The organism is Sinomicrobium soli (assembly GCF_003285545.1).
Lineage (GTDB): Bacteria > Bacteroidota > Bacteroidia > Flavobacteriales > Flavobacteriaceae > Sinomicrobium.
Map to the genome: position 1 here is coordinate 57,672 of NZ_QLNV01000002.1, position 230,686 is coordinate 288,357.

191 protein-coding genes and 2 riboswitches (2 of these 193 only partly in view) are annotated in these 230,686 nt (G+C 48.8%); of the genes, 103 read left to right on the top strand and 88 right to left on the bottom strand.

Annotated features, from left to right (window positions below; genetic code table 11):
- The 6 genes from DN748_RS02260 to DN748_RS02285 all read right to left on the bottom strand — a co-directional run.
- Positions 1-1,035: the 5' portion of an FG-GAP repeat domain-containing protein gene (locus DN748_RS02260; RefSeq protein WP_112370145.1), read on the bottom strand. Its footprint begins 933 nt before the window's first position; 1,035 of the gene's 1,968 nt are visible here — the first part of the coding sequence; its start codon is at positions 1,033-1,035; the stop codon falls past the left edge of the window.
- 25 nt (positions 1,036-1,060) lie between these two features.
- Entirely contained in the window at positions 1,061-2,539 is a 1,479-nt protein-coding gene (locus DN748_RS02265; RefSeq protein WP_112370146.1) for a RagB/SusD family nutrient uptake outer membrane protein, read from the bottom strand.
- A gap of 12 nt (positions 2,540-2,551) precedes the next feature.
- The gene (locus DN748_RS02270) at positions 2,552-5,605 is read right to left on the bottom strand and encodes a SusC/RagA family TonB-linked outer membrane protein (RefSeq protein WP_161554452.1); all 3,054 of its coding nucleotides are present in this window, start codon (positions 5,603-5,605) and stop codon (positions 2,552-2,554) included.
- A 146-nt stretch (positions 5,606-5,751) separates the two neighbouring features.
- Positions 5,752-7,440, bottom strand: a complete 1,689-nt coding sequence (locus DN748_RS02275) for a ribulokinase (protein ID WP_201741404.1) — start codon at positions 7,438-7,440, stop codon at positions 5,752-5,754.
- 23 nt (positions 7,441-7,463) lie between these two features.
- A complete protein-coding gene (locus DN748_RS02280; RefSeq protein ID WP_112370148.1) occupies positions 7,464-9,227 on the bottom strand; it encodes an L-fucose isomerase in 1,764 nt (587 codons plus the stop codon).
- Positions 9,228-9,272: 45 nt separating this feature from the next.
- Complete coding sequence (locus tag DN748_RS02285) at positions 9,273-10,193, bottom strand: alpha/beta hydrolase (protein WP_236636757.1); 921 nt, start codon at positions 10,191-10,193, stop codon at positions 9,273-9,275.
- Between the two features lie 389 nt (positions 10,194-10,582).
- Between DN748_RS02285 and DN748_RS02290 the strand changes: the two genes are divergently transcribed.
- On the top strand, positions 10,583-11,599 hold the full coding sequence (locus tag DN748_RS02290) for a LacI family DNA-binding transcriptional regulator (protein ID WP_112370150.1): 1,017 nt from the start codon (positions 10,583-10,585) through the stop codon (positions 11,597-11,599).
- A gap of 90 nt (positions 11,600-11,689) precedes the next feature.
- Here DN748_RS02290 and DN748_RS02295 read toward each other — a convergent pair whose 3' ends face one another.
- The 10 genes from DN748_RS02295 to DN748_RS02335 form a co-directional block, all read right to left on the bottom strand.
- A complete protein-coding gene (locus DN748_RS02295) occupies positions 11,690-12,031 on the bottom strand; it encodes an L-rhamnose mutarotase (RefSeq protein ID WP_112370151.1) in 342 nt (113 codons plus the stop codon).
- Positions 12,032-12,101: 70 nt separating this feature from the next.
- The gene (fucP, locus tag DN748_RS02300; RefSeq protein WP_112370152.1) at positions 12,102-13,424 is read right to left on the bottom strand and encodes an L-fucose:H+ symporter permease; all 1,323 of its coding nucleotides are present in this window, start codon (positions 13,422-13,424) and stop codon (positions 12,102-12,104) included.
- A gap of 47 nt (positions 13,425-13,471) precedes the next feature.
- Positions 13,472-14,254: an SDR family oxidoreductase gene (locus DN748_RS02305; protein WP_112370153.1), complete on the bottom strand. Its 783-nt coding sequence runs from the start codon at positions 14,252-14,254 to the stop codon at positions 13,472-13,474.
- 156 nt (positions 14,255-14,410) lie between these two features.
- On the bottom strand, positions 14,411-14,680 hold the full coding sequence (locus DN748_RS18950; protein ID WP_146746547.1) for a glycoside hydrolase family 95-like protein: 270 nt from the start codon (positions 14,678-14,680) through the stop codon (positions 14,411-14,413).
- Complete coding sequence (locus DN748_RS19365) at positions 14,596-14,904, bottom strand: glycoside hydrolase N-terminal domain-containing protein (RefSeq protein WP_112370154.1); 309 nt, start codon at positions 14,902-14,904, stop codon at positions 14,596-14,598. Before DN748_RS19365 ends, DN748_RS18950 begins: the two co-directional genes overlap by 85 nt.
- Before the next feature lie 46 nt (positions 14,905-14,950).
- The gene (locus DN748_RS02315; protein WP_112370155.1) at positions 14,951-16,360 is read right to left on the bottom strand and encodes an alpha-L-fucosidase; all 1,410 of its coding nucleotides are present in this window, start codon (positions 16,358-16,360) and stop codon (positions 14,951-14,953) included.
- A 28-nt stretch (positions 16,361-16,388) separates the two neighbouring features.
- The gene (locus DN748_RS02320; protein ID WP_236636758.1) at positions 16,389-17,228 is read right to left on the bottom strand and encodes an amidohydrolase family protein; all 840 of its coding nucleotides are present in this window, start codon (positions 17,226-17,228) and stop codon (positions 16,389-16,391) included.
- Positions 17,225-18,085: a fumarylacetoacetate hydrolase family protein gene (locus DN748_RS02325; protein ID WP_112370156.1), complete on the bottom strand. Its 861-nt coding sequence runs from the start codon at positions 18,083-18,085 to the stop codon at positions 17,225-17,227. Before DN748_RS02325 ends, DN748_RS02320 begins: the two co-directional genes overlap by 4 nt.
- 277 nt (positions 18,086-18,362) lie before the next feature.
- On the bottom strand, positions 18,363-19,115 hold the full coding sequence (locus DN748_RS02330) for an SDR family NAD(P)-dependent oxidoreductase (protein WP_112370451.1): 753 nt from the start codon (positions 19,113-19,115) through the stop codon (positions 18,363-18,365).
- Positions 19,116-19,226: 111 nt separating this feature from the next.
- Complete coding sequence (locus tag DN748_RS02335; RefSeq protein ID WP_112370157.1) at positions 19,227-20,849, bottom strand: UxaA family hydrolase; 1,623 nt, start codon at positions 20,847-20,849, stop codon at positions 19,227-19,229.
- A gap of 216 nt (positions 20,850-21,065) precedes the next feature.
- Between DN748_RS02335 and DN748_RS02340 the strand changes: the two genes are divergently transcribed.
- Entirely contained in the window at positions 21,066-21,911 is an 846-nt protein-coding gene (locus tag DN748_RS02340; RefSeq protein ID WP_146746548.1) for an AraC family transcriptional regulator, read from the top strand.
- A gap of 228 nt (positions 21,912-22,139) precedes the next feature.
- Here DN748_RS02340 and recQ read toward each other — a convergent pair whose 3' ends face one another.
- The 7 genes from recQ to DN748_RS02375 form a co-directional block, all read right to left on the bottom strand.
- Positions 22,140-24,236 (bottom strand): DNA helicase RecQ, encoded by a 2,097-nt coding sequence (recQ, locus tag DN748_RS02345; protein WP_112370159.1) that lies wholly within the window; start codon positions 24,234-24,236, stop codon positions 22,140-22,142.
- 222 nt (positions 24,237-24,458) lie between these two features.
- Positions 24,459-24,791, bottom strand: a complete 333-nt coding sequence (locus DN748_RS02350) for a single-stranded DNA-binding protein (RefSeq protein ID WP_112370160.1) — start codon at positions 24,789-24,791, stop codon at positions 24,459-24,461.
- A gap of 166 nt (positions 24,792-24,957) precedes the next feature.
- A complete protein-coding gene (locus DN748_RS02355) occupies positions 24,958-26,037 on the bottom strand; it encodes an iron-containing alcohol dehydrogenase family protein (RefSeq protein ID WP_112370161.1) in 1,080 nt (359 codons plus the stop codon).
- A 99-nt stretch (positions 26,038-26,136) separates the two neighbouring features.
- Positions 26,137-26,838, bottom strand: coding sequence for an HAD family hydrolase (locus DN748_RS02360; RefSeq protein WP_112370162.1), 702 nt, complete (start codon positions 26,836-26,838; stop codon positions 26,137-26,139).
- Positions 26,829-27,557, bottom strand: a complete 729-nt coding sequence (kdsB, locus tag DN748_RS02365; RefSeq protein ID WP_112370163.1) for a 3-deoxy-manno-octulosonate cytidylyltransferase — start codon at positions 27,555-27,557, stop codon at positions 26,829-26,831. The genes DN748_RS02360 and kdsB overlap by 10 nt, the downstream gene beginning before the upstream one ends.
- A gap of 219 nt (positions 27,558-27,776) precedes the next feature.
- Positions 27,777-28,346 carry a DUF4126 domain-containing protein gene (locus DN748_RS02370; protein ID WP_112370164.1) on the bottom strand — a complete coding sequence of 190 codons (570 nt, stop codon included), beginning with the start codon at positions 28,344-28,346 and terminating at the stop codon, positions 27,777-27,779.
- Positions 28,347-28,383: 37 nt separating this feature from the next.
- The gene (locus DN748_RS02375; protein ID WP_112370165.1) at positions 28,384-29,811 is read right to left on the bottom strand and encodes an ATP-dependent DNA helicase; all 1,428 of its coding nucleotides are present in this window, start codon (positions 29,809-29,811) and stop codon (positions 28,384-28,386) included.
- 199 nt (positions 29,812-30,010) lie between these two features.
- Here DN748_RS02375 and DN748_RS02380 point away from each other — a divergent pair, with 199 nt between their 5' ends.
- From DN748_RS02380 to DN748_RS02390, 3 genes are read left to right on the top strand one after another with little or no spacing between them, the layout of a single operon-like run.
- The gene (locus DN748_RS02380; RefSeq protein ID WP_112370166.1) at positions 30,011-30,658 is read left to right on the top strand and encodes a hypothetical protein; all 648 of its coding nucleotides are present in this window, start codon (positions 30,011-30,013) and stop codon (positions 30,656-30,658) included.
- A 43-nt stretch (positions 30,659-30,701) separates the two neighbouring features.
- On the top strand, positions 30,702-31,466 hold the full coding sequence (locus DN748_RS02385; protein ID WP_236636759.1) for a DUF3822 family protein: 765 nt from the start codon (positions 30,702-30,704) through the stop codon (positions 31,464-31,466).
- Position 31,467: 1 nt separating this feature from the next.
- Positions 31,468-32,001 (top strand): RsmD family RNA methyltransferase, encoded by a 534-nt coding sequence (locus DN748_RS02390; protein ID WP_112370168.1) that lies wholly within the window; start codon positions 31,468-31,470, stop codon positions 31,999-32,001.
- Between the two features lie 125 nt (positions 32,002-32,126).
- Here DN748_RS02390 and DN748_RS02395 read toward each other — a convergent pair whose 3' ends face one another.
- Entirely contained in the window at positions 32,127-34,067 is a 1,941-nt protein-coding gene (locus DN748_RS02395; protein ID WP_112370169.1) for a M1 family metallopeptidase, read from the bottom strand.
- Between the two features lie 186 nt (positions 34,068-34,253).
- Between DN748_RS02395 and DN748_RS02400 the strand changes: the two genes are divergently transcribed.
- From DN748_RS02400 to DN748_RS02435, 8 genes are all read left to right on the top strand, one after another.
- Complete coding sequence (locus tag DN748_RS02400; protein WP_236636760.1) at positions 34,254-35,396, top strand: ABC transporter substrate-binding protein; 1,143 nt, start codon at positions 34,254-34,256, stop codon at positions 35,394-35,396.
- Between the two features lie 9 nt (positions 35,397-35,405).
- Entirely contained in the window at positions 35,406-36,428 is a 1,023-nt protein-coding gene (locus DN748_RS02405; RefSeq protein WP_112370170.1) for a FecCD family ABC transporter permease, read from the top strand.
- Positions 36,429-36,449: 21 nt separating this feature from the next.
- A complete protein-coding gene (locus DN748_RS02410; protein WP_112370171.1) occupies positions 36,450-37,253 on the top strand; it encodes an ABC transporter ATP-binding protein in 804 nt (267 codons plus the stop codon).
- A gap of 74 nt (positions 37,254-37,327) precedes the next feature.
- Positions 37,328-38,659, top strand: coding sequence for a DNA recombination protein RmuC (locus tag DN748_RS02415; RefSeq protein ID WP_112370172.1), 1,332 nt, complete (start codon positions 37,328-37,330; stop codon positions 38,657-38,659).
- Between the two features lie 19 nt (positions 38,660-38,678).
- Complete coding sequence (locus tag DN748_RS02420; protein WP_112370173.1) at positions 38,679-39,044, top strand: 6-phosphogluconate dehydrogenase; 366 nt, start codon at positions 38,679-38,681, stop codon at positions 39,042-39,044.
- A gap of 2 nt (positions 39,045-39,046) precedes the next feature.
- On the top strand, positions 39,047-39,592 hold the full coding sequence (locus tag DN748_RS02425) for an acyl-CoA thioesterase (protein ID WP_112370174.1): 546 nt from the start codon (positions 39,047-39,049) through the stop codon (positions 39,590-39,592).
- Positions 39,593-39,712: 120 nt separating this feature from the next.
- The gene (locus DN748_RS02430; protein WP_112370175.1) at positions 39,713-40,348 is read left to right on the top strand and encodes an RNA polymerase sigma factor sigma-70 region 4 domain-containing protein; all 636 of its coding nucleotides are present in this window, start codon (positions 39,713-39,715) and stop codon (positions 40,346-40,348) included.
- 30 nt (positions 40,349-40,378) lie between these two features.
- The gene (locus DN748_RS02435) at positions 40,379-41,080 is read left to right on the top strand and encodes a DUF3307 domain-containing protein (protein ID WP_112370176.1); all 702 of its coding nucleotides are present in this window, start codon (positions 40,379-40,381) and stop codon (positions 41,078-41,080) included.
- A gap of 112 nt (positions 41,081-41,192) precedes the next feature.
- Here the strand turns inward: DN748_RS02435 and tssD are convergent, their stop codons facing one another.
- Positions 41,193-41,579, bottom strand: a complete 387-nt coding sequence (gene tssD / locus DN748_RS02440; protein WP_112370177.1) for a type VI secretion system tube protein TssD — start codon at positions 41,577-41,579, stop codon at positions 41,193-41,195.
- Between the two features lie 271 nt (positions 41,580-41,850).
- Here tssD and DN748_RS02445 point away from each other — a divergent pair, with 271 nt between their 5' ends.
- From DN748_RS02445 to DN748_RS02500, 12 genes are all read left to right on the top strand, one after another.
- A complete protein-coding gene (locus DN748_RS02445; RefSeq protein WP_112370178.1) occupies positions 41,851-43,059 on the top strand; it encodes a lactonase family protein in 1,209 nt (402 codons plus the stop codon).
- A 27-nt stretch (positions 43,060-43,086) separates the two neighbouring features.
- A riboswitch (Fluoride riboswitch) is annotated at positions 43,087-43,153 on the top strand.
- 50 nt (positions 43,154-43,203) lie between these two features.
- A complete protein-coding gene (locus DN748_RS02450; protein WP_112370179.1) occupies positions 43,204-44,505 on the top strand; it encodes a voltage-gated chloride channel family protein in 1,302 nt (433 codons plus the stop codon).
- A 172-nt stretch (positions 44,506-44,677) separates the two neighbouring features.
- Positions 44,678-45,547 carry an alpha/beta fold hydrolase gene (locus DN748_RS02455; protein ID WP_112370180.1) on the top strand — a complete coding sequence of 290 codons (870 nt, stop codon included), beginning with the start codon at positions 44,678-44,680 and terminating at the stop codon, positions 45,545-45,547.
- 11 nt (positions 45,548-45,558) lie between these two features.
- A complete protein-coding gene (locus DN748_RS02460) occupies positions 45,559-46,080 on the top strand; it encodes a collagen-like protein (RefSeq protein WP_112370181.1) in 522 nt (173 codons plus the stop codon).
- Positions 46,081-46,382: 302 nt separating this feature from the next.
- Positions 46,383-48,008 (top strand): L-glutamate gamma-semialdehyde dehydrogenase, encoded by a 1,626-nt coding sequence (gene pruA / locus DN748_RS02465; protein WP_112370182.1) that lies wholly within the window; start codon positions 46,383-46,385, stop codon positions 48,006-48,008.
- 190 nt (positions 48,009-48,198) lie between these two features.
- Entirely contained in the window at positions 48,199-50,634 is a 2,436-nt protein-coding gene (locus tag DN748_RS02470; protein WP_112370183.1) for a TonB-dependent receptor domain-containing protein, read from the top strand.
- A gap of 545 nt (positions 50,635-51,179) precedes the next feature.
- The gene (locus DN748_RS02475) at positions 51,180-51,746 is read left to right on the top strand and encodes an RNA polymerase sigma-70 factor (protein WP_112370184.1); all 567 of its coding nucleotides are present in this window, start codon (positions 51,180-51,182) and stop codon (positions 51,744-51,746) included.
- Between the two features lie 44 nt (positions 51,747-51,790).
- Positions 51,791-52,780 carry a FecR family protein gene (locus tag DN748_RS02480; RefSeq protein ID WP_112370185.1) on the top strand — a complete coding sequence of 330 codons (990 nt, stop codon included), beginning with the start codon at positions 51,791-51,793 and terminating at the stop codon, positions 52,778-52,780.
- Positions 52,781-53,065: 285 nt separating this feature from the next.
- Positions 53,066-56,383 (top strand): SusC/RagA family TonB-linked outer membrane protein, encoded by a 3,318-nt coding sequence (locus DN748_RS02485; protein ID WP_201741405.1) that lies wholly within the window; start codon positions 53,066-53,068, stop codon positions 56,381-56,383.
- 123 nt (positions 56,384-56,506) lie between these two features.
- Entirely contained in the window at positions 56,507-57,805 is a 1,299-nt protein-coding gene (locus DN748_RS02490) for a RagB/SusD family nutrient uptake outer membrane protein (RefSeq protein ID WP_112370187.1), read from the top strand.
- 54 nt (positions 57,806-57,859) lie between these two features.
- The gene (locus DN748_RS02495; protein WP_112370188.1) at positions 57,860-58,777 is read left to right on the top strand and encodes a phosphodiester glycosidase family protein; all 918 of its coding nucleotides are present in this window, start codon (positions 57,860-57,862) and stop codon (positions 58,775-58,777) included.
- A 114-nt stretch (positions 58,778-58,891) separates the two neighbouring features.
- The gene (locus DN748_RS02500; protein ID WP_112370189.1) at positions 58,892-60,211 is read left to right on the top strand and encodes an IPT/TIG domain-containing protein; all 1,320 of its coding nucleotides are present in this window, start codon (positions 58,892-58,894) and stop codon (positions 60,209-60,211) included.
- Between the two features lie 84 nt (positions 60,212-60,295).
- Here the strand turns inward: DN748_RS02500 and DN748_RS02505 are convergent, their stop codons facing one another.
- The 11 genes from DN748_RS02505 to trmB form a co-directional block, all read right to left on the bottom strand.
- Positions 60,296-61,090, bottom strand: coding sequence for a rhamnogalacturonan acetylesterase (locus DN748_RS02505; protein WP_236636761.1), 795 nt, complete (start codon positions 61,088-61,090; stop codon positions 60,296-60,298).
- A gap of 19 nt (positions 61,091-61,109) precedes the next feature.
- Positions 61,110-62,738 carry a glycoside hydrolase family 43 protein gene (locus DN748_RS02510; protein WP_112370190.1) on the bottom strand — a complete coding sequence of 543 codons (1,629 nt, stop codon included), beginning with the start codon at positions 62,736-62,738 and terminating at the stop codon, positions 61,110-61,112.
- Positions 62,739-62,822: 84 nt separating this feature from the next.
- On the bottom strand, positions 62,823-64,073 hold the full coding sequence (locus DN748_RS02515; protein WP_112370191.1) for a glycoside hydrolase family 88/105 protein: 1,251 nt from the start codon (positions 64,071-64,073) through the stop codon (positions 62,823-62,825).
- Positions 64,074-64,127: 54 nt separating this feature from the next.
- Positions 64,128-65,777, bottom strand: a complete 1,650-nt coding sequence (locus tag DN748_RS02520; RefSeq protein WP_112370192.1) for a RagB/SusD family nutrient uptake outer membrane protein — start codon at positions 65,775-65,777, stop codon at positions 64,128-64,130.
- Between the two features lie 23 nt (positions 65,778-65,800).
- A complete protein-coding gene (locus tag DN748_RS02525; RefSeq protein ID WP_112370193.1) occupies positions 65,801-68,797 on the bottom strand; it encodes a SusC/RagA family TonB-linked outer membrane protein in 2,997 nt (998 codons plus the stop codon).
- Between the two features lie 349 nt (positions 68,798-69,146).
- On the bottom strand, positions 69,147-70,199 hold the full coding sequence (locus tag DN748_RS02530; protein ID WP_112370194.1) for an NAD(P)/FAD-dependent oxidoreductase: 1,053 nt from the start codon (positions 70,197-70,199) through the stop codon (positions 69,147-69,149).
- Positions 70,200-70,320: 121 nt separating this feature from the next.
- The gene (locus tag DN748_RS02535) at positions 70,321-70,560 is read right to left on the bottom strand and encodes a NifU family protein (protein WP_112370195.1); all 240 of its coding nucleotides are present in this window, start codon (positions 70,558-70,560) and stop codon (positions 70,321-70,323) included.
- Between the two features lie 74 nt (positions 70,561-70,634).
- Complete coding sequence (locus tag DN748_RS02540; protein ID WP_112370196.1) at positions 70,635-71,768, bottom strand: Mrp/NBP35 family ATP-binding protein; 1,134 nt, start codon at positions 71,766-71,768, stop codon at positions 70,635-70,637.
- Between the two features lie 125 nt (positions 71,769-71,893).
- Positions 71,894-72,256: an MGMT family protein gene (locus tag DN748_RS02545; RefSeq protein ID WP_112370197.1), complete on the bottom strand. Its 363-nt coding sequence runs from the start codon at positions 72,254-72,256 to the stop codon at positions 71,894-71,896.
- Positions 72,257-72,274: 18 nt separating this feature from the next.
- A complete protein-coding gene (locus DN748_RS02550) occupies positions 72,275-72,919 on the bottom strand; it encodes a LysE family transporter (protein WP_112370198.1) in 645 nt (214 codons plus the stop codon).
- A gap of 31 nt (positions 72,920-72,950) precedes the next feature.
- A complete protein-coding gene (gene trmB / locus DN748_RS02555) occupies positions 72,951-73,640 on the bottom strand; it encodes a tRNA (guanosine(46)-N7)-methyltransferase TrmB (RefSeq protein WP_112370199.1) in 690 nt (229 codons plus the stop codon).
- Positions 73,641-73,709: 69 nt separating this feature from the next.
- Here trmB and DN748_RS02560 point away from each other — a divergent pair, with 69 nt between their 5' ends.
- Positions 73,710-74,786, top strand: a complete 1,077-nt coding sequence (locus tag DN748_RS02560; protein ID WP_112370200.1) for a glycosyltransferase — start codon at positions 73,710-73,712, stop codon at positions 74,784-74,786.
- Positions 74,787-74,917: 131 nt separating this feature from the next.
- Here the strand turns inward: DN748_RS02560 and DN748_RS02565 are convergent, their stop codons facing one another.
- Together DN748_RS02565 and DN748_RS02570 are read right to left on the bottom strand one after the other, a co-directional pair.
- Positions 74,918-76,009 carry a sensor histidine kinase gene (locus tag DN748_RS02565; protein ID WP_112370201.1) on the bottom strand — a complete coding sequence of 364 codons (1,092 nt, stop codon included), beginning with the start codon at positions 76,007-76,009 and terminating at the stop codon, positions 74,918-74,920.
- A gap of 117 nt (positions 76,010-76,126) precedes the next feature.
- The gene (locus tag DN748_RS02570; protein WP_112370202.1) at positions 76,127-76,813 is read right to left on the bottom strand and encodes a response regulator transcription factor; all 687 of its coding nucleotides are present in this window, start codon (positions 76,811-76,813) and stop codon (positions 76,127-76,129) included.
- 242 nt (positions 76,814-77,055) lie between these two features.
- Here DN748_RS02570 and DN748_RS02575 point away from each other — a divergent pair, with 242 nt between their 5' ends.
- The 8 genes from DN748_RS02575 to DN748_RS02610 all read left to right on the top strand — a co-directional run bounded on the left by DN748_RS02575 (position 77,056) and on the right by DN748_RS02610 (position 86,127).
- A complete protein-coding gene (locus tag DN748_RS02575; RefSeq protein WP_112370203.1) occupies positions 77,056-78,336 on the top strand; it encodes a hypothetical protein in 1,281 nt (426 codons plus the stop codon).
- 101 nt (positions 78,337-78,437) lie between these two features.
- Positions 78,438-81,266: a TonB-dependent receptor gene (locus tag DN748_RS02580; protein WP_112370204.1), complete on the top strand. Its 2,829-nt coding sequence runs from the start codon at positions 78,438-78,440 to the stop codon at positions 81,264-81,266.
- A 346-nt stretch (positions 81,267-81,612) separates the two neighbouring features.
- Positions 81,613-82,137, top strand: a complete 525-nt coding sequence (locus DN748_RS02585) for a hypothetical protein (protein ID WP_112370205.1) — start codon at positions 81,613-81,615, stop codon at positions 82,135-82,137.
- 275 nt (positions 82,138-82,412) lie between these two features.
- Positions 82,413-82,787, top strand: coding sequence for a T9SS type A sorting domain-containing protein (locus tag DN748_RS02590; protein ID WP_112370206.1), 375 nt, complete (start codon positions 82,413-82,415; stop codon positions 82,785-82,787).
- A 519-nt stretch (positions 82,788-83,306) separates the two neighbouring features.
- Positions 83,307-83,990 carry a hypothetical protein gene (locus DN748_RS02595; protein WP_112370207.1) on the top strand — a complete coding sequence of 228 codons (684 nt, stop codon included), beginning with the start codon at positions 83,307-83,309 and terminating at the stop codon, positions 83,988-83,990.
- A 230-nt stretch (positions 83,991-84,220) separates the two neighbouring features.
- Entirely contained in the window at positions 84,221-84,694 is a 474-nt protein-coding gene (locus tag DN748_RS02600) for a MauE/DoxX family redox-associated membrane protein (protein WP_112370208.1), read from the top strand.
- Positions 84,691-85,809 (top strand): hypothetical protein, encoded by a 1,119-nt coding sequence (locus DN748_RS02605; protein WP_112370209.1) that lies wholly within the window; start codon positions 84,691-84,693, stop codon positions 85,807-85,809. Before DN748_RS02600 ends, DN748_RS02605 begins: the two co-directional genes overlap by 4 nt.
- A gap of 39 nt (positions 85,810-85,848) precedes the next feature.
- On the top strand, positions 85,849-86,127 hold the full coding sequence (locus DN748_RS02610) for a DUF6520 family protein (RefSeq protein ID WP_112370210.1): 279 nt from the start codon (positions 85,849-85,851) through the stop codon (positions 86,125-86,127).
- A 77-nt stretch (positions 86,128-86,204) separates the two neighbouring features.
- On the opposite strand, the gene DN748_RS02615 is transcribed toward DN748_RS02610, so the two are convergent.
- The 3 genes from DN748_RS02615 to DN748_RS02625 are packed head-to-tail and all read right to left on the bottom strand — an operon-like array spanning position 86,205 to position 93,872.
- A complete protein-coding gene (locus DN748_RS02615) occupies positions 86,205-89,363 on the bottom strand; it encodes an amidohydrolase family protein (protein ID WP_112370211.1) in 3,159 nt (1,052 codons plus the stop codon).
- Between the two features lie 13 nt (positions 89,364-89,376).
- Positions 89,377-90,807: a RagB/SusD family nutrient uptake outer membrane protein gene (locus tag DN748_RS02620; RefSeq protein WP_112370212.1), complete on the bottom strand. Its 1,431-nt coding sequence runs from the start codon at positions 90,805-90,807 to the stop codon at positions 89,377-89,379.
- 11 nt (positions 90,808-90,818) lie between these two features.
- Positions 90,819-93,872 carry a SusC/RagA family TonB-linked outer membrane protein gene (locus DN748_RS02625; protein ID WP_112370213.1) on the bottom strand — a complete coding sequence of 1,018 codons (3,054 nt, stop codon included), beginning with the start codon at positions 93,870-93,872 and terminating at the stop codon, positions 90,819-90,821.
- A 714-nt stretch (positions 93,873-94,586) separates the two neighbouring features.
- On the opposite strand from DN748_RS02625, the gene DN748_RS02635 reads away from it, so the two are divergent.
- Together DN748_RS02635 and DN748_RS02640 are read left to right on the top strand one after the other, a co-directional pair.
- The gene (locus DN748_RS02635) at positions 94,587-94,949 is read left to right on the top strand and encodes an XRE family transcriptional regulator (RefSeq protein WP_112370215.1); all 363 of its coding nucleotides are present in this window, start codon (positions 94,587-94,589) and stop codon (positions 94,947-94,949) included.
- 308 nt (positions 94,950-95,257) lie between these two features.
- On the top strand, positions 95,258-95,608 hold the full coding sequence (locus DN748_RS02640) for a hypothetical protein (RefSeq protein ID WP_112370216.1): 351 nt from the start codon (positions 95,258-95,260) through the stop codon (positions 95,606-95,608).
- Between the two features lie 2 nt (positions 95,609-95,610).
- Here the strand turns inward: DN748_RS02640 and DN748_RS02645 are convergent, their stop codons facing one another.
- Positions 95,611-96,075, bottom strand: coding sequence for a CBS domain-containing protein (locus tag DN748_RS02645; RefSeq protein WP_112370217.1), 465 nt, complete (start codon positions 96,073-96,075; stop codon positions 95,611-95,613).
- A 245-nt stretch (positions 96,076-96,320) separates the two neighbouring features.
- On the opposite strand from DN748_RS02645, the gene DN748_RS02650 reads away from it, so the two are divergent.
- The 7 genes from DN748_RS02650 to DN748_RS02685 all read left to right on the top strand — a co-directional run bounded on the left by DN748_RS02650 (position 96,321) and on the right by DN748_RS02685 (position 106,803).
- Positions 96,321-98,609 carry a M28 family peptidase gene (locus tag DN748_RS02650; RefSeq protein ID WP_112370218.1) on the top strand — a complete coding sequence of 763 codons (2,289 nt, stop codon included), beginning with the start codon at positions 96,321-96,323 and terminating at the stop codon, positions 98,607-98,609.
- A 98-nt stretch (positions 98,610-98,707) separates the two neighbouring features.
- Entirely contained in the window at positions 98,708-99,502 is a 795-nt protein-coding gene (locus DN748_RS02655; RefSeq protein ID WP_112370219.1) for an NAD(P)H-binding protein, read from the top strand.
- 241 nt (positions 99,503-99,743) lie between these two features.
- On the top strand, positions 99,744-100,457 hold the full coding sequence (locus DN748_RS02665) for a tetratricopeptide repeat protein (protein ID WP_112370221.1): 714 nt from the start codon (positions 99,744-99,746) through the stop codon (positions 100,455-100,457).
- 165 nt (positions 100,458-100,622) lie between these two features.
- Entirely contained in the window at positions 100,623-103,031 is a 2,409-nt protein-coding gene (locus DN748_RS02670; protein WP_112370222.1) for a hypothetical protein, read from the top strand.
- A gap of 14 nt (positions 103,032-103,045) precedes the next feature.
- A complete protein-coding gene (locus DN748_RS02675; RefSeq protein ID WP_112370223.1) occupies positions 103,046-103,816 on the top strand; it encodes an alpha/beta fold hydrolase in 771 nt (256 codons plus the stop codon).
- Between the two features lie 184 nt (positions 103,817-104,000).
- Entirely contained in the window at positions 104,001-105,248 is a 1,248-nt protein-coding gene (locus DN748_RS02680) for an OmpP1/FadL family transporter (protein WP_410528303.1), read from the top strand.
- A 73-nt stretch (positions 105,249-105,321) separates the two neighbouring features.
- On the top strand, positions 105,322-106,803 hold the full coding sequence (locus tag DN748_RS02685) for an SGNH/GDSL hydrolase family protein (protein ID WP_112370224.1): 1,482 nt from the start codon (positions 105,322-105,324) through the stop codon (positions 106,801-106,803).
- Between the two features lie 9 nt (positions 106,804-106,812).
- Here the strand turns inward: DN748_RS02685 and DN748_RS02690 are convergent, their stop codons facing one another.
- Positions 106,813-107,550, bottom strand: coding sequence for a M15 family metallopeptidase (locus DN748_RS02690; protein WP_112370225.1), 738 nt, complete (start codon positions 107,548-107,550; stop codon positions 106,813-106,815).
- A 522-nt stretch (positions 107,551-108,072) separates the two neighbouring features.
- On the opposite strand from DN748_RS02690, the gene udk reads away from it, so the two are divergent.
- The 13 genes from udk (at position 108,073) to DN748_RS02755 (ending at position 121,661) form a co-directional block, all read left to right on the top strand.
- Positions 108,073-108,681 carry a uridine kinase gene (udk, locus tag DN748_RS02695; protein WP_112370455.1) on the top strand — a complete coding sequence of 203 codons (609 nt, stop codon included), beginning with the start codon at positions 108,073-108,075 and terminating at the stop codon, positions 108,679-108,681.
- Positions 108,682-108,770: 89 nt separating this feature from the next.
- Positions 108,771-109,106: an FtsB family cell division protein gene (locus DN748_RS02700; protein WP_112370226.1), complete on the top strand. Its 336-nt coding sequence runs from the start codon at positions 108,771-108,773 to the stop codon at positions 109,104-109,106.
- A 70-nt stretch (positions 109,107-109,176) separates the two neighbouring features.
- The gene (locus DN748_RS02705; protein WP_112370227.1) at positions 109,177-110,577 is read left to right on the top strand and encodes a methylmalonyl-CoA mutase subunit beta; all 1,401 of its coding nucleotides are present in this window, start codon (positions 109,177-109,179) and stop codon (positions 110,575-110,577) included.
- A complete protein-coding gene (gene scpA / locus DN748_RS02710) occupies positions 110,577-112,727 on the top strand; it encodes a methylmalonyl-CoA mutase (protein ID WP_410528305.1) in 2,151 nt (716 codons plus the stop codon). The genes DN748_RS02705 and scpA overlap by 1 nt, the downstream gene beginning before the upstream one ends.
- Positions 112,728-112,823: 96 nt before the next feature.
- Positions 112,824-113,702 (top strand): SDR family oxidoreductase, encoded by an 879-nt coding sequence (locus tag DN748_RS02715; RefSeq protein ID WP_112370229.1) that lies wholly within the window; start codon positions 112,824-112,826, stop codon positions 113,700-113,702.
- Positions 113,703-113,846: 144 nt separating this feature from the next.
- Entirely contained in the window at positions 113,847-114,620 is a 774-nt protein-coding gene (locus DN748_RS02720) for a ParA family protein (protein ID WP_112370230.1), read from the top strand.
- Positions 114,620-115,519, top strand: coding sequence for a ParB/RepB/Spo0J family partition protein (locus DN748_RS02725; RefSeq protein WP_112370231.1), 900 nt, complete (start codon positions 114,620-114,622; stop codon positions 115,517-115,519). Before DN748_RS02720 ends, DN748_RS02725 begins: the two co-directional genes overlap by 1 nt.
- Positions 115,520-115,602: 83 nt before the next feature.
- Positions 115,603-116,376 (top strand): DUF5683 domain-containing protein, encoded by a 774-nt coding sequence (locus tag DN748_RS02730; RefSeq protein ID WP_236636762.1) that lies wholly within the window; start codon positions 115,603-115,605, stop codon positions 116,374-116,376.
- Positions 116,377-116,491: 115 nt separating this feature from the next.
- A complete protein-coding gene (gene dapB, locus DN748_RS02735; RefSeq protein WP_112370232.1) occupies positions 116,492-117,193 on the top strand; it encodes a 4-hydroxy-tetrahydrodipicolinate reductase in 702 nt (233 codons plus the stop codon).
- Positions 117,194-117,288: 95 nt separating this feature from the next.
- Entirely contained in the window at positions 117,289-118,830 is a 1,542-nt protein-coding gene (lepB, locus tag DN748_RS02740) for a signal peptidase I (RefSeq protein ID WP_112370233.1), read from the top strand.
- A gap of 36 nt (positions 118,831-118,866) precedes the next feature.
- The gene (locus tag DN748_RS02745) at positions 118,867-119,496 is read left to right on the top strand and encodes a WbqC family protein (protein WP_112370234.1); all 630 of its coding nucleotides are present in this window, start codon (positions 118,867-118,869) and stop codon (positions 119,494-119,496) included.
- A 263-nt stretch (positions 119,497-119,759) separates the two neighbouring features.
- The gene (lepB, locus tag DN748_RS02750) at positions 119,760-121,337 is read left to right on the top strand and encodes a signal peptidase I (RefSeq protein ID WP_112370235.1); all 1,578 of its coding nucleotides are present in this window, start codon (positions 119,760-119,762) and stop codon (positions 121,335-121,337) included.
- Between the two features lie 15 nt (positions 121,338-121,352).
- The gene (locus DN748_RS02755) at positions 121,353-121,661 is read left to right on the top strand and encodes a DUF6122 family protein (RefSeq protein WP_112370236.1); all 309 of its coding nucleotides are present in this window, start codon (positions 121,353-121,355) and stop codon (positions 121,659-121,661) included.
- A gap of 17 nt (positions 121,662-121,678) precedes the next feature.
- Here DN748_RS02755 and DN748_RS02760 read toward each other — a convergent pair whose 3' ends face one another.
- From DN748_RS02760 to DN748_RS02795, 8 genes are all read right to left on the bottom strand, one after another.
- Entirely contained in the window at positions 121,679-121,963 is a 285-nt protein-coding gene (locus DN748_RS02760; protein WP_112370237.1) for an Rdx family protein, read from the bottom strand.
- Positions 121,964-121,976: 13 nt separating this feature from the next.
- Positions 121,977-123,044: an endonuclease/exonuclease/phosphatase family protein gene (locus tag DN748_RS02765; RefSeq protein ID WP_112370238.1), complete on the bottom strand. Its 1,068-nt coding sequence runs from the start codon at positions 123,042-123,044 to the stop codon at positions 121,977-121,979.
- A gap of 90 nt (positions 123,045-123,134) precedes the next feature.
- On the bottom strand, positions 123,135-124,022 hold the full coding sequence (locus tag DN748_RS02770) for a rhomboid family protein (protein WP_112370239.1): 888 nt from the start codon (positions 124,020-124,022) through the stop codon (positions 123,135-123,137).
- A gap of 103 nt (positions 124,023-124,125) precedes the next feature.
- Entirely contained in the window at positions 124,126-124,869 is a 744-nt protein-coding gene (locus tag DN748_RS02775) for a rhomboid family intramembrane serine protease (protein ID WP_112370240.1), read from the bottom strand.
- Entirely contained in the window at positions 124,870-126,789 is a 1,920-nt protein-coding gene (gene mutL / locus DN748_RS02780) for a DNA mismatch repair endonuclease MutL (protein WP_112370241.1), read from the bottom strand.
- 6 nt (positions 126,790-126,795) lie between these two features.
- Positions 126,796-127,080, bottom strand: coding sequence for a riboflavin synthase subunit beta (locus tag DN748_RS02785; RefSeq protein ID WP_112370242.1), 285 nt, complete (start codon positions 127,078-127,080; stop codon positions 126,796-126,798).
- Positions 127,081-127,229: 149 nt separating this feature from the next.
- Positions 127,230-127,712, bottom strand: a complete 483-nt coding sequence (gene ribH / locus DN748_RS02790; RefSeq protein ID WP_112370243.1) for a 6,7-dimethyl-8-ribityllumazine synthase — start codon at positions 127,710-127,712, stop codon at positions 127,230-127,232.
- Position 127,713: 1 nt separating this feature from the next.
- Entirely contained in the window at positions 127,714-128,478 is a 765-nt protein-coding gene (locus DN748_RS02795) for a tetratricopeptide repeat protein (RefSeq protein WP_112370244.1), read from the bottom strand.
- Between the two features lie 132 nt (positions 128,479-128,610).
- Between DN748_RS02795 and recF the strand changes: the two genes are divergently transcribed.
- The 3 genes from recF to DN748_RS02810 all read left to right on the top strand — a co-directional run bounded on the left by recF (position 128,611) and on the right by DN748_RS02810 (position 130,549).
- Positions 128,611-129,687 carry a DNA replication/repair protein RecF gene (gene recF / locus DN748_RS02800; RefSeq protein ID WP_112370245.1) on the top strand — a complete coding sequence of 359 codons (1,077 nt, stop codon included), beginning with the start codon at positions 128,611-128,613 and terminating at the stop codon, positions 129,685-129,687.
- Positions 129,688-129,790: 103 nt separating this feature from the next.
- Positions 129,791-130,237, top strand: coding sequence for a lipocalin family protein (locus DN748_RS02805; RefSeq protein ID WP_112370246.1), 447 nt, complete (start codon positions 129,791-129,793; stop codon positions 130,235-130,237).
- A gap of 15 nt (positions 130,238-130,252) precedes the next feature.
- Positions 130,253-130,549 carry a DUF721 domain-containing protein gene (locus tag DN748_RS02810; protein WP_112370247.1) on the top strand — a complete coding sequence of 99 codons (297 nt, stop codon included), beginning with the start codon at positions 130,253-130,255 and terminating at the stop codon, positions 130,547-130,549.
- A gap of 534 nt (positions 130,550-131,083) precedes the next feature.
- Here the strand turns inward: DN748_RS02810 and DN748_RS02815 are convergent.
- Positions 131,084-131,503: a nucleoside-diphosphate kinase gene (locus DN748_RS02815; protein ID WP_112370248.1), complete on the bottom strand. Its 420-nt coding sequence runs from the start codon at positions 131,501-131,503 to the stop codon at positions 131,084-131,086.
- A 228-nt stretch (positions 131,504-131,731) separates the two neighbouring features.
- Here DN748_RS02815 and DN748_RS02820 point away from each other — a divergent pair, with 228 nt between their 5' ends.
- Complete coding sequence (locus DN748_RS02820) at positions 131,732-132,091, top strand: hypothetical protein (RefSeq protein ID WP_112370249.1); 360 nt, start codon at positions 131,732-131,734, stop codon at positions 132,089-132,091.
- A gap of 39 nt (positions 132,092-132,130) precedes the next feature.
- Here DN748_RS02820 and DN748_RS02825 read toward each other — a convergent pair whose 3' ends face one another.
- Positions 132,131-134,041 (bottom strand): OmpA family protein, encoded by a 1,911-nt coding sequence (locus tag DN748_RS02825; RefSeq protein WP_112370250.1) that lies wholly within the window; start codon positions 134,039-134,041, stop codon positions 132,131-132,133.
- A gap of 196 nt (positions 134,042-134,237) precedes the next feature.
- Here DN748_RS02825 and DN748_RS02830 point away from each other — a divergent pair, with 196 nt between their 5' ends.
- Complete coding sequence (locus DN748_RS02830; RefSeq protein WP_112370251.1) at positions 134,238-135,824, top strand: peptide chain release factor 3; 1,587 nt, start codon at positions 134,238-134,240, stop codon at positions 135,822-135,824.
- Between the two features lie 4 nt (positions 135,825-135,828).
- On the opposite strand, the gene DN748_RS02835 is transcribed toward DN748_RS02830, so the two are convergent.
- The 3 genes from DN748_RS02835 to DN748_RS19195 all read right to left on the bottom strand — a co-directional run bounded on the left by DN748_RS02835 (position 135,829) and on the right by DN748_RS19195 (position 138,118).
- Positions 135,829-136,569 carry a class I SAM-dependent methyltransferase gene (locus tag DN748_RS02835; protein ID WP_112370252.1) on the bottom strand — a complete coding sequence of 247 codons (741 nt, stop codon included), beginning with the start codon at positions 136,567-136,569 and terminating at the stop codon, positions 135,829-135,831.
- Positions 136,570-136,666: 97 nt separating this feature from the next.
- Entirely contained in the window at positions 136,667-137,617 is a 951-nt protein-coding gene (locus DN748_RS02840) for an NAD-dependent epimerase/dehydratase family protein (RefSeq protein ID WP_112370253.1), read from the bottom strand.
- 150 nt (positions 137,618-137,767) lie between these two features.
- On the bottom strand, positions 137,768-138,118 hold the full coding sequence (locus tag DN748_RS19195; RefSeq protein WP_201741406.1) for an AAA family ATPase: 351 nt from the start codon (positions 138,116-138,118) through the stop codon (positions 137,768-137,770).
- A gap of 208 nt (positions 138,119-138,326) precedes the next feature.
- Between DN748_RS19195 and DN748_RS02850 the strand changes: the two genes are divergently transcribed.
- The 5 genes from DN748_RS02850 (at position 138,327) to DN748_RS02870 (ending at position 147,053) form a co-directional block, all read left to right on the top strand.
- Positions 138,327-138,911 carry an RNA polymerase sigma factor gene (locus DN748_RS02850; RefSeq protein ID WP_112370254.1) on the top strand — a complete coding sequence of 195 codons (585 nt, stop codon included), beginning with the start codon at positions 138,327-138,329 and terminating at the stop codon, positions 138,909-138,911.
- Positions 138,912-139,166: 255 nt separating this feature from the next.
- Positions 139,167-140,096 carry a FecR family protein gene (locus DN748_RS02855; RefSeq protein WP_112370255.1) on the top strand — a complete coding sequence of 310 codons (930 nt, stop codon included), beginning with the start codon at positions 139,167-139,169 and terminating at the stop codon, positions 140,094-140,096.
- Positions 140,097-140,184: 88 nt separating this feature from the next.
- Positions 140,185-143,490 carry a SusC/RagA family TonB-linked outer membrane protein gene (locus DN748_RS02860; protein ID WP_112370256.1) on the top strand — a complete coding sequence of 1,102 codons (3,306 nt, stop codon included), beginning with the start codon at positions 140,185-140,187 and terminating at the stop codon, positions 143,488-143,490.
- A gap of 11 nt (positions 143,491-143,501) precedes the next feature.
- A complete protein-coding gene (locus tag DN748_RS02865; protein WP_161554455.1) occupies positions 143,502-145,163 on the top strand; it encodes a RagB/SusD family nutrient uptake outer membrane protein in 1,662 nt (553 codons plus the stop codon).
- Between the two features lie 12 nt (positions 145,164-145,175).
- The gene (locus tag DN748_RS02870) at positions 145,176-147,053 is read left to right on the top strand and encodes a hypothetical protein (protein WP_112370258.1); all 1,878 of its coding nucleotides are present in this window, start codon (positions 145,176-145,178) and stop codon (positions 147,051-147,053) included.
- On the opposite strand, the gene DN748_RS02875 is transcribed toward DN748_RS02870, so the two are convergent.
- Entirely contained in the window at positions 147,050-147,880 is an 831-nt protein-coding gene (locus DN748_RS02875; RefSeq protein WP_112370259.1) for a glycosyltransferase family 2 protein, read from the bottom strand. The genes DN748_RS02870 and DN748_RS02875 overlap by 4 nt on opposite strands.
- A gap of 154 nt (positions 147,881-148,034) precedes the next feature.
- On the opposite strand from DN748_RS02875, the gene DN748_RS02880 reads away from it, so the two are divergent.
- From DN748_RS02880 to DN748_RS02915, 8 genes are all read left to right on the top strand, one after another.
- Positions 148,035-148,787: a glycosyltransferase family 2 protein gene (locus DN748_RS02880; RefSeq protein ID WP_112370457.1), complete on the top strand. Its 753-nt coding sequence runs from the start codon at positions 148,035-148,037 to the stop codon at positions 148,785-148,787.
- Positions 148,788-148,818: 31 nt separating this feature from the next.
- Positions 148,819-149,679: a glycosyltransferase family 2 protein gene (locus tag DN748_RS02885; protein WP_112370260.1), complete on the top strand. Its 861-nt coding sequence runs from the start codon at positions 148,819-148,821 to the stop codon at positions 149,677-149,679.
- Positions 149,660-150,220: an L-threonylcarbamoyladenylate synthase gene (locus DN748_RS02890; RefSeq protein ID WP_112370261.1), complete on the top strand. Its 561-nt coding sequence runs from the start codon at positions 149,660-149,662 to the stop codon at positions 150,218-150,220. The genes DN748_RS02885 and DN748_RS02890 overlap by 20 nt, the downstream gene beginning before the upstream one ends.
- Before the next feature lie 16 nt (positions 150,221-150,236).
- Positions 150,237-150,362, top strand: coding sequence for a GxxExxY protein (locus DN748_RS02895; protein WP_236636764.1), 126 nt, complete (start codon positions 150,237-150,239; stop codon positions 150,360-150,362).
- A gap of 72 nt (positions 150,363-150,434) precedes the next feature.
- A complete protein-coding gene (locus DN748_RS02900) occupies positions 150,435-151,865 on the top strand; it encodes a CCA tRNA nucleotidyltransferase (protein WP_236636765.1) in 1,431 nt (476 codons plus the stop codon).
- A 248-nt stretch (positions 151,866-152,113) separates the two neighbouring features.
- Positions 152,114-153,151, top strand: coding sequence for a COX15/CtaA family protein (locus DN748_RS02905; RefSeq protein WP_112370263.1), 1,038 nt, complete (start codon positions 152,114-152,116; stop codon positions 153,149-153,151).
- A gap of 85 nt (positions 153,152-153,236) precedes the next feature.
- Complete coding sequence (locus DN748_RS02910; RefSeq protein ID WP_112370264.1) at positions 153,237-153,749, top strand: IS1096 element passenger TnpR family protein; 513 nt, start codon at positions 153,237-153,239, stop codon at positions 153,747-153,749.
- 86 nt (positions 153,750-153,835) lie between these two features.
- The gene (locus DN748_RS02915) at positions 153,836-154,894 is read left to right on the top strand and encodes a nucleoid-associated protein (RefSeq protein ID WP_112370265.1); all 1,059 of its coding nucleotides are present in this window, start codon (positions 153,836-153,838) and stop codon (positions 154,892-154,894) included.
- A 6-nt stretch (positions 154,895-154,900) separates the two neighbouring features.
- Here DN748_RS02915 and DN748_RS02920 read toward each other — a convergent pair whose 3' ends face one another.
- Positions 154,901-155,980: a hypothetical protein gene (locus DN748_RS02920; RefSeq protein ID WP_112370459.1), complete on the bottom strand. Its 1,080-nt coding sequence runs from the start codon at positions 155,978-155,980 to the stop codon at positions 154,901-154,903.
- Between the two features lie 160 nt (positions 155,981-156,140).
- On the opposite strand from DN748_RS02920, the gene DN748_RS02925 reads away from it, so the two are divergent.
- A complete protein-coding gene (locus tag DN748_RS02925) occupies positions 156,141-157,034 on the top strand; it encodes an ABC transporter ATP-binding protein (protein ID WP_112370266.1) in 894 nt (297 codons plus the stop codon).
- Between the two features lie 60 nt (positions 157,035-157,094).
- A complete protein-coding gene (locus DN748_RS02930) occupies positions 157,095-157,925 on the top strand; it encodes an ABC transporter permease (protein ID WP_112370267.1) in 831 nt (276 codons plus the stop codon).
- A gap of 95 nt (positions 157,926-158,020) precedes the next feature.
- Here the strand turns inward: DN748_RS02930 and DN748_RS02935 are convergent, their stop codons facing one another.
- Both DN748_RS02935 and DN748_RS02940 read right to left on the bottom strand, forming a co-directional pair.
- Positions 158,021-159,277 carry an RNA polymerase sigma factor gene (locus tag DN748_RS02935; protein ID WP_262511150.1) on the bottom strand — a complete coding sequence of 419 codons (1,257 nt, stop codon included), beginning with the start codon at positions 159,275-159,277 and terminating at the stop codon, positions 158,021-158,023.
- A 3-nt stretch (positions 159,278-159,280) separates the two neighbouring features.
- On the bottom strand, positions 159,281-159,625 hold the full coding sequence (locus DN748_RS02940; RefSeq protein WP_112370461.1) for a YciI family protein: 345 nt from the start codon (positions 159,623-159,625) through the stop codon (positions 159,281-159,283).
- Between the two features lie 334 nt (positions 159,626-159,959).
- Here DN748_RS02940 and DN748_RS02945 point away from each other — a divergent pair, with 334 nt between their 5' ends.
- The 4 genes from DN748_RS02945 to DN748_RS02965 all read left to right on the top strand — a co-directional run bounded on the left by DN748_RS02945 (position 159,960) and on the right by DN748_RS02965 (position 164,709).
- On the top strand, positions 159,960-161,339 hold the full coding sequence (locus tag DN748_RS02945) for a DUF1800 domain-containing protein (protein WP_112370268.1): 1,380 nt from the start codon (positions 159,960-159,962) through the stop codon (positions 161,337-161,339).
- Positions 161,340-161,385: 46 nt separating this feature from the next.
- Positions 161,386-162,552: a DUF1501 domain-containing protein gene (locus DN748_RS02950; RefSeq protein WP_112370269.1), complete on the top strand. Its 1,167-nt coding sequence runs from the start codon at positions 161,386-161,388 to the stop codon at positions 162,550-162,552.
- Between the two features lie 233 nt (positions 162,553-162,785).
- Complete coding sequence (locus tag DN748_RS02960) at positions 162,786-164,033, top strand: acyloxyacyl hydrolase (protein WP_112370271.1); 1,248 nt, start codon at positions 162,786-162,788, stop codon at positions 164,031-164,033.
- 124 nt (positions 164,034-164,157) lie between these two features.
- On the top strand, positions 164,158-164,709 hold the full coding sequence (locus DN748_RS02965) for a DUF4251 domain-containing protein (protein WP_112370462.1): 552 nt from the start codon (positions 164,158-164,160) through the stop codon (positions 164,707-164,709).
- A 23-nt stretch (positions 164,710-164,732) separates the two neighbouring features.
- Here the strand turns inward: DN748_RS02965 and DN748_RS02970 are convergent, their stop codons facing one another.
- The gene (locus DN748_RS02970; protein ID WP_112370272.1) at positions 164,733-166,532 is read right to left on the bottom strand and encodes a hypothetical protein; all 1,800 of its coding nucleotides are present in this window, start codon (positions 166,530-166,532) and stop codon (positions 164,733-164,735) included.
- 419 nt (positions 166,533-166,951) lie between these two features.
- Here DN748_RS02970 and uvrB point away from each other — a divergent pair, with 419 nt between their 5' ends.
- The 3 genes from uvrB to DN748_RS02985 all read left to right on the top strand — a co-directional run bounded on the left by uvrB (position 166,952) and on the right by DN748_RS02985 (position 171,501).
- Entirely contained in the window at positions 166,952-168,955 is a 2,004-nt protein-coding gene (uvrB, locus tag DN748_RS02975) for an excinuclease ABC subunit UvrB (RefSeq protein ID WP_112370273.1), read from the top strand.
- 144 nt (positions 168,956-169,099) lie between these two features.
- Positions 169,100-170,095 (top strand): formylglycine-generating enzyme family protein, encoded by a 996-nt coding sequence (locus tag DN748_RS02980; RefSeq protein ID WP_112370274.1) that lies wholly within the window; start codon positions 169,100-169,102, stop codon positions 170,093-170,095.
- An 83-nt stretch (positions 170,096-170,178) separates the two neighbouring features.
- The gene (locus DN748_RS02985; RefSeq protein ID WP_236636766.1) at positions 170,179-171,501 is read left to right on the top strand and encodes a Gfo/Idh/MocA family protein; all 1,323 of its coding nucleotides are present in this window, start codon (positions 170,179-170,181) and stop codon (positions 171,499-171,501) included.
- Positions 171,502-171,631: 130 nt separating this feature from the next.
- Here the strand turns inward: DN748_RS02985 and DN748_RS02990 are convergent, their stop codons facing one another.
- Positions 171,632-172,147: a thioredoxin family protein gene (locus tag DN748_RS02990; protein WP_112370464.1), complete on the bottom strand. Its 516-nt coding sequence runs from the start codon at positions 172,145-172,147 to the stop codon at positions 171,632-171,634.
- Positions 172,148-172,354: 207 nt separating this feature from the next.
- On the opposite strand from DN748_RS02990, the gene DN748_RS02995 reads away from it, so the two are divergent.
- Positions 172,355-173,548: a class I SAM-dependent methyltransferase gene (locus DN748_RS02995; RefSeq protein WP_112370465.1), complete on the top strand. Its 1,194-nt coding sequence runs from the start codon at positions 172,355-172,357 to the stop codon at positions 173,546-173,548.
- 9 nt (positions 173,549-173,557) lie between these two features.
- On the top strand, positions 173,558-174,235 hold the full coding sequence (locus tag DN748_RS03000; protein WP_112370275.1) for a 3'-5' exonuclease: 678 nt from the start codon (positions 173,558-173,560) through the stop codon (positions 174,233-174,235).
- 38 nt (positions 174,236-174,273) lie between these two features.
- Here DN748_RS03000 and acs read toward each other — a convergent pair whose 3' ends face one another.
- From acs to DN748_RS19035, 6 genes are all read right to left on the bottom strand, one after another.
- Complete coding sequence (gene acs / locus DN748_RS03005) at positions 174,274-176,178, bottom strand: acetate--CoA ligase (protein ID WP_112370276.1); 1,905 nt, start codon at positions 176,176-176,178, stop codon at positions 174,274-174,276.
- Positions 176,179-176,774: 596 nt separating this feature from the next.
- On the bottom strand, positions 176,775-178,460 hold the full coding sequence (locus DN748_RS03010; protein WP_112370277.1) for a sodium:solute symporter family protein: 1,686 nt from the start codon (positions 178,458-178,460) through the stop codon (positions 176,775-176,777).
- A gap of 10 nt (positions 178,461-178,470) precedes the next feature.
- Positions 178,471-178,731 carry a DUF4212 domain-containing protein gene (locus DN748_RS03015; protein ID WP_112370278.1) on the bottom strand — a complete coding sequence of 87 codons (261 nt, stop codon included), beginning with the start codon at positions 178,729-178,731 and terminating at the stop codon, positions 178,471-178,473.
- Positions 178,732-178,955: 224 nt separating this feature from the next.
- Entirely contained in the window at positions 178,956-179,492 is a 537-nt protein-coding gene (locus tag DN748_RS03020) for a DUF4136 domain-containing protein (protein ID WP_112370279.1), read from the bottom strand.
- 129 nt (positions 179,493-179,621) lie between these two features.
- Entirely contained in the window at positions 179,622-181,649 is a 2,028-nt protein-coding gene (locus DN748_RS03025; RefSeq protein ID WP_112370280.1) for a urocanate hydratase, read from the bottom strand.
- A 196-nt stretch (positions 181,650-181,845) separates the two neighbouring features.
- Complete coding sequence (locus DN748_RS19035; protein ID WP_161554456.1) at positions 181,846-182,010, bottom strand: DUF5522 domain-containing protein; 165 nt, start codon at positions 182,008-182,010, stop codon at positions 181,846-181,848.
- Positions 182,011-182,136: 126 nt separating this feature from the next.
- On the opposite strand from DN748_RS19035, the gene DN748_RS03030 reads away from it, so the two are divergent.
- The 9 genes from DN748_RS03030 (at position 182,137) to DN748_RS03070 (ending at position 192,758) form a co-directional block, all read left to right on the top strand.
- Positions 182,137-182,472, top strand: coding sequence for a hypothetical protein (locus tag DN748_RS03030; RefSeq protein WP_112370281.1), 336 nt, complete (start codon positions 182,137-182,139; stop codon positions 182,470-182,472).
- Between the two features lie 53 nt (positions 182,473-182,525).
- Entirely contained in the window at positions 182,526-183,002 is a 477-nt protein-coding gene (locus DN748_RS03035; RefSeq protein WP_112370282.1) for a hypothetical protein, read from the top strand.
- A gap of 39 nt (positions 183,003-183,041) precedes the next feature.
- Positions 183,042-183,941 carry a 1-aminocyclopropane-1-carboxylate deaminase/D-cysteine desulfhydrase gene (locus DN748_RS03040; protein ID WP_112370283.1) on the top strand — a complete coding sequence of 300 codons (900 nt, stop codon included), beginning with the start codon at positions 183,042-183,044 and terminating at the stop codon, positions 183,939-183,941.
- Positions 183,942-183,988: 47 nt separating this feature from the next.
- On the top strand, positions 183,989-184,795 hold the full coding sequence (locus tag DN748_RS03045; RefSeq protein ID WP_112370284.1) for a glucosaminidase domain-containing protein: 807 nt from the start codon (positions 183,989-183,991) through the stop codon (positions 184,793-184,795).
- A gap of 54 nt (positions 184,796-184,849) precedes the next feature.
- The gene (hemL, locus tag DN748_RS03050) at positions 184,850-186,136 is read left to right on the top strand and encodes a glutamate-1-semialdehyde 2,1-aminomutase (RefSeq protein ID WP_112370285.1); all 1,287 of its coding nucleotides are present in this window, start codon (positions 184,850-184,852) and stop codon (positions 186,134-186,136) included.
- Positions 186,137-186,140: 4 nt separating this feature from the next.
- The gene (locus DN748_RS03055) at positions 186,141-187,121 is read left to right on the top strand and encodes a Gfo/Idh/MocA family protein (protein ID WP_112370286.1); all 981 of its coding nucleotides are present in this window, start codon (positions 186,141-186,143) and stop codon (positions 187,119-187,121) included.
- Between the two features lie 133 nt (positions 187,122-187,254).
- Positions 187,255-187,356: riboswitch (SAM riboswitch) on the top strand.
- An 89-nt stretch (positions 187,357-187,445) separates the two neighbouring features.
- Positions 187,446-190,853, top strand: coding sequence for a bifunctional aspartate kinase/homoserine dehydrogenase I (gene thrA / locus DN748_RS03060; RefSeq protein ID WP_236636767.1), 3,408 nt, complete (start codon positions 187,446-187,448; stop codon positions 190,851-190,853).
- 57 nt (positions 190,854-190,910) lie between these two features.
- On the top strand, positions 190,911-192,080 hold the full coding sequence (locus DN748_RS03065; protein WP_112370287.1) for a trans-sulfuration enzyme family protein: 1,170 nt from the start codon (positions 190,911-190,913) through the stop codon (positions 192,078-192,080).
- 135 nt (positions 192,081-192,215) lie between these two features.
- Positions 192,216-192,758: a DUF2911 domain-containing protein gene (locus DN748_RS03070; protein WP_112370288.1), complete on the top strand. Its 543-nt coding sequence runs from the start codon at positions 192,216-192,218 to the stop codon at positions 192,756-192,758.
- Between the two features lie 103 nt (positions 192,759-192,861).
- On the opposite strand, the gene DN748_RS03075 is transcribed toward DN748_RS03070, so the two are convergent.
- The 3 genes from DN748_RS03075 to DN748_RS03085 form a co-directional block, all read right to left on the bottom strand.
- Positions 192,862-194,487: an amidohydrolase gene (locus DN748_RS03075; protein WP_112370289.1), complete on the bottom strand. Its 1,626-nt coding sequence runs from the start codon at positions 194,485-194,487 to the stop codon at positions 192,862-192,864.
- Between the two features lie 71 nt (positions 194,488-194,558).
- Positions 194,559-195,587, bottom strand: a complete 1,029-nt coding sequence (locus tag DN748_RS03080; RefSeq protein WP_112370290.1) for an RluA family pseudouridine synthase — start codon at positions 195,585-195,587, stop codon at positions 194,559-194,561.
- Positions 195,574-196,206 carry a PASTA domain-containing protein gene (locus DN748_RS03085; RefSeq protein ID WP_112370291.1) on the bottom strand — a complete coding sequence of 211 codons (633 nt, stop codon included), beginning with the start codon at positions 196,204-196,206 and terminating at the stop codon, positions 195,574-195,576. Before DN748_RS03085 ends, DN748_RS03080 begins: the two co-directional genes overlap by 14 nt.
- A 416-nt stretch (positions 196,207-196,622) precedes the next feature.
- Here DN748_RS03085 and DN748_RS03095 point away from each other — a divergent pair, with 416 nt between their 5' ends.
- Positions 196,623-197,630, top strand: coding sequence for a D-alanine--D-alanine ligase (locus DN748_RS03095; protein ID WP_112370293.1), 1,008 nt, complete (start codon positions 196,623-196,625; stop codon positions 197,628-197,630).
- 51 nt (positions 197,631-197,681) lie between these two features.
- The gene (gene coaD / locus DN748_RS03100; RefSeq protein WP_112370294.1) at positions 197,682-198,137 is read left to right on the top strand and encodes a pantetheine-phosphate adenylyltransferase; all 456 of its coding nucleotides are present in this window, start codon (positions 197,682-197,684) and stop codon (positions 198,135-198,137) included.
- A gap of 90 nt (positions 198,138-198,227) precedes the next feature.
- Here the strand turns inward: coaD and DN748_RS03105 are convergent, their stop codons facing one another.
- From DN748_RS03105 to DN748_RS03135, 6 genes are all read right to left on the bottom strand, one after another.
- Positions 198,228-200,960 carry a TonB-dependent receptor gene (locus DN748_RS03105; protein WP_201741407.1) on the bottom strand — a complete coding sequence of 911 codons (2,733 nt, stop codon included), beginning with the start codon at positions 200,958-200,960 and terminating at the stop codon, positions 198,228-198,230.
- A 191-nt stretch (positions 200,961-201,151) separates the two neighbouring features.
- Positions 201,152-202,096 carry a FecR family protein gene (locus tag DN748_RS03110; protein ID WP_112370295.1) on the bottom strand — a complete coding sequence of 315 codons (945 nt, stop codon included), beginning with the start codon at positions 202,094-202,096 and terminating at the stop codon, positions 201,152-201,154.
- Between the two features lie 167 nt (positions 202,097-202,263).
- Positions 202,264-202,794 (bottom strand): RNA polymerase sigma-70 factor, encoded by a 531-nt coding sequence (locus tag DN748_RS03115; RefSeq protein ID WP_161554457.1) that lies wholly within the window; start codon positions 202,792-202,794, stop codon positions 202,264-202,266.
- 117 nt (positions 202,795-202,911) lie between these two features.
- Positions 202,912-203,712 (bottom strand): TIGR00266 family protein, encoded by an 801-nt coding sequence (locus tag DN748_RS03120; protein WP_112370297.1) that lies wholly within the window; start codon positions 203,710-203,712, stop codon positions 202,912-202,914.
- 57 nt (positions 203,713-203,769) lie between these two features.
- Positions 203,770-204,738, bottom strand: a complete 969-nt coding sequence (locus DN748_RS03125; RefSeq protein WP_112370298.1) for a mechanosensitive ion channel family protein — start codon at positions 204,736-204,738, stop codon at positions 203,770-203,772.
- A 205-nt stretch (positions 204,739-204,943) separates the two neighbouring features.
- Positions 204,944-206,224, bottom strand: coding sequence for an O-acetylhomoserine aminocarboxypropyltransferase/cysteine synthase family protein (locus tag DN748_RS03135; RefSeq protein ID WP_112370300.1), 1,281 nt, complete (start codon positions 206,222-206,224; stop codon positions 204,944-204,946).
- Positions 206,225-206,583: 359 nt separating this feature from the next.
- Here DN748_RS03135 and DN748_RS03140 point away from each other — a divergent pair, with 359 nt between their 5' ends.
- Positions 206,584-207,504 carry a sulfite exporter TauE/SafE family protein gene (locus DN748_RS03140; protein ID WP_112370301.1) on the top strand — a complete coding sequence of 307 codons (921 nt, stop codon included), beginning with the start codon at positions 206,584-206,586 and terminating at the stop codon, positions 207,502-207,504.
- 65 nt (positions 207,505-207,569) lie between these two features.
- Here the strand turns inward: DN748_RS03140 and DN748_RS03145 are convergent, their stop codons facing one another.
- From DN748_RS03145 to DN748_RS19310, 10 genes are read right to left on the bottom strand one after another with little or no spacing between them, the layout of a single operon-like run.
- Positions 207,570-209,534: a sialate O-acetylesterase gene (locus tag DN748_RS03145; RefSeq protein ID WP_112370302.1), complete on the bottom strand. Its 1,965-nt coding sequence runs from the start codon at positions 209,532-209,534 to the stop codon at positions 207,570-207,572.
- 28 nt (positions 209,535-209,562) lie between these two features.
- Positions 209,563-211,317 carry a class I mannose-6-phosphate isomerase gene (locus DN748_RS03150; protein ID WP_112370303.1) on the bottom strand — a complete coding sequence of 585 codons (1,755 nt, stop codon included), beginning with the start codon at positions 211,315-211,317 and terminating at the stop codon, positions 209,563-209,565.
- Positions 211,295-212,245: an ROK family protein gene (locus tag DN748_RS03155; RefSeq protein ID WP_112370304.1), complete on the bottom strand. Its 951-nt coding sequence runs from the start codon at positions 212,243-212,245 to the stop codon at positions 211,295-211,297. The genes DN748_RS03150 and DN748_RS03155 overlap by 23 nt, the downstream gene beginning before the upstream one ends.
- 3 nt (positions 212,246-212,248) lie before the next feature.
- Positions 212,249-213,625, bottom strand: coding sequence for a sugar porter family MFS transporter (locus DN748_RS03160; RefSeq protein ID WP_236636768.1), 1,377 nt, complete (start codon positions 213,623-213,625; stop codon positions 212,249-212,251).
- Positions 213,609-214,820 carry a DUF5005 domain-containing protein gene (locus tag DN748_RS03165; protein WP_112370305.1) on the bottom strand — a complete coding sequence of 404 codons (1,212 nt, stop codon included), beginning with the start codon at positions 214,818-214,820 and terminating at the stop codon, positions 213,609-213,611. Before DN748_RS03165 ends, DN748_RS03160 begins: the two co-directional genes overlap by 17 nt.
- Before the next feature lie 33 nt (positions 214,821-214,853).
- A complete protein-coding gene (locus DN748_RS03170) occupies positions 214,854-215,708 on the bottom strand; it encodes a hypothetical protein (protein WP_112370306.1) in 855 nt (284 codons plus the stop codon).
- 44 nt (positions 215,709-215,752) lie between these two features.
- On the bottom strand, positions 215,753-217,219 hold the full coding sequence (locus DN748_RS03175) for a RagB/SusD family nutrient uptake outer membrane protein (RefSeq protein ID WP_201741408.1): 1,467 nt from the start codon (positions 217,217-217,219) through the stop codon (positions 215,753-215,755).
- 14 nt (positions 217,220-217,233) lie between these two features.
- On the bottom strand, positions 217,234-220,347 hold the full coding sequence (locus DN748_RS03180) for a SusC/RagA family TonB-linked outer membrane protein (RefSeq protein WP_112370308.1): 3,114 nt from the start codon (positions 220,345-220,347) through the stop codon (positions 217,234-217,236).
- 37 nt (positions 220,348-220,384) lie between these two features.
- Positions 220,385-222,430: a GH92 family glycosyl hydrolase gene (locus tag DN748_RS03185; RefSeq protein WP_236636780.1), complete on the bottom strand. Its 2,046-nt coding sequence runs from the start codon at positions 222,428-222,430 to the stop codon at positions 220,385-220,387.
- Entirely contained in the window at positions 222,358-223,092 is a 735-nt protein-coding gene (locus DN748_RS19310; RefSeq protein ID WP_236636769.1) for a discoidin domain-containing protein, read from the bottom strand. The genes DN748_RS03185 and DN748_RS19310 overlap by 73 nt, the downstream gene beginning before the upstream one ends.
- Positions 223,093-223,243: 151 nt before the next feature.
- Between DN748_RS19310 and DN748_RS03190 the strand changes: the two genes are divergently transcribed.
- Positions 223,244-223,489 carry a hypothetical protein gene (locus DN748_RS03190; protein ID WP_112370309.1) on the top strand — a complete coding sequence of 82 codons (246 nt, stop codon included), beginning with the start codon at positions 223,244-223,246 and terminating at the stop codon, positions 223,487-223,489.
- A gap of 57 nt (positions 223,490-223,546) precedes the next feature.
- Here the strand turns inward: DN748_RS03190 and DN748_RS03195 are convergent, their stop codons facing one another.
- Positions 223,547-224,284 (bottom strand): TrmH family RNA methyltransferase, encoded by a 738-nt coding sequence (locus tag DN748_RS03195; protein WP_112370310.1) that lies wholly within the window; start codon positions 224,282-224,284, stop codon positions 223,547-223,549.
- A gap of 184 nt (positions 224,285-224,468) precedes the next feature.
- Between DN748_RS03195 and tamL the strand changes: the two genes are divergently transcribed.
- From tamL to DN748_RS03220, 5 genes are all read left to right on the top strand, one after another.
- Positions 224,469-227,030 carry a translocation and assembly module lipoprotein TamL gene (gene tamL, locus DN748_RS03200; protein ID WP_112370311.1) on the top strand — a complete coding sequence of 854 codons (2,562 nt, stop codon included), beginning with the start codon at positions 224,469-224,471 and terminating at the stop codon, positions 227,028-227,030.
- 211 nt (positions 227,031-227,241) lie between these two features.
- Complete coding sequence (fbaA, locus tag DN748_RS03205) at positions 227,242-228,309, top strand: class II fructose-bisphosphate aldolase (RefSeq protein ID WP_112370312.1); 1,068 nt, start codon at positions 227,242-227,244, stop codon at positions 228,307-228,309.
- A 114-nt stretch (positions 228,310-228,423) separates the two neighbouring features.
- Entirely contained in the window at positions 228,424-229,281 is an 858-nt protein-coding gene (gene accD / locus DN748_RS03210; RefSeq protein ID WP_112370313.1) for an acetyl-CoA carboxylase, carboxyltransferase subunit beta, read from the top strand.
- Between the two features lie 100 nt (positions 229,282-229,381).
- Positions 229,382-229,651: a 30S ribosomal protein S15 gene (gene rpsO / locus DN748_RS03215; RefSeq protein WP_112370314.1), complete on the top strand. Its 270-nt coding sequence runs from the start codon at positions 229,382-229,384 to the stop codon at positions 229,649-229,651.
- Positions 229,652-229,775: 124 nt separating this feature from the next.
- A protein-coding gene (locus DN748_RS03220; RefSeq protein WP_112370315.1) for a polyribonucleotide nucleotidyltransferase crosses the window boundary here: on the top strand, positions 229,776-230,686 show its beginning. Its footprint extends 1,246 nt past the window's final position; 911 of the gene's 2,157 nt are visible here — the first part of the coding sequence; its start codon is at positions 229,776-229,778; the stop codon falls past the right edge of the window.

Below are 230,686 nucleotides of genomic sequence, written 5' to 3' on the forward strand. Positions count from 1 at the left end.
CTTTTGTTTCAAATATACGGGCGATTTAAATACCGGCATGTTATCTTCTTTTTTCCCGGTATTCTCTATAAAGGCAACCCGTCCGTCTTCATCTCCTACAATCAGGTCTATGGTGCCGTCGCCGTTCCAGTCCAGGGCAACGGGTTTCATCATCTCCAGGTCCATGGCTACCAGGCCGTCTTCATTGCTCAACAGCCTTCCTTCTGCATATTCCGGGTTTTCTCTCGAACCGGTATTTTCAAACCAGGTAAAGGTGTCTACAAACTCCCCGCAAATAATATCGAGATCGCCGTCGCCGTCAAAATCTTCTATATTCGGGGTGGTATTCCCGTACACATCCAACGGCTTTCCTTTTGCAGTCTTTAGTTTTCCCTTGTTGACCATTTTCCCGTTTTCATTGGTAATCAGGTAAACATAACCGTGCAGATCCCCTTTTTTCCATTTGCCATTCTCATCGAAACCCTCGTCCCAGCCATATGGTTCCCAATCGTCGACACCCATGATAAGGTCCAGGTCACCATCGTTTTCATAATCCACATACTGCCACTGGCTGAAACGCCTTTTGGGAAAGTCTTTCAGAATACTGTGGGCATTGAAAATACCCAGGGGCTGGTTGTAAAGCTGCTTGCGGAAATCTTCATATTCAAGACCAGGCCCCAGTATTCTGGGCTCATCACCGATATAGGAAACAGAAACGTTTCTAATACCTTCGGCAACGCGGACAGGTTTTTCGAAAACCGTACTGCCATCGGTCTGTTCCGATTTGTTTTCAAACAGATAGGTACCGGAATAAGGGGCATCGGTACACGATACGAGAAGATCGAGGTCACCGTCACCATCAAAATCCATCGGGATGGGACTTGCCCATAAGCCCACTCCCAGATCAACCTCCAGTCCGGGATTGTTGAACTTTATAATTTTAAAGTTATCCGGGCCGGACTGATCTTCTGTAGTTTGTGCGGGTTTTGATCTGTCCGGCTCATTGCAACTGCTCAACCCCAGTAGTAAAAACAAGCTTATTTTAAATATTCGCATGGGTACAATATTATAATTTATGGTATTATCTGTAACCTGGATTCTGTTCCAGCAAAGGATTGGCATTCATGGCAAAATCAGGTATCGGGTAGCGCACCTGATGATCCCTTGCCGGAAGCCCTCTTTGCTGTGCCCTTTCGATGAACTTTCCATGACGGACCAGATCGTCCCTTCGTTGTTCTTCAAGATAAAACTCCCAGCCTCTTTCCTCAAGGATAGCATCATTGAGTTCTTCTGAGGAGGTAAAATCGGATAACTCCAGTTCTTTTACATTTGCACGTTCCCTTATCTCATTGATCAGGTCTATGGATTCCTGGTTCGGTCCGTTCAGGCGGTTTAATGCTTCTGCCCTGGACAGGAGGATGTCGGCATACCTTATCACCGGTATGTCATTGCCGTATGACGGCCCCGCAAAATCCTCACCCGGCCAGTATTTAAACGGCCTGGGATTATCATTCGGCGGCATGAGATCTATCAGTTCACCATCGGTATTGATATATTCTGTAATAATAAGTGATTTTCTCTCATCATCCTCATCAAAAGAGTTAAAGAAATCGTCCCTCATCCTCAGGTCCGTACCGAAAATCCTGCACCCTTCACACATTGTCAGCCCGGAGGCAGGGTGACTGGCAAAATTGACGGGATATGCATAATTCATATAACTGATACTGGCTGTCCTGTCTAAATCGGCTTTAGAGGTGCGCACCCAGATAAATTCATTATTTCTTTCGTTTCCTTCCTGAAAAAGCTCGAAATAACCGGGGTATATCCCATAATGTCCGAGATCTGTTACCTCCTGGGCCATATCTGCACATTTCTGCCATTGCCCTGTATTCAGATAAAATTTGGTCAGAAAAGCCATGGCCGCTCCCTTATGAGCCCTTCCGTATGCCTGTTCTTCTCCCGGATCGGGCAGGTCGTCGATCACTTCAAGAAATTCCGTTTCTATGAACTCCTTCATTTCTTCTTCAGTAGCCCTCGGTATACTCTGTGGCTGTTCCGAACTCGTTCTCAGTGGTGTGGGGCCGAACCGGAGATAGAGATTATAATATCCCCATGCCCGAACAAATCTCGCCTCGGCCGATATCAGGGTTTTCTCCTCTTCGGAAATATTGGCCTCCCCGATATTCTCCAGGATGACATTGGCATTGCGGATTCCCTGATAGGGTTGGTTCCAGTATACCCCGTATATCACGCTGCCCACACCGTCCAGAACAAAATCCTGAAAATTAGTGGCCCAGTTATTAATGGCCCCGTCGGTCACAAACATGACATCTGTCATCGTTTCACTGGTTATTAATCCCTCTGCTGCCTCATTGATATTCATTGCCGAAACACTGGAATACGCGCCGTAAAGTACGGATTCCACTCCGTCTATAGAGTTAAACAGCTGTTCGGGGGTGGTCTCCGAAAAGATATCGGGATCGAGGGAAGATTCACAGCCGTTAAGCAGCAGCAATACCGTGAAGAAAATTCCCAGAGATGATATTTTTATAGCTTTCATAAATGTTATAATTTAAAATCCAACCTTTAGGCCCATAAGAAATGTTGTCGCCGAAGGGTATCCGTTCCAGTCCACATTAAAATTGGATACGCCATACGGATTCAGCGCGGGGTCAAAACCTTCGTAATCAGATAGGGTAAACAGGTTTAATCCCGATACATATACCTGCAATGACCGCAACTTGTCCTTCAGTATCTTATCAGAAAAATTATAGGACAGCCTCACCGACTGCAACTTGATATATGCCCCGTCCACAACAGTCCGGGAATTGACGGCCTGTGACCTGTCATTATTCAAATAAGAAGGCTGATCATTCGTCGGGTTCTCCGGGGTCCATCTGTTCAGGAAAGGCTTTCTGAACCTGTTGGACCGCAAACCGGAGATCGGGAAATATTGTTCGATAAGATTTCCGTTCACCATTTTAACTCCTTCCACTCCGGTAAACATGAAATTGAGATTAAAGTTTTTGTATGTGATGTCGTTGGTAAACCCCCACTGGAATTTCGGAAAGGAATTTCCCAGGATAACCCGGTCGTCAGTATTGATAATACCGTCATTGTTTATATCCCTGAACTTGAAATCACCGGGCTGTACATTGTTGGATACCGAAGAAAAATCATCTCCTTCCTGCCAGATTCCCAGAACCTCGTACCCGTAAAAAGACATCAGGGGCTTGCCGGGGACAATGATCCCGGCGGGGCTTGGAGACGGGGGAAGTCCTCCCGTATAGATCTCCTCTATCCCTCCCAGGTCGAGCACCTTATTCCTGATGGTGGAAAAGTTGAAATTCGAACTCCACTTAAAATTATCACTGTCAATATTATAACTGTTAACCATAAACTCGACCCCGTGATTTTCCATACTTCCTATATTCACATACTGCGAATTAAACCCTGTGGAAGACGGGATCGGCAAATCGAGTAACATGTCTTTTGTCTTCTTTTTGTACCAGGCCAATGACCCGGATATCCTGTTCCTGAACAAGCCGAAATCCACCCCTATATCTATTTGTTCGGTGGTCTCCCATTTCAGGTCGGGGTTGGCTATTCTTTCCGGGTTCAGGACGGTGACAAACTGATTGTCTATCACATAACTGTCTCCCACATTATAGGTAGACAATGCCTGATAATTCCCTATCTCCTGGTTTCCCGTCTGCCCCCAGCTCGCCCGGAGTTTCAGGGTGTTAAACACACTGTCGTCAAGAAACGATTCCTGGTCGATAAGCCATCCTGCGGATACCGAAGGGAAAAAACCGAACCGCTTGCCTTCTCCGAACCTGCTGGACCCGTCTATACGGTAGGTAGCCGTAAGGAGATATTTATCCTTGAATTTATAGTTCAACCGCCCCAGGTAAGACAACAGCTGGTAATTGTATTTGGAGCTGCTGTTCACCAGGGTACTCCGGTCGGCCAGCCCGAAATTGTCTGCACCCGTTGCATCCGTCGGAAAGTTATTGGCCTGTTGTTCATTGTATCGTGTCAGGTATTTCTGGGTTGTAATACCCGCCAGCAGATTGAACGAGTGATCTTTTATTTCCTGGTTGTAATTGATGGTTCCTTCTACCAGGTAATTGGATTGGGTTGCCGAAAATGCCGTGGCCACCCCTCCGAGGGATTTACCTATAATGGTCGTACGGTCTTTGTAAACCGATTTGTCTTCGTTATTGATATCGGTTCCCACGTTAACCTTGGCACTCAGATTGGGAAGAAAAAAGTACTCCAGAAAAACGGAAACAAGAGACCGGTACCTGTTCCCTGTAATATGATTCCCGCTGATAATGGCCCGGGGGTTATCGATCTCGTAAAAATTGGAAGTCGTAAAATTCCCTTCTTCATCCCTGACAGGCAGGGTAGGGTCCCACAGTTTGGCTGCATTAATTGCACCACCCGCCGAATTTACCGTAATGCCGTTCGGGATAAAATTATCCTTGATATAACTCGTTGTCGAGCTGATCCCGAAGTGAACCTTGTCTGTTCGGTGATTGAGATTAAAACGCGCACTATATCGGTTAAATTTTGAATTTTTGACCAATCCTTCCTCACGGGTATTATTAATGGAAGCCATGTAGGTAGTCGTCTCATTACCCCATGAAAAATTAAAATTGTGGTTGACAAACAATGCCGCATCATTAAATACGACATCCTGCCAGTCTGTCCCGTTTCCCTCAAATTCCGCCACCCGCTGAACATCGGTTCCGTTCCCGGCATCTATAAGCGCATTGATCCCCGTCCTGTATTGTTCGGCATTCAGAAGGTCCAATCGCTGGTGCACTCTGTTAAATCCTACCTGGGTGCTGTAGTCTACCGCCAACTGACCCGATTTACCTTTTTTGGTAGTGATCATGACCACTCCGTTGGCTCCCCTGGCCCCGTAAATCGCTGTCGCAGAAGCATCCTTTAAAATATCTATGGATTCTATATCCGAAGGGTTCAGAAAACTTATGGGGTTTCTCGGGGTCCTGCTCACCGATATCTGGCTCCCGGCAGAGGTGATGGCAGGAGAATTATCAATAGGAACACCGTCAATAACATACAAGGGGCTGCTACCGGCATTGATAGATCCTACCCCCCTTATGTTAACCGACATTCCTCCTCCCGGCTCACCGCTATTCTTAACGATCTGTACCCCGGAAGCTTTCCCCAGTATCATATCGTCTACATTGGAGTTGGTATTTGTACTAAAGCTCTCTTCATTCAGGGAAGAAACAGATCCTGTGATTTCCTTTCTCACCTGGGTACCATATCCCACAACCACCACTTCATCCAGAAGGTCCATATCCTCTTTCATGACGATTTCCAGGTCGGACTGAGCGGAGGCTACTTCTATGTTCTGTGTCACATATCCCACATACGACAAAACAAGTACGTCTCCCGGTTGGGCCTCGATAGAAAAATTTCCGTCGAAATCGGTCACAACTCCCCTTTGGGTACCGCTAACCACAACATTGACCCCGGGCATGGAAACTCCCTGCCCGTCTTTTACATTTCCTCTTACAGTATTTTGCTGCAATACCGTAAAACTTTCATCTTTATTCAGATAATCGGCAGCGTATCCACGAGTTGACATTCCCATACAACCTGTAATCATTAACAGGTACATCAGACTGTTCCGATATCTAAAAAACGTCTTCACTTTTAAAGGTTTGTTTTCCATAATAGGTTTTTAATGATTATTCTGCATTCGAAAAAAACGTACTGATCAATTACATCAGACTATAGATAATCCGATTGATTGATCTCCTGATACCTGTCTTCTTCTGCAAGCTTTTCACTAAAACTGCACAGTTTAAGGTATTGTTCATACCGGTTCCTGAGAAAAGGAGCCAGATCCGTATTCGGTTCATACCGTATGCTGCCTGGCATTGTCATATGTTCCACCGCTTCATCAACCCGGTCATACGCTCCGGATACTACGGCGGCAAAAATTCCCGCTCCGAGTGCGGAAGCCTGTCTCGAGGCACCTATATACACCGGCAATTCCAGGATATCGGACAGGGTCTGCATGATATACCTCGATTTGTGTGCTATACCTCCCACTCCGAGAACGCTGTTTATCTCCAAACCCTCCTTCCTGAAATGTTCTACAATATGTTTCGCACCGAAACAGGAAGCTTCGACCAGTCCCTTATAAACATGCCCCGGTGCTATGCCCAGGTCGATATTGCTCAATGTCGCTTTTAAAAAGTTTTTTGCTTCCGGGGTTCTTCTCCCGTTAAACCAGTCTGTAGCGACCATATAACTATCGGCAGGAGCAATACGCTCTGCCTCCTGTTCCAGTATCCTGAGCACTTTTTGCCGTACAGCGGCATTACTCCCGTTTAAGCTGCTCCCCATTCGTTCCGTCATCCAGGAAAACTGTGCTGCATACCAGTTGAAAATATCCCCGAAAGCGGATTGCCCGGCTTCCATACCGGTCATTCCCGGTATGATGGAACCGTTTACCTGTCCGCATATCCCCCGCACAGGTTTCTCTCCGTACTCCCCGGGAACTACCAGCATATCGCAGGTAGAAGTCCCCATCACCTTGCACAGCTGCCCGGGGGTTACACCGGCTCCCACAGCGGCAAAATGGGCATCGATACCCCCTACTCCTATCAGTACATTTTCAGGAAGCCTGAGCACAGATGCCCATTCCGGGGCAATATACCCGGCCGCTTTATCACAGGTATGGGTCGCCTTAAAAAAAACACCGGGGAACTCCCCGAATACAGGATCGATCTTCCGGAAAAATTCCCGCTTCGGCAATCCCCCGAAAGCTTCGGCCCATAATGCCTTATGTCCTGCCGCACAACGGCTTCGCATCAGTTGCCGAACATCTTTTCCGCCGGTCAGCAGAAAAGGTACCCAGTCGCAATGCTCTACCCATGAATAACAGGCACGCCTCACTGCTGCATCCGCCCTGGTCATGTGCAGAAATTTCGCCCAGAACCATTCCGACGAATAGGTCCCGCCGACATACTTCAAATAGTCGGTTGATGACAGACTGTTGATATGGTTAATTTCTTCCGTTTCACCCTGTGCAGTATGATCTTTCCAGAGAAAAAACATGGCATTGGGATTGTGTTCAAACTCCGGATAAAGCGCCAGAGGAACCCCTTTCCGGTCTACGGCAACGGGGGTGGAACCGGTAGTCCCCACGGATATCCCCCTTACCCTTTTCCTTATGGTATCCCCGGCCTGGTCCAGTACATCGGTCACACAGAATTCGATCCCCTCAAGATAATCCCTGGGATGCTGCCGGAACTGATCTCCTAAAGGACTACAGTATCGCCCTTCCTTCCAGCGGGGGTAATAAAATTCGGCTTCGGCAATAATATTCCCGTCTGAAGAGGATAACAGCAAGGCCCTCATCGAGTCAGATCCGAAATCAAGGCCGATAACATAATGTTCACTGATTTTCATAATATCGCTTTTCTACCGGAAAATTATCTGTACAAAGGCCCAAAAACTTTACAAGCCCTGAAATCGGCATTTTCGGGGTCCATGCCGAAGGCTTCCCAGGTGGCCGGGCGGAAAATATGCCGATGTTCTATATTGTGATAGGAGACAGGTATTCTCAGCATGGATGCCAATGTAATTAACTCGGCCCCGATATGCCCGTAGGAAATAGCCCCGTGATTTGATCCCCAGCGGGCCATCACGTCATAAACCGTTCTCACACCGTCCTTATCCATAGTTCTGGGAACAAACCAGGTTGTCGGCCATGTCTTATCGGTACGGTCGTTCAGCGTTTTATGTACATTTTCAGGCAGATCAGTGCTCCATCCTTCGGCGATCTGTAACGTCGGCCCCAGTCCCCTGGTCTGATTTAAACGGCACATCGTAAGCGGCATTCCTCCCCTGGTGAGAAAAGTTGAAGAATATCCTCCACCCCGGAAATACCCCAGGCTTGCCGGGCTCCAGATAGTTGCATCCAGGCATTCTTCCACTTCCCTGTCGGTAATTTCCCAATGGGGTTTGATGGCAGGATTTTTTCCTGTGGCCTGCCTGCCCGTTCCGTCCAGGCATGCCGCCCCGGAATTGATAAGGTGAATAAACCCTTTCGAGGCAATCCCTTCAGGCTGCCAACCTGTTACGCGCTCTACTGCCGAAGGGCTCCAGTACGTACGCACATCGGCAAAGATCTGGGCGGTGTTGGTCAGCAAATAATTAAAGAGCATGGATACTCCGTTAAGGGCGTCGTTCTCCGTGGCCAGTATATAAGGGGCGCGCTTCCCGTTCCAGTCGAATGAAGAATTGAGGATCGCTTCCGAAAAATCGCCGTTCGGCAGGAAGTCGGTCCACTGACGCTGTCCCTGAAAGCCTGCAGCTATGGCTTCATGGCCCATGGCTTCTTCGCCAAAGCCCATCTTATCCAGTACGGGATTTCCTGTCATTAGATCACGTATGATCAGGGTCATTTTTACCACAAATTCCCAATCCTTATCCTTATTTTCCCGGGAACGCTGTTTGTCCTCATCGTTATAATCTACACCTTCTCTGCATTTTTCCCTGGTCCACTTCATTGCCCGGTCGAATTCCTCCCGGTCGAAAATATCCTGTTCTATTCTCCGCAATACTTCGGTAGCATCCACATATTCATTACGCATCCCCAGATATTCCTGAAAAAATGCCGAACTTACCTCAGAACCTGCAATTCCCATGGAAACGGAACCTATGGCCAGGTAACTTTTTCCTTTCATCAATGCCAGAACGAGCCCTGCCTTTGCAAAACGAAGCAGCTTCTCTCTCACATCATCCGGAATCGTATTATCATGAAGGTCCTGTACATTCTTCCCGTAAATACTGAATACCGGGATTCCTTTCTGGTTATACGCAGCCTTGGTCGCCGCAAGATAGACAGCCCCGGGGCGCTCCGTTCCGTTAAATCCCCAGATGGCCTTGGGATAATTCAGGTTGTAATCCATCGTTTCCGTGCCATATGCCCAACAGGGTGTCACGGAAATGGTACACGCTATATTTTCAGTATCAAACTTTCTCTGACAGTCTGCAGCTTCCTTTACCCCTCCGATACAAGTATCTGCGATGACACTTTCCACACACGTTCCATCGGGATATCTCAGGTTTTTCCTGATCAGTTCAGATAGTGAGACCGCCATCTGCATGGTCTTCTCTTCCAGTGACTCCCTGACCCCCCCGAGCCGTCCGTCTATAATGGGTCTGATTCCAATTTTAGGGTATGCTTTCATAAGTAATATTTAAACGATTAAGTTATTATAAAAAAAGGGTTCCTTTCAAGGTTTTTTCCGGTTTTTGGGAAAAACTCTTTCTATCTGTACTTGCTTCCCACCGAGAAAGACATTATTAAAATAGTCAAAAACCATATCCATAGATCCGAATCGTACCCCGGCCAGTTCATGCCTGGATTGTTCATAACTATTCAGCATATAGGACACATTCAGGTTTTTTAGCCTCTTCACAATACTCTCAGGCCCATCCAGTATCAGGTAACCCGGCTCCTTAGATCCGCAATAGTGATGGGAAGCTGTTGCATAAGGGACCAGGTCATCATCCATACCGTGGAAAAAAACGGCGGGGATGGCATTTTCGGCTGTAATATATCGTACATCCGGTAAAGCTCCCGCCAATGATAACACACCGCTAAACCTTATATCATCATAGGCTGAAGCATTGTCCAGCAGTAAATCCCTGTTGTATGCCGCACTTAAAACCGCTTCGGCTCCGGCACTACTCCCGCCTAATATGATCCTGCCGGGATCTATGCCCAGCTCCTCTTTGTGGTCCACTATATATCGCAAGGCATCAAACAGGTCTTCGACAGCCATTTTAAAAGTATTCATCTTCTCCGTCGCTTCGCAGTCACAACCAAAACTCTTTCCTTTTCTGGTCAGCCGGTAAGAAACAGGTATGGCCACATAACCATAAGAGGCAGCCATTTCAGACAGTTTTACCACTTCTTCCTGCCTGGGACTGTATTTACTAAAACCTCCTCCGTGCATAAAGACAAATACCGGCCGGTCCCGGGCTGTATTGTCCGGGCTGTAGATATCTGCGTATAAACTGTCTCCGTCCTTTTCTGCATAGATATGTGTCAAAGGTTTCTTTACCTTATATGCACTTTTTCCAAAATCGTGCTGGGCCTGGACGGGAAAACCGCAAACCAGAGAAAATAGCATAATAATATGTCTCATCATTCGTAACTATTACCTGTGAGGAAAATACTGGTATAAAACTGCCTTTTAAAAACAAAGCTGCTACAAATATAAATACATTTAATCGATTAAGTAATAATTTTTTAGTTATTTTTTTGATGAATATTAATTTTTAACTCTCAAATATAGCATAATATGAATATGGTTTGTTTATTACTCCGCTACCTGGAAGCACCAGATACTTAAGACACCTGAGATTTCCATAACCCAAAAACATAAATAAAAAACTTATAATCAGATATATAAGACACATACTTTCCTTTAAAACCCTATTATGTAGTGAAAAATGGCAAAAATAAATAGCTTTATACGATTAAGTTATTCTATTTTTGTCTGGATTTTGCCCGGTTTATCAATACAATGTTCTAAATATGAAAAACAAAGTTTCCTTAAAAGATATAGCCCAGAAAGTCGGGGTCTCAACAGCTACGGTATCCTATGTCCTCTCCAAGGGAGAAAACAGCGGGGTAAGCGAAAAGGTCGCCGAACGTGTCCGGCAGGTTGCAAAAGAACTCAACTATCAGCCAAACCAGATCGCCAAAAGCCTTAAAATGGGGAAAACCTTTAGCATAGGGCTCATAGTTGCAGACATTTCAAACCCGTTCTTTGCCCAAATAGCCAGAATAGTAGAAGACGAAGCCAAGAAAAAGAACTACACTGTTATCTTCGGCAGCTCTGACGAACGGGCCGAAAAGTCCTGGAACCTGATAAAATTCCTTTCCAACAGACAGGTAGACGGGTTTATCATTGCCCCCACCGAAAAATCCGAAGATCAGATAAGGTACCTCAAAGAAGAAAAGATCCCGTTTGTACTGATCGACCGCCATTTCCCCGAAATACCGTCCAATTTCGTAGAAACAAAAAATTACGAATCATCATATAAAGCCGTAAAACGCCTCATCGATACCGGGAACAAGAATATTGCCATGATCGCATACGACAATTCTCTTCATCATATGACGGAGAGAATACGGGGATATAGGGATGCACTGAAAGAGGCCGAACTCGAAAGACATGAACAGGTTTATAAGGTAAGTTACGACAATATAGAGGCGGATATGAAAGAAGCCATAAGTCTTATGTTTTCAAAAAAATCAAGACCGGAAGCTATTTTTATCGCCACAAATTCACTGGCCGTATCCGGCCTTAAATATACGGAACAATTGGGGTATAAGGTTGGAAAAGATATTGCTGTCATCAGTTTTGACCAGGGCGAAGCCTTCGATTTTTTTTACTCTCCGCTGACCTTCATCAGGCAACCCCTGTTTAAAATAGCTCAAAAGGCAACGGAAATACTGATCCGTCAGATCAACAGCAAAAAATTCATCAATGCCCGGATATCCCTGGAGGGCGAATTGATCATACGGAAATCCTGCCAGATCACTTGATTCTTTAATCTCAAAAAGGCAACACTTCCGGGCGGATCCATTCCCTACACATCTGAAGATCAGAAATCCCAGGATACTCAAACACCAGGGTCACAGCGCTTCCTTAAAATCAAAGATCCTGGTCATCACCCGCCACTTTTCTCCGGGTTTGCTGTTCGGTATGGCCTGCTGGTATTTCCACATCAGTTTTTCCCACTCCTGTACACGGGGGGTGGCTGCATCGAGTGCTTCTTTCTGCTCAAACGTAAACCCGTCATCGGTTTCCATGATCATGCAGAGCCGGTTCTCCATACGGTATATTTCCATGTTTATAATACCACACTGGCAGATGTTCCTGAGCACCTCGGGCCAAACCTGCCTGTGATGCTCTTCATACGCCGCTATAAGTTTTTTATCCGGCTTGAGATCCAGGGCGAGACAATACTTTTTCATCCATATAACATTTTAATGATGTAAAAAACGGGTTACCAAAGAACGCTCTCATGCCAGACAGGCAACAAGATCATCCTTTAACCGAATTGGCAGAAGCTTTTTTATTTACCCACATTCCGTATAAGCTAATATACACAAAGCAGAGCAAAGGAAGTATAAATGAAATGTTAACTTCCGGGACACCTGTAATGGAAACATCATTTACCCCGCTTCCTCCTATGTCGATGATAAGTGCCTGTAACTGTGGCATAAGCGCCCCTCCCACTATAGCCATTACCAGTCCGGCCGCCCCGATCTTTGCTTCTTCTTCATTCAGCCCTTCCAGTGCTATCCCGTATATGGTGGGGAACATCAGTGACATGGCAAACGAAATCCCGACAATACAGTACAGACCGGCCATGCCATGCGTCCATATGGCCCCTGCCGTAAGTGCCATGCCCAAAACGGCAAACCACATCAGCAATTTCCCTGAGTTCATAAAACGCAGCATATAGGTTCCTATGGCCCTCCCCATCAGGAACAGCACAAAAGCCGTAAACTGGTAATAGGCCGCATCGTCACTACTCATGGCTATGGCTTCGGCATACTGATAGATGTAGGTCCAGCACATGATCTGTGCTCCCACATACAGTATCTGGGCGAGTACCCCTAAGGTGTATTTCCTGTTGGTAAACAGATCGGAAAATGTTCTCTTAAGGCCCGGAACGCCGTTCTCATCCCTTACCTGGGGCATTCTGCATACGGCTATGAGTACAAATACTGCCAGGATAACGAGGCCCAGGGCCACATAAGGGTCCCTGATTACCATAAGGTCTGAAGTGCGTATCACAACTTTCGAGGCCTCATCCAGGGCGTTGAAATCGTCCACATCCACAGATTGCAGTTTCTTGAGTACAAACTGCTGGGCAACGATCAGTCCCAATACCAGCCCCAACGGGTTAAAGGCCTGTGCCAGGTTAAGGCGCTGTGTGGCTGTTTTCTGGTCTCCCATGGCCAGGATATAGGGGTTGGCCGTGGTTTCCAGGAAGGCCAGTCCGAAGGTAAGTATATACAGCCCCAGGCAAAAGAACCAGAACTTTTCTGTGATCGCCGCAGGATAGAAAAGCAAGGCTCCCGCAGCATAGAGCGCCAGTCCTATGAGTACTCCTACCTTGTAGGAATACTTCCTTACAAAAAGGGCGGCCGGCAGCGCCATACAGAAATAGCCGCCGTAAAAGGCCATCTGTACCCATGAAGCCTGGGTATTGGTGAGTTCGAGAACTTTTTTAAAGGCCTGTACCATGGGATCGGTAACCGCATTGGCAAACCCCCACAGGGCGAAAAGGGAGGTGACCAGTATAAAGGGAACCAGGTTTTTCCTGGATACTACGGGAGGTAAAGAATCTTTTTTCACTGCAATACGGGTGTTACGATTAAGGTTGATGATCCGTTTTTTCAGGTTCAGGTCAATGCCCGGTCCAGGTGTACATAGCCGCCGTCAACAAAAAGCAGTTGCCCGGTGGTATGGCTCGACTTCCCGGACAGGAGAAAGGCCACGGTACTTGCAATCTCTTCCGGGAGGGTCATCCGTTTATCCAGCGGTATCCTCGAAGTTATATCCCTCAGTTTTTCTTCGGGGTCCGGAAAACTCCCTACCCATTTCTGGTAGGCCGGGGTATAGCATTCCGAGACAATGACAGCATTGACCCGTACTCCATAGGGCAGCAGTTCTACCGCCCATTCCCGGGTAAGCGCATTTCTCCCCCCGTTTGCCGCAGCATATCCGGAAGTTCCTCCCTGTCCTGTAAGTGATGTTTTGGAGCCTATATTTACTATACTTCCCTTGTTTTTCCTGAGTTCAGGCAAGGCGTAATGTGCCATCATGAAATAATGGGTCAGATTTTTGCTGATGGAAGCCATAAAGCTTTCATAGGTACCGTTTTCCAGGCTTACCCCGTCGTTTACCCCTGCATTATTGACCAGTCCGTCTATTCGGCCCAGGGTCTTCACTACATTCCCGATACTCTCCTTGCACATCTCGGGATCGGTGAGTTCCGCTACAAAAGAATACGCCTTCCCTCCCCTTTCGCGAATGGCATTTACAGCCTTTCCGTTATCTTCCTCCTTTCTTCCCACGATCACCGGAACAGCACCTTCACCGGCCAGCGCCTCACATATTCCGAAACCAATACCCCGGGCCCCTCCCGTAACCACGATCACCTTATCTTTTAGTCCTAAATCCATAATCCGTTTTCTTTTTCAGGTACCATCTTAAAAGCTAAAAACAGGCTTTCGTTAAAATAACACCTAAATAATTAACAATTTAATATTTATATTTTAAAAACACCTTCAACCTTTCTTTATTGACTGCAAAAATGATCTTTTCACCACCGGTATATTTTATTCCATCTCAAGGCCGCCGTTAAGCCTTATCCTTTTTCCTGCGGGCAGTTGTACCTCCTTTTCCGTACCCCCGTATAACAGTTTACAGAGCTGTGCCTTTCCGGAATACAGCGTTAATGCAGACAATTTACCGTCTTTCCATTCCACATCCACAGTAATATTTCCCCTGGCCACAAGCCCTTTTACCTTACCCGAAGGCCAGTTTCCGGGAAGTGCGGGAAGTAAACGGATAAACCCTTCGTGCGACTGTACCAGCAGTTCGGCCACCCCGGCGGTATACCCGAAATGGAATCTTCGTTCAACTGAATTCTTTCGTGCGAAGGGTCCCCGAATACCATCGCCCCGAACCTCCCGTTCCCTATGGGAAGTGCTTCCATCCAGCCCCGGGCGGGCTGTTCGTACCAGAACTCGTCAGCATTGCGCTGCGCTGCTCCTTTCGGGGGTCCCTCCGGTGTGCGGTTACAGGAAACTGTAAAAGACCACAGCGGCATAAAACAGTGCTTTTCCGTACCTGTAATGTTTCATGGGCGCCTGTTTTTATGCTCCGGCCTTTACCTTAAACGTCCAGCCCTGTGTATCTCCTATCGCGTTCAGTGCTTCTTCGGGAACAGTGATCTCCAGCCCTTTTTCCTCATCGTATTTCCATTCCAGGGGCGTTTCATACCCCAGCAGTACCACCTGCGATCCTTCTTCGGGTTTCAGTTGTTCCAGCCGCACTGTCTTCCCCGGTTTTTCAAAGGTAACGGCATAGTAAAAAGGAGTTCCCCTTTTCCGGGTAAACCGTATGTTTTCTCCCTGCTGATACCCGGATTCCGGACTTTCGGTACCGTAAACAGCTTCCCCGTTCACCTTTATCCACGCTCCTATCGCATCAAGGCTTTTTACACTGGCCTCCGGGATACGGCCTTCGGCATCCGGTCCTATATTCAACAGGTAATTACCTCCCTTGGCCGCCGCATCTACCAGGTTGCGGACAAGTACGGCCGGGGATTTCCAGTTGTTGTCATCTGTTTTATATCCCCAGGTATCATTCATGGTCATACACGACTCCCAGTCCAGGTCCGAAGTCCCGTCCAGGATCTCCTGTTCCGGTGTCCCGAAGTCTCCCGCATAGTCACTGTCTCCCTTATTCATGCCCTGCATCCCCTGTCTTCCCTTGTCTACCCGGTTATTGATAATGATATCCGGCTTCAGCCGGCGAACGTACTGATACAGGTCCAAACCCTGTTCATGGGTAAATTCTTCCTCCCACTCCCCGTCGAACCACAGAATGGCGGGATCGTATTTCTCGACCAGTTCTTTCAATTGTGGTTTCAGGTAGTTTTCCAGGTAATCTGCAAAACGCCGCTCATTATTTTCAGACGCTTCTCCCCCCGCATAGGTGTCGGCATGGGCATCCGGATGATGCCAGTCTATAATGGAATGATACAGCCCGAATTTTACTCCCTGTGCCTTACAGGCATCCGCCAGGGCCCTGAGTATATCCTTGCCATAAGGAGAGAAATCAACCACATCGTAATCGGTCAGCCCCGAATCCCACAAACAGAATCCGTCGTGGTGTTTGGAGGTAAATACCATATATTTCATCCCCGCATCCTTCATCCGGCTCACCCATTCGTCGGCGTCAAATGCGGCGGGATTAAACTCCCTGGCATAACCTTCGTAGACCTCAACGGGGATCCCGGCATTACGCATGATCCATTCCCCGGCACTTTTCACCTCTTTTCCCTCATATCTACCCGCAGGCACGGCGTATGCTCCCCAATGTACGAACATCCCGAACCGGGCTTCGCGCCACCATGCCATTCGTTCGTCAAAAGCTGCCTCCTTTTCTTCCGGGTAGTTTACTGCCTGTGTGGTTCCGGAATGTTTTTCCCCCGTTTTGGGCTTCTGCCTGCAACTTATGGCCAGTAAAACGGTCAATACTGCAAATGGAATGATTTTCATAAGTATGGTTTTTGGTTTATCTTATATTTTATATTCCGGAAATCCCGTAAAATTTCACGGCATTCTGCCCCATGATCCCCGGCAATTCATCTTCGCTGTAAAAATTCCGTACCAGGCGTACCACCTCGCCGTACCGGGCAGCCACCAGGCAAACCGGCCAGTCGGAGCCGAACATGATCCGGTCTGTTCCGAAGGCTTCCGTAACCGCCTCCAGAAAAGGCTCGAAATCTCCCTGCTCCCAGCAATAGCCCTCTGTTTCCGTGACCATTCCGGATACCTTGCAGTACACATTACCGCACTGTGCCAGTTCCCGGATATGCCCGGCCCAGATACGATCCACACCTTTCGAAACGGCGGGTTTGGCTATATGGTCCAGCACAAAAGGCTGGGCCGGAAATTGTCGCACCAGGGCTATGGCCTCAGGTAGCTGGTGTGCATGGACCAGGATATCGTAGGTGAGGCCGAAGTCTTTAAGAGCGGTGATCCCCCTCCTGAAATCAGGGCGGGACATAAACCCGTCCGGTTCGGCCTGTACGATATGGCGCACCCCCCGGAAGAAGACATTTTCCGAAAAGTGCTCCAGTCGTTCCCCGGCCTTGTCCGACAGGAGGTCCACCCAGCCTGTCACCCCCTTTATAAAAGCGTGCTCACGGGCACATTCCAGGAGAAACCGGGTTTCGTCCTCAGACTGGCTTGCCTGGACTGCTATACACCCCTGTATCCCGTGTTCCCGCAGTACGGGTTTGAGGTCGGAAGGCATAAAATCGCGGCGTATAGCCTTCATGGAATCGTCGATCCATCCGTCCCGCTGCGGGTCGTATTGCCAGAAATGCTGATGAGCATCTATATACATAGCGTTATCGGTCATTTTTCCTGGTATGCCACAGCTTCCTGCCTGGCCTCTCCCAGTCCTTCTATTCCGAGTTCCACCACATCTCCCGGTTTCAGGTACCTGGGCGGCTGAAATCCGAGTCCCACACCTGCCGGGGTTCCGGTAGAGATTACATCTCCGGGAAGCAGGGTCATAAATTCACTCAGGTGGCTTATCACTTCGGGAATATTAAATATAAAATCCGAGGTATTGGAATCCTGCATCAATTCTCCATTGACTTTCAGCCACAGGCGAAGGTTATGCGGATCGAGATCTTCATCAGCCGTTACCAGGTAAGGCCCGAGCGGAGCAAAAGTATCACAGCTTTTTCCCTTTACCCATTGCCCACCGCGCTCCAACTGATATTCGCGCTCACTATAATCGTTGTGCAATGCATACCCGGCCACATAATCCATTGCTTCTTCTTTACTTACATAAGATGCTTTTTTTCCGATGACCACGGCAAGTTCCACTTCCCAATCGGTTTTTTGCGAACCACGGGGAATAATTACCGGGTCGTTAGGGCCTGTAACAGACGAGGTTGCTTTAAAGAAAACCACCGGTTCCTCAGGGGCTTTCATCCCGCTTTCCGCAGCGTGTTTTGCATAGTTAAGCCCGATACAAATCAGCTTGGAAGGCCGCTTTACCACGGGGCCGAAACGAAATTCCCCCCTTATCACGGGGCATGTGTCCTGATGCTCCCCTAACCAGGTTTTCAGACGGGCAATCCCGTTGTTCCCGAAAAAGTCTTCGGTATAGTCCTCCCCGAAAGCGCTTACGTCCAGCTGTTTGCCACCAGGAAATTCCACTCCCGGCTTTTCGCTGCCTTCCGGTCCGAATCTGAATAATTTCATCTGTTCTTTTTTATTTGTTTTTCATAGGTCAGATGGAATGCCCAATGATCATTTCGGTTGGTATCCGAAAATCTTGGTTATGGGCATTTCATATGAATAAAGTTAGTTTAAACTGTTTATCAACAATATACAATATTAATGTTAGCGGGCTTCCCTTTTCCTGGTCCCGGTTACAATCCCCTCATCTCCCGGTCTCCCCTTCCCTACAAACATATATCCAGATCAGCAACCACAACATTCAAAATTTAAAATTCAACATCCATCCCGCCCGGTCCGTTCAGCTGTTTAGCCTAATAAACCCTCCGTCCAGGGGGTAATCCGTTCCCGTAGTGAAAGAAGCATCGTCCGAACAAAGGAAATAAGCCAGCCTGGCCACCTCTTCCGGCCTGGCCATTCGTCCTATGGGCTGTGTCTTCGACAGTTTATCGTACATTTCACTTTCTTTTCCCGGGTAATTTTGAGCCAGGAAACCATCCACAAAAGGGGTGTGTACCCTGGCCGGGGAAATACTGTTACAGCGGATACCGTCTGCCACATAATCCTTTGCCACGGAATATGTCATCGCAAGCACGGCCCCCTTGGTCATGGAATAGGCAAAACGGTCGGCTATTCCCACATGCGATGCGATGGAAGCCATATTCAGGATCACCCCGCCCCCGTTTTGTCTCATATGGGGAATGGCCGCGTGGATACAGTGGTACACTCCCTTTACATTGACTGCAAACAGCTTGTCCATATCCGCTTCCGAAGTGGTCTCTACGGTACCTATATGCGATATCCCGGCATTATTGACAAGGACATCAATGGTAGCGGAAGCGGCAATATCGTCCATAACCGCTGCCACCCGGGCCTGGTCACTGACATCACAGGAAATGATGTGCAGATGCGCTCCCGCACCGGCAAAGACCTTTTCGGCAGCCCCGGTATCCCGTTCCAGTATAAAAACGGTATGTCCCTTGTCGAGGAATACGCGGCTGATCGCCGCTCCTATCCCCGATCCTCCTCCGGTTACAATTACATTTTTCGGCATGTTCCTGGTATTTATGTTTATTACGGTACCTGTCGGAATACCATACATCACCGTATTCCCGGTACCTTATTAATGTTTTTCTGTCGCTATTTCTTCTACAGCCCTTCTCCCCTACAGGGATATCCCTCTTTTCCAGGGAATAAAGTCGTCCTGCCCCAGCCTCCCGGCACAGGTTTGCCGCTCCCCGCCGGCCACTGCAATGATCAGCTCCATCAGCTCGTCTGCCAGGGCTTCCTGCGACATCCCTGCAGAAAAAAGCCTTCCGGCATCAAAATCTATAATATCCTTCATCCGTTGCGGCAATGCGGAATTGGAAGAGATCTTGATCACGGGACAAACCGGGTTGCCGGTAGGCGTGCCCAATCCTGTGGAAAAGAGCGTGATATTCGCCCCTGCCCCTGCCAGCCCGGTAGTCGACTCCACATCATTCCCCGGGGTACATAACAGGTTAAGCCCTCGCCGGACCGCATATTCCCCGTAATCCAGTACATCCGACACCGGACTTCTTCCTCCCTTGGTCGCCGCCCCGGCCGACTTGATAGCATCTGTTATCAGTCCGTCCCGGATATTCCCCGGAGAAGGGTTCATATCGAATCCCGATCCTACCCCGAGGGCCCTGTGTTCATAATTTTTCATAAGGCGGACAAATTTTTCTGCAGTACTCCTCTCCGTACAGCGATCGATAAGGTCCTGTTCCACTCCGCATAATTCGGGAAATTCGGCCAGGATACTTTTTCCTCCCAGGGCATTGATCCTGTCGGCCACCTTCCCTATGAGCGGATTTGCCGATATCCCCGAAAAACCGTCAGACCCGCCGCATTCCAGTCCTATCGTAAGTGCTCCCAGCGGGGCCGGGGCACGACGGCAGGTATCGGCCTGTTGCAGGCCTTCAAAGGTAGTGCGGATCACCTCTTTCAACATAAGTGCTTCGGAACCGTACTGCTGCTGTTCGAAAAAATACAGGGGTTTTCCCGGCCCTCTCCCTTCTTTCCCGAGAGCTTCTTTCAGCATGTCTGCCTGGGCGTGCTGGCACCCCAGGCTCAATACCGTTGCACCGGCCACATTCGGGTTTTTGATATAACCGGAAAGCAGGTTTACCAGTAATTGTGTATCCTGCCGTGTGCCCCCGCAGCCCCCCTCGTGAAGGAGAAACTTTATGCCGTCCACATGCTCAAAAAGCCTTGTCCCTACCACGGCAGCCTTTACCTCATTTCCATTGTCTTTTCCACAGGCCCCCGCCAGTTCCCGAACCAGTAACCGGTAAGGGTTTTCCGGGCGAAACCCCAGTTCGGTTTCCAGGGCTTCCTGCAAAACCCGGAGATTGCGGTTCTGGCAAAAGACCAGGGGTATAAAAAGCCAGTAATTCGCCGTTCCCACCTGGCCGTCCCTCCTGTGATATCCCATAAAGGTACGCTGTTCAAAAGCCCCTACCGGCGGAGGGGTGTATTCATACTCCTTATCATGTATATTATAGGGAGCCGCCACATGGCTGGTATTTCCGGTGGTGATCATACTTCCTTCAGGCAGTGATATCCCGAGTTTCCCGACGGGTACTCCATACATATACAGGATGTCTCCTTTTTCCAGGGAAACAAGGGTAAACTTATGTTTCACCGGGATATGATCTGCCAGCCGGATCTCCCTTCCGCCTGCGAATATTGTTTCCTGCTCCTCAAGATCGGTCAATGCAACCGCAACATTGTCTGCAGGGGCTATTCTTAAAAATCGTTCCAATGGACAACTAATGCTTTATATCCGTATTTTTTCCGTAATGCTTTCCGGAAGCAGTGCCTTTCTAACCCCCCGGGAGATTTAAAAATCCCGGGGACTGGTGAGGGGTAAAACCGGTCAACTTTCAAAAATATAATCTTTATACTGTTAAAAGTTCTTATATCTTTGCGTTTTATTGTACAATATTTGCATTTCTGCGATGCTATCAGGAAATACACTGTGAATTTACATTTTTTACATAAAAACCTGGAAACGAACTTTAAAGTTTCCATTCATAACCAACCGGAGTTTCTCAAGCTCTGGCATTATCACCCGGAATATGAACTGGTATACATTTCCAGGGGAAGAGGGACTATTTATGTAGGAGACCACATAGGGCCCTATAACCCGGGAGACATCTTCCTGATCGGCTCCAACCTCCCTCATATGTTTGAGACCACAGCAGTTACGGGAAGTGAAGAAGACATTGTTTCGGAGTCATACGTAATTCATTTCAGGGATTCGTTTTTGAGGGAGTTTCTCCGGCTCCCCCTCGAATTCGGATACATCCCGACCCTGTCTGAAGCAGCAGTCGCGGGACTGTCCTTTCCTTCTCCGGCTCCCGGTATATCCGGGTCACTCCGAAAACTCGCCCACGGCAGCATCAGGGAAAACACCCTGGATATCCTGCGAATATTGTACCAATTGGAGCAACAGGAAAAAACAACGCTTGCCAGCCCTGCCTGGATAGACCAGTTCAATTCCCGCGACCGTAAACTGAACCGGATACTGCAATACATCATGCTCCATTTTCAGGAAGACCTTTCACTGGAAGCCGTAGCCTCGTATTCCGGTATGAACAGAACGGCTTTCTGCCGGTACTTCAAGGGTAAAACAGGGAAGTCCTTTATTACTTTCCTCAACGATCTGCGTATCAGTTTTGCCTGTAAGGCACTGCTGGAAGATATTCCCTCCCGGTCTGTTTCCGAGGTTTGCTATGCCTCCGGGTTTAACAGTCTCTCCTATTTCCACCGTATTTTTAAAAGGCATAAGGGAGTAGCCCCTTCGGAATACCAGGGAGGTTAGACGGTGTTTGCCTACCGGCAAACAGTTATTAGGTTATTGGGTTACTAAATTATTTAGTCAACACTCAATAACTCAAGAACCTGTAACCAAAGGATATACAAAAATGTATAGGACCTAAAATACTATAATGGAATTGCAGGCCTGCCTGCCGGCGAAGACAGCGTTTTTAACCTTTAATTTGAAATAAACCGGTCTCTCTCCACGTGGTTTCCTCCGGGGTGCCCTCTGCTATACCGTCTGTTCGATAAGGTACAATCCGAATTTTATTTTCCAGTACGGCAACGCTCCCTTAAAGTGATCGTAATAAGGTTTAAGGGCCTCTTTCTCTTCGAGTACTTCCCTGGCCTCTCTCAGTAATTTCACTTCATCTTCCGTGATAAAGCCCATCAGGTCTATGGCTTCGCCCTGCTGGTGCTTTTTCAGTAAATGGCCCATGACGGTCTCTTCCTTCAGCATCCTTTTTTCTGCAATATAGCCAACATCATGCCCCTGTTTATAGAGTACAAAAGTCTGGTCTTCAGTAGCCAGTTTTTTCTGCTGTTCTGCCTTATACCCGGCGATAACTTCCAGGAAACGGTCGGCATATTTTTCCAGTTTCACCTGTCCTACGCCCAGTATCCGGCCAAACTCTTCCCGGTCCGAAGGGCATTTGGACTCCATATCCCTCAGGGAAGCATCGTTAAAAATGATATAGGCAGGCATCTTTTCTTCTGAAGCGATCTCCGACCGCAGTTTTTTAAGGCGTACAAAAAGTCCGTCGTTACCTTCCGTCGTCCGGTCTGCCGGCGACACTTTCTTTTTCTTTGCGGAAGGCGTTTCGGTATGTGCCAGCTTAACCGTTCTTCCGTTAAAAAGAACCTCCCTGGCCGCATCCGTAAGCAACAATCGGCCGTGTTCCTGAAAACGGACCTCGAGTATGCCCTGGTTGATCATCTGGATGATATACTGCTGCAACTGCCGCCAGGCCACATCTCTTGCGGCACCATAGGTCTTCAGGTGCTGGTAGCCCTTGTCAAAAACCGCGGCATTCTGTGCTCCCCTGAGGACATCGGTTACCATTCCCAGGGCTTCCTGCTCCTTTAACCGGGCCACTGCAGAGCATACTTTCTGCGCCAGCACGGTACCGTCGAAATAACGGGGAGGGGACTTACACACATCACAATGCCCGCAGCCTTTCTCCAGTTTTTCCCCGAAATAATGGAGCAGGGTAATCCGCCGGCAGTGGAGGGTTTCGGCAAACTGCTGCATGCGTTCCAGCTTGGCCGACTGCACCTCCTCCGTAGGCGTATTTTCTATAAATCTCCGCTGCTGTATCACATCGGCATAACTGTAAAACAGCAGTGCATGTGCCGGTAAGCCATCGCGCCCGCTCCGGCCTATTTCCTGGTAGTAACCTTCCACGTTCCTGGGCATGTTGTAATGAATCACCCAGCGCACATTGCTTTTATCTATTCCCATCCCGAAGGCTATCGTAGCCACGACAACGGGTATCCTGTCATTCACGAAATCCTCCTGTACCCTGCTCCGCTCTTCCGGCGTCATCCCTGCGTGATAGGCCGCCGCATCCACCTCCCGGTCCCGCAGTTTTGCCGCGAGCTGTTCCGTCGATCTTCGGCTCAGGCAATATATGATTCCGCTCTCGCCGGGATGCTCATGAAGGAAAGACATGATCTGCGTAAAACGGCTGGTTCCGGGCCTCACCTCGAGGAAAATGTTCTCCCGGTCGAAAGAAGCGATATGGGTATGAGCTTCCCGGATATTGAGCTGAAACAGGATATCCTCACGGGTAGCCGCATCGGCAGTAGCGGTAAAAGCCGCTACCGGAACACCGGGAAACCTCTCTTTCAGGTCCTGAAGCCGGGTATAGGCCGGGCGGAAATCATGCCCCCAGGAAGAGATACAATGCGCTTCATCCACTGCGATCATACTTATTTTATGCTGCCCGAACTCCTGTACCAGGTGCTGAAGGCTTTCCGGGGCTATATACAACAACTTTAAGGTCCCCGCCCTCAGACCGGCCCATAGCTCAGACTGAGACTCGGGGGTCTGGTTGCTGTTATAGCAGGCCGCTGCGATCCCGTTGGCACAAAGTGCATCCACCTGGTCCTTCATCAGTGCGATAAGGGGCGAGATCACTATGGCCGTACCCTCCGACACCAGCGCCGGCAATTGAAAGCACAGTGATTTCCCACCGCCCGTAGGCATTACGGCGAGTACGTCCTTACCTGTAAGGATATGCTTTATAATATCCTCCTGTCCCGGACGAAAATCGTCATAACCAAAATATTTCTTGAGATATGTCTTAAGATCATGAGTAATGGCCATGGCACAAAATTATAAACATTTTCCCGGATTATTGATATGCTGAATTTTTGTACGGAATCCGGAGCCTGAAGTCCGAAACCAGAGGGTTAAAGGGTGCTGCTTGCAGGTTGTCACACAAAGGAACGCAGAGCCGGAGCTAAAAACATGGCAGAAGCCGTTGATCAGGATCAGGGCCCGAAAAAACGGCCCGCCACATTTCGGGCCTTCCCCGGAGGAGAATCCCTATTTCCCCAGTAAAAGCAATTCATTACACTGTATTTCGGTAATGTAATGACGCTGCCCGTTGCTGTCTTCCCAGGAGCGGGTGGTCAGTTTGCCCTCTACAGCAATTTCCTTTCCCTTGTTCACATAACTCTCCACGACATTCACCAGCCCGCCCCGCACCACGATATTGTGCCAGTGCGTGCGGTCTACCTTCTGGCCGTCCCTGTCTTTGTAACTGTCGTCGGTGGCCAGCGGAAAACGGGCTATGCGATTCCCGTCCTTAAAACTCACATACTCGGGGTCCTGCCCCAGTCTCCCGATCAACTGAACCTTGTTTCTGATTGCATTCATGATATTGTATTTAAAAGTTAGACTTCAATGCTGCCGTCCGGTTTGTCCCTTTTGGCAATACAAACATAAATGCCTTTTTCCCTTTTATTCGGTAGTTAATTATTTACTTTCGCTTGTAAACGGTTATACATGACTAAAAATATATTTTTCACTCAAATACAGGTAGTTACATCTTCTCATACATCCCCCTTAATTTTTGAGGAGTGATCACATGCTGCCAGTCTTTTCCCAGGGCATTTTCCCATAAGGGGACCATTCCCAGGGATACGTTTATGATGGTATCAAGGTCGTCATCGCCGAGCCCCTCACAAATACCGCGGGGGATCTCCACGCCGTGTTTATCCACCATTTTCCTGAAGTGTTTAACGCCCTCGGGATAGAATTCTTCAAGCTGGTTAAACACGATACAGTTTCCTATACCGTGACGTGTGCCGAGAAGATAGGAAAGTCCGTAACTCATGGCATGTGCCACTCCCACCTGTGAATACGCAATACTCATTCCCCCGTGCCAGGAAGCCATCATCAGTTTGCCTCTCAGGTCTTCATCCGGAAGTGAATTCCCCAGGAATACTTCATTACACAGCTCCTGGGCTTTCTCACCATAACTTTGACTAAAGGCATTGAGATAGGTCCCGGTAAGGGATTCCACACAGTGGATATAGCAGTCCATCCCCGTGTAAAACCATTGGTCGAGAGGAACCCCCGCAGTGAGGTCGGGATCCAGCACCACCTGGTCAAAGGTGGTAAAATCCGAATTTATTCCGAGTTTCTTTTCCGGTCCCGTAAGTACGGTGGTCCTGGAAACTTCTGCCCCGGTACCGCTTATGGTCGGGATACCTACATGAAATACAGCCCGGTGCTTCACCAGGTCCCATCCCTGGTAATCTGCAGAAGACCCTTCATTGGTCAGCATCAAAGCCACTGCCTTGGCCAGGTCCATCACCGTACCTCCGCCGATCCCTATAATCCCGGAGGGCAATGTTTCGAAATCATGTCTTATCCGGTCCCTGATGGCGTCTACCTGTGAGGTTTTAGGTTCTGCCAGGGAGTTTATATATAGTATACTGTCTTTCCCGTAAAGCGGGATTCGCTGTTCCAGGGGACTCCCTTTAAAAACATCGTCCAGCAGAAAAATAAACGGGGCTTTTTCACTATCTCTCTTCGGAGCCAGGATCTCTTCCAGCTGGTCAAAACTACCACGCCCGAAGATCACCCGGGGTACCATCGGGAAATTTTTAAACTTCATAACATTGCTTGCTTTTTGCGTTTTTTATTCCAAAACTTCGAAACACATAAGTTCTTTCAACCACATCAACCTATGCATTTCAGGGCGTACTCCCCGTGGTTACTGCAGAAAACGCAGTATTTCCTTAATATTACTTACCGTATCATACCCCCCGTTATCATCTTTCTCATCTATCGTTTCATGCAGCCATGTAGTATGGAAAGGCACATGTATGGCATGCCCTCCCAGGCCGATCACGGGCAGGATATCCGATTTAAGGGAATTTCCTACCATGAGAAATTCAGTTACGGGAATTTCCAGGTGATCCAGCAAATTGCTGTAATTCTCTTCCTTCTTATCACTCAATACTTCTATATGATGAAAATACTCCGACAGTCCGGAACGTTCCATCTTTCTCTCCTGGTCGAGAAGATCTCCCTTGGTGAGCAATATAAGCCGGTACCGGCCGCTCAACTGTTCAAGAACCTCTTTTACCCCGTCGAGCAGTTCCACCGGTTTGGTGATCATCTCTTTTCCAAGATGCAGGATTTCCGATATGGTTGCGGTAGTAATCTTTCCATTTGACAAATCCAGGGCACTTTCTATCATAGACAGGACAAACCCCTTGATCCCGTATCCGTAGAGCCCGAGATTCTGCATTTCCATCCTGAACAGTTCCTGATCTATCTTGTTCTCGGTTTCATACCGGGACAACAGGCGGGCAAATTTCTGTTCGGTTTCCCTGAAGTATGTTTCATTTACCCACAGTGTGTCATCGGCATCAAAACCGATAACCTTTACGCCTTTATATTTTATTTCCATAACTTCCTTGCTCGTTCCAGGTCATCGGGAGTATCGATCTCCACCCCTTCCACATCCGTTTCCACCATCTTTATTTTCTTGCCGTATTCCAGGTACCTGATGGCCTCGATTTTTTCCGAGGCCTCCAGGGGCAACATGGGCAGGTGGTAAAAATCCATAATCGCACTTTTCCTGAAAGCATATATTCCCTTGTGTTTAAAATACCGCGCTCCTACATCCCTCGCCCTGGGATAAGGGATGGGCGAACGGGAAAAATAGAGTGCGAACCCCTGGTGGTCCGTGATCACTTTCACGATATTGGGATTGCTGATCTCTTCCCAGTCTGTAATCTCGGTCATCAGTGAGGCCAGGTCAATTTCCCTTTTTACATCTTCCCCGAAGACCTCTACCACCTTCTTCAGGCTTTCCTTTTCCGTAAAAGGCTCGTCTCCCTGTACGTTCACCACAATATCCACATCCATCTTCTCCACCGCTTCGGCTATCCGGTCACTTCCGCATTCGTGCTCCCTTATGCTCATTATGGCCTTTCCGCCGTTAGCTACAATTTCCCTGAAAATAACCTCACTATCCGTCACCACATATACATCACTAAAGAGTCCGGTCCGTAAAGCCGCCTCATAGGTCCGGACAATAACAGGCTTTCCGTTGAGGTCCTTCATCAGCTTTCCCGGAAGACGGGTAGCGGCATACCGGGCGGGTATCATGGCTATTATTTTCATTTTTAGTTTTTTAGTTTGTAGTTCTTAGTTGTTAGTTTATGGTTTGGGCATTGGGCTTCCCTCCGGTCCGGATGACAACTCCCGACTATTTTACCCTTTCTCCTGTATACGGATGATTTTTACGGAAGGCCAAAATTAAGCTATTTCTCCTCATCCTTAAAAATTATTGCTCCGGCTTTTGCTGTTTTACAGCTGCGGGAAGCATCCCGGGTAAAAATATCAGCGGGATTTTCGCGGCCTGATGCGGTGATAGAAGCGATACACCACCACAAGAATAAGAATGACAAACACAACAGCTATCACAGGCACTATTACGGACAATACCGAGAGTACTCCCGATACCAGTGTCTCTATTACCGTGATCAGGGGGTTTCCGAAGCCTGCCGTTGTTACGGAAGAAGTTGCCCTGGTAGTTACCGACGCGCCTTTTATCGCCGCTGCCGTACCTCCGCCGGCGATCAGCCCGATCGTCCAGGTCATCGCGGGGTCCAGGCCGGCCAGGGTAGAGACCACTACCAGTGTCCCCGCAACTCCGGCCAGGGGAAGCGCTATGCTGTCGAGCAGGTTATCTACCCACGGAATAAAATAGGCGAATACTTCTGCCACTACGGCCACTACGAGAATGATCAGTGCAGGCCATCCCCCGAGCCATTGCCAGTTTTCATTGAGGTCCCACACACCGAAATGTGCTGCCAGGCTCAGCACCAGCAGCGGAACAAAAACGCGGAACCCCGTACTTGCTGCAAGCCCGATCCCCAGAAAAATGCTTATAACGGTTTCTGATGTCATACCTCTCTTTTTTTGTAACCGAACCAAATTTAAGGAATCATTCCCCTACAAAAAAATCATCCTTAAAACCGATGAGGTAAAGCTTGTGCCTGGCCCGGGTTACCGCAGTGTACAACCACCTCAGGTAGTCCCTGTCAATGCCGTCGGGAAGATACGGCTGCTCGACGAATACCGTATCCCATTGCCCTCCCTGGCTTTTATGACAGGTTATCGCATAGGAAAATTTAACCTGCAGGGCATTGAAGTACTTGTTGTTCTTCACTTTGAGAAACTTTTTATAGCCCGACCTCTCCTCTTCATAATCCTTCATCACCTCCTGGTACAGCCTGTTGGAATCTTCATACGACAGCGATGGTGTCTCGGCATGAATGGTGTCGAGCAACAGCACGGTTTCCAGCGGGGACATATCCGGATAATCGATCATGCGGACCTTTACTTCGGCAAACTTAAAGCCGTAAAGTTCCTTTATCGCAAAGATCTCGAGCACTTCGACAATATCTCCGTTCGCAATAAACCCCGCCTCACTGCTGGTCTTTACCCAGAAATAATTGTTTTTTACCACCATCAGCAGGTCACCGGCGGTAAGTTCGTTGTCGTGAAACAGTATCCTGCTCCGTATCTGCTGGTTATACAGGTTGGCACGTTTGTTCGAGCGTACGATAATAACCGTCTCTTCCTGCCCCCTGTTGCCATATGCCTCATCAATCGCACTCTGGATATCGTATCCGTCGGTAAGCCGGACAATATCGTCAAAACCCCCCAGTTCGAATTTGAAATCAAAGATCCCGTCATCGCCCAGGCATTCCCTGATACCGGTAGCATTGTAGAGAATCCCCGAATGCAGCTGCTGCCGCACTACCTCGTCCAGTTCTATCATCCCCACTTCCTTGTTGTAATGAAGTCCGAGCGTATTTTCGTCCAGGGCCGGGCTTATATCCAGGTTCACCGGGGGCAACTGGGCAGTATCCCCGATAAGCATGAGTTTGCAATTATGCCCTGAATATACGTAATACATCAGGTCGTCGAGCAAAGAACCGTTTTCAAACAGCCTGGAATCTCCCGGCAGGTCGGGGATCATGGAAGCCTCGTCTACGATAAAAAGCGTATCGCGGTGCTTGTTGGGCTGCAATACGAATTTCATGGCTCCTCCCTTCCCCTTTTTGGGGAAATAGATCTTCTTGTGGATCGTAAAGGCCCTGGTACCTGCATACGAAGTGATCACTTTGGCCGCCCGGCCGGTGGGGGCCAGCAATACCGTCTTTTTATAGCTCCCCTTCATCTGTCCCACCAATGCCCCGATGATAGTCGTCTTACCGGTTCCGGCAAACCCCTTCAGCACAAAAACCCGGTCTTCCCCGGTCGAAAAGACATACCCGGACAACTGTTGCAATGCCTCTTCCTGTTTTGAGGTAGGCGTATGCGGAAATTTGCTGACCAGGTCTTTGTAAAAGGAAGATACATCCATAAAAAACTTCTTTTGCCAAAAGTACAAATAGATTTAGGATTGACCATTTTCCCGCTCTTCCGGGAATTCACTTACTGCTATCTGCTTTCTTCCCGTTTCTTCCCGCTACCTCTCATTTTTAGGAAGAAAAACTTTTCCGAATAAAAAAAAATTGTAGTTTTGCGTAAAACCTCTTTAATTTTTAAATCGAAAAAACAAGATGAAGACAGCGATACAGATTGCTTTATGGCTCCTTAGTATTTTCTTTGCCTATAAGATTTACCGGTCGGTAAATGACCCCATTCAGTTCGACAAGGTAAAAAGGGAGCGTTATGCCAAGGTAATCGACCGTATGAAAGACATCAGGGATGCCCAGGAAGCATACCGTACCGTAACCGGCAGGTTTGCAAAAGACTTTAACAGCCTGGTCAAGTTTGTAGACACTGCGGAATTCGCCATCACCCAGCAAAGGGACACCAGTTGGGTAGAATACGACCCGGTCTATCGCATCGACATGCCCAGGGAAATGAAAATTATCGATACACTGGGGTTCATAGCTATCAAAGATTCCCTTTTCAAGAATTCGGATAGTTATAAAAACATGATGAAAGTTCCTTATACGGAGGGAGAGGAATTCAGCATGAAGGCAGGGACCATCAACAGGAGTGGTTTTACGGCGCCTGTATTTGAAGCCAAGGTAACTAAGGAGGCTATCCTTCACGATCAGCCCAAAGACCTGGTGGCGCGTGAAAACCAGGTGATATCTGTTGATGATGTCAATGGCCCCGAGATTATTGTCGGGTCTATGAAGGAAGTAAAAACGACAGGTAACTGGCCGATGATCTATGACTCTAAACGAAAAAACTAATACATACACTACAAATTATAACGAATTGTCCATTCAGGTAAGCTTGAGTGGACTTTCTTTTTGTGTGCTGGATGAATTGAGTAAAACCATTTATGCATACGAAAACCATTCTTTCGGGGAAAAAGTGACCCCGAAGGCCCTGCTCAGGAACACGGAAGCCCTTTTTACCGAAAAGGAGATACTGCAACAGCCCTTTAAAAAAGTGCATGTGATCCATCGGAACAATCTCTCCGCGTGGGTTCCCCGGCCCCTGTTTGATGAAAAAAAATTATCGGAATACCTGAAATTCAATATCAGGATATTCGAAACGGATTTTGTGACCTACGACGATCCTGATATTTCAGGGCTTATTAATGTATATGTTCCGCTGGTTAATATAAACAACTTCATTTTTGACCGTTTCGGCGAATTCGAATACCGGCATTATTCGAGCATCCTGGTAGAAACCCTGATCCGTCACAGTCCGGAAAACGGGGAACCGCTCATGTATGTACACAAGCAGGACACTCATTTTGAAATAGTGATCCTGAAAAATCGCAGGCTCCTCCTGTACAACTCGTTCGAATACGGCAATGAGATCGATTTTATATACTACATCCTTTTTACGGCAGAACAATCAGGGCTCGATCCCGAAACGTTCCCGTTGTACCTGCTGGGAGACATCACCCCGGAAGACACGTTTTTCAATATGGCTCACACTTATGTAAGAAAGGTTTCATGCGGGCAGCACCATTGTCCGTATAAACTGGACGACGGGATACTCCCCGTAAAATCTCACGAGTCACCTGTTTTACTAAACTCCTTTTAACATGCGTATTATTTCCGGTAAATACAAGGGAAAGAGATTGCTCGCCCCAAAAAAACTCCCCGTACGCCCTACTACCGATTTTGCAAAGGAAGGATTGTTCAATATCCTGGAAAATCACTTTTACCTCCAGGACCTGATAGTAACCGACCTGTTTGCCGGAACGGGAAATATCAGCTACGAATTTGCCAGCAGGGGGACTACCAGGATTACCTGTGTAGACGCACATCCGGGCTGCATACAGTTTATTTATAGAACAGCCGAAAGCCTGAACTTTCCCATCAGGGCCATAAAAAGCGATGTCTTCCGCTTTCTCGACAAGGTGAAATCAGGAAGCGATATCATTTTTGCAGACCCTCCGTATGATCTCCCCGAAGAAGAGTTTGCCAGAATACCCCGGATAGTCTTTGAGAACGGGCTGCTGGAAGACGACGGTTTTCTTATCGTGGAACACTCCCGCCACACCCGTATGGACCACCTCCCCCGCTTCGCCTTTGAGAAAAAATACGGCAATTGTATCTTCAGTTTTTTTGAATAAAGGCCGGAATGCTCGCAATGAAAGCCCACTAAAAACTAAAAAACTACGAACTAACAACTAAAAAAAACCGCCCCGAATAAAATTCAGGGCGGCCTCTTTTATTATTTTTTTCAGGAATGCCCCGGTCAGAATCTGGGCCATACATTATTGGAAGTATTCGCGTCCGGAATTATTTTATCCGGGTCTATTTCCACGCTTTTTACTTCCTTGGTGGTTTTCAGCAGGTGCACCCACTCCGAGCCCCGCTGCCATATTTCCACCGGTAAGGTCTTACGCTCCTTACTTCCGTCTGCATAAGTTACCTCATACACCACGGGCATGGGAATACCTCCCCTGTTGCTGAAGCTCATCACGAAATTCTCTCCGTAGGGCCTTGCATCATCGATGGAAAGGTCTATATTTTCATCACCGTAAAACCATCCTTTCCAGAACCAGTTGAGATTTTCTCCCGAGACATTTTCCACAATATTGAAAAAATCCCTTGGCTGCGGGTGCTTATAGGCCCACGCCTCGATATAAGCCTTAAAGGCATTGTCAAAGCGTTCCTCCCCGAGGATATATTCTCTAAGCATCAACAACCCCAGGGCCGGTTTGTAATAGGCCACCATTCCCAGGTTATGGCTCTGGCTTATATCGGGATAGGTGGATATCGGCTCTCTCCCGCTGTTGGTAAGCCATCCTACCATGCCCATGGGCTTTGCCAGCCTGGAAGAATACTCCCCGTTGTTAAATGCCAGCGTACTGTAGTGGTTGATAAAGGTGTTGAACCCTTCATCCATCCAGGCATAACGTCTTTCGTTGCTTCCCACGATCATGGGGAACCAGATATGTCCGAACTCGTGGTCGGTGACGCCCCACAGCGAACCGGACTGCGATTTATAGCTGCAGAATACGATCCCGGGATACTCCATCCCTCCTACATTGGAAGCTACGTTAACTGCTACCGGGTAGGGATACTCATGCCATTTCTCCGAGTAATACTCGATGGAAGCCTTGGTGTATTCCGTAGAGCGCGTCCATGCCTCCTGCCCGTCGCTTTCCTTGGGGTATACCGACTGGGCCATGGCCTTTTTGCCACTGGGAAGGTTGATCCGCGCGGCATCCCAGATAAATGATTTTGACGTTGCAAAAGCCACGTCCCTTGTATTTTTCATCCTGAAATGCCAGGTGAGCTTCCCGTCCTGTTTCGGGCGGGTTACCTCAGTATTCCCCACTTCATCGGGGCTGATAAGGTATACCGTCTCATCGCTCTGCATGGCCTTCTCTACGCGGTTCTGCTGCTCTCTGGTCAGCACATCTTTAGGGTTAACCAGCTCTCCCGACCCTACTACAATATGGTCGTAGGGCACGGTCACCTTAAAATCAAAATCACCGTATTCGAGATAAAACTCTCCTGCTCCGAGGTAAGGTTCTACATTCCATCCTTCCACATCGTCAAAAACCGCTACCCTGGGATACCATTGCGCCAGGGAATAGATGGTTCCCTGCTCCGTATCCAGGCGTCCCATCCTGTCCATTCCCTTTTCGGGGATCTTGTATTCGAAATTCATCGATACCGTAGCGGTTCCCCCGTTGGCAGCAACAGCTTCGTCAAAAAATACCTGCATACGGGTATCGGTAATGATATATTTACCGGAAGCCTTTCCCCTGCGCCCTGTTTTGGCCACAACGTCAGAAATTTTATATCCCCCGTCCACATCTCCCGAATAGCGGTTACCCTGAACCGGGGTGGTCAGTGTTCCCCTGGAATCTTCCGTAAAACGGTTCTGGTCCATCTGTAACCAGATAAAGTCCAGGGCTTCCGGGCTGTTGTTATGATAAGTTATGGTTATTTTTCCCCTGAGTTGATCGGAAGTATCATCCAGTTCCGCTTCAATGACGTAATCGGCCCCGTTCTGCCAGTATTCCGGTCCCGGAACCCCGGATGCCGAACGGTACGCATTGCCGGACCTGTCCATAAACTCTCCAAACAGATCCTGGTTATTGCCATCGGTCTCCTGGGCGTGCGCACCCAGGCCCATAAAAGCCATAACCACCAGGATACTCCCCATAATTTTTCTCCTCATGTCTTAGTCTTTTAGTGATTATTTTAAGTTAATTAGAAACATTCGTGCTAAAATACACAAACATTCGGACTGGCCATAAAAGATTTAACATAGGGTTAACTTTGTGAATGATTGATTTCCCTGCAACCTCCAACAACTCCCCTGCAACATTACCGCTTCTTGATTATTTATTTTACTTTTGAACCTATGATGAGATTTTTTCTATGTACGATCATTACCCTGTTCCTGTTTACTTCCTGTAAAAGGAAAAAAGCGGAACATTCCGCGAATACGGGAGAAGTGGTAAATATTGTGCACGCCCGGGGTTTTCATATCACGAAGTTCAACGGTTATACACAGATAGACGTTACCTCTCCCTGGCCGGATGCCGGGAAAGGATACACCTATATCCTTTATGAAAAGGAAGAAAATATCCCGGAAGGGGTTCGCAGTGATGCCAATATACAGGTACCCGTAACCAGCCTGGTAGTCACTTCCACCACTCACATCCCTGCCCTGGAGGCTCTTGGAGAGGAAATCCGGCTGACCGGGTTTCCCGACACCAGGTATATCTCTTCCGAAAAAACCCGTGATCTCGTAGACAAGGGACAGGTCCGGGAGATAGGAAGCAATGAGAACCTGAATACCGAAGTACTCATAGACCTCCAGCCGGATGTTGTTATAGGTTTTGCACTTAATAGCAGTAACAAGGCATATAATATCATACAGCAATCGGGGATCCCCGTGGTCTTTAACGGCGACTGGATGGAAGAAACTCCATTGGGAAAGGCGGAATGGATAAAGTTCTTCGCTCCCTTTTTCGGTAAGGAAGCCGAGGCCGAAAGCATATTCGAACATATTGAGTCAGAATACCTCAAGGCACGGAAACTGGCCGAAAATGCGGGTGAAAAACCTACCGTATTAAGCGGTAGCATATACCAGGATTCCTGGATACTGCCGGGCGGGAAAAGCTGGGCGGCACAATTTATAGCGGATGCCGGGGCCGATTATATCTGGAAAGATACCGAAAATACCGGAAGCCTCTTTCTCAGCCTGGAAAGCGTGCTGGACAAGGCAGGTGATGCCGACTTCTGGATAGCCCCCTCCCTGTTTACCAGCTATAAAGAGCTTAAAGAAGCCAATCCGCATTATGCGCAGTTCAGCGCATTCCGCCGGCATCGCGTCTTTACCTATGCCAGGACCAGGGGAGCGGGAGATGGGCTGCTGTATTTTGAACTCGGTCCCAATCGCCCGGATATCATCCTGAAAGACCTCATCAGTATCTTTCATCCCGAAATACTTCCGGGCTACGAACCTTTTTTCTTCAAACCACTGGATAATAACCAATAACAAGATCATTTGAAACCGGAAAGACCATATTACCTTCGCTTCTCGATCTTTGTCCTGCTCCTCGCAACCTGCTTTCTGGTCAATATCGGGCTGGGGTCCGTAGACATTCCGTTCGGGAAAGTATGCGCCGTATTGTCCGGAGGTACTTCGGGCAGACCGTCATGGGATTATATCATTCTCCATTACCGCCTTCCGAAAGCACTTACCGCCGCTTTTTCAGGGTGCGGGCTGGCCGTCAGCGGACTGATGATGCAGACGCTGTTCAGGAATCCGCTCGCCGGACCGTTCGTACTGGGCATCAGCTCGGGGGCAAGCCTCGGGGTCGCACTGCTCATCATGGGAGCCTCATCTCTCGGCATTTCACTGTTTACAAGCGGCCTCTCACTGGCCGTGGCCGCCACGGCAGGAAGTTTCCTGGTGCTGCTTGCGGTAATGGCTGTCGCTTTCAGGATAAAGGACACCATGGCCATACTCATCATAGGCCTGATGTTCGGAAGCATCACCTCTGCCGTGGTCAGTGTCCTCTCGTATTTCAGCAGTGCGGAAAAATTACAGCAGTATATTTTCTGGTCTTTCGGTAGCCTCGGGAACCTGGGATGGGACGAACTGATCATACTGTCTGTCCTTTTGCTCACCGGTATCCTGATGAGCATCTTTTGCATCAAGAACCTGAACGCCCTGTTACTGGGAGAAACATATGCTTCGAGCCTGGGGATGAACATACGGCGGAACAGGATCGTACTGATCCTGGCCACCAGTATACTGGCAGGGGGAATAACGGCTTTTGCAGGCCCCGTGAGTTTTATCGGCCTGGCCGTGCCCCATCTCACCAGGCAGGTCTTCAACACCACCAACCACAGGATACTGCTCCCCGCGGTAATCCTTTACGGCGCCATCCTGATGCTGGTCTGCGATACCATTGCGCAGTGGCCTGCAAGCGACGATACCTTGCCCATCAACGCCATAACTTCCCTGGTAGGAGCCCCCGTAGTGGTATGGCTACTGGTCAGAAAACGAAGAATGATCTTTTAACCCCGTAAAAACACATTGCTCATGTCCGGTAAAACACCTGTGGAAAAAGAAGAGGTCCTGAGAGCAGAACAGCTCCGTATCGGTTATAAAAGCCGCAGGAAAACCGATATTATTGCTTCCGGCATCTCCTTTGCTGCCCTGAAAGGAGAACTTACGGCCATTATCGGTGCCAACGGAATGGGAAAGACTACCCTGCTCCGGACCCTGGCCCGGATACTCCCTGCGATCTCCGGAAATATCACCCTGCACCGGAAACCGCTCGGAAAATTCAGTGCCTCCGGACTGGCACGGGAGATCGGCCTGGTCCTAACCGGTCATCACCCGTCAGGCAACCTTACCGTAAACGAGATCATCGCATTGGGGAGACATCCGTATACCAACTGGATGGGGACCCCCGGCGCAGAAGACCGGGCCAAGGTCGATGAAGCAAAAAAACTGCTCGGTATCGAGCCACTGGGGACCGAAAAATGTTATACCCTGAGCGACGGACAACTGCAAAAAGTAATGATCGCACGGGTCATAGCACAGGACACCTCGGTCATTATTCTCGACGAACCTACCACCCACCTCGATGTCTACCACAAGACCCATATCCTCAAACTGCTGCGGACGCTGGCCCACAAGACCGGAAAAAGCATTATCTTTTCTTCACACGAGATAGAGCACTCCATACAGCTATGCGACAAGATACTTGTGCTACACCGCGGCGGAGCCGATTTCGGCACCCCGCAATCACTGGTACGGAACGGTACCTTTAACCGGCTCTTTCCCGAAGACCTGATCACTTTCGACCCCGAAACCACATCATTCCGCATCAGGGAATAAAATCAGCACCAGCCATCCGTAACAACCCGGTCGTATCTCAAAAAATTCTATCTTTGAAGTGTTAAAACACATTGATGGACAACAGTCTCCTTTTACTCATCATCGCTGCAACAGCCCTGATAGCCGGTATACTGACCGGGGTGTTCCTCCATCGCTTAAGGCAGGGGCGGCACCTGGCTGCGGGGGAAGAACGGGAAAGGGCCCTCAGGCAGGACAACGACAGGCTTCAACGGGAAATCAATGACCTCAGGGCCGAAAGAACAGCATTACAACAGGAAAAGGAAAACACGGGATTCCGGCTTGTCCGCCGGGAAGCCGAACTGGAAAACCTGCAGAAAAAACATATCGAACAAAAAGAAGAAACCCGGGAACTCAGGGAAAAATTTACCCGGGAATTCGAAAACCTGGCCAACAGGATACTGGAAGAAAAGAGCACCCGGTTTACACAACAGAACAGGGAAAACATCAAAAACATCCTCACCCCGCTTCACGAAAAGATACAGCACTTTGAAAAGAGGGTCGAAGACAGCCAGAAAGAAAGTATCAGCATCCACTCGGCACTTCGGGAACAGCTCCTTCAGCTGCAACACCAGAACCTCAGAATAACGAAGGAGGCCGAAAACCTTACCCGGGCACTTAAGGGAGACAGTAAGATGCAGGGGAACTGGGGAGAACTGGTACTGGAACGCGTACTGGAAAAAAGCGGCCTGGAAAAAGGGCGTGAATATGAGGTACAGCAGGGCTTTACCAGGGAAGACGGCTCAAGGGTACTGCCCGATGTGATCATATACCTCCCGGACGGAAAGAAAATGATCGTGGATTCGAAGGTAAGCCTCACGGCTTACGAACGCTATGTAAATGCCGGTGAGGAACAGCAGGAATCCTGTCTCAGGGAGCATATCGCCTCCATCAGACGACATGTGGAGCAACTATCTGCAAAACGGTATGAAGACCTGTACCACATGGAAAGCCCGGATTTTGTCCTGATGTTCATCCCCATAGAGCCCGCCTTTGCCCTGGCTGTAAACCACGACAATACCTTATACAACAGGGCTTTTGACAAAAATATAGTCATTGTCACCCCTTCCACGCTCCTCGCCACCCTGCGCACCATAGATACCATGTGGAGCAACGAGAAACAACAGCGCAATGCCGTTGAAATAGCCCGGCAGGCAGGAGCGCTGTATGACAAGTTCGAAGGACTGGTGACCGATCTCACCAGGGTAGGTAAAAAAATGGAAGAAGCGGGAAAGGAATACAAGGGGGCCATGAACAAGCTTGTCGAAGGAAGGGGAAATATTATTTCCGGGATTGAAAAACTGAAAAAAATGGGGGCCAAAGCAAAGAAATCCCTCCCCCGGACCCTGCTGGAAAAAGCTGAAGAAAACGAAGAAAAACCACGTTAACTACAAACCTGTCTACCATATGAAAAAAGCCGCCATTATTGTTCTGCTATCCGTTACTGCCCTTTTTCTGATCTACTATGCCTTTGTCTATTTTGTGCCTTACAGCCAGGGAGTACGCGCCGGGGAACTCATCAAGATAAGTCACAGGGGCGTTATGGTAAAAACATGGGAAGGCGAGATAAGCCAGGGAATATCGGGAGCACAGATCTTCAAATTCTCCGTATTGCCCAGGGACAAAAAGGTTATTGAAGACCTTAAAAAATTCCAGGGAAGATACGTCAAGGTAGATTACATTGAACGGCTGGCCAGGTTTCCCTGGCTCGGAAATACCAAATATTTTGTAACCAATGTAGTGGAAGAACAATCCCCCCACCAAAGAAACTGAATATGAATACCAGCTTTAAGACGGTCGAAGAATCGGCCGTAACCATTTCCGTACTCATGCTGCCCTCACATACCAATTTCAGCGGAAAGATCCACGGGGGCTATATCCTGTCTCTGCTCGACCAGATAGCCTTTGCCTGTGCCTCCAAACATTCCGGGGCCTATTGTGTAACCGCATCGGTAGATACCGTGGATTTCCTGAATCCCATAGAGGTCGGAGAACTGGTAACCCTGAAAGCATCCATCAATTTTGCGGGGAACTCCTCCATGATCATCGGTATACGGGTAGAAGCGGAAAACATCCAGACCGGAAAAGTAAAACACTGTAATTCCTCCTACTTTACCATGGTAGCCAAAGACGATTCCGGGAAAAATGTCAGTGTCCCGGGGATTATCATCAGGAATGACAAGGAATTACAGCGTTTCCACAAGAGCCTTAAGCGTATAGAACACAAAAAGGAAAGAAATGCCCATGCCTTTGCCGTACGTTTTAAAACAGATACCGAAGACCTCTATAGAAATTATAAGGTAAAACTCGATATGCAGTAAGCCGGTATGATCAGCCCAGCACACGATATTTTATTATATCGTCTATAAAAACGATAATTCAAAATATCGCCTTTTAAGACGATATTTTGAATTATCGTATAATTAACCGATATTTGTGTTATGACCAGTGTGATTACAGGAGATATTATCAATTCCAGAACATCAGGTTCTCCCGGGCTATGGCTTATTCCCCTCAAAAAGGCCCTGTCTGAATTAGCCGTATCCGAAAAGTACTGGGAAGTTTTCCGGGGCGACAGTTTCCAGGTAGAAATACAGGATTATTACAATGCCTTCCGGGCGGCGGTATACATCAAGGCCTGTATAAAAACCCTCAGGGAACTCGATGTACGCATGGCCATAGGGATAGGTGACAAGACCCACGAAGGGGCCTCCGTATCAGAATCCAACGGGAAGGCCTTTATCTTTTCCGGAGAACTCTTTGAACGGTTAAAAAAGGAGAAGACGAACCTGGCCATTAAAACGGGAATTCATCAAACGGATGAAGAGCTCAACCTCTATTTCCGTCTCGGTCTCATCGCCATGGACAACTGGACCCAAAATTCGGCAGAGATCGTAAAACTCACCATAGAACATCCCGGGTTATCACAAAAGGAGATCGGGGCAATGGCAGGGATCAAACAAAATACGGTGAGCGAACGGCAGAAGCGCGCCTATATCGACGAGATCATGGCCCTCGATACCATGTACCGGCAAAAAACAGATTACCTGAGATATCATCACAATGCCTCCGGGTAAAAACAGTGACCAACAGCAAAGCCTACTCTTATGGAACTCTTTTTAAAATTACTGTTCGCACACCTTATCGGCGATTTTATAGTACAACCGGACAGCTGGGTCAGTGAAAAGGAAGCAAAGAAACTGGCCTCTGCAAAACTATACCTGCACGCCCTGATACACGCCCTGCTCGTCCTGGTCCTTACCTGGAACACCGGGATGTGGTACCTCCCGGTCGCCATAGGGGTCACACACCTGTTTATAGACGCCGGAAAACTGCTGTTACAGCGCCCGGAAAACAAACGCCTCCTTTTTTATGCCGACCAGGTATTACACCTGCTGGCCATCGCCGTAATATGGGGCCTTGCCACGAATACTCCCCCTGCCTTCTCACTCTCCCAAAACCAGTGGCTCCTTCTTACCGGAGCATTATTCCTCACCTTCCCCACCTCCATCCTCATCAGGGTCACCATATCGATATACACTCCCGAAACCGGAATGGCACAGGACGCCTCCCTGCAGAATGCCGGCAAATATATCGGCATACTCGAAAGGTTGCTGGTATTTGTGTTTATCATCAGTGACCACTGGGAAGGCGTCGGTTTTCTCATCGCTGCCAAATCGATCTTCCGGTTCAGCGACCTTACCCGCTCCAAAGACCGCAAGCTTACCGAATATATCCTTATAGGTACCCTGCTCAGTTTCGGTACGGCCATAGCCACAGCCATAGCGTGCTCCGTATTCCTGTCGTAACAGGGCCCCGAAAAAACAGGGGTATCCGTACAAACAAAAAAGAGACCGCCCTTCGCAGGCAGTCTCCTTATACAACATTTGACCTGATCTGAAAGATCAATAATCAGCTATACTATACCCATTCATTAAGGTGCTCGCCGCCGCCGCTGGAAATTGCACGGCATGAAATGGTAAATGTTTCGGTCAACGGGTTCCTTCCCGAGGCATCAAAAATTTCCTTGTACTTCACCATATACCCTTCCGTAAAATGAACCTCCCTGAGTTTGGCATCGGTATCGCGCTTGATATAGGTTATTACCCCGTTCTTGCGCTCGAAATTATTGGTCATCCACTCAAAGAAAAACGAGTCTCCGGTAGATTCGACGGTCAGGTATATCCTTCCCCCTCTCGTGACGGAAGAAGGGCGCCCGGTAGCATCCACTTCCTGGGCCATATCGTAATTGGCAGAGAGAATATTCACTTTCTTCCCGCCCACTTCCAAAGTTGCTTTAAATGACATAATAAATACGTTTTAAAAAATTAAGGTTAAATAAAAAAATACCAAATCAAATATTGAACTATTTACTTCTGCAAGGTATTAAAGATTAAGAGACTTAACAACTGATTAAAGTTATTTTTTTATATAATAGTAAGAAATTACCTTTAACAAAACACTAAAAAAACGGATATCACTTTTAAAAGCGGGTCGACTTTATCAAAAAAAAGCTATTTTTGAAATACCGTTTTTACAGCCTTCCTGTAAAATCATAAACCAGCTAAAGAAAGTACTCATGACCAGAACACTCATCCTGTATTTTTCCCTGGCCCTCTTTTGTACGGCCTGTAAAGAACGCAAAAAACAGGAGTCCGCTCCTCTTCCGGAACATACGATCCCTACAGACACCTCCAGCATGGAAAAGCCCAGGGATACCTCCCTGGTTTTTACCGGTACATATACGCGCAATGAAGGATTTGTAGACGGCCGTGCAACGGGGATTGCCCTGCTCGAACGCAAAAGGGGGACCGGTCAGCTCCGCTACCTGGACACCCCCGATACCCTGACCAATCCTTCCTATCTCGCGATATCCCCCGACCGGAAAAATCTCTATGCCGTAAGTGAAAAGGCGCAAAAGGGCGAAACCGGGGCGCTGTTTGCCTACGACCTGGAAAACCCGGAAAAACCTGTTCCTGTAGGACACTGGTCTACAGGGGCCCAGGCGCCCTGTTATGTGAGCCTTGACAGCGAAGGTACATACGTTTTTGTGGCCAATTATGTAGGAGGTGTGGTAAAGATGTACAAAAGGCTCGGTGATGGAAAACTGCAACCCTCCGATGCTGTTCAGCTACATGGTTCCGGACCGGACAAAAGCAGGCAGGAAGCCTCTCATGCCCATTCGGCCATTGTTTCACCGGACGACAGGTTTCTCTTTGTTCCTGACCTGGGAAGCGACAAGATCTGGTGTTTTGAAATAGACCGCAGTGCCGGGAAACTGGTTCCCGTGTCAGACGCCTTTACCTCCACGGCACCGGGGGCCGGCCCGAGACATATGGTATTTCACCCCAATGGAAAATACGCTTATGCTATTAACGAGCTTCAAAATACGGTAGATGTATATAACTATGAGGCCGGACAAGGAAAACTACAGCACATCCAGACCATTTCCTCTTTGCCCGATGATTTTGAGGGGGAAAGTGCTGCAGCCGATATCCACATACACCCCAACGGCAGGTTCCTCTATGCCTCCAACCGGGGGCACAACAGCATTGCCGTATTTACAATCAGGGCTGAAAACGGACAGCTGAGCCCGGTACAATACCAGAGTACCGGCGGTGATTTCCCGAGAAACTTTGCCCTCTACCCTACGGGCAGGCAACTGTATGTAGCCAATCAGAATTCGGATAATATCGTTCAGATGGGCATTGATCCCGATACCGGAAAACTCACCCCCGAATCGGAACTGGAAGTAAAAACTCCTGTCTGTATTGTTTTTTACCCGTAGTTTTTTACTAATTTTGCTCCTTGTTATCACATTAGTGGCAATGGTGTCTGCCGGAAACCGCCTTTATACAAAGGATGATGGCGCCTGTATCAAGCCTCCCGCCACAGCGGGGCCGGCCTGATATATGATTAACCCGGTTTTAATATGACACGTAAAGACCTCTCCTCAGAATTTCGGAAAACGGTAAAGATCTCCTCGCTCCTGTTTTTAGGAAAATGGGTGCTGCTGGCCATGCCCATAGGTATTCTCGCAGGTTCTGCTTCGGCCCTGCTCCTGGCCTCCCTGCAATGGGTTACCGACTATCGCACTGCTCACAGCTGGATCATCGCGCTGCTGCCCCTGGGCGGACTGGTTATCGGGCTTACCTATCACTATTGGGGGCAGGATGTCGTAAAAGGCAACAACCAGCTCCTTGAAGAATTCCACCGCCCCCGACAGATCATTCCGCTCAAAATGGCTCCCCTGGTCCTTTTCGGCACCGTAGCTACCCACCTTTTCGGCGGATCTGCGGGAAGGGAGGGCACTGCCGTACAGATGGGCGGGGCCATCGCCGACCAGTTCACCAAAATATTCCGGCTTTCCCCTTCAGACCGCCGGATACTCCTGGTATCGGGTATCAGTGCGGGTTTTGCTTCCGTATTCGGCACCCCGCTGGCCGGGGCGGTCTTTGCCCTGGAAGTACTGGTTATCGGAAAAATGAGATACGAGGCCCTGGTCCCGGCATTTATCACGGCCATTATCGCAGACTATACCTGCCGGTGGTGGCCCATAGGACATTCGCATTACACCGTAGACCTCGTACCCGGCATGGCCCCGTCGCTCCTCTTCTGGGCATTGCTGGCAGGGCTGTGCTTCGGGCTTACCGCACTGCTCTTTTCCCGGGCCGTGCACTTTTTCGGGAACTTTTTCCGTTCCGTCATAAAATACCCCCCTTTCAGGCCGGTACTGGGAGGTGCCGTAATCGCCCTGGTCGTATTCGCCACGGACAATACCCGTTACCTCGGGCTCGGACTGCCCGTGATCTCCGAAGCTTTCGACTCCCCCGTGCTCCCCTACGATTTCATCCTCAAGCTGCTCTTTACCACCTTTACCCTCGGGGCCGGTTTTAAGGGAGGTGAAGTAACCCCTCTCTTCTTTATAGGGGCCACCCTGGGCAATGCCCTTGCCCTGTTTATTCCCCTGCCCGCGGCATTACTTGCCGGAATGGGTTTTGTCGCCGTATTTTCCGGGGCCACCAATACCCCCCTGGCCTGTACCGTAATGGGTATGGAGCTATTCGGTATGGAAAGCGGAATCTATATCGCCCTGGCCTGTATCACGGCCTATCTCTTTTCCGGGCACTCCGGCATCTATTCGTCCCAAATCGTGGGCAGCGCAAAACAGCCTTCCTATAACGGAGACAAGGGAAAAACCCTGCATGAAATACATCCCGATAAAAAACGTTAGAAGAGAGGTCACCCCGTTTCAAAGCTGTTAAAACCCGGCAATCCCGTATTGCCACTTAAAAACATTGGGTTAACTTGCAGGGTGGAAGCACGAAGTTCGAATCGAAGCCACCGACCTGCAACCTGTAACCCAACATAATTATTAACAAACAGTTTAAACCAAATTCATTCGCGTGAAAAAAAATAAAAAAGCCACGGGATACCGGCAGACCATAGAAATACCGAAAAGCATCCGGCTTACCGGGAAGGTCCTGCAGTCGCTTTCCCCGGCGCTGGCTACCCGGTATGCTGCCCGGCTTTTTATCAGTCCGTTCCGTTATCCGCTACCCGGAAGGGAGCAGCATATGGACGAGCGGAGCAGGCAGCATAAACACACCGTTTCCGGAATTGGCAAGGAAATTGTAGTGTATGAATACGGCGAGAGTGTGCACAGGGTTTTGCTGGTACACGGATGGAGCGGGAGGGGCACCCAACTGGTAAAAATTGCCGATGCCCTGCTGGAAGCCGGGTACGCCACGGTGAGTTTTGATGCTCCCGCTCATGGCAAGGCCCCCGGAAAAACCTCCGATATGTCTGAGTTTATCGATGCCGCAATGATGCTGGAAAAGGAGTATGGCCCCTTTAAGGCTGCCATAGGGCACTCCCTCGGGGGGATGACCCTGCTCAATGCGGTTAAAAAAGGAATGCAGCTCGAAAAGCTCGTCACCATAGGCGCGGGGGACATGGTAGAGGATATCGCGGTAGATTTTGTACGGATGCTGCAACTCAGGGATGACATAGGCATTCACATCAAAAAGGATTTCGACCGGCGGATAGGTTTCGATATCAATCAGTTGTCGGCCAGTATTGCTGCTCCTGAAGTAGACATCCCTACGCTGGTCATACACGATGAAGACGACCTGGACGTACCCGTGAGTGCCGCGCGGAATATTGCAGCACACCTGCCGGACGGCAGACTGACCATTACCAGCGGACTCGGTCACCGCAAAATCCTCGGTGATCCCGGGGTTATTGAGAAAATTATTACCTTTATCAACAATTAAAAACAAAAGCGATGAAAAGAATTCTTGCAGTATTATTGGCATTACCCCTTGTATTCATATCCTGTGAAGGCGACCAGGGACCTCCCGGGGAGAATGGTCAGGATGCATTTATAGGTCTTACCTATGATTTCTTTATAGACCTTAATGAGCAGAATAATTTCAGCTACACTCTACCCTTCGGAGAAGAAGGCATAGAAGTATATGAATCAGATGCCGTTTTGGTATATCACTCGTCAGAATTTTATGAAGACCCGGAAGGCGACATTAATGTCTGGAAACTCTTGCCGCAAAGTGTGTATTTCACTAACGGGGATATTCTGGAGTACAATTACGATCATACCTTCGAGGAGGTCAGAATATTCCTTGACGGAAACATCGCTGACCTCGGAACACTGGATACCGGGTATACGCACGACCAGCTTTTCAGGGTTGTGGTAGCCCCTTCCGATTTTATTGCAGAATCCAAGGTAGACGTCAGTGATTACCAAGCAGTGGTCCGGGAACTGAAATCCTATAATCCGGATCACCAATAGACCGGGACATATATCCTTTACAATATAAGCCGGAAGTCCGCCAACATCCTTTTGGTAACGGGCTTCCGGTTTTACTTTGTCCATTACGGTATTATGGCAGACATTCAGATGATAAACTGTTACAATAGGAAACATACGTGTCGAATACCGTAAAAATCACCTCAAAATTCTTCCCGGTTTATCGGTTATAAACTTTTTGTATTTCTTACCTTTGACTACAACTTTGTTATATTATCGTTGTCATTACCTGTATTTTACAGGATCGGAAAAAAATACACTAATCACTAAAATTTAATCTGAGAATGGGAAAAGGTTTTTTTCACGTTCCCGTGGCGGTCAATGAGCCTGTAAAGTCATACGCCCCGGGCAGTCCGGAAAGAGAGGAAGTTTTAAAACAGTACAAGGAATACTTTAATGGTTCGGCCGATATACCCCTGTATATAGGAAGCGAGGAGATACGTACCGGAAATACCCGGTCCATCACTCCCCCGCACGACCATCAGCACGTGGTAGGGCAGTATCACCTCGCCGAGAAATCCCATGTGGAAAAAGCCATTTCCGACGCCCTTGAAGCCCGTAAAAAATGGGCCGCACTTTCCTGGGAGCAACGTGCCGCCGTATTCCTGCGTGCCGCCGACCTTATCGCGGGGCCTTACCGGGCCAGGATGAATGCCTCTACCATGATCGGCCAGTCGAAGAACATTCACCAGGCGGAGATCGATTCGGCATGTGAGATCGTGGATTTCCTGCGGTTCAACGTGGAATACATGACACAGATCTACAACGACCAGCCCGAATCGTCGGAAGGAATATGGAACCGTGTGGAATACCGCCCGCTCGAAGGCTTCGTATATGCCATCACGCCTTTCAACTTTACGGCCATTGCGGGCAACCTGCCTTCCAGTGCCGCCCTTATGGGGAACACCGTGGTGTGGAAACCCAGCGACAGCCAGGTATTCTCGGCCAAGGTTATCGTAGACGTATTCAGGGAAGCCGGAGTACCCGACGGGGTGATCAACGTGGTGTACGGCGACCCGGTTATGATCACCGATACCGTACTGGCCAGTCCGGATTTTGCCGGAATACACTTTACCGGGTCTACCAACGTATTTAAAAGTATCTGGGCCAAAATAGGGGCCAATATCAATACCTATAAAACCTATCCCAGGATCGTGGGGGAAACCGGGGGAAAAGATTTTATTATCGCACATCCCAGTTCCAATCCCAAACAGGTGGCTACGGCCATTTCAAGGGGGGCTTTCGAATTCCAGGGACAGAAATGCAGCGCGGCCTCCAGGGTATACCTGCCGAAATCACTGGCCGGGGAGGTCCTCGGTTTCGTAAAAGAGGACCTCGCTTCCTTCAAGATGGGATCGCCGGAAGACATGAACAATTTTATTACGGCCGTTATCCATGAGAATTCCTTCGACAAGCTGGCCAGTTACATCGACCAGGCCAAGGCAGACCCGGAAGCGGAGATCGTGGCCGGCGGAAATTACGACAAGTCTAAAGGATATTTTATAGAACCCACGGTTATCCTTACCACAGACCCGAAATACAAAACCATGACCACGGAATTGTTCGGCCCGGTGGTTACCGTTTATGTATACGAAGACGACCAGTGGGCGGAAGCCCTTAAACTGGTAGACGGCACTTCGGAATACGGACTTACCGGGGCAGTGTTCTCCAATGACCGGTATGCCGTTGAAGAAGCCACAAAAGCACTGGAGAACAGTGCCGGGAACTTCTACATCAACGACAAGCCCACAGGCGCCGTGGTAGGGCAACAGCCTTTCGGTGGTGCCAGGGCCTCGGGAACCAATGACAAGGCAGGGTCCCCGCTCAACCTGATGCGATGGATATCTCCCCGCCTTATCAAGGAAACCTTTGTGTCTCCGGAAGATTACAGGTATCCCTTCCTGGGCTGATCCGAAATTTGAAAAAAGATGCGAATGCCGCACCCGGAATTCCGGGTGCGGCATTCGTTTTTTCCGGCAGGGCACTTCCTTAAAAGTGTTAACGTGTACATTTAACAAACATTTAACCATGTCCCCTTAAACCATAGGCTACATTTACGATCTAACTCAAAAAACTTAATAACTCACCCAAAAAAACGAGATGAAAAAAAACCTGTTAATCTTAAGCATTTTTCTTATTCAGTATTCCCTGTTTGCCCAGCGATCGGTTACCCTGACAGGAACCGTTATAGACCAGGAATTCAATACCCCGCTCGAATATGCGACCGTTGTGGTAAAAAGCCTGGACAATCCCGAGGTGGTCACCGGTGGCATGACCGATACGGAGGGGAAATTCAGTGTTTCCGTACGCCCCGGAAAATACGACATCAGCGTGGAATTCATCTCTTATAAATCATACACCCTTAACAATCAGGACATCACCAGGTCAAGAGACCTGGGTACTATCCCCCTTAATGTCGATGTGGCACAGCTCGACGAAGTAGAGGTCGTAGGCCAGCGCACTACCGTGGAACTGCGGATGGACAAGAAAATATACAACGTGGGGCAGGACCTTACCGCAAGAGGGGGCTCGGTTTCCGACGTGCTCGATAATGTACCTTCGGTAATGGTTGATGTAGAAGGCAATGTGAGCCTTCGCGGTAATGACGACGTCCGTATCCTGATCAACGGCCGGCCTTCCAGCATGGTAGGGCAGAGTTCTACCGACGTACTCCGGCAGCTTCCCTCCGACGCCATAGAAAAAGTGGAGGTCATAACGAGCCCCTCGGCCCGTTATGACGCCCAGGGTACGGGAGGGATCCTCAATATCGTACTGAAAAAGGGAAGACTGGAAGGATTTAACGGCTCCGTAGTGGTCAATACGGGGATTCCCGACAACCACGGGGTTTCTGCCAATGTAAATTACAAAACCGGGAAATTCAACTTTTTCACCACCACGGGATATCAGTACCGCGACTCCCCCGGCAACTCTTTAGACAAGACCGAATACCACGCTGACGTTGACAACAAGTTCCTGGAAGAGACCAGGGACCGCAACCGGAGGGGAAATTCGTTCAATACCAATTTCGGTATCGAATATGAGATAGACGACAAAAACTCCATCATAGGATCCGTATTCTACAGGGATCAGAACGGCGACAATATTACCAAAAACTACACCGACAAGTTCGATGCCGGCAGAACCCTGACCAGCCAGGTCTTTCGCCATACCGGGGAAGATGAAGATGACAAAACACTCGAATTTAATCTCAATTACATCCACAAATTCAACGAGGACGGCCATGAGCTGAAGGTAGACATGCAATACAGTAAGGACGACGAGGACGAACGTTCGCTGATCAGGGAAGAAACTACCTACCCCGACATTCAGTACCCTGTTTTTGAAAAGCTCAGCACCCTGGAAGGACAGAAAGACATCCTGCTTCAGGCCGATTATGTACTTCCCATTGACGAAAACAGCCAGTTTGAAGCCGGATACCGGGGTACCATGACCGACCTTTCCAACGATTATACGGTGGAAAACCAGGATGAAGACGGCAACTTCTACATCAATACCGACCTGACCAACCTGATGAACTACACCGAAGATGTTCACGCTTTCTACGCCCAGTACGGTACCAAGTTTTTTGAAAAACTGTCCGTTCTGCTCGGGTTGCGGACAGAGATCACCGATATCTCCATAGGTGTGGAAGGCTTCGACCTCGATGCCAAAAAGAACTACAGCAAATTGTTCCCTACGGTAAATCTCGGCTATGAACTCAGGGAAAACGAAACCATAACCCTGGGGTATAACCGCCGTATCCGCCGGCCGTGGTCCCGCTTTCTCAATCCTTTTCCGTCGCGGGAGAGTAAAACCAACTTTTTCCAGGGAAATCCCGACCTCAACCCCAGCTATTCCGATGTATTCGACCTCGGGTACCTGAGACAATGGGAGAATTTTACCTTCAATACTTCCGTATACTACCAATACGGCACGGATGTGATGGAATTTATTTCCGAACCGACGGGAGAAGAAACCAATGAAGGTGACCAGATCATCAGAAGAATGCCTGTAAACCTGGCTACCGACAGCCGTTTCGGGTTTGAACTGGCCCTGATGTACTCCCCTTTCCGCTGGTGGAGGCTCAATACCGATTTCAACCTGTTCAGGTCCACGCTGAGAGGTGATTACAACGAACAGAGCTTCGACGCCGACAATACCAGCTGGTTTTCCAGGTTTAACTCCAAGATAAACCTGCCGGCAGAAATAGACTTTCAGACCATAGTGATGTACCGCGGGCCTTCTAAAAATGCCCAGAACGAGAACAAGGGAGAGTTTTCCACCAACCTGGCCTTCAGCAAGGATGTCATGAAGGACAACGGTACTATTGCCCTGAATGTCAACGACCTTTTCAACTCCCGGAAACGCAGAATGGAAACCTTTACCGATTCCTTTTACAGGGAGAGCGAATTCCAGTGGAGGGAACGCCAGATCACCCTGTCGTTCACCTACCGTTTCAATCAGCCCAAGAAAAGGGAAAGGGATTTTGACCGTCAGAACGGCGGCCCGGATGAGATGGGAGGTTTTGAAGGCTGATTAAAACCAAAAAATTATTCAGGCCCCGCTGTGCGGGGCTTTTTTTATGTCACTTAGTGAACCCTCCTTAAGCAGAGTAAGCAAAACACATAATTTTAACAAAAAAACATATAATTCAATACACTATTCGTATATTACGAAGCGATATTATGGGTTGCAGGTTTGAATCATCATAACTCTGAACCGGTTATAATTGTCATTCCGACCGTAGCGGAGGAATCTCCGTTGCCTCACTTATGCTCTTGAAGTTACTTAGGGCGGGAGTATAGATTCTTCACTTCGTTCTGAATGACAGCATTGTCATTCCGACCGTAGCGGAGGAATCTCCGGGTTTTTCGTTGTGCTGTTGAAGTTCCCTTAGGCCGGGTTGGAGATTCTTCCCCCGACCAGGAGCCGGGGCAGGGACTTCGCTGCGCTTCGTTCTGAATGACAGGACTTCGGGCTTCCGACTCCAAATCATTTCATCGTTTACAAACTAACGATGGTTTGTTAAAGATTAATTAATAAAGAACTCCTTTAAATTTTATACTATTGCCGGTATCACTATGGAAGTTTCAGACCAAAAACTACTTCGCCTCATAAAGAACAATAACGAGCTTGCTTTTCAGGAGCTCTACAACCGTTATTGGGAAAAACTGTGGCACATATCTTCGGGTATACTCGACGACGAGGATATGGCAAAGGATACCGTACAGGACGTATTTATCAATGTCTGGCTAAAAAGGAACGAATTACATATTTCCAACCTCAATGCCTATCTCTACCAGGCCGTTAAACTCAGGTGCTTCGAGCACCTGAGAAAAAACAGGATCCACCGGAAACTGCTGGACAGGGTAGCGACCCTGCTTCCCAGAAACGACGTGGAGGAAAACATCAACTTCAACGATACCCGCAACATCCTTTCCCACAGTTTACAATCCATCCCTCCAAAAAGCCTTGCCATTTTCCGGATGAGCCGTGACCACGCCATGACCCACAGGGAAATTGCCGATGAACTGCAGATCTCGACAAAAACGGTAGAATACCACATCAGCCTGTCCCTGAAAAGGTTAAGACAGCTACTCGCCAAATCCTCTGTTCTCATTATTACATTTTTTTCACTTTTTCATTAGGGTCTTTCCCTTTTCGTGCATCTATACCATAGAAATACGCATGAATGAACGAGAAAGAACTACATCAGCTCCTGGACAAATATCTCAACGGCCAATGCAGTAATGAGGAAAAGGAACTGCTCGACAAGCTGTTTGACAGCTATGACAGCAGGAATGTATATTCACTTTCCGAAAGGCAGGATACAGCCATAGCCGTCAAAAAGGAGATGTTCCTGAATATCAAAAGGGATATCCGGGCAAAGGAACAACGATCAAAAAGAAACAGGATCAGATACCGGGCGGTAATCGTCGCAGCATCCTTTCTCCTGCTGGTAGGCCTGGGTACAGGGATATGGCAGTACCGCAACCACCTGCCCTCTCAACAGCTTGCCCTTCATACCGTTTCCTCGCCTTTTGGGGAAAAATATACGGTAACCCTGGAAGACGGTTCCGTTATAAAGCTCAATGCCGGAAGTACCCTTAGTTTTCCGGAAAAGTTTAGCGGCCCGGTACGCCGGGTAGAACTCACCGGAGAGGCTTTTTTTGAGGTGACTCCCGATCCGGAGAGACCGTTTATAATTTTGGCGCAGGGACTGCGCACAACCGTATTGGGCACCTCGTTTAACATACAGGCCTATCCCGAAAGAAAATCAGTTGAAGTAACCGTCGCCACCGGAAAAGTAAGGGTAAGCAACGACACGGCGGACAAACCGGCCACCCCTCACTTCCTCACTCCCGACCAGCAGGCAGTATACGACAAAACGACCGGGAATGTCCGGACCAGGACCGTAAGCACAAGTGAAATAACCGGCTGGACCCGCGGTATATTACAGTTTGATGATACCCCCCTGCAAGAGGTAGTCCCGGTGCTGGAACGGTGGTATGGGGTAAGTATCTCACTGGATAAGGCCCTGGAACAATGCCATATCAGTGCCACCTTCGAAAATGCCGGACTGGAAGTAGTGCTCGAAAGTATCGCCTTTACCAAAAAAGACATGCAATACGAATTTATAACCGAAAAGAAAATACACCTGAAAGGACAATGCAGTCACTAACCCTGAAAAAACATATGCCTATGACATAAAGCGCAGTAAAAAGCACCTCATGGGGCTATCCCGAAGCATGTATCGGGAAAACCCGGAACAAATGCCAGGCCTCATTTAATCAGGAACCCCGGGGGCAAACCTCGGAGTTAAATCCCGGTTATCGGGTAAAAAGGCAGCCCGCATCACTTTGGCGAGCAGAGCGGGCCACCGGAGCCTAATAGCATTGCAGCATACAATAACCATTAAACATTCTGTAAAAATATGAATTCGTTAACTGTTAAACAATTCCTCAGCGTGACATTCCATATATTTTGCTACCTGATCCTTTTTTCGCTGTTCAACCCTCTCCTGGCAGCAGACAGCAAAGGTCAGAGTCTCTCAGATATCACCGTAAACCTCTCCCGGCAGGAAGGCCTGGTCACGGAGATACTCGAAGATGTGGAAGCACAAACCGATTTCCGTTTTATCTACGACAGGAAAACAAAGAACATCAGTCAAAAACTCCATATCGGGGAAAACCGGCTTACTCTCCTGGAACTGCTCCGGATAGTATCGGAAAAAACCGGGCTCAGGTATAAGAGAATAAACCGGTATATCTCCATAGGCGCCGGAGATCTTTACGGTACCAATCATTCCTTTTTTCACGTGGTGAAAGGTACCGTAACCGATGAGAACGGGCAGCCGCTTCCCGGGGCCTCCGTGGTAGAAAAAGGAACCTCAAAAGGAACATCCACAGATTTTGACGGGAACTTCACCATTGACGTGGCAGGCCCGGAAAGCATACTCCTGGTTTCGTATATGGGCTATGTACAGGCAGAAATCGGGGTAAGGGGGCGCACTTCGGTCACCGTTACCATGCAGCCCGACAACGAATTGCTGGACGAGGTCGTTGTGGTGGGCTATGGCCGGCAGCAACGACGGGAGGTTTCCAGCGCCATCTCATCCTTTAAGCCCACACAGGAGAATGCCAGGCCGGTACTGGGCCCGGACCAGATCATGCAGGGGCGAATGCCCGGAGTACTGGTCGGTTCCGGCGGAGGTACCCCGGGGAGCAACATGAGGGTCAGTATCCGCGGAATCGGTTCGCTGAGCGGGCAGAACGAACCCCTGTACGTCATAGACGGGATACCCCTCATAAAACACAATGCCGCCATGTACGACCTGGGAGAGGGCATGAACCCCCTGGCAGAACTCAATCCCAACGATATAGAATCCGTCGAGGTACTGAAAGACGCGGCTTCCGCAGCCATATACGGTTCCAGGGCTACCAACGGGGTAGTGATCATCACCACCAAATCAGGGAAAGAAGGACAGTCAAGGCTCGATGTCAACCTGCGCTCGGGAGTACAATACCTCCCCAACCTGGATAAACTCGGCATGGCAGGGTCAGACCTTTACCTCGACGTGCTCAACGAGGCGGTAAACAATTACAACCAGCAAAACGGGTACGCGCCGGGAGACAGTAATTTTGTGCGGTACTATGAAAACCCCTATCCCGGACTGCCGGATACCGACTGGCTCGATCTGGTTACCAGGCAGGCCTACGTTACAGACGCCAATATCTCCTTTTCGAGCGGGAGCGAAAAGACCAGGCTGTACCTGTCTGGAGGGTACCTCAACCAGGAAGGGGTGATCAAGACCAATAAGTTCCGGAAATATACCGCAAAGGTCAATGTAAGCCATAATCCCCTGAAGTGGCTCGAAATCGGGGCAAATACCACGGCGAGTTTTACACGTAACAACAGGATACCCAATGGCGATTTCGGTTCGGCCATCATGCTCAGGAGCGTAGGACAACGTCCTTTCGACCGGCCGTATAAGCCCAACGGCGATTATTACCGGGGGGGCACCGAAGAACTCAAATACCACAACAACCTCCAGATCCTCAACGAGCAGGATACACAACTCGACAATTACAGGTATCTCGGAAACTTTTATGCCGATTTCACCTTCAGTCCCGATCTTCACCTCAAGAGTTCCGCCGGGGCCGATATCATCCATACCGAAGATTTCCTGTACTATACCGAAAATCACCCGTACGGCGCCGGGCAGGGGAGAATACTGGACCGCAGAAGGACCATAAAGAACATGCTCGTAGAGAACACGCTTTATTTCGACAAGACGCTCGGGAACCTGAAAATAAATGCCCTGGCAGGGCACTCGTTCCAAAAGGTAACAACCAGTACATCCTATATCGACGGGAGAGGGTTCCCCTCCCCTTCCTTCGATGTTATTTCCGTGGCCAGCGAAATTGCCGATGCCTCTACGGGATATGGTGAAAGCGCCCTGGAATCCTATTACAGCCGCCTGAACCTGGCCTGGGCAGACAAATACCTCCTGTCGATGTCCATACGGGCAGACGGTTCTTCCAAATTCTCTCCCGAAAAACGTTACGGGGCCTTTCCTTCGGTCTCCGCAGGGTGGAATATTTCAGAAGAGCCTTTCTGGAAATCAGAAGCTTCCGACCTGAAACTCAGGGCCAGCTTCGGGGCCACCGGTAACCAGGACGGGATCGGGAGCTATGCCTTTCAGGCCCTGATGAGCGGGGGAGCCAATTATTCCAACAACAGCGGGATCGCCATTACTACTTTCGGCAATCCCGACCTCACCTGGGAAACCGCGGAGCAGTTTAATATAGGCAGCGACCTTTCCCTCTTTAACGGCAAACTGAACCTCACTGCCGATTATTTTGTGAAAAACACCAAAAACCTGCTGTACAGCAGGCCCATCCATGCCACCAGCGGATTCTCCAGCATTACAAGTAATATCGGCTCCATGCAGAACAAGGGGGTTGAGTTTGCCGTACACCTGAACCAGGATCTCGGCCCCGTACAGTGGACCAGTGATTTTAATATTTCCTTTATCAAAAACAAGCTGACTTCCCTCCTCGGGGACGAAGCGCTGCTTATCGGTGGTAACCGTACCCTGCAGGTCGGTGAAGAAGTGGGAAGTTTCTACCTGTATAAAATGCTGGGCATATTCCAGTCTGACGAAGAAGTTCCGGAGCCGCAATACCAGGAGGGGGTGCGCGCCGGTGATGTACACTACGAAGACCTCAATGGTGACGGACTGATCAATGTGGACGACCGGCAGATCGTGGGTACCTCAAATCCCGCCTATTTCGGCGGATGGTCTAATATGTTCAGGTATAAAGGATTTGACCTGAGCGTATTCTTTACCTATTCCTATGGCAGTGAAATATATGCTACCTGGAGAAAAACAACAGACCGGATAGGACTGGGAAACCAGGGGTTCAGGAAAGAGGTAGCCCTGGAACGATGGACAGGCCCGGGAAGCAGCAACAAAGTGCCGAGAGCCATACACGGTTATGGCCACAATCTCGAAAATTCCAGCCGCTTTCTGGAAGATGGCTCCTTTATACGCCTCAGGACCCTGACCCTCGGATACAATCTACCGGCATCCTTACTGGATAAAATAGGGGTCTCCAGGCTGAGAATGTACCTGCAGGGAGACAACCTCTATCTCTGGACCAGGTATTCGGGAATAGATCCTGAAGTATCCAAAGACTATGACGCGAGATTCCTGGCCGATGACAACATGAACCTGCCACAGCCGCGAACCATCAGTTTCGGGATCAATGCGACCTTTTAACCGAAACTATTGTTAGCCAAACCAAACTAAGAACTAACAACTACGAACTAACAGACTATAACCCCGAACACCGCCGACACCAACACTTTATGTTAAACCTATTGATATGAAAAACAAAAACAGATGAAATTACTTTCGACAATATATCTCGTTGCGGTCCTGGGCATGCTGTTTTCCTGCAGCAGCGAACTGGACCTGTATCCCAGATCTGCGGTCTCTGCCGATGCGGATCTGAGCGAAGCCGATGTAGAACCCTTTTTGATGGGGGTATACAATTCGGTACAAAATGACCCCGGAAGGGAATCGTATATTCTCTCCGACCTCCTCGGGGGGGACCTCAACAGTGCAAGTGCCACCAACGGCGGGGGCACCAATGCCTTTATAAGCAACATATTACGACCGGAACACGCCTTTATCAAAAACATATGGATCGGTTATTACGAGGCCCTCTACCAGGTAAACACCCTGATCGGGAGCCTGGATGCCCTGGCGCCGGATGACCGCCTGCGGGAAGTGAAGGGTACGGCACATTATTTCAGGGCCTACCTGTACTACAACCTGGTCACCAGGTACGGAGGGGTGCCCGTCCTGAAAGAAAACACCCTCGAAACCGTTCCCAGGAACAGCCCGGAAGAAGTCTGGGAGTTTATCGAGGAAGACCTGGAGATTGCCATCGCCCGGGCACCCTCTTTCGGACAAGGCAACGCCGGTGATTTTTACTATGTTTCTTCCGAAGCTGCCACGGCCCTGATGGCCAGGGTAAAGCTGGCCACAGGACAAAAGGAAGAAGCTGCCGCCCTTGCCGAGCAACTGATTACCTCTCCCTTATTCTCCCTAGATAATTTCGACAAAATATTCCGCAGGCAGGATAATACGGAGGTCATTTTTGCTTTCGAAAACCTCACAGAAGAATCCTCCGTCACCATTTCCACCCTGTTCTATACCTATGCCCATCCGCAAAGCGGATCGTATGTGTACAAGCCCAATCCCGGGGCTATGGAAATGTACGGCGATAACGACCTGAGAAAGAGTATTTCCATAGACACCTACGACGGGCTCGATGTTGTCAACAAATACAACAGCGGACAAACGGGTACCGATCCGGTAATTGTAAGCCGGCTCGGGGAACTCTACCTGATCAGTGCCGAGGCCAGGGGAACGGAAGGATTGCAACGGCTCAACGAACTCCGGGAATTCAGGGGGCTCGGGCCCGTGGAAGCCGCTTCAGAAAGCGAATACCTCGATCTTATACTCGAAGAACGCCGGCGTGAACTCTTTGCCGAAGGTTTCCGGTGGTACGACCTCGTACGTACCGGGAAAGCACAGGAAACCATCGGTATCGCGGCGCGGGAAACCCTGCTGCCCATTCCCGAAACGGAATTGCTGCTGAACGAAAAACTCACACAAAATCCGGGGTATTAACGCCCGGGAAACACATTCAGATATAAATATCACCGTATTTTAAACCTTATACCGATGAAAACATATATAAAATATCACACTTCCCTCTTCCTCGTTCTCTTCCTGGTATTTACCACGGCGAGCTGCCAGAACGACGACGATACTTCCGGTCTTGTTGTCCGGGAATACACACCCCTTACCCAAACTCTGGCCGAAAATACGGAACTCATTGACCGCGTGTTTTCAGATACCACGTTTACCGTAGCCCCGGGAGTCGAGGAAACGGACATTCACTACCTGTCTTCCAAAGGGCTCACCATGCGCCTGTTCATACTGAAAGCCGACCTCGGCCGTGACGATGTACACCTGGCTCCCATAACTCCCTACGGAAGTACGGGCTATGCCATGCAAACCGTCCCGGACATGCTGGAATATGTCGACATCGCCGGGCAGAAACCTGTAGCGGCGGTCAATGCCGATTTTTTTAACATGACTACGGGAGAACCCAGGGGTATTGTTCATCTCGGCGGTGAGGCCATACGGACCACACCCCTCGCAGGAAGGTCGTTCCTGGGAATGACCAAAGACGGGGAGATCATTATCGAACATACCGACGATTACCCGGCTTTCAGCGACGAGTTACAGGACGCCCTCGGCGGCGGCGACCTCCTGATCAAAGATGATACCCGCGCTCCCATAAGCAATGAAGACGTGCACCCGCGCACTGCAGTGGGGCTTACCGCAGACCATGTACTCTATTTCATTGCAGTTGACGGGAGACAGTTCGACTATTCCAACGGCATGACACTCGCCGAGGTGGCCGATGTACTGGAAGGCCTCGGTTGCAGGGATGCAGCCAATCTCGATGGCGGAGGCTCTACCACCTTTGTCACGCTACACTCCCTGGCAGAAGTATTCCATATAAGAAACCGGCCTTCCGACGGGGCCCCGCGCCCGGTAGGTAACGGATGGGCCATTACCGTATCTGAATAATCCGGTATAACATACAATGAAACGACAAAATGGTCAGAAGCCGGCAGTCCGGAGCCGGAAGTACATGTACTTCCGGCTTCGGACCCCGGACTCCGGACCTCAAAAACAAACACAATGAAAAACACAATTATTTATATATTCGTCCTGTTCCTGGCCCTGACAGCCTGTAATAATGACGACGATACCCCAACCCGGGATATGTTGCCCGTGGTCATGTCGGTAGCCCCGGTACAGGGCTCTCCCAACGATGTCATCGTGATATACGGGAAAAACTTCAGCACTTCACGTACGGGCAACAAGGTCACTATCGGCAACATGCCGGCCACGGTACTGGAAGCCTCCGAAAACCGGCTCGAAGTGGTGGTCCCGGAAGGGGAAGGCAAACAGGAAGTAAAGGTTGAAACCGGCGGCGCCCCGGTATCCGGGGATTTTCCGTTTTTCAGTTATGCTGTTCCCCAGGACATATATATCGTTTCCACGCTGGCCGGAAACCTGGAATACGGCCTGATCGACGGCCCTCCCGGAACGGGACGTTTCAGGGGGCCGGAAGGAGTGACGATGGCCCCCGACGGCAGTGTCGTGGTTACCGACCGTACCAACAATGCCATCCGGAGGCTTACTCCCGACGGCCTGGTCGGTACCATTGCAGGAAATGGCACCAAGGGATACCAGAACGGTCCGGCAAACCAGGCACTGCTCAATTACCCCTGGAAATCCTGTGTGGATTCCGAAGGGAACATATATATTGCCGAGAGGGATAATCACGTGATCCGGAAAATCGATATCAACGGTATCGTCAGTACCATTGCGGGTAACAGCAGCAGAGGGTTTAAAGACGGGGCCGCACTGGAGGCACAGTTCAACCAGCCTCTCGACATCGCAGTCGACAACGACCGGAACCTGTATATTGCCGATAACCTCAATCACCGTATCCGGAAACTGACCCCCGACGGGCAGGTGACCACCATAGCCGGATCGGTTTCCGGATTTAAGGACGGGAATGGCTCCGAAGCCCTGTTTGCCAATCCGTCCGGTGTATGCACCGATGCCGAAGGCAATGTTTTTGTCGCAGACCGGTTCAACCACCGCATACGCAAGATCAATACCGAAGGACAGGTATCCACCGTCGCAGGCAGCGGAAGTACCGGGGCTACCGACGGGGAATCGCCTGATGCGGAATTCAACAACCCTTACGGAGTAGACATCAATACAGACGGTGACATTGTAGTGGCCGACCTGTCCAATCACAAGATAAGGCTGATATCAGAAGGTAAGGTCACCACCGTAGCCGGGACTTCTTCGGGCTTCTTAAACGGTACGGGAAATGCGGCACAGTTTTACAACCCATCCGATGTCACCTTTGCCGGCGATATCATTTACGTCGCCGACCTGGGGAACAACATGGTCCGGAAAATCGTAAAAAAACAGGAATAAGAATGATTTCAGGACAGGCCGGACTACAACCTTCCGGCCTGCTTACCCTTTTCTTTTCCAACCGGAAACATCCCTTCCCGTTCCCTATTTCAGATAAGAACCAATCCCGGAAACCGTTTTTTTCAATTCCTTTACCGCCAAACCGGCAACTTCTCTTGCCCCCTTGACGGAATAATGTGTGTTATCCTCCTTTCCCTCCTGGTAAAACGGGATCTCCCCCGGGGCATACCACAGGTGCAACTTCTTAGACCGTTCCGGTCCGTAGGCCATTTCCAGGTTTTCCGTCAGCCTTTGCAGGTCGACCAGGGGAACCTTCATGGCTTCGGCGACCATGCGAACTACAAGGGGATAATCTCCGTGAGTATCAACCAGGGTGCCGTATGAATTAAAATTCCGTCGTACTACAGAAGTAAAGAGAATGGGGATGGCTCCCTTTTTCCGGGTTTCCTTCACATACCTTTCCAGGTTTTGCCTATAGCCTGTATACGGATTGGTATATCTCGAACTGTCTTTTACCTTCTGGTCGTTATGCCCGAACTGTATAAAGACATAATCTCCTTCACTAAGCTGTGATAACACCACTTTCCACCGCCCTTCTGCAATAAAACTTCTGGAACTCCTGCCGTTCACGGCATGGTTCTCTACTCTTACCGTACCTCGGACAAATTCGGGTAGCAGCTGGCACCAGCCCCGCTCCGGATTTCCCCCTTCCGTGGGTTTATCGGCCATGGTAGAATCGCCTATGGTAAATATAGTCACTGTTTTCTCCTGTTTCTCTCCGGTTTCCCGGGCCATTGCCAAAAACAGGCACAGGAACGAAAATATGCTGATACTCTCTTTTTTAAGCCAGGCCGGATATTTTTTCACCAATGTAGGCATATTCGATTAATATTACTGTTCATTGCTCTATACGAAACCAGTCGATATCCGCAAAACCGGAATCATTGATCTTCGTATCTCTTATGGCAAAAAGTCCCACTTTGGTTCCTATCCATTTTCCGGGAACCGCCGTGAAAGTCTTTCCCAAAGACTTAAACTTCCTTCCATTGGTACTATAGCCGAAGGTACATTTCCCTCCTTTGGTCACTTCTACCCGGAACTGAACTTTATTTCCTTTCAGTTCCACTGTCTCTGCAATTCTTTCCGGTTTACCGTGTTCCGCATCTTCGCAGATCACCTGGCTGATATGTATTTCACCGTCTTTACTTTCCAGCGAAATGTAGGCATAGCTCATCCCCATGACGATGAGTCCTGCTTTTTCATTATCCAGTTTGGGATTAGGATGAAATTCCAGTGCGGTAGTGACTTTAAATTCTTCCGCCGGAAATTTTTGCAGAAACAGGTTCGGCGCATCCCAAAGGTTTTTGCTGTCATCCGGCAATTTATCGGTGAATAAACGCAGTTTTCCATCGGCAGGGTTGGCAAAAGCCCATGTTGCCCTGGGATTTGCGTGCCATTGCCATTGCAGGCTAATGTCATTTCCGTCAAACTCATCGGAATCCTGGGGGGTTTCTATGGGATATAACCTTCCCACATCCGGTTTTTTATGCCTTAAAACAGGCTGACCTTTTCCGTCCCCGTCACGATCTTCACCTATTACCGGCCAGTCATTTTTCCATTCCATCGGCTGCAGGTGTACAATACGTCCATATGCTTCCTTGTCCTGAAAATGTACAAACCAGTTTTCGCCATTGTCGAGTTCTACCCATCCGCCCTGGTGTGGGCCATTGATATCGGTTTTTCCCTGGTCCATTACTATTCTTTCTTCATAAGGCCCATACGGATGTTTTGCCCTCATGGCCAGTTGCCACCCGGTAGAAACGCCCCCGGCCGGGGCAAATATGTAGTAATAGCCGTTCCTCTTGTAAAATTTGGTTCCTTCTACGGTAGGATGAGCATCGTGACCGTCAAAAACCAGTTTACCTGCCCCGGTAACTTTTGTCCCCTCGGCATTCATGGGTTTTACGACAACAACACTTTTTATCCCGGCCCGGCTTCCCGCGTAAGCATGCACCAGGTATGCTTTTCCGTCGTCATCCCAAAGCGGGCAGGCATCGATAAGGCCTTTCCCCTCTTCCACCAGTACGGGCTCTTCCCACGGTCCGGCCGGATCTTCTGATTTTATCATATAAATGCCAAAATCCGGGTCGCCATAGTAGATGTAAAATTCTCCGTTATGATGTCTAATGGCCGGCGCCCATACCCCGTTACCGTGCTGTGGCTTACTGAAGTGCTCGAAAGGTGGCTGGCGGTCCAGCGCGTAACCTATCAGCTTCCAATTGACCAGGTCCTTCGAATGCAATATGGGCAATCCGGGAATGGCATTAAAACTGGATGCCGTCATGTAAAAATCATCGCCTACCCTACAGATGTCCGGATCGGAATAGTCGGCATGTAAAATAGGATTTTTATAGGTTCCGTCTCCCTGGTCGGATACCCAGGCCGCAGATACAAATTCCTGGGCAAACAGTGCAGACCGGAACAGGAATACGGAAAACAAGGCGATGGTGATGGTGATTTTATGCATCGGAATATTTATTTTTCATGGATCTGATCTCAGGATATTATCGGTCCCGGAACACAAAGGCCCGGCCCCGACAAACTCATCGTGTTATCTGTCCAGCTCCAGGCTGGCCATAATAAATGGCCCTGTACCCTTCGGGTCGTTGGAACGAATCTTCTCGTTTACATAATATTCATAGGTGCCGTCGCGGTAGGGATTTCCTCCCAACCCGGCCACGGCGCATACCTGTGTAAGGTTTACCACGCCGTTATCCTCCACTTCTATAAGCCTGTCCAGCACTCCCTGATATCCTTTCCGGGCAACCTCCGAATACGATTCCGGCAGGTATCCCTTTCGCACACCCTTGGCCAGCGAATAGATAAACATACAGGAACCGGAAGCTTCCAGGTAATTGTCTTCTTTACCTCCCATATCCGTTACCTGGTACCACAAACCGGATTCCTTGTCCTGGTATTCCGCAAGGGCTGCAGCCAGCCGGTTAAGGTAGCCCACCATATCCTTCCGGGAAGGATGGTCTTCGGGAAAATAATCCAGTACATCTACCAGGGCCATGGCATACCACCCGAGGGCCCTCGACCAGAAATGCGGTGAAGTCCCGGTCTTCCGATCGGCCCATTGTTGCTCCCGGCTTTCGTCCCAGCCGTGATACAGCAGTCCCGTTTCCTCGTCCAGCGAGTGTTTCTGGATTTCGCTGAACTGCAGGGCGATATCATTCCATGCCTTTCCGGCCTCATCCCCTTCAGAAAACCTCCCGGTATACTCCGCATAGAACGGCTGCCCCATATACAATCCGTCGAGCCACATCTGCCACGGATAGATCTTCTTGTGCCAGAACCCGCCTTTTGAAGTGCGGGGATGCGCGTCCAGCTGTTCCCGCAAGGTGCGGATGGCTACCAGGTATTTCTCTTCGCCCGTCTTGTCGTAGAGGTAAAAAAGTATTTTTCCGGTATTGACCATATCGATATTGTATTTTGCCATATCATAGGTCAGGATCTCCCCCTTCGGGTTTACCATAGTGTCTCCGAACTCTTTGATATAATCGAAATACACTTCTTTCCCGGTCTTGTCATAAAGGGCTGCAATACCCTTGAGTACCACACCCTGGGTATAACTCCATTTCGGTTTGCGGTGAAAGTCGAGCTGCCAGGCCTCCGGAAAACGGTGAATTTCAGAAAGCGCCATACGTTCCGACCATTTGAGATCTTCGGGCACCAGTTGCTGTTTTTCTGTTTTTTGAGGGACCGCTTCTCCCCCGCTGTCTTTTTTATTCCTTTGCCCGCAGGATATCAGAGAAAGTGCCAGAAGCAGTATTATCGCTTTCAGATGTGTAAATGTCATGGTTACGGTTTTATAATAAAGTAAATTTCGGAAACTTATCCTTCCTATATCCGGTTATCTGTTATAACCTTCATTTTGTGTAAACTCGCTTTTATTGGTCACCGCATCGAGCTGGGACTGCGGTATGGGCCTCACCGCGTGATAGGGCTGTATATTAGCCGAGGCATCCGGATTCCACTGCTGTACCCTTTCGATGAGTTTGCCGGTACGTTTAAGATCGAACCATCGCAATTGCTCTCCTGCAAATTCCCTTGCTCTTTCGTCAAGTATCATGTCTATATCGAGGTCGCTCTCCGAAATTTCCATATCTCCTTCGTGTCCGGGAAGGGCAGCCCTTCTTCTCACCTCGTTGAAATATGTGACAGCATCTCCCGTATTTCCCAGGTTCATTTCGGCTTCGGCCACAATGAGGTACATTTCCGCGAGCCGGATCACAAAAGCATCCCTTTTCCCCTGTTGCTGCGATATGGTCTGACGTGAAGGGTCGAGAAACTTTTTCAGTGACACATAACGATCCCTTACCTGCGGGGCATCGTTTTCACCATAGGTCCGGCTGCGGTCTATCACCGTATAGCGTTTACTATCCTTTTCCGCCTGCGGGATCACATATTTGGTAGCATATACGGCGGTATCGCCGAGCTGCATGCCTGCGGGGGCATTGCTCAGGTTATTGCAATACCAGACACTCTGAAAGGTCGCATCAAAACGGGAATCGACGGTTTCGTCAAAAAGGTCCAGCAGATGCGCAGTAGGCATAAACCTCGCAAAGGGCCGGCCGTTCTCTATATCCCTGGTCATGCCGGGTAGCTGATCGTAGGTCATCAGGAAAAACAGGTGAGCATTATTTCCCCCGTCCCTCAGGAGTATATCTTCATCCGGATGTTCCAGTTCCAGGTTGAGTACCAGGTCGGCCGTAAAGTTTACCAGCCATACGATCTCCGGGTTTCTTACATTGTCCATGTCCCACAGGTCGGCATAATCGTCTACCAGTGAAAACCCGTAATCGTCTATGACATTCCTGGCGTGTTCGGAAGCGAGCTGATCCTCTCCCCTGGTGAGATACATTCTTGCCAGGAAGGCTTCGGCTGCCGCTTTTGTAGCCCTTCCGTAATCGTCGGATGAAGGCGGAAGGTGCTCAACGGCAAATTCCAGGTCGTCGAATATCTGGTTGTAAAATTCGTCTACCGGCGTACGGGTAGCGGTTTCCTGGATGTTTTTTACCTCTTCGGTAAACAAATGCACATTGCCCCAGGTCTCTGCGATATGCCACAGATAGAAGGCGCGAAGAAATCTCGCCTCTGCTTCCCTGACCGGCTTCAGGCTTTCTTCAAGCGGTGAATCCGCTATGCGTTCTACAGCCGCATTACAGGTATTCAGTGCCGAATAAAACCGGGTCCAGTAAAATTCTATAGGTTCATTGGCTCCCGAAAGATCGGAATTGTATAAGGCTACGGGAGGGTTTTCCATACCGTTTCCCCGGGTAAAAATATCGGTCCCCGTTTCGGTCAGGGCTATTCCGTTTTCTTTCCCGTACCAGAAACGCATGGGAGTATAGCAGGCGTTTACCAGGGCTTCGATTCCTTCCTCCGTAGCATAGTAGGCATCGGCTGTAAGGCCGGACTTGTTATCTTCTTCCAGAAAGCTTTCACAGGCAGTGAACATTCCGGTGGCTAATAATACGTATATGATGATTCTTGAATTCATGATTTCCAGCTTTTCTTCAGTTCTTACAATTCCAGGTTGATCCCGAACACCAGTTGCCGTGTCATGGGAAAGCTCAGGTTTCCGCCCCTTTCGGGATCGTAGGGGTCTATTTTGCTAAATACGAAATAATTCTTGGCCGTGGCATAACAGCGAAGCTTTGATATTTTCAGGTATTCCGTTACAGCCTGCGGAAAGCTATATGCCAGGGTAATATCCCTGATCTTCACAAAAGAACCGTCTACATATTGCAGGGTAGAATAGTATTGCGTACTTGCCCTGCTGGTCCCTGCATCCGGCCTGGGATAGGCATTGGTAGGATTTTCCGGGGTCCAGTAATCTACCTTCGGCCCGTTCTCCAGGGCATCTATCTTATAGGAGCCCGCAGCTTCGCTGATAATGGTCTGCCCCTGCCGTGCATACACAAAGACATTAAGTTCCAGCCCCTTATAGCTAAACCTGTTATTAAAGCCCAGGGTGTAATCCGGTACGGTACTGCCTATGATCTCCCTGTCTTCCGGGGTGATCACCCCGTCCCCGTCCCGGTCCATCACCTTTATGTCTCCCGGGTCCTGCCCGTAGGACTCCGCCTCCCCGGCTTCGTCCAGCTGCCATATCCCTACTTTTCTGTAATCGTAAAAAGACGAAATGGGAGACCCTACAAACCAGCCGTTGGCCAGGTCCCTGTCGCCTTCGGGAAGCTCCCTGATCTCTTCCTTATTGGTCGTAAAGGTAATATCGGAACTCCAGCCGAAACCGTTGTCCTGCGAAACGATGTTCAAGGTACTGATATAAAGTTCCAGTCCCCTGTTACGGGTTTTCCCGATATTGTCCCAGGCCGTACTGAACCCGGAAGACGTAGGCAATGCCCTTTGCATGAGAAGGTCGCTGGTATTCTGCTGGTAAAGATCGAGAGACCCGGAGATCCTGTTATTGAAAAAACCGAAATCCAGCCCCAGGTTGGTCGTTGCGGTAGTCTCCCAGCTCAGGTTACCGGAAGCTATGAGCGACGGGTAATAACCGAATGCCGGGCTTTCATCCGTGCCCTGGTCATAGGCATAGGTACTTTTGGAAAGGCTCCCGAGAGTCTGGTAGGGCGACACCGCACTGTTACCGGATATCCCGTAACTCACCCTGGCTTTCAGCTGGGAAATGGTATTGTTTTCCTTCAGGAAGTTTTCTTCCTTCAGGACCCACGAAAATGCTGCAGAAGGAAAATATCCCCACTTGTTGCCCGGGGCAAGTACCGAAGAACCATCGGCTCTCATCAGGAGGGTAACCAGGTATTTATCGGCATACTTATAATTTAACCTGCCGAAAAAAGATGCCAGTTGTTTTTCTTCAAGGCTGCTGTTTACACGCACCTGGGTCTGCAATCCGCCAAGGTTGTGAAACAGCATGGTGGCCGATGCAAGGTCCCTTCCTTCGGCCATATAATTTTCTTCCACCGTTTTCCAGATACTGGTTCCGAGCAGGCCGGATATTTCATGTTTTCCGGCGGTATACGTATAATTGGCAAAATTCTCCCAGGTAGTGCGGTTAAAGGTCCCGTTTTCTGCCCGGGCCAGCGACAGTCCGTCTGCCCCTACTTCCAGGGTATTGGTAGCGGAAAATATACCTCTGCGGAAATTCATATGGTCTATCCCGAGACGGGACGTGAACGTAAGGTTTTCAACCGGGGTCCAGTCGAGGCTGATGTTCCCGAAAAAACGCTTGTTGTCTTCATTGTCCGTATAATTTCCCGGTTGCTGGTCTGCCAGCGGGTTCAGGGTAGAACTATCTCCGACGGGAAACGTAATCACATTTCCCTCATCGTCATAGGGCCTGCCCAGCGGGCTCATCTTGTTGGCCTGGTTGAGCGGGTCCCTCCTCCGGTCGTGGTCTTTCACGGTATACATTATGTTGGTGGAAAGTTTCAGGTTGTCGAGCACCTTGTGGTCTACGGTCAAACGCCCGCTGTAACGGTCCAGGTTATCATTTTCTAAAAGACCTTCTTCCCGGAAGTATTCCATGGAGAAATAGTACGTGGTCTTTTCAGACCCCCCGGAAACGCTTACCTGGTGGTTTTGCTGGCTCCCGGTTCCCAGAAGCCGGTCTGCCCAGTCGGTCCAGATCCCGTTCTGAAAATTTTCCAGTTGTGTGGGGTTAAAGATATTGGCATCATCTTCCGGACCGCTCCATTCCCCTACGGTCCTTCTCGATTCCCTCCTGAGCTGTACCCATTCGGGGCCGCTCATAATATCGGCATATCCCCCGAGGCTCTGCACACTGTAATAACTATTCAGGGAAACCTTACTTTTCCCCGAACGTCCCCTTTTGGTGGTAATAAGCACCACGCCGTTCGCTCCCAGCGTACCGTAAATAGCCGTTGCGGAAGCATCCTTAAGAATTTCCACCGAAGCGATATCATTCGGGTTCACATCGAGTGTGGAACCATAGATCATCCCGTCTACCACGACCAGCGGACCGTTATCGGCATTCAGGGAACGGTTCCCGCGAATGGAAAAATTGAGTCCCGCCCCGGCCTGCCCGCTGGTTTTTGTAAGATCGACCCCGGGCACTTTTCCCTGCATGGTTTCCAGGGCATTGGTTACCGGAATAGAGGTAAGGTCGCGCTCCTTTACAGAAGCCACAGCCCCCGTCAGGTCAGATTTTTTCACTGCCCCGTAACCGATGACCACTACTTCGTCAAGCGCCTGGGCGTCTTCGCTCATCCGAACATCGACAACATCATTATCGCCTACCGTCCTTTCTTCCCTTTCCTGGCCGATATATGTAAATACCAGCACTTCTCCCGACGATACTTCTATCGCATATTTTCCGTCAAAATCGGTCTGGGTACCATTGGTAGTCCCCCTGACGAGAATATTCACCCCGGGTAAAGGCACCCCCTGCTGATCAGTCACCGTACCGGTAACGGTTCTCGTCTGCGCCAGGACCTCCTGCGTGATAAACAGGCTTCCCAGCACCATGACAAGCCATACCGGCCTTACAGGTATCGAAATAAGCTGTTTTAAATTCATTATTTGTAAAGTTTTAGTTGGAAAATTGATGATCGTATTTTTTTTGTAATCGATTGCACTAAATGATATAACTCTTATTATTATCCGGCGTATGCCTTACATTGTACATTTGCTGCCATGCCTCAGGAAACATTTCCGGGCTTCGCTGCAGCTCATCTTCTTGTAAAAATGACTATAAGAGGGTTGCTGCCGAAACCCTAATTCTGCATTTAATTGTACTAAAGTATAATTTTTTATTAAAAAAACATACCGTTTTATTAAAAAAAACAAAAAACCACCCGGAGGTGGTTCTTTTATATCTTAAATATTAACAGGCTTTTCTTCCCGAAAATCCCGATATTTGCCCGGATCAGTCAATAGCCTTGATCACTGCCTTGGGGGCTTCCTTACGGCTGCCGTCAAACCCGTCCACCCCGCTCACGGTGGTATATTTCAGCACGTATTTCTTACCGGGATTAATGATCTGGTAGGCACTCTGGCACATCAGGGTAGCTTCGTGAAAGCCGCAAAGAATCAGTTTGAGCTTTCCGGGATAGGTATTGACATCGCCGATGGCAAAGATCCCGGGTATATTGGTCTCGTAATCCAGTGCATTGTTTACCTTGATGGCATTCTTTTCTATTTCCAGTCCCCAGTCGGCTATAGGTCCCAATTTGGGAGAAAGGCCAAACAACGGAATAAAATGGTCTGTTTCCAGGTTTACGGTATTGCCATCGTGTTCGATGGTCAGCATTTCAAGCCTGTGGTCTCCGTGTAGCCCCGTAACCTCCGCCGGGGTCATCAGGTTGATTTTCCCCAGTTTTTTCAGTTCCTGTACTTTCTCTACCGAATCCAGGGCGCCCCTGAATTCGTTTCTCCGGTGTACCAGGGTCACTTCTGATGCCACATCGGCCAGGAAAATGGACCAGTCCAGAGCCGAATCCCCGCCCCCGGCGATCACCACTTTTTTGTCCCTGTACACTTCGGGGTCCTTAATAAAATAATTTACACCTCTTTCCTCGTAATAATCGATCCGGTCTATAAGCGGTTTTCTCGGTTCGAAACTTCCCAATCCGCCTGCTATCGCAACTACAGGGGCATGATGTTTTGTCCCTTTATTCGTAGTCACGATAAAACTGCCGTCTTCCAGTTTTTCAATGGTATCGGCCCGCTCTCCCAGGGTAAATCCGGGTTCGAACGATTCGATCTGCTTCATCAGGTTATCGACCAGGTCACCGGCCAGTACATCGGGAAAACCGGGGATATCGTAGATGGGCTTTTTCGGATAAATCTCCGCCAGTTGCCCCCCGGGTTGCGGCAGGGCATCGATAATATGACATTTCAGTTTCAGCAGGCCCGCTTCAAAAACAGCGAACAGCCCTGTGGGACCGGCGCCTATAATCAGTATATCTGTTTTAATCATGGTATATGTATTTAGTATATTCCGAATTGTTCCGGTTCCCATCCGATCGTTACAGGCAACACTCGTCCGCCCTCCCGGATCTCACGATCCGGGAAGATCTGCCATCTGCCGTACGAAGTTCCTATTTTACGCCCAGGACCTGCTCGATCTGCGGAGCGTATTTCTTGATCGTAGTCTCCACTCCTGCCTTGAGTGTCATATGGTTTACATGACAATCCGTACAGGCTCCTTCCAGGCGTACCTTTACCAGTTTACCTTCATCTATGGAAACGAGGGATATGTTACCGCCGTCACTTTTGAGAAACGGCCGTATTTCTTCCAAGGCTTTTTCTACATTGCTCCTTAATTCTTCTGCTGTCATCTTTCCGTGTTTAGATCTCGGGGAAACGCAGCTTTCGCCCTGTTACGCCTCTCCCCGGGTAGTTTGTATATATGTTATTTTCCCTTCACCGCCGAACAACCGGCCATGGTTGTTATTTTTACGGCTTCGGTAGGCGGCAGGTCTTCATTTCTTCTCACCACTTCCCGCACTACGTTCTTTGTGAGCTCTTCAAAAGCCTCCTCCAGCGGTGTTGCCGTCTGCAATGCCGCCGGCCTCCCGACGTCCCCCGCTTCTCTTATGCCCTGTACCAGCGGTATCTCTCCCAGAAAGGGGATATCGAGATCTTCCGAAAGGTTTTTGGCCCCCTCCTGCCCAAAGATATAATATTTATGGTCGGGTAACTCTTCAGGCGTAAAATAGGCCATATTCTCCACAATTCCCAGTACCGGCACCCTTATACTCTCCTGCCGGAACATGGCCACTCCCTTACGGGCATCGGCCAGGGCTACATTCTGGGGCGTACTTACTACCACCGCACCCGTAACGGGAAGCGACTGCATAATGCTAAGGTGAATATCTCCCGTACCCGGGGGAAGATCCACCAGCAGGAAATCCAGCTCGCCCCAGGCAGCGTCAAATATCATCTGGTTCAATGCTTTTGCAGCCATAGGTCCCCGCCAGATCACCGCCTGGTTGGGCTGGGTAAAAAACCCGATAGACAGTACCTTGACCCCGTAATTCTCCACCGGTTTCATCTTCGATTGCCCCCCGGCCTGTACGGCGAGCGGACGTTCCCTTTCCACATCCAGCATTATGGGAGCCGAAGGTCCGTAAATATCGGCATCGAGCAGGCCTACATTAAAGCCCATCTTTGCCAGGGTCACCGCAATGTTTACGGTAATGGTAGACTTCCCTACTCCTCCTTTTCCGGAAGCCACGGCCACGACATTCTTTATTCCCGGAATAGCCTTGCCTTTGATCTGCGGTTTTTTTTCCGGCGCATCCACCTTGATATTTACCTTGATCTTGGCCTTCTCATAGACCTCCTTATGAACAGCCTTCAGTATCTCTACCTCGGTTTTCTTTCTCGCCTGGAGACTCGGGTTCTTTATGGTAATATCCACTACCACCTCATCGCCAAAAGTCATTACATTGGTCACTGCACCGCTCTCCACCATGTTTTTACCCTCTCCGGGAACCGTAATGGTTTCCAATGCTTTCAGTACTTCCTTTTTATCTAACTTCATGTAGTCTGGATTCTTTCTAAATTAAATTCATTCTAAATTACAAAGATAAGGTTTCGCTTTCATATTTTAAAGCGATTGCATAGAAATGCTCAATCCGAAGATAAGAATACTCTATGCCCGGCCTGCTATTGATCTTCTGCGAATTTATCCCCGGGTTCTTCAGACGGGTCCCAGAAAAGTTCATCGAAATTCACCACCTGGTTCTCATATACCTCCACCCCTTCGCTTTCAAGCAGTTGCTGCATGAGGTTCGTGCCCCCGAAATGGAATTTTCCGGTGAGTATTCCCTTGCGGTTTACTACGCGGTGTGCCGGAACGTCTTCCCTCCCGTTACAGGCATTCATGGCCCACCCCACCATACGTGCGGAACGCCGGGTTCCCAGGTATCCGGCTATGGCTCCGTAAGATGTTACCCTGCCATAGGGAATTTTCCGGGCCACGGCGTATACCTTCTCGAAAAAATTATCATTTTCTTTAGTTGACGACATATGTCACAGCTTTGTATCCTAATTTACGTATCCGCCATAAAAAATACGGATCAGGGTGATGATGACCAGTACCAGCATCAGCACACTGAGTATATAATCGGAATATTTCGTGAAACTCCCGTTACGCTCCTGGAGCCGGTTGAAATACACCACATACACATACAGCGTCCCGAAAGTGCCCATCCCTGCCGCAAAGACAAAGACGAGGATATCTGTCCACTCGAACTTGATCCATCCCGACACGTTCCAGGCTGCGTTCAATCCGCAGAAATACGGAATGGGCAATATGTTGAGCGCCGACAGCAACATGCCTTTAAAAAAGCTTTTCCGTTTGCTGAAATAGGCGGTCCGCACCCTTCTTTTTTCCTTTTTTTTCCTTCCGGCCATAAAAAAATACACGGCAAAAAAGGCAAACACCAGCACGGCTATTTTGAGCAGGCTGTCGATAACCTGCGGATTCCGGTACAGGTACTTGGAAAAAAGTACTCCTATATAGGCCTGCAATACCACGACCAGTGAAGCTCCCGTGGAAAACAGCATACCGTTTACCCTGCCCTTTTGCGCACTGGTTTTCGCTGCTGTCATGTTTACCAGGCCGGGAAGCATAACGCCCATGGCCGCTGCTGAAAAGGTGGCAAAGAAAAGGATTAACGCATGTACCATTCCGGTTGGTTGTTTTTTGTGTGTTGTCTGCTTATTCAGGTCCGCTGTCCGGGAACGTGAATTTCACATAGGTAATCGCCTTTTGCTGTTCAAGATACTGTTTTTCATAGAAAGTCTGTATCCCGGTGACTTCCTGCGGACTGTATTCGTTCCTGTAAACATCGTGATGGGCATACAAAACCTCAACCCCGAGCCCGTGAAGCAGCCCCAGGGTATAACCGTGCATAAACTCGCTGTCGGTCTTCAGGTGTACTACCCCGCCTTTCCTGAGTATACTGCGGTACTTCTCCAGGAAAACCGCATTGGTAAGCCGGTGCTTGGTCCGTTTGTATTTGATCTGCGGGTCGGGAAAGGTAATCCAGATCTCATCGACCTCGCCCCGGTCAAAAAAAAGGTCCACGAGCTCTATCTGTGTCCGCAGAAAGGCTACATTCTCCAGTCCTTCTTCCAGGGCGGTCTTGGCCCCTCTCCAGAACCGCGCCCCCTTGATGTCTATCCCTATAAAATTCTTTTCGGGATATTTTCGCGCAAGGCTCACACTATATTCCCCTTTACCGCATCCGAGTTCCAGTATTACGGGACGGTCATTTTTAAAGAAGCCGTTCCGCCATTTTCCCTTCAGTGGAAAACCACCGGACACTACCTCATCCCTTTCGGGCTGCAGGACATTGGAAAAGGTCTCGTTTTCCCTGAACCGCTTCAGCTTGTTTTTGCTACCCACAACAATTATTTAAGATTTTCGCAAAATTAAGGAAATATTTATCGGTTTCGAAAAGACTTACTTTGTAATATGAATCACCGAATACTTGTCGCTCCGCTCAATTGGGGACTCGGGCATGCCACCAGGTGCATACCTGTGATCCGCGCCCTGCTACAACACGGTTTTTGCCCGGTCATTGCCTCAGACGGCATTGCCCTGGAACTACTCCGCCAGGAATTCCCGCAGCTCGAGAGCCTCTATCTCCCGTCTTACCAGATAGAATATGCCAAGGAAGGGCAGTATTTCAAACTCAAGATGATATGGGATTCTCCCAAGATGATAAAAGCCGTAGCCAGGGAAAAAAAGCTGGTCAAAAACATCATCAGGGAACGGGCCATCGACGGTATTATTTCAGACAACCGCCTGGGGGTATACCACAAGAGCATCCCTTCGGTCTTTATGACCCACCAGCTCAATGTACTTACGGGAAGTACAACCTGGCTAAGCTCAAAGGTCCACCGCAAATTTATCCGGAAATTCGATCAGTGCTGGGTACCTGATGTAGCAGGAAAACCCAATCTCAGCGGGAAACTGGGACACCTGAAAAAAGCCTCCTTCCCCGTACGCTATATCGGTCCGCTGAGCAGGCTCCGGAAACAGGAAACCGATATCCTGTACGACCTGGCCATTGTCCTTTCCGGCCCGGAACCCCAGCGCAGCCTGCTTGAAAACAAGCTTATCAGTGAAATCGAGCACTATGAAGGGCGCATCCTCTTTGTGAGAGGTGAAATAGAACACGTCCAGACCATACGTCAGGACAAACATATCACCGTATATAATTTTATGCGGTCGGACCAGCTGGAAACTGCCCTGAACCAGAGTGCCGCGGTACTGTCGCGATCGGGTTACACCACCATCATGGACCTCGTAACCCTCGGAAAGAAAGCCTTTTTTATCCCTACCCCCGGGCAATACGAGCAGGAATACCTGGCCCGGAGGCTCGATAAAAAAGGAATGATCCCTTGTGCCTCACAAAAAAAATTCAGGATACAGATGCTTTCGGAAATCAATAATTACGACGGCCTCCCCCCTGTTCCCGTCAACGATTTCGATTTCAGGGAACTCTTCGATATTTTCCTGTCCCCTACCGAGAATAAGGTGTTGTAGTAACAGATGGTTGTAACTTACCGGCTACATGCTATTTTTAGCCTGCCCTACACTGGGTTCCTTTCCTGGTACTTTGTACAGACTGATGCGGCATGAACAGGATTGCCGTTCCGACCGCAGCGCCTGCCGCCCTAATGATCAACCTCTCCCGTATCACCACCGGGGTATGCTATTTTTTCGAGGGTGAAGGAAAACTCCGAACCGATACCGAAAACACTTTCCACATAGATACGCTCGTTATGGGCTTCCATGATGTGTTTTACGATGGATAACCCGAGCCCGGAACCGCCTTCTTTACGGCTTCCGCTTTTATCGACGCGGAAAAAGCGTTCGAAAAGCCGGGGGATATATTGTTTTTCGATCCCTTCCCCGTTGTCGGTGATCCTTATGATAACCTTGTTTCTGATCAGGTTCTCTATACTCACCTCGGTGGTGCCGTCGGGCTTTCCGTACTTTATGGAGTTGACTACGAGATTGGACACGACCTGCTGTATCCGTTCCTTGTCGGCCCGTACCATTACAGGAGTTTGATAATTCATGTCAAAAGTGAGGGTGATATTCTTTTTGGCTGCTTTCATTTCGAGCAGGTCGAAGACATTTTGTATGAGCTCCACGATATCGAATTCTTCGTAAACGAGGTGCAGGTCGCCGAGCTCCAGTTTGGTGATCATGTCCAGGTCTCTTACGATATAGATAAGCCTGTCTACCCCCTTGGAGGCCCGTTGCAGGTATTTTTTCCGGATGTTCTTGTCCTTGATGGCCCCGTCCAGCAAGGTAAGGATATATCCCTGTACGGTAAACAGGGGGGTTTTCAGTTCGTGAGACACATTGCCGATAAACTCCTTGCGGTAGGCCTCCCTCACCTTCAGGGTTTCTATTTCCAGTTTTTTGCCTTCCGCAAACTTTTCGATCTCCCGGGTCAGGGTAGCCATATCGGTAGTAATAGGCTGCCGCTGAAAAGACGTAGACTCCAGCAGGGATACATCGTCGTATATTCTTTTTACCCGCTGGTAGATAAACCGTTCCACCCTGAACTGGATGATGAAAAAACAGATCGCAAAATTAATCGCGGCAAACAACAGCACGGCCTTCACATAATCAGGAACTGTACCGGGTGCCGCAATCCAGTGCAACAGGAGTACAAAAACCACACTCAGGGTCAGGGTGATATACAACGATGACCGCAGTGCGAACTTATATGATTTTTTCAGCTTTGTGGCCATGGGATAATGTGTCAATGGGATAATGTGCCAATGAGATAATGTGATAATGTGATAATGGGGATACATTAATTTGCTAATTGGCACATTAGCTAATTATCTCATTGACAAGAGGGGCGATTACAGAACAAATTTATAGCCCACTCCCTTTACGGTATTGAAATGATCGTCCCCGATCTTTTCCCGGAGTTTTCGGATATGAACATCGATGGTCCTTCCTCCCACGATCACCTCGTTGCCCCAGACCTTGTCCAGTATTTCCTCCCGCTTGAATACCTTTCCCGGCCGGGAAGCGAGGAGAGACAGGAGTTCGAACTCCTTGCGGGGCAGGATGATCTCCTTGCCGCTCTGTACGATCTTGTATTCGTCCCGGTTTATGGTGATATCACCGACCCTTACAATACTCTCTTCCGGCTCCTGCTGGTCTTTTAAACGCCTCAACAGGGCCTTTACCTTGCTCACCAGCACCTTGGGCTTTACGGGTTTGGTGATATAGTCGTCCGCTCCCGCATCAAATCCGGCCACCTGGGAATAATCTTCTCCCCTTGCGGTAAGAAAGGTGATGATCGTACCGGACAGTTCCGGTATCCTCCGCAACTGCTCACAGGCCTCCATCCCGTCCATTTCGGGCATCATCACATCCAGAATGATCAGATGCGGACGCTCCTTCTTTGCCCTGGCGACAGCCTCGGCTCCATTACCTGCCACCGATACGTTATATCCTTCGGCAGAAAGATTATAACCTACGATCTCCAGAATATCCGGCTCGTCATCTACAAGTAGGATCCGGATGTCTTTTTTTTTCATTTCTATGTGAGTTTTCGTGAAGTATTTCATGCCAAAAGTAAAGATAATATTAAAAAATTAAAGCGATTAACATTCTTTTAATCCCGTAACATTAAAACAACATACCGGTTACATACATTTAATTTTCAGGTAACACCACCTTTACAAGCCGGTTCTTTCTTTGCGGCAGAACAAATTCAAACACATGTTCTGACACATGTTCTCGAAAAGTAATGAAAACCAAATTTTAAACTAAAATCAAGATGAAGAAAATCAAATTTTTCCCCATTATTGCTTTATTGGCAGTGTTCTTCACGGCATGTTCCAGTGATGATGACAACAATGGACCCGGAACTGACGATGACGGAGGAGATGACTATATTGTTGAGAAAAGCGGTATCCTCACGGAAGATGAGACCTGGACAGCAGACAATATATACCTGCTGGATGGTAAGGTTGTGGTAGACGACGGGGTGACCCTCACCATCGAGCCCGGTACCATTATAAAGGGTATGCCCGGCCAGGAAGCTCAGGCCTCGGCACTGGTAGTGGACCAGGGAGGAAAACTCATGGCGGAAGGTACAGCGGAAAACCCCATTATTTTCACGGCAAACTCCGACAACATACAACCTGGAGAACTCTACGGAAGTAATCTGGATCAGAATGATACAGGGCTTTGGGGCGGTGTTATTGTTCTGGGAAAAGCACCGATTTCGGTTGCAGGAGATAACCAGACCTTTCAGATCGAAGGCATTCCCGCGACTGCATCTTACGGGCAATACGGAGGAGATGATCCTGAAGACAATTCCGGTTCCTTAAAATATATCTCTATCCGTCACGGTGGTATTACCATTGGCCAGGACAATGAGATCAACGGTCTTACCCTCGGTGGTGTAGGTCGTGGTACTACTATTGAAAACATAGAGGTTGTTGCCAACCAGGATGATGGTATAGAATGGTTTGGCGGAACCGTTAATGTGAAAAATGCCTTGATCTGGGCCCAGGGAGACGACGGTTTTGACACCGACCAGGGATGGTCCGGAACCATGGATAACGGACTGGTTATCATGGGGGCTGAATCCGGAACCGCTCTCGAAATGGATGGTCCCGAAGGAACTACAAAACATCCTGATCCGGATCAGCAACACACCCTGAAAAACATCACGCTGGTAGGTGCCGGAACTTCCAGTGATTATGCAGACCTGAGAGATGGCCTCCTGGTAAGCCTCGAAAATGTATATGCTTACGGATTCGGAGCAGGCGCCTCTGTGAAGATCAATGGTGAGGATTCCCGGGATGAACTGGCAGACGACAATATTGTCTTCTCTAACTGGGAGATCGTATTGCCGGAAGATGTGACCATTGCAGATATTATTGTAGGTAAAAGACCGGACCCGGAAGATCCGGACAACGAACTGGATATGGAAATAGCATCGGAGAAATTCACCGACAATGCCCAGGGTGTCGAAACCGGAACTGTTGGTGCCGATACTTCCGTATTCAGCAGCTGGACGTATGCTGCTGCCATGGAAGTTGCATTCTAAGCATCAATACAGGATCCAACATTTCAGTACAAAATGTCCAGGGGAATATCTGCCTTTGGACATTTTGTTTAATTAAAAAACTAAAATTATCACTTAACATAATGTTGAAGAAACTCTTTTCAATTGTCGTTATTTCTGCCATTACCCAACTGATGTCTGCCCAGTCGGGCACGGTTACGGGAAAAATTATGGATGGCGAATTTAACGATGTGCTGCCTTTTGCCAATGTCGTATTAAAAGGCGCCGCCACCGGGGCTACTTCTGATTTTGACGGAATTTACTCCCTGGAACTTGAAGCGGGAAGCCATACATTGGTCTTCTCTTTTCTGGGCTATGAAACCAAGGAAATTACCGGAGTGGAGATCATACCCGGCAAGACCGTAGAACTGAATGTAACCCTCACCCCTTCTTCGACTACCCTGGAAGAAGTAGTTGTAACCACAACCTCCAGGAAAAACACTGAAGCTTCGGTACTTGGCCTTCAGAAAAATTCTGTTACCCTGTTAGACGGGCTCTCTTCGGAAGGAATAAAAAAAACCGGGGCCAGTGATATTGCTTCCGCAGTAAAACGGGTACCCGGTGTTTCGGTACAGGAAGGTAAATATGTATATGTACGTGGTTTAGGCGACCGGTACACCAAATCCATCCTGAACGGAATGGATATCCCGGGGTTGGATCCCGATAAAAATACCGTACAAATGGACATTTTTCCTACCAACATCCTGGAAAATCTTATTGTCCAGAAATCTGCTGCTGCCGAACTTCCTGCGGATTTTACCGGAGGGGTTGTAAACATTATAACCAAGGACTTTCCTTCCTCAAAACAGATGTCGTTTTCGGTATCGGGCGGACTTAATCCCGATATGCATTTTAAAGATAATTACCTGACCTATGAAGGGGGAAATACTGATTTTCTCGGTTTTGACGACGGGACACGCAAATTGCCTGTTTCATCCAATCTCAACATCCCTATCCCTCCTTCTGATAACGGTACCCTGGAAGGGATTAGCCGGTCTTTCGATCGCAATATGGGAACAAAGCAGAAAAGTTCCATGCCCAATTTAGGTTTGAGCTTTAGCTACGGTAATCAGTTCAACCTGAATAACGGCAATACATTAGGGGTTATAGCCTCATTAGATTATAAAAACACTACTTCCTTCTACGAAAACTTCGACGAAGGAGTCTATCAAAAACGGAATGAGGCCGATGAGTACGAAATGCGATATGACCGCAGAAGAGTTGGAGATCTCGGAATAAACAACGTACTCCTTTCCGGACTGGCCGGCCTTTCGTATAAGACGGGAAGATCAAAATACCGGTTCAATGTGCTCCACCTTCAAAACGGGGAAAGCCAGGCTTCTTTATACAATCAGGCCACAAATATTTCCAATCAGATCAGGGTCACCAAACACTATCTTGAATATAAGCAGCGTTCCGTAACCAATCTATTATTTTCCGGTAAACATTCCAGTGAGGATGCCTCCTTTACCACAGAATGGAGTGTGGCCCCTACACGGGCCAGTATTCAGGACAAGGATGCCAGGCTTACTACCTTTATCCCCAATGACGACGGTACCTACCGTATAAGTTCGGATGCCGGGTATCCGGTACGGCTCTGGCGGGACCTGGTAGAGAACAATATTGTGGGGAAAATAGATTTTACTAAAAATTTCTCCCTGTTCGACAGAAAGTCCGTACTGAAATTCGGAGGACTATACAGTTACAAACAAAGGGATTACGGTATTTACAGCTATGATATCGGGATCAGAACTGTGCCCGGTGAATTCGGTACGGGAGATTTTAATGGTGATCCCAATGCCATCCTGGCTCCGGAAAATATCTGGACCCCCGAAACCAACTACGGTTCGTATATCCGGGGTAATCCCCAGCCGGCCAATACCTTTGATGCCAGCCAAAACACAGGGGCCCTTTATATCTCCGGTGAATTCAAACCCCTGGATAAGCTGCGCACCGTGGTCGGGTTAAGAGGGGAATATTTTACCCATATATTTACCGGGCAAAACAGTGACGGAACAAGAGAACTGGACAATGAAACAGTTTCAGATAATTTTGACCTGTTCCCGTCGGCTAACCTGATATATGAACTAAATGACAACATGAACCTGCGCGGGTCGTACTCCAGGACCATTGCACGCCCGAGTTTTAAGGAAAAATCACTGGTCGAGATCTCTGATCTCCTTACCGGATTGATTTTTATCGGAAACCTGGACCTCGTTCCTTCCAAAATAGATAATCTTGACTTAAGATGGGAATTATTTGGCCAGGATGCACAAATGTTTGCCATCAGCGGTTTTTACAAATATTTTAAAAACCCCATAGAAATCGTAGCTTACAACAGTACGGCTCCGACCAATTACACCCCCCGGAATTCACCTTCTGCCGAGGTCATGGGATTAGAACTCGAAGCACGTAAACACTTCGGTTTTATCACAGACGGATTAAAAGACCTGTCTTTAAATCTGAACGTCTCTTTAATAGACTCTAAAATAGACATGGCCCAGGAAGAATACGAAGCCCGGAGCCTTTATCCGAAAGAAGGGGAAACCATAGAAAAAGAAAGAGAACTACAAGGACAATCCCCCTATTTGATCAATATAGGTCTCAATTACAAAAAAGATGAAATAGGCCTGGAAAGCGGCCTGTTTTATAACGTTCAGGGCAAAACCCTTGAGGTCGTAGGCTCGGCAGGATTAAATCCCGACGTATATACCATGCCGTTCAACAGCCTGAACTTTAATTTCTCAAAAACCCTGGGTAAAGAACAGCGTTCCAAAATAAGTATCAAGGCAGATAACCTGCTGGGCGATGACCGGCAAAGTCAATACGAGGCGTTCCGTGCAGAAAACCAGAATTTTTCGTTCCGCTCACCCGGGAGGGAATTCTCTATCGGCTATAGCTATAGCTTCTGATACATTACAGAAAACACAGGGTATTAAGTATAAAACAGAAAAGCTGATTTCTGAGTTAACAAACAAGAAATTTCAGTAAAACACTAAGAGACTGTCTTCTAAAAAGGTAGTCTCTTTTTGTTTTAACCTTTTAATATTAAAACAACTTTTTATTAACCCTCAATGAGAATATACTCCTGAAATTAGTTGCACTTAACCATAAAAAAATTATGCAAAAAATTTATTATTCGGGGTGCCTACTCCTGCTAACCTTGTCTATAGGTTATTCTCATAAGATACCGGGAAAGCTTTTAAACTTTCGATCCAAAAAACATTTGAACAAATAAAAAACAATAACTTCTATATCATGAAAACAACATTCACCATATACATCGGCATACTTCTTTTAAGTCTGGGCCTTACCGCCTGCTCCAACGACGACGATCACAATACCGGTATGCCCAAAACCCGGATTGGCAACGACGCTGTCGTATTCAATTTTGAAAACCAGTCTTTCCGCGACAGCCTGGAGCTTCAGCTCACTTTTCCCGATTCCGTAAAAGAGATACCCGAAAACGGATTCTGGCTCTATCTTCCGTTCTACCAGACCTCCGGAAACCAAACATGGTACCCCATTCCCGGAGTACGTGAAGATCTGCAATACAAGGTATACCACCAGTTTTCCCCAATAGGCGAAACAACCCGGCAAACAAGCCTTCAAATAAAAGTTGAGGAAGACAAGAGCATGAAGCCCTACGGTAAGGAACTCAGTTATTCCAGACTGGAGATCATAGCCATAAACCCCGAAGCCATCCGCAACCTCACCCCGGAAGACCTCAATCTCAGGGATTACAATGAAGTAGTCAGGCATTTCGACCTCGATCAGAAATAAAACCGTTGTGATAAGGGCAACACCATTGCCTCAACAGCTATATGAAACCCCGTTCCGGCTTTACCGGAACGGGGTCGATTTTTTTCATTATATCTTGCATTCTTTAAATAATATGGACTATTTTTGCACAATGCATTTAATGCTTTGACCGGAAAAAGCAAAAGTCATTGCCGGAATCCCAACCTATTTCCACCGGAAATGTGACGCTATTAACAAAATATTAGTACCACAAAACTTATTTTTTAATAAATTTGTAGTATATGTAAGGTTGGCGGATGAAAAAAATTTACCTACTTATTCTGATGTTCGCATGCTTCTTTTCCGGGTACTCCCAGGAGAAAGTAGCTAAGAAACAGCGATATACCAATTACAGGGCGTTACTTACCAGGCCCGGGAAGGATACTATTCCCCAAAAAGACATAGAAGATCTCCGTTTATATCCCAACCCGGTAACCAAGGGCACCGTAGCCATACATTCCCGGAAAAATCTCCCCAAGGAAATTTCAATTTACGATGTATTGGGCAAGGAAGTACTGCGCACGAGGATCAACGGCAAGACCCTTAATGTCTCCGAACTCAATTCGGGGATCTACATTATCAAGGTCACCGAGATCAACAATACCTCTACCAGGAAACTGGTCATCAAATAAATATTTTCCCGTTTTCTCCACACCACCTATCCTTTCCGATACAGGTATCGGGGCATTTTTATTCCCTTTTATGAAAAAAGTACGCGTTATCTTCTCTTTCCTTTAGTTGGTAGTTCTTTGCAGTTCTTAATTACAGGTTGCAAACTCATAACTGCCTTTGACAGGAAAATGTACTAAAATGCATATGGGTATTTCGGAGCGACCGGTTCTTCGTCAAATTTGGGGGAGCTATACGGTTTGAGAGCGAATCACCTTTTTTCTTAGCAGCTCAAAGCTGGTTCGTCCATATGATTGACGTGACCTTCGGTAAAGCCTTTATAAGATTTTTCATCCAGGAATTTCAGAAAAAAACACTCCAGGTTAAAAAATACTTCCTATAGGCCATACATTGACCGGGCTATATTTTACATCTTTATACCGCCCAAAGGATAAATCTCTTTAGATGGTATTGCTCCCGGACAGGATACTTGTGTACGTTTTCCCGTTTTTGGTGTCCTTTTCCTCGTTAACCGTTGAACCATGAATACCCAAAAAGATCACTACAATATGGTACTTATAGGTGATAACCCACTGCTGACTTTGGGGCTCCGTAATTTGTTACTTCGCATAGGAAACAGAGAACATATGTCCTTTAATTTTATTGAAGTGGACACCATGGAGCAGGCACCACAGATACTCGAACATACATTTTCTTTACACACTATAGATTACATATTCGTATTCCTGCACCCTCCGCAGATCACAAACAGCACCATAAAATACGGTACAAAACTCACCAGGTATATCCGTAAACACTCTCCGGAGACCAAGATCATTATAGCGACTACCTACAGTAATCCGTTTCATATTCGGGTCATATTAGAAGATATCGTACCGGAAGGGTTTCTGGTAGATGAAGATCTATCTCATGGTAAAGCCTTTATGGTACTTCGCCAAATTATTCTACACCCTCCTTATTTCAGTCCCGTCGTGACAAAGGTGATACATGAAGATCTAAGTCATCGCCATCACCTGGATAAATGGGACTATCATATTTTATACGAACTCTCGCAAGGGGCATCACTCTCCGACCTGGTACTTCTTCTCCCTATCGGCCGGTCCGCAATCGTTAAACGTAAAAGGAAACTGAAAGCCTATTTCGGCATCCAGGGAGAATCCGATCGCAGTCTGGTGCTTATGGCCCGTAAAAAAGGGCTGATTTAAATGCATTTATACGTATCTCACTCCCAAAATATCGAACATCATGATGCCGTAATAATAGGTTTATTAACCCATATTGAAAGGTATTTCTTAAACCAAATCAGGACAAAAATCGAATTCTTACAAAACTTTCCCCTATCGGGTACTACAAGTACCCGATCGAGTACCAATTTTAACATTTTCCCGTCCTAATTTTATCTCAACGAAAAAAGTCAAACCTTAAACTACCCGTTATGAAACTGTGGACGATCAGTTATAAGAAAGTTTTGGTAGAGATGATCTGCCTGTTGTTTATCCTGCTGTTTGTGTATGCAGCGGTAAGTAAGCTGACAGATTATGGTAAGTTTAAGGCCCAGTTGGGGCAGTCTCCTATACTGACGGATTTTGCGGGTATTATTGCCGTTATGGTTCCTGCTATAGAAATAGCCATTGCCGTCTTACTGGTCTTTCCATCCATGCGACGTTTAGCCCTGTATACCAGCTATTATCTCATGACCCTGTTTACCGTATATATTATTGCGGTACTCAATTTCAGTAGCCATGTGCCCTGCTCCTGCGGGGGTATCCTGGAAAAACTGGGATGGATCGAGCATATTGTCTTTAACCTCATTTTCGTAGGATTAGCTCTTACAGGCATCTACCTGGTTAATGATAAAAATATGGATTCCAAATTTTCCTTTAACTCCTTAACACCAAAACTGCGATGATGACCAAGACACTATACCTGATACTCAGTGCTCCTATAGGGAGTGTCCTCATTATAGCTACACTATTCCTGCTTGCCGACAACAAGCCGGACCGGTTACAACGGGATTACAGTGTAGGCAGAGCACTTATGGCCGATGCCATAATCCAAGATACGGTATTGGATATACAGTACAATTCCTATTATATTGCCGGTACTACAGACGACAGGCTTTACCTGGGGAACGTGACCAGCTTTTTACACTTGTTAAGCATAGATACCACACTTACCGATACTACTCATATAAGTGTACGTATTAAAAATGGGGATGGACTGGTATTCCGCTCTCCTTCCTTTAAAATACAAGCCCCCTATGTCTACCTGACCGATGGAGTAATGCCCGGCCTGTTCCGGGGAAGGCTGGGGCAATGGGAAGTCCAAAAGTTTATGGTTGACAGCGCTTATTTTACCAAAATAGTACCTACCGGGCCCAAAAACTTTGTCATAAGGGCCATGCAGGCCAGTAGCCGGCAATACGTTTTGGGAACCTTACAGGATGTTCCGCCGTACCTAAACCTCGCCTCACTGCTACAAAAGCAGGTAGACGGTGTCTTTGATGTAGACGGTAACCTGCTCTATAACCGGGAACGGGACCAGGTGGTGTATGTCTATTATTACCGTAACCAGTTCCTGGTGACCGACCCGGAGTTAAACTTGATTTACGAAGGTAAAACGATTGACACCTTTAGCCGGGTACAACTCAACCCGGTGCATGTTTCTTCAGGAAAGACCCACATGCTGGCAGCTCCGCCGAAAATGGTGAATGGCAACAGCACAACAAAAGGAAATTTCCTGTTGGTAAACTCCAAGATCATGGGAAGGAATGATGATGAAGACCTTTATAGCCGCTCCTCGGTTATCGATGTGTATGGCCTGGAACAGGGCGCATACCGTTTTAGTTTTTACCTGCCGGGATATAACGGCAGGTCTGCCCGGGATTTCAGGATTGTGGGTAACAAGCTCATAGCCCAATACGAGCACCATATCGTTACCTATACTTTAAATAAAAAATACTTCCCGCAAAGGGAACTGAACAATATTCATCCGGAGGAATCAGGAGATTCGCTGAACACCTGAGAGAAAGTAGGCATAGTATTAACATAAAAATTAAACATTATGAAAACAAAAAATTGGATGTTAAGCGTAGCCATGTTTGCTATCGCTATCGTTGGAGCGTTTGCGATTTCGTCAACAGCGCAAACAGATTACCAGTACATAAGTAATGTACTAACACCTCCTTGTCAGAATGTAAATGTACCATGTGACAGAGTTGAATCATTTCAGTGTCGAGTAGATAAAGGAGCTGAAGGAGTGAAAGATGTATGGGAAACTGGTTGTGCTCAAGCAGTATTTCATTCAACATCTGATATTCTTCCTGAAATTACTGAGCCTTAATACATTCTGAATCAAAATTAGGTTTACTTCAGAAAGGAGCCTAAAACGAAAAAGGCTCCTTTCTCCATAAAAAAAAATTATAGCTCATCTCCCTCTTTATTTCCTTCATTCCATGGCCAAGGCTTAAGCTTCTTATAGGATGGCCAAATACGTGTCATGGTCTCTCCTTCATAAATATACCCATTACTTATGATATATTGAATGTCTGCCGTATTATGAATATCCTCTAAAGGATCATTTTTTAAAATAACCATATCTGCTAATTTACCCGGCTCAATAGAGCCGAGATCTTTCTCCAGCCCCAATTTTTCCGCACCTCGTAAGGTGGCACAGTATAATGCTTCAAATTCCGACATCTTCCCTTCGGTAAAAGCCCAAAGTTCCATATGTGTGGATAATCCAGCGGGTAGCGATCCATGCCCGCCAACACTTACTTTCCCTCCCTTTCTTACAATATCTGTTAATATGTTACTCGAAATATCGATATTATCCTTATATTTTTGCTGCCCAAAAGCGCTTGCAGTAGCATCTTCCCATAAAAATTTTGGATTAAAAGCCAATATTTTTTTATTATATTCCTTATGCTTTTTGGCATAGAAAATACCATCCTTATGTGCCGTATGCACTATACATATCGTTGGTGTATAATGAACCTTACTTTTTGCAATAAAAGATATGATATCATCATAAATAGCTCCCTTAAATACTTCGTGTTCAATTCCTGTATAACCGTCTACGACCCTTGTTAAAGCATCATATATGGTAGTGGTCTCCAAACCGGAACCATAATGCGAGGTAATACCTAAACCATTCTCCTTGGCTGCTCTCCGTAACCATTGCCGTTGATTTCTATGCTTTTGTAAGTATTCTTTAACAAGACTGGGGTGGTACTTCCTCTTTTCCTTTATCAATCGCTCTGCATCTTGTAGAGAAGATATTTTAAGAAAATCAGGCAGGACTTGGAGCCCTAAAATAGGAGCTCCGGAGGAATAGATTCTTGGTCCTAATGTTAAGCCTATTTTGACCATTTCCGAATAGCCAAAGACCTCTAAATCGCTAATAGAAGGATCATAAAAGGTGGTTACCCCCCAGGCGAGATTACCAATTAAGTCCCGGTTTTGACTTTGCCAAAGTTCTACACCACTTCTGAGGTAATGGGCATGTGTATCGATCAATCCCGGAATGGCTGTTTTTCCTTCAAGATCAAATACTTTCGAATCCTTCGGAATATGTATTTTATTAGTTTTTCCTACTCCTATAATGCGATTATTTTCTACCAGAATAGTTCCATCTTCTATTATTTTTCCTTTTTTCTTCATCGTCAGGATTCTCACATGCGTTAAAGCATAAGACCCTTGGGGCATATCTATGGGTGCCCGAATATCAATATCTGCCAGTAGTGTTGCATTTTTTTTTGGATGCTCTATTGACTTCATATATATCTTATTCGTATTGGCACAAAGAAGTGTGTGCTCATCCATCCAGTTGACATGAGTCCCATTCATGGAAGTTAAGGCATACGGATTCATCTCCTCCCAGCTTTTCATTGTACCATCCTCTGGAATATCAGCTATATAAATCCGGTCATTTCTTATAATGGCTATATGCTTTCCTCCAGGGGATGCCAATAGTTCATCAGCATAAGGAACTTCTATTAAAGGTTTTATGTCTGTCCTTTCCAGATTGGCTGTGAATAAAATGGCTCCATTCCCTTTTAAACCAAGCGTAAAAGCCGCAGTGGATGAATAAACCTGATTACCCTCAGTTGAAAAAGTAATTGAAGGAAAAAATCTGCCATGTGTATTATTTATAGGTTGTACCCTTATTATTTCTTGAAAAGAAGGTTTTTTTTCAAAAGCAGGCATCCACATTAACCATAAATCCAAATTTTTAACTCCTTTCTCTTTAATGTATTTGTCAAATGATGTATTATTAAAATAAAATGCCAGTTTATCGCCTTGGGGAGACCAAGTTAAATTTGTATATTTTCCCTTGTGGTTTGTTAGTTGTTTCGGAGTGCCACCATGTGAAGGTATCAACATAATATTGCCATTTCCAAAATCATCACATGCTACATACGCAACCCATTGGCCATCCGGAGAAATGGCAGGACTATATTCCAGGCTATTGCTATCGGTTAATCTCCTGCTTACTTTTGTATCCGTATTTGTGATATATACTTTACCAAAGGCACTATATGCTAATATCGATTTCTCTTTATTATAGGTGGGCCAGCGTATAATCCGGGATCGAATACTTGCTGTATCCGCAATCCGTTCCGTTTTTTTTGGTCTTAGCCGGCGACGTATGGTCTTCCGTACCGGAACTTTTACCGGTATTACAGATTGTTGCCCGGTTTGTATATTAATCTTTAATAATTTCCCTTTATAACCTAACACAATATATTTACTATCTCCTGTAAATCCATACCCAGAATGCAGATCACGCGAAATAGAATCCAGGAGGTTACGTGTTGTTTTTTCCTTTATATCAAGAACTTTAAGGGCAAAATCTCCGTTTTCCAAACGTTGCAAAAACGCCATGTATTTACCGGAAAGATCTACTATTAAATCTTTTATGAAGCCAGATTCAGCTTGATCTTGCCAAACTGTCGAAACTTCAAGAGCACTATCGGTAGAGATATTATAACCAAAAATAGTATGACCATCACTAAAATATATAGTACCGTTTTGAGATATTATACCTCCTCTATACATCATAGGGTCATATTTAGAGGGCATGTATAAACTTGTATTATCAGCCCTTCCTTCTGTTAACTTAGACCACTGCCCATGCTCATACTCCAGCAAATATCCTTCAGCACTCCATAATACCCGGATATCTCGCCAGGTTTTAGGCATAGCACTTTTTTGTTTTTGCAAGTGCAAGCCATCGCTATGAACAGTCCATAAACCGATAGAACCATCCCGGTCACTTAAAAAAGCAATCTGTGTACCATCCGGAGAATACTTAGCCTTGACATTCCAGGAGCCATCTCCCCCCAGTAATAATTTAGCTGTGCCTCCTTCTACTGGAACCGTATATAAATCACCCAATACATCAAATAATATCGTCTTTCCATCCGGAGAGATATCCACATTGGGATAGCTCATTTCGGTAGTGTCAAAACCAATCTTTACAAAGTCTTCCCCAATTTCGTTAGACATAAATACCTTACAGCTACTCCAAAGCAGTAGCATACTTAGTCCTACAAGAAAATTTACTCTGAGTCTCATACAATGCTTTCAATTAGTAGGCGTACCCATCCGTGGGTTCCAAATTCGGGTTGTTCAAATATTCATGTTGTGGTATGGGAAACATGGCCTGGTAGGATTGCCAATTGGGTTTTTCTTCGGATAATACGGCATCTATATTCCCGGTCCGTTTTATATCCAACCAGCGATGTCCCCATTCGGCAAAAAGTTCCTTTTTCCTTTCCTCCCATATTGCGGCTAAAAGCTCTTCCCGGTCAATACCAGGATGGGTATCGGCTATCAACGGCAGGTCTGCCCGCTCCTTAATGGCATCGAGGTCTGTTATGGCATTCGTCAGATTACTTTGCATGGCCCGTGCCTCTGCCCGGATCAGGTATTGTTCGGCTAACCGGAATACTACGGAGTATTCGGAAAGGTTACTATCCAGCTTGACTTTATATTTGTAAGGGTAATAATAGGTGTCGGATATGCCTTCTACTTCTCCTATCCAATGTGTTTTTCGCAGGTCCGGCTCTTCCAAAGACGCCATAAAAGAATCCGTTAAGCTGGTGGAGAATTGGCTATTGGGCACTTGTTCTAAGATAAGATAATACCCTTCCCAGGTATTATAGCGGGAGTCTACCGGTAATAAATGCCAGATGGTTTCCGTGCTTTCCTTAAGGAACACCTGGTCCAGATCCGGGAGGAGGGTATATAACGGATCGTTAATGACCATTGTCGCATAACGCTCCGCCTGTTCCCAGTTTTCCATAAATAAATACACCCTGGCCAGCATAGCCCGTACCGTACCTTTATTGACCCGGGTACGTAAATCTCCGTGATAGTCATTGTCCAGGAGTGTTTCACTATCGGTTAGATCTGCAACAATCTGTTTATAAATCTCAGAAGGATCGCTTTGGGGCATTACCGCATTGGACTGGTACTCCGTAGCTGTAATTAAGGGAACTCTTCCATATAAATTAACCAGGTAGAAATAACTAAAGGCCCGTATAAATTTGGCTTCGCCTTGTAACTGCTTCCTGACCGTTTCAGATAAAGACGATGAACTTTCAATGCCTTCAAGAATAGCGTTAACTTCATAAATCCGTTGGTAAAGAGAACTCCATAGCGAAAGGATCGTAGCATTATCAGAAGTTATCACATTTTCATAAAACGGATTGGTATTAAAGCTTTTTAATATATCTGCTGTCGCTGCACATAGTATTGTTATACTGTTTGTTCTCCCACTGGAGAACCCGGAATACTGTAAATTGTGATATACCGCGTCTATAGCGGACAGGGCTACGTCATCACTGGTAAAGACCATTTCCTGGACTATTTCCGAATCCGGTGGATCTATTTGTACAAAATCTTTACAGGAGACCAGCATGGATACGATGAGTATTACCAGTATAATGGTCCGGAACCGGTTTTGGTATGGAACCTTAGTCAACATCTTAACGATGGTATTATATATATTTTTCATAACTATTCCGATTAAAATTGAAGATGTACACTGGCAGTTACCATACGTAAAGCAGGCAAGGTCGTACGAGAACCCGGAGATTGCGGGTCCAGACCAAAGTAGTTGGTCCAGGTCCAAAGGTTTTGTGCCTGTATGGATACTCCCAACTGATTCAGGTTTAACTTTTCTAATAGTTGTCCCTGAAAATTATATGCCAGGGAAATATTCTTCAGCCGGATAAACGAAGCATCCACTACATTCAAAGTACTTTCACGAGCCAAATTATATGGAGTTAGATTAGACGCAGCCTGGCTATATTTTTGCACATTTGTTAAATCTCCACTTTTTTGCCATCTCTTTATAAATTCTATGGGCACATTTCCTCCAATGTCATATACTGGGGTAAAACCTGGAAAATAATTTCCTAATTCTCCAAGCCCTTTTTGTTTGACAAATTCCAACAGAAAATCCACCCTAAATCCTTTATAATTGAAGGTGTTCTGAAATCCACCATAATAGTTTCGATCCATAGTTATAATAGCTACACGGTCATCTATGGTATATCTTCCATCCTCATTAATATCCACCACCTCATACAAACCGGTTTCAGGATTAACCTCTTGAAATTGGTATAGTTTGCGGATGTTTAAGGATTTCCCTATTTCGTATGTGCTTGCATAAGGTGTGACTTCAATATTAGGATAATCCACCAATTTATTTTTTGGAATGGTCAAGTTTACATTGGTCGTCCATGCCACATCCTGAGACCGGATATTGGTTGTGGTTAACTGAAATTCCCAACCCGTGTTTTGTACGGTTGCGGGTAGATTGGCCTGTACACTATTAAACCCGGTAATATAGGGTAAGCGGTAGCCTACCAACTGGTTGGAAGAGCGGTTGCGGTACCAGTTTACAGATAACAGGATGCGGTCCTTTATAAAGCCCAGGTCTAAAGCCCCTTCAAGTTTTTTATTGGTTTCCCAGCTATAATCCGAGTTTGCCAGCCGGGTAGGATATAACCCACCATTTCCTCGGAAATTGAGAGGTTGCGTTATAGCACTATAAGTAGATAAAAACCCATAATCCCCTATCCCGTCATTACCGGTAGTACCATAGCTTCCCCGGATCTTCCCAAAACTTAAAAAAGGAATCGTATTTTTAATTAAAATTTCCTCGGAAAATATCCACGCTGCTCCTACGGCCCCGAAATTGGCAAATTGCTTGCCTGGTCCAAAACGGGATGATCCGTCCCTACGCCCGGTAAGGTTAATAAAATAACGCTTTTTATAATTATACCCTATTCGACCATATATGGCATTGTATTTATATTCGTTTTGAAAATCTCTTAAAATGGAAGATTCTAAAGCGGCATTAATATTGTTTAATAGAACTTCACTACTATACCCGTAAGCATCTATTCCAAAGACAACATTTAGTCTCCGTTGCCAGGTAGCGCCTATGAGAAAGTCAAAGTTTGAATTCTTAATACTTTTAGAGTAATTGAGTTGTGGCTCTATAATCCAGGAATTTCCTTCCTGGTTAAGCCGACGATGGCTGTAGTCTCTATAGGGTCTCAGCTCTGGTTTATAAGAATCTTTGGTAGTCAATATGGTTTCGTGCTGTTTAAAATCTGTGTACCCTGCGCTTACCTTTAGCTGTAGGTCCTTTAACAGTTCGTAAGACAAAACCGAATTAACGATAAGATTGTTACTTAATACCTCTTGGGTATTCAGCATGGGCGCCAGGGGATTCAGAAAGGTAGTAATCCCCTCGTCGTTGACTTCCCAGTTCAGGTTTCCTTCGTTATCATACAAGCCCGGTGCATTAGGGGCCAGTTTTAAAGCGTTTTCCACCAGGTTATTATTAAAGAGGTTGTTTTTATCTTTACCATACGTAATGGATAGTTCGGCACGTAACCTTTGGTTCTCCGACCTATGCGAAAGGTTTAAACTCCCCATGATCTTACGATACCCGAAGTCTCCCGGAAATACGGTGTTCTCTTTGCGTACTCCACCACCAAAACGAAATGACGTTTGCTGGTTACCCCCGGATACAAAACCCTGGATATCGGTAATGCTTGCCGCACCGCCAAAGAGTTTTTCCTGCCAGTCGGTGTACCGGTTCTGGTCCCATAGTAACAGGTCGGGATCTATATTTTTTACAGGCTCCGCCCCGTCGTTGGCCAGGGCTTCGTAGCGCATCTCCAAATACTGCTCTGTGTTGAGCAATTTCATTTTATTGGAGGCTTCTCCTATACCCGTCTGTACATTGATGTCTATTTGGGTTCTGCCGGCCTTTCCTTTCTTTGTGGTTATCAGCACCACCCCGTTAGCCCCACGGCTACCGTAAATGGCTGTGGCATCGGCATCTTTTAATATTTCTATACTCTGTATATTGTTGGGATTAATAGTATTCAGGGGATCGACACCTATTTCATACGGAAATATGCTGCTATAAGAGTCCAATCGTTCTGAAGACACCGGAACCCCATCAACAATATACAGCGGGTTATTCCCGGCTGCAATACTGTTCCTACCCCGTATCTGGATGTTAAACCCACCTCCCGGTATCCCGGTAGTTTGCCGGATATCCACACCCGTCATTCTACCTTGCAGAGCCGCAAGAGGGTTATTTACCGGTTGCTTTTCGATATCCTCGGCAGTGACGCGCACTATACTCCCCGTCCTCTCTCTTTCCTTTACGGAGTAGTACCCTGCGTTTACCACCACTTCATCCAGGGAGGCGACATCCTCTGCCATTTGTACATTCAAAACCTCAAGCCCATTTACAGAAACCTCTATTTTCTTAAATCCTACATACGAAAACACAAGAATGTCCGCAGAGCTGACACGTAAACTAAATGCTCCATCTGTATCAGACATAGTGCCACTTTTCGTTCCCTTTATAATGATATTAACCCCTGGAAGCGGCAAGCCGCTCTCATCGATAACTGTTCCTGTCACTAAGTATTGTTTATTTATTTGCAAAGGCAGCGATGCCCTAATTGGCACTGGTAGGTTAAGTAAAATCAAGGCAATAGTTATGGAGCACCAGCAGGACAGGCCTGCTAATGTTGCGTGTTTCATAATTTAAATGTTTTGAGTGTTAGTATATAAAGTGGCTATACCTCAGGTTGCGCAAATCCTGGTATAGCATGTTATTAAACGAAGGTCTGTTTGGGTTTTGGTTGTTACTTTTCCTTATGCGTCGTTCTCACCTGAACAAAGAAACTTTTACAGAAAATCCTATATCCCGCCTGAACAAAATTTTAAAATATGGAATACAATCAAAGCCGGTTGTATCCCGTAGCAAAAAAGAATCGCCGATCAATAGTGCCAGGGAGATACTGTTTAAGAGCAGTTTATACCGGGTTTTTAGGTTTTTTCCTAAAGAGTAGATCGAATGTAGAGACCAAGTAGTTGAACATTATGGTAACAGTATTTTTGGTTGGTATTTTCATAATACACGGGTATTAATACGTGTTATGGTTATTGGCTAAGAAGAGTACTAAAAACACCACCAAAAAAGTGGGCGTGGAACTCAACTTATTGTATCAGAGGTACTGGCATACCCGCACACAGATAAGAGAGCCCACGCCCGGGTCGTGAGCCTTCGACTTATCCTCTTGTGTGCTTGAAAAGTGCCAGTTTTCTGATACAAGATTCAAAGCGAATAGCTTCTAATATTTTGCTCCATTTAGAAGTTTCGCAATTTATGCAATAAGGACCAAATATAGCAAAATAATTTTTTAATACAAATATGTATCGAATAAATATATCATTTTTCTCAAATTTTACTGTATGAGAAGATACAGTGAGGCAGAATTGGACCTGTTAAATGTGCAGATAGGATGTGTTTTAAAGCTGGCCAGGTTGAAAGAGGACCTGTCACAGTTTGTACTTGCTGAAAGATTGGATTCCAACCCTACAATGATAGGGAGAGTGGAAAGATATGAACACGCCAGTCCGTGGGACAAGATATATTTGATAAGCCAGGAATTGAATATTGAGTTTTGTGACTTATTCGTCCTAAAGAGCAAAGAAGAGTTATTATCGATTGTCAAGGATAGTTTTAATCTCGAAAAGAAATTGACAAAAGAAAAGGAACGGTATTATAAATCCCTGGAGCAGGTTATCATAAGAAAATACGAAGCCCTTGAATGAAAATAACCCGACTGCGGCCCTTCTGAGCACAGCGGAAACAAGTATGCCGGAACGATCGCATCCCTTATCAGCTGTAAAACCGACTGGTTTCTGTTAGAGACCGACCGGTTTCTATGAGTATATGTGGTGAGAAGGTTCGTTAAGCAATAACACGCAGAACTTATTGGCGCCATCAGGAATTATCCGGCTTATCCTGACGGAGACTTACCAAATAAAAAAGTAAATTTTAACCACATAACCAACCTTCTTTTTTAGAATAAGATTTTATTTTATATATTGTAGTAATTTTCTTTAAAAACTACAACTCAATGCCGGCAAGAAAATGTCTTGAATGCGGACAGCCTGTTTCCGGGCGTATGGACAAGAAGTTCTGCGGAGACTATTGCAGGAACTCCTATAACAACAGGCTCAACAGGGACAGCAGGAACCTCATGAGAAGTATTAACAATAAACTGAGAAAAAATTACCGTATACTGGCAGCATTAAACCCGCAGGACAAGACGAGGACCACCAAGCTCAGGTTGCTGGAAAGAGGGTTTGATTTCGGGTATTTTACACATACCTACACCACCAGGAACGGTAAAACCTATTACTTCCTGTACGACCTGGGATACCTGCCCCTCGGGAACGACCTTTACATGCTGGTAAAACAATTATAAGATCATCTCCAGTTATGCCCGCTGATACGCAGCGCTGCCAGCATCACGTCTTTCCGGCTGATCTGCCCGATAAGATACCCGTTTTCCACCACGGGAAACCGACGGTGCCTGGTCCGGTAAAACTGTGAAGCCGCATCAAAAATATTGGCATCCGCAGCGATGGTCATGACATCCGTAGACATATATTTGCCCACTGTCATGTCGCATATCGGCATATTGAAATAGCGCCCCTCGGATATCTGCTTCATGCAATCACTGTCGGAAATGATTCCTATAAGCTTTCCCCTGTCATCCACAATCGGGGCACCGGTAATCCTGTTCTTCATAAAACCCTCCATTACCTCCAGTAATGTCTGTTCCGGTGAAAAAGTCACCAGTTTCCTCGTCATGTGATCCGCCACATTGATGGAATGGAAATAATCTCTCTTTATTTCCTCCCTTGCTCCTTGAAAACTTTTAATTGCCATGGTCGTTTAGTTTATCGGGTTAAACAATAAATATAACAATTTTTAATTAATTATACTAATAAATAAACATAATAAATCATAAAAAAATAACATATTATTACAATAATCAGGTTATATCCCTAAGAAAAGAGACAGTGTCATCCCAACCACAGTGCCGGTCCCGGCTCCGTGCTTCACACCTCCAACTCCACATAATAATTCGTATTTTGTAACCTGAAATCACTAATCTCTAAAGGGCTACATCCATGAAACGTTACGCTGCTCCGCTTTCACTACTGCTCCTCTGTGCCGCCGTGTACTGGTCGTTCTACAGTATAATGCCACAGGCTTATACCAAGGTAAATGCTCCCGAAAACAGCTTTTCCACAGAACGGGCCCTGCTTCACGTACGTGCCATATCGAAAAAACCGCATTACGTCGGGGCTGAAGCCCATGAAGAAGTCAGGGACTACCTGGTCTCCGAACTGGAAAAACTCGGTCTGGCCCCGGAGATACAGGAAGGTTACACCTCGGGAAACTGGGGCAATATCAGTAAAGCTGATAATATTATCGCTACGATAAAAGGGAGCGGCAATGGCAATGCCCTGATGTTGTTATCACATTACGACAGTGCCCCGCATTCGTCGTTCGGGGCCAGTGATGCCGGCAGTGGCGTTGCTGCGATCCTCGAAGGAATAAGAGCCTATCTTTCGGAAGGTCTCGCCCCGGAAAACGACATTATCATCATGTTTTCCGACGCAGAGGAACTGGGGCTCAACGGTGCAAAATTATTTGTTTCCCGGCATCCCGTAGCCAAAGAGGTAAAACTCGTCCTCAATTTCGAGGCGCGGGGCAGCGGGGGCCCCAGCTTCATGCTTCCGGAGACCAACAGGGGGAATTCCGGGCTCATAAAAGCCTTTGCCCAGGCACGCCCCCGCTATCCCGTAGCCAGCTCGCTGATGTACAGCGTCTATAAAATACTCCCCAATGACACCGATCTGACCGTATTTCGCGAAGACGGCGATATCGATGGGTTTAACTTTGCCTTCATAGATGACCACTACGATTACCATACCGCACTGGATACCGGACCGAGGCTCGACCGGACCACTCTCGAGCATCAGGGTGCCTATCTTATGCCCCTGCTCCGCTTTTTTGCCGATTCGGATATAGCAAACCTGAAAGATGACCGCGACCATGTCTTTTTTAACGCTCCCGGGGCCGTTGTCATACATTATCCCTTCTCCTGGATATGGCCTGTGAATATACTGGCCCTCATTCTTTTTATAGGTGCTCTCGTTTACGGATTCCGGAAGAAAGTACTCCGTGCCGGTGAAATTTTCCGGGGGGCCATTCCCTTCCTCTCCGCCCTGCTCCTCTGCGGACTTACAGGATATTTCAGCTGGCCGGTACTGCTGAGCCTGTATCCGGGATATGCCGACATCCTTCAGGGGTTTCCCTATAACGGCCACACCTATATCGCTGCATTTGCCCTGTTGAGTACGGCAATCTGCCTGATACTGTATCACGGTTTCCGAAAGCTTAAAGCTGCCAATCTGCTCGTTGTTCCCATCCTGGTTTGGCTGCTGCTCTGTACCGCCCTCGGGCACTATCTGAAAGGGGCCTCCTTTTTTATCATACCCGTATATTTCGCATTGTTTTCCTTATTCGCCCTTATCCGCCGGGAAAAGCCCCGGATCCTCCTGATGACGCTGCTGGCCCTGCCGGCCATATGGCTGTTCTCTCCCCTGATCCGGATGTTTCCGGTAGGGCTCGGACTGAAAATGATCGTGGCATCCACACTGCTTACCGTATTGCTTTTTGTACTCCTGCTCCCGGTCATCGCCTCTTACCGCCAGAACCATAAACTCGCACTCCTCACGGCAGTCATTGCTGCCGTACTTCTAACCGTGGCCCATACCACCTCGGATTTTGATAAGGAACATCCCAGGCCCGACAGCCTGGTATACCTGCTGGACACCGATACCGGGAAAGCCCACTGGGCTACCTACGACCAGGTTCCCGGAAAATGGATCTCCTCCTATTTTCCTCAAAAGGACAGCCTGAAGGCAGATACCACCTGGGTGACATTCGGCAGCAAGTACCTCAATACATTTACCCATACGGCAGAGGCCCCCGCTAAGAACATCCTTCCCCCGGAGGTCGAGATACTGCACGACACCGTTGCAGGTAACGAACGTCTCATAGAGGTCTGCATCACTCCGGAACGGCACGTAAACCGGCTCGATGTCTTCTCCGCCGCCATCATCCTTTCCTGTACGGTAAACGGTGCTGCACTGCCTGCTGCCTACCTGGAGGACAAGCGAAGGGGTGAACGGCTTTTCTCCCATTTTATTACCGGTGATACATACACCGAAATACAACTGCGCCTGCCCCCGGGCGAAAAACCACAGCTCACCCTGTACGAGTCGTCCTTTGACCTCCTGGAACACCCCCTGTTCTCGGTAGCTCCCAGGCCCGAAGGCCATATCCCGAAACCTTTTGTACTCAACGATGCCGTTATCCTTCGAAAAACCGTAAATTTCGGCCATTAACAACCCGTATGAAAGCCCATAATGGGCATTTAGCAAAAATGGCCAATACTAACCAATATAAACAAAGCCAAACCAATGGCTTATGATTTTTTGTATAGATGAAAATAGCTATTTTAGGCTGCGGATGGCTGGGGCTACCCTTAGGCAGCGTATTACATCAGAAAGGAGATACCGTGAACGGCTCGGTAACTTCGCCGGAAAAGACAGGAGACCTGGTCAGGAAAGGTATTGTTCCCTTTGTCATACGGGTATCCCGAAACGGTATCGAAGGGCCTTTTTCAGATTTTATGCGCAGCGCGGATGTGCTCATTATTGCCCTTCCGCCCCGGCTGAGAAAGGCGGAAAGCGGGAGTTTTGTACAAAAGATCAGCACGGTACTCGAAGCCCTGGACGAAAACGGGACAGACAAAATACTTTTTATAAGCAGTACTTCGGTATATGCCGATAACAATACCACCGTTACCGAACATACCCGGCCCGAGCCGGAAAGGGAAAGCGGGAAACAGTTGCTGGCCTGTGAGACGCTGATAAGGAATTACAGCAACAGGGCCACCATACTGCGTTTCGGCGGACTGATAGCAGAGGACCGGCAACCGGTATACCACCTGTCGGGAAAAACCGGGATCCCCAATGGTATGGCCCCGGTAAATCTCATTCACCGGGACGATTGTATCGGCATCATCCGCGAGATTCTCCGGCAGGAACAGTGGGGCATGACATTTAATGCTACATACCCCAGGCACCCGTCCCGGAAAGCATACTACACGGAAAAAGCCATAGAACTCGGGCTCGTCCCGCCGGACTTCTCCGGCAGTACAACGGTACGCGGCAAGATCATATCCCCGGCGTATTTGTCCGATACCCTGCAATATGAATTTCAAAGGGATATCTGAGTGCATTCCCGCCCGGCAGACAGGTTTTTCCGGGCCGGGAAGACCGTAAGCAGAAGATGGCCGCAGAGCGGGAAAACAGCCGGAATACAGTTGCCATACCTCCAGGAATATGACCGAAAAAACACATAAAGTGACCCGGGGCAATACCCGGAGCCGGCCGGAAGGATAAAATTTAGATCGTTTCTGTACATTCCAATGCTATTTTTTTTTAGTTTTGGAAACCTTAATACGATCGCATCTTATGAAAAAAATTGCAATTCTGGCCGTTTTCTCATCATTTCTCATGGCAAACGGACAAAACGATCTCAAAAAGCACTACGAAGATTTCTACAAGCAGATGAGGGTACAGGGAGATATCCGGGGAGCCATCAACGCCCTTACGCACCTGTATGTTATCGCCCCTTCCGATGAACGAAAAGATACACTGGCCTTTCTCTATGCCAATTCAGGACAATACATGCAGGCCATTAACCTTCTCGGCACCGAAAAAGATGCCGCCGCATCCGACATGGCCGTAGACATCAAGGCACTTTCCCTGAAATCGCTCGACCAGCCGCAACTGGCCGTACAACAGTACGAAATACTTTTCGACAGAAAGCCCGATGCCTTTCTCGCTTATGAACTGGCCGACCTGAACCTGCAGATCGGAAAACTGGACGAGGCCCGAAAGAACATAGATTACGGACTTCAGAATGCCGAAGACGACATGAAGGTGCCCTTTTACGAAAGTAAACCTCCTTATGAAGTGCCGATAAAAGCCGCACTGACCTACGAAAAGGGTTTGCTTACTTACAATGAAGACAAGACCAATATAGATGAAGCCATACAACTCATAGACCAGGCACTGACCCTGGCTCCGAACTTTAACCTGGCCAGGCAGATCAAACAGGCACTGACCAACCAGAAAAGCCAGTCGGAACAAAAAGCCCAGGCCGACGGAGAGGAAAAGGAGTAACCGACACGACACTTTTCCTGGCAAGCCCGTAAGGCAAACCGGAAAACTCCGTGAAGCACAAGAATACCCGAAGCAGAATGCTTCGGGAGTATATGGCATTAAAAACGGGCTGACCCTACAATAGGTTACGCCCGTTGTACGTTATAAAATACAAGCCGAGGTCAAATGGAATATACCCTGATACGAAAAACGATTGTTGTTTTCACAGTTTCCCTCCTCCTTATCGCCTGCGGTGCCCCGGAGCAACGTACAGGCAGACTCACCTCCCATATTCCGGAAACCGCTTCCGTCATCGTAAAAATACCCAATCCCCAGGCCTTCTTCAACAGCCTTAAAAACAATGATTTCCTCAAAGACAATACCCTGCTGCCCCCCGGACTATCACGGAAACTGGAAACATTGAAAATACTCGAAAGCAACAGTGAAGCCCTGTTGTGTATCCGGCAGGAAGCAGACAGTATTTACGATTATGTCTACCTGTCCCGCGACGTCCTTCCCGATTCCATTCCGGGATGGGAAGTCAAAACCTCGTCCCGCAACGGCGTTTCTTTCCGGGAACTCACCTCAAAAGACAAACATTTTTTCAGTGCGGTTACAGACAGTGTGTCCATAATATCATCATCCGGAAAACTGATGGAAGAAAGCCTCCTGCCCCGGGATAACGCCCCGGAAAGTTTTCAGAAAATATTTGCCCTGTCCGAAGGCAACACCCAGGCCGCCCTGTTCCTGAAAAATGACGGGTTCAATCCGGGAAACCCCCTCCTGGCCGTAACGGACACCGTTCCGCAGCCCGTGGCATGGACCATGTACGACCTGGCCCTCTCACCGGGGGAATTGCTACTGTCGGGGATCGTCCCGGAAACGGATTCACTGGCCCCCGGAGAAGTCCCGCCACTGCTGAGGCGTTCACCCGAGATCACCCCTTCGGCATTCAGGGGCATGGTATCGCTCACCCCCCGGAACTTTTCAGGCAACCGGGATTCGCTTTCTCCAGAAATAAAGGAACTCCTGGCCATCACCGACGAAATAGGCCTTATATTTACGGAAAACTACGACGCTGCCGCCTTTCACACTTTCGATACGGAAATGGCGGAAAATGCTTTCTCTTCCTCTGCAGTACTGCACAGTACCTTCAGGGACCACGACATATACCAGATAAGTCCGATAGCGCCTTTTGAAGAAACCCTCCCCCCTTTCGGCCGGGGAAAAACCGCAGCGTTCTACACCACGCTGAACGATTTCCTTATCCTTTCGGAACACCCGGAAGCACTGACCGACCTGATAAGCCACTACCAGAATAAATCCACACTGTCTGCCCGTAACTTTTTTCAGCAGATATCCGCCAGCCTCCCCGACGCCTCCTCCACGCTCGCCGTGGCCTCGGATACCAGGTTCAAGGAATTGCTGTTCGGCAGGGTCGTATCCCGCAATACCCCGGAAATGTCATTTACCGAAACGGAAGCCTTTCCCTACCTGGTCATCCAGGGACTGGACGATCACCGTTTCACTCATACCAATATCCTGCTCCGGAAACCGGGAAGCAGTATCACCACGCAAGGGATCTCGGAAAAATTCAACATCGCCCTGGATGCAGACATCGCCCTGCCGCCCCGGTGGGTGACCAACCACCTCAACAAACAGAACGAGATCGTCGTTCAGGATGTAGAACACAACCTCTACCTCATATCCGGGGAAGGCAAGGTGTTGTGGAAAAAGAAACTGGGCGGTCCGGTCCTGGGCGGTATCAGCCAGGTAGACCTTTTCGGGAACGGAAAACTGCAACTGGCCTTTGCGCTGTCGGACGGGATATATATCGTAGACCGCAACGGAAACGACGTAGCCCCTTTTCCGGTTAAGGTAGACCATCCCATCACCAGGGGGCTGGCGGTCTTTGACTACGACCGGAACAAAAAATACCGGTTTTTCATTACACAGAACAATACCCTGGTCCCTTTTGATTCCGGGGGAAAACGCGTCAACGGTTTCGTTTTCGGAGGAACGGGTTCCGCCATTATCAATCCGCCCCGCCATATCAGGGTCGGAAGGCGCGACTATATTGTAATCCAGGAAGAAAACGGCACCCTTCACCTGCTGCACCGCACCGGGCGTACCCGGGTGAAGGTGAACGGCAAAATAGACTTTTCCGGTAATGAGGTGTTCCTGTATGAAGACAAGTTTACCACCACCAATACATCCGGCGACCTCATACAGGTTGACGAACAGGGAAGGCTTAACAAGATCTCACTCGGGCTCGCCGGGGAACACGGAATATACGCTACTTCCAGAACACTCGCCACCATGTCTGACAATCTCTTTACGGTAAAACAGAACAAACACGAACTGGACTACGGTATTTACACCACCCCCGAAATTTTTTATATCAACAACAAAATATATGTGGGGCTCACCGATATGCAGGTCAAAAAAGTCTATATCTTTGACAGCAATGCGCAACTGCTGGGCAACAGCCCTGTTTACGGCGCCTCCGCCATTGACCTCAGGGAAGGCAGCAACGGGGGGCTGGAATTTGTTACCCAGGGCGAAAAAGACAAGATCATCGTATATCAGATGTAATAAAGACAACACCAATGCAACACCTTCATTCAAAAATACTCGGCCAGGGAGCCCCCCTGATCATTCTGCACGGATTTCTCGGAATGTCTGACAACTGGAAAACCCTGGGTAGCCGGTATGCGGAAGACGGTTTTGAAGTACACCTTGTCGACCAGCGGAACCACGGCCGCAGTTTCCACTCCGGCAATTTTTCATACGACCTGCTGGCGGAGGACCTGAAAAACTACTGTGAAGAAAAGAAATTATCCTCCGTAAACATCATAGGCCATTCGATGGGGGGCAAAACCGCCATGCTGTTTGCTACGCGCTACCCCGGGATGACAGAAAAACTCGTTGTCGTGGATATCTCCCCGAAATATTATCCCGTACACCATCAGACCATTCTCAACGGACTGCTTTCGATCGATTTCGGGGTCACCGGGACCCGCAAGGAAGCCGATGAGCAACTGGCCCGATACGTCCCGGAAAACGGGGTACGTCAATTCCTGTTGAAAAACATATACCGCAAAGACAGGGACGAACTCGGGTTCCGCTTTAACCTCACGGCCCTGAACGACCGTATAGAGGAAATAGGCCGGGCACTTCCCGACGACGCCGTCTACAACGGCAACACCCTCTTTATAAAAGGAGAAAATTCGGAATACATCACTCCTCAGGATGAAGCGCTCATTCAAAAGCACTTCCCGAAAGCCGGGATCTCGGTAATCCCCGGGGCAGGCCACTGGATACAGGCCGAACAACCCGCATTGTTTTTCTCCGTCTCTTCAGAATTCCTGAAACGTTAAATTTTGAAATAAATTTACTATGCATGCATAATTTTATGCTCTAAAAATTGCATATTTCATAATTTATAACAAAATTTGTTAATACCGTTACGTATACCATACCCGTATTGCCCCTTCCCTACCCCCGAAATACGGCATCCCGGGTATTCGCGAATGTCTGCAGAACATAAAACAGATAAAAACAATGATGAAACGAACCTACATTTCAGTGATGGCGGTACTGATCACAGCCTGTGCCTATGCAGGAGGTTATCGTGTCGCCCTGCAAGGCCAGAAGCAGCTTGCCATGGGACATACTGGGGTCGCCGTGATCAACAGTGCGGAATCCGTATTCTTTAATCCGGGCGGAATTTCCTTCCTGGAAAAAAAAGTAACCATAAGTGCAGGGGTAAGCCCGGTAATCAGTAACATCCATCTTCAGAACAGCCGGTACGGATGGAGTGAAAAAGCCGACAACCCGGTAGCGACACCGTTTAACGTATATGCAGCCGTAAAGATCAACGATTGGATGAGCGCAGGTATAGCCGTATACACCCCTTACGGTAGCGGGGTGGAATATCCCAAAGACTGGGAAGGGTCTCACCTGATCAACAATATAGAACTGCAATCCATCTATATACAGCCCACGGTCTCCTTCAGGATCAACGACAAGCTCAGTATCGGAGGGGGCCCCATCCTCGCTATCGGAAGTGCCAACTTTAACCGTAACATAGACCGGACCACCACCAATGCGGAAGGAGAACGGGCCAATGTAACCATAGACGACAGCGGCGTTACCGCCTGGGGCTATTCCCTCGGGCTGGCCTTCCGCGCTACGGACGACCTTACCCTGGGGGTGAGTTACAAGTCGGAAATGAAAATGAAAGCCAAAGACGGCAAGGCCGAATTCAGGAACCTCCCTTCCACCGCCCTGGGAGATTTTGACAATACCACCTTCAATGCCACCCTGCCGCTCCCGGCAGAACTCGCTGTGGGTGCATCGTATACCATAGACGAAAAGTGGATGGTGGCCTTCGATTACAACAGGGTGTACTGGGATGCCTATGAATCGCTCGATGTCTTTTTCAGCAACGGGCAGGAATCCCACAACCCCAGGAACTACAAGAATTCGTCCGTATACCGTTTCGGCCTGCAGTATATCGCCAGCGAGAGATTTACGCTCAGGGGAGGATATTACTACGATGAATCTCCCGTACAGCCGGGTTACTTTGCCCCGGAGACCCCGCGTAACGATTCCAACAACTTTACTGGGGGGCTTACCGTAAACATCTCCGAACGCTTTGCCATTGACGCTGCCTTTCTGTATATCCATTTCGACGAAGTGGATGCCACATACGATCATTACCAGGAAAACGGACAGAACGTTCCTTTCGGGGGAACCTATAAGAACAATGCCTTTGTGCCGAGCATCGGGGTTTCTTATGCCTTTTAGAACAACGACATAGCTGGAAGCTGGAAATCGGAAGTAAATATACTTCGGACTTCAATCCTCAAAAACAAACAATATGAAAAACAATATAACATTCCTGATATTTTCGGCCCTGGCGCTGGTAGCCTGCGAGCCCGAATTTGACAAGTCGGTAGACGATGCCGGGTTTTACTCCGCGGGAGAAGCTGATTTTTCCAATTATATAGCACTGGGAAATTCGCTTACTGCGGGGTATGCGGATGATGCCCTCTACCTACAGGGGCAGGAGAACTCCTATCCCAATATCATGGCCATGCAATTTGCTCATGCGGGGGGCGGTGATTTTGTACAGCCCCTGGTCGATGACAATACGGGAGGGCTGCTTGCCGGAGGCACTAAAATTGCCGAGCCCAGGATGATACTGGCTTTTGAAGGCGAAAACCCTTCCCCCGTGATCCTGGACCGCGAACCGACCACGGATATTACAAACCATATCGGGGAGCCTGTGAACAATATGGGAGTTCCCGGAGCCAAGATATATCACCTGGTTGCCGAAGGTTACGGCAATATCTCCGGGGTCGGCACTACGGCAAATCCGTATTTCGTCCGTTTCGCATCTTCGGCCGAAACTTCTGTCATTGCAGATGCCGCCGCACAGGACCCTACATTTTTCTCCTTGTGGATAGGCAACAACGACATTCTGAGCTATGCCACTTCGGGAGGGGTCGGGGAAGACCGCACGGGCAATACCAACCTTCAGGAATACGGGAGTAACGACATTACCGACCCCAATGTTTTTGCAGCGGTATACAAGCAGATGCTGGATGCCCTTACTGCCAACGGGGCCAAAGGTGCCGTGGCCAATATTCCGGATGTGACTTCCATCCCCTTCTTTACCACAGTTCCCTATGCTCCCGTTCCTCTCGGGGAGGCTGAAGCGGCACAGCTCAACCAGGGATATGCTGAATACAACCAGGGCGTAATGCTGCTCGCCGGTTTCGGCCTGGTTTCACAGGAAGAGGCCGAGAGAAGACAGATCAGTTTCCAGACCGGGCAAAACCCGGTAGTCATCATTGATGAAGACCTTACCCCGCTTTCCAATCCCCGCACGGGGGAAGAGATCCCCAGTCTCCGGCAAACCACCCCGGAAGACCTCATCGTACTCCGGGCCAGCAGTTTTATAGGAACCACTGTGGGTGACGACCCGCAACAGGTAAACGGCGTTTCCGTTCCGCTGGACGACCAATGGGTGCTGACCCCTGAAGAACAGGAACTGGTAAGCAATGCCCAGACACAGTACAATGCCACCATAAAAGCACTTGCCGGGGAATACGAACTGGCCTTTATAGATGCACAGGCCATGATGCAGCAGGTGGCAGACGGCGGCATCCCCTTCGACGGTGGAGTGCTCACCAGCGTATACGCTACCGGAAAGGCGTTCTCCCTCGACGGTGTGCATCCTACGGCCAAGGGATACGCCATGGTGGCCAACGCCTTTATCGATGCCATAAACGACCGGTACCAGGCTACCGTGCCCGGGATCAACCCGGGGGCATATCCTGATGTGTTTGTGAAATAGGCTATTCCGCTATTCGCAGTCCCAGCGGAAATTGGCTACCCTCGCATTGGACGCATCCGACAGGTTGTAATGCCACCACTCGGTACGGATAGACCAGAAACCGTGCTTTTCCATTGTGTTTTTCAGCAATCTCCTGTTAGACAGCACTACTTCCGGAAGACCGGTATAATCGTGATGGGCTTCTTTTCCGAAAAAATCGAAGCCCGTCCCCATATCGAGTTCGTTCCCGTCCTGGTCTACCAGGGTGATATCTACGGCACCTCCCTTATTGTGAATGGAGCCTTTGGCCGGATCGGCCACATACTGCGGATTGGATACGATCTTCCACATTTTTTTCTGAACGTCCAGGGGGCGGTAGCAATCAAAGAACTTGATCCGGTACCCCTCCTTTAAAAATGCCTTATTGGCCGCGATCAATGCCCGGGCCGTCACAGCCCTTACATAGCATTCGGCACAATCGTATACCTTGCTCTTTAAAAAATTGTCTTCGGTGGCATACTTCATATCGTATACAAAATCCGCACTGTAATCCCGGAGCCTCACAAAAGTACTGTCGGCTACACCGTCCAGCGACAGCAATTCCGGGGTTTCCTTGTTTTCCGGTGTTCCGGCAACGGTGTCCCTTACGGTGCTCACCGTATCCCCGGACTGTCCTGGCTGTTCCCGGGCAGCTCCCTTCCGGTCCTGCCCCTGCCGGCATGACATCATACCAAGCACGGCGATAAGAGGTATTATAAAATGCTTCATCCCACAAACTTATAAGTATTTTTTTGAATGATCACTATTTGTTTTTAGTTCTTAGTTGGTAGTTCGTAGTTTGGATTTTTAACAAATTGGTAATGTACTGATTGTAAAATTATCTCATAAACCTAAGCTGGATTATCCAGGTTATATTCTAAAAAATACGCCTCATATTTAGATTGTATTCTAAAAAATACGCCTATTTTTATGATTTATAATCTGCCAAATGCGAATGTTTATGACTTCCCAGTGTACTATAATCGGTAAAAAGCAGATACCGCTACGCTTCGGTCTGAATGACAGGACTGCCACCACGTCCTGAATGTCTGTGACACTGCAAATGCCCTGCGAACGTCTTCGACTTCGCAGTTTTTAATGTGATTGAGGTTCCGATATGCCAATCCCCTCCCGAAGGGGAAGACAAAACCATATTCCGGACAGCTCCGTTTGTTTTTTATGCTTACAAAGCAGGTTGATAAACTGCGAATTTCCAAACTTTCGTTAAATTTGCCCCCAAAATACCTGTTCATGCTAATCATCGGAATCGCCGGCGGCACAGGCTGTGGCAAAACCACGGTTGTAAACCAGATCATAAATGAGTTACCCGAAAATGAAGTGGGGGTCATTTCCCAGGATTCCTATTACCGGGACCTCTCCCATCTCTCCCATGAGGAGCGTATCAAGATCAATTTCGACCATCCCAGGGCCATAGATTTCGACCTGCTGGTCAACCATCTCGGGGCATTGAAACAGGGAAAGGACATCCATCAGCCGGTGTATTCCTTCGTAGAACACAACAGAACAAAAGACACCATACGCACCAGCCCCAGGAAGGTCATGATCGTCGAGGGCATTCTCATCATGACCCACAGCCCGCTAAGGGAAATGTTTGATATCAAGATCTATGTCCACGCCGATTCCGACGAAAGACTGATCAGAAGATTAAAAAGGGACATACACGAGCGGGGGAGAGACCTGGACGAAGTACTGCACAGGTACCAGACCACGCTGAAGCCCATGCACCAGCAGTTTATTGAACCCACCAAGGAATTTGCCGATATTATCATCCCCAACAACAAATACAATACGGTAGCCGTGGATATCGTCAGAACCATTATCAACGAGAAACTGGCCTGAAAAACCCGGAAACAGTATAAACTACCTCCGAAAATACGTATTTTAGCAAACGTGTAACCTGCAACTTGTAATCTGATCCGAAGGTGAGCATGAACTTTTTAAACAAAATAAGACAAAACAGGTGGATGGCCTTTTTCGGGAACATCTATGTCATCATACTCACTGTTTTTGCCGTATGGATGATCTTTTTTGATACCAATTCCCTGCTCACGCACCGGGAGCTGGAAAAGGAGATCGACAAACTCCGGAAACAGAAAGATTATCTCCAAAAGGAAATAGAACAGGACAAGGCCATTATACGGAACCTCAGGGATGACAATAATATAGAGAAATTTGCCCGTGAGGAATATTTCTTTAAAAAGGAAGAAGAAGAGATCTATATCATAGAAAAGGACAGTACACAAAAGAAAGAGGACCGGGATTGACGTCCTTTACCGTCTGAAAAATACCTCCCGGGCCTCACACGACCATTAACCGCTAAAAACCCGTACGGACATGGACCAGCACCTGTTTGACGAGTTTCCCTGGGTTTCCGCCAAAATGTGGAAACAGAAGATACAGTTCGATCTGCAGGGCGACGATTACAATACCCTGATCGGGAAAACCGCAGAAGGCATCAACATCAAACCCTTCTACCACGCCGACGACCTGCCCGGACCGCTGCCCGGCATTACACCGGGGCAACCCTGGCAGATCTGCCAGAAAATATATGCCGGTAACGAAAAGGCAGCCAACAAAAAAGCGCTCAGGGCCCTGGAAAACGGTGCCGAAAGCCTCTGGTTTGTCATTCCGCGGGAGGATACCGATATCTCCCTGCTTCTGCGTGATATCGACAGGGAGCGGACAACACTTCACCTGGAACCGGAGTTTCTTTCCGCCTCATTTCCCGGAATTGCCGGGAAAGGCTCCGGCATATACCTGCACAACGACAGCATAGGCCGCCTCGCCCGGAGCGGTAACTGGTATTACAACCTGGGAAAGGATTTTGAGATCCTGTCCGCAACGGCAGGCCACTCTGAAAAAGCCTCTTTACTTTCGGTCGATGCCGCCCTATACCACAATGCAGGAGCTACCGCAGCACAACAGCTGGCCTATGCCCTGGCCCATGCCAACGAATACCTCAATACCTTACAGCATTCCGACGCCCTGAAAACGCATCAATTCCTGTTCAGGGTAGCCCTCGGACCTGATTATTTCCTTGAGATCGCAAAACTCAGGGCATGGCGGATACTCTGGAAAACCCTTGCCTCCGAATACAACGCCCGGGCAGACTGCCATATTCTCGCTTTTCCCGGCACGCGGAACAAGACCCTGTACGATTACAATGTAAACATGCTCCGCACCACCACCGAATGTATGAGTGCAGTACTCGGGGGAGCAGATACCATATGCAACCTGCCTTACGACAGTATATACCACAAAGACAATGAATTCGCAGAACGCATAGCGAGAAACCAGCTGCTCATCCTCAAACACGAAAGTTATATGGGTGAAGTGCTCAATCCCGCAGACGGCACTTATTATATAGAGGAACTCACCCTGCAGCTGGCCGGAAAAGCCCTGGATATCTTTAAACAGATAGAAGCAGGTGGCGGTTTCCTGAAACAGCTGAAAGACCATGTTATCCAGAAAAAGATACGGGAAAGTGCCGCAGAAGAACAAAAAGCCTTTGACGAAGGCCGGAAAATCCTGGTCGGTACCAACAAATACCCCAACCCGGACGACCGTATGAAAGACGAACTGGAGTTGTTCCCTTTCACAAAAACCAACCGGAGAAAGACCCTGATAGCCCCCGTCGCAGAACGACGGCTGTCAGAAAAAACAGAACAGGAACGACTGCAGACCGAAAACCCCGCCTCGCCGTCACCACAACAAACCGGATCAGACCGATCATGATAAAACGCAAAAACATACAGCATATCGCCATCCCTTCCGCAGAAACACATGTTGATGCGTCTCTGCGGGGGGACAAAAACGGTGCGCCCCCTTTTACCTTTGCGGAAGGTATAGACGTCAAACCCGTATTTTCCGAAAAGGATATCGAAAATGCCGGCCACCTCGATTTTGCCGCGGGTATTCCCCCTTTTCTCCGGGGGCCGTACAGCACCATGTACGTACGGCGCCCGTGGACCATACGGCAGTACGCCGGGTTCTCCACGGCAGAAGAGAGCAATGCCTTTTACCGCCGTAACCTCAGGGCCGGGCAGAAGGGGTTGTCGGTAGCCTTTGACCTGGCCACGCACCGGGGGTACGACAGCGATCACGAAAGGGTGGTAGGCGATGTCGGCAAGGCCGGGGTTGCCATAGATACCGTAGAAGACATGAAGATCCTCTTCGACGGGATCCCTCTCGACCGCATGTCCGTATCCATGACCATGAACGGGGCAGTACTCCCGGTTATGGCATTTTATATCGTAGCCGCAGAAGAACAGGGCATCACTCCCCGGCAATTGTCGGGCACCATACAGAACGATATCCTCAAGGAGTTTATGGTGCGCAACACCTATATCTATCCTCCATCACCATCCATGAAGATCATAGCCGATATTTTTGAGTATACCAGCAAACACATGCCCCGGTTCAACAGTATCAGTATTTCCGGCTATCACATGCAGGAAGCAGGAGCTACCGCCGATATCGAACTGGCCTATACCCTCGCAGACGGACTGGAATACATCAGGACAGGACTGAAAGCAGGCATGAATATCGATGCCTTTGCCCCGAGATTATCTTTTTTCTGGGCCATAGGAATGAACCACTTCATGGAGATCGCCAAGATGAGGGCCGGGCGGATGTTATGGGCCAAACTCGTCAAACAGTTCGCCCCCGAAAATGAAAAATCGCTCGCCCTGCGTACCCATTGCCAGACCAGTGGATGGAGCCTTACCGAACAGGACCCTTTCAACAATGTGGCGCGAACCTGTATCGAAGCCGCTGCCGCTGCTTTCGGGGGTACCCAGTCCCTGCATACCAATGCCCTGGACGAGGCCATCGCGCTCCCCACGGATTTTTCGGCGCGCATAGCGCGCAATACCCAGTTGTACCTGCAGGAAGAGACCGGTATTACCAAAACCACAGACCCCTGGGCCGGGAGTTACTATGTGGAATATCTCACGGGAGAACTCGCCGAAAAAGCCTGGAAACTCATTGAGGAGATAGAAGAACTCGGGGGGATGACCAAAGCCATTGAAGCCGGTATCCCGAAAATGCGTATCGAAGAAGCCGCTGCCCGGAAACAGGCCCGTATAGACAGCGATCAGGATATCATTGTAGGGGTCAACAAATTCCGCCCCGAAGTGAAAGAGTTGCTGCAGATACTGGAAGTAGATAACCAGAGCGTCAGAAGGCAGCAAATACGGCGCCTGCAGGAGGTCAGGGAGAAAAGGGACCCGGAAGCCGTCAAAACTTCCCTGAACAAACTAACCGAAGGTGCCCGTACGGGAAAAGAAAATTTATTAGCTTTAGCCATAGAAGCCGCCAGGAACCGGGCTACGCTGGGAGAGATCAGCCATGCCCTCGAGGCCGCTTACGGCAGGCATAAGGCAAAAATCCAATCTTTTACAGGAGTGTATTCGGGAGCAATAAAGAACGACGATAGTTTTGACATGGCCAGGAAACTGGCCGATACCTTTGCAGAACAGGAAGGAAGGAGGCCGCGTATCATGATCGCCAAGATGGGGCAGGACGGTCACGACCGCGGTGCCAAGGTAGTGGCTACCGGTTATGCCGACGTAGGGTTCGACGTCGATATCGGCCCGCTGTTCCAGACCCCGCAGGAAGCGGCAAAACAGGCGGTGGAAAACGATGTGCATATCCTTGGTGTCTCTTCCCTGGCCGCCGGCCACAAGACCCTGGTACCCCAGGTGATCGAAGCGCTGAAAGCCTACGGACGGGAAGACATCATGGTGATCGTGGGCGGGGTCATCCCGCAGCAGGATTACGAATTCCTGTTCGAGACAGGGGCCACAGCCATATTCGGCCCCGGCACCCGGATCAGTGAGGCTGCCATACAGATACTCGAAATACTCATGGCGGCTTCGGAATAGCCCGGTTTCCGGACCACAGTCTCATGACCACAGATTCCGGGACAAAACTACTATGCATGCATACTATTTTCGTATCTTTACGAAAAACAGCAGCTTATGTATACCGACAAAATGCTTCGCGACGATGCCTTAAAAGGTAGAAATATCGTAGTGACCGGTGGCGGAAGCGGCCTGGGGAAGGCCATGACCCGCTATTTCCTGGAGCTGGGCGCCAAAGTGGCCATCACTTCCCGCAACCTGGAAAAACTACAGAACACCGCCGGCGAACTGGAACAGGAAACCGGGGGCACCTGCCTGGCCGTACCCTGCGATGTACGCCATTACGACCAGGTAGAATCCATGCTGCAACAAGTGGTCAGCGCCTTCGGCAAGGTGGATGTATTGCTCAACAATGCGGCGGGAAACTTTATCGCCCCTACCGAAAGGCTATCGGCCAATGCTTTCGACACCATCATCGATATCGTGCTCAAGGGCAGTAAAAACTGTACGCTGGCTTTCGGAAAACACTGGATTGCACAGAAACAGGACAATACCGTAGTACTCAATATCGTCACCACCTATTCCTGGACCGGTTCGGCCTATGTAGTACCCAGCGCCACCGCCAAGGCAGGCGTGCTGGCCATGACCCGGAGCCTGGCCGTGGAATGGGCAAAATACGGGATCCGGTTTAATGCCATAGCCCCCGGCCCTTTCCCTACCAAAGGCGCATGGGACAGGCTGCTTCCCGGCGAACTCAGGGAAAAATTCGACCTGGCCAAAAAAGTGCCCCTGCAACGCGTAGGCGAACACCAGGAACTGGCCAACCTCGCCGCTTACCTGGTTTCCGATTTTGCAGCCTACCTCAACGGCGAGGTCATCACCATAGACGGCGGCGAGTGGCTCAAAGGAGCCGGACAGTTTAACATCCTGGAAAAGATCCCCCCGGAAATGTGGGACATGCTGGAAGAAATGATCCGTAAGAATTCGGGAAAATAAGTTCCCCGCTCCCCCGGTCCCGGGCCGGCAACTCCCGGTAATTCGCATAAAGACACTGCCGGTACGGAAACGGTGTTAACAATTTTCATTTTCAAAACCAGGAAATAGTTGTATTTTTACCTGTCTAAATCCAATTAAAACTACATGGGTAAAATAATAGCAATTGCAAATCAGAAAGGTGGTGTAGGAAAGACCACTACTTCTGTAAACCTGGCGGCCTCCCTCGGGGTTTTGGAAAAAAAGGTATTGCTTATCGACGCTGATCCCCAGGCCAATGCCACTTCCGGACTCGGGCTGAACGTAGATGAGATCGAGGTTGGCACCTATCAGTTGCTTGAACACACACTGAACGCCGGGGATGCGGTCATAAAGACCGATTCTCCGAATGTAGACCTTATTCCGGCTCATATAGACCTGGTAGCCATAGAAATAGAACTGGTAGACAAGGAACGCCGTGAATATATGCTCAAGGAAGCCATCGAGGATATGCGTGATCATTACGATTACATCCTGATAGACTGTGCTCCCTCCCTCGGGCTGCTTACCCTGAACGCCCTGACCGCTGCCGATTCGGTGATCATACCGATACAGTGTGAATATTTTGCCCTCGAAGGCCTGGGCAAACTGCTCAACACCATAAAAAGCGTACAGAAGATACACAACCACAACCTGGACATCGAAGGGCTGCTGCTCACCATGTACGATTCGAGGTTACGCCTTTCCAACCAGGTCGTGGAAGAAGTTCAGAAGCATTTCAACGACATGGTATTCGATACCATTATCCAGCGCAACGTGCGCCTTTCGGAAGCTCCGAGTTACGGGGAAAGCATTATTAATTACGATGCGGGCAGCAAGGGTGCTACAAATTACTTAAATTTGGCCCATGAAATCATAAAAAAGAATAAGGAGAAGGTTTAATGGCAAAAGCGACTAAAAAACAGGCACTGGGAAGGGGATTATCGGCATTACTGAAAGATCCGGAAAACGACATCAGGACGGCTTCCGACAAAAATGCCGACAAGGTGGTAGGCAATATCGTAGAACTGGATATTGATGCCATTGAAGTAAACCCTTTTCAGCCGCGTACAAATTTTAATGAGGATACGCTCAAGGAACTGGCTACATCGATCAGGGAACTCGGGGTCATTCAGCCCATTACCGTCCGTAAGATCGATTTCAACAAATACCAGCTTGTTTCCGGTGAACGCCGTTTTCGCGCTTCCAGGCTGGTCGGGCTGTCTTCGGTTCCTGCCTATATCCGTATTGCCAATGACCAGGAATCCCTGGAAATGGCCCTGGTGGAAAATATCCAGCGGCAGGATCTCGACCCCATAGAGATCGCCCTTTCCTATCAGAGGCTGATCGATGAGATACAGCTCACCCAGGAACAACTCAGCGACCGGGTCGGGAAAAAACGCTCAACCATTGCCAACTACCTGCGCCTGCTCAAACTGGACCCCATTATCCAGACCGGAATGCGCGATGGTTTCGTAAGCATGGGGCATGGCCGTGCCCTTATCAATATAGAGGACAAGGACGCCCAGCTGGCCATATACGAAAAGATCATTTCCAATGCCCTGTCGGTAAGGGAAACTGAGAAACTCGTCAAGGGGCTCCAGGAAAAAGGGAACAAGGGCAATGCAGCCTCATCTTCCGGAACACTCCCTTCCTATATCGATGACAAAATGAACGGCCTCACCGAGTACCTGTCTACCAAAGTAGACGTTAAAGTATCCAAAAACGGGAAAGGAAAACTCATCATCCCCTTTCATTCCAGGGAAGACTTTATACGACTGGCCAAACTCCTGAAATCCTGAAACACCCACTATCAGAACATACACAAAATATACAATTTTTCCCGGCAGCTGAAACAGGCCGGACCTAAAAACAAGGAGCCCGAATGCCACATACCAGTCGTTATGTATTACGCCGAAGCAGGAATACCGGGTACCGGTCTTCGGATACGCCCTGCCCCTGTTCCAACGGGGCTCATTCTCCTCATCACAGACCGGGTTTTCCGGAAATACCATTGAAGAACAAGGCCGTACACCTTGTTTTTGCATTTATTTTTCTCCTTGCGGCCAGCGCTCCGCTCAATGCACAGGAGGAAGAAGACAAAGGGCAGGCAAAAGACAGTACTGCCACCGAAAAACCGGTGGTCATACGGGATACGGTACTGCCTGAAAAACACGTTATCGATCCGCTGGCCCCCAGTAAGGCCGCCTTCTACTCGGCCATACTGCCCGGCCTGGGACAGATATACAATAAACGTTACTGGAAAGTGCCCATCGTATATGGTGCCATAGGAACCGGAATGTATTTCTATATTACCAACAAAGATCAGTATCACCGCTATCGCGATGCCTATAAACGGAGGCTCGCCGGATATACCGATGACGAATTTTACGACATGGACGGCACGCCCAATGCCGACGGCAGCCCCGATGTATCTACCGATGCCCTGCGCCGCGGTCAGGAATATTACCAGAGATACAAAGACCTCTCCCTGCTGATCACTATCGGGCTTTACGCTCTTAATATCATCGACGCCAATGTGGATGCCCACCTGAAACAGCACAATATAGGCCAGGACCTGACCCTGAGGCCCCTTATCGTGCCCAACGACATTACCACCGGGACCACTTTCGGGCTGTCGCTAAGCTTTGATTTTTGAGTAGTGAGTAGTGAGTAGTGAGTAGTGAGTAGTGAGTAATGAGTAGTGAGTAATGAGTAATGAGTAGTGAGTAGTGAGTAATGAGTATCTAATATCTAACATCTAATATCTAACAATGAAAATAGCATTACTGGGATACGGCAAAATGGGAAAAATGATAGAACAGACCGCCCTTTCCCGTAACCATGAGATCATAGCGAGAATTGACGACAAATTCAGTCCGGAGGACATCAGGGAGGCCGATGCCGCCATAGATTTCAGTATTCCCTCGGCAGCTTTCAACAATATCAGCAGTTGTTTCACGCAGGGTGTTCCCGTCATTTCGGGAACCACTGGCTGGCTGGACCGGTATGACGAGGCCGTAGAATTATGCCGGCAGCATGAAGGGGCCTTTATATATGCATCCAACTTCAGCCTGGGGGTCAATATCTTCTTTCAGCTCAACGAATACCTGGCCCGTATGATGGGCGGCCTGCCGGACTACAACATAAGCATGGAAGAAATACACCACACCCAGAAACTGGATGCCCCCAGCGGTACCGCAATAACACTGGCCGAAGGTATTATCCGCAATACTTCCAGGACCGGATGGAAACTCGACACGGCCGGGGAAAATGAGGTCCCGATCACCGCAAAACGCATAGAAAACGTTCCCGGAACGCATAGCATAAAATACTCCGGCAAGGTCGATGATATCGAGATCACCCATACTGCGCACAATCGCGAAGGTTTTGCCCTCGGGGCCGTGATCGCTGCCGAATGGATACAGGGAAAAACCGGTGTCTTCAGCATGAAGGACGTATTAAATCTGCAATAAAACCCTGAAATAAGCAAGCTTTTATGTAATTTGCACTCCGGCTGTCCGGCAGGGCAGCGAACAAAGTTACATTACAAGAATACAACAACACGACAATGACAGCAACAGCGTGGTTTATATTTTTCCTTATCCTGCAACTCATTCACTTTGCGGGAACCTGGAAACTGTACCAGAAAGCAGGCCGGAAAGCCTGGGAAGCTCTTATTCCCGTATACAATGCCGTGATACTGATGAAGATCATCAACAGGCCCTGGTGGTGGGTCATCCTGTTATTCATCCCTATCATCAACCTGATCATGTTCCCGGTAATATGGGTGGAAACGGCCCGGAGCTTCGGGCGGAATTCGACAGCCGATACCTGGCTGTGTATCCTGACACTGGGCTTTTATATCTATTACATCAACTATGTACCCGATGTTTCCCACATTAAAGACAGGAGCCTTAAACCCACTACCGCCACAGGGGAATGGATCAGCTCCATCCTCTTTGCCATTGTAGCGGCAACACTGGTACATACCTATATCATGCAACCGTATGTGATACCCACATCTTCCCTGGAAAAATCGCTGCTCGTGGGCGATTTCCTCTTCGTGAGCAAGTTTCATTACGGGGCGCGGCCCCCCATGACTGCCGTGGCTGCTCCCATGGTACACGACACCATACCCGGCCTGAAGATCAAATCGTATCTCAACAAACCGCAACTGCCCTATTTCCGGTTCCCGGCATTCCAGGATATCAAACGGAACGATATCGTGGTATTCAACTGGCCTACGGATACCGTTCGCTATTTCGGCGACCGGGCGAGCCGTAACATCCGGAAACCCATTGACAAGAAATCCAATTATGTAAAACGCTGTGTAGGCATCCCCGGTGATTCCCTGGAGATTCGTGACGGGTATGTGTACATCAACGGAAAACAGACACAACTGCCCGACCGGGCCAGGACGCAGTATTCCTACTGGGTAACGCCGAAAAGGGGCAGCGAACTGAGCCCGGCCTATATGTATGAGCGGTTCGGGGTTACCGATAATTTTTACCAGCAGGGTGACGGCAGGTATTTTTTTCAGTCACTCACCGAAGAAAGTGCCGCACGGCTCGGCAAAAACCCCAATATAGAAAGCGTGGAACGCCGGATTACACCGGCCGGACAGCCCAATCCTTCCATTTTCCCCAATACCGCGGACACCCAGTGGAGTACGGATAATTTTGGCCCTGTCTATATCCCGGAAAAGGGTAAAACCGTAGCCCTGAACGCGGAAACATTACCGCTGTACAAACAGATTATCAGCGAATACGAAGACAATACCCTCGAAGTAAAGGGAGATGCCATACTCATAAACGGCAGGCAGGCGGATTCCTATACTTTTAAGCAGGACTATTTCTGGATGATGGGAGACAACCGGCACAATTCGGAAGACAGCCGCTACTGGGGGTATGTTCCCGAAGATCATATCGTGGGGAAGCCGGTCTTTATCTGGATGAGCTGGGATAAATTTGCCGGGAAGGTACGCTGGGACCGTGTGTTTACCACGGTTGGCGGATCGGGAGAAAGGATCTCCTACCTGAAATATGTACTGATCGCAATAGCGGCATGGCTGATATTCGGGTTTATAAGAAAGAAACGCAAGAAACAGTAACAATAAAAGATTCCGGAAAAAACAGCCCCTTGTACTATGGAAACAAAAGTTTTGATCCATCCCACCTATTTCCCGTCGATCATGCACATGGTCGCCATGGCAAATTATGATGTCGTCTTTGAAATTCACGACAACTTTCAGAAACAGACCTATCGCAACCGCATGTACATATACGGTGGCGGGGGCAAACAGCTGCTCAGCATTCCGGTAAAACACCTCAAAACGGGAGAACACCAGAAATACAGGGATGTGAGAATAGAACAGGATTCCGGATGGGCAAAGTCACACTGGAAAAGCCTGCAAATGGCCTATCGGTCGTCCCCGTTTTTCGAATTTTACGAAGATGAGCTGGCAAGGCTCTTTCACAGGAAATACGATTTCCTGATAGACTTCAACCTCGCAACCATCGACCTGCTGTATAATATCCTTGAGATCGGGTTTACCCGGACGTTTTCCATCAGATACCAGGAAGAAGCCACCGGGGCCGATGACTACAGGTACCTGGTCAATGCCAAGGCAGAGCCTTATTACGACATAAGCTCATACACCCAGGTATTCTGGGAAAAGCACGGCTATATCCCTAACCTCAGCGTACTCGACCTGCTCTTCAACGAAGGCCCGAATACCCTGCCCTATCTCGAAAGCCAGGATCTTCCTTTGGGATAATGTGATAATGTGTCAATGTGATAATGTGCCAATTTGATAATGTGATAATGTGATAATGTGTCAATGTGATAATGTGTCAATGTGATAATGTGGAAATTGACTAATTGGCTAATTGGCTAATTGACTAATTGACTAATTGGCACATTGGCTAATTAACTAAGTTATCCAACTGTTAAAACCACGTTAAGCAGTAACCGTCCTGTAACACTTTTGCATAATTTAATACTATTTAGAATATAAAAACGATCTAAAAGTACATATACATGACGCTATCGGGATGGTTACTGTTCTTTACTGCAATTCAATTACTTCATTTTGCCGGGACCTGGAAACTCTATCAAAATGCAGGCAGAAAATCCTGGGAAGCCGTTATCCCCGTATACAATGCCCTGGTGCTGATGAAGATCATCAACAGGCCCTGGTGGTGGGTTATACTATTATTCATCCCTGTTGTTAACCTGATCATGTTTCCCGTCGTCTGGGTAGAGACAGCCAGAAGCTTCGGTAGAAACTCCGCTATCGACACCTGGCTGGCCGTACTCACCCTGGGACTCTATATCTACTACATCAATTACGCCCTCCGGGCCCCGTACATAAAGAACAGGAGCCTCAAACCCACCTCTGCTACGGGAGAGTGGATAAGTTCGGTCCTGTTTGCCATAGTGGCAGCCACACTCATTCACACCTATATCATACAACCCTATGTAATTCCCAGTTCTTCCATGGAAAAATCCCTGCTGGTAGGAGATTTCCTTTTCGTAAGTAAATTTCACTACGGGGCAAGGGTTCCCATGACTGCCATAGCTGCTCCCATGGTACATGATACGATCCCCGTACTCGGTGTCAAATCATACCTGTTCGACGACAAGGTTGAAAACAAGAAATCGTCATGGGCCAACAGGTTTCAATTACCTTATATGCGCTTTCCGGGTTTCCAGAAGATCAGGCGCAACGACATTGTCGTTTTTAACCAGCCCGCGGATACGCTGAAAGACATGAACGACTTTCATCCGGACCGGAACTATTACAAGCCTGTAGACAAAAAGACCAATCTCATAAAACGGTGTGTGGGCCTGCCCGGCGACTCGCTTGAAGTACGTGACAGCCGCGTATATATCAACGGGAATAAAACCGGGATGCCGGACCGCGCAGAGATACAGTTTGCCTATATCGTAAAAACAAACGGAAATCCGCTGACCAGCGAATACATGTATGAAAGATTCGGCGTTACAGACCCTTTTTACCGCATCGGTACAAATGCATACCGCTTTGTATCCCTGTCTGAAGAAACGGCTTTCACACTCTCTAAAAACCCGAATATCACCAGTGTGGAGAAAACCAACGAAATTTCCGGTACGCACCACCCCGGGATCTTCCCCAATACTGCAGAAAACCTGTGGAGCGCCGACAATTTCGGGCCTGTTCTCATCCCGGAAAAAGGGATGACCGTATCCCTGACCAGCAGAAACCTTCCCCTGTATCAAAGAATTATACGCGAGTATGAAAACAACGACCTGAAGGTCACTGACACAGGGATATATATTAACGGAACCGTCTCTTCTTCCTATACATTCAAACAGGACTATTACTGGATGATGGGCGACAACCGCGACAACTCCATCGATAGCCGTTACTGGGGTTTTGTCCCTTATGACCACATCTTCGGCAAAGCTGTTTTTATATGGCTGAGCTGGGACCGTACAGGCCATAAGGTCAGATGGGACAGAATGTTTACCACCATAAACGGGACCGGCAAGGCGAGATCATACCTTCCGCATTTCCTCGTGGTCCTCGCCGCCGGCCTGGTCTTTAACTACTTCCGAAAGCGAAAAAAGAAATAAGAAACCGTTTTTCAAATGCTTCGATTTGTCATCCATTACGGACTTCATTTTATTTTTCCCGTACTGATCGCCTACTGGTTTTTCAGGCCCCGTTTTACACGGGTAAGCATCATACTGCTGTCGGGAATATTCATCGATCTCGATCACCTGCTTGCCGACCCGATCTTTGATGCAAACCGGTGCAGTATAGATTTTCATGTACTTCACAGCTATCCGGCCATTGCCATCTATGCATTGCTCTTCCTGTACCGCCCCACACGCCTTGCAGGACTGGCCCTATTATTACATATCCTTGCAGACACTGCCGATTGTTTACTTATGTAAAAAATATCAGCGTACAACTATCCAGACCGGTCTGTATGCCCCAGATCCTTTCCGGGAAGTATACGGTCGCGGAGCCGCTGCTTCAACTCCCTGATCCCGGCAAAACCGCCGTATTGCTTTCTGTCGAACAATACCTCGTCATTGACATAAATACGATACATCCCGGCCGTTTCTGCAGGTTTCAGCGTCACTCCTCCGAGATCATCCTCAAACGTAGAGAGAAATTCCTGGGCCATATATGCCGCCCGGAGCAGCCATTTACACTTCGGACAGTATTCGATAGTTACGTAAGCCTTATTCATGGCATAAACTCTTTTATTCCTTGTGCTCCTGTAGTTCTTTATCCTCTTGTTCTCTTCCTGCGATATCAATCGTGGCCATCACGGGGTAATGATCCGAAAGCCGTTCGTCATAATTCTTATGGGCGGTAATCTTCATATCCCGGTCGGTAAGGATAAAGTCGATACGCATCGGAAAATAATCAAAATCGTACGACCTTCCGAACCCGCTTCCCTTTTCCACAAAGGAGTCCTTCATATCTCCCCTGATCCGCTTGTACACATAGGAATAGGGGGTATTGTTGAAATCGCCCGCCACGATCATCCTGTGCCTGCACGTCTTGCGGTGCCGGTCGAAGATCTCTACCTGGTCGTGCTGCAGGGCAAAGGCATTCCCCATCCGCTTGTACAGCGCCTCCGGATCTTCTACGGTGATATGTTCCTTTCTCGGTACGATATGAAGCGATTCCAGGTGCAGGTTATATACCCGAAAGGTATCCCTGTCCTTAACCACATCGACATACAGCGCATTATTTCCCGTTTCCGGGAACTCCAGTGACCCCCGTTCCACAATGGGATATTTGGAGAATACAGCCTGCCCCGTACGGTTATTTGCCGTGGTATATTTTATAAACTGGTAGGGATAATCACTGTTAAACGCATCTTTCTGTGTGTAATAGAACTCCTGTACACATAATATATCAGGAGACTCTTCCTCCACCAGTTTCTTTATGCGCTCCGGAATATCTTTTTGCGGCAACCAGTCGTAGGCATTGAATATACGTACATTATAGGTCATCAGCTTCACATGCCCCTGTGCCTTGTCTTCGGAAACCCCCGAAAACCTGTACATCGCTTCCACATGTTTATAGCCTATAAGCAATATGACCAGCGACAGCAGGAACTGCCTTCTGAACTGCACGAGCCAGTACAGCATAAAAAGCACATTGACCGCTATAAATACCGGCAAGGTAAGGCTCAGTACCGATATCAGCGGAAAGCTTTTAGGAAATACATAAGGCAATATATACGACAGCAGCAACAACACTGCAAAAAGTGTATTGAGAAAGAATATGACCTTATGGAGTGCTCCCAGTTTTCTCACCTTAATGTATTAACCCCGTTCTGACCGGAAATTTCATACAGATCACCGGATAATCCGGTATTGCCCGAATAACACAGTAACCTATCCCCCTCAATCTTCCTTCCCCGCTTTAAAAAGAAAATCCTTTTCTTCCCGGGTCAGGCTCTCATAACCGCTTTTACTGATCTTGTCAAGAATACTGTCTATCTTTTTCTGCCGGTCGTCCCCGCTCTGACTGTAATTTACCGAAGAAGCCGTACCGGCTTTTGTTCCCCGGTTGCGGTGTACTGTCTTAAACGGCTTGTCCTGGCGTTTTTTAAAGAGGTTGACCACCGCAGATACCATACGCTCAAAACCGGTCCCGATATCTTTTCCGTCGTATAGTTTCCGCGCATAGACATATCCCAGCAATGCCCCCCCGAGGTGTGCAAGGTGCCCCCCGGCATTGGATATGGGGATCTGTACCAGGTCGATCAGTACCACCCCGAGGCCGATATACCACAATTTCACATTAAAGAGAAAGAACAGGCGCACTTCCTGGTTGGGCATATAGGTACACACAAATATCAGGATGGCCATAACCGCCGCAGACGCTCCTATAAGCGAGGTGTTAACCCCCGAAAATGCCGGGAATATATTGTAGCTGAGCATAAAGATAACCCCTCCCGCAATGGCTCCGAGGAAATACACATTCAGAAACCGCCGCCCCCCGAAGAGGCTTAAAAAGATCCGCCCCGAAAAATACAGGAGCAGCATATTCCAGAAGATATGCGACAGCCCCCCGTGAAAAAAGGCATAGGTGATAACAGACCAGGGCTGGGTAATGAAATCGCCAAACCCCTTGGGCAGTTCAAACCACCGCATGAAAAAATCGGGACGCAGCTGAAACAGGGCTACGGCCAGTGTATTCAGTATATACACCGCCACATTGATCACAATGAGCCTGTCGGCCACATTGAGGGTGTTGTACTTGTATTTTATATCGTTGCTTATGCTCATAAAGGTAATTAATCACAAATAACACTCAACAACTCATTCCCAAATTATCACATTATCCCATTGACACATTATCACATTATCACATTGACACATTATCCCCCTCTTAATCCCACCTGTTGTTCCTGAACTGGTTTCTCTTCCAGTACCACATCATGATAAAACCGAAAAGGGCACCCCCCACGTGTGCAAAGTGGGCGATCCCTCCCCCGAAAATGGAGTAGCCGGTAAGCCCGGAAAACAGGTCCATCGCGATCAATGCCGGCATAAAATATTTTGCCTTGATGGGTATGGGAACAAAAATAAGAAACAATTCGGCATTCGGAAACATCATGGCAAAAGCTACCAGGATACCGTAAACCGCTCCGGAAGCCCCTACGGCAGGGGTGAGGAAACTGCTCAGGAAATTATCTATCGTGCCTTTCGGGGCTACCTGGTACCAGTATTCGCTGTATTTGCCTTCGTTCAGGGCAGCCAGGATATCCCCGGGATCCAGTCCGGCCTGGGTCAGGGCATTCATTCCCTCATTGAAATGATAATATCCTACGGCAGAATGTATCAACGCGGCTCCCAGTCCTGCCGAAAAATAGAAAAACAGGAATTTATTACGCCCCCACATCTGTTCCAGGGGCGACCCGAAGGCCCACAAGGCATACATATTGAAAAATATATGCATGAACCCACCGTGCATAAACATATAGGAAACGATCTGCCACCACTCAAAATGCCCGTTTTTGAAAAACCACAGGGAAAACAGTTCCAGCATCTGGTCGTGATACAGTTGAGTGGCTATAAAGAAGAGCACATTGATGATTAGCAGGTGCTTGACGGCTTCGGTGATTCTGAACATTTACAAAAATTTTTTCTCGAGGTCTTCTACGGTTATGGTAATATAGGTGGGCCTGTTAAAGGGCGACATTCCCGGCTCCTTACAGGCAAAAAGATTATTGACAAGAGCCTCCTGGGCCGCTTCATTGAGCACCTCTCCCGTTCGTACGGCCAGGGTCTTGCCCAGAGACTTCGCCATACGGTCGGTCTGGGAAAAACTGCTGTCGGGGATCTCGTCCTTAAAGTCGGCAATCAGCTGTTCCAGGATGATACTCACTTCACTTTCCGAAACCCCCGAGGGGATACCGGTAATGGTAATTTCCTCTCCCCTGAAAGGATCTATGGCAAACCCGATAAATTCCATCGAGCCCTTTAATTCGGACAACAACGCCATATCTGACGGGGAATAGTGCAGGACGATGGGAAAGAGCAGTTGCTGGCTGATACCTTCCTTAACCGTCATCTGCCGCAGGAAACGCTCGTAAAGTACCCGCTGATGCGCCCGGTGCTGGTCGATGATCACCATACCGGATTTTATGGTGGTTACAATATATTTGCGGTGTAACTGATAGGTGGTCACGGAAGGCAGTTCTCCCTGCCGGTGATCGAAAAGCTGCTGTCCCGGCATGCTTGTTCCCCCCACCTCGTCCGATTCTATTTCCACCGAGCTGAAATTCCCCGAAGCCTCATCATCGTCACCCAGGCCTATATACAGGCTCTCCCAGCCCGAAGGATCTTCCTTTCTTGCCGTGCGTCCCCACGTATTTCCGGGTTTGCCCCCGCCTGTGGAGAAACTACCCGGGGAAACCGGAATACCCGCCTCTCCTTCCTCATCCCTGAAAGGATTAAAGTCGGCATCGACCTCTATGGTCGGGGCACTTGCCGGCCTGTCCTTGTAACCGTATGGTGTATCCAGCCCCGTATCTTTTTCAAAATCGAGGAGCGGCGCAATATTAAACTGCCCCAGGCTGTGCTTTATGGCCGAACGGAGGATGGCGTACAGGGTGTGTTCGTCATCGAACTTGATCTCCGTCTTGGTAGGGTGTATATTGACATCTACCGATTTCGGGTCTATCTCCAGGTACAGGAAATATCCCGGGTGGGTCTGTTCGCGGATAAGTCCTTCGAATGCAGCGACAACCGCATGGTGGAGATACGGGCTTTTTATAAAACGGTTATTGACAAAAAAGAACTGCTCCCCCCTGCTTTTCCGGGCGTGTTCCGGTTTGTATACAAATCCGGAAAGCTTCAGCACTTCGGTATTTTCACTTACCGGAACCAGCTTTTCATTGGTCCGGCTTCCGAAGATATTGACCACCCGCTGCCGGTAATTGGAAGACGGCAGGGTAAAGAGGTCATTGCCGTTGTGGTACATGGCAAACTGTATGTCCGGATGCGCCAGTGATACCCGCTGGAATTCATCGATCACATGCCGCAGTTCTACCTGGTTCGACTTGAGAAAGTTCCTCCTTGCAGGGATATTGAAAAACAGGTTTTTCACCGCGACGGATGTTCCCGCAGCGGTCACCGTCACTTCCTGTGAAGTGAGTTTTCCCCCTTCCATACAGATACGCGTACCTACCTCATCGTCATGCGGTCTCGTGTTCATTTCCACATGCGCTATCGCCGCAATGGAAGCCAGGGCCTCTCCCCTGAACCCCTTGGTCCCGAGGCTGAACAGGTCCTCGGCCGAACGTATTTTTGAAGTAGCGTGCCTTTCGAAGCTAAGCCGGGCATCCGTAGCAGTCATCCCCGCCCCGTTATCCACCACCTGGATCAACGTTTTTCCCGCATCCTTGACAATAAGCCTGATCTCCGTGGCCCCGGCGTCCACGGCATTTTCCACAAGTTCCTTCACCACAGAAGCCGGCCTCTGTACCACCTCTCCTGCCGCGATCTGGTTCGCTACATGATCCGGTAAAAGCTGTATGATATCTGCCATTATTTCTTAAAAGGTGAATATACTTAGATCAAAATCGATAATAAAGAGGAACAGAAGTATCAGGATGATCACGATAATAAAGACATTCCTGTTGGCCTTATGGCCGGGATCCCGCTTCAGGTCGTCCCAGGCATTGGTAATCTTCTTTTTCAGCCCCTTGTTGTCTCCTGTCGTTTTCCTGAACTGGTCGAAGCGCCCCTCCATTTTAAAGGGGCTCCCTTCCTTGTCACTCTTGTAGTAACGAGGGGTATAGCTGTACTTTTTATTTTTTCGCGATCCGAATACTCCCATAACCCTTCAAAATTACTGAAAATACTACAAAAACGTAAGGAGGGAGCGGTTAAAATTTTCATAACCGCAACGGGATATCCCGGATTCCGCCCGCAAGCGGTCCCCGTTCAGCAGATAAAAATAAGATTATTGTTTCCGAACGACTGAAATCACTGTCCCAGGACAGCCATTTTTATGGCGGCTATCGCAGCTTCGGTACCTTTGTTCCCGTGTTTTCCCCCGCTGCGGTCTGCGGCCTGTTGCACAGTATCATCGGTAAGTACACAGAATATCACCGGGCAGTCGTAACGTACATTGAGGTCTTTTATCCCCTGGGCAGCTGCACTGCAGACAAAATCAAAATGACTGGTCTCTCCTCGGATAACACTTCCAATGGCTATAACGGCATCCACTTCATGGGTTTCCAGCATCTTCCTGCAGCCAAAAGTCAGCTCAAAACTTCCGGGAACATTCCACCTGATGATATTTTCCGGGAGCGCACCACAATCCAGAAGCGCTGCCTGCGCCCCTGAAAACAGCCCTTCCGTTATCGTATCATTCCATTCCGAAACCACGATCCCGAACCGTAAAGAGCCCGCGTCCGGAATACCGGTCTTGTCGTACTGTGACAGGTTTTTGTTTTCGGTAGCCATATTATTCTGAACTTTCTATCCTTCCGATGTATATATCTATAGTCCTTCCTTCTTCCGAATCCGGATATTCGTTCTTAACCCGGTTAAAATACTTTAATGCCAGGTCTTTTTTACCCAGTTCCACAGCGGTAATACCCGCTTTAAAAAGGAACCTGGGCGTCGTAAAATCATTACTGTTTGCCGCAAATGCCCTCTCGTAATAGTCCAGCGCCTCTTCCGGCTGGTCGAGTTGCATAAACGCATCTCCTATCCCTCCCTTGGCCAGGGGAGCCAGTATCGCATCATCGGAGGAAAATTCCTGAAGGTGTGAAATAGCTTCCTGATACTTGTTCATGTTCAGATAGGCCATTCCCGCGCTGTAACTGGAAAGGTTGGCAGCATCGGTGCCCTTGTATTTTTCTATGATATCGAGAAAACCGTATTTCCCTTCTGCCCCGTTGAGGGCAAGGGTATAGAGGGAGTCCTTGTTAGTGCTGTTTATCGCCTCGTTAAAGAGTTGCTGCGCAAAGAACACCTCGTCGGAAGCTTCTGCATTGCGGGGATTTTTCACAAATTCCTGGTACCCCAGAAATCCGAGTGCCGCTACCGCTACCACCCCGATACCGGCAATGATATATTTCTGGTTCCTGGCTACCCATGCTTCTGTTTTCGAGGCACTTTCATCAAGCGTGCCGAAAACTTCCGCAGTAGTACTCTGCATCTCCTCTGCCTGTTGCGCTTCCTTCTTGTTCTGTGGTTTATGTCCTCGTTTCTTGTACGTTGCCATCTTAGAGACTTTGATTGTGCCGCAAAAATATAATTTTTATTGATATATGGAAGCGTATTTATTCGAATATTTTAATTAGTTTAGGTAACTTTCGGGCCGAAAATACGGTAGGAATCCACAGTACTAAAGGGCATGTTTCTAAAAAAGCTATCACTGGTCAACTATAAGAATTTCAAGGCAAAAGATTTTGAGTTCGACGAAAAGATCAATTGTCTCGTAGGCAATAACGGGATCGGGAAGACCAATGTCCTGGACGCGATCTATCACCTTTCATTCGGCAAAAGCTATTTCAACCCCATCGCCATACAGAACATAAGGCACGGGGAAGACTTTTTTGTAGTGGATGGTCTTTTCCGTAAATCGGGACATGAAGAACATGTGATATGCAGCCTTAAAAAAGGGCAGAAAAAAAGTATCAAACGCAACGGCAAGGCCTATGACAAGTTATCCGACCATATCGGGTTTCTCCCCCTGGTGATCATATCTCCCGCCGACCGCGACCTTATCGTGGAAGGCAGTGAAACCCGGCGGAAGTTTATGGACAGCGTTATTTCCCAGTCCGACAAGACCTATCTCAACCACCTCATCCAGTACAACAGGGCACTCAGCCAGCGGAATTCCCTTTTAAAATATTTCGCCCTGAACCACACCTACGACCACGACACCCTGGGCATCTATAACGAGCAGCTTCACCTCCACGGTTCCGCGATATTCCGGGCCAGGGTAGAATTCCTGAAGGTATTCGTCCCCATCTTCCTGGAGCGCTACCGTTCGATTTCCGACAGTGATGAAAATGTAAACATCGCATACAGCAGTGCACTTTCTGAACAGCCGCTGGACGAACTGCTCAAAAACACCATCAACAAAGACAGGGCCCTGCAGTATACCAGTACGGGAATACACCGCGATGACCTCAGCCTGGAGATTGACGGTTTCCCGATAAAGAAATTCGGCAGCCAGGGACAACAGAAGTCTTTCCTGGTCGCCCTGAAACTCGCACAATTCGATTTCATAAAACAACAGGCCGGCGTATCCCCCATCCTCCTGCTCGACGATATTTTTGACAAACTCGATGAAAACCGTGTAACCCGTATTGTAAAACTGATGGAAAACAACTTCGGACAACTGTTTATCAGCGATACCCATGCCGACAGAACCGAGGCCGTAGTGCAGAAAACCGCCCGGTCGTATAAGATGTTCCGGCTGTGATAGCCGGGGAGCCGGGAGTCGGAAGTACGGAGTTGGAGTGACGCTACAAAACTGTAACTTGAAACCCGCAACATGACTAACCGTTAAACCTAAATCCATTCGTATGAAACGCGCTAATACCATAATGATCTTCCTGGTGTGCCTGTCGATAGTACCTACAGGCTGCACCCCTCCTCCCGGGGAGCAACTGCATCACCTTAACGGCTACTGGGAAATAGAGAAAGTGGAATTTCCCGACGGCGCCGTGAGGGAGTACGACATCAATACCACCATCGACTATATGGAGATCACGGCAGACAGCACCGGGTTCCGAAAGAAAATGCAACCCCGTATCGACGGTGGTTATTACACTTCGGACGACCGGGAAGACTTTTCGGTAACCCGGGAAAACGATCGTCTCTTCCTCCGGTATCACACACCGCTGAGTACCTGGAAGGAAGAAGTGATCAGTATAACGGAAGACCGGCTTATACTTCGGAATGCGGATAATTTGAATTATCTTTACAAACGGTACGAACCCCTGGACCTGGAAAGTTTACGGGAAGAATAACACAAAAAAGCAGCCATGGCAAAACGATACAGTGACCATATATCCCTGTCTGAAGGACTGAAGGCCTTTATCGAGGAGAACAAGCTGCAGCCGGGCATGGATAAAATCAATGTGCGGGAAGCGTGGAAACAACTCATGGGCAGCGGTATCAACAACTACACTGCCGACATACAGCTCAGGAACGACACCCTGTATGTAAGCCTCACCTCTTCGGTATTGCGGGAAGAACTCGGCTTTGGAAAAGAGAAGATCATCGCCATGATCAACACGGAACTCGGAAAGGAACTGGTCAAAAAGCTGGTATTGCGGTAGTCATAGCATCTGCTGTTGCCCTGTCATTCAGAGACCTAACGTTTGGGCAACCGCATCAATGGAGATGACGTTTTTGTCTTCATAGATCAAATGTGATAAACCCACACATAACTCCTCCCTTCAGACGAAGGGAGGTGGCTCATCTTCGATGAGACGGAGGGTTTTGAAAGCCCGGATCATAAGGATAATCCCAAACCTTTGGGGATATACGCCAAAGTTCAGGCTTATCAAAACTCCCCGGCCAGCATAGCTGCCCACCCCTCCCAGCCTGTCCGGCAGGCAGGTTCGTCTGAAGAGGGGAGTTTTTGAAATGGAGTAACTTACCATAGATACGTCATGGGTAGCACAGTCGAAGGATCTCCGCCCAAGATCAAAGAGCCTTCAACAGCATAACGGAGAGCCCGGAGATTCCTCCTATCGTCGGAATGACAAAGCCACTACAAAAACATAGGATGAACAAGATCCTGTCAAAAAACAGGAAAGGCCCGTTTTGAAGTCTCAAAAAAGGCCTTTCTTCTATGGTATACGGGTCATTTAAAAAATCTCTCTTCCGGAAAAATGGAATGCCCCTTCAATGGCTGCATTCTCATCGCTGTCAGAACCGTGAACCGCATTCTCCCCGATCGAAGACGCATACAGTTTTCTGATGGTCCCTTCTGCAGCCTCCGCGGGATTGGTGGCTCCTATAAGTGCCCTGAAGTCTTCCACGGCATTGTCCTTTTCAAGTATGGCTGCCACAATAGGTCCCCTTGTCATAAAATCAACCAGCTCGCCGAAAAAAGGACGTTCCTTGTGGATCGCGTAAAACACCTCGGCATCCCTTCTGCTCAGCTGTGTATATTTCATAGCTGCAATCCTGAAACCGGCAGCAGTTATCTTTTCCAGTATAGCCCCGATATGCCCGTTTTCAACCGCATCGGGTTTGATCATTGTAAATGTTCTGTTTGTTGCCATTTGCTTTTTTAAAATTTTGTGCAAAGGTACTCCATTACAATTAAAGTTCAAAAGCAAAGTAGAACCACCACAGCAACAATTTTTCCATACACAGGCACACAAAACTGTAAAAAACGGGCAGGGCATCCCATATCGGGAAAGCATATTTTTTTTAGTATATTAGCAAGACTTATAACGATATATGGTGTATGTATTATAACTCCCCTATTTCATTTCAAAAACCGTGATATGCTTTTTTACATCCTGTACAACCTGGCCAGAAAAACATCCGGTATTACCGGAATGCCTCATTATACGGCATGCATCTTCATGTCGTTACTGGTATATGCAAACCTCTCCGTCGCTGCGCATGTCCTGTCCGGAGAAACACCGTATCCGCCGGACCCGGACACCCTGATCACAATCATTATTTTCCCGGTTCATATCACCATATGTCATATTTTCATAGATCGCGGGAAATACCTCGATATTATCAGGCAATATGGTGCCAGAAGCAGTGGAAAGCAGGTAGTGCTCAAAAAAAACATCATCCGGCTCTATATCATCGCCAGCCTGGTATTACCGGCAGTGGTCCGTCAATGGAAATAACCCGTAAAACCGGACACCACGCAGTGCGGCCCACCGGGATTACCTTTCCGCCTGTCGCCCTATAATAATAAAGGAAGATCTCCGGTTGAGCTGATGTTCTTCCTCCGTGCAGTCTACCCCGTTGGCGCAGTGATTGAGCAAATGCTTTTCACCGTAGCCTATGGCGCTTTCGATCCGGTCTTCCGCTATCCCCCTCGAATACAGGTAATCGCGGGTAGCCTTGGCGCGGTTATCAGAAAGTTTTTCATTATAGGCATCATTTCCCCTCGAATCGGTATGTGCCTCTATTTTGATCACCATTTCCGGGTGGGCATTCATTACGTTTACAATATGTTCCAGTTCGTACTCCGCATCCGGGCGGATGTCCCAGCGGTTATAATCGAAATAGACCGGTTTGATCACGATCTCATCCTCTACGATAAGCGGAGTCAGGGCAAGATCCGCACGGGCTTCCTCCCTGCCTTTTACGTTCACCTCCTGTTGTCCGGAACGATAATCCTCCTGTTCCGCCACCACGGTATATGTCCCTTCGAGGCAATCCGCCCTGAGGCGATATCGTCCGTCCGGGTCGGTAAGTGCCCTGGCCACTACTCCACCTCCGGGTTCCACAATCCGTACCGAAGCTTCTACCAGGGGCTCTCCGCTGCTTTTATCGGTGATGACCCCGCTGACGGTAACCGTACATTCCCTGGCCGTAAAGTGATAGATATCGTCATCCCCCTTTCCCCCGATACGGTTCGAAGAGAGATATCCCTCGGTATTATCTTCATTCATGACGAACCCGAAATCGTCCATAGGGCTGTTTACCGGGACCCCGGGATTGGTCACTTTCCCGAAAGTGCCGTTTACAGGTTCGCTTTTCAGGATATCCAGTCCCCCCAGGCCGGGATGACCGTTTGACGAAAAATACAATACCCCGTCCTTATCGACAAAAGGGAACATTTCCCGGCCCCGGGTATTGATCGTCCTTCCGAGATTTTCAGGCTCCCCATAACTCCCGTCATCGTGAATATCCACCACGTAAATATCCGTAACCCCGTAGCCTCCGGGCATGTCGGATACAAAATAAAGTTTCTTTTCATCGGGGCTCAGGGCAGGGTGTCCCACAGAGTAACTCACGTGGTTAAACGGCAGTTCCTCTATGTTCCCCCACGTTCCGTCAGCTCCCGGGGAAGCCTTGTACAACTGCAGATGTACCGTACCCTGCTCGTCTTTCTCCGACCGTTTTCCGTCCTCGGCATTGTCCCGGGTAAAATACATCGTTTGCCCGTCTCTGGTAATGGCTACGGTAGCTTCGTGGTACCGGGTATTGATCTCCCCTTCCAGTTTCCGCGAATCATACAGTTCATTTCCCATACGGTCTCCCACATACATATTGAGAAAGGGCTGCTTGTTCCAGTCGTATATTCTCGTTCGCCCTCCGGAGGGCCTTGTAGATGCAAAATAGAAGCTGTTGCCCTGAATAAAACCTCCGAAATCGGAGTATTCCGTATTTACGGCCATATTGTGCAGGTTACCGAAAAGCCTGGCCCTGGGATTAGAGAGCCGGGTGTAGTAATCGCCTTCCTCCATCAGCCTCACCATCCCCGGATCGTCTCCCCCTCTTTCTGCCGAAAGCTTAAGCCATTTCACGGCCTCTTCATACTTGCGGTTTCCCTTCAGCGCCTGGCCATAGCGGAACAGGTAATCGGGGGTCACTTCCGCTTCATGCTTTTCAACAAGAATTCCATACCACTTTTCGGCCTGTTCCATATTGGCATTGTAATAATAAGAATCGCCCAGGCGCCCCAGCACATGTACCGTGGAATCTCCTTTGCGCACAAGGGTTTCGTAAAGTTCTGCCGATTTCACATAGGCGAGCTGGTCAAAATAACGATCGGCTGCCGCATGGCGCTGGGCAAACATTACCCCCGTAAGCAGCAGGAAAAACATCAGTAATTTTATTCTCATAACATCACTATTAACCTTAAAAATCTTCTTTTTAAATAAAAATATTCTCTAAAAGACAGCTTTAACAGGCTAATATAAGATTAAACTTTCAATATGAGATTTTAATATTCTCGTTTTTTGATTTAAAAAATCCTTTTTCTTCCCTTTCCGAAGTTCATATTATAATACTTACTTTTGCATCCGCAATACGGAAATTATGAGTTTGGTACAGGAAATCAGTAAAAGGAGAACCTTCGGGATCATATCGCACCCTGATGCGGGAAAAACCACATTGACGGAAAAGCTGTTGCTTTTCGGGGGGGCTATCCAGGAAGCAGGGGCCGTCAAAAGCAACAAGATCAAGAAGGGAGCGACGAGCGATTTTATGGAAATAGAAAGACAAAGAGGAATTTCCGTAGCTACTTCCGTACTGGCATTTAATTACAGGGATAAAAAAATAAATATCCTCGACACCCCCGGGCACAAGGATTTTGCCGAAGACACCTTTCGTACGCTTACCGCCGTAGACAGTGTGATTGTTGTTATCGACGTAGCCAAAGGGGTAGAGGAACAAACGGAAAAACTGGTACAGGTTTGCCGTATGCGCAACATCCCCATGATCGTTTTTATCAACAAACTGGACCGGGAAGGGAAGGATGCGTTCGACCTCCTGGACGAAGTAGAGCAGAAACTCGGGTTGCAGGTTACCCCGCTCAGCTTTCCCATCGGTATGGGATACGATTTTAAGGGCATTTACAATATCTGGGAAAAAAACATCAACCTCTTCAGCGGGGACAGCAAAAAGAATATCGAAGAAACCATTGCCTTTGACCGTGTCGAAGACCCGGAACTGGACCACATTATAGGTACCGACGCTGCCGGTGCCCTGCGCGAAAACCTGGAACTGGTACATGGTGTATACCCCGGATTTGAACGTGAAGCCTATCTCAAAGGCGAATTACAACCGGTATTTTTCGGTTCGGCCCTCAATAATTTCGGGGTACGGGAACTGCTGGACTGCTTTATTGAAATAGCCCCTTTCCCCAGGCCGAAACAGAGCGAGGAACGTCTTGTAAAGCCGGAAGAAGAATCTTTTACAGGCTTTGTTTTTAAGATCCACGCCAATATGGACCCGAAACACCGCGACCGTCTTGCTTTTGTAAAGATCGTTTCGGGGACCTTCGAACGAAATACCCCTTACCTGCATGTACGGCATAACAAGAAGCTGAAATTTTCCAGTCCGAACGCCTTTTTCGCAGAGAAGAAAGAGATCGTGGACATCTCTTATGCCGGGGATATCGTAGGATTGCACGACACGGGAAACTTCAAGATCGGGGATACCCTTACCTCGGGCGAGGTGCTCCACTTCAAAGGGGTTCCGAGTTTCTCTCCGGAACACTTCCGTTACATTAACAATGCCGACCCCATGAAAGCCAAACAACTGGCAAAAGGCATAGACCAGTTAATGGACGAAGGCGTTGCCCAGCTGTTTACCCTGGAGCTGAACGGACGAAAGGTAATAGGTACCGTAGGGGCGCTGCAATACGAGGTGATACAGTATCGCCTGGAGCACGAATACGGGGCAAAGTGTACCTACGAAATGTTCCCGATACACAAGGCCTGCTGGGTAGAACCGGAGGACCCGAAAAGCGAAGAGTTTGCCGAATTCAAAAGGGTGAAGCAGAAATTCCTGGCCCAGGACAAGCACGGGCAACTGGTTTTCCTCGCAGATTCCGCTTTCTCCATTCAGATGACGCAGCAGAAATACCCTTCGGTAAAACTGCATTTCTCATCGGAGTATTGAAGAACTAACGGATAGATCTTCCCACCCGCAACAATACCGGGAAAGTCACTGTTTTCTTTTCTGCTTTCCCCCAGGCTGTTTTAAGCCTGTCAAAGATCAGTGTCACCGGGCTGACATCCATATCCCGGGTATAGTGCTTAACGGCCGACCAGGTTTCCAGGTAATTCAGTAATGCAGATAAGTCCCACTGGTATTCATTTCTGAATACAGGAGGTTCAATTTCTTCGAACGGGAAAGGTATGGTCCGGTACAGCTCGTCAATATATTTACGTTCCGGGTCCCAGTACCCTTTCAGCAATCCGCTGTATAATTCCCGGATAACCTCGTCCACTTTTTCGTCTACCTCAAGCAGCGCATAACCTGTAACTGCGAGGAACCCGCCCGGTTTCAGCACCCTTTTCACCTCGTTGTAGAAAGCGTCGAAATCAAACCAGTGTACGGCTTGTGCTACCGTAACCAGGTCGAACTGTGCATCGGTAAAAGAAGTCGATTCGGCCGGACAGGTCCGGTAACGGATATTGAGGGCCTGAATGGCATTACGCATTTGTTCTGCACTGATATCCGTGGCATACACCGCTCCGAAATGCTGTGCCAGGACACCTGCCAGCTGCCCGTTTCCCGTGCCACAGTCCCAGGCATATTCCCTTTTTTCCGGCAGTGATGCCAGGTAAGATACCAGCGCTTCGGGATATCCCGGGCGAAAGCGGGAATAATCAGCGGCATGTCCGGAGAAGAGGTCTTTCATCAGCAGTCTCGCTATGGGTTCTTTTCAGAAAGTAACCGGAGTACAGGTTATTCTAATGGTATATGTTGTTTCACAAAGTAACAGCAGTAATTAAAAACTATTTCCCCTTTCCCGGAAAATTCTCCCGGTACCATTCCACCTGCTTTTCCAGGCCTTCCCTGAAAGAAGTACGGGGCCGATAACCCAGCAGCCTTTCCGCCTTATCTATCAGGGCGGTGGTCCGCTGCTGGTCGCCGGAACGGGGCGGGGTTTCCCGGATCAGGGCTTTTTTGCCGATAATTTCTTCTACAATAGCGATCCCCTCGGCCGTAGTGTACTCCTTGTCCGATCCGATATTGATGATCTCCCCGTTTACCTGTTCTTCCCTACCTATCACCGCGGCTACCCCTCTTACGATATCTCCCACATACGTAAAGCTTCTCGAATGTTTTTCGCTTCCCCGGAAAAGGGGGAACGGTACCTCCTCGTAAATAGACCTGATCAGTTTCGTATACAGTTTTTCCGGCCTTTCCCTGGGGCCATACACCGAGTACAAACGCAGTGAACAGGCGTTCAGTTCGCCCAGCCGCTGGGCTCCGAGCACCAGTTGTTCCGCAGCCAGCTTGGTGGTCCCGTAAAAGGAAACAGGCTGCGGTACCGCAGTTTCGGGCAGGGTCGCTTCCCTGCCGTAAACGGAAGAAGTGGCCATATTGACAAAAAGCCGGAGTCCCGGGCTTTTATGCCGTACCTGGTCAAGCAGGTTCTGAGTGGCAAAAATATTATTCCGCACGTAATCGCCCAGGGGTACATCCGGGGAGATCCCCGGCTGTGCGGCATAGTGAAAGATATAATCCATATCACCCGGAAGCCCCTTTAGGGGACCCGTCAGGTCTGCTTCCAGAAAATGTACTCCCGCTTTCCGGATATCTTCTGCGTTCTTCTTTTTCAGGGCCACGTCGTAATAATCCGAAAAATTGTCCACCCCGTACACTTCATACCCTTCCGAAGCCAGGTACTCAGCGGTATGCGACCCTATAAAACCGGCTGCTCCGGTAATAAGTATTCTCATCGTACTTTTTTACAAAACTATAACTTTTTATTTTCTGAACCTGTGTTGCGTTGTGATATCCTGGCGAAAATCATGCTTTTATTGATTACTGAGGCGCCCGGGATGAGTTTTTTCCACGCTTCAAAATATACCCCGGACAAGAGTTCATCATCAATACAGAAATCCGAATAACCACACAGGTACCCCTCTCAAATAGTCATTGAAAACAGGTAATGGCCGGACAGCCGAAACTATCTCCTGACTTATTTCCCGGTGACGGACACGTATTTCTTCGAAAGACACCGGAGGAAAAACGGTTTCACCGGTAAAAGCCAGGTATTCCCTGAACGACAGTCCGGGCAGTGAATAGCTGATAACCCGGCGGCTCAGGTCGGCCTGCCCGCGGTAAATATCCAGGGCAGAAGATGCGGAAAAGATAACCTGTAGCCGGGGGATGCCATCATAAATATTTTTAAGTTCCCGGGACCAGCATATTGTAGTTTTAAAACTGCAAAACAACATTAAATCTGTTGTTTAGATACAACAATTATAATATACACGGCATTATTAGTTCACTGGCTCACCGAGATCCCTAAAAAGTCAGGGCTCTTCCTTCCGTATGTCAAGGTGTCCGGACTCTCCTGCCGCTTCAGGAAGTATTGCCATATACCTCGCGTTTTGTTTACATTAATTTAAATTCGTTTAGAATGTTTTTTTATTAATTTGCCCCGTGAGTAAAGATCCTTCCGCAATAAGAATACAGGTAGAGCAGATCAAGTCTTCCGACCGAAGGGCTTTTCAGAGGCTTTTTGAACAGCTCTGGCCCCCCATGTACACCTATGCCTTTTCACTGCTGGAAGACGAAGCCCTGGCAAAGGATATGGTACAGGAGGTCTGGATCGATTTCTGGGAAAGGCGTCAGAATATTGAAAACACCAATATAAAAGCCTATTTGTACAAGGCTGTTCGCTTCAGGACGCTCAGGGAATTACGGGACTCCAAAATAAAGGCTTCTCTTCTGGAGGCCGTGGAAACCATCAATGCGGGAGACGCCCCGGAAGAAGAGACCCCGACCCCCGAAGAAATCAGTATCCTGCTGGAAAACGAACTCTCCGTACTGCCCAAAAAATGCAGGGAGGTTTTCAAACTCAGCAAACTCAGGGGATTAAAAAACAAGGAAATAGCCAAAGAACTCGGCATTTCGGAAAATACGGTGGAAAACCATATGACAAAGGCTTTCGAACTCCTGAAAATGTCGAGAGCTTTTTTTCTTTCTTTACCATTGGCCCTTATAGTTCAATACTTCACAAAATAAGTACAAAGCACTGTGAGCCTGTCCTGCCGGCCAGGCAGGAAAATTGCCGTTCTCGTTACCGGTGGTCCGGTTATTAAGCTGTTCGGATAACAACCCGGCCACTGCCAGATCTGCATAAGGCCGGTCAGGGTCATAATTGTTAAGTAAATGTAACCCCAAAGCGGTTTACTGACATCATCTGTTATATAACCGTTAACAAAAAAAATGAAATAGTGGAAAAGCAGCAGTTCCGGTATATATAGGTAAAAGAATTCGATGACCGAAAAACAGTTTAAGATACTGCTGAATAAATTCCTGGCCGGAAAAGCCACACGGAAAGAGATCAGGCTTATCAATAAGCTCGAACGTTTCCAACTCGATAAAAACAAGAATGAAGTCTTTAAAAACGAAGCGGAGAAACAACGGTTAAAGACTGAAATATACAGCAGTGTAAACCCTGGTGTTACCAGGCCTGCCCGCAGGTGGTTAAGGCTTGCTGCTTCAGTGGTCATTTTGCTGGGTATCGGGTATACGGTATTACTTACCTCCGGCCGGAAAACAATTACCGTGAACAACCCCTCAAAAAACCCGAAAAGCATAGTGCTGGCCGATGGTTCCGAAGTGATACTGAACCACAACAGCAAGCTCACTTATAACCGGCAGGCGTTCCCTGTAAAAGACAGGAATGTGGAGCTTTCCGGGGAAGCTTTTTTTAAAGTGGCCAGAAACCCCCGGAAACCCTTTATTATAAAGACCGGGGCATTAACTACCCGGGTGCTTGGAACACAGTTCAATATCAGGGAAAGTGACACTTCGGTAAAGGTTACCGTGAACGAAGGAAAAGTAAGGGTCTATAACAAAAAGGACACGCTTCAGATCACCGTAAACCAACAGGCAGTCTATAATACGGTTTCGGGCAATCTCAGGGAAAATACGGTGAATGCACAGCTCTTCTCTCTCTGGCAGATGGAGACCATGGTGTTGAATAACATTACTGTTTCAGAGCTTTCGGTAGTCCTTTCAGAGATTTACGGAATACCGGTCTGTTTTAAAGATCCCGGCCTTAAGAACATCCCTATGGCCATTACCCTTAAAAAAGATGAGAAGATCACGGAGATCATCAATCGTGTCAACCTTATAAATGATGTAAAACTAATACTAACCAAAGACAATATGATAGAAATAATTCCTGTGAAACAACCCTGAGAATAACTGAAAAAGAGCCTGCTGTCACAGACTCTTTAAAACAGTGTCGAAGTTAAAACGCAATTAAAACAACAACACTACATGTATTATGAATTTAAAAAAACTCCGGTACAAGCTGGTTTGTACCCTGGCCTTTTTAATGATGATCTCCGTATCTCATGCCCTGGGACAACACAAGGCTGAAACCACAAAAATAAGCATTAATAAAGAAGCGGCTACCTTAGTACAGATTTTTTCCGAGATCAGTAAGAATACGGAGATCAACTTTTCATACGGACAGTTTATCATCAAAAACACCAAAAAGTACAAGGCCGTTTACCGCGATCAGACCGTGACGTCCATATTGCAGGAACTCGGAAAAAAGGCAGCCTTCAAATACCTGGTCCGGGGCAACGATATTGTAATTACAGCAGCCCCCGCCCCGGAGCCCGCCCCGGGAAATGCCGAAAAGTCCCAGAACCTTATGGTCAGGGGAACCGTTACCGATCCGGACGGGAACCCTATGCCCGGGGTTAATATTGTTGAGAAAGGGACCACAAACGGAGAAATATCCGATTTTGACGGGAATTATGCTATCGGAATTCAAAATGCAGATGCGGTATTGGTATTTTCCTATCTGGGTTATCAAATGCAGGAAATCGAGGTAAACGGGCAATATGAGATCAGTGTTCAGCTACGCCCCGACACCAGTGAACTGAACGAAGTGGTAGTGGTGGGGTACGGTCTCAAAAAGAAAGTAAACCTCACCGGGGCCGTAGCTACCATAGAAGGGGACGACATATCAAAAAGGCCGGTTATGCGTTCCAGTTCGGCCTTACAGGGGCTGGCCCCGGGGATCACCGTTACACAGTCCTCCGGAAGACCGGGCTATGACGACGGCAGTATAAGAATACGGGGGATCGGCACCCTGGGAAACTCCAACCCCCTGGTACTCATTGACGGCGTGGAAGGAAGCCTGGACGGAGTAAACCCCAACGATATAGAAAACATCTCGGTACTCAAAGATGCCGCTTCCGCTTCCATTTACGGGTCCCGCGCCGCAAACGGGGTCATTCTGGTAACTACCAGGACCGGAAAAAACGAAAAGATATCCGTAACATACCGTACCTATACCGGTTGGCAGCAGTTCACCGACCTTCCTGATTATGCCGATGGTTATACCTATATGACCAAACTGAACGAAGCCTATAACAATATGGGACGCACCCCCCTGTATTCCGAAGAATACCTGGCTGACTACCTGGCAAATAAAAGTACAGACCCCGATCATTATCCGGACGTCGACTGGCAGGACCTTATCTACAAAAATGCCGCAGCGGTAAAAAGTCACTATCTCAGCTTCAGCGGGGGAAATAAGGTAAAACTTATGAGCTCCCTCGGTTATCAGGACCAGGAAGGAGTTATCCCCGGCCACCATTCGGAACGGTTTTCATACCGGCTCAACGCCAGCATGAATGTTTTAAAAAACCTGCAGGCGTCGGTATTTTTAAGCGCGAGACGATCGGTAGTCAATTCTCCCGGGAACAGCCCGGGCGGAATTATCCACCTGGTAAACCGCGTAGCCCCCATATATGCTGCGCAACTGAGCGATGACCGGTACGGGGTCGGGATCAACGGACAAAACCCGATGGCCATCATCGAGAAAGGAGGATTTGACAAAAGGGTTTACAACAATTTCAAAAGTACTTTCCTGTTTAACTACCAACCTGTAGAAGGGGCTGATATCGAATTTAATTTTACTCCCAATTACGACACCTCCACCGGTAAGAACTTTATCAGGACCATAGAGACGTATGAGGCAGATTCCGAAGAGCCTGCCTTCACGGTGCCCGTCAATTCGACACTGGCTCAAAGCAGTTCCAACACCCTGGAGATCACCATGAGGCTTTTAGGGCGGTACAACAGGACTATCGGGGATCACCACCTGGGGTTCCTGGCCGGTTTTGAGCAAATCGAATCAAAATACGAAAGTTTTAACGCCTCACGGGAAGGGTTTCAGTTCCCGGAGTATACCGAACTCGATGCCGGTTCCATCGAATTAATGAAAAATTCGGGAAGTAGCAGTGAATGGGCACTACGCTCCTACTTCGGAAGAATAAACTACGATTACAAAGGCAAATACCTGCTGGAAGCCAATATCAGGAGAGACGGTTCTTCCCGGTTTGCCAGGGGGCACAAATGGGGAGTATTCCCCAGTTTTTCCCTCGGCTGGAGGGTTTCCGAAGAAAATTTCCTGAAAGACATCCGCTGGCTGTCAAACCTGAAACTGAGGGGTTCCTGGGGAGAGCTGGGGAACCAGCTTATCGGGAATTACCCCTTTGCCTCCGTAATTTCTCTCGATACACCTTATGTTTTTGACGGTATTCCCGCAAACGGAGCGGCACAGATGGAAATGGCCAATTCCCTTATTTCCTGGGAAACCACCGCGTCTTACGACCTGGGACTGGATTTCGGAGTGTTCGGCAACCGTCTGAACCTGGAGTTCGATTATTTTGTGAGAAATACTTCCGACATTCTTCTGAACCTGCCTGTCCCTACCATCATCGGCCTGGCAAGTCCGGTACAAAATGCGGGAAAAGTCAAGAACACAGGCTGGGAAATTGCCCTGAATTACAGGAATAACGAACGGGCATTTAAATACCAGGTCGGGCTAAACCTCTCTGATGTTAAAAATGAAGTGACCGACCTGAAAGGCGCGGGACCGTTTATCAGTACTTATACCATCAACGAGGAAGGTTCGCCGATCAATGCCTTATACGGCTATCGCTCATCCGGTCTTTTTCAAACCTCTGAGGAAGTTGAAAACGCGCCGGAACAATTTGGAAATTACGGTCCGGGAGATATCAAGTATGAGGATTTAAACGATGATGGTGTTATCAATGCCGATGACAAAACCGTTCTGGGCAGCTCCATCCCGCGGTATACTTACGGGCTCAATGTAGGAATGGAATTTAAAAATTTCGACCTGGGATTTTTAATTCAGGGCGTGGGCAAATCGGATGTACTGCTGCGAAGGGATGCCGCCTGGGCATTTTACAACGGGGGCAAAATAGCTTCGTGGCAACTGGATTCGTGGACTCCTGAAAACACCGGGGCCAGTTACCCCCGTTTAATAGCAGACCGCAGCCACAACAATTTCGAAGATTCCGGTTTCTGGGTGTACAACGGGGCGTATGCCCGGCTTAAGAACATAACCCTGGGGTATACTTTTTCAGAAGATATCACCAGGCACCTTCCTGTGGCCATAAACAGCTTCCGGGTATACCTGACAGGCGACAACCTGTGGGCCATGCACCACCTGTCCGACGGGTGGGACCCCGAAAGGCCTAACGGAGATGCTACTACCTATCCGATCACAAAGACCTTTGTGATGGGGTTAAACATAACCTTTTAATACCGATGGAAATGAAATCAAAAATACTGATATCCGGACTCATCATTGCGTTGCTGTCTTCCTGCAACGATGATTTTCTGACCAGAAACCCCTTGGATACCCCTTCGAGCAGCACCTTTTTTTCTAACGAGGCAGAACTTGAAATGGCCCTGGCCGGGGTATACAGAAACCTGTACTGGCATTCGTACAGCGTGCCTTACCATATGTGGCTGGACGCCTGTACTGACATCGCCTGGTCCAGGGGGGATTTCGGAGATGCCCTGACCATTCAAAGCGGAAACTACACCCCGGAATGGAGAAGGTTTGAACTCACCTGGCAGCACATGTACGAAGGAATTGCCCGGGCCAACAATATCCTGGTGAACATGGACAGGGCCCGGGAAATACTGCCTGAAGAAAAATACCTGGACACAGAGGCCCAGGCCAGGTTCCTGAGGGCATATTATTATGTATACCTCACCAATTTATACGGGGATGTGCCCTGGGTAGACAAAATGCTGACCCTGGAGGAAGCGCAATTACCGAGAACCCCTGAAGGTGAAATTCTTGACAAGATCTATGAAGACCTGGACTTTGCCGCAGAACACCTGTTACAGCCCCAGAACGAGGGCAAGGCTACCAGGGACGCAGCACTGACCTTAAAGGCCCGGGCGGCACTGCTCGCGGGCGATTATGAGACAGCGGCAACGGCAGCCGGAAAAGTAATGGATTCGGGCAATTATTCCATACACCCGGATTACGGCGAACTCTTTTCATATGCCGGGGGAGATTCTCCGGAGATCATTTTCAAGCTTCACAACCATATCGATGTATTTGTGACCCAGATCCCGCGTTACTTGTCTCCGAGGGTTTTCGGAGGGTACTCTGTCCTGATCCCCACCCAGAACCTGGTAGATATGTACCAGGCCACCGACGGGATGCCCATCGACGAAAGTCCGCTCTACGATCCGGCACACCCTTTTGAGAACAGGGACCCGAGAATGGATCAGACCATCCTGCTGCCGGGCGAATACATCAACGGGTTTCTGTTCCAGACCCATCCTGACAGTACACAGACGTATCAGCAGACAGGCACGGACCTGAAACGGGTCCCGAACCCGGAGGTCACTAATCCCTACGCCACCTTTTCCGGTTATCTGTTTAACAAGTACCTGGATGAAAGCGACATCCCCGATCGGCTGACCCAGTCTCCCCTCGAACTTATTCTTATGCGGTATGCAGAAGTGCTGCTCACCTATGCCGAAGCCAGGATCGAGCTCAACCAGATAGACGAGACGGTAATCAACGCCATCAATCAGGTAAGAGGGCGTCAGAATGTACAGATGCCACCGGTCTCTCCCGAAATGTCTGTGGAAGAACTGCGAAAAACCGTCCGCTATGAGCGTTCGGTGGAACTTGCCCTCGAAGGTTTTCGGCTGTTCGACATCAGGAGATGGAAATATGCAGAACACGTAATGCCGGGAAATATGCTGGGCAGAAGGCATAAGGAACACTGGTCCGACCCCATCGTTCCCGAAATAGACGACTACGGTCATCCCTCCTATCCCGACGAGACCGAAACCTTTCAGATCATGAGTACCAATGCCTTCGACCCCGGCAGGGACTACCTGTGGGCCATTCCGCAAACGGAGATCAACCTCAACCCGAATCTCCGGCAAAATCCCGGATATTAAAACTTAAAAATCATGACATTACACAGGAATACACCGATCCGGACCACAATCGCCTTATCGCTGCTGGTTACCGGCTGCTTACTGAGTAATTGCAGCAAAAACCTCAGCGAACCGGAAGAAACGGAACGCCCCGGGGAACAGGGCGGGCCCGGCGATGAACTTGTCAATACGATTACTCCGGGCGACTTTACCATTGCCGTACTCGGCGACACGCAGTACTATACCGAGAATACGGGAACAAACAACCAGTATATCCGTCATTTTGAAGATCAGGTACAATGGATAAGGGAGCATCGCGCAGACTCCAACATAGTGTACGTGGCCTCGGTAGGCGATATCACGGAAAATTACGACCATACCGACCCCCAGACAGAAAATCAATGGATACGGGCTTCCGAAACCTATGCCATGCTCGAAGCCGACAATATTCCTTTCGGGGTGGTGCCAGGAGATCACGACATCGCTTATAGTAGTCCCTGGCATGCCAGTGCTTTTTATAAGGAATATTTCGGGGCTTCCAGGTTTAGCGGCCGCGATTATTACCAGGGAGATTACCCGACAGGGCTGGATTCCAATGTAAACCATTACGACTTTATCAGCGCCGGGGAAACCGACCTGATGTTCGTATACCTGCGCTGGCACGATGATACGGAAGCTGCGGGAGAAGCCTGTGACTGGGCATACGACCGTATTGCCGGGAACCCGGGCAGAAAGGCTATTGTGATAACCCATTATACTGTAGCCTCCGGCGACACCGATTATGATGGAAAACAGGACTGGGGCAAACAATCTTCCGGTTCGCCGTCCGGCCAGGCAGAGAACATTTACAACCGGCTAAAGACCTTACCCAATTTCCTTATGATGCTGGGAGGACATGTAAAACACGAAGGACGCCGGCAGGATACATACCAGGGCAGCACCGTGCATTCCTTTACACAGAATTATCAGGGAAACATCTATGAACCCGGTCTGCTGCGGACCATCCGGTTTTCCCCGGAAAATGACCTGATCTCGGTAGCGACCTTTATTCCGGGGCAACCTCCCCTGAATTCGGAAAAAAGTACGTTTACCAAACCGTGGCATTCCAATATCACCACTGCCAGGACCTGTGATTTTAACAATGACGGCCGTTCGGAAACCTCTTTTTTCAACCAGGGGGTCTGGACGGCCGGGGACATGGCCGAGGTCACTTACGGCACAGGCTCCGCGGATATCCCCGTACCGGGCGACTACAATGGCGACGGAAAAACCGATATTGCGGTTTTTCGCCCCGGGAACCCCTACTGTCAATGGCTGAGACCCGGCAGGGACGCAGTCACGTTCGGACAGGCGGAAGACATCCCCACACAGGGAGATTATGACGGCAACGGGACTACCGATCTTTCTTTTTTCAGGCCATCCGAAGGAAAGTGGTACGTATACCACGACTATTTGCCTTCACCACATTATACCACCCAGGTTTACGGGCAACCGGACGATATCCCCGTACCAGCGGATTACGATGGGGACGGCAAGGTGGATTACGCCCTGTTCAGGCCCTCCACTGCCGAATGGCTCCGGTTTGACATCCACAGGGGGCAATACGGATATCCCGGTGATATTCCCGTTCCCGGGGATTACAACGGAGACGGCATTGCCGAACGTTCCGTATACCGCCCCGGAACGAACCAGTGGTTTGTTTACGGAAATTCCGTTCCGCTGAATATAGGACAGCCGGGCGACATCCCGGTACCCGGAGACTACAACGGTGACGGTATGACTGACAAGGCGGTTTACAGACCCTCTGACGGAACTGTTTATCTGGAGGACGGGAGTACTGTAACTACCGATAATGCAGGCGGAATCCCCCTGAACCTGCCATATGCGGTATGGCAGCATTTCTTTAATTAAGGCTGCTCCTCCTTCTGCATACCATAAGGCGTCCACACATTCTTACTACCCCGGGTGTGCTGGCGTATGGCCTGGTTTTTGGCAATGGATTCCGGGGTCTTATACCCGCGGGCGTGATCGAGATGAACACATATCGCGCTGTAGCGGACCTGCTTTCCCCGGATACCGTAATTCGTCAGGCGCTCCCCGAGCTCCCGGTCCTGCCCGCCGTACTGCATACGTTCGTCAAAACCGTTGACCGCCACAATGTCTTCCTTCCACCCGGAGGCATTATGCCCGTTCCAGGTAGCCCCGGTGGGGGTAAGCGTATTCAACAGCGCAGCCTTAAATCCGCCGGCAGTCAGTTTATTGTTCTTAAACGACGATTTCAAACCGTGCTCCCTGAGCCATTTTATGTCAAAACAACGCCCGGTCTCTATATCTTCACGGGAGATGGCTTCGGATATCGACATCGGCAGCATAAAATACCCGCCGGAAAGAAAATACCCCTTTTCCTTTCGCCGGTCATGTACTTCCAGAAAATCATTTCTCGGGATGCAATCGCCGTCACTCATTACGATATACCCGGCCGAACACTGCGCTATCGCCTTGTTGAGTATCCGCGATTTCTGGAAACCGTCGTCCTCCTGCCACACGTGTACGATAGGATAGAAAACCTCCTTCTGCATACGGTGGAGCAGTGCTTCGGTAGCCGGCCCCGAACCGTCGTCGGCAATAACCAGTTCAAAATCTCTGAACGTCTGTGTGTGGTATCCCCACAATACTTTTTCCAGCCAGGCTTCTGCATTGTAGGTACTGATAATTACCGAGATCTTCCTGTTATGCATCGTTTCCATTTATCGAACTCGTCTTTAGTTCTTCTGTTAGAATGGCAAAAGTATGAATACAGATATATATCTTTGCCTTAAATCGGAAAAAACTGGTCCCGCCTGTTTTCTGATTCCGAATGATCAAAATACGCATTTTATTTATAAATGTTTCATGGCAGAACTCACTATCATCATACCTACCCTGAACGAAGAGGATTTTATAGCACAGGCCATACAGTCTGCTTCGTTTGCCGATGAAGTACTGGTCATCGATTCGTTCAGTGAAGACCGCACCCTTGAAATTGCAGGTAAATACCCGGTAACCGTATACCAGAGAAAGTTCGATAATTTTTCCAGTCAGAAAAACTACGCCATAGACCGTGCCCGGCACGACTGGATATTCATCCTCGATGCCGACGAAGTGATCGTTCCGGAACTGCGGGAAGAAATTATCTCCGAGATCCGGAAAGCACGTACCTGTGAAGCCTATGAAGTGCGTACGGTACGCATGTTCATGGGACGGCAAATGAAATACGGGACGGCAAAGAACGATACCAAAACCCTGTTATTTCAAAAACAGCATTGCAGGTTCGGCACCAAACTGGTACATGAAAACCTCGTGGTCGAAGGTCGGAAAGGCATTTTAAAGCATCATATCCTGCATTACACCTACAGGGGATTCGATCATTTTGTCGGAAAGAAAAATCACTATGCGTGGTTACAGGCCAGGGAAATGTTTGACAAGGGCAAAAAGGCCAGCCTGTTCCACATCCTGGTCAAACCCCCGTTCCGCTTTTTCAGCGAATACATCATCAAAAGAGGCTTTATGGATGGTTTTCCCGGTTTTGTCAGTGCCTATATCAATTCTTACGGCGTAATGACCCGGTATATAAAACTATGGCTGCTACAACACCAACAACAATAAAATGACGTCTCTCAATCAGTAAACCACATTTATGAAAGCCAAAGAATATCCTGTTTCTGTTTTTCAAGCCCTGAAGCTATCCATGCTCCCGGCGCGAAAACTCCGGGAAGTCTCCCGCAATAACCTGCCCGTTATTGTGTCGCTTACATCCATTCCTTCAAGAATTCATAAAATACACCTTACGATCAGGAGCATTCTGGCACAAACCCGGCAACCCGAAAAGATCATTCTCTGGCTGCACGAAGATATGAAAGGTACTTTACCGAAGTCCCTGACACAACTGGAAAGCGAGGTGTTCCGCATTTGCTTTTCCCCGCTTACCTGTTCCCATAAAAAACTGGTACACACCCTGCAGCAATATCCCGACAAGATTGTCATAACCTGTGACGACGACTTTATGTATTCGGCAGACTGGGTACGGTTGCTATACCAGGAGCACCTCAAATACCCGGAAAACATTATCGGGAACCAGACAAGATACATACGATATGACCGGGAAGGAAAACTGCTGTCTTATACATCGTGGACTTATCCCGACCAGGGACCTATCGATCCCGATAAGATACTGCCCATAGGTGCCGAGGGAGTACTGTATCCTCCGGACTGTCTGTACAAAGAGGTGAATAATACCGACCTCTTCCTGAAACTCTCGCCCAAAGCCGACGACCTGTGGTTCAAATGCATGTCGCTGCTCCGCGGAACCGTTTCCCGCCAGGCCGGAAATCCGCCGCGAAAAGCCGTTCCGGTAATCGGCACCCAGTCCGTTTCCCTGAAAAAGGAAAACATCAGGAAAGACAAAAACAGGGAACAATGGCAGACGCTTACCGATTATTTTGATATTGAGTTATACCACAAGACAAACGCTCCGGAAAATGCAAGACGAGATCAATAAAGCCGTAACGGTTCTCCGCGAGGGAGGGCTCCTGCTCTACCCCACCGACACCGTATGGGGCATAGGCTGCGATGCCACCAATGCCGAAGCTGTTGCCAGGGTGTACGCATTAAAACAACGACCGGATGCCAAAGCCCTCATCTGCCTGGTGTCTGACGTCCCCATGCTGGAAAAACACATCCCGGAAATCGCCGATGTCACCTACGACGTTATAGACCTGGCCACCAGGCCGACCACCATCATTTACGACGATCCCGTCGGGATTGCCCCCAACCTCGTGGCTTCCGACAATACCCTGGCCATACGGGTAGCCTCCGATACGTTCTGCCGGCGGCTTATCCGCAAATTCGGAAAGCCCGTGGTGTCGACATCGGCAAATATCAGCGGTACCCCCACTCCGCAATCCTACCGCGAAATAGCCCCGGAAATTTTAAAAGGTGTGGACTATGTAGTAAATTTGCAGCGCGAAAAACAGGGAGGCCAGCCGTCTTCCATTATAAAGATCGATAAAAACGGGGTCGTAAAGGTCATCCGGAAGTAATTTGTTTGCCTACTGTGTGGACAATTTACATGATGCACATACAGCGCAATGTATAAACTATTTAAAAATATCGCATTGCCGGTTGGCGTTATTAATAAATTTTCATAAAGACTTGTTAGACCACAGAAGAATTATTTTTTAGGGTGAAATAACAGTCCCGCAGGGAACCAAAAAACATTAGTGCATCCGTGGCAATAAAAAAACAAGAATTAAAGTGAATGTAAAAAACCATAAAGAAGCATTAAAAGAAGATATTTTCAGCATCATTTCCGGGGCTGCGGCCGAACTGGATATGGACAGTTACGTCATCGGCGGTTTTGTACGGGACTACCTGTTGAACCGGGATATCCCCAAGGATATTGATATCGTAGCCATAGGCAGTGGTATAGAACTCGCCAGGAAAGTATCGGAAAAGCTGCAAAAAAAACCTAAAGTACAGGTATTCAAAAACTTCGGGACAGCCATGCTCCGGTGGAAGGACCTCGAAGTCGAATTTGTGGGGGCCCGGAAAGAGAGCTATCGCTCAGACAGCCGTAAGCCCGTTGTGGAAAACGGCACACTAAAAGACGACCAGGACCGGCGCGATTTTACCATTAATGCCCTGGCATTTTCCCTTCAGAAAGAAAATTTCGGCGACCTTCTCGACCCTTTTGACGGCGTGGGAGACCTGAAACAGAAACTGATCCGTACCCCCCTGGACCCCGACATCACCTATTCCGACGACCCGTTGCGGATGCTCAGGGCCATTCGCTTTGCCTCGCAACTGCACTTTAAGATATTCCCGGAATCCCTGGAAGCCATATCCCGGAACAAGGACCGGATAAAGATCATCTCAAAAGAACGTGTCGTAGACGAGCTGAACAAGATACTCGGGAGTGACAAACCATCTACAGGGCTCAGCCTGCTGTTCAGGACCGGGCTGCTGCATATCATCCTCCCCGAACTCACCAGGCTACAGGGGATCGAAGAAAAGGAAGGGCAAAAGCACAAGGATAATTTCTGGCATACGCTGGAAGTGGTAGACAATATTTCGGAGCATACCGACGACCTCTGGTTGCGATGGGCCGCCCTGTTGCACGATATAGGGAAAGCGCCTACAAAAAGGTTTGACAAAAAGGTCGGATGGACCTTCCACGGCCATGAATTCGTAGGCTCCAAAATGGTATACAAGCTCTTTAAACGCCTGCGGATGCCGTTGAATGAAAAGATGAAATTCGTCCAGAAAATGGTACTGATGAGTTCGCGGCCCATCGTACTGGCGCAGGATATCGTTACCGACTCTGCCGTGAGGAGGCTGGTTTTTGATGCCGGGGACCACGTAGACGACCTGATGACGCTCTGTGAGGCCGATATCACCACCAAAAACCCGAAAAAATTCAGAAAATACCATCATAATTTCAAGATCGTAAGGCAGAAGATCGTAGAAGTCGAGGAACGGGACCACATCCGCAATTTCCAGCCGCCGGTAAGCGGGGAAGATATCATGAAGACCTTTAACCTCTCCCCTTCCAGGGAGATCGGGATCATAAAAGATGCGATAAAGGAAGCCATACTGGAAGGAGACATCCCCAATGAATACGAAGCGGCCCGTGATTTTATGCTGAAAAAGGGAAAGGAACTGGGGCTGGAACCGGGGAAGGGGTAATGAGTTATGAGGAAGGAAGTCGGAAGTCGGGAGTTGTTATCCAGACTGGAGATTTCCCTATCGTCGGAATGACAAACCCCTGTCATTCAGAGTGAAGCGAAGCGAAGTCGAAGAATCTCCACCCCGGCCCGAAGGAAATTCAACAACAGCACCGAAAGCCCGGAGATTCTTCACTGCGTTCTGAATGACACTACAGGCATGCCCAAACTGTGAACTGACTAAGAACTACAAACTAAAAAACTAACATCATGTCTACATGGTTTAAAAAAAATTTCAGGGCCATTACCAAAACCACGCTGGTACTGGTATACCTCGTCATCCTGGCCGGGGCCCTGGTGCGTATGACCGGCAGTGGCATGGGTTGTCCCGACTGGCCCAAGTGCTTCGGGTACTACATCCCCCCTACCGAAGAATCCCAGTTGTTGTGGCAGGCGGGGAGGGAGTTCAAAAAGGGGCAGGTGATCATTCACGACGAGGCCCTGATGGTCGCCAAATCCGACTTTACCACTTCAGGGACCTATAATCCTGGACACTGGGATGCCTATACCAGGCACGATTATGCCATCTTTAACCCCATGCATACCTGGATAGAGTATATCAACCGTCTTTGCGGTGCACTGGCAGGAATGGCGACGTTCCTGATGGCCATAGCCTCCTTCGCCTATCGCAGAGACAAACCCGCCGTAACCTGGTTGTCCTGGCTTGCGGTATTCGGTATGGGATTCCAGGCATGGCTGGGAGCTACGGTGGTATATTCGGTACTGGCCCCGGTAAAAATAACAACACATATGCTTGTGGCCCTGGCCATCGTAGCCCTGATCATCTATATCCTGCACCTGACCAGGAACAAGGAGACCAGGCATCCCTATCACAGAAGGCTTACACAACTGATATGGGCAGCCCTGGCTCTCACTGTCGTACAGGTTGTACTGGGCACCCAGGTCCGCCAGCTCGTAGACGAACAGGTCAGGACAGTGGGAGATGCGGCAAAAAACCTGTGGCTGGACAACGGCGGATGGTGGTTCTATGTGCACCGTTCCTTTTCCGTTATCGTACTTGCCGTAAACCTCTGGATATTCGCGATCAACCGCAGATACGGCCTCCGCTATACCCGGGTCCCGTGGATACTTTTCCTTCTCGGCCTGGAAGTGCTTACCGGAATAGCCATGTCTTATTTCGACTTCCCGTTCGGGTCTCAAAGCCTTCATCTCGTCATAGCCTCGATATTGTTCGGGGTACAGTTTTATCTGTTGCTCGATACCCGGCATGCGGTGAAATCTTTGTAACTTTGCCCGGGTAAAAGACAATGCCAAAACTACGAACTAACAACTACCAACTAAGAACTAATAAACCCTATAACCAGAGAATAATATGATCTATAAATTCAGGATAATACTTGATGCGGAGGAAGATGTCTTCAGGGATATAGAAATAGAAGCCGGGGACTCTATGGAGGTGTTTCACAATGCCATAACGCAGGCCTTCGGTTTTGAAGGCAGTGAAATGGCTTCTTTTTACCTGAGTGATGAAGAATGGAACCAGGGAGAAGAGATCGCCCTTTTTGACATGGGTGACGGCCGGGATACGGATATACGCCTTATGGCAGAAACTTCCCTGGACGATGTGATGGACCAGGAAAACACCCGGGCCATCTATGTTTACGACTTCCTGAGTATGTGGACTTTTTTCGTGGAGCTGGCAGATATCGCGGAAAAAGAGGACGGGCGCACCTACCCCAATCTGCTCTTTGCCCACGGGCAGCTCCCGGAATTCCCCCCGGAAAAACAATTCGAGGCCGAAGAAGGTATGTCTGATGGTTTTGACGACTTCGGGCTCGATATAGACGACTACGAAAACCTGGACTTCGACGAAAACTGGAATTAAGTTACCGGGTTATTAAGTTATTGGGTTAATAAGGTGTCGGGTACTTTAAATAAGGGCCTGACATATAAAACAAACGACAAAACAACATGCTGAACCTATATCCTTCACAAATAGAAAGCCTGTCGGTACACCGGGTAGGCAACAAGAGCAGGAACGAAAATATGTTCCTGTCGCGGGAACCGTACCTGCTCAACGATGAGATCACGGCCATACTGAAAGAATATTTCCTGAAACCTTTCCGGGAAAAGGAAGAGAACTATTTCAGGTTTGCCAACGAGGTGGACGTCGAATTCCATCCCCTTTTCGAGATTGTATCGGAGATTTTTGCCAATCCCGCCGGAATTCACGAACAGTCCGGAAAAATAGCCACGCATCTTTTCGACCAGTCCAGTCACCCCCACATAAAAAGCGGGGAGGTCTATGTAGTACATTTCAGTGATATGGTGATGGACAATGAGAAAACAGATGGAATAGGGATCTTCAAAAGCGAATTAAAACACGATTTCCTGCAGTTCAGGGAAGGGGAATCCAATCTTGACATCCTCATCCAGCAGGGGGTAAACATCAACAAGCTGGATAAGGGCTGTATCATTTTCAACACGCACAGGGACGAGGGCTACAAGATCCTCTCGGTAGACAGCAACCGCTACGACACCAAGTACTGGCTCGAAAATTTCCTGGGTGTGGAAGCGCTTACCGATGAGAACTTTATTACCAAGAAATACCTGAAGTTCTGCCAGGATTTTGCCAAGGATGTCGTACTTCCGGCAGAAGACAAGCAGCAGGAGGTACTGTTTATGAACCGGGCGGTAAATCACTTTGCCAAGAACGACGAGTTCGAGGAGACCGGTTTTCTCAACGAGGTCATGGACAATCCGGACCTCATCCCCGAATTCAAGCACTACAAGGTGGAAAAAGGGCCCAAATACCATATTGAAGACGTGTCCAGCTTCCCCATAGCCAACAAGGCGGTAACCGAGGCCCGCAAAAAGATCAAGAACGTCATTAACCTGGATACCAATATCCAGATTAAGATGGATTTTATCAACCCGGAATCCGCCGAGAAATTCGTGGAAAAGGGATGGGACGAAGAACGGCAGATGTATTACTACCTGGTATATTTCAACAGGGAGGAAAAGAGTTGACGCAATTTAATCGCCGAGATTAAAAAGGCGTTTACTGATATTGTAATCCTGGTAGTTGCGTTTCACAAAGTCGAGCGCTGCTTCCAGGATCTCCCCCATATTGGCCGCTTTTTTAAACTCCACATCCTGGACGAAATTCAGTATTTCCACTTTCAGGCGCTCCACATTCTCCGGGAGGGATATCACATCGTGCCTGGCACAGGCCAGCAGTTCTTCCATCCGCTCGTTATAACTGATAAGCCGTTTGGCCACAATGGAGCGTTCCTCTATTTTATACTGGTCTACCGAACTGCGCTGCAATTTGTCCCGGACCAGTTTCACCATCACGTTGTTCTCCTTAAAGAACTGCGGGCGGTATACCTTGAATTTCCCTTCGAAACTCTGCTGGTCAAAATCTATGGCCCTGATCTTATAGACCACGTGATCAAAATCGTGGGTAGCCACAATGACGTAATTATAAGACCGCATATCGCCTAACAGGCGGATCATACAACGCTCGTTGAACTTCACGAACTCCTTGGCGATCTGCGATTTCTCCATCTCCGTACACTGCGGTAGAAACTCCTTTATAAAAACATCGCCGGGAATACCCGCTATATGCTCTTCGATAAGGGTGTCTTTATAGACCAGGAAATTGAGATTGTAGGGCGAGAGCATGTGCTCCAGTTCGAGTCCGTAAATACGGGACGCATCGGTCTTCTTTACATAAAAATAGGTGTAGTTATCGTTCAGTATATTCCTCACCTTGATCCGGAAAGGCTTGGAATTCCCGAAAGTACAATAGTCTATGGAATCTACATTGAGATACTGTATGATGCTGTCACTTCCGTCAGAGATCAGGATGGAATACACCCGTTTCAGGCTCAGGTCTATTTCTTCCCGGTCAAATTCGTTGTAAAACACCCGTACCCACAGGGTGTCTTCATCATTCTCGTCGTACACCACCACCGAACCGGAAAACCGCAACAGGTCTTCGTAGAAAATGGGGATCCTGATATTGCGGTTGTATTCCCTGAGATAACTGTTCAACTGTTCCGTCACCGGGTAGGCAGGCTTCTTTTTCGACATTAATCTTTCTTCTGACATCGCAAACGGGCTATACTGATTATTACCTTTCAAACTTACATATTTTTTAAACCCTCCGTACTTCCCGCAAAGAAAAAAACCGAAAAAACCGGCCAACGGTTTGTAACAAAATCGTAATTTGTCCGTCAACATATCAACATACGGAACAAAACACACTATTTTGGAAACCATTCTCAGCATTGACAGGCTTACCAAAAAATTCGGTTATCTCACTGCGGTACGCGACCTGTCCTTTACCATAGAAAAAGGCAATGTATACGGTATCCTGGGCCCGAACGGCAGCGGGAAATCCACTACCCTGGGCATCGTACTGAACGTGGTAAACAGGACTTCGGGAGATTTTCAGTGGTTCGGCGGCAAGGTATCCACCCACGATGCCCTTAAAAGGGTAGGTGCCATTATCGAGCGACCCAACTTCTACCCGTATATGACCGCAGAAAAAAACCTCGAACTGGTATGCAGGATCAAGGGAGTACCCTACGATAAAATACAGGAAAAACTCGAAGTGGTAGGGCTGGCCGACCGCAGGAACAGCAAGTTCCGGACCTATTCCCTGGGTATGAAACAACGCCTGGCCATAGCCTCTGCCCTGCTCAACGACCCGGAAATACTTATCCTCGACGAACCCACCAACGGGCTCGACCCGCAGGGGATACACCAGATACGGCAGCTTATCAAACAGATCGCGGCAAACGGGACCACGATCCTGCTGGCCTCCCACCTGCTGGACGAAGTGGAAAAGGTATGCTCGCATGTGGTTGTCCTCCGGAAAGGGGAAAAACTGTATTCGGGACGGGTCGATGCAATGATCGCCAGCCACGGCTTTTTCGAACTCAAATGTCCGGAACGGCAAAAAGCCCTCGACCTGCTTCGAAACAACCCTGCTTTCCGGGAGATCAAGGAAGAGAACGACCTGATCACAGCCTTTCTCAACGAACCCATGGAAGCGGAAACCTTTAACCGTTTCATGTTCGACCGCGGTATTGTCCTCTCCCACCTGGTAAAACGCAAGGAAAGCCTGGAAGAACAGTTCCTGGCGCTTACGGGGGCTTAGAGATGGGGAGACGAGGAGACCATCGCAAAGTAAAACTACGAACTAAAAAACTAACAAAAAATGCTTCGTCTATTACAGATAGAATTCATAAAACTCTGGAACAACCGGTCCAGCAAGGTGCTGATTACCGCATATTTCGTATTGCTGCTCTGTATAGCCCTCATCGCCACCATTAATTTCGATTTCGGGCAGGTACATTTCCAGGTTGCGGAACAGGGCATATTCAATTTTCCCTATATCTGGCATTTTAACACCTATGTTGCCGGCTGGCTGAAACTCTTTCTCGCCATTGTCATCGTGTCCATGACCGCCAACGAATACAGCAACAAGACCATAAAACAGAACCTGATAGACGGCCTGAGCAAATGGGAATTTATCTATTCCAAATTTCTCATCGTGCTCAGTTTTGCCGCCATTTCAACCGTATTTGTCTTTATAGTATCCCTCATCCTGGGGCTGATATATTCCGACTACAACGAAATTTCCATCATTTTCTCCGACCTGGAGTACCTTCTGGCCTACTTTGTTAAACTGACAGGTTTTTTCTCGTTCTGCCTCTTTCTCGGTATGCTTATAAAACGCTCTGCCTTTGCACTCGGTTTCCTGGTATTATGGCAGATCCTCGAAGGCATTTTTTACCTTGTCATCCGGTCGCAATCCGATTCCGACACCGCTTCCGCCATTACCCGTTTCTTTCCGCTCAATGCCATGAGCAACCTGATCAAGGAACCCGGAAGCCGCCTTTCTGCCGTACGCACCGTAGCCAGCCAGATCGGCGAGACCATTACCAAGGACTACAGCGTTCACTGGTATGAAATAGCTATCGTACTCGGCTGGACCGCGCTGTTTGTCTATTGGTCTTACGCGCTGCTGAAAAGAAGGGATTTGTAGTTAGTAGTTCTTAGTTGGTAGTTCTTAGTAAAAATAAACCGGAAAATTTCAGGTAAAAGGGCTGCATGTTTAAAATTTACGGACTTGTGCAACGGTTACCGGTATTGCCCGTCGTCCTTTCTTTTCAGTCGTTCGATCTTCCGGTTCAGGGTTTGCTTTTCTGTTTCCGATGTCGTCAGTTTTACGGCTTGTTCGTAATATTCAATTGCTTTGGGAATATTCGATGGTGTATAAAGATAGCCCAATAATCCGTGATATTGATTGTGCTCCATAAGGTGTAACTGCTCCGCTTCAGAAATTGCCCTTTCCTGTCCGTAAACTTTTGAGAAGGCAAAAGTTCTGTTCAACGCAGTTATGGGCGAATATTCAATTAAAATCAGCTGGTTGTACAATTGCAGGATGTTCCTCCATTTATTTTTGTCATCTGTCGTATGCCAGTAAGCAATTCCCGCTTCCAAATGATATTTCGAGATCTCGTTTCCGTTTGTGGCATTTATCAAATAGTAGTTCCCTTTTTCGATCAGGGATTTGTCCCAGCGGTTCTGGTCCTGTTCGTCAAAAAGTACAGCTTCACCCTTTTCGTTGATTCTGGCCTCAATCCGTGAACTCTGAAAACACATCAACGCCAATAAAGCATTTGTTTGTGATGTATTTGTCAATGGATTTTCAGTCAATATCAAAATCAGCCTTACGGCTTCCGAGCAAAGTTCTTTTCGGATAAATTGATGGTTTGATTTTGAAAAATAGCCTTCGTTAAACAACAGGTACAATGTTTTTAAAACGGTATCCGATCGAGATCGGATCTCCGGCCCGGTCAATGTTTCGACCTGAAAATCATCATTGCGCAGATTATTTCTCGCCCTTTGCAGCCGTTTTTTTACAGTTTCGGTTTTTGTCAGGAACGCATTGGCAATTTCTTCCACGCTAAAACCACAAAGGATTTGAAGTGCCAGCGCAATCTGGCTTTCTGGATTATTGGCAGGATTGCAAACGGCAAAAATCATTGCCAGCTGACTGTCGGAAATAATTTCTTCATGAAATTCAAAATCGTTTTCCCATTTGTGGTTATCCGGTTTTAAACCATGTCTGATTTTGGTCTCAAAAACAGAAATATGTTTGAAATAATCCTTTGCCTTGTTCCTGGCAACAGTATAAAGCCAGGCAGCCGGGTTTTCGGGAATCCCGTTGATTGCCCAGTGTTCGGACGCTTTCAGAAAAGTGTCGCTGGCAATATCTTCGGCAATTTCAATATGCCTTAAACCAAAATGACGGCATAAAACAGCCGTCATTTTAGCATATTCCTGCCGGAACAAATGCGGTAAAAGTTCGTTATATGATCTTGTTTCTTTCAAATATCAATCCCGTTTTAAAACTTCGCGAACTTCTATATTTCCGCCAACCTGGCCGAAAATCGGATTGGCTTTTGCGATTTCCACCGCTTCATCAATGTTTTCGGCTTTAACAACGATATAACCGCTTATAAACTCCTTGATCTCGGTATAAGGCCCATCCGTTACCACATTGTTCGGTTTTACGGTTTTTGCACTTCCGGGAACTGGCAAAAGCGTGTTTCCCTTGTCCGCCAATTTGTTTTGTGCGGCAATGCTGCCTAACCAATTCATCCGTTCCTGCATTTGTTCGGGCGAGGGTTTGAAATCGGCAATGTCCCTTAGTCTGAAAATTAATGCGAATTCTTTCATTTTGATCATTTTTTAAAGTTCATCCTGATGACGACCGGATTTTTAATACGGGGACAATTCTTTTAATTTTTCTGTATTGTTTTTTCATATGGGGGGCAATTATAAATATACAAAATACTACAATCTATTCCCTGTTATTCCAAAACTTATACTCACCGTGATAATAACCGGTAGAGAACACTCTTCGGACGACCACTCGCAATTCCAGCACTTCCGACTCCGTACCTCATACCTGTCCTCCCAAACCGTGTTAACAAAATCAAAATCTCCGTTCGCCATACCGCAGAAAACATTTTTTTGGTTAAATTTAACCGGACATATTCCTCTATAAGCGATGCAATTAGAATATTTATGGGCGTTACGGTTAGGATTTAGCACCAGGGAGGCAGCGAAAATCAGGGAAAGGGGCATCAAAGGTTTTCTTCAGGATACCTATGATACACCCTATCCCGATACCCTACCCGGTTTTCTTGCGGACGAACCGAAGACCCTTGCGGAGCGCAGGGAATTCCAGAAACGGAACAAGGGGGCATCACAGGAAGAAAGACAAATGCTCCGGAAGAAGGAAAGAGAGGTTTTTTTTAAAATGAAGACCTGGTGGGTAGACCGGATGCGGAAAAGCGAATATCCCCTGCGGGAAAAAATGACCTGTTTCTGGCATAACCACTTTGTGGCCTCCTGGAGAAAAGTAAAGGAGAATTACTGGATATACGAACACAACCGTATCCTCCGGGAAAATGCCTTTGGCAATTACAGGGAGCTCACCAAACAGATCGTCCGTTCCAATGCCATGCTCAAATACCTCGACAACCACAACAACAAAAACGGGGCATTCAATGAAAACCTCAGCAGGGAGTTACTGGAACTCTTTACCCTCGGTATCGGCAATTACAGTGAGGAGGACATAAAAAACGGCGCCAGGGCACTTGCCGGCCTGGGGTTCGGAGACAACGGCAAGGGGGTCTACCGCAAAAAAACAGCGTACCACGAAACTGTGACCTATCTCGGTAAAACCGGAAGGTTCCGGGCGGATGATCTCGTGGATATTATTTTCGAGCAGGAAAACACGCCCTATTTTATCACCGAAAAAATACTGAAATGGTTTGTCTACGACGAGCCCGGGGAAGAACTGGTAAAACATTATGGCGATTACCTTAAAAGCGTGGACTTCGAGATCGCCCCCTTTTTCACCCGGATGATCTCCGAAGAATACGACAAGCCCAATGCGGGAAGAAAGATAAAAGATCCCCTGGTGTATATGCTGCAACTTACGGACGAACTGCATGCCGGGGCCATAGACAACCCCACCATAGCGGTTTTTCTCGCCAGGCAGGGCATGGACCTGTTCAACCAGCCCAATGTAAAGGGATGGGACGGGGGGGCCGCATGGCTTACTTCCCAGTTGTTCCTGCAGCGAAACAAGATGGCTGATGCCCTGAGTACGGGCAAATACTATGCCGCCAATCCCATTGCCCCCGGACGAAACGGGATGAAGCGCATCGACGTGGCACTGGACTGGGACCGGAAAGACAATAACAAACAGATCATAAAAGACCTCGCCGGCCGTACACTGTTCCAGGTAAACGATACCCTGGAAAACGATATGGAAACCATTCTGACCTATGATTTTGATCCGCAGAAAACCAATGCGGACAAAGCCGTACTCCGGCTTTTCCGTTATATTGCCAAAACCCCCGAATACCAGTTGATCTGAACCGGAAGGCTACCCGCACTTGTATCACGTTAAAAGGCTTATAAAGATGGACAGACGTAATTTCTTATCGGTAACAGGGACATTGACAGGAGGTGCACTTCTCCTGCCCGATTTCCTTTTTTCATACGGCAAACGGCCACAGCTGATTACCGGGGAGCAATCCGTTGTCTTTATTCAGCTCAACGGGGGGAATGACGGGCTGAATACCTACATCCCCATCGACGACCCCCTGTACCACGAAGCAAGACCGGCTATCGGCCTTTCCAGGGACAAGGTGATCGGGAAACACCGGGGCATGGCCTTTCATCCCGCACTGAAAGGGTTTGCCAAAATACAGCAACAAGGCGATCTGACCGTAATACAAAATGTAGGATATCCCCATCCCAACCGCTCGCATTTCAGGAGCAGGGAGATCTGGCAGACCGCCTCGCCGGCCGACAAATACCTCAACGAGGGATGGCTGGGAAGGTACCTGGACCTGCAGTGCCGGGACCACAATCCCACGGCGGGGATCAACCTTGATAATACCGATAACCTCGCACTGCTCGCCGGCGAACCCAACTTCATTACGGTAAAGAACCCGAACCAGTTCAAATATAAAAATACAGAAGCACGGCAAACACGGCTTTCCGAAACGCCACAACTGGATTTTGCCAGGAAAATCGCAAATTCGGTTACGGAAGGTTCGGAACAGATACAACAGGCCCTGAAAAGATCGGCGTCCCCGGGAGATTATCCCAAAACAGAACTCGGCAGGAACCTGCAATGGATAGCGCGTTTGATAAAAGGTAACCTCAACACCAAGGTTTACTACACTTCCATCAGTGGGTTCGACACCCATAATAACCAGTTAGGCCTGCATGCAAGGCAGCTTACCCAGGTCAATGATGCCGTGTACGGTTTTTACAAGGACCTGAAACATTCAAGCCTGCTGCAAAACACTACGGTAGTTATCTTTTCCGAATTCGGCAGAAGGGTACGGGACAACGGGAAAGGGACGGATCACGGTACCGCTGCCCCGATGTTTATCATAGGGGGCAATAACCGGGGAAAGGTAATAGGCGACAATCCGGACCTGGCCGACCTGGACAACGGCGACCTGAAACACAAAACGGATTTCCGCAGTGTATATGCTGCCCTGCTGCAACAGAAACTGGATTTTGATTACAGGCAGATAGGTATTGATAACAAACCGCTGACAGGAGTTTTTTAAGAACCTGAAAAATCCCTAACTTGTATATCCTCAAAAACAAAATGGACAGAACAAAGAAATTTACCACAGCAATACCCTGTCCGGGTACTGCAAGACATACTTACCAACAGCTAAACTCCCCCTCCGCTATCCGCATACCGGAAGGAAATACCCGGATCTCTTTCAGCACCCACATCAATTATCCGAAACAACGTTTACCCTTACGGGACCGTAACATAAGGCAGCGTTGACAAGTGAAGGTTTCTATCAGGCTTTTATTGTTTTCATGCCTTTACGCAATTGCCCTTCCCTTCGAAGCGTTGCCGCAGGACACCATTCAGACCGAGATCGTGCAAAAACTCAAAGGTCCCGGACGGTTTGTACACCATTTGGGTATAGAATTCCGGCCGGCCTATATATTACCTACAGCACCGTTTTACAGGGGGGAAAACCTTCGGCAAAAACCCATCCGAACGGCCTTGTCAGGACATCTGAAATACGCTTTCCGGTTTCCCGACGGTTCTTTGGGGGATAAAGTGTATCCGGATACCTATCAGGGAATAGGAATAGCTCACTATGGTTTCGACAACCCGGAAGAATTGGGGCGCCCCACAGCGATATATCTCTTTCAGCGTTCGGAAATTGCCCGGCTCGGGGACCGTATTGCACTGGATTACGAATGGAATTTCGGCATATCAACCGGGTGGAAACCACACCACTTCGAACGCAACCCCTACAATGTCGCTATCGGCTCCGGAACCAATGCCTATCTGAACGCGGGTATATATTTGCGGTGGGCCCTGACCCGGCATACAGACCTGGCCACAGGTATCGATTTTACTCATTTTTCCAATGGCAATACCACTTTTCCGAATGCAGGACTTAACATGGTTGGCCTGAAAATAGGTATGTTGTACGATTTCCGGAAACGGCAACCCGCTGCAGAACCGGCAGTGTCCATACCCGAATCGTTAATGAAACGGTATCCGCGGCATATCAGCTACGACCTGGTCCTTTTCGGCTCCTGGCGCAGAAAAGGGGTGGAGGTTTCGGGACAACCTGTTCCTTCACCACATCAATACCCCGTTCTGGGCCTGTATTTTGCCCCGATGTATAATTTAAGCCACCGGTTCCGTACAGGGCTTTCCCTCGATGCCGTATACGATGGCAGTGCGAATGTGTATACCCGGAACTATCACTCGGCCGCCGCGGGGCAAAAGTTTTTCAAGCCGTCTGCAGATCAACAACTCGCACTGGGCATGTCGGCAAGGGCCGAATATATCATGCCCATCTTTACCATCGGCATCGGGCTGGGGGGCAATGTGCTGCACAAGGGAGGGGATCTCCGGGGCACCTATCAGACATTTGCACTCAAGATAGCGACTACCAGAAATTCTTTCCTGCATATCGGTTATAACCTGAAAGATTTTCACGAACCCAATTACCTGATGCTGGGACTGGGGTACCGCTTTAACAACAAAGCACCGTCGTTGTTCCGCTGACTGCATACATGTAATCTTTGAACCATATTCAGGCATGCCCAAACTAAGAACTACCAACTAAGAACTAAGAACTAAGAACTAAAAATAATTCCCTAACTTGTATATCCTTAAAATCGCATTACAGATGAAGCGTTTTATTAGTTTTTCCGGAGTGTTACTGCTGTTGGGCATGGTAGTCCTGAGCAGTTGTGGCGGAGCCCGAAGTGCAGCTCCACAGGATATGGCCGCCCTGGACAGCCTTATACGGAGCAGGGAATTCAGGGTGGAAAGCGACTGGGCCAACCCCATGGTCACCACGGCAATGATGAGACTGGGCAACATCCTGGGACCCCAGAACAACATACAACGGGTAAACCTTATCGGTAATTCCAACTACCTTGAGATCAGGGGCGACTCGGTAAAAGCCGAACTCCCCTACTTCGGGGAAAGGCGAATGGGAGGAGGGTATGACCCCGACGGGAACGGGATCAAATTCGACCAGAAAGCTTCCGGAATGAATATAAAATATGTAGACTCCAAAAAACTGTACCGCATCACCTTCGAGGCCAGGCAGAGAAGTGAGTCCTATAATATCACCCTGGAAATATTTGCCAACAGAAAAACCAATATGATCGTCAACAGCACCCAGAGGGCCCCCATCGGTTTTGAAGGTACTGTTCGTCATATTGAAGAATAATCTCCTCCCCCCGGGCTCTCTTTTTATGATATTGCCTCCGTCCCGGACAGGTCCACAACCTGTCTCGCATTTTCCAGCCGGTCCAGGGCGTTCTGTTTCTCCTGCCCGGAAATATCCATACCGGAAAAAAGACGTTCGTAATACGCAATCCCCTCCAGGAGGTTTTTCCTGAAATTCTTTTGTTTTTTACGTATCGCCGGGGACGGTTGCGTACTTTCTTCCCCGGCCAGTTTCCCGTAAGCTTCCAGGTACAGTTCCAGTTCCTTGATAAACATGTTGGGCCGATGGCCGGCAGCCAGGAGGTTTTCCCTCCCGTAAATATGCCCTGTCATTTCCTGTAGGGTCGCCTGTTTATCAAAATAGGCGATATTCGGTCCGGGACAGATGGCTACGCCCTGGGCCTCCCCCTTCACCGGGAGGTCGTGTTCCAGGTAGGCGGCATTGGCCAGCCCCACACACAGGCAGGATTTTTCTGTGATCCGGTCCTTTTCCTCCTGGTACGCTTCCGGGGAAAATGTTTCCCTGTCCAGGGCTTTCAGCTGTGCCTCCTGGTATTTGCGCGATGCCATACAGATCTGCTTCTCCCCGTTAAAGGTGTGCAGGGCAAGGTACTTTTTAGGGCAGGAACTACCGGGCCTGTTCTTTGCGACCCGGGCATCCCGGAGTTGCTGGTTGGTGGTGTTCTTTACGGTATTGAACGAGACCCCCAGGGGAGATATTTCACTGAGATACAGGTCCTCTTCCCCGGCCCCCGCCAGGAGTTTCCGGGTTTCGGCATCTACCGCGGTAGCCTCTTTTACCAGCAGAAACGGCGATCCCCATCCGACACTGTCTACATGATAATGCTCCAGCAGGAACCGGTGTTCCCCTGCAGTCCCTACACCGCCCTGAACGGTAACCCTGAGTTCCGGCCGTACCCCCGGTACTGTTTTCCCCTTAGTCTGCAATGCCGTACACATTGTTTCGTATGACGCAGCGGCCAGTTCGTTTTTCTTTTGCCGGAACTCTTCCAGGATAGGCCCGAGAAGATACCCGTCGCTCGCAAAGGCATGCCCCCCGCAGTTAAGCCCGGATTCAATACGGAACTCCGACACCCACAGCCCTTTTTGTGCCAGAAAACGGCTTTGCACCTGGGCGGAACGGAAATCACTCACTTTCAGGACTATTTTCTTTTTCAGGGAACCGTTTACATCCGGAAAAAAATCTTCAAAATCCGCGATATAAGAATATAAACGCGGATTCATCCCCGCAGAAAGCACCAGGGAGGAGCTCAGGGTACTCCCGGCAAACCCCCGCAATGCAGCATGTGCATCATTAAACTCGACGGGAAGTACCTCCCCCCGGTCAAAATTCTCCTTGTCGACCTTGGTCATTATATTCACATCTATCGCACCGGGGCTCAGGGTACGGTCCAGGTATTCGAGCAGCTGGTCTTTCAATGCCACTCCTCCTTCTGCAAAATCCTGTAGCTTTCTTTTCAGCAAACTGCTGTCCGGAAGTAAACTGCAGAAGTACTCCCGTACCGGGGAGTTTCCCGCCAGCTCCTGTTTAAATGCCCTGAATTTCCGCTGCACGATCTGCTCTACGAGGTTCAGGTAATTGGTAATTCTCCGGGCCCTGTAATCCCGGATCTTCTTGGTCGTTTCCCGGTAAGGGAGATGAAATTTTCCGCTGTAAAAGGCATTCATACGTTCCAGAAGTTCGTCATCTACAATGGAGATCACCGAATCTATTCCATATTGTGCCACACGTACAGGAGTATCTACCGTAAATGCCAGCCCCATGACGGGAATATGAAAAGAGTGCAATGGTTGCTTACTCATAAGTATATCGCTTTTTAATAAGAATAAGCTACAAAGATGCACGAACCCTGTTCCTCCGGAAATGACATATATCATATCGCAGGACCTTTTGTCGTTATCAAAAGGATATTGGCGAAAAACACACGAATATTTTTTCCCCTACCGTTATTTTTTATTTTTCACATAATAAACAGGAAAGCCATACGTTATCTAAGCACTATAATTGTCAGGACACCCTGAATAAAAGTCCTGTTCAGTGCATTATATTTGATTTAGCCCCAAAAACTTCCGCTTCCGGTGGAAGTTTTTTTATCTCCATAAAAATTCTCCTTTTGTTTGTATCTTTACCTGTCGGAAGTTGCAGACTCCGTGCTCCGGCTTCGGACTTCGGTCCTCCGACAAAAAACCATATACTAAAAACTCAACCCAGTCATATCCCCATGAAATTCCAGGTAAAATCAGACTTTAAGCCTACGGGCGACCAGCCGGAAGCCATAAAACAGCTGGTATCGGGCATTACGGACGATGACAGGTACCAGACCCTGCTGGGGGTTACGGGTTCCGGAAAGACCTTTACCGTAGCCAATGTGATCCAGGAAGTACAGCGGCCTACCCTGGTACTGGCACATAACAAGACCCTGGCCGCACAGTTATATTCGGAATTCAAGCAGTTTTTCCCGGACAATGCGGTGGAATACTTTGTCTCCTATTACGACTATTATCAGCCGGAGGCTTATATTCCCGTAACGGGGACCTATATCGAAAAGGACCTCTCCATAAATGACGAGATCGAAAAACTCAGGCTCAGCACCACTTCTTCCCTGCTTTCGGGGCGACGGGACGTACTGGTGGTGGCCTCCGTATCCTGTCTCTACGGTATCGGTAACCCTACGGAATTCAAAAAGAACGTGATCCCTATCGAACGCGACCAGGTGATCTCCCGCACCAGCTTCCTGCATAAACTGGTACAGAGCCTTTATTCCAGGACCACCGGCGAATTCCTTCACGGAAATTTCAGGATCAAGGGGGATACGGTCGATGTCTTTCCGGGATATGCCGACAATGCCTATCGCATTCACTTTTTCGGCGATGAAATAGAAGAGATCGAGGCCTTTGACCCGGTGACCAACCAGGTGCTGGAAAAATACGAAAAACTCAATATCTACCCGGCCAATATATTTGTCACTTCTCCCGATGTACTCCAGAATGCCATAAAGCAGATACAGGACGACCTGGTAAAACAGGTAGCCTATTTCCGGGAAACGGGGAAGGCACTCGAGGCCAAAAGGCTGGAAGAACGCACCAGCTTCGACCTCGAAATGATCCGGGAACTCGGCTATTGTTCGGGCATTGAAAACTATTCGAGATACCTGGACGGCCGGGAAGCGGGTACACGCCCCTTCTGTCTCCTGGACTATTTCCCGGACGATTACCTCATGGTTATAGACGAAAGCCACGTGACCATACCCCAGGTACACGCCATGTACGGAGGCGACCGTTCGCGTAAGGAAAACCTGGTGGAATACGGATTCAGGCTTCCGGCAGCCATGGATAACAGGCCGCTGAAGTTCGAGGAATTCGAAGCATTGCAAAACCAGGTCATCTACGTCAGTGCCACCCCGGCAGATTACGAACTGCAGAAAAGTGACGGGGTATATGTGGAGCAGGTCATCCGCCCCACGGGATTACTGGACCCCCTGATAGAGATCAGGCCCAGCAAAAACCAGATCGACGACCTCGTGGAGGAGATCCAGGTCAGGGCTGAAAAGGACGAACGCGTACTGGTGACCACCCTGACCAAAAGAATGGCGGAGGAACTCACCAAATACCTCACCCGTATACGGATCCGCTGCCGTTATATCCACAGTGATGTGGATACCCTCGAAAGGGTGGAGATCATGCAGGACCTGCGAAAGGGCCTGTTCGATGTCCTGATCGGGGTCAACCTCCTCAGGGAAGGGCTGGACCTCCCCGAGGTATCACTCGTAGCCATACTCGATGCCGACAAGGAAGGGTTTCTCCGCAGTGCGAGATCGCTGACACAAACCGTGGGCCGGGCGGCGAGGAACCTCAACGGAAAGGCCATTATGTATGCAGACAAGATTACCGACAGCATGCAGCGCACCATCGATGAGACCAGTTATCGCAGGGACAAACAGACCGCATACAACAAGGAGAACAACATCACGCCACAGGCACTGAACAAGAAGATTGACAGCGGCCTCGGAAAAACAGCCAGGGCAGAAAGCTATTACAGTGCGTCTGCCACCCTCCCGATGGCGGCAGAACCCGCTGCCGCCTACCAGTCTAAAGAGAAAATGGAAAAGGCCATAAGGGAAAAACGCAGGGAAATGGAAAAAGCAGCAAAGGAACTCGACTTTATGCAGGCGGCGAGGCTCAGGGATGAGATCAAGATACTCCAGGAAAAGCTCAAAACAGCATAACCACGTTTTTTACAGGGTAATACAAACACGACAACTCTTAACAATCCCTGTTTTTTTGTTAAATATTGTTAATTCTTAAAAAAGCTAAAGATTATTACATAATATTCAGAAAATAACACAAATACCCAACCAATTAAAAACAGCATGTTAAAAACACGCAGCCGTATCCCCCTCCTTCCGGGAGGTGTCCTTACCGTTTTTTTTATCATAGGTTCCCTGAGTTTCAGCACGGGAGAAGACCCTTCTTTTGAAGCCTATCGCCAGCAGATCCCCGGAACATCGGTATCCTTCGGAATGGCTCCCGTTGCCGGGGGAAGTTTTACTATGGGAAGTGCGCAACGCGACGACGAGTCCCCGCAGCACCCTGTACATATTGACCCTTTCTGGATGGGCACCCACGAGATGACCTGGGATGTTTACGAAATGTTTCTCAACAAGGATTACGAAGCTTCGCTGAGCGGCGAGGCGGTCACCGAAGAAGTGGATGCCGTTTCACGTCCCACCACACCCTACCTCGACATGACTTTCGGCATGGGCAAGGAAAATATGCCCGCCATCGGCATGACCCAGTACAATGCCATTCAGTTCTGCAAATGGCTATATGCCAAAACAGGTATTTTCTACCGGCTCCCTACCGAGGCGGAATGGGAATACGCCTGCCGGGCGGGAAGTTCCGGCACCTATTTTTTCGGTGACAGTCCCGAAAAACTCGACAACTATGCCTGGTATGCCGGGAACAGTGAAGACAAAACACACCCGGTAGGTAAAAAACAACCCAACCCCTGGGGCCTGTACGACATCCTGGGCAATGTCATGGAATGGACGGCCGACCAGTATGTGGCCGATGCCTATACACAACGGGACAAGAAGAACAACAACAATCCGCTGGTAGAAGCTACCGAGCTGTACCCGAGATCCGTACGGGGTGGAAGCTATAAAAGCGAAGCCGGTGACCTCCGGTCGGCAAGGCGTTTTGCCTCTACGCCGGACTGGAAACAGATCGACCCGCAGATGCCGAAAAGCAACTGGTGGTTTCCCGAAGCCCCTTTCCTGGGGATCAGGGTGGTTCGCCCCCTGAACCCGCCTTCGGATGCGGAGATCACAGCGTATTACAACCAGGAACCCATAGAAGATTATTAGCGGGGGTGGGTTTATGTAAATGATGATACAACCTTAAGAAACAACTTAATCGTATACCAATACTTAACTTAAATTTATTTAGTGTGAAACAGTATGATTCCAATACCCGGAGAGATTTTATGAAAAACGCAGCCCTGGCCACTGCCGGGGCAACAGTACTGAGCTCCTTTTCCATACCCGGGGCCTATGCTGCGGGAAGCGATGTGATAAAAATAGCCCTGGTAGGCTGCGGAGGCCGCGGTACGGGGGCTGCTTTCCAGGCTTTTGCCACAGGTCACAACCTTAAACTTGTCGCCATGGCCGATGCCTTTAAAGACCAGCTGGAAGACAGCTACTCCAAACTGTTTAAAAAATTCGGAAAAGAAAAGGTAGATGTTCCGGAAGAGCGAAAATTTGTCGGATTCGATGCGTACAAAGAAGCCATAAAGGAGGCCGATGTCGTGATCCTTGCCACGCCTCCCGGATTCCGTCCCGATCATTTTGAAGAAGCCGTCAGACAGGACAAGCAGGTCTTTATGGAAAAACCGGTGGCCACGGATGCTCCCGGTATCAGAAAAGTGCTTGCCGTAGCCGAAGAAGCCAGGGCAAAAAAACTGAATGTCGTAGTGGGGTTACAGCGAAGATACCAGGACAATTACATAGAGACGGTAGGAAGGATAAAAGATGGTGCCATCGGGGAGATCGTAAGCGGACAGGTATTCTGGAACGGCGGCGGCGTATGGGTAAGGGAACGCCAGCCCGGTCAGACCGAAATGGAATACCAGATGCGTAACTGGTATTACTTCAACTGGCTGTGTGGCGATCATATCGTGGAACAGCACGTACACAATATCGACGTGGCCAACTGGATCAAGGGCAGCTACCCGGTAAAAGCCGAAGGGACCGGCGGACGCCTTATCCGGACCGGGAAGGACAACGGGGAGATCTATGACCACCATGTCGTACTGTTTACCTATGACGACGGCACTGTGATCCACAGTGAATGCCGCCATTTTCCCGGCGTACACAACCGCGTGGACGAAGCCTTCCGCGGCACTGCGGGAAGTGCTTTCATGCATGCAGGAAACCACGGGGTGATCTGGGATGCCAAAGGCAATGAACTGTACAATCACAACGGGGAGAACAATCCCAATCCCTACCAGAAAGAACACGATGAACTCTTCGCGGCCATCGTAAAAGGGGAATACAAGTTTGCCGATGCCGAAAACGCTGCCAAAAGCACCATGACGGCCATCATGGGACGATATGCCACCTATTCGGGGAAGATTATCAGCTGGGAAGAAGCGCTGAACTCACCGATCAGCCTGAAACCCGATACCCTGGACTGGGATGCCATGCCAAAAGTGCTTCCGGGAGAGGACGGCTACTATCCGCATGCCGTTCCCGGAAAGACAAAGGTGGTCTGAGATATCTGAAAAAATGGGCGGTTATATTAGGTTATTGGGTTATTAAGTCTATCTGTGTTACCTTAATAACTCAATAACCTAATAACTTAATAACTATAACCCCAATACACTTCAGCATACGGCAATTCAATCATTTCACCGCCGCATTATAATCGTCCCAGGAAGTGTCTTCATAGATATTCTCTCCCACATACCGGGCCACTTTCATAAACCGCTCCGCATCGTGGTATCCCGGAACGGGAAAGAGCAATTGCTGCCGTTCATTGAGGAACACCCCGGTGGGATAACTGAGACGGTTGTTGAGCAGGGCGGCAGCCAGTTCGTGATATCCCCTGCGGCCCGCAGGGACAAATTTGAAGGTCCGCCCGTTATATGTTATCTCCTCCTTGCCCTCCCCGTCGAGCTTTACCATATAAAACTTGTCCTTCACGTATTCTGCCACTTCTTTATCCGAAAATGTATCCTTATCCATTTTTTTGCACCACCCACACCAGTCGGTATACACATCGACAAAGATCTTCCTGGGAGTTTCATCCGTTTGCTGCCTTGCTATGGCTTCCTCCCAGCTGAGCCATTCCACAGCCGTATTTTCCTGATCCTGTGCAACGGCAGCCAGAAGCCCCATGCACAAAAACAGTATCCACATAAGTAAATATTTTATCCAGGTCATTTTTACAGATTTAGGATATAAAAATAATAAAAACTTATCCATCCGCCCGAAGTCCGAAGCGCAAAAAAATCGCTAATTTTACTCCGCCCGTGTTCCGCAGCTGCCTGCGCGGTACGTATCAAATACCGTGCGTTGCCATTCCAGGGAGAACATACCGGGAGCCGGAATACAAAAAACAGGATATTGAACAGCAAGATCACACAGCCGGACGTACAACATTTCATCTTCGGGAATACCGATACCGATCTCCCTTCCCTTTCCCTGAAAAAGAGCCCTTTCGGGGAGATCTCCATGCCCGAGATCATGCAACAGCTGGAATCCCGGAAAAAGGCACAGAAGAAACTTCCCTCCTGGTATGGCAGCATGGGCATCTACTACCCGCCCAGACTGTCTATGGAGCAGTCTTCCTCAGAAAAAACGGCCATGTACAAGGCCGGACTGGCCGATGGAAAAACACTGATCGACCTGACAGGCGGACTGGGAGTGGACTGCTATTACTTCTCGCGGAAATTTGAAAGCGTTACCCATTGTGAGATGAACAGGGAACTGTCTGCCATTGCCACCCACAATTTCGGTATCCTCGGGGCAGACAACATCCTTACGGTCGAAGGCAATGGCGTGGACTACCTGCTCCGGGAAGGACACCGGTATGACTGGATCTATGCCGACCCTTCCCGGAGACACGATCACAAAGGCAAGGTATTCATGCTCGGCGACTGTACTCCCGATATCCCTTCCCTGCTGCCGCAACTGTTCGCCCATACCGGTAATATCCTGGTCAAAACATCGCCCCTGCTCGATATCAGCAGCGGGCTCCGGGAGCTTCCGGGTACCCGTGAGATACACATTGTAGCCGTAAATAACGAGGTCAGGGAACTGCTGTGGGTCCTGAAAAAGGATTTTAACGGGCCCTGTCATATACATACCATCAACTACAGCACAAACGGGGAACAACGATTCGGTTTTGACCGGGAGCGCGAAAACATCCTTGCCGAAAGCCACAACCTCCCTCAAACATTCCTGTACGAACCCAATGCAGCCATCATGAAATCGGGAGGGTTCCGGTCGCTTTCCGCAAAAACCGGTTTTTCCAGCCTGCACCGGCACTCACACCTCTATACCTCCGGACAGCATATCCCCGATTTTCCCGGAAGGGCTTTTCGCATCAGGGAGATCATCCCGTACAAGGACAAAAAGCTGCTCAGGACTGCATGGAAAGATAAAAAGGCCCATATCACCACACGGAATTTTCCCGAAAGTGTGGAACAGTTACGCAAAAAGTTCTGCATCAGGGACGGGGGAACAAGTTTTATTTTCTTTACCATAGACAGGAACAACGAAAAGACAGTCCTGGTCTGTGACAAATTATACTCCTAAAAAAAGCATATGTTCGGCCTGTTCAAAAAAAAGAAAAAAGAAACACTTCCGGAATACTGGAACGCCTACGAACAGCTTTTCAGGGAAAAAACCACTCCCTATATAGCTGACACCCGTTTTGTGATACTCGACACCGAAACCACAGGGCTCCATTACAGGTCCGACCGCATCCTGAGCATCGGGGCCATAACCGTACTCGACAACTCCATCTCCGTATCCGATATTTTCGAGGTGTATGTAAAGCAGGAAACCTTCAACCCGGAAACCGTAAAGATACACGGGTTGTTGCGCGAGGAAAAACAGGCAAACCGCATCTCCGAAGAAGAAGCCGTTCGCCTTTTTTTACAATATGCGGGAAATGCCGTACTGGTTGCACACCACGCCCGGTTCGACCTGACCATGCTCAACAATGCACTCAAACGCCTCGGGCTGCCCAAACTGAAAAACAGGGTACTCGACACTTCCACCCTGTACAACAGGGCAAGGATCATGTCGAACCTGATTGACAGAAACAAGAACCATTCCCTGGACGAACTGGCCGAAACGCTGAACGTTGCCAGGAACGACCGGCATACCGCTGCCGGGGATGCCTATATCACCGCCCTGGTATTTCTTAAAATACTCGCAAGGCTCAAACAGAAGGGTACGGTCAGGACCCGTGACCTGTTCAGTCCGGAATCCCGGTGATCACGGGCAAGGGCAATACGGTTATCATACCCGTTGTTTTACACCGCGCTGTCGATGATCTCCGAAACCACTTCCGGGTTCAGCAAGGTAGAAGTATCCCCGAGGTTACTGGTATCTCCCGATGCGATCTTGCGGAGGATACGTCTCATGATCTTGCCGCTTCTCGTTTTGGGGAGACCATTGACAAACTGTATCTTGTCCAGTTTGGCAATAGGGCCGATATGCTCTGAAATATGCTGGTTGATCTCCCGGGTAAGGTTTTCCCTGTTTCTCGTTTCACCGGTCTCTTTCAGCATGATGTATCCGCACAGTGCATTTCCCTTCACTTCATGAGGAAAACCTACAATGGCAGATTCCGCGACTGCCGGATGTTCGTTGATCGCATCTTCTATAGGGGCCGTACCCAGGTTGTGCCCGGACACAATGACCACATCGTCTACGCGCCCGGTAATCCGGTAGTACCCTACTTCATCTCTCAGGGCCCCGTCGCCGCTGAAATATTTTCCCGGAAAGGCGGAAAAATAAGTTTCCTTATACCTGCGGTGGTCGCCCCAGATCGTCCTGGCCATACCCGGCCACGGAAACTTGATGCAGAGACTTCCCACCACCTGGTTATTTTCGATCTCATTCCGTTTCTCGTCCATCAGAACGGGCTGGACACCGGGCAACGGAAGGGTGGCATAGGTAGGTTTGGTAGGAGTGGCAAATGCTACCGGGGAGATCATGAGCCCTCCTGTTTCCGTCTGCCACCAGGTGTCGACAACCGGGCATTTCTTATTACCTACATGGTCATTATACCAGTGCCAGGCTTCTTCGTTGATCGGCTCTCCGACAGATCCGAGCACCTTGAGGGACGAAAGGTCATACCTGGTCACCCAGTCGGTACTCTCTTTCGCCAATGCCCTGATGGCCGTCGGGGCCGTATAAAACTGGGTCACCTTATGTTTGTCCACAACCTCCCAGAACCTTCCGAAATCAGGATATGAAGGCACTCCTTCAAACATCACGGTAGTTGCCCCGTTGGCCAGGGGACCGTACAGAATATAGGAATGGCCCGTAACCCATCCGATATCGGCGGTGCACCAGAAGACATCTTTCTCCTCGTACTGAAATACATTTTTAAAGGTATAGGCTGTGTATATCATATATCCGGCGGTAGTGTGCAACATCCCTTTCGGCCTTCCCGTAGACCCTGACGTATAGAGAATGAACAAGGGGTCCTCGGCATCCATAACCTCTGCTATCGACTCTCCCGAAGCCTCTTCGAGAAGCGGCTGCAACCATATGTCCCGGCCTTTTTTCATGTCGATACCGGCTCCCGTACGCTTTACGACCAGTACGCTTTCCATTTCGGGGCAGTCCTCCAGGGCTTCGTCTACAATACTCTTGAGATCGATGGTCTTGTTGCCCCTGAACCCTCCGTCGGAGGTAATCAGCACTTTGGAACCGCAGTCCCGTACCCGGGTGGAAAGTGCTGTCGAGGAAAACCCGGCAAACACCACGGAATGTATAGCCCCGATACGCGCACAGGCCAGTACAGCCACCGCCAGCTCGGGGATCATGGGCAGGTAGATACATACGCGATCACCCTTTTTCACGCCCTGGTCGCGCAATACGTTAGCCATTTTACAGACCCTGACGTAGAGTTCGTTATAAGAGATATGCTGCGCTTCCTCCTTAGGATCGTTAGGTTCGAAAATGATGGCGGTTTTGTCTCCGCGTTTGGCCAGGTGCCGGTCTATACAGTTTTTGGTAATGTTGAGCTTGCCGTTTACAAACCACTTTACCTCCGCATCTTCAAGACGGTGCTCCAGCACCTTGTCCCATTTCTTATACCATACAAAATCTTCGGCGATCTTGGACCAGAACTTCCGCGGCTCCCTTACCGACTTTTTATATACCTTGAAATATTGCTCCAGACTCTTGATTTCGTAAGCACCCATAATTTTTTTCCTTTCTTTAATAGTTGTATGTTAGCAGTAATTATTTTCAACAAAAAAACACAGTAATATCCGAAAACAATATCCGCTTTTTACAGGATATTAAAGCTTTTTCAGAAATTTAATGTGTCGTTCGCTGTAAGATATACCAAATATATAATTAAAATCCTCTTTTTCCCTATTTTTTAAAACCAAATCTTATTGCGGTTATCCCGGATCAAAGAATCTTCAACAGCATAACGGCTAAAAAAAGATTTAACTGCGTTGAGCCCTTCGGGGTTCTCCTACCGTACCCACGACGTATCTATGGTAAGTTGCTCCATTTTAAAAACTCCCCTCTTCAGATGAAGAGGGGTGGGCAGCTATGCTGGCCGGGGAGTTTTGACCGGCCTGAACTTTAGCGTATATTCCCAAAGGTTTGGGATTATCCTTATGATCCGGGCTTTCAAAACCCTCCGTCTCATCAAAGATGAGCCACCTCCCTTCGTCTGAAGGGAGGAGTTATGTGTAGGTTTATCACATTTGATAAATGAAGACTAAAACGTTATCTTCATTGATGCGCTTGCTTAAACGTTAGGTCTCTGAATGACAAAGCCCTGTCATTCAGAACGTATTACTCCCGGGACACGTATGTTTTCGACGATCTCCTGTACGTTCTCCGGCGGGGCCGGGGTAAAACGGCTGACCAGGAGGGCCACGGCAAAATTGACCAGCATGGCCACCATGCCGAAACCTTCCGGAGATATGCCAAACCACCAGTCTGCCTCCGTTCCGCCTCCGAAGAGATCGAACTTGAACTTCATCATGTAAAACAGCATCAGCAATATCCCGGTCACCATACCACTGACAGCCCCTTCCTTGTTCATCCGCTTGTAGAAGATACCGAGTATGATAGCCGGAAAAAACGATGCAGCCGCCAGTCCGAAAGCGAGGGCAACCACGGCAGCGACAAATCCCGGCGGATTTATTCCGAAATACGCCGCAATGATCACGGCGCAGGCGGCACTGCCCCGGGCCACCCACAACTCGTTCTTTTCAGACATCCCGGGTTTGAGCTGCTTCTTGACAAGATCATGGGCTACCGACGTGGAAATGACCAGGAGTAAGCCCGCCGCCGTAGAAAGCGCCGCGGCCAGCCCTCCCGCTGCAACAAGGGCAACGACCCAATTGGGAAGCCTTGCTATTTCGGGATTGGCCAGGACCATGATATCGTTGTCAATATCCAGCTCGTTGTGTTCCTTATCCGCTATATACTGTATATGCCCGTCGCCGTTCTTATCCGTAAAATTCAATAGTCCCGTGGTTTCCCAGTTGGTAAACCACTCCGGCATTTCCGAATAGGGCCTGCCGCTTACCGTCTCTATCAGGTTGGTCCGCGCGAAGGCCGATACCGCAGGAGCCGTAGAATAGAGGATAACGATAAACAACAAGGCCAGGCCGGCCGATTTCCGGGCATCCCTGACCCTGGGCACGGTAAAAAACCGCACTATGACATGCGGCAGGCCGGCTGTCCCTACCATCAGGGCCACCGTAATGGCAAATACATCTATCATGCTCTTGCTCCCTTCCGTATACCTGGCAAAACCGAGCTCTTCCGAAAGCCCGTTCAGCTTATCGAGCAGGTATACCCCCGATCCGTCCGAAAGCGTACTTCCCATGCCCAGCTGGGGCACCGGGTTTCCTGTCATCTGGATCGAAATAAAGATAGCCGGCACCATAAATGCGAAGATCAGCACACAGTACTGCGCCACCTGGGTATAGGTAATCCCTTTCATGCCTCCAAGAACGGCATAAAAAAGAACGATCACCATGCCTATAACCACCCCCGTATTGATATCGACTTCCAGAAAACGTGAAAATACCACCCCCACTCCGCGCATCTGCCCGGCTACATAAGTAAAGGATACTATAAGTGCACATAAAACCGCCACGATACGCGCCGTACCCGAATAATAGCGGTCGCCGATAAAATCAGGCACCGTAAATTTTCCGAACTTGCGAAGGTACGGTGCCAGGAGCAGGGCCAGCAGCACATATCCTCCCGTCCAGCCCATAAGGTAAACAGCCCCGTCGTATCCCATAAAGGAAATAATGCCTGCCATGGAAATAAAAGAAGCGGCAGACATCCAGTCGGCCGCGGTAGCCATCCCGTTCGCCAGGGGAGAAACCCCGCCGCCCGCAACATAGAATTCTTTGGTAGACCCTGCACGCGACCATATTGCAATGCCGATATAGAGTGCAAACGATACCGCTACGAAAATATAAGTCCAGACCTGTACGCTCATCGAGGAAAAACTACTCATCATAACCGTATTTCCTGTCCAGCCCGTTCATCAGGCGGACATATACAAAAATGAGCACTACGAAGACATACATCGACCCCTGCTGGGCAAACCAGAAGCCCAGTTCAAAGCCGCCTATCCGGATGGTATCGAGTACATCCCTGAACAATATTCCCGCCCCGTAAGAAACCAGGAACCAAATGAGAAGAAGGACCAGAAGATATTGTACGTTTTCCTTCCAGTACGCTTTTGATTTTCGTTTTGAAGTCATCATATTTAGTTTTCACCGATAAATATAATATTTTAACCCAAAAACACCTATATTATCAGTAAAAACCACCCAAAAACAACAAAACTGCAACAGAGGATTAAAATAACCAACAATTACGGGAGCCATCACCCTTTCCACAATCCCTTCTTCAGCCCATTCCCGATTTGACTCATTGACACATTATCTCATTGGCATATTGGCACATTATCTCATTGACACATTACCTCTTACCGCTGCGTCACATCCATGCCCGGAGGGTATTTCTCCAGAATGCTGTTTACAAATTCACGGATGCGTTCGTCCTTCTTATCCATTCTCGAAGTGAGGTAGCCCGTTCCTTTTCCCTGCCATACCAGTTCGTTGCGGCCGGCATCGATAAAATCTATAAAGAGGGAGCCCTCCGTTGAAGTGGATACATTCGGGTAGGCCATGCCCCACCAGTATGGGTTCCAGCCCCAGCCCCAGCCGTAATTGTTATAGACATCGACCCGTTCTTTTTCGGTAGTAAATATACTGACCAGCATATCCGGGTTATCGGATTTGGTAAGTCCTTTGGCTGTCAGTCCTGCCTCGATGGCCCTCAGTATCCGTTTCTTGTCCAGGTCGGAGATCTCCGCCTTATCGATGCCAGGCTTAAAAAAGGCGAAAGTCCTGTACTGTGCAAAATTTACCTGTCTGTCATAATCTGCTGCCACCCTTACCGAGGCACAGGATCCGGCAACAAGGGCCAGGATCATTAAGGGTAATAATCGTATTGGTTTCATTTGGCTTGTTTTTTAATTGAACTGTATATACGCGATAATCCGTTATCCGGATCAAAAAATCCATCCATCTCAGGCAACTATCTAAAATACAAATTTCAGGCCGTTTTCCCATCAAACAGCTTGTTAAAACTACAGCCCTTCCAGCAGGTCGTCGTCTACCCCGTAGGGAAGGGTGACCTTCAGCAGGGGTTCCGCATCCATGGCCCTTTTAGCTGCAAACACGGCCTCCTCATTTCTCGCCCAGCTTCTCCGGGCTATACCGTTATTCACATCCCAGAACAGCATGGAACGAAGCCTGCGGCCGGCCTCTTCAGTACCATCAAGAACCATGCCGAAGCCCCCGTTTATCACTTCACCCCATCCTACACCTCCACCGTTGTGGATACTCACCCAGGTAGCACCCCGGAAACTGTCGCCGATCACGTTGTGAATGGCCATATCGGCCGTAAAACGCGAACCGTCGTATATATTGGAGGTCTCCCGGTACGGCGAATCGGTCCCCGACACATCGTGATGATCGCGTCCCAGGACTACCGGCCCTATCTCCCCGCGGGCTATGGCATCGTTAAAAGCCTTTGCTATCCCTATACGCCCATCGGCATCGGCATACAGTATACGCGCCTGCGATCCCACCACGAGTTTATTGGCCCGGGCTCCCTGTATCCACCGGATATTGTCGGCCATCTGTTGCCGGATCTCCCCGGGCGATTCCCTTCTCAGTGCCTCGAGAACTTCACAGGCCAGGGCATCGGTACGGGCGAGGTCCTCCTCCTTTCCGCTGGTACATACCCAGCGGAAAGGCCCGAAACCGTAGTCGAAGCACATGGGCCCCATAATATCCTGCACATAGGAAGGATAACGGAATTCCCTTTCTTCCGGACCGGCCTCCCTGCCACCGGGCGCCCATACGTCGGCCCCCGCTCTCGACGCTTCGAGAAGAAAAGCATTGCCGTAATCAAAGAAATAGGTACCTCCTGCGGTATGACGGTTAACCGCCTCTGCATGCCTTCGCAGGCTTTCCCGCACCTTTTCCCTAAACGCCTCCGGGTCACCGGCCATCATGCGGTTGGCTTCCTCAAAACCCATACCTGCCGGGTAGTATCCTCCCGCCCACGGGTTATGGAGGGAGGTCTGGTCCGATCCGAGGTCGATACGGATCCCCTCCCGGTCAAAATGCTCCCATACATCGACCACATTCCCCTGGTAGGCTATGGAAACCACTTCTTTCCCTGCAACAGCCTTCCTTACGCGTACTGCCAGTATCTCAAGGTCGTCGGTCACCTCATCCACCCATCCCTGGGAATGACGTGTATGTACCGCCTTGGGGTTTACTTCCGCACAAACCGTAACACAGCCCGCAATGCTGCCCGCCTTCGGCTGGGCCCCGCTCATTCCTCCCAGCCCGGAAGTGACGAACAATGCCCCCGTGCCCTCCTCTTCACGGCCGGACGGCTGTTTTCCTATCTTCCTCAGGGCATTCATCACGGTGATGGTAGTTCCGTGCACAATGCCCTGGGGTCCGATGTACATATAGCTGCCGGCCGTCATCTGTCCGTACTGGGTAACGCCCAGCGCATTGAAACGCTCCCAGTCGTCGGGAGCGGAGTAATTGGGGATCATCATCCCGTTGGTCACTACCACCCTCGGAGCTTCCTTATGAGATGGAAACAGGCCCATCGGGTGCCCGGAATACATGACCAGGGTCTGTTCATCGGTCATTTCAGCCAGGTATTTCATGGTGAGGCGGTACTGGGCCCAGTTCTGGAATACCGCGCCATTGCCCCCGTAGGTGATCAGTTCATGAGGGTGCTGGGCCACTGCCGGGTCCAGGTTGTTCTGGATCATCAGCATAATGGCCGCCGCCTGCCTGCAACGTGCAGGGTATTCCCCTATCGGGCGGGCGTACATCGGGTAATCCGGTCTCAGGCGATACATATAGATACGGCCGTATGTTTCGAGTTCCCGCGAAAACTCAGGTAATAGTACGGCGTGGTGTTCGGGTTCGAAATAGCGAAGTGCATTGCGCAGGGCCAGTTTCTTTTCCTTGGCAGTGAGAATATCTTTTCGCCCGGGCGCATGGTTTACGGTATGGTCATAAGGTTTTACCGAAGGTAATTTTTTCGGGATACCCTCCAGAAGCGCTTCTTGAAATGTCATAGTGTAAAAATATTGTGCAATTGCCGGACGGAATCTCATCCTCCCCCGACGGTAACTGCAATTTCCGGAATAATAAAAGAGCTGCAAAATGCGGCCACGGTGACCGCTTACGGGCCAAAAAGCTACGGATACCTGATATCTGCCCTGTGATGGGTACAGGCAATCCTGATCCTGTATCGGAATGTGCTGTTTTTCCTCATCGTTTCAAAGCTGTTTTCCGGTCGTAGCCATAAGGACAATGCCTGCAACCGCTCTCACAGCAGTACCCTCTTTTCAGGTGATACTGTTCGGTAAATACCTTATACCCTTTTTCAGAAAGGTAATAATCTCCTTCTTCTATGGGAATAATTTTTCTTTTCAAAACGCTAACCGGCCATTTAAATGGTTCCCTGAGCGGTCAGGTGTTAAAAACTTTCATTTTGACACCTCTCCGTCTCTTCTTATATTTACAAATATAATTTTTTGAGATCATTCCCGGAAACGACTTATGATATTAATTTCAAGACACCTGATCCCGAAACGGTATGCCGGGCTTACCTTATGGCCGGTGATTTTCCTCAAAACGCCGGAGCTCAGAAACGACCCCGTGCTGGTAAACCACGAAAAGATACACCTGCGGCAGCAGGCAGAATTACTCGTACTTCCCTTTTATGTCCTGTACGGTCTCGAATGGCTGTACGGATTGCTGAAATACCGCGATATTCACAGGGCCTACCGCCAGATCAGTTTCGAACGTGAGGCCTACACCAACGAACAAAACCCCAACTACCTGAAGACGAGAGATTCGTGGCGGTTTACCTATTACTTTTTTAACGCTTCTTAACATGGTCATGGCATTTTTTTTGCTGTCCTTTTAACAAAAAAAACGTGTAAAAAATGAAACGGTTAGCCTTTTTATTCACTGTATTTTTTGCCGTCCTGTCCTGTTCCGGGCAGGAAAAACCGAATCACGGCATTTCAGAACATCAGAACGGGGAACAGGATACCATTCCCCGGCCCAGGGAAAGCTGGAAGGTAGACAAGGAAGTCGATGAAAACGGGAATGTGATCCGGATGGATTCTACCTATACCTGGTCTTTCTCTTCAGACGGCCGGGACATGTCGCCGGAAACCGTGGACAGCCTTATGAACAGTTTCAGGCAAAGACTGGGTTCGGGAATGCCTGCCGGTTTCGGGAACGATTTTTTCGGGTCGTTTTCATCCGACTCTGCCTTCTTCGCTCCTTTTAGCGGGGACAGCCTGTTTATAAAGCAGATGGAAGAACACCACAGCATGTTTGAAGAGATGATGCGCAGGGCCGATTCCATACACCGCAATGCCGGAAAATCGTTCGGAAAAATGGAAAAAATTTAGGGCGCTATCCCCTACCTTTGTCCTTTTAACAATATTATTTTGAACCAGGACATTCATACTGCCCTATTACAACAAAAAGGGATCAGGCTTGCCGTAAAGCGGGAAGACCTGATCCACCCCCTTATTCCGGGCAATAAGTACCGGAAACTCAAATACAATCTTATCAAGGCCCGTGACGAAGGCTCGGATACGCTGCTTACCTTCGGAGGGGCCTATTCCAATCATATCGCAGCTACTGCCGCTGCGGGTCGCGAATACGGTTTCAAGACCATCGGCATCATACGCGGCGAGGAACTTCAGGACCGTACAGACCGCAATCCCACACTCCGCTTTGCACAGGAACAAGGCATGGACTTCAGGTTTGTTTCCCGGGAAGACTTCAGAAAAAAACAGGACGAAAGCTTTATCGCCGGACTCCGGCGGGAGTTCGGCCGTTTTTACCTGATCCCGGAAGGGGGTACCAATGAGCTTGCCGTAAAGGGCTGTGAAGAGATCCTTGCTCCCGGAGACAGCACCTACGACTACGTCTGCTGCGCCGTCGGTACGGGAGGTACCCTGTCCGGACTCATCAACAGCGCGGGAGACCAACAGAAAGTATTGGGTTTTCCGGCGCTTAAAGGTAGCTTTTTAAACGAGGATATTTGTAAATTTGCCCGAAGCGGTAACTGGCAGCTGATGGAAGGCTTTCATTTTGGCGGGTATGCACGGGTAGACGAAACACTGGTCCGTTTTATCAACGATTTCAGGAAACAGACCGGGATACCCCTGGACCCGGTGTATACGGGAAAGATGATGTACGGCATCCTGGCACTCGTCAGGCAAGGATATTTCGAGAACGGAGCTTCCATACTGGCCATCCACACGGGAGGGCTTCAGGGCATTGCCGGCATGAACCGGACCCTCGAACGGAAGGGATTACCGCTTATCGATAAAGATTAAAGTGATATTGTCCGGGTAAACAGGGACACACCATAACTGACAAGAACATGCGAAAAACAGTATCGTTACTTATTATTCTGGGACTGATAGCCGCTTCCTGCGGGTCGAAAAAAAAGGCAGCTCAAAAAAAACATTCCAAAAAAGGACGAACCGCCCACGTCACTCCGAAACCTGTTAAAACACCGGACAAAGAACATGAAAGAACTGCTGAATTCAAACCGGTAATGGTCAATTCGACTGAAGAATACATCCGCTATTTTGCTCCCATAGCACAGGATGAGATGCGCGAATTCGGTATCCCGGCAAGCATCACCCTCGCCCAGGGTATCCTTGAAAGCGGCTCGGGACGCGGGGAACTCACCCTGAAGACCAACAACCATTTCGGCATCAAATGCCACACAGGCTGGGAAGGAGGTATGGAATATCACGACGACGATGAAAAAGGGGAATGCTTCCGCAAATACAACGACCCTTATACCTCGTACAGGGACCACTCGCTCTTCCTCACCTCCCGCAGCCGTTACGCCCCGCTCTTCGATCTCCGGACGGATGACTACAAGGGCTGGGCCAAGGGACTTCGCAAGGCAGGATACGCCACAGACCCGAGATATCCCCAGAAACTCATAGGCCTTATTGAGCGCTACGAATTATACCGTTACGACGACCAGGTGCTCCGCAGTCCGGAAGGAAGAAAACAACTGAAAAATACCGGGAAACAAATACATGTCGTACGCCGTGGCGACACCCTGTATTCCATATCAAGAAGATATAACACCACGGTAGACGCCCTCAAAAGGGCAAACCGCCTCCGCAGCGACAATATCGCCGTAGGCCAGGAATTAAAAATACGATAGCCCACACTACCAACTACCAACTAAGAACTAACAAACTCTAAGAACTGCACCCATATGAAATACCAGAGAAGCAGCGCACTATTCACAGAAGCCGAAAAATATATCCCCGGGGGGGTCAACTCCCCCGTACGGGCCTTCAAATCGGTAGGAGGAACCCCTGTTTTTATAGAAAAGGCCAAAGGGGCCTACCTGTATGATGCCGACGGGAACAGGCTTATCGATTATATCGCCTCCTGGGGCCCCATGATCCTGGGGCATGCCCACGAACCGGTGATCAGGGCGGTGACCGGAAAAGCCGAAAAGGGCACCTCTTTCGGGATGCCTACGGAGACGGAAACCGAAATAGCCCGCCTTGCGGTATCGATGGTCCCGAATATCGATAAGATACGTTTTGTGAACAGTGGTACGGAGGCCTGTATGAGTGCCGTGCGACTGGCCAGGGGGTATACCGGCAGGGAAAAGATCATCAAGTTTGCAGGGTGCTACCACGGCCATTCCGATGCCTTCCTGATCCAGGCCGGAAGCGGAGCGGTAACTTTCGGATCTCCGAACAGCCCGGGAGTTACCCGCGGAACTGCACAAGACACCTTACTGGCCGGCTACAACGACCTTGAAGGGGTAAAGGCCCTGTTCGAAGCCAATAAAAACGAGATTGCTGCCGTCATCATAGAACCCGTAGCAGGGAATATGGGATGCATACTTCCCGAAGAAGGTTTCCTGCAGGGGCTCCGTGCCCTCTGTGACGATAGCGGTGCCCTGCTTATTTTTGACGAAGTAATGACCGGGTTCCGGCTTGCCAGGGGAGGCGCCCAGGAACTCTTTAATATCCAGGCGGATATCGTAACCTTTGGCAAGGTGATCGGTGGCGGGCTTCCCGTAGGGGCTTTTGCCGCCCGTAATGAGATCATGAACCATCTCGCTCCCCTGGGCCCCGTGTACCAGGCAGGGACACTGAGCGGTAACCCGCTGGCCATGAGCGCCGGCCTGGCCATGCTCTCCGAACTGAACGACAGGCCGGAGATCTTTAAGAGCCTCGAAGAAAAAACGCTGTACCTCCACAAGGGGATAAGCAGGGTACTGACCAGGCACGACATCCCACACCGTATCAACCGCCTGGGGTCCATGATATCCGTACATTTCACCGATGAGGAGGTAAAAGATTTCGGGAGCGCCGCTACGGGGAACAACGACCGCTTTAAAAAATTCTTTCACGGCATGCTGAACGAAGGCATCCACCTTCCGCCAAGCGCCTTTGAAAGCTGGTTCCTCAACGATGCCCTGAGTTATGATGACCTGGATCTCACCATCAATGCCGTGGAGAAGACGGCGATATCCCTTTAACAGCATGGCAGAGGATACACTTGTACGTTGGGGAATTATAGGCTGCGGTAATGTTACCGAAAAGAAAAGCGGCCCTGCCTACCAGAAAACGGCAGGCTTTGAGGTCGCTGCAGTGATGCGGCGGGATCAGGACAAGGCACGGGATTATGCAAAAAGGCACGGGATACGGAAATATTATACCGATGCAGATGCCCTTATACGGGACGAAGAGATCGATGCCGTCTACATTGCCACCCCGCCGGATACCCACAAATATTACGCGCTGAAAACGGCACAGGCCGGAAAACCCTGCTGTATCGAAAAACCGATGGCTCCTTCCTATGCAGACTGCCTTGACATACAGCAGGCGTTCGAAAATGCCGGAATCCCACTCTTTGTCGCGTACTATCGCCGTTCCCTGCCCAGGTTTACCCAGGTAAAGGACTGGCTTCACAGCGATCAGATAGGCACAGTACGACATATCAGCTGGCACCTGGCCAAACCGGCAACTTCCCGGGACCTTTCCGGGGAATACAACTGGCGTACCGATCCGGAGATCGCTCCGGGAGGCTATTTTGACGACCTCGCAAGCCACGGACTGGACCTGTTTACCTTTCTTCTCGGCGAGGTCAGGGACGTATACGGTATCAGTGTCAACCAGCAGGGCCTTTACGGGGCCAAAGACGCCATGACGGCCTGCTGGCTGCACGACAGCGGTATTACGGGTTCCGGAAGCTGGAATTTCGGAAGCCACTCCCGTGAAGACCGGGTAGAGATCTTCGGCAGCAGGGGAAAAATCACCTTCTCCGTTTTCGAAGAAGCCCCCGTGGTACTGGCCCGTGAGGAGGATACCCGGGAGTGTTTTATCAACAACCCGGAAAACATACAGCTATATCATGTGCAAAATATAAAAAAACACCTGGACGGGAAGGGTATACATCCCTCTACCGGTACTACGGCCATGCATACGGCGTGGATCATGGATAAAATACTCGGTACAGTCTAAAAGGCCTTCTTTCCCCGGGAATCATAAAAATTGACACAAAAAACATTGCCTGTTTCATTATAATTACATTACTTTGCTCCCTCATTCCGTCCGCCCTCACGGGGCCGGAAAGAAAAGTTCAGAAAAATAATAGACGTTATCAAGAAAGGCAGAGGGAATAGACCCGTGGAAGCCTTAGCAACCCTCCCTCACGGAGAAGGTGCTACATTCTACCCCGGAAGGGGAAAGATAACACCGTGTTTTTATTGCACGGTCAGGCGCAATCGACTTTCCGTATACGCTTTTCTTGTAACATCAAATAGTACAGATATAAAAAAGGTTACATTGAACAGCAATTTACACCAGTTAGAGATCAGGGATTTTGTCACCGACAGTGGTGTACAGACCGGCTGTATCCCGCTTTCATACCAGGTTTTCGGACCACCGCCGGGAGAGGCCCCGGTAATCCTGGTCAATCATGCCCTTACCGGAAATTCCGGAGTGGCCGGGGAAAACGGGTGGTGGAAAGACCTTATCGGGAAAGGCAAGGGTATCGACACCTCGGTATATACCGTGCTGGCCTTCAACGTTCCCGGTAACGGGTATGACGGTTTTGTCATCGACAATTACAAGGATTTTGTGGCACGCGACATGGCGCGCATTTTCCTGCTGGGGCTGGAACAGCTGGGTATCCCGAAATTATTTGCACTGATAGGGGGCTCCCTTGGGGGTGGCATAGCCTGGGAAATGGCCGTACTGGACCCGGATATTACCGAACACCTTATTCCCATTGCATCCGACTGGAAATCGACCGACTGGCTGATCGCCAACTGCCAGGTACAGGAGCAGTTCCTGGTCAACTCCAAAAATCCCGTTCACGATGCCCGTATGCATGCCATGCTGTGCTATCGTACCCCTGCTTCGTTCAAAACACGGTTTAACAGGACGACCAACGAGGAACTACAGGTCTTTAATGTAGAGAGCTGGCTGCTGCACCACGGCAACAAATTGCAGGAGCGTTTCCAGCTGGCGGCCTACAAGCTGATGAACCAGCTGCTCAGGACCATCGACGTCACACGCCATCACAGGGAACACTTTAATGTCCTGGAGTCGATCAATGCCAATATTCACATCATCGGGGTGGATTCCGACCTCTTTTTTACGGCGGAAGAAAACCGGGAAACCCACAAGCAACTGGCACAGGCCCACGACAGGGTCACCTACGGGGAAATACATTCCGTACACGGGCACGACGCTTTTTTAATAGAATTCGAACAACTGGAAAAACTCATAGGAGGCATCTTCCGGAAAGGGAAAAACAGCAAGAGAATGAAAGTACTGAAGTTTGGCGGAAAATCACTGGCCAACGGAGCAGGCATTACCAATGCACTGCAGATTATAGAGGATAAAATAACGCAGGGAGAAAAGATTACCATAGTGGTTTCCGCAAGGGGTAATGCGACCAACGAACTGGAAGACATCCTCGAAAAAGCAGCCGGAGGCGAAGATTACACCACACTACTGAACGCTTTTAAGGACTATCAGCAGGGCGGTTTTGACTATGTGGACTTCACTGCCGAATTCACCGAACTGGAAAAACTGTTTGAAGGAGTACGACTGCTGGGAGATTACAGTTCCAAGATCAAGGATCAGATCCTGTCAAAGGGAGAGGTCATTTCTGCCAGGCTCATTACGGAAGTCCTGAAACACAAAGGATTGCCTGCCGTGTTTACCGACACCCGAAAGCTTATTAAAACCGATGAAAAATTCGGAAATGCCCAGCCCCTGGAAAAACTGTCCAAGGAAAACGTGCTCCGGCATTTCGAAGCACACAACCACGACACCATAAATATCGTAACCGGTTTTATCGCTTCCAACGCCAAAAACGAAACGACGACCCTCGGGAGAAACGGCAGCAATTACACCGCTTCACTTATCGCCAATTTCCTCGATGCCGAAGAATTGCAGAGTTACACGCATGTGGACGGTATCTTTACCGCCAACCCGGAACTGGTTCCGGATGCACAGCGCATAGAACAGTTGTCTTATAACGAAGCTAACGAAATGGCCAATTTCGGGGCAACCATACTGCATGCAAAAACCATCATTCCGCTTATCGAAAAAAATATCCCGTTACGGATACTCAATACCTTCAACAACGACAATAAGGGAACGCTGATTACCTCTGCACCCAACAAAGAAGGCATAAAATCGCTCTCCGTACTGGAGGATGTGGCATTGCTCAATCTCGAAGGCCGCGGCCTTCTGGGAAAAGCAGGGGTGGATGCCAGGATCTTCCGGGCGCTCGGCGACAGCAACATCAGTGTCAGCATTATTTCACAGGGATCTTCGGAACGTGGTATAGGGCTCGTCGTGGATGCGGAAAACGCCACCAGGGCCATTGTGGAACTCGAAAAGGAATTCGAAAAAGACTTTTATTCGAAAGACGTCAATAAAATCTCTGCCGTAGACGATGTTTCGGTCATATCTATTGTCGGGCAGGACCTGAGCACTTTCCACAAACCGTACAACGCCCTGATCCGGAACCAGGTAGTCCCCCTGCTTTTTAACAATACCGTTACCGGGAAAAACGTCAGCCTTGTGGTCAGGAAATCCCAGCTTCACAAAGCATTGAATGTCATTCACGGGGAAATTTTCGGGATTTCCAAAAAGATCAACATTGCCATTTTCGGGCATGGACTGGTGGGAGGAACGCTTATCGAACAGATCCTCTCCTCGGCAGATACTATTGAGAAACGCAAAAATATCCGCCTGAATATTTTCGCGGTAGCCAATTCCCGAAAAGCATTGCTGGACAAAAAGGGCATCGGGGCAGACTGGAAAGACGCCATCGGGAACAGTGCATCCCCATCGGGAGCAGAAACTGTTATTGCCTATGCCAAAGCACACCACCTCGAAAACCTGATCGCCATAGACAATACGGCCAGTACGGACTTCGTGGAGCACTACATCGGGCTTGTCGAAAACGGTTTTGACATCGTGTCATCCAACAAAATAGCGAATACCCTAAGCTATAATTTTTATAAGGAATTGAGGGAAACACTGGACCGGAACCAGAAACAGTATCTTTACGAGACCAACGTAGGTGCCGGCCTGCCGCTTATCGATACCATAAAGCTCCTCCATCTTTCCGGGGAGAATATCACGGGGATCAAAGGGGTATTCTCCGGATCGCTCAGTTACCTGTTCAACACCTTTTCACTGGAAGACCGGCCTTTCAGCGGTGTACTGCAGGAAGCTATCGACAACGGGTTTACCGAACCCGACCCGAGGGAGGACCTTTCCGGTAATGATGTGGGAAGAAAACTGCTCATCCTGGCACGGGAACTGGACCTGCATAACGAATTCGGTGATATTAAAATCCAGAACCTTATCCCGGAAGCTTCCGGACTTCGCGAGGGCGAGCCTTCCGATTTCCTGTCGCGCCTGGGTGAACTCGATGCGCCTTACGCAGAAATCAAAGCCAGGCAGGAACCCGGGCATGTTTTGCGGTATATCGGAGAACTTTCCGGAGACCTGCAACAGGATAAAGGCATCCTCGAGGTAAAACTCGTTTCCGTACCCGAACAGAGTGCCCTTGGCCAGGTCAAAGGTTCCGACTCCATATTCGAGATCTATACGGAGTCCTACGGTACACGGCCGTTAGTAATCCAGGGTGCCGGCGCAGGGGCCCAGGTAACGGCACGCGGGGTCTTCGGGGACATTCTGAGACTGGCGGATAAAGGGGAATAAGGATCAGTCCCGGGAGGTCAAATCCTCGGGAATAACATAATAACACAATAACGGGCAATGAAAAAACAACATTTTGAAACCGATGCCATACGGACACAGACAGAGCGGACAGAGTTCCTGGAACACACCAGCCCGCTGTACCTGACGTCGAGCTTTATATTTGAAGATGCAGAAGACATGAGGGCTTCTTTTGCAGAAGAGAAAGAACGGAACATCTATAGTCGCTTCACCAATCCGAACACCTCGGAGTTCGTAGAGAAAATATGCCACATGGAAGGAGCCGAAAGCGGGTATGCCTTTGCTACGGGAATGGCTGCGGTGTTTTCCACCTTTGCGGCCCTGCTGAACAGCGGCGACCACATTGTGGCGGCAAGGTCGGTGTTCGGCTCTACCCATACCCTGTTTACCAAATTTTTACCGAAATGGAATATCAACACTTCCTATTTCAAGGTAAACGAAACGGAAAAGATAACATCGCTGATCACACCGCAGACAAAAATACTTTTTGCAGAAACCCCGACCAACCCGGCCGTAGACATTCTCGACCTGGAACTATTGGGGGATATCGCAAAAAAGCACAACCTCATCCTGGTCATCGACAACTGTTTTGCTACCCCTTACCTGCAACAGCCCATAAAATTCGGTGCCGATCTGGTCATCCATTCCGCCACCAAACTGATAGACGGACAGGGACGTGTACTGGGAGGGATTACCGTAGGAAAAAAAGAACTTATCAGGGAAATTTACCTGTTCTCGCGCAATACGGGCCCCGCGCTGTCCCCTTTTAACGCATGGATATTGTCCAAAAGCCTGGAAACCCTGGCGGTAAGGGTAGACAGACATTGTGAAAACGCATTAAAGGTCGCCGGGTTCCTGGAAGACCATCCGCAGGTCAACTGGGTAAAATACCCCTTCCTGAAATCACACCCGCAGTATGAAGTGGCCAGAAAGCAGATGAATGCGGGAGGAAGTATAGTGGCCTTCGAAATAAAGGGCGGTGTGGAAGCCGGGCGCAAATTCCTGGATACCATTAAGATGTGCTCCCTTTCTGCCAATCTTGGGGATACCCGGACCATAGTGACCCACCCGGCCTCAACCACACACAGCAAACTCAGCGAAGAGGATCGGCTGCAGGTAAGCATTACGGACGGACTGGTAAGGGTTTCCGTGGGACTGGAAAATGTCGCGGATATTATTGCCGATCTGGACCAGGCTCTCCGGGCTTAAGACACCGGAATAAAAGTTACGTATGATATGCTCCCGGATTTAAAAGTTTTTTCTAATTTAGAGCAGACAATATAGAAGCTGTCTGAAATTTGTTTAAGGATAAAATTCAGACCGTTTCATAAACCTTTTCTCGTTATGAAAAATTATTTCGGTGTATTCATACTGGCCATTACCTTTGGTATTGTGGCCGAAAGTAAAGCCCAGAACTTCAGCGGACTCGACAAGAGCCCTGCCGACATTGCCTATTACCGTACCGACCGCAAGGCTCCCCCGATAGCCAAGGTGGTCTACGGCAGGCCGCAGAAAAAGGGAAGGCCCGTATTCGGTACCCTGGTCCCTTTTGACAAGGTGTGGCGTACAGGGGCCAACGAAGCTACGGAGATCACATTCTTCAAGGATGTGGTTTTCGGGGATGTTGAAGTCGCTGCAGGCACCTACACCCTCTACTCCATTCCCGGGGTAAAGGAATGGACTGTGATACTCAATAAGGCTACTGACGTATGGGGAGCATTTGACTATAAGGAAGCAAACGATGTGGCCCGTACCACGGTACCGGTAAGCTCCGGAAAGGAAGATCTCGAAGCGTTTTCCATAACCTTCGAGCCCGGTGAGAACGGGGCCGACCTCTACCTCGGGTGGGCTACCACAAGGATAAAAGTACCGATAGGTTTAAAATAGGCTTAATTGTGAACCCGCTACGGGTTCCGTACCCGGAAGCCCGGAAATTTCAGGCATGGTGTATGTTATTTCCGGGCTTTTATATTTTCCCGGACGGGAATGGTCAGTATACTTTTTCACCTCCGAGAAAGGTTCCCTCTACTTCTGTTCCGGGCAGTCCCTCTTCCGGAACTTCCATAATATCCCTGTCGAGAATAACAAAATCTGCCAGTTTACCCGGTTCTATACTTCCCTTTTCTTCATCTTCAAAATTGGAATATGCCGCCCATATGGTCATTCCTTTCAGGGCCTCTTCCCGGCTTAAGGCATTTTCAGGCTGAAATCCCCCTTCCGGGTATCCCTCCGTATCCTTCCGGGCCACGGCAGCATAAAAAGTGAGAAAGGGATTTACCTGTTCTACCGGAAAATCGGTACCGAGTGCTATAACCCCGGCTTCGTCCAACAGGTTTTTATAGGCATAGGCCTCCCTGCTGCGCTTTTCGCCCAGCCGGTCTTTTACCCAGTACATATCGCTGGTGGCATGGGTGGGTTGCACCGAAGGAATGATCCCCTGCCGGAAAAAGCCGATATCTTCCGGGCTTACCACCTGTGCGTGCTCTATTTTCCAGCGACGGTCCTTTTTCCCCTTCAGCACCCTGGCATAGGCCTTCAGGACAACGGCATTTGCCGAATCGCCTATGGCATGGGTATTCATCTGATAGTCGGAAGCAGCAATACGGCGGGCCAGTTTCCCGATCTCATCCACCGGCGTCACCATGGTGCCATAATGTCCCGGCCTGTCGGAATAAGGCTCCTTCAGTACGGCCCCTCCTGACCCCAGGGCACCGTCAGCAAATACTTTTACCGACCTCACATGCAGCTTATCGCTCTTCTGCACTCCCCTGGACAAAAAATAGATGATATCCTTTTTATGGTTACCTACCATCGCATAGATCCTTATATCCAGCTTTTTCATCCGTTGCAGGCTATCTATGAGCTCTATGACATCGCGGGACAGGCCCGCATCGTTCACCGTGGTAAGTCCGTACGAAAAACATATCTGCTGGGCATCGGTAAGTGCCCTGATCTGCCGGTTTCTTTCCGGGTCGGGAAATACGGCATTCACCAGTTCTACGGCACGGTCTATCAATATTCCCGTGAGCTTCCCGTTACGGACCACGATCTCCCCGTTTTCCACGGGAGTACCTGCAGTGATACCCGCCATGTCCAGCAATTTCTGGTTTACCAGCCAGGCGTGCCCGTCAATCCGCTGCAGTATCACGGGGGTATCCGGAAAAAGCCGGTCGAGCGCTGTCTTATCAGGAAATTCCTTTGTCTCCCAGTTGTTCTGGTCCCATCCCCTGCCGTAAATGAATTTGCTGCCCTTGTTTTTCCCGAAAGCCTGTACCCTCTCGAGCACTTCTTCAAAACTCCCTGTACCTTCGAGGTCTATTTGCTGGCGGTTGAGCCCTAATCCGTAAAAATGACAGTGTGCATCGATAAGCCCCGGTACTATGGTCTTGCTATTGGCATCGATAATCTCTCTTGCCGAGTAGCGATCTTCTATATGGGCCGTACTGCCCACATCCACAAACCTGCCATCCCTGATGGCGAAAGCCTGTGCCATACCAAAACCCGCATCTACGGTATACACTTTGGCATTGGTGACTATAATATCGACAGGTTCTTTTTGTTTACAGGCAGCGACAAGTAACAACCCGAAACACAGGACAGAAAGGTTATTTTTCATGAAAAGCAGATTATCTGGGTGGGTATAAAGTTAAGAAACGGGGCGCAAAAATTAAAATACAATTGCAGATTTCACGATCCGGAATGCCTGGCATAATTTCTCCACTTCTCTATACAGGAAACCATGTCTTCGGGAATTTCCGAATCGAAGCTGAGCATTTTTCCGCTGACCGGGTGTTCGAATCCCAGGGTTTTGGCATGCAGGGCCTGCCTGGGCAATACCTTAAAACAGTTCTCCACAAACTGCCTGTACTTGGTAAAAGTGGTCCCTTTGAGGATCTTGTCTCCCCCATAGCGTTCATCATTAAAAAGCGGATGCCCGATATGTTTCATATGTACCCGTATCTGGTGGGTCCTTCCCGTCTCCAGGCGACACGATACCAGGGTCACATATCCCAGGCGTTCGAGCACCTTATAATGGGTAACGGCTTCCTTTCCATGTGCCCCATCCTCAAAAACAGCCATTTGTAACCGGTTTTTGGGATGGCGCCCTATATGCCCCCTTATCGTACCTTCGTCTTCCTCCACATTTCCCCATACCAGGGCTACATATTCCCGTTCACTGGTCTTTTCGAAAAACTGCCGTGCCAGGCGGGTCATGGCCTGTTCCGTTTTGGCTATGACCAGTAATCCGCTGGTATCCTTGTCGATACGGTGTACCAGCCCGGGCCTTTCATTGCTGTTTTTAGGGAGGTGTTCGAAATGGTATACCAGGGCATTGATCAATGTTCCGCTGTAATTGCCGTGTCCGGGATGCACGACCATTCCCGCCGGCTTGTTTACCACCAGCAGTTCATCGTCTTCATATACGATATCCAGCGGGATATTTTCCGGGGTGAGCAGGTATTCGTAGGGAGGATGTTCAAACAATACCTTTACCTCATCTTCTGCCTTCACCCTGTAATTGGCCTTGACCACCACATCATTGACCCGGATATTCCCGTTTCTGGCCGCCTGCTGTATTTTATTTCTCGTGGCGTTTTCTATGAAATTCATCAGGTATTTGTCTACCCTCAGGGGTTCCTGCCCTTTTCCCGCCTTAAAACTATAGTGTTCGTATAATTCGTCGTCCTGTTCGTCCAACCCGTTATGCTCCGTCATTCTCCCCCGTATTAGTATCTTCGTTCTCCTCCACCTCCGCCTCGGCTTCGGCCTCTTTCTTTCGTTCTTCCGGTCCTCCGTCACCACAGACAAGATCTATTTTCGTCGTCTTCGGATACTGGTCGCCGGGAGCTATTTTTTTTCCCTGGTATTCGATGTAATACACCATATCCTTACCGATCTCATCGATATACTCTATACGCCCCACATCGAGCCCTACCGCTCTTAACATGGATTCGGCATTCCTTCGGGTCACCTGGATGATATTCGGCACGCTGACCTCCCGGTAGCCCGAGGGATTAATAGTCAGGTAAATTTTCCTGTTCCGCTTTACCGTACTTCCCCCCATCGGTTCCTGTTCTATAACGGAGTACCTGGGATATGACGGGTTAAAATTGGCCGAATCCAGTACTTCAAAACGAAGGTCTGCCTCCTCCAGGGTCTGCCTGACTTCATTAAGAGTTTTCTTTGACAGGTCGGGCACCGTGACGAACTCTCCGTGATTGGTCGTTATCTTGAGCCATTGCAATGCCAGCAACACCAGGGCAATCACCAGGGCAACAGCAACGGCGATCTGTATTAAAAACGTCTTACTGGCCAGGAATCTAAAAATACTCATATCCTTTATTTAGATGACAAAGATATAAAACTGTTTCCTTTCGGAAGCGGCGGCAAAGGCCGCAGATAAATTTTTGACAGGCAGAACGATTCATTCCTTCGCCAATGCCTGAAATATCCGAAAAGATTTTTTATCTTCTGATTTATTAATGATACTTTTGATTTAATGAACTCGTCTTGAGTTATTATAATTTGCTGCAAAACCCTCTTTTGCACCCATATTTTGTCTTTTTCTCCCCCCATAGCTAAGGCTATGTGGCTCGAAAAAGCCTTCATCTGGGCACAGGGCGGAGCGTTACGAAACAGCCCACTGGGCTGTTTTAGCGAACGAGCCAGCTGGCGCAAGGGCAGGTTAGCCTAAATGAAACAACCCAAGACAAGTTCAAAACGAATTTAAACAACTGTTTCGTGTAGCCGATGAAAAAAAATATCGCAATACTGATGGGAGGTTATTCGAGTGAGTCTGCCATCTCCCTGAAAAGCGGCAACGTGGTTTACCATCACCTGGACCGCAATGCCTACAACCTGTTCCGCATCCACATTTTCAGGGACAGGTGGGTTTATGTAGACGACAACGACCGGGAATCGCCGGTAGACCGGCACGATTTCAGCATAGCGCCGCAGGGAGAAAAAATATGTTTTGACGCGGCTTTTATCGCCATTCACGGTTCGCCCGGGGAAGACGGTTACATACAGGCCTATCTCGACCTTCTGGGAATACCCCATACCGCCTGCAATTTTTACCAGGCCGCACTCACCTATAACAAAAGGGACTGCCTTTCCGTTCTGAAAGCCTACGGCATCCCCTGTGCCACTTCGTATTACCTCAACAAGGGGGACGAAATAAGAACGGGGGAGATCACGGAAAAAGTGGGCATGCCCTGTTTCGTAAAGGCCAACAAGGCAGGCTCGAGTTTCGGTATTTCCAAGGTATACCGGGAAGAAGATCTCGGCCGGGCCATTGCGCATTCCTTTGAAGAAGACGACGAGATCATTATAGAATCTTTCCTCGACGGGACGGAAGTATCGGTAGGGGTCATACCATACGAAGGAACGGTCAGGGTACTCCCCATCACGGAAATCGTCACCGAAAACGATTTTTTTGATTACAAGGCGAAATACGAAGGGCAGTCACAGGAAATCACCCCGGCCCGGATCAGCGGGGAAATGACGGAAATAATTTCGGAAACGGCACTGCGGATATACCATATCTTAAAACTCAGGGGATTTACCCGGAGCGAATTTATTATTGTAAACGGTATCCCCCACCTGCTCGAGATCAATACCGTTCCCGGGCTTACGGCAGAGAGCATTCTGCCCAGCCAGGCTGCGGTAGCCGGGATTTCGGCAGAAGCGCTTTTCAACAATGCCGTTCAAGAGATCTTAAAGGAGCCGGCAGGCCCGGGACAAACCTATAAGGTATGAGAGGGGAATGACTGACAATGTGCAACTAAGAACTACAAACTAATAAACTAAATGAAACGAGCCATTTTCCCCGGGTCCTTTGATCCCATTACCCTCGGTCACTACGATATCATTTCCCGCGGGCTGACCCTGTTCGACGAGCTGATCATAGCCATAGGGATCAACGCGGAAAAAAAATACATGTTTTCCCTGGAGGAACGCAAACATTTTATTGAAGAAGCTTTTCGTGAAGTCCCCAATATCAGGGTCATGACTTACGAGGGCCTTACCGTGGATTTCTGTAAAAAAACCGGTTCGCAGTTTATCCTGAGGGGCCTGCGCAACCCGGCTGATTTCGAATTTGAAAAAGCCATAGCCCACACCAACAGGAAACTCTCCGAAATAGAAACCGTGTTCCTGCTCACTTCATCCGGAAAATCCTATATCAGTTCTTCCATAGTGAGGGATGTGATCCGCAACGGCGGGGATTATACGGAACTGGTGCCGGATACCGTGAGGGTAAAATAACGATGCGACAAAAACAATAAAAAAACGGGACCTGTCCCTGGACTCGGACAGATCCCGTACAAACAAATACCCCATAGCACACAGGACCGGTTAAAACCGGAATGTTATATTTGCCGCATAATTTCTTCGCAGCTGTGGCGTAATGACTCCCTGACCATAGAAATAGCGTTCGTTTAAAAGATTATCGGCTTTGACTCCTATACGGAACCGGGACATCTCATAAAAGACCGTAGCATTGAGCAATGTAAATGCCGGTAAGCGGAATATGCCCGTAGCTGAAGTATTGGCCGCAAAATTCTCACTCATATAATTCCCGCCGAAACCGGCACCCAGTCCCTTAAGCCTGCCCACGGGCTGTACATAGCTTATCCAGGCATTAACCATATTTTTAGGACCGGAATAATTCGGTCTCCTGTGAAGTAAAGCGGGAATACTCTGCACATATTTACTGTCGTTATAACTGTATCCCGCCACGATATTCAGCCCGTCTACCGGGTTGGCTATAATTTCCAGGTCAACCCCGCTGCTTCGCTGGGTACCGTCCTGAACCGTTATGTTATAACTCTGCCCTTCCCGCTCTATGGTTTCCTTATAAGTCATATTATCCACTTCTATATAGTAATAGCTGGCAGTAAGTGAAAGCCTGCGGTCAAACAGGTCCATCTTCACCCCTCCCTCTGCCTGGTTGGCTCTTTGAGGTTTGAAACTCCCCGATATATCGGGAAGGGGCTGCGTCACCGGGCTTACATTGGCAAAGCCATTCATATAGTTCCCGAAAAGGGATACCTTGTCCTTGACAACATTATAAACCAGCCCGAACTTGGGAGAAACCGCAGTCTGGGAAAATTTGCTGTTGGCTACCAGCGTATCTGTGATCTTGTTATATGTGCCCCCGTTGTCAAAATGGTCTACTCTCAGGCTTAACATTGCCATAAGATCGTCAGTGATATTCAGCACATCCGAAGCATAAGCACTGTAAATATTATTATTGCTGTGGTTTACAGTCCTGTATTCCGGGCCTACTGCGCCGATCATGTCTTCCAGGGCAGAAGCACGAATATTGTAATAGCCTTCCCCGGGCTGTTTCCCGGCCATAATGGCATTTACGGTATCCAATACCAGGTAGGGAGAATTATTATTATCTATGGTCTGGTTCAGATAGTCCAGTCCGGCCACTATACGGTTGCGGAGTCCGGCAACCTTAAAATCACCGGTAAAATTCTGCTGAACCTCGAAAGATTTATTGGATGTGTTCTGTTTTGAAAAATTGCGTTCCAGAAGATCATCCGTATCGCCCCTCATAAACTGGTACTGATACAACCCGTCAGACTGACGGTCGTTATAGGCTATAATGGTTTGTGATTTCCATTCGTCCGAAATACGGTAATCAACCCTTCCCCTCACGTTAACAGTGGGGTTTTTAATATATATATCATCATTGGTATAGGATCTGGTCCAGTCAAAACCAAGTTCATCGGGAGTGGTGGCGATAAATGGCCGGTTACGGGGAAGATAGGTTACCGGAGGGCTGGTACTTTTCGAATTATAGAAACTGGCGTCCAGTTTTATATCAAGGCGTTCGTCAGGACGGTATTGCAGGACGGGGGCAATGAAAAACGAACGTCTGAAACCCGCATCCTGGAAGGTATTCTGGTCCTGGAATGCCGTATTGAGCCGGAACAGGAGATCCTTTTTCTTATTCAAGGGTCCGTAAAGATCTGCTGTAACCCGGTTCAGGTTATAGCTTCCGGCCGTATAGGAGACCTCTCCCCCAAGCGTATCCAGGGGTTTCTTGGTCACTATATTGATAAGTCCCCCGAAAGACACGCCCCCGAGCGTTTGTCCGCCACCTCCGTAGAGTGTTCCGGAAGGTCCCTTCATCACTTCCACCTTTTCCACATTGGCTGTTTCGAATTCAGCATTGGTCTGTCCCAGCATTCCGTCCACTACGGTTGCCGTAGTAAGAAACCCGCGTATGGTATAGAACGTTCCTCCGCCGGTATTGATCCCCCTGTGTTCGCTTATCTTGTATACACCTGGGCTGTTTTTAAGGATGTCGCTGAATTGCGTATTGATCTGTTCCGTAAACAATTCGACGGGGATCGAGGAGTAAACCTGCGGGTTTTCAAGGTTGCGCAATGGCATTTTGGCCACATTCTCACTTTGCTTTACGGCAAATTTGTTCTGTCGCTGTCCCTGTACGATCACTTCCTTGAGTTCCTCTGCATTCTCCTCCAGGGTGAAGACTACTTCCACCGGCCGGTCCACACTGAGGGCCACCTGCTGTTGCTGTTGTTTCAACCCGATAAAATGGGTAGTCAATACCCGTGTGCCCTCAGGCGCTTTTAAGGAAAAATTCCCGGCTTCATCCGTAACAGCCCCGAACCCGCTTTTTTCAATCACTACGGAAACATACGGTACAGGGCTTCCGTCACGGGTAAGGACCTGTCCCCTTACAATCCCTTTCCCCCTGCTCAACCGGAGTGTTACGTTTTTATCCCGGACCGAAATATCCGCAAGCCGGTCTCCCAGCAACTGTTGCAACACCTCACCGAGGGGCACCCTGTCAAAATCCGGGGCTACCTTCCTGCCGGTATTGATCAGGGAACTGTTGTACGATATATGCACACCAGCCCTTTCTCCTATTGTTTTCAATGCTTCGGGAAGGGTCATGGCTTTTTCCTGAAGGGTTACGGGAGTGAGCAACACCCCTTGTTCCTGGGCTTGCATGGCATTGAAGGAGAGAAATACCATGGTCAGAAAAACAATTCCTCTTTTTACATAATTTAAGTGGCTGAAAAGCACAGATAGTTTTATATCCATATCTTTGTTATGATTTATGGTTCTGGCCCTAATCCGCATTAAGGCCGGTTGATAAATTACTTTTATAAAACCCGGGTTGAAGTTTGATCGCTGAAAACCGGGTTTTACTCTTTTAGTGAGATTAAAAATGTTAACGCCTGTCTGCCGGGCAGGCAGGTTTGCATCGATATATAGTATGGGTCAGGTTATTCTCATTCCGGTCTGTTTTTGTATAAGGTTAGTACTCTATTGTTGTAAGTGTATGTCAACTCCATGGCAAAACAGAGACTGTGCACCACCTCTTGCAGCCTGGGCTGTTCGAACTCCCCGGTATAGCGCAGCCCCATCAGTCCGTCGCCTTCAATATCTACACGTATGCCGTACCATCGCTTCAGAATTGCCGACAACTCGCCCAGGGTGGTATCGTCAAAGACCAGTATGTTATCTTTCCATCTGCCATACCGGTCGCCCCGAACCGTTTCTTTTTCAGGAGCTATGGCATTTCTGTCCAGTATCCCTCTTTCATTCTGTTCCAGGACTACCGACTTCCCGTTCCTCTTATCCGAAAAACGCACTTTCCCACGGGATACCACCACACTTTCAAAAGCCTCCTCCTTATATGCCTTAAGGTTAAACTCGGTTCCCAGGACTTCTACCGTACTCCTTTCGGAAGATATATTAAATGGTTTTTTCCTGTTGTGTGCTACCCTGAAGTAGGCTTCTCCTTCCAGGAAAACGTTCCGTTTATCTTCTCCGAAATGCTCCGGATACTTCAGGGTGCTTCCCGAATTCAGCCAAACCTCAGTACCGTCTTCCAGGGTGAGTTGTTTTCGTTCCCCGTCCGGACTTTGTACTATTTTCCATTCGGGGTTACTTTGCGGGAACCATAGGAACAATGTAATAGCCATAATGGCAGTCATCCCCGCCACCAGGAAGTTCCTCCTTTTTCTCCTTTTCTCAACCAGCACCTGTTCATAGGATATCCGGGATTTCATCATTATCCACGACCTGCGTTGCAGGGCATCCATATCCCCGTGCGCCGGATACGTACAACCGGCATCACTGCTCTCCAGCCATCGCTTTACGGCATGGGCCTCAGCCTCATTGCATTTCCCCTGATGGTAACGTTCCAGTAATTTTTTGTCAACCGGTATCATAAATCAGTTCCTGTTAGAAATATATATCACCTAAACAGTTGCACAAACTGCAATTATCCCTAAACACCATGACACTTTTTATCAAAGGAATGGAAAAACATGCCTGCCGGACAGGCACGGAGTCTTTTAACCTCCCTTAAGGGAGCAAATGGCAGGAATCATAAGATTTACCGGAAATCTACCAGGTGTAATCTCAAAAACCGGGTTGCCTTGTGCAAGTGATATTCTACAGCTTTCTCACTGATATCCATCGACTTGGCTATTTCCTTCTGGGGAGCTCCCTGTTCGTATTTGAGATTGTATATCTCCTGGGTTTTCTCAGGCATTCGGGCAAGGAGCTGTTCTATTTCTTCTGTCAGCTGATCGTAGTGCACTTTTTCCTCCGTATCATTGATATCGGCAGGAACCGTTTCCAGGGCCTTCAGGTGCTCCTGGTGAAGATATTTATTCCGGAAATATTCATTTACCGCAAGTTTTGCAGCCTTGAAGAGGTATTTTTTTACTTCTCCCATGATTTGCAATGTCCTGCGGCGTTTCCACAATGACTCAAAAATATTCTGGGTAAGTTCCTGGGCTACGGCCGTATCCCCGGTATAGTGATAACATATACCGAAAACCTGCTTCCAGTAGTTTTCATACAACTGACTGAAAGACCTGGCTGTTATGGTGAAATAATCCTGTTCTGATCCGGTACTCACGGTTTCTCTGATAAATGGAGGTCACAAATATAGGTATTTAATTTAGAATGATTAAAAATAAAAAGGAATGAAAAATGAAATTTTCACTCCTTTTACGTTTAGGTGTTTTTTCTTATTTCAGAAACGGTTATCCCCGCCCAGCAGGTCGCCGAGACCTCCCAGTACGCTGCCTTCTCCCTTGTCCTTTCCACCTCCCCGGGGTGCGGCTGCCCATACTCTTCCCGCCAGGCGACTGAATGGCAATGACTGGATATAGACCACTCCCGGCCCGCGGAGGGTAGCAAAAAACACGCCCTCTCCCCCGAACAGGGTATTTTTTATGCCCCCTATAAATTCAATATTGTAATCGACATCTTTGGTAAACCCTACAATACACCCGGTATCCACTTTCAACACCTCCCCGGGCGCCAATACCTTCCTGGCCATGGTTCCACCCGCATGTACGAAAGCCATACCGTCTCCTTCCAGTTTCTGCATGATAAAGCCTTCTCCCCCGAAAAAACCTCTTCCCAGTCTCCTGGAAAATTCAATACCGACGCTTACCCCTTTTGCCGCACAGAGGAAGGCATCCTTCTGGCATACAAATTTTCCGCCGTATTCGGTCAGGTCTATCGGAACTATCTTTCCGGGATAGGGAGAGGCAAAGCTCACTTTTTTCTTCCCTGACTCTACGTTCAGAAATGCCGTCATAAAGAGGCTTTCTCCCGTCAGCATACGTTTTCCCGCCGAAAAGAGTTTGCCCAGCACCCCTTTGTCCTGGTTAGAACCATCCCCGAAAATGGTATCCATCTTAATCCCGCTGTCCATCATCATAAAACTCCCCGCTTCCGCAACCACGGCCTCCTGCGGGTCCAGTTCTATTTCCACATACTGCATTTCCTCACCGTAAATGTCGTAGTCTATTTCATGTGCTGTCATTCCAAAGTAGTTTAAAGGTTAATCCTATTCCAATATGTATCACGGTTTAAAAATACGTTACATTTTTTCAGGATCAAATCTTGTTTCCCCCCGGTTGCCATCGTCACTGTTCTCCATATAAACCCTTATTTTGGGCATGCTTCCCGGAAATTCCCGCTGCATAAACAGCAACAGCTGTTCCCTGACATACACACGGAGGTCCCAGGCATCGGACGAGTTCCTCGCGCTCATCAGCGCACGCAGTTCTACCCTGTTCTCCTTTGCATCGGTAACCTGTAATACATTGACCCTGCCGTCCCAAAGGCGTGAATTCTCAAGCAAACGGGTAAGCTCTTTCCTCATACGGTCCATATCAACATCGTAATCGACATAAATAAAAACGGTTCCCATAATCTCCGAGCTGGTACGCGTCCAGTTCTGAAAGGGCTTTTCTATAAAATAGGTACTCGGCACCACCAGCCTTCTCTGGTCCCAGATCTGTATCACCACATAGGTAAGGGTGATCTCTTCTATCCGCCCCCACTCCCCTTCCACAATAACCACATCATCAAGCCGTATGGGTTGTGTTATGGCGATCTGCAAACCTGCCAGTATGGAACCGAATACTTTCTGGGCGGCAAGACCGAGAATGATCCCCGCCACCCCGGCCGAAGCAAAAATACTGATACCGATACGCCGGATATTTTCAAAAGACATGAGTATGAGCCCTATGGCGATCAATACGATAATAAAAACGACAACGCGTTCAATAATGGTATACTGCGTATACAGTTTCCTGGAGTGAAGGTTATTGGCCGCCTTGAGATCGGCATGCCTCAGGGCGAGCCTCTTTGCCAGGCGGACCGCAAGAATAGCCGCCCATGCAAAACTGACCATAATCAGGATCACCCCGGCCTTTTCCATAAAATAGCCCAGGCTTACACTCACCCCGTAAAAAACACTATTGAGTACGGAAATTACAAGTGCACAGATAAAAAGAAGGATGGGAGGTATAAAAGGTTTGATCTTCTTCAGATATCTTATCATGGTAAAAGTATTTGTATACCAGTAAAATACAAAAAAACAGCTACATCAGAAAATACAAAAACCACTTTTCGCTTCCATACCCCATAAAAAATGCCCGAGGCCGTATTTATAGCTTCGGGCATTTGAGCCGGATAGTTAAAAACCGGTTGAATTTTATCCCTCCGGCATATCAGGGACATGGTTTTCGGTTGCCCGGAATAAAATACTATTTACCGATTTTTGAAAATGCCTGTTTCAGGTCGGCTTTAAGATCGTCAAGATCTTCAAGTCCTACCGATAAACGGATGAGATCGGCCGTAACGCCCGCAGTTTTCTGCTGTTCTTCCGAAAGCTGCTGGTGTGTAGTGCTCGCCGGGTGAATGATAAGGGATTTGGTATCTCCTATATTGGCCAGCAGGGAAAACAGTTTGGTGTGGTCTGCTATCACCTTTGCCGCTTCAAACCCTCCTACGGCCCCGAAAGTCAGCAACCCGCTCTGCCCCTTGGGAAGGTATTTCCTGGCGAGCCCGTGATACGGACTGCTTTCGAGTCCGGGATAATTGACCCAGGCCACCTCTTCCTGTTCCGACAGCCAACGGGCCAGTTCCAGTGCACTCTCGCTGTGTTTTTTCATCCTGATCTCCAGGGTTTCCAGTCCCTGCAGGATCTGGAAGGCATTGAACGGGCTCAGGGCCGACCCCAGGTCGCGCAATCCCTCTACCCTCACCCTGGCTATAAAGGCCGCGGGCCCCAGCGCATCGTGATATACCAACCCGTGATATCCCGGGGAAGGTTCCGTAAATTCAGGGAATTTCCCGCTGCTCCAGTCAAAAGTACCGGCATCTATTATGGCCCCGCCCAGGGAGGTCCCGTTACCGTTGATATACTTGGTCAACGAATGAACCACTATATTGGCCCCGTGTGCAATAGGATTGATCAATGCCGGAGAAGCCACCGTATTGTCTACGATAAGCGGTATTTCAAACTCTTTTGCCCGTTGTGAAACAGCCTCGATATCTACGACATCGAGTTTGGGGTTCCCGAGGGATTCCAGGAAGTAAGCCCTGGTGTTCTCTTTTGTGGCCTTGCTGAAAGCGGACGGGTCGGACGGATCTACAAAGGTAGTGGTAATGCCCAGCCTCGGGAGTGTCACATTCAGAAGGTTATAGGTCCCCCCGTATAAACTGCTGGAAGCCACAATATGATCTCCGGCCTTCAGCAGGATCAACAGGGCCGTACTCAAGGCCGCCGTTCCCGAAGAAGTCACGACCGCACCTATCCCCCCTTCAAGAGCCGCCAGCCGCTGTTCGAGAATATCGTTGGTCGGGTTGTTCAGCCTCGTATAAATATATCCCGGCTCGGCCAGGCTAAACAGGTTGGCCGCATGATCGGCATTCTTGAAAACATAGGAGGTAGACTGGTATATCGGTACCGCCCGGGTGCCCCCGTGAGCCTGGAAATCATGTCCGGCATGCAATGCATTTGTCGCAAATTTTGATTCACTCATAATTCTGTTCTTTTTGGTATATATTCAGTTTATAAATGTATAATTCCCCATCGTAAAATGCCCGTCTTTCATACACCGCTCCTTCCAGACGTTCTTTACAAGACAATATATCCCATATTTCCCGCATACCGGGGGTATCCGACCGTTTTTAACAATCTCCCGCAAAAGTCTTAATCCCCTAACATCTCATGGATCACCACCCGAAAGTAAAAAAAATATTCCTACTAAATCTATAGAATTAATTATTTATATATATCTTCGCTCCCTGATTATCTCCCGATCCCGGTTTCCGGGCCGGGCAGAAGAAAATTCCCGGGAAGAAACCATCTCCCGGGCCATTCCAAACAAGAACGATAAACATGACTGCAATCCGGGCACTAAAAAACAGATTATTCAAGATCAGCTTTAAGCAGATAGGCATTGCCATCCTGGTACTAAAACTGTTACTTATCGGCTATTTTATCTACATTATAGCCGGAAGCGAGGGCGATGTATTTTCTTTCGACAGCACCTTTTTTACTTTCGTGGCCATAGGTTTTTTTGCCCAGCTGATAGACGGTGCCCTGGGTATGGCTTACGGTGCGAGCAGTAATGCGCTGCTATTACATTTCGGGGTTCCTCCCAGAATTGCCTCTGCCAGCGTTCATACCGCAGAAGTATTTACCACCGGGGTTTCGGGACTGTCCCATCTCCGGTTTAAGAATATCGACAAAAACCTGCTGATCCGCCTGGTAATTCCCGGGGTCGTAGGCGCGGTGGCCGGGGCGTACTTTCTGTCCGACCTGTTGCACGGAGATTTCATAAAGCCCTATATTTCTGCCTATCTCATCGTATTGGGGAGTATTATCCTCTACAAGGGGATCAGGAACAAGCCCAAGGAAAAAAAGGAGGTAAAAAGGGCGGGGCTTCTCGCTTTTTTCGGCGGACTGCTCGACGCCATAGGCGGGGGCGGCTGGGGGCCCATTGTGACCTCGAATATCATCAACCAGGGCAAAAGTCCGAGAGAGACCATCGGAACCGTGAATACCGCCGAATTTTTTATCACTTTCTTTGCCACAGGAGTTTTTCTCTATTATGTAGGCATAGACAGCTGGCAGGTAGTACTCGGGCTGATCATAGGTGGTGTTTTTGCCGCTCCCATAGGAGCATTCCTCGCTTCGCGGATCAACAGGAGGGTCCTGTTTATTGTGGTGGGCCTGGTCGTTATACTCACCGCCTCGCTGACCATATACAAAACCGTCAGCGACTACGCCCATACCCTTGCCGTTCTTTTCCGGTAAGCAAGATACTAATTTTAAATACCCATATGTTCCCGCATACTTATCAATGATCCCGGTATCTCCTTTCAGAAACGGGGAACTTTGCTATCAAACAGCAATCCGTCCGTACTGAGTTTCCGGTCATCACTCCGAAAGGGTGCTGCAGGCAAGCCGTTTTCACCGGTAAGATCCAGCGGGCCGGGGTTATCGCTCCAGGCATACCGTACAGCTACCGGATTGCGGAGTCCGGGGGCATACACCACTACGGTATTTTTACGTAAGAAAGCCCTGGCCCATCGGAATTCCCCATCCTCTCCGGCAAGCTGAAAACCACGTATATACCCGTATTTGTCTTTGGTCTTCAGAACAGGCGTGGCCGCGGTAAAACGGACAAGAAGGCTATCTCCTTTCCGTTCCATATCCTTAAATTGGGGGAATTGTGCAGAATAGGTTCCGCCGTAGCACAGGTTCATGGCCAATGCCCCGAGACGTTTGCCCACATCCAGCTTATTCCGGGGGTGTATATCTCCGGCCTCCCCGATATCAATCGTTACCGCCATAGCCGTATTCGGCAGGTTCAGGGCCATGTCCTGGGCCTCCCGGAGTTCGGCCCAGGCCGATGGCCCGGGCATTTCCGGTTCCTGTCCGTAATTGGCCAGCTGTACCCATAGAAAGGGAATATCCTTTCCGAAATGATCACGCCAGTCGCGGATAAGGGCCGGAAACAGCTCCCTGTATTCTGCTGCCCTTGCCGCATTAGACTCTCCCTGGTACCAGATCACTCCTTTTATCTTCAGGGCGGTAAGCGGTGCCACGTTGGCGTTGTACAACACCCCGGGAGAAGAGAACGGCGTAACATTTACCAGCTCCTGCTCCGGGAATTTCCCGGCATCGATATGCAATCCCTTCCTGTAATGCCACCTGCCCCGCAAAATATCATTCCCCCAGAAAGCTGGGGTTGTAAACCCACCTGTGCCACCGGTATCAAAAACGCGTACGGTAAGTATATTGCCCTTCTTTTTGAGTATACCGGCAGGTATGGTATAATTTCTGTGATTATGCCGGCCAAAAGTCTCTCCGATACGATGTCCGTTTACCCAGGTTATATCATAATCGTCTATCTGTAACAGTTGCAGGGGCAGGGAGTCTCCTTCAAATCCTTCAGGAAGGTCAAAACTCCTCCGAAACCATACGGCCCCGTCAAAATCTTTCAGGGTTTCCTCTTCTTCCCAGGTATTGCCGGCAACTTCCAAAGTGTCCCAGGAAGTGATATCCGTTTCCGGCAGGTACCATTTTCCGGATATTCCCGGACCGGTATAGTAATACTTGCCGTACCAGCTCTTTTTGTTCTTTTCAAATGCCTTTTTTACATCTGCAAAACTTCCCGTATGTTTCAGTTCTTCCCTGAACTGCGGGAATGCTTCCAGGGCTTCGTTACTCATCCAGGTCTCTACGGCAGTAGCCCCCAGGTTTACACTGACCAGCCCAATGGGAACTCCGCTTTCCTGCTGAATAAATTTGCCGAAATGATACCCCACGGCAGAAAACTCCGCAATCTTGTCCGGCTCCGGAACCATCCAGCCGGAAGCATGTATATCTTCTCCCGGCCTGTAATCCATCTCCGGGATTACCTTTAAAAGCCTTACCTGCTGTCCCTGCAGCCATACGGTATCTTCTTCCCGGTAGGGAGTCTGTTTTAACGGCCATTCCATATTGGACTGTCCGCCACAGAGCCATACATCCCCCATCAAAACATTATCCAGCTCCACCACCGAGGTCCCGGCACTTATTTTTACAGTATGGGGCCCTCCTGCCGGAAAAGCGGGCAATCGTACTTTCCATATCCCGTCTTTACCGGTTTTGCCCTGCTGCGAGCTACCGTCCATTTCCACTTTGACCTCCTGTCCGGGGGCACTCCACCCCCACAAGCTTACGGGAGCATCCCGCTGTAGCACCATGTTATCGGTAAAACAGGCCGGCAAACGGAGTTCCTGGGCATGGGCCATAAAAACAATGCCCAGGACAAACTGCCAAAACAATACAGGTCTCATTATAGGTCTTTTAAAGTTTGTTTATACATTATTCCCTTACAAATGCTTTCAGGGTAGCACATTCTTTTCCTTCCGACGCTCCGCCCGGACGTATGGTATAATCGCCCACTTCTGCCGGGATTATAAAAGTTTCCGCATAGTGCACCACAAAAGGTTCGAACCTGCCATCCGGGCTTTCCACGACAGCTTCCCGTCCTTCCACCAGGTTGATCACATTAACGCTGCCACCGGTATTGTGCGGCACCTTTCCGGTAAACCAGTGCCTCCGTGTTTCGATAAAGTCGGAAACATACAGCCCGGTTTTTTCCTCTCTCCATCCGTCTCCCCGTGCAATCTCCCCGATCCGGTTGATGAGATGATCCCTGGTCCACTGTTTTCTCCGGTTCCAGTCTATGACCTTTTCCCCGTGCGACAAATGTATAGGTCTCGGTTTTCCGTCCAGCCCAAGCCGGCCCCAGTCCCACAACTTGAACGTAAATATATAGGGTGTAGCGCTGATCTCCAGTACTACACTGTTAGTTCCTGAACAATGCACCGTTCCCGACGGGATCAGGTAGTGATCGTGTTTCTTTACCGGCCATTTATTGATATAGGCATCGGCATCAAAATTACCGCCGTTTTCCTGGGCTTCTTTCAGTGCGGTGATCATTTCTTCCGGATCGGTATCGTCCCTGATGCCCAGGTATACTTCGGCATCCTCCCCCGTATCGAGGATATAATAACTTTCATCCTGGGTATACGGCATCCCGAACTGCTCTTTGATATATTCCCTGGTGGGATGTACCTGTAAACTGAGGTTGCCCCCGTCCATCGTGTCCAGAAAGTCAAAACGTATCGGAAACTCCGCTCCGAATTTTTTATAGACCCGTGGTCCGAGCAACGGTTCAGGGCGGGTAAGCACCAGGTTGATGGAAGGTGTTTCAAAGGTTGTTCCCTCAAAATCAAAAAGAAGGCTGTTCTCTTCCGGAACACAATCGAACCCCCAGGCAAAATTGATACGGTTCCTGTCCAGATCGACAACTTCCTTAAGCCACTGCCCCCCCCAGGGCCCGGGATCAAAAAACGGCACTACACGGAAAGGTTGCCTGCCGGCGGTATCCAGCATATGTTTCATGGCCGCCCCGGAAACCATCCTGGGGTCTGAAGGCCGTACCGTATCGACAAAAAAGTCTACCTGTCCGAACAGCGATACCTTATGCCTGTCCAGTACCCGCCAGTCTACAAAAAAAGATTGTTTGACCCGGAGGGCAAATTCCATATCCTTATTAGACACCCCGAGATTACTCACCTCGTGCCTGCGCATACGGAGCTGCAATTCCCAGCGGGGCATGTCCATATAAACGAGAAGATCACTTTTCTCACAGCAAAACCCGGCCCCCGGCCCCAGAACGATACGGAGCTCTTTATCGTGCTCCTCTATGTCTTTCCGCAATTTTTCGCAACGTTCCGGATCGAAAAAATCCCGGAGGTTAAGATCGGTCATATATCCGAAAACCCGGTCGTCCGTAACATAGGGATATACCATTTTCCCGATCTCTTCTTCAGGTTTCATCGCATCGGTACTGTCGTATATCCTGCAGGGACCGACGTTTTTTTCAAGGACCGCCTTTACCGCTGCGGTATCGACGCCCTGGTAGGTCTCGATGACAATCTTTCCGCGATCTCCCGATTTCTCCCTTATGGTCCGGCATACTGCTTCCCAACCTCGTATACATTCGAATTCACTTCCCCTGACCCTTATTTTCGGGTACTTGTCGTAATTAGATACCATTTTTTCTTTCATTGTTCAAAATATAACTTGTTCCTAAAATACCTGCGGTCTCCTTTCTGTCAGCCACCACAACGGGCAGGCTGCCCGGGGGCACCCAACTGTACTTTTCTACTATTTTTTCTATCCCGGGGAGTATATCGTCCTTGCTTTTCATAATTCCCCCACCCATGATTATTTTATCCGGGTCATAGGCATGAACGAGGTTTACAACACCTGTGCCCCATGCTTTTACACTATTGTCCCTGACTTCAATGGCAAGGCTGTCACCGGCACGTGCACAGCGGAAAACACTTTCATAATCCGGGTTTTTCTCAAAGCCCAGGGAACTTCCCGCAAGGTCTTTCCTTTTTTCCAGATGATGTTTCAGAGCCCAGGTAGACGCCAGGCTTTCCACACATCCGGTATTGCCGCAATTACACTGCGGGCCATTGTAATTTATACTCATATGCCCGCCGAGATTCCCGGCAAGAAAATTTTTCCCCCTGAGCAGTTTCCCTTCCATAAGTACTGCTGTTCCCACTCCCGTGCCCAGGGTAATCATCACGAGGTTGTCGCATCCTTTTCCCGCTCCGTATTGCCATTCCCCCAATAGGGCTGCACGGGCATCGTTCTCCACAGCTACACGCAATCCCCAGTTTTGCCGGGCCCATCCCTCAAAATCCGTTTGCGCTGCACCGGGGTATTTCACATAATCCGAAAGCACCCTGTTCTTCCCGGCATCCACTATCCCCGGAAAAGCTATGCCTATACCGGTTACCCGATAAGATTTATCCGCACACAGTCCATCTATCATTACCGACATCTCTTTCAGCACATCATCCATACCGCGTCCCGATTTTGCTTCGAGAACTCCGGTTTTACGGATATTCCCGTCTTCATCGACCAACCCGGTCTTTATGCGGGTACCTCCCATATCGATACCGATATTCACATTTTTCATATACTACGCCTCATCGGGTTTGATCCAGTCCTTTTCTATCTGTTCCAGGCTTTTCCCCCTGGTTTCGGGGACAAACTTCCAGGTGAAGAGCAAGAGTATTACCGAGTTGATCATAAATATCCAGAAGGTAAAGGCCCCTCCGAACCCATCCAGCATTACCGGGGTGAGCTGTGTGATAAGAATGACCCCTATCCACAGTATAAAGGTGCAGAGCGACATGGCGATCCCCCGGATCCTGGTCGGGAATATCTCCGCGATCATCACCCAGGGAATGGGCCCGAGGGAAGACGCAAAACACGCTATAAAACCCAGAACGAAAAGAATAAGCCAGGGGCCCTTTGTTATTTCAAAATAAAAGCAGAACCCTATGGCACACAGGCAAAGTATCATGCCGGACACTCCCCATAACAACAATTTTTTACGCCCCGCCCTGTCGATAAGCCAGAGCGCGACAAAAGTGAATATCGTATTGATAATCCCGATAAAAATGGTCTGATAGAAAGCCGATTCCACGGCAAAACCTATACTCTTGAAGATCTCCGGGGCAAAGTAGATCACGGCATTGATCCCGGTAATCTGTGAGAACAGGGCGAGAACCACCCCGACAACGAGTGCCAGCCGTAAGCCTTTGCCAAAAAGATCATTCCATTTTCCCGACTCCATTTCCAGGGTGCTCCGGATCTCTTCACTTATAGCCCCGGCCTTGTCCCCGTTTATCCTGTAAAGGATCGCCCCGGCTTTTTTCTCCATTCCTTTTTTCATCAGCCACCTGGGACTTTCCGGTACGGTGAACAACAACGCAAAAAAGAGTATGGATGGTATGACCTCGGAACCTATCATATAGCGCCAGCCGTATTCCACGTTCCAGTGATTGCTTCCGGAGACAGAGATCAGGTAATTGACGATATAAATGATATTGATACCAAATACGATAGCGAGCTGATATACACTCACCAGGCGCCCCCTGAATGCTGCCGGGGCCACTTCCGAGATATATAACGGGGACAACATCGAAGCCGCCCCCACTCCTATTCCTCCCACGAGCCTCGCGATGACAAAGGTGGTCAGGTCTGTTGCCAGGGCAGAACCGAGTGCGGAGACAAAGAACAGTACCCCGGTGATGATCAGTATCCTTTTTCGTCCGAAACGGTCGCTGGCATATCCCGCAACAGCAGCCCCCAGGATACACCCCCAGATGGCACTACTTGCCGCCCAGCCCACAAGTGCGGGGGTGAGGGCGAATTTCTCCTGCAGATAACCGATAGCCCCGGCTATAACCGCCGTATCATAGCCAAATAACAAGCCGCCAAGAGCGGCCACTGCGGTGATATGGATAATGTATCCCCTGAACATTCCCCCCCTATTATTCTGATGCTTCATCAGCTGTTTTTTTATGTTCCGACCCGAATTTTATCCGGATGAATCTCGGTCTGTACAAATGAGGCATGTTCTCTATGACATCGAAAAACTTAAAACTGTTTACATTATAGCTCACCAGCAGCTCCCCCTCACCGGAAATGGCGGGATGGGCCTTGGCATTATAGGTAAACAGGTCGGGGTCATTGACATCCTCTGTAGTATTCCATATTTCCTTTCTGTCCCCGAAAGGCCCATACGGCGTTTCCCCGATCTGCATATATATATTCGGATATATGCCCCCGTACTGGTAGATCAGGGCATAACGGCCATCGGGCAACCGGGACATACTGAGTTCATTGGACACACTGTCTGTAAGCGCAGTCATTTGCTCCCGGTCTCTGGTCCATCCATCGGCCTTGCGGAATTCCCAGGCATCAAAATCTTCTATTTTATCATAGTTCACCCTGGCACAGACCAGCTCCTTATCCTGTCCGCGAACCCCGTATATATACACATGCTCCTCTTCCCGGTCGTCATGGATACCTACTCCAAAAGAAATTTTGTCCGGGCTCTCCCCGGAACCGAAGAAAGGGATGTGCAGGGTACGGGGCCCGTGAAGGGGAACTTTATTTTTATCTATAACCAGGAGATCGTTACCCGTTTCTTCAAAAGGCAGGAGATCATCTGTCCCCGTATTACGTATGCGGTAGGCAAACACGTATAATTTCCCTCCCGGTTTACGGTCAGCAAAACCGTCACCCAGCCAGTAATACTCTCCTTGTTCCGTATCCGGCACCAGCATGGCAGCAGCCTTTCCTTCACTATCCTCTGCCAGGAAGAACTCCGTTGTTCCGGGCTTTTCTCCCTTTTGATACAGTGCCATCGAATTGTTGACCATACTGTATCCCGGTACCAGGGAATCCCCGATGATCTCTCCCACCATGGTATCGCTGAACAGGAAGATAATACTGTCTGCTTCCTTCCGGCTGTCCTCGCCCGAATAAGGTATGGCAAAAATGCCATCTCCCCCGAACCATCCCGAATCTCTCCTGAATACTGCCGTCCATTCCGGGGCACGTTCCACACTAAAGGTCATTTCTTCCGATAGCGGATCTTTTTCCGTATTCTTATCGCGTACATCATCCTTGCACGACAGGACAAGGACAGTACACATCGATCCCAGAATGCCTGTATATATACTTTTTCTTAAATTCATCTCATACTCTTTTTTAATGGCCGGTTTTTCAGTTTAATCATTTCTTTGGGCAGCTTCGAAAACATAGAGAAAAATCTCCTCTTCCCGAAGCCCCAGTTCTGAGAGGTCTACCGTGAGCTGCAGTTCCAGCCTGTCTACCGCAAGCGTCTTTATTTCAAACGTATCGGCTACAATAATGCCGGGGGTGAACACATTGTACTTTTCCATGACAAACTGCTGTTCGTCTTCGGTAATATGCCAGCCGCTGAAAACATTCAGTCCGTCAAGCGCACATGCTCCGGCCCCTGTGTCTGATCCGTATTCCAGGCTCATGGTACCATCGGAATTAAAGAGATAGGCATTGTCTTTTTCACAATCCTCTATCGCCTCTGAGTTGGGATCATCTTCATTGTTGACATGCAGGACAGATTTCCATTCCCATCTCCTGCGCGGAAGATTGTCCCTGGGGCTCAGGGTTATACCGGCCGTGAGATCACTGGTCTTTTCCTGCCCTCCCAAGGTGATGGCCTTAAAACTGAACCCTACCAGTTTATCTACATCTTCTACCGTAGGAACATAGACAAAGTCATACCCGAATTCCCTGCCGGACGCAGCTACCTGCAACATTCCTTCCTGCCCGAATGACGTATCTTTTTGCAGGTTTACCGTTTTGGTTATTTCCAGCTTTTCCAGGTCTTCGGGAGCTTCCACCGATACGGTGAGATAGAGTGTATCCCCTGATTCCATACGGCTGCGGTACTGGCCGGATCCGGGAATTTTCTCTGCGTCCAGGCCGACGAGGAAATTGCCCTGGTCGTAATAATCTGCAGGTCCCTGCTCGTCTTCGTTACAAGCTGCCAGTAACCCCAGGACTACGGGAAAGATCAGGTAATATATTCTGGTTTTCATATCGCGTATTTTTGGTTGAACAATAAAAAGTGGCCCTATCGGTATCAGAATCCGGTATTTTGCGGTAAATTGGGGTTTACCAGTCTCTCGCGCTGCGGAATGGGAAACAGTTCGTATTGTTCTGCCACCGAAATTCCCTTTATGGCTTCCACCCGTTGCCTGAGCCTGCCCAGCCTGGTCAGGTCGAACCAGCGCTGACCTTCTCCCACGAATTCCTTACCCCTTTCTTCCACCAGCAGGTCTATAAAATCTTCCATATTGCCGGCTTCCGCATCTCCCAGGTTTGCCCGTTGTCTTATTTTATTCAGATAATCGTTGGCAATATCAAAATTTCCCAGCCTGGCCTGCGCTTCGGCATAGGTAAGCAGCACATCGGCATAACGGATAACCGGAAAATCGTTAAAAGACCCTCCTGCCGTCGGGTCCGCTTCCGCGTCCCAGTATTTGTCGATATAGACATGGTCCAGGTTTACGGTGGAATTATCGGAAGCGACAAAACTGGTCATAAACGTATCCTCGCGACGCTCGTCTGCAGTGGCAAAAGTGCCGTACATATTATCGTTGGCTATCTGCCACCCCTGGGTATTGGATATACCGTCTACCTCAGCACTGAGAGCAGGCGGCAGTAGTCTTACGTTGAACTGCCCTACTTCCCAGAAGGAAATGGCCCCTCCGGCATCTCCGAATCCGACAGAAAAAACGGCTTCCTTACCGCCACGGTTCTCGATCCGGAAAGCATCTTTAAAGCGGTCCCAGAGCCCGTACAACTCTGACTCCATAACATCGGAAGCCTTGTCTGAAGCGAGCTCATACGCTCCCGTGCGCAGATATACCTTGGCCAGCAGAGCCTGTGCAGCTCCCCGTGTAGCCCGTCCTTCCTGTATTTCCCCATCCGGGGGAAGTGCTTCGGCATCGGTAAGGTCACTGATGATCTGGTCGTAAACTTCTTCCGCAGGGGCAGCCTCCGGATTCAGGGGTGCATCTTCGGTAATCACCAGCGGTATCTGCCCGAACATCCGGACCAGGTTAAAGTAAAGCAATCCTCTCAGGAATTTGGCTTCGTTGACATAGCGGTCCCTAAGAGTTTCGTCCATTTCAATAGCCGGAATACGGGCTATGGCCACATTGGCCAGGTATATGGTCTTGTAATGCACCTCCCATATTTCCTGCAGGGCTACGTTCTCGGCATTATGTGTAAAGGTTCCCAGCTGATCGTACTGCGGCGTACCCAGCTGGTTGTTGTTCATCTCGTCGGAAGCAAGCCCCTGAGTTACCCAGAACGTACTGTGATACACCCCGGAGGTGTTTCCACGGGAAGCATCGTAAGCCCCCAGGTTGGCATAAACGGAGTTTACTGCCGCCAGGGCATCCTGTGCCGTTGTGTAGTAATTGCTGGTGGCCACCTGGTTTTCAGGGTTTTCTTCCAGAAAGTCACTACAGGAGAACAACAGGAACACACACAGCAAACCGCTGTATGTCTTTATCGGAAAATTATATACTGATTTCATCATGCTGTAGTTTTGTGTTAAAATCCGAGGTTAATTCCAAAAGTGTACATTCTCGTCTGGGGATAATTACCGTCGTCTACACCGACGATATTGGTAGTACCTCCATAAGCATTGCCTTCGGGATCATAACCACTGTAGCTGGTCCAGGTAAACAAATTGGTGGCACTGGCATAAATACGCAGGTTACTGATCCCGATCCGGTCTGTAAGCTTCTGAGGAAAATTATATCCCAGTGTCACGTTTTTTACCCTTACATAGGAGGCATCTTCCACAAATGCTGATGAAAAGGTGCTGTTAAAGGAATCATCTGCCGAAGCCCTGGGATAAATATTTCCAGGATTATCCGGCGTCCACCGGTTCCGGCCTGCCTTTGCCAGTACATTCTGTTGTCCGTTCATGTTTTCGAGGTTAAGCAGGTTCATATTGGCCAGATCGTTTCCCTGGCTTCCCTGGATAAAGACACTCAGGCTAAAATTATTATAGGAAAACTCGTTGTTTAACCCCCAGGTAAAATCGGCTTGAGCAGTCCCGATGACGGTCAGGTCATACTCATCTATAAACCCGTCCGGTGTGCCTTCCGGACCACTTATATCCTTATACCTGCGATCCCCCGCAACAGGAGTTTGCCCGCGTAGCGCAGGACCTGCCGCTGCGTCCTCATCAGTCTGGTATATTCCGTCAAAAACATAACCTTCAAAGGTGCCTATGGGTTTTCCTTCTCTCAATATGCTGCCCGCTACCAGGAGGTTGATATCCTCTTCCCTGGCCAGGTTGGTCACCTTATTGCGGTTTACGGAAAAGTTCCCGGAAGCATTCCAGGAGAATGGTCCGCTAAAAATATCGGCTCCCATTTCCAGTCCGATCCCCCGGTTCTGTACATTTCCCACATTCAGCAGGGTAGTTTGAAAACCGGAGGTAAAAGGAATGGGAGTTCCCAACAGGAGATCAGAAGTTTTTTTGTCATATACTTCTGCCGTAAATCGCAGTCTCCCGTTCCAGAAGGCCATATCAAGCCCCAGGTTGGCCTGCCGGGTAGTCTCCCATTTCAGGTCGCGGTTGGGGTAACTGCTGGGTTCCTGGCCGTAAAACACATCGGGACTTCCCGCTCCGTTGTTAAACACCCCTTCACCGAATGGAGCCACCAGGGCCAGCGAATTATACGGCCCTATGGACTGGTTTCCTATAACCCCATAGCTCAAGCGCAGTTTCAGATCGCTGAAGAGCCGGGAATCCTCCATAAAATCCTCGTTGATCACACGCCATGCAAATGCACCGGAAGGAAAGAAACCGTATTGATTGCCTTTTGCAAACTTGGAAGAGCCGTCGACCCTGCCGGAAAGGGTGAACAGGTATTTGTCTTTCATCACGTAATTCACCCGGGCGAGATAAGATACCAGTGCCCATCTCGATTCGCTATTTACCGGCGGTTGCGGGTTCTCCGCCGCCGACAGGTTGTGATATCCCGTCCGCCCGTCGGGAAAACCAAAAGCTATACTGGTAAGGGATTCGTTCTGAAACTCCTGCAGCGTAAAACCCAGTAATGCCGTTAGATTATCCCCTCCGTCAAAAGTCCGGTTATAGGTCAGTGTGTTTTCATTCAGCCAGGTAAGTGCATCAAGTGTGGCAATGGACGCTTCTCCGCGGCTGCTCTCCGTGCGCTTCAGGAAATTAGGCCCGAAAGCACTGTTTTTAGTGTGTAACAGGTCGATCCCGAAGCTGGTACGAAAATCCAGGTCTCCGGTGAGTGCATATTCGGCAAATACATTTCCGAGAAGCCTCGAAGTAACCGTTCTGGATTCGTATTCCCTGGCCTCTGCCACCGGATTGGCCACCGCATCCTTACGATCGTGCTCAAAGGTATACCCTCCCGGTTCGCCCGGGTTATACACAGGGAGTACAGGATTGATCTGCAATGCATTGGCCACCACTCCCGGGACGATCTGCCCGGGTCCGGTGAGCACCCCGTTGGATATAATTCTCGCGTAGGAAAGATTGTTTCCTATTTTCAGTTTATCACTCACGTTGCGTTCGAGATTCACCCGGAAAGAATATCTTCGGAAGTCGGAGCCTGTGACGATACCGTCCTGGGTAAACAATCCGCCGGAAACAGCATACTTTGTCTTCGCATCGCCCCCGGAAAAGGTGAGCTGGTAATCGGAAACCTGTGCAGTCCTGAAAAGCTCATCCTGCCAGTCGGTACCCTTGCCCAACGAGGAAGGGTTTACGTAAACAGGGTTCCGCCCGGCATTCATTTCTGCTTCATTCACAAGCACTGCATATTCCTGTGCATTGAGAAGGTGTAATTTATTTGCTACCTGCTGCACCCCGTGATAGGCATTAAAACTTATAGTCTCTCTTCCTTCCCTTCCCTTTTTCGTGGTGATCAGGACCACTCCGTTGGCTCCCCTGGAGCCGTAAATAGCAGTTGCGGAAGCATCTTTAAGTATTTCGATGGATTCTATATCATTCGGATTGATAGTCGAAAGCGGGCTTACCCCGGGGCCCCTGCTGCCGGCAGAGGTTTCACCTGCATCGCTGTTTACAAGCATCCCGTCTATAACATACAGAGGTTCACTACTTGCATTGACCGAGCTCGTACCCCGGATACGTATATTGGTCCCGCCGCCGGGTACTCCCGATGCCTGTGTAACCTGCACGCCCGAGGCCCTGCCTTGCAGTGCCTGTTCGAAACTCGAGGCCGGGACTGCCTGTAGTTCTTCGGCACTCACGGAAGACACCGAGCCGGTAACATCCGATTTCCGCTGGCTGCCGTACCCGATAACGATAACTTCCGAAAGCTTTCCCATATAAGGTTCCAGCTCCACCTGTATCACAGTCTGTGTTCCCACCTGCACTTCTTTAGGGGTAAACCCGACATAACTGAATACCAGTACCGCATTGCTGTCAGGGACTTCTATCTCGAAATTCCCGTCAAAATCCGCAATAGTTCCCGTATTCGTCCCCTTTACCACAATGTTACTCCCTGCAAGGACCTCCCCGTCGGCAGACCGGACCGTTCCGGTAATCACGATCTTTTCCTGTTGCGGAAAAGCGTGAAGCTGTACGGACATCCCTAAGCAGGGAAAAGCCAGGTACAGGACAAATGCCCTTATTAATTGGTATATTTTCATAAGAAACAGATTTTTTGGTTGATACTAATTTCGAATCTCAATTCCTGGTTCCCCATTGCATATCAGGTTCAGTACCGAGGTAGAGTTCGAGGCTTCCCCCCTTTTGGAACACATCGTGAGAAAACCAGAATTTCCGGTATTCCTTACCATTCAGAAGGGCTTTCCGGATGTACATATGATCGGGGCTGTTATTACGGGTAATGATCTTAAATTCCTTTCCGCTGTAGTATTCCGGATCGAGTTTGATGGTCACTTCGTCAAAAACCGGGCTGGTAATATCATATACCGGGTTTTGGGAAACGTTGCCGTCAAGGCTGAACAATCCTATCGCCATCAGGGCACTGACCCCTCCCATCTGCCCCTGGTCTTCATCGTGTCCTCCATAACCCAGATCAGGGGTAGTACCGCCGTATGCCTGTTTCCCGACTTTACGCACCCAATACTGGGTAAGCCAGGGTTTTCCGGCATGATTGAAGACATGAGCATTGGAACAGCCGGGCTGGTTGGCATAACTCACGTATCCATCGTTATAGGCAAAAACAAAATCGTCGTCTTCTGCCATCTCAAAAGCGTGATTGAGCTTGTCGCACAATATGTCTTCTCCCCCCATCAGGGAAGCCAGCTTATCAATCTGGTGCGACACCGACCAGGTAGCCTGCCAGGCATTGGCCTCTACCCAGCCTTCTCCGGAAAGCGGATCATCATGCATGAAATTTCCGTTCCGGTCTTTGGGAAATACCAGGTTCTGCTCCGGGTTAAAAAGCGTTTTCCACCCGCTTGCCCTTTTGCTGAAAAAGCGGTAATCCCGGTTCTTTCCCATTGCTTTTGCCATCTGTGACAGGGCGTAATCCTGAAAGGCCGCTTCAAGGGTGATCCCTGCATTCCCGGGCCAGTACCCGTTATCGGTATAAAACCGGATATCGTCGGCATCTCCGAGCATACCGCCCGGCAACAGGTTTTTTTTCAACACCTTATAAGCGGTATCCCTGTCTGTTTTGGTGAGCAGTCCTTTCTGGAAAGCGGAAACTACCAGGTTAGTCGCCGGAGATCCTGTCATGATATAGGAGTAACCACCACCGGAAGGGCCGCGGGGTAAAAGCCCCCCGTTGACAGCGTATTGTACCATAGAGGCAGACATCTCGTCCATAACTTCCGGCCATGCAAGCCCCCACAACACATTCAGGTTCCACTGCGTAAGCCACCAGGCATCTGAGTTATACATATTGAATTTCAGGGTACCGTTTTTATCTTTAGGCAAGGTCCCTATCTTAAAATCGGCATCCGTAAAAGTACCCTCGCGGGTTCCGGAAGTACGATCGGGATAATCCCCGGAAACATCATTGATTTTCTGCCTTCCGAGAAGCACATGCCACAGATCGGTATAGAATTTCACTTTCTGTTCCCGGCTTCCCCCTTTTACCTCTATTTTTCCCAGCCAGTCGTTCCATACACTTACCGATTCGCGATGCACCCTGTCGAAATCCCAGTGCGGGCATTCCTTATTCAGGTTATTTCTCGCATTTTCCACACTGGTATAGGAAATGGCTATTTTCATCTGTAATGCATCTCCCGGAAGAACATCATAGATTGCCGTGACCCCGGTGCTGTCCCCTTCGATCTCCGGAATGTCCCGGAAGCGCTCTTTACCGGTCCACCCGTCCAGCCTCTTGAACGGCCGGTCAAATTCCGCAGAAAAAAAGACCTTCACATCTTTCGGCCCGCCCCAAAAACGTTCCGTGGTACTGAAATACCCTTCGATTGCCCGGTCTCCCTTCCGTTCCACATATGCGTTTTCCATCCGTACATTACTGACATATCCGCCAAGATTGGCCAGCACCTGGGCTTCCATATTCCGGGAGAAGGTAAAACGGTAAAAGCTCACCCTTTCCGTAGCAGTGAATTCAGTCCGGATATGATGATCCTTCAGGTAGACCCTTTGATAACCGGGCTGTACTATTTCATCTTCATGGCTAAAAGCCGATTTCCATCCCTCCTGCCCCTGTGTAGGGTCTATGACTGCCGGCGCCGGCATGATCTCCAGGCCACCCAGCATCCAGCTGTGAATTTGCTCAAACCCGAGAATATGTCCGTCATTGTAGTTATAGCCCCCTCCGTTCTGGTTCTTGTTCCGGGTAAGAGGAGCGCCCCCACCATTCCGAATGGCCTGGACCCCGTGATAAAAAACAGATAACGCCCCCGGTTAGTCTCGATATAAGGATCTACCCATAAAACAGGCTCCTCTTTGTCTTCGGGAGCCGCAAATACCTCCATTTCAGATAATCCCAGGTCCCTGCCGTTACCATCGGTGACCTGAAATTTCACCCATTCCACTGTTTTCGTATCAAACCTGATCTCCTTACCTTCCCCGTTGTCCGGTATACGGTTTACCCATACCAGGCTTCCGTCACTGAAGATGAGCTTCCCCCCGGCGGTGAATTCTTTTCCGGAGGGACGGTCGTATAAAACGATACGATTGATTTTCCGGGGCATGTCCCAGCGGAGTTCTATCCAGGGAAAACGAATGTACCCCCAATCCGTAGTCACCCCTTCACAGGCCCATTCCCCCTTTCCGGAAATCCCGATAACACCGTCCGCGATATTGTCAGGGGAAAATGCTTCGGACAAAACGGTAGATGCTGATATTTTTGCCTCGCCGGCTATGTTTCCCGTCTGCCCGCTCATAGTATAAACCAGGCAGAAAAAAACAACAGTGCTCCAGAATTTCATATTATACCTTATTGACATGGGTTTATTTTAAAATGTTCATACATATGAACATTATACAAATGTAAACAAAAAACGATATAATAGATGAGAATTATATATTTTTTCAGATGTTATTTTGAATTATTGTGTTTTTATAGGAATTTATTTTCATTAATCTTATATAAACTTTATGCATTTACAGGAAAATACGGCAATCCTGTCATCCCGTCTTGGACCATCTCCGCAAAAGCAGTATTTTTACCCGGTAAACAACTTTTCTTCCACAAAACTCCGTATGTTCAAAAACAAAAAGACATCGCAGATCATCATGCTTATCGCTGCCGCCATTACCATTATCGGGGTGGTCACGGGCAGGTTTTTCTTTCTCTTTTTAATCCTGCCCCTGGGATTCCTTTTTAACAAGAAAAAGGACTGAGTTTCGGGTTGCAGGGGTATAGTTCTTAGTTATTAGTTCTTAGTTCGTAGTTGTCACTTATAACTGATCAATCCTCCTTCGGAATTCGCTTAAAAGAATAGCCGTGGCCGTGGCCACATTGAGGCTCTCCGTTTCCTGTATACGGCCGAAGCGCGGGACAGACAGGGTTCTGTGGGCCGTGGAACGTATTCTCTCCGACACCCCGTTGGCTTCGTTGCCCATAACCAGGATGCCTTGTTGCGGCAGGGTAGTTTTATAGACATTTTCCCCGTTCATATCGGCTATGATGACGGGAAGTCCGGATTCCCGGATGTAGGTTTCCGGGTCGGTATAAATGATATTCACCCGTGCGAGGGACCCCATAGTAGCCTGTACCACTTTGGTATTGTAACAGTCTACCGTGGTTGTACTGCACACCAGGTTTTCTATCCCGAACCAGTCGCACAACCGGATAATGGTACCCAGGTTGCCGGGGTCGCGTATATCGTCGAGAACAAGTACAAGACCGGAATTCCCGGCTTCTTTCACCTCCGGGATCTCAAAAAGGGCCAGGGCCTTATTCGGGCTTTTTAACCGGCTGATCTTTTTCAGTTCCCGGTCAGAAATTTCCCGGAGGTGATCACCGGCAAAGGAAAAACAGGTGGTATCCGTGGTGTACAGCTCTCTCAGTGTCATCCCGGCATTAATGAGTTCCGTGATGACCTTTACCCCTTCCGCCACAAATATTCCGTGCCGGTTACGGTACTTTTTTTGGTCTAAACCCGTTATTAGCTTAATTTCGCCTTTACTAACCATCCGTCATAGTGTATTTTCCGGCCCGGGCAAAGTCGCCGGTTCCGGTATCCGGTAAAAAATCAGGGGCCAACCTGTATTACCGGGAGGATTTCACACATTTTTTTTTCATCTTTGTCTGGCCGAAGACCGAGGAGACCCTGACCGTGCATCGAACCTGAAACCTGTTAAAACCTGTTGTTTTCCATTGAAAACCCGAACCACAAAAATAGCGGTAATCTTTTTAATACTGTCTATAGTATCCTGTAATACGGTAAAAAGAGTAGGCGAAGACGAGCTGCTCCTTACCCGGAACAACATATATGTTAACGGGGAGAAGGAAAAAGAGGAGACCCTTCGCAACCTCATGTCACAGCAACCCAACAGTGCGTTGCTGGGATTCAACCTGAAATTACACATTTACAATATGGCTACACCGAAATCCGATTCGGCTTTCACAGACTGGCTGTACCGTAAGGAAAACAGGAAAAAGAGGCTCACCGGGCTGTTGTCTGAAAAACAGGTGATAGAACTCGGAAGGTCGGTAGCGGGCTTTAACAGGTGGCTTATGGAAACCGGGGAGCCACCGGTGGTCATCAAAGCGTCCGGAAACCTGAAATCCAGGGACCGCCTCAATCTTTATTACAACAGCAAGGGATATTTCAACAACAGGGTCACATTTTCCGTCGACTCCGTGCCCAACAAGAAAAAACGCGGAGAGGTAAATTATCACATCACCACGGGCAAACCGTATTTTCTGGACAGCATCACCAAAAAGATCGCCTCCCCCGACATAGATTCCATCTATAACCGGTACGATTCCAGGAACCTGATAAAGGAAGGTGAACAGTTCGATCTCACGCACTTCGAAGCCGAGCGGGAACGCATTAATTCCATTCTCATCAATTCGGGTATCTACCAGTTCCAGCCCAATTCTTCGGTTCATTTCAATGTGCTGCGCGATACCCTTGCTTCCAGCGAGGATTACAAAATGCCCGTGGAAATAGAGATCAACAACAGGTACGAACGCGTGGGAGACACGGTCAGGGAGATCCCTTATAAGATCCATCACATCAAAAATGTGAATATCTATGCCGATTATACCTTTGGCATGGAGCAGGATTCACTTGATTCCATTGCCTATGACCGTTTTACCATTTATTTCCGCGATAAACTGCGGTACAAGCCCAAAGCCCTGGCCGACGCCGTGGCCATTATGCCGGGCAGTCTTTACCGCGAAATAGACCGTACCCGCACCTACAGGCAGATCAGCAATCTCAAGACATTCAAATACCCCAACATAGAATACCGCTATGCCCGCGGTACCGACGACAGTCTCAACACCAATATATACCTCACCCACCGCCCGAAATTTTCGCTGGGGCTGAATACCGATATATCCCATTCCAACATCCAGGATATTGGGATCTCGTTCAGCACCTCGCTGATAAGCCGGAATGTTTTCAGGGGGACAGAAACACTGGAAGTATCGGCAAGGGGAACCGTAGGATCGTCCAGGGAAGCCAGCAACCCCCATGACAGGTTCTTTAATATTTCCGAATTCGGCGGCGACATCAGGCTCAATTTTCCCCGGATATTCTTTCCGGTCGGCACCGAGCGGATCATTCCCAAATACATGCTGCCCGAAACGCGTATCTCCGTAGGTAGTTCCTTTCAGAGAAACATAGGCCTGGACAAACAGAGTTTCAATACGATACTGCGTTATAACTGGACGCCATCATACCGGAAAAAACACACTTTCGAACTGATGAACATCGAGTTTATCCGGAACCTCAACATCGACCGCTACTTCCAGGTCTACCAGAACAGCTATGAGCGGCTCAACCGTATTGCCGGGAATAACACCACCGACCCTGCCTATTTCGACGACAGGGGCAACCTTCTCATCCCTTCGGGAGCCCGGCAGTTTACAAACGACGCCCTTTCGGGCGGCATAGACGGTATAACGGAAGGCTCCGAAGACTACCGCACCATATCGAGTATAGAAGAACGACGCAGGAGGCTCAGTGCCAACAACCTCATATTTGCCTCCAATTTCACTTACACCCACAACACCCGCCGCGGGGCCGGCGACAATACCTTTTCCCAGTTCAAGGCCAAACTGGAAACTGCGGGCAACTTCCTGTCGGCCGCTTCACAGCTCATCGAGTTCAACAAGAACGACCAGGGAAAAAAGCTGGTCTTTGACGTACAGTATTCCCAGTACGTAAAAACGGAACTGGACTTTATAAAGCACGTACAGGTATCCAGGGACGGCATCCTGGCCTTCAGGAGCTTTTTCGGTTTTGCCATTCCCTACGGCAACGCTACCAATATTCCCTTTTCGAGAAGTTACTTCGCCGGGGGAACAAATGATAACAGGGCCTGGCAGGCGTATTCCCTGGGCCCCGGACGAACAAATGCCAGAAATGACTTTAACGAGGCCAACCTGAAAATAGCCCTGAACCTGGAGTACAGGTTCAATATCATGGGGAGCCTGAACGGAGCATTTTTTGCCGATGCCGGGAATATATGGAACGCCCTGGACGACGTTACCGACCAGGATGCCGTTTTTACCGGTATCTCCTCCCTAAAGGATACCGCCCTGGGTACCGGTTTCGGTTTCAGGTACGATTTCGGCTTTTTTGTCATCCGCCTGGATACCGGGTTTAAGACCTATAACCCGGCCGAGCAGATGTCAAGGCGGTGGTTCCGGGACTACAACTTCGGCAATGCGGTATACAATATAGGGATCAATTATCCTTTCTGATCCGGGGTGCTGGTTGAAGGTTGCAGGTTTACAGGTTTGCAGGTTTGAATCATAACTCATAACTCATAACTCTGAATTCTGAACTCATAACCGGTTGCAGTTTACAGGCTGCACGTTTCTAATTTACCCTTTCATTTTTGATATTTAGACTTCTAATTTTATTACTTTTGCTTTTTAATAACTATACAAATTCAGGAAAACCTTAAAAACTATGAGTCACAACATTAAGCCCGGGGTAGCCACCGGAGATGAAGTACAGGAAATATTTGCCTATGCGAAAAGCAAGGGGTTTGCACTGCCGGCAGTAAACGTAATCGGATCTGACAGCATCAATGGCGTACTGGAAACCGCAGCCAGCCTGAACGCTCCGGTGATCTTACAGTTTTCGAACGGAGGGGCCCAGTTCAATGCGGGAAAAGGACTTTCCAATGACGGACAGAGAGCGGCCATCTTAGGAGCTGTTGCCGGGGCAAAGCATGTTCATGAACTCGCCGGGGCTTATGGTGCTACCGTAATACTCCACACCGATCACTGTGCCAAAAAACTGTTGCCCTGGATAGACGGGCTGCTGGATGCCAGTGAAAAGCACTATGCCCAGACCGGGAAACCGCTGTTCAGCTCCCATATGATAGACCTTTCCGAAGAGCCTATCGAAGAAAATATCGAGATCTGCAAAAAATATCTCGCCCGGATGAGCAAGATCGGAATGACGCTCGAGATCGAGCTCGGAGTTACCGGTGGTGAGGAAGACGGTGTGGACAACACGGATGTGGATGCTTCAAAACTCTACACCCAGCCCGAAGAAGTGGCATTCGCTTACGAAGAGCTGATGAAAGTAAGCCCCAAATTCACTATTGCAGCGGCCTTTGGTAATGTTCACGGGGTATACAAGCCCGGAAATGTAAAGCTGACTCCCAAGATCCTGAAAAACTCGCAGGAATTCGTATCCGAAAAATACAACGTACCGGCCAACAGTATAGACTTCGTATTCCACGGAGGCTCAGGATCTACCCTTGAGGAGATCAGGGAAGCCATCGGGTACGGTGTGATAAAAATGAATATAGATACCGATCTTCAATACGCCTTCCTCGAAGGGGTAAGGGATTATATCCAGGACAAAAAGGACTATCTCCAGGCCCAGATCGGCAACCCCGAAGGTGCCGACCAGCCCAACAAGAAATTCTACGATCCGAGAGTGTGGCTGCGCGAAGGGGAAAAAACATTCATAGCCCGTTTAAAAAAGGCTTTTGAGGACCTCAACAACGTAAACACCTTATAAACAGGCTACAGGGTTTTCCGGGTTTCGGCCGGTATACGGGTTTAATGCATATTTTTTTAACTTGCGCCCCCAAAACCCGGAAAACTCAAACATTCAATAACGAAAAAGAAACATATGGCTTGGTTCAAACGAAAAGAAAAAGGGATCCAGACCTCTACGGAAGAAAAAAAAGACACTCCCAAAGGGCTTTGGTATAAGTCGCCCACCGGGAAGATCGTCGGAGCCGAAGAACTGGAAAAAAACTTCTACGTGAGCCCGGAAGACGATTATCACGTACGCATCGGAAGCAAGGAATATTTTTCCATACTCTTTGACGACAACCATTACGAAGAACTGAACCCCGGTCTCACTTCCAAGGATCCGTTAAAGTTCGTAGACACCAAAAAATACACAGACCGCCTCAAGGAGGCCCGCGAGAAGACTAATCTCAAAGATGCCGTACGCACCGCTGTCGGAAAATCAATGGGAGAAGACCTGGTAATCGCCTGTATGGATTTTGCCTTTATCGGGGGCTCCATGGGAAGCGTTGTCGGTGAAAAGATCGCCAGGGCCATCGACCACTCCATCAAAAACAATATCCCCTTTCTCATGATCTCCAAATCGGGAGGGGCACGTATGATGGAAGCCGCCCTTTCCCTGATGCAGCTGGCCAAGACATCGGCCAAGCTCGCCCAGCTGGCCGAAGCGCGTATTCCCTATATCTCACTCTGTACCGACCCCACTACCGGGGGTACTACGGCCTCATATGCCATGCTGGGAGATATCAATATCGCCGAGCCCGGCGCCCTGATAGGTTTTGCAGGGCCGAGAGTGGTCAAGGAAGCCACGGGACAGGACCTTCCCGAAGGTTTCCAGACTTCCGAATTCCTCCAGGAACACGGATTCCTCGATTTTATTTCCCACAGGAGAGACCTCAAGAAAAAGGTCAATCTCTATCTCGATCTTATCCTCAACCGGGAGCTGCGGTCGTGAAATCTGTATAAAAACAAAAATATTACAACTATTTGCCTTATATTTGCGCCCTGCCAGAAAACCTGGCACAATACATAAGAATCATTTAAACAATATTGGCATGTATTTATCAAAAGAAGTCAAAGAAGACATTTTTAAGAAGCACGGAGGTTCCGAAAAGAACACGGGATCTGCCGAAGGACAGATTGCCCTGTTCACTTACAGGATTTCCCACCTTACGGAGCACCTGAAGAAAAACCGCAAGGATTTCAACACGGAGCGTTCACTGGTAAGCCTGGTAGGTAAAAGGAGAAGCCTTCTCGATTACCTCAAGAAAAAGGATATCGAAAGATACCGTGCTATTGTAAAAGAATTAGGACTTAGAAAATAATTCCGAAAGAGGCCCGAGTGCCTCTTTTTTGTTTTAGGGCAAAGTGATTTTCATTGGGTTAACTACAACAACACAACACCCGTCTGCAGACGGAACCCTTTGTATAATTAATTAAAAAGCATTTATGATTCCTGAAGTAAAAAAAGAAATTATCGATCTGGGGGATGGCAGGACCATCTCTATAGAAACGGGGAAGCTGGCAAAACAAGCCCACGGATCTGTTGTTGTGCAAATGGGCGATGCAATGTTACTTTGCACCGTAGTATCGTCTTACAATGAAAGTACAATGGATTTCTTTCCGTTAACAGTAGATTACCGGGAGAAATTTGCGGCCGCAGGCCGTTATCCGGGTGGTTTCTTCAAAAGAGAAGCGAGACCCAGCGACAAGGAGATTCTGACAATGCGGATCGTGGATCGCGTATTACGCCCCCTGTTCCCGTCTGATTACAAAACTGAAACGCAGGTGATGATCCAGCTAATGTCACATGACGAAGAAGTAATGCCCGATGCGTTGGCCGGTTTGGCCGCTTCAGCGGCAATTCAACTCTCTGACATCCCCTTTGAATGTGCCATCTCTGAAGTGCGTGTGGGCCGGATAAACGGTGAGTTCATCATTAACCCAAGCCGCGAGCAATTAGCTGAATCGGACATCGATATGATTATTGGTGCGTCTGAAGATTCTGTGATGATGGTGGAAGGGGAAATGAAAGAGATATCCGAAGAAGAAATGGCCGAAGCCATTCAGTTTGCTCACGAGGCAATCAAGGTACAATGTGCCGCACAACTTCGACTGGCAGAAGCCTTCGGTAAAAAACCCGTCAGGGAATACGCTCCTGCCAAAACGGATGATGACATCGCTGCCAAAGTCCGTGAAACAGCCTATCAAAAAATATATGATATCGCAAAAGGCGGTCATAGCAAAAGAGAGCGTGGAGAAGCATTTTCTGCAGTAAAAGACGAAGTCCTCGCTCTTTTCAGCGAAGAAGAACTGGAAGAAAATGAAGGCCTGATCAAAACCTATTTTAACAAAGTAGA

Excerpts from the sequence above, each read along its gene's own strand:
- DN748_RS02265 (WP_112370146.1), bottom strand. The coding sequence starts at position 2,539 with ATGAAAGCTATAAAAATATCATCTCTGGGAATTTTCTTCACGGTATTG.
- DN748_RS02270 (WP_161554452.1), bottom strand. The coding sequence starts at position 5,605 with ATGTCAACTCGTGGATACGCTGCCGATTATCTGAATAAAGATGAAAGT.
- DN748_RS02275 (WP_201741404.1), bottom strand. The coding sequence starts at position 7,440 with ATGAAAATCAGTGAACATTATGTTATCGGCCTTGATTTCGGATCTGAC.
- DN748_RS02280 (WP_112370148.1), bottom strand. The coding sequence starts at position 9,227 with ATGAAAGCATACCCTAAAATTGGAATCAGACCCATTATAGACGGACGG.
- DN748_RS02285 (WP_236636757.1), bottom strand. The coding sequence starts at position 10,193 with ATGATGAGACATATTATTATGCTATTTTCTCTGGTTTGCGGTTTTCCC.
- DN748_RS02290 (WP_112370150.1), top strand. The coding sequence starts at position 10,583 with ATGAAAAACAAAGTTTCCTTAAAAGATATAGCCCAGAAAGTCGGGGTC.
- DN748_RS02295 (WP_112370151.1), bottom strand. The coding sequence starts at position 12,031 with ATGAAAAAGTATTGTCTCGCCCTGGATCTCAAGCCGGATAAAAAACTT.
- DN748_RS02305 (WP_112370153.1), bottom strand. The coding sequence starts at position 14,254 with ATGGATTTAGGACTAAAAGATAAGGTGATCGTGGTTACGGGAGGGGCC.
- DN748_RS19365 (WP_112370154.1), bottom strand. The coding sequence starts at position 14,904 with ATGCCGCTGTGGTCTTTTACAGTTTCCTGTAACCGCACACCGGAGGGA.
- DN748_RS02315 (WP_112370155.1), bottom strand. The coding sequence starts at position 16,360 with ATGAAAATCATTCCATTTGCAGTATTGACCGTTTTACTGGCCATAAGT.
- DN748_RS02320 (WP_236636758.1), bottom strand. The coding sequence starts at position 17,228 with ATGACCGATAACGCTATGTATATAGATGCTCATCAGCATTTCTGGCAA.
- DN748_RS02325 (WP_112370156.1), bottom strand. The coding sequence starts at position 18,085 with ATGAAATTATTCAGATTCGGACCGGAAGGCAGCGAAAAGCCGGGAGTG.
- DN748_RS02330 (WP_112370451.1), bottom strand. The coding sequence starts at position 19,115 with ATGCCGAAAAATGTAATTGTAACCGGAGGAGGATCGGGGATAGGAGCG.
- recQ (WP_112370159.1), bottom strand. The coding sequence starts at position 24,236 with ATGGCCATTACTCATGATCTTAAGACATATCTCAAGAAATATTTTGGT.
- DN748_RS02350 (WP_112370160.1), bottom strand. The coding sequence starts at position 24,791 with ATGAATGCAATCAGAAACAAGGTTCAGTTGATCGGGAGACTGGGGCAG.
- DN748_RS02355 (WP_112370161.1), bottom strand. The coding sequence starts at position 26,037 with ATGAAGTTTAAAAATTTCCCGATGGTACCCCGGGTGATCTTCGGGCGT.
- DN748_RS02360 (WP_112370162.1), bottom strand. The coding sequence starts at position 26,838 with ATGGAAATAAAATATAAAGGCGTAAAGGTTATCGGTTTTGATGCCGAT.
- kdsB (WP_112370163.1), bottom strand. The coding sequence starts at position 27,557 with ATGAAAATAATAGCCATGATACCCGCCCGGTATGCCGCTACCCGTCTT.
- DN748_RS02370 (WP_112370164.1), bottom strand. The coding sequence starts at position 28,346 with ATGACATCAGAAACCGTTATAAGCATTTTTCTGGGGATCGGGCTTGCA.
- DN748_RS02375 (WP_112370165.1), bottom strand. The coding sequence starts at position 29,811 with ATGGATGTATCTTCCTTTTACAAAGACCTGGTCAGCAAATTTCCGCAT.
- DN748_RS02380 (WP_112370166.1), top strand. The coding sequence starts at position 30,011 with ATGAAGACAGCGATACAGATTGCTTTATGGCTCCTTAGTATTTTCTTT.
- DN748_RS02390 (WP_112370168.1), top strand. The coding sequence starts at position 31,468 with ATGCGTATTATTTCCGGTAAATACAAGGGAAAGAGATTGCTCGCCCCA.
- DN748_RS02395 (WP_112370169.1), bottom strand. The coding sequence starts at position 34,067 with ATGAGGAGAAAAATTATGGGGAGTATCCTGGTGGTTATGGCTTTTATG.
- DN748_RS02400 (WP_236636760.1), top strand. The coding sequence starts at position 34,254 with ATGATGAGATTTTTTCTATGTACGATCATTACCCTGTTCCTGTTTACT.
- DN748_RS02410 (WP_112370171.1), top strand. The coding sequence starts at position 36,450 with ATGTCCGGTAAAACACCTGTGGAAAAAGAAGAGGTCCTGAGAGCAGAA.
- DN748_RS02415 (WP_112370172.1), top strand. The coding sequence starts at position 37,328 with ATGGACAACAGTCTCCTTTTACTCATCATCGCTGCAACAGCCCTGATA.
- DN748_RS02420 (WP_112370173.1), top strand. The coding sequence starts at position 38,679 with ATGAAAAAAGCCGCCATTATTGTTCTGCTATCCGTTACTGCCCTTTTT.
- DN748_RS02425 (WP_112370174.1), top strand. The coding sequence starts at position 39,047 with ATGAATACCAGCTTTAAGACGGTCGAAGAATCGGCCGTAACCATTTCC.
- DN748_RS02430 (WP_112370175.1), top strand. The coding sequence starts at position 39,713 with ATGACCAGTGTGATTACAGGAGATATTATCAATTCCAGAACATCAGGT.
- DN748_RS02435 (WP_112370176.1), top strand. The coding sequence starts at position 40,379 with ATGGAACTCTTTTTAAAATTACTGTTCGCACACCTTATCGGCGATTTT.
- tssD (WP_112370177.1), bottom strand. The coding sequence starts at position 41,579 with ATGTCATTTAAAGCAACTTTGGAAGTGGGCGGGAAGAAAGTGAATATT.
- DN748_RS02445 (WP_112370178.1), top strand. The coding sequence starts at position 41,851 with ATGACCAGAACACTCATCCTGTATTTTTCCCTGGCCCTCTTTTGTACG.
- DN748_RS02450 (WP_112370179.1), top strand. The coding sequence starts at position 43,204 with ATGACACGTAAAGACCTCTCCTCAGAATTTCGGAAAACGGTAAAGATC.
- DN748_RS02460 (WP_112370181.1), top strand. The coding sequence starts at position 45,559 with ATGAAAAGAATTCTTGCAGTATTATTGGCATTACCCCTTGTATTCATA.
- pruA (WP_112370182.1), top strand. The coding sequence starts at position 46,383 with ATGGGAAAAGGTTTTTTTCACGTTCCCGTGGCGGTCAATGAGCCTGTA.
- DN748_RS02470 (WP_112370183.1), top strand. The coding sequence starts at position 48,199 with ATGAAAAAAAACCTGTTAATCTTAAGCATTTTTCTTATTCAGTATTCC.
- DN748_RS02475 (WP_112370184.1), top strand. The coding sequence starts at position 51,180 with ATGGAAGTTTCAGACCAAAAACTACTTCGCCTCATAAAGAACAATAAC.
- DN748_RS02480 (WP_112370185.1), top strand. The coding sequence starts at position 51,791 with ATGAACGAGAAAGAACTACATCAGCTCCTGGACAAATATCTCAACGGC.
- DN748_RS02490 (WP_112370187.1), top strand. The coding sequence starts at position 56,507 with ATGAAATTACTTTCGACAATATATCTCGTTGCGGTCCTGGGCATGCTG.
- DN748_RS02495 (WP_112370188.1), top strand. The coding sequence starts at position 57,860 with ATGAAAACATATATAAAATATCACACTTCCCTCTTCCTCGTTCTCTTC.
- DN748_RS02500 (WP_112370189.1), top strand. The coding sequence starts at position 58,892 with ATGAAAAACACAATTATTTATATATTCGTCCTGTTCCTGGCCCTGACA.
- DN748_RS02505 (WP_236636761.1), bottom strand. The coding sequence starts at position 61,090 with ATGCCTACATTGGTGAAAAAATATCCGGCCTGGCTTAAAAAAGAGAGT.
- DN748_RS02510 (WP_112370190.1), bottom strand. The coding sequence starts at position 62,738 with ATGCATAAAATCACCATCACCATCGCCTTGTTTTCCGTATTCCTGTTC.
- DN748_RS02515 (WP_112370191.1), bottom strand. The coding sequence starts at position 64,073 with ATGACATTTACACATCTGAAAGCGATAATACTGCTTCTGGCACTTTCT.
- DN748_RS02520 (WP_112370192.1), bottom strand. The coding sequence starts at position 65,777 with ATGAATTCAAGAATCATCATATACGTATTATTAGCCACCGGAATGTTC.
- DN748_RS02525 (WP_112370193.1), bottom strand. The coding sequence starts at position 68,797 with ATGAATTTAAAACAGCTTATTTCGATACCTGTAAGGCCGGTATGGCTT.
- DN748_RS02530 (WP_112370194.1), bottom strand. The coding sequence starts at position 70,199 with ATGATTAAAACAGATATACTGATTATAGGCGCCGGTCCCACAGGGCTG.
- DN748_RS02535 (WP_112370195.1), bottom strand. The coding sequence starts at position 70,560 with ATGACAGCAGAAGAATTAAGGAGCAATGTAGAAAAAGCCTTGGAAGAA.
- DN748_RS02540 (WP_112370196.1), bottom strand. The coding sequence starts at position 71,768 with ATGAAGTTAGATAAAAAGGAAGTACTGAAAGCATTGGAAACCATTACG.
- DN748_RS02545 (WP_112370197.1), bottom strand. The coding sequence starts at position 72,256 with ATGTCGTCAACTAAAGAAAATGATAATTTTTTCGAGAAGGTATACGCC.
- DN748_RS02550 (WP_112370198.1), bottom strand. The coding sequence starts at position 72,919 with ATGGTACATGCGTTAATCCTTTTCTTTGCCACCTTTTCAGCAGCGGCC.
- DN748_RS02560 (WP_112370200.1), top strand. The coding sequence starts at position 73,710 with ATGAATCACCGAATACTTGTCGCTCCGCTCAATTGGGGACTCGGGCAT.
- DN748_RS02565 (WP_112370201.1), bottom strand. The coding sequence starts at position 76,009 with ATGGCCACAAAGCTGAAAAAATCATATAAGTTCGCACTGCGGTCATCG.
- DN748_RS02570 (WP_112370202.1), bottom strand. The coding sequence starts at position 76,813 with ATGAAAAAAAAAGACATCCGGATCCTACTTGTAGATGACGAGCCGGAT.
- DN748_RS02575 (WP_112370203.1), top strand. The coding sequence starts at position 77,056 with ATGAAGAAAATCAAATTTTTCCCCATTATTGCTTTATTGGCAGTGTTC.
- DN748_RS02580 (WP_112370204.1), top strand. The coding sequence starts at position 78,438 with ATGTTGAAGAAACTCTTTTCAATTGTCGTTATTTCTGCCATTACCCAA.
- DN748_RS02585 (WP_112370205.1), top strand. The coding sequence starts at position 81,613 with ATGAAAACAACATTCACCATATACATCGGCATACTTCTTTTAAGTCTG.
- DN748_RS02590 (WP_112370206.1), top strand. The coding sequence starts at position 82,413 with ATGAAAAAAATTTACCTACTTATTCTGATGTTCGCATGCTTCTTTTCC.
- DN748_RS02595 (WP_112370207.1), top strand. The coding sequence starts at position 83,307 with ATGAATACCCAAAAAGATCACTACAATATGGTACTTATAGGTGATAAC.
- DN748_RS02600 (WP_112370208.1), top strand. The coding sequence starts at position 84,221 with ATGAAACTGTGGACGATCAGTTATAAGAAAGTTTTGGTAGAGATGATC.
- DN748_RS02605 (WP_112370209.1), top strand. The coding sequence starts at position 84,691 with ATGATGACCAAGACACTATACCTGATACTCAGTGCTCCTATAGGGAGT.
- DN748_RS02610 (WP_112370210.1), top strand. The coding sequence starts at position 85,849 with ATGAAAACAAAAAATTGGATGTTAAGCGTAGCCATGTTTGCTATCGCT.
- DN748_RS02615 (WP_112370211.1), bottom strand. The coding sequence starts at position 89,363 with ATGAGACTCAGAGTAAATTTTCTTGTAGGACTAAGTATGCTACTGCTT.
- DN748_RS02620 (WP_112370212.1), bottom strand. The coding sequence starts at position 90,807 with ATGAAAAATATATATAATACCATCGTTAAGATGTTGACTAAGGTTCCA.
- DN748_RS02625 (WP_112370213.1), bottom strand. The coding sequence starts at position 93,872 with ATGAAACACGCAACATTAGCAGGCCTGTCCTGCTGGTGCTCCATAACT.
- DN748_RS02635 (WP_112370215.1), top strand. The coding sequence starts at position 94,587 with ATGAGAAGATACAGTGAGGCAGAATTGGACCTGTTAAATGTGCAGATA.
- DN748_RS02640 (WP_112370216.1), top strand. The coding sequence starts at position 95,258 with ATGCCGGCAAGAAAATGTCTTGAATGCGGACAGCCTGTTTCCGGGCGT.
- DN748_RS02645 (WP_112370217.1), bottom strand. The coding sequence starts at position 96,075 with ATGGCAATTAAAAGTTTTCAAGGAGCAAGGGAGGAAATAAAGAGAGAT.
- DN748_RS02650 (WP_112370218.1), top strand. The coding sequence starts at position 96,321 with ATGAAACGTTACGCTGCTCCGCTTTCACTACTGCTCCTCTGTGCCGCC.
- DN748_RS02655 (WP_112370219.1), top strand. The coding sequence starts at position 98,708 with ATGAAAATAGCTATTTTAGGCTGCGGATGGCTGGGGCTACCCTTAGGC.
- DN748_RS02665 (WP_112370221.1), top strand. The coding sequence starts at position 99,744 with ATGAAAAAAATTGCAATTCTGGCCGTTTTCTCATCATTTCTCATGGCA.
- DN748_RS02670 (WP_112370222.1), top strand. The coding sequence starts at position 100,623 with ATGGAATATACCCTGATACGAAAAACGATTGTTGTTTTCACAGTTTCC.
- DN748_RS02675 (WP_112370223.1), top strand. The coding sequence starts at position 103,046 with ATGCAACACCTTCATTCAAAAATACTCGGCCAGGGAGCCCCCCTGATC.
- DN748_RS02680 (WP_410528303.1), top strand. The coding sequence starts at position 104,001 with ATGATGAAACGAACCTACATTTCAGTGATGGCGGTACTGATCACAGCC.
- DN748_RS02685 (WP_112370224.1), top strand. The coding sequence starts at position 105,322 with ATGAAAAACAATATAACATTCCTGATATTTTCGGCCCTGGCGCTGGTA.
- DN748_RS02690 (WP_112370225.1), bottom strand. The coding sequence starts at position 107,550 with ATGAAGCATTTTATAATACCTCTTATCGCCGTGCTTGGTATGATGTCA.
- udk (WP_112370455.1), top strand. The coding sequence starts at position 108,073 with ATGCTAATCATCGGAATCGCCGGCGGCACAGGCTGTGGCAAAACCACG.
- DN748_RS02700 (WP_112370226.1), top strand. The coding sequence starts at position 108,771 with ATGAACTTTTTAAACAAAATAAGACAAAACAGGTGGATGGCCTTTTTC.
- DN748_RS02705 (WP_112370227.1), top strand. The coding sequence starts at position 109,177 with ATGGACCAGCACCTGTTTGACGAGTTTCCCTGGGTTTCCGCCAAAATG.
- DN748_RS02715 (WP_112370229.1), top strand. The coding sequence starts at position 112,824 with ATGTATACCGACAAAATGCTTCGCGACGATGCCTTAAAAGGTAGAAAT.
- DN748_RS02720 (WP_112370230.1), top strand. The coding sequence starts at position 113,847 with ATGGGTAAAATAATAGCAATTGCAAATCAGAAAGGTGGTGTAGGAAAG.
- DN748_RS02725 (WP_112370231.1), top strand. The coding sequence starts at position 114,620 with ATGGCAAAAGCGACTAAAAAACAGGCACTGGGAAGGGGATTATCGGCA.
- DN748_RS02730 (WP_236636762.1), top strand. The coding sequence starts at position 115,603 with ATGCCACATACCAGTCGTTATGTATTACGCCGAAGCAGGAATACCGGG.
- dapB (WP_112370232.1), top strand. The coding sequence starts at position 116,492 with ATGAAAATAGCATTACTGGGATACGGCAAAATGGGAAAAATGATAGAA.
- lepB (WP_112370233.1), top strand. The coding sequence starts at position 117,289 with ATGACAGCAACAGCGTGGTTTATATTTTTCCTTATCCTGCAACTCATT.
- DN748_RS02745 (WP_112370234.1), top strand. The coding sequence starts at position 118,867 with ATGGAAACAAAAGTTTTGATCCATCCCACCTATTTCCCGTCGATCATG.
- lepB (WP_112370235.1), top strand. The coding sequence starts at position 119,760 with ATGACGCTATCGGGATGGTTACTGTTCTTTACTGCAATTCAATTACTT.
- DN748_RS02755 (WP_112370236.1), top strand. The coding sequence starts at position 121,353 with ATGCTTCGATTTGTCATCCATTACGGACTTCATTTTATTTTTCCCGTA.
- DN748_RS02760 (WP_112370237.1), bottom strand. The coding sequence starts at position 121,963 with ATGAATAAGGCTTACGTAACTATCGAATACTGTCCGAAGTGTAAATGG.
- DN748_RS02770 (WP_112370239.1), bottom strand. The coding sequence starts at position 124,022 with ATGAGCATAAGCAACGATATAAAATACAAGTACAACACCCTCAATGTG.
- DN748_RS02775 (WP_112370240.1), bottom strand. The coding sequence starts at position 124,869 with ATGTTCAGAATCACCGAAGCCGTCAAGCACCTGCTAATCATCAATGTG.
- mutL (WP_112370241.1), bottom strand. The coding sequence starts at position 126,789 with ATGGCAGATATCATACAGCTTTTACCGGATCATGTAGCGAACCAGATC.
- DN748_RS02785 (WP_112370242.1), bottom strand. The coding sequence starts at position 127,080 with ATGGGAGTATTCGGATCGCGAAAAAATAAAAAGTACAGCTATACCCCT.
- ribH (WP_112370243.1), bottom strand. The coding sequence starts at position 127,712 with ATGGCTACCGAAAACAAAAACCTGTCACAGTACGACAAGACCGGTATT.
- DN748_RS02795 (WP_112370244.1), bottom strand. The coding sequence starts at position 128,478 with ATGGCAACGTACAAGAAACGAGGACATAAACCACAGAACAAGAAGGAA.
- recF (WP_112370245.1), top strand. The coding sequence starts at position 128,611 with ATGTTTCTAAAAAAGCTATCACTGGTCAACTATAAGAATTTCAAGGCA.
- DN748_RS02805 (WP_112370246.1), top strand. The coding sequence starts at position 129,791 with ATGAAACGCGCTAATACCATAATGATCTTCCTGGTGTGCCTGTCGATA.
- DN748_RS02810 (WP_112370247.1), top strand. The coding sequence starts at position 130,253 with ATGGCAAAACGATACAGTGACCATATATCCCTGTCTGAAGGACTGAAG.
- DN748_RS02815 (WP_112370248.1), bottom strand. The coding sequence starts at position 131,503 with ATGGCAACAAACAGAACATTTACAATGATCAAACCCGATGCGGTTGAA.
- DN748_RS02820 (WP_112370249.1), top strand. The coding sequence starts at position 131,732 with ATGCTTTTTTACATCCTGTACAACCTGGCCAGAAAAACATCCGGTATT.
- DN748_RS02825 (WP_112370250.1), bottom strand. The coding sequence starts at position 134,041 with ATGAGAATAAAATTACTGATGTTTTTCCTGCTGCTTACGGGGGTAATG.
- DN748_RS02830 (WP_112370251.1), top strand. The coding sequence starts at position 134,238 with ATGAGTTTGGTACAGGAAATCAGTAAAAGGAGAACCTTCGGGATCATA.
- DN748_RS02835 (WP_112370252.1), bottom strand. The coding sequence starts at position 136,569 with ATGAAAGACCTCTTCTCCGGACATGCCGCTGATTATTCCCGCTTTCGC.
- DN748_RS02840 (WP_112370253.1), bottom strand. The coding sequence starts at position 137,617 with ATGAGAATACTTATTACCGGAGCAGCCGGTTTTATAGGGTCGCATACC.
- DN748_RS19195 (WP_201741406.1), bottom strand. The coding sequence starts at position 138,118 with ATGTTGTTTTGCAGTTTTAAAACTACAATATGCTGGTCCCGGGAACTT.
- DN748_RS02855 (WP_112370255.1), top strand. The coding sequence starts at position 139,167 with ATGACCGAAAAACAGTTTAAGATACTGCTGAATAAATTCCTGGCCGGA.
- DN748_RS02860 (WP_112370256.1), top strand. The coding sequence starts at position 140,185 with ATGAATTTAAAAAAACTCCGGTACAAGCTGGTTTGTACCCTGGCCTTT.
- DN748_RS02865 (WP_161554455.1), top strand. The coding sequence starts at position 143,502 with ATGAAATCAAAAATACTGATATCCGGACTCATCATTGCGTTGCTGTCT.
- DN748_RS02870 (WP_112370258.1), top strand. The coding sequence starts at position 145,176 with ATGACATTACACAGGAATACACCGATCCGGACCACAATCGCCTTATCG.
- DN748_RS02875 (WP_112370259.1), bottom strand. The coding sequence starts at position 147,880 with ATGCATAACAGGAAGATCTCGGTAATTATCAGTACCTACAATGCAGAA.
- DN748_RS02880 (WP_112370457.1), top strand. The coding sequence starts at position 148,035 with ATGGCAGAACTCACTATCATCATACCTACCCTGAACGAAGAGGATTTT.
- DN748_RS02885 (WP_112370260.1), top strand. The coding sequence starts at position 148,819 with ATGAAAGCCAAAGAATATCCTGTTTCTGTTTTTCAAGCCCTGAAGCTA.
- DN748_RS02890 (WP_112370261.1), top strand. The coding sequence starts at position 149,660 with ATGCAAGACGAGATCAATAAAGCCGTAACGGTTCTCCGCGAGGGAGGG.
- DN748_RS02905 (WP_112370263.1), top strand. The coding sequence starts at position 152,114 with ATGTCTACATGGTTTAAAAAAAATTTCAGGGCCATTACCAAAACCACG.
- DN748_RS02910 (WP_112370264.1), top strand. The coding sequence starts at position 153,237 with ATGATCTATAAATTCAGGATAATACTTGATGCGGAGGAAGATGTCTTC.
- DN748_RS02915 (WP_112370265.1), top strand. The coding sequence starts at position 153,836 with ATGCTGAACCTATATCCTTCACAAATAGAAAGCCTGTCGGTACACCGG.
- DN748_RS02920 (WP_112370459.1), bottom strand. The coding sequence starts at position 155,980 with ATGTCAGAAGAAAGATTAATGTCGAAAAAGAAGCCTGCCTACCCGGTG.
- DN748_RS02930 (WP_112370267.1), top strand. The coding sequence starts at position 157,095 with ATGCTTCGTCTATTACAGATAGAATTCATAAAACTCTGGAACAACCGG.
- DN748_RS02940 (WP_112370461.1), bottom strand. The coding sequence starts at position 159,625 with ATGAAAGAATTCGCATTAATTTTCAGACTAAGGGACATTGCCGATTTC.
- DN748_RS02945 (WP_112370268.1), top strand. The coding sequence starts at position 159,960 with ATGCAATTAGAATATTTATGGGCGTTACGGTTAGGATTTAGCACCAGG.
- DN748_RS02950 (WP_112370269.1), top strand. The coding sequence starts at position 161,386 with ATGGACAGACGTAATTTCTTATCGGTAACAGGGACATTGACAGGAGGT.
- DN748_RS02965 (WP_112370462.1), top strand. The coding sequence starts at position 164,158 with ATGAAGCGTTTTATTAGTTTTTCCGGAGTGTTACTGCTGTTGGGCATG.
- DN748_RS02970 (WP_112370272.1), bottom strand. The coding sequence starts at position 166,532 with ATGAGTAAGCAACCATTGCACTCTTTTCATATTCCCGTCATGGGGCTG.
- uvrB (WP_112370273.1), top strand. The coding sequence starts at position 166,952 with ATGAAATTCCAGGTAAAATCAGACTTTAAGCCTACGGGCGACCAGCCG.
- DN748_RS02980 (WP_112370274.1), top strand. The coding sequence starts at position 169,100 with ATGTTAAAAACACGCAGCCGTATCCCCCTCCTTCCGGGAGGTGTCCTT.
- DN748_RS02990 (WP_112370464.1), bottom strand. The coding sequence starts at position 172,147 with ATGTGGATACTGTTTTTGTGCATGGGGCTTCTGGCTGCCGTTGCACAG.
- DN748_RS03000 (WP_112370275.1), top strand. The coding sequence starts at position 173,558 with ATGTTCGGCCTGTTCAAAAAAAAGAAAAAAGAAACACTTCCGGAATAC.
- acs (WP_112370276.1), bottom strand. The coding sequence starts at position 176,178 with ATGGGTGCTTACGAAATCAAGAGTCTGGAGCAATATTTCAAGGTATAT.
- DN748_RS03010 (WP_112370277.1), bottom strand. The coding sequence starts at position 178,460 with ATGAGCGTACAGGTCTGGACTTATATTTTCGTAGCGGTATCGTTTGCA.
- DN748_RS03015 (WP_112370278.1), bottom strand. The coding sequence starts at position 178,731 with ATGATGACTTCAAAACGAAAATCAAAAGCGTACTGGAAGGAAAACGTA.
- DN748_RS03020 (WP_112370279.1), bottom strand. The coding sequence starts at position 179,492 with ATGAAACCAATACGATTATTACCCTTAATGATCCTGGCCCTTGTTGCC.
- DN748_RS03025 (WP_112370280.1), bottom strand. The coding sequence starts at position 181,649 with ATGACATTTCAAGAAGCGCTTCTGGAGGGTATCCCGAAAAAATTACCT.
- DN748_RS03030 (WP_112370281.1), top strand. The coding sequence starts at position 182,137 with ATGATATTAATTTCAAGACACCTGATCCCGAAACGGTATGCCGGGCTT.
- DN748_RS03035 (WP_112370282.1), top strand. The coding sequence starts at position 182,526 with ATGAAACGGTTAGCCTTTTTATTCACTGTATTTTTTGCCGTCCTGTCC.
- DN748_RS03045 (WP_112370284.1), top strand. The coding sequence starts at position 183,989 with ATGCGAAAAACAGTATCGTTACTTATTATTCTGGGACTGATAGCCGCT.
- hemL (WP_112370285.1), top strand. The coding sequence starts at position 184,850 with ATGAAATACCAGAGAAGCAGCGCACTATTCACAGAAGCCGAAAAATAT.
- DN748_RS03055 (WP_112370286.1), top strand. The coding sequence starts at position 186,141 with ATGGCAGAGGATACACTTGTACGTTGGGGAATTATAGGCTGCGGTAAT.
- DN748_RS03065 (WP_112370287.1), top strand. The coding sequence starts at position 190,911 with ATGAAAAAACAACATTTTGAAACCGATGCCATACGGACACAGACAGAG.
- DN748_RS03070 (WP_112370288.1), top strand. The coding sequence starts at position 192,216 with ATGAAAAATTATTTCGGTGTATTCATACTGGCCATTACCTTTGGTATT.
- DN748_RS03075 (WP_112370289.1), bottom strand. The coding sequence starts at position 194,487 with ATGAAAAATAACCTTTCTGTCCTGTGTTTCGGGTTGTTACTTGTCGCT.
- DN748_RS03080 (WP_112370290.1), bottom strand. The coding sequence starts at position 195,587 with ATGACGGAGCATAACGGGTTGGACGAACAGGACGACGAATTATACGAA.
- DN748_RS03085 (WP_112370291.1), bottom strand. The coding sequence starts at position 196,206 with ATGAGTATTTTTAGATTCCTGGCCAGTAAGACGTTTTTAATACAGATC.
- DN748_RS03095 (WP_112370293.1), top strand. The coding sequence starts at position 196,623 with ATGAAAAAAAATATCGCAATACTGATGGGAGGTTATTCGAGTGAGTCT.
- coaD (WP_112370294.1), top strand. The coding sequence starts at position 197,682 with ATGAAACGAGCCATTTTCCCCGGGTCCTTTGATCCCATTACCCTCGGT.
- DN748_RS03105 (WP_201741407.1), bottom strand. The coding sequence starts at position 200,960 with ATGGATATAAAACTATCTGTGCTTTTCAGCCACTTAAATTATGTAAAA.
- DN748_RS03110 (WP_112370295.1), bottom strand. The coding sequence starts at position 202,096 with ATGATACCGGTTGACAAAAAATTACTGGAACGTTACCATCAGGGGAAA.
- DN748_RS03120 (WP_112370297.1), bottom strand. The coding sequence starts at position 203,712 with ATGACAGCACATGAAATAGACTACGACATTTACGGTGAGGAAATGCAG.
- DN748_RS03125 (WP_112370298.1), bottom strand. The coding sequence starts at position 204,738 with ATGATAAGATATCTGAAGAAGATCAAACCTTTTATACCTCCCATCCTT.
- DN748_RS03135 (WP_112370300.1), bottom strand. The coding sequence starts at position 206,224 with ATGAGTGAATCAAAATTTGCGACAAATGCATTGCATGCCGGACATGAT.
- DN748_RS03140 (WP_112370301.1), top strand. The coding sequence starts at position 206,584 with ATGACTGCAATCCGGGCACTAAAAAACAGATTATTCAAGATCAGCTTT.
- DN748_RS03145 (WP_112370302.1), bottom strand. The coding sequence starts at position 209,534 with ATGAGACCTGTATTGTTTTGGCAGTTTGTCCTGGGCATTGTTTTTATG.
- DN748_RS03150 (WP_112370303.1), bottom strand. The coding sequence starts at position 211,317 with ATGAAAGAAAAAATGGTATCTAATTACGACAAGTACCCGAAAATAAGG.
- DN748_RS03155 (WP_112370304.1), bottom strand. The coding sequence starts at position 212,245 with ATGAAAAATGTGAATATCGGTATCGATATGGGAGGTACCCGCATAAAG.
- DN748_RS03160 (WP_236636768.1), bottom strand. The coding sequence starts at position 213,625 with ATGAAGCATCAGAATAATAGGGGGGGAATGTTCAGGGGATACATTATC.
- DN748_RS03165 (WP_112370305.1), bottom strand. The coding sequence starts at position 214,820 with ATGAATTTAAGAAAAAGTATATATACAGGCATTCTGGGATCGATGTGT.
- DN748_RS03170 (WP_112370306.1), bottom strand. The coding sequence starts at position 215,708 with ATGAAAACCAGAATATATTACCTGATCTTTCCCGTAGTCCTGGGGTTA.
- DN748_RS03175 (WP_201741408.1), bottom strand. The coding sequence starts at position 217,219 with ATGATGAAATCAGTATATAATTTTCCGATAAAGACATACAGCGGTTTG.
- DN748_RS03180 (WP_112370308.1), bottom strand. The coding sequence starts at position 220,347 with ATGAAAATATACCAATTAATAAGGGCATTTGTCCTGTACCTGGCTTTT.
- DN748_RS19310 (WP_236636769.1), bottom strand. The coding sequence starts at position 223,092 with ATGTCAATAAGGTATAATATGAAATTCTGGAGCACTGTTGTTTTTTTC.
- DN748_RS03190 (WP_112370309.1), top strand. The coding sequence starts at position 223,244 with ATGCATTTACAGGAAAATACGGCAATCCTGTCATCCCGTCTTGGACCA.
- DN748_RS03195 (WP_112370310.1), bottom strand. The coding sequence starts at position 224,284 with ATGGTTAGTAAAGGCGAAATTAAGCTAATAACGGGTTTAGACCAAAAA.
- fbaA (WP_112370312.1), top strand. The coding sequence starts at position 227,242 with ATGAGTCACAACATTAAGCCCGGGGTAGCCACCGGAGATGAAGTACAG.
- accD (WP_112370313.1), top strand. The coding sequence starts at position 228,424 with ATGGCTTGGTTCAAACGAAAAGAAAAAGGGATCCAGACCTCTACGGAA.
- rpsO (WP_112370314.1), top strand. The coding sequence starts at position 229,382 with ATGTATTTATCAAAAGAAGTCAAAGAAGACATTTTTAAGAAGCACGGA.